Annotated in this window: 139 protein-coding genes, 11 tRNA genes and 1 rRNA gene (1 of these 151 cut by a window edge); 43 read left to right on the top strand and 108 right to left on the bottom strand. The window is 73.3% G+C overall.

Features of this window, described 5'->3' with window-relative positions; all coding sequences use genetic code 11:
- Together rosag_RS20465 and rosag_RS20470 are read left to right on the top strand one after the other, a co-directional pair.
- Positions 1-939: the 3' portion of a serine hydrolase domain-containing protein gene (locus rosag_RS20465; RefSeq protein WP_284352032.1), read on the top strand. It extends 357 nt beyond the left edge of the window; 939 of the gene's 1,296 nt are visible here — the last part of the coding sequence; its start codon lies off the left edge, out of view; it ends in the stop codon at positions 937-939.
- Positions 936-2,768, top strand: a complete 1,833-nt coding sequence (locus rosag_RS20470) for a sodium:solute symporter family protein (RefSeq protein ID WP_284352033.1) — start codon at positions 936-938, stop codon at positions 2,766-2,768. The genes rosag_RS20465 and rosag_RS20470 overlap by 4 nt, the downstream gene beginning before the upstream one ends.
- A gap of 78 nt (positions 2,769-2,846) precedes the next feature.
- On the opposite strand, the gene rosag_RS20475 is transcribed toward rosag_RS20470, so the two are convergent.
- A complete protein-coding gene (locus rosag_RS20475; RefSeq protein WP_284352034.1) occupies positions 2,847-4,676 on the bottom strand; it encodes a tetratricopeptide repeat protein in 1,830 nt (609 codons plus the stop codon).
- A gap of 266 nt (positions 4,677-4,942) precedes the next feature.
- Here rosag_RS20475 and rosag_RS20480 point away from each other — a divergent pair, with 266 nt between their 5' ends.
- The 5 genes from rosag_RS20480 to rosag_RS20500 all read left to right on the top strand — a co-directional run bounded on the left by rosag_RS20480 (position 4,943) and on the right by rosag_RS20500 (position 10,230).
- Complete coding sequence (locus tag rosag_RS20480) at positions 4,943-5,299, top strand: HesB/IscA family protein (RefSeq protein ID WP_284352035.1); 357 nt, start codon at positions 4,943-4,945, stop codon at positions 5,297-5,299.
- 16 nt (positions 5,300-5,315) lie between these two features.
- A complete protein-coding gene (nagB, locus tag rosag_RS20485) occupies positions 5,316-7,253 on the top strand; it encodes a glucosamine-6-phosphate deaminase (RefSeq protein WP_284352036.1) in 1,938 nt (645 codons plus the stop codon).
- Complete coding sequence (locus rosag_RS20490) at positions 7,250-8,791, top strand: sodium:solute symporter (RefSeq protein ID WP_284352037.1); 1,542 nt, start codon at positions 7,250-7,252, stop codon at positions 8,789-8,791. The genes nagB and rosag_RS20490 overlap by 4 nt, the downstream gene beginning before the upstream one ends.
- Entirely contained in the window at positions 8,788-9,720 is a 933-nt protein-coding gene (locus rosag_RS20495) for an N-acetylglucosamine kinase (protein ID WP_284352038.1), read from the top strand. The genes rosag_RS20490 and rosag_RS20495 overlap by 4 nt, the downstream gene beginning before the upstream one ends.
- An 87-nt stretch (positions 9,721-9,807) precedes the next feature.
- Entirely contained in the window at positions 9,808-10,230 is a 423-nt protein-coding gene (locus rosag_RS20500) for a hypothetical protein (RefSeq protein WP_284352039.1), read from the top strand.
- Positions 10,231-10,318: 88 nt separating this feature from the next.
- Here the strand turns inward: rosag_RS20500 and rosag_RS20505 are convergent, their stop codons facing one another.
- The 13 genes from rosag_RS20505 to rosag_RS20565 all read right to left on the bottom strand — a co-directional run bounded on the left by rosag_RS20505 (position 10,319) and on the right by rosag_RS20565 (position 25,908).
- Entirely contained in the window at positions 10,319-11,665 is a 1,347-nt protein-coding gene (locus rosag_RS20505; protein WP_284352040.1) for a dicarboxylate/amino acid:cation symporter, read from the bottom strand.
- A complete protein-coding gene (locus rosag_RS20510; protein ID WP_284352041.1) occupies positions 11,662-13,212 on the bottom strand; it encodes an amino acid permease in 1,551 nt (516 codons plus the stop codon). Before rosag_RS20510 ends, rosag_RS20505 begins: the two co-directional genes overlap by 4 nt.
- 79 nt (positions 13,213-13,291) lie before the next feature.
- Complete coding sequence (locus rosag_RS20515; RefSeq protein ID WP_284352042.1) at positions 13,292-15,463, bottom strand: sodium-translocating pyrophosphatase; 2,172 nt, start codon at positions 15,461-15,463, stop codon at positions 13,292-13,294.
- A 75-nt stretch (positions 15,464-15,538) separates the two neighbouring features.
- Complete coding sequence (locus rosag_RS20520; protein WP_284352043.1) at positions 15,539-17,083, bottom strand: APC family permease; 1,545 nt, start codon at positions 17,081-17,083, stop codon at positions 15,539-15,541.
- 181 nt (positions 17,084-17,264) lie between these two features.
- Positions 17,265-18,149 (bottom strand): hypothetical protein, encoded by an 885-nt coding sequence (locus tag rosag_RS20525; RefSeq protein ID WP_284352044.1) that lies wholly within the window; start codon positions 18,147-18,149, stop codon positions 17,265-17,267.
- 148 nt (positions 18,150-18,297) lie between these two features.
- Positions 18,298-18,717 carry an ExbD/TolR family protein gene (locus rosag_RS20530; protein ID WP_284352045.1) on the bottom strand — a complete coding sequence of 140 codons (420 nt, stop codon included), beginning with the start codon at positions 18,715-18,717 and terminating at the stop codon, positions 18,298-18,300.
- A 1-nt stretch (position 18,718) separates the two neighbouring features.
- A complete protein-coding gene (locus rosag_RS20535) occupies positions 18,719-19,177 on the bottom strand; it encodes an ExbD/TolR family protein (RefSeq protein ID WP_284352046.1) in 459 nt (152 codons plus the stop codon).
- A gap of 68 nt (positions 19,178-19,245) precedes the next feature.
- Positions 19,246-19,980 carry a MotA/TolQ/ExbB proton channel family protein gene (locus tag rosag_RS20540; RefSeq protein WP_284352047.1) on the bottom strand — a complete coding sequence of 245 codons (735 nt, stop codon included), beginning with the start codon at positions 19,978-19,980 and terminating at the stop codon, positions 19,246-19,248.
- A 48-nt stretch (positions 19,981-20,028) separates the two neighbouring features.
- A complete protein-coding gene (locus rosag_RS20545) occupies positions 20,029-20,745 on the bottom strand; it encodes an energy transducer TonB (RefSeq protein WP_284352048.1) in 717 nt (238 codons plus the stop codon).
- Positions 20,746-20,917: 172 nt separating this feature from the next.
- The gene (locus rosag_RS20550; RefSeq protein ID WP_284352049.1) at positions 20,918-22,465 is read right to left on the bottom strand and encodes a sensor histidine kinase; all 1,548 of its coding nucleotides are present in this window, start codon (positions 22,463-22,465) and stop codon (positions 20,918-20,920) included.
- Between the two features lie 25 nt (positions 22,466-22,490).
- Positions 22,491-23,159: a winged helix-turn-helix domain-containing protein gene (locus rosag_RS20555; RefSeq protein ID WP_284352050.1), complete on the bottom strand. Its 669-nt coding sequence runs from the start codon at positions 23,157-23,159 to the stop codon at positions 22,491-22,493.
- A 107-nt stretch (positions 23,160-23,266) separates the two neighbouring features.
- The gene (locus tag rosag_RS20560) at positions 23,267-24,388 is read right to left on the bottom strand and encodes a sigma-54-dependent transcriptional regulator (protein WP_284352051.1); all 1,122 of its coding nucleotides are present in this window, start codon (positions 24,386-24,388) and stop codon (positions 23,267-23,269) included.
- Positions 24,385-25,908, bottom strand: a complete 1,524-nt coding sequence (locus rosag_RS20565; RefSeq protein ID WP_284352052.1) for a two-component system sensor histidine kinase NtrB — start codon at positions 25,906-25,908, stop codon at positions 24,385-24,387. The genes rosag_RS20560 and rosag_RS20565 overlap by 4 nt, the downstream gene beginning before the upstream one ends.
- 322 nt (positions 25,909-26,230) lie before the next feature.
- On the opposite strand from rosag_RS20565, the gene rosag_RS20570 reads away from it, so the two are divergent.
- Positions 26,231-26,704, top strand: coding sequence for an Hsp20/alpha crystallin family protein (locus rosag_RS20570; RefSeq protein WP_284352053.1), 474 nt, complete (start codon positions 26,231-26,233; stop codon positions 26,702-26,704).
- Between the two features lie 77 nt (positions 26,705-26,781).
- On the opposite strand, the gene rosag_RS20575 is transcribed toward rosag_RS20570, so the two are convergent.
- From rosag_RS20575 to rosag_RS20585, 3 genes are all read right to left on the bottom strand, one after another.
- A complete protein-coding gene (locus rosag_RS20575; protein ID WP_284352054.1) occupies positions 26,782-27,261 on the bottom strand; it encodes a redoxin domain-containing protein in 480 nt (159 codons plus the stop codon).
- A gap of 90 nt (positions 27,262-27,351) precedes the next feature.
- Complete coding sequence (locus tag rosag_RS20580; protein ID WP_284352055.1) at positions 27,352-29,991, bottom strand: TonB-dependent receptor; 2,640 nt, start codon at positions 29,989-29,991, stop codon at positions 27,352-27,354.
- Between the two features lie 14 nt (positions 29,992-30,005).
- On the bottom strand, positions 30,006-31,193 hold the full coding sequence (locus rosag_RS20585; RefSeq protein WP_284352056.1) for a FecR family protein: 1,188 nt from the start codon (positions 31,191-31,193) through the stop codon (positions 30,006-30,008).
- A gap of 143 nt (positions 31,194-31,336) precedes the next feature.
- Here rosag_RS20585 and rosag_RS20590 point away from each other — a divergent pair, with 143 nt between their 5' ends.
- Positions 31,337-31,897, top strand: a complete 561-nt coding sequence (locus tag rosag_RS20590) for an RNA polymerase sigma-70 factor (RefSeq protein ID WP_284352057.1) — start codon at positions 31,337-31,339, stop codon at positions 31,895-31,897.
- A gap of 221 nt (positions 31,898-32,118) precedes the next feature.
- On the opposite strand, the gene rosag_RS20595 is transcribed toward rosag_RS20590, so the two are convergent.
- From rosag_RS20595 to rosag_RS20605, 3 genes are all read right to left on the bottom strand, one after another.
- Positions 32,119-33,180 carry a hypothetical protein gene (locus rosag_RS20595; protein ID WP_284352058.1) on the bottom strand — a complete coding sequence of 354 codons (1,062 nt, stop codon included), beginning with the start codon at positions 33,178-33,180 and terminating at the stop codon, positions 32,119-32,121.
- A 144-nt stretch (positions 33,181-33,324) separates the two neighbouring features.
- The gene (locus rosag_RS20600) at positions 33,325-34,713 is read right to left on the bottom strand and encodes a RagB/SusD family nutrient uptake outer membrane protein (RefSeq protein WP_284352059.1); all 1,389 of its coding nucleotides are present in this window, start codon (positions 34,711-34,713) and stop codon (positions 33,325-33,327) included.
- 2 nt (positions 34,714-34,715) lie between these two features.
- Complete coding sequence (locus rosag_RS20605; RefSeq protein ID WP_284352060.1) at positions 34,716-37,790, bottom strand: SusC/RagA family TonB-linked outer membrane protein; 3,075 nt, start codon at positions 37,788-37,790, stop codon at positions 34,716-34,718.
- Positions 37,791-38,262: 472 nt separating this feature from the next.
- Here rosag_RS20605 and rosag_RS20610 point away from each other — a divergent pair, with 472 nt between their 5' ends.
- Entirely contained in the window at positions 38,263-38,985 is a 723-nt protein-coding gene (locus tag rosag_RS20610) for a hypothetical protein (protein WP_284352061.1), read from the top strand.
- Between the two features lie 184 nt (positions 38,986-39,169).
- Positions 39,170-40,279: a hypothetical protein gene (locus rosag_RS20615; protein ID WP_284352062.1), complete on the top strand. Its 1,110-nt coding sequence runs from the start codon at positions 39,170-39,172 to the stop codon at positions 40,277-40,279.
- Positions 40,280-40,361: 82 nt separating this feature from the next.
- On the opposite strand, the gene rosag_RS20620 is transcribed toward rosag_RS20615, so the two are convergent.
- Both rosag_RS20620 and rosag_RS20625 read right to left on the bottom strand, forming a co-directional pair.
- Positions 40,362-40,434 (bottom strand) — tRNA-Ala (locus tag rosag_RS20620).
- 58 nt (positions 40,435-40,492) lie between these two features.
- A complete protein-coding gene (locus rosag_RS20625; RefSeq protein ID WP_284352063.1) occupies positions 40,493-41,989 on the bottom strand; it encodes an FAD-binding oxidoreductase in 1,497 nt (498 codons plus the stop codon).
- Between the two features lie 205 nt (positions 41,990-42,194).
- Here rosag_RS20625 and rosag_RS20630 point away from each other — a divergent pair, with 205 nt between their 5' ends.
- Entirely contained in the window at positions 42,195-43,454 is a 1,260-nt protein-coding gene (locus rosag_RS20630) for a cation:proton antiporter domain-containing protein (RefSeq protein WP_284352064.1), read from the top strand.
- A 21-nt stretch (positions 43,455-43,475) separates the two neighbouring features.
- Complete coding sequence (locus tag rosag_RS20635) at positions 43,476-43,970, top strand: hypothetical protein (protein WP_284352065.1); 495 nt, start codon at positions 43,476-43,478, stop codon at positions 43,968-43,970.
- Between the two features lie 92 nt (positions 43,971-44,062).
- Here rosag_RS20635 and rosag_RS20640 read toward each other — a convergent pair whose 3' ends face one another.
- The 12 genes from rosag_RS20640 to rosag_RS20695 all read right to left on the bottom strand — a co-directional run bounded on the left by rosag_RS20640 (position 44,063) and on the right by rosag_RS20695 (position 60,635).
- On the bottom strand, positions 44,063-45,400 hold the full coding sequence (locus tag rosag_RS20640; RefSeq protein ID WP_284352066.1) for a hypothetical protein: 1,338 nt from the start codon (positions 45,398-45,400) through the stop codon (positions 44,063-44,065).
- A complete protein-coding gene (locus rosag_RS20645; RefSeq protein ID WP_284352067.1) occupies positions 45,397-46,236 on the bottom strand; it encodes a c-type cytochrome in 840 nt (279 codons plus the stop codon). The genes rosag_RS20640 and rosag_RS20645 overlap by 4 nt, the downstream gene beginning before the upstream one ends.
- Positions 46,237-46,243: 7 nt before the next feature.
- Entirely contained in the window at positions 46,244-46,744 is a 501-nt protein-coding gene (locus tag rosag_RS20650; protein WP_284352068.1) for a DUF3341 domain-containing protein, read from the bottom strand.
- Positions 46,744-48,213: an NrfD/PsrC family molybdoenzyme membrane anchor subunit gene (gene nrfD, locus rosag_RS20655; protein WP_284352069.1), complete on the bottom strand. Its 1,470-nt coding sequence runs from the start codon at positions 48,211-48,213 to the stop codon at positions 46,744-46,746. The genes rosag_RS20650 and nrfD overlap by 1 nt, the downstream gene beginning before the upstream one ends.
- 18 nt (positions 48,214-48,231) lie before the next feature.
- Entirely contained in the window at positions 48,232-51,384 is a 3,153-nt protein-coding gene (locus rosag_RS20660) for a molybdopterin-dependent oxidoreductase (protein ID WP_284352070.1), read from the bottom strand.
- Between the two features lie 105 nt (positions 51,385-51,489).
- Positions 51,490-52,113 (bottom strand): cytochrome c3 family protein, encoded by a 624-nt coding sequence (locus rosag_RS20665; RefSeq protein WP_284352071.1) that lies wholly within the window; start codon positions 52,111-52,113, stop codon positions 51,490-51,492.
- Positions 52,114-52,518: 405 nt separating this feature from the next.
- Entirely contained in the window at positions 52,519-53,316 is a 798-nt protein-coding gene (locus rosag_RS20670; RefSeq protein WP_284352072.1) for a hypothetical protein, read from the bottom strand.
- Positions 53,313-54,233 carry an amidohydrolase family protein gene (locus rosag_RS20675; RefSeq protein ID WP_284352073.1) on the bottom strand — a complete coding sequence of 307 codons (921 nt, stop codon included), beginning with the start codon at positions 54,231-54,233 and terminating at the stop codon, positions 53,313-53,315. The genes rosag_RS20670 and rosag_RS20675 overlap by 4 nt, the downstream gene beginning before the upstream one ends.
- A complete protein-coding gene (locus rosag_RS20680) occupies positions 54,230-55,468 on the bottom strand; it encodes an aminotransferase class III-fold pyridoxal phosphate-dependent enzyme (RefSeq protein WP_284352074.1) in 1,239 nt (412 codons plus the stop codon). The genes rosag_RS20675 and rosag_RS20680 overlap by 4 nt, the downstream gene beginning before the upstream one ends.
- Positions 55,465-56,244 carry an RNA methyltransferase gene (locus tag rosag_RS20685; RefSeq protein WP_284352075.1) on the bottom strand — a complete coding sequence of 260 codons (780 nt, stop codon included), beginning with the start codon at positions 56,242-56,244 and terminating at the stop codon, positions 55,465-55,467. Before rosag_RS20685 ends, rosag_RS20680 begins: the two co-directional genes overlap by 4 nt.
- Positions 56,244-59,039 carry a heparinase II/III domain-containing protein gene (locus rosag_RS20690; protein WP_284352076.1) on the bottom strand — a complete coding sequence of 932 codons (2,796 nt, stop codon included), beginning with the start codon at positions 59,037-59,039 and terminating at the stop codon, positions 56,244-56,246. The genes rosag_RS20685 and rosag_RS20690 overlap by 1 nt, the downstream gene beginning before the upstream one ends.
- Before the next feature lie 6 nt (positions 59,040-59,045).
- Positions 59,046-60,635: a peptide ABC transporter substrate-binding protein gene (locus rosag_RS20695; protein WP_284352077.1), complete on the bottom strand. Its 1,590-nt coding sequence runs from the start codon at positions 60,633-60,635 to the stop codon at positions 59,046-59,048.
- Between the two features lie 6 nt (positions 60,636-60,641).
- On the opposite strand from rosag_RS20695, the gene rosag_RS20700 reads away from it, so the two are divergent.
- Both rosag_RS20700 and rosag_RS20705 read left to right on the top strand, forming a co-directional pair.
- Positions 60,642-61,637 (top strand): ABC transporter permease, encoded by a 996-nt coding sequence (locus rosag_RS20700; RefSeq protein ID WP_284352078.1) that lies wholly within the window; start codon positions 60,642-60,644, stop codon positions 61,635-61,637.
- Complete coding sequence (locus rosag_RS20705; RefSeq protein ID WP_284352079.1) at positions 61,634-62,497, top strand: ABC transporter permease; 864 nt, start codon at positions 61,634-61,636, stop codon at positions 62,495-62,497. The genes rosag_RS20700 and rosag_RS20705 overlap by 4 nt, the downstream gene beginning before the upstream one ends.
- A 14-nt stretch (positions 62,498-62,511) precedes the next feature.
- Here the strand turns inward: rosag_RS20705 and rosag_RS20710 are convergent, their stop codons facing one another.
- Positions 62,512-62,988 carry a cupin domain-containing protein gene (locus tag rosag_RS20710; protein ID WP_284352080.1) on the bottom strand — a complete coding sequence of 159 codons (477 nt, stop codon included), beginning with the start codon at positions 62,986-62,988 and terminating at the stop codon, positions 62,512-62,514.
- Positions 62,989-63,079: 91 nt separating this feature from the next.
- Here rosag_RS20710 and rosag_RS20715 point away from each other — a divergent pair, with 91 nt between their 5' ends.
- The gene (locus tag rosag_RS20715; RefSeq protein ID WP_284352081.1) at positions 63,080-63,985 is read left to right on the top strand and encodes a LysR family transcriptional regulator; all 906 of its coding nucleotides are present in this window, start codon (positions 63,080-63,082) and stop codon (positions 63,983-63,985) included.
- Here the strand turns inward: rosag_RS20715 and rosag_RS20720 are convergent.
- From rosag_RS20720 to rosag_RS20730, 3 genes are read right to left on the bottom strand one after another with little or no spacing between them, the layout of a single operon-like run.
- Positions 63,982-65,142, bottom strand: coding sequence for a serine hydrolase domain-containing protein (locus rosag_RS20720; RefSeq protein ID WP_284352082.1), 1,161 nt, complete (start codon positions 65,140-65,142; stop codon positions 63,982-63,984). The two genes, rosag_RS20715 and rosag_RS20720, sit on opposite strands and share 4 nt — an antisense overlap.
- Before the next feature lie 7 nt (positions 65,143-65,149).
- The gene (locus rosag_RS20725) at positions 65,150-67,855 is read right to left on the bottom strand and encodes a glycoside hydrolase family 38 N-terminal domain-containing protein (RefSeq protein ID WP_284352083.1); all 2,706 of its coding nucleotides are present in this window, start codon (positions 67,853-67,855) and stop codon (positions 65,150-65,152) included.
- A 45-nt stretch (positions 67,856-67,900) separates the two neighbouring features.
- The gene (locus tag rosag_RS20730) at positions 67,901-68,488 is read right to left on the bottom strand and encodes a hypothetical protein (RefSeq protein WP_284352084.1); all 588 of its coding nucleotides are present in this window, start codon (positions 68,486-68,488) and stop codon (positions 67,901-67,903) included.
- 110 nt (positions 68,489-68,598) lie between these two features.
- Here rosag_RS20730 and rosag_RS20735 point away from each other — a divergent pair, with 110 nt between their 5' ends.
- Both rosag_RS20735 and rosag_RS20740 read left to right on the top strand, forming a co-directional pair.
- Complete coding sequence (locus rosag_RS20735) at positions 68,599-69,249, top strand: VTT domain-containing protein (RefSeq protein WP_284352085.1); 651 nt, start codon at positions 68,599-68,601, stop codon at positions 69,247-69,249.
- 196 nt (positions 69,250-69,445) lie between these two features.
- On the top strand, positions 69,446-70,063 hold the full coding sequence (locus rosag_RS20740) for a superoxide dismutase (protein WP_284352086.1): 618 nt from the start codon (positions 69,446-69,448) through the stop codon (positions 70,061-70,063).
- Positions 70,064-70,141: 78 nt separating this feature from the next.
- On the opposite strand, the gene rosag_RS20745 is transcribed toward rosag_RS20740, so the two are convergent.
- Both rosag_RS20745 and speA read right to left on the bottom strand, forming a co-directional pair.
- Positions 70,142-70,924: a YIP1 family protein gene (locus tag rosag_RS20745; RefSeq protein ID WP_284352087.1), complete on the bottom strand. Its 783-nt coding sequence runs from the start codon at positions 70,922-70,924 to the stop codon at positions 70,142-70,144.
- A 104-nt stretch (positions 70,925-71,028) separates the two neighbouring features.
- The gene (gene speA / locus rosag_RS20750; protein WP_284352088.1) at positions 71,029-72,990 is read right to left on the bottom strand and encodes a biosynthetic arginine decarboxylase; all 1,962 of its coding nucleotides are present in this window, start codon (positions 72,988-72,990) and stop codon (positions 71,029-71,031) included.
- A gap of 70 nt (positions 72,991-73,060) precedes the next feature.
- Between speA and rosag_RS20755 the strand changes: the two genes are divergently transcribed.
- Complete coding sequence (locus rosag_RS20755; RefSeq protein ID WP_284352089.1) at positions 73,061-74,275, top strand: phosphodiester glycosidase family protein; 1,215 nt, start codon at positions 73,061-73,063, stop codon at positions 74,273-74,275.
- Between the two features lie 13 nt (positions 74,276-74,288).
- The gene (locus rosag_RS20760) at positions 74,289-75,245 is read left to right on the top strand and encodes a hypothetical protein (RefSeq protein WP_284352090.1); all 957 of its coding nucleotides are present in this window, start codon (positions 74,289-74,291) and stop codon (positions 75,243-75,245) included.
- 439 nt (positions 75,246-75,684) lie between these two features.
- Here the strand turns inward: rosag_RS20760 and rosag_RS20765 are convergent, their stop codons facing one another.
- From rosag_RS20765 to rosag_RS20775, 3 genes are all read right to left on the bottom strand, one after another.
- The gene (locus rosag_RS20765; protein WP_284352091.1) at positions 75,685-76,473 is read right to left on the bottom strand and encodes a TIGR00266 family protein; all 789 of its coding nucleotides are present in this window, start codon (positions 76,471-76,473) and stop codon (positions 75,685-75,687) included.
- A gap of 140 nt (positions 76,474-76,613) precedes the next feature.
- On the bottom strand, positions 76,614-79,646 hold the full coding sequence (locus rosag_RS20770) for a S9 family peptidase (RefSeq protein WP_284352092.1): 3,033 nt from the start codon (positions 79,644-79,646) through the stop codon (positions 76,614-76,616).
- 162 nt (positions 79,647-79,808) lie between these two features.
- A complete protein-coding gene (locus rosag_RS20775; RefSeq protein ID WP_284352093.1) occupies positions 79,809-80,498 on the bottom strand; it encodes a Dph6-related ATP pyrophosphatase in 690 nt (229 codons plus the stop codon).
- Between the two features lie 69 nt (positions 80,499-80,567).
- Here rosag_RS20775 and rosag_RS20780 point away from each other — a divergent pair, with 69 nt between their 5' ends.
- Genes rosag_RS20780 through rosag_RS20790 form a run of 3 tightly spaced genes read left to right on the top strand, consistent with a single transcriptional unit; the run spans position 80,568 to position 83,383 of the window.
- On the top strand, positions 80,568-81,422 hold the full coding sequence (locus rosag_RS20780; protein ID WP_284352094.1) for an NmrA family NAD(P)-binding protein: 855 nt from the start codon (positions 80,568-80,570) through the stop codon (positions 81,420-81,422).
- Between the two features lie 9 nt (positions 81,423-81,431).
- Complete coding sequence (locus rosag_RS20785) at positions 81,432-82,031, top strand: DUF502 domain-containing protein (RefSeq protein ID WP_284352095.1); 600 nt, start codon at positions 81,432-81,434, stop codon at positions 82,029-82,031.
- A gap of 23 nt (positions 82,032-82,054) precedes the next feature.
- A complete protein-coding gene (locus rosag_RS20790; protein WP_284352096.1) occupies positions 82,055-83,383 on the top strand; it encodes a metal-dependent hydrolase family protein in 1,329 nt (442 codons plus the stop codon).
- A 27-nt stretch (positions 83,384-83,410) separates the two neighbouring features.
- Here rosag_RS20790 and rosag_RS20795 read toward each other — a convergent pair whose 3' ends face one another.
- The 20 genes from rosag_RS20795 to rosag_RS20890 form a co-directional block, all read right to left on the bottom strand.
- Positions 83,411-84,067: a hypothetical protein gene (locus rosag_RS20795; protein WP_284352097.1), complete on the bottom strand. Its 657-nt coding sequence runs from the start codon at positions 84,065-84,067 to the stop codon at positions 83,411-83,413.
- Positions 84,068-84,184: 117 nt separating this feature from the next.
- Entirely contained in the window at positions 84,185-85,945 is a 1,761-nt protein-coding gene (locus rosag_RS20800; RefSeq protein ID WP_284352098.1) for a M3 family oligoendopeptidase, read from the bottom strand.
- A 79-nt stretch (positions 85,946-86,024) separates the two neighbouring features.
- Entirely contained in the window at positions 86,025-87,320 is a 1,296-nt protein-coding gene (locus rosag_RS20805; protein WP_284352099.1) for a PQQ-dependent sugar dehydrogenase, read from the bottom strand.
- A 120-nt stretch (positions 87,321-87,440) separates the two neighbouring features.
- Positions 87,441-87,869 (bottom strand): surface-adhesin E family protein, encoded by a 429-nt coding sequence (locus rosag_RS20810; RefSeq protein ID WP_284352100.1) that lies wholly within the window; start codon positions 87,867-87,869, stop codon positions 87,441-87,443.
- 682 nt (positions 87,870-88,551) lie between these two features.
- Positions 88,552-89,682 carry a metallophosphoesterase gene (locus rosag_RS20815; RefSeq protein ID WP_284352101.1) on the bottom strand — a complete coding sequence of 377 codons (1,131 nt, stop codon included), beginning with the start codon at positions 89,680-89,682 and terminating at the stop codon, positions 88,552-88,554.
- Between the two features lie 245 nt (positions 89,683-89,927).
- A tRNA-Pro gene (locus tag rosag_RS20820) sits at positions 89,928-90,001 on the bottom strand.
- Between the two features lie 106 nt (positions 90,002-90,107).
- On the bottom strand, positions 90,108-91,001 hold the full coding sequence (gene hemQ / locus rosag_RS20825; protein WP_284352102.1) for a hydrogen peroxide-dependent heme synthase: 894 nt from the start codon (positions 90,999-91,001) through the stop codon (positions 90,108-90,110).
- Positions 90,998-91,210, bottom strand: a complete 213-nt coding sequence (locus rosag_RS20830; protein WP_284352103.1) for a heavy-metal-associated domain-containing protein — start codon at positions 91,208-91,210, stop codon at positions 90,998-91,000. The genes hemQ and rosag_RS20830 overlap by 4 nt, the downstream gene beginning before the upstream one ends.
- Positions 91,211-91,298: 88 nt before the next feature.
- The gene (locus rosag_RS20835) at positions 91,299-92,027 is read right to left on the bottom strand and encodes a DUF72 domain-containing protein (protein WP_284352104.1); all 729 of its coding nucleotides are present in this window, start codon (positions 92,025-92,027) and stop codon (positions 91,299-91,301) included.
- Between the two features lie 31 nt (positions 92,028-92,058).
- Positions 92,059-92,619, bottom strand: a complete 561-nt coding sequence (locus rosag_RS20840) for a hypothetical protein (RefSeq protein ID WP_284352105.1) — start codon at positions 92,617-92,619, stop codon at positions 92,059-92,061.
- Between the two features lie 199 nt (positions 92,620-92,818).
- A tRNA-Gly gene (locus rosag_RS20845) sits at positions 92,819-92,891 on the bottom strand.
- 70 nt (positions 92,892-92,961) lie between these two features.
- A tRNA-Thr gene (locus tag rosag_RS20850) sits at positions 92,962-93,033 on the bottom strand.
- A gap of 48 nt (positions 93,034-93,081) precedes the next feature.
- Positions 93,082-93,163 (bottom strand) — tRNA-Leu (locus rosag_RS20855).
- Between the two features lie 58 nt (positions 93,164-93,221).
- Positions 93,222-93,296 (bottom strand) — tRNA-Asp (locus rosag_RS20860).
- Between the two features lie 49 nt (positions 93,297-93,345).
- Positions 93,346-93,417, bottom strand: a tRNA-Glu gene (locus rosag_RS20865).
- 79 nt (positions 93,418-93,496) lie between these two features.
- Positions 93,497-93,569 (bottom strand) — tRNA-Glu (locus rosag_RS20870).
- A 131-nt stretch (positions 93,570-93,700) separates the two neighbouring features.
- A tRNA-Trp gene (locus tag rosag_RS20875) sits at positions 93,701-93,773 on the bottom strand.
- An 84-nt stretch (positions 93,774-93,857) separates the two neighbouring features.
- Positions 93,858-93,931: transfer RNA gene (locus rosag_RS20880), tRNA-His, on the bottom strand.
- A gap of 140 nt (positions 93,932-94,071) precedes the next feature.
- Positions 94,072-94,638: an elongation factor P gene (gene efp, locus rosag_RS20885; protein ID WP_284352106.1), complete on the bottom strand. Its 567-nt coding sequence runs from the start codon at positions 94,636-94,638 to the stop codon at positions 94,072-94,074.
- Between the two features lie 84 nt (positions 94,639-94,722).
- Entirely contained in the window at positions 94,723-95,517 is a 795-nt protein-coding gene (locus rosag_RS20890) for an arylesterase (RefSeq protein WP_284352107.1), read from the bottom strand.
- Between rosag_RS20890 and rosag_RS20895 the strand changes: the two genes are divergently transcribed.
- Together rosag_RS20895 and rosag_RS20900 are read left to right on the top strand one after the other, a co-directional pair.
- The gene (locus rosag_RS20895; protein ID WP_284352108.1) at positions 95,516-96,226 is read left to right on the top strand and encodes an ABC transporter ATP-binding protein; all 711 of its coding nucleotides are present in this window, start codon (positions 95,516-95,518) and stop codon (positions 96,224-96,226) included. The two genes, rosag_RS20890 and rosag_RS20895, sit on opposite strands and share 2 nt — an antisense overlap.
- Positions 96,223-98,793: an ABC transporter permease gene (locus rosag_RS20900; protein ID WP_284352109.1), complete on the top strand. Its 2,571-nt coding sequence runs from the start codon at positions 96,223-96,225 to the stop codon at positions 98,791-98,793. The genes rosag_RS20895 and rosag_RS20900 overlap by 4 nt, the downstream gene beginning before the upstream one ends.
- Positions 98,794-98,882: 89 nt before the next feature.
- Here rosag_RS20900 and rosag_RS20905 read toward each other — a convergent pair whose 3' ends face one another.
- The 6 genes from rosag_RS20905 to rosag_RS20930 form a co-directional block, all read right to left on the bottom strand.
- Positions 98,883-99,662: a DUF4397 domain-containing protein gene (locus rosag_RS20905; RefSeq protein ID WP_284352110.1), complete on the bottom strand. Its 780-nt coding sequence runs from the start codon at positions 99,660-99,662 to the stop codon at positions 98,883-98,885.
- Positions 99,663-99,669: 7 nt separating this feature from the next.
- A complete protein-coding gene (locus rosag_RS20910; protein ID WP_284352111.1) occupies positions 99,670-101,247 on the bottom strand; it encodes a RagB/SusD family nutrient uptake outer membrane protein in 1,578 nt (525 codons plus the stop codon).
- Positions 101,247-104,360 (bottom strand): SusC/RagA family TonB-linked outer membrane protein, encoded by a 3,114-nt coding sequence (locus rosag_RS20915; protein ID WP_284352112.1) that lies wholly within the window; start codon positions 104,358-104,360, stop codon positions 101,247-101,249. The genes rosag_RS20910 and rosag_RS20915 overlap by 1 nt, the downstream gene beginning before the upstream one ends.
- Positions 104,361-104,750: 390 nt before the next feature.
- A complete protein-coding gene (locus rosag_RS20920; RefSeq protein WP_284352113.1) occupies positions 104,751-106,094 on the bottom strand; it encodes a RagB/SusD family nutrient uptake outer membrane protein in 1,344 nt (447 codons plus the stop codon).
- Between the two features lie 13 nt (positions 106,095-106,107).
- On the bottom strand, positions 106,108-109,221 hold the full coding sequence (locus tag rosag_RS20925; protein ID WP_284352114.1) for a SusC/RagA family TonB-linked outer membrane protein: 3,114 nt from the start codon (positions 109,219-109,221) through the stop codon (positions 106,108-106,110).
- Between the two features lie 308 nt (positions 109,222-109,529).
- Complete coding sequence (locus rosag_RS20930; RefSeq protein ID WP_284352115.1) at positions 109,530-111,848, bottom strand: Tex family protein; 2,319 nt, start codon at positions 111,846-111,848, stop codon at positions 109,530-109,532.
- A 169-nt stretch (positions 111,849-112,017) separates the two neighbouring features.
- On the opposite strand from rosag_RS20930, the gene rosag_RS20935 reads away from it, so the two are divergent.
- The gene (locus rosag_RS20935; protein ID WP_284352116.1) at positions 112,018-113,052 is read left to right on the top strand and encodes a hypothetical protein; all 1,035 of its coding nucleotides are present in this window, start codon (positions 112,018-112,020) and stop codon (positions 113,050-113,052) included.
- Positions 113,053-113,070: 18 nt separating this feature from the next.
- Here the strand turns inward: rosag_RS20935 and rosag_RS20940 are convergent, their stop codons facing one another.
- Together rosag_RS20940 and infA are read right to left on the bottom strand one after the other, a co-directional pair.
- Complete coding sequence (locus rosag_RS20940) at positions 113,071-113,409, bottom strand: cupin domain-containing protein (protein ID WP_284352117.1); 339 nt, start codon at positions 113,407-113,409, stop codon at positions 113,071-113,073.
- A gap of 151 nt (positions 113,410-113,560) precedes the next feature.
- Complete coding sequence (infA, locus tag rosag_RS20945; protein WP_275828440.1) at positions 113,561-113,782, bottom strand: translation initiation factor IF-1; 222 nt, start codon at positions 113,780-113,782, stop codon at positions 113,561-113,563.
- 199 nt (positions 113,783-113,981) lie between these two features.
- Between infA and rosag_RS20950 the strand changes: the two genes are divergently transcribed.
- A complete protein-coding gene (locus rosag_RS20950) occupies positions 113,982-114,458 on the top strand; it encodes a hypothetical protein (protein WP_284352118.1) in 477 nt (158 codons plus the stop codon).
- On the opposite strand, the gene rosag_RS20955 is transcribed toward rosag_RS20950, so the two are convergent.
- The 13 genes from rosag_RS20955 to rosag_RS21015 all read right to left on the bottom strand — a co-directional run bounded on the left by rosag_RS20955 (position 114,452) and on the right by rosag_RS21015 (position 130,456).
- On the bottom strand, positions 114,452-115,477 hold the full coding sequence (locus rosag_RS20955; RefSeq protein ID WP_425607523.1) for a monooxygenase: 1,026 nt from the start codon (positions 115,475-115,477) through the stop codon (positions 114,452-114,454). The two genes, rosag_RS20950 and rosag_RS20955, sit on opposite strands and share 7 nt — an antisense overlap.
- 407 nt (positions 115,478-115,884) lie before the next feature.
- The gene (gene apaG, locus rosag_RS20960; RefSeq protein WP_284352120.1) at positions 115,885-116,286 is read right to left on the bottom strand and encodes a Co2+/Mg2+ efflux protein ApaG; all 402 of its coding nucleotides are present in this window, start codon (positions 116,284-116,286) and stop codon (positions 115,885-115,887) included.
- A 5-nt stretch (positions 116,287-116,291) separates the two neighbouring features.
- Positions 116,292-117,836: a glycoside hydrolase family 10-like protein gene (locus tag rosag_RS20965; protein ID WP_284352121.1), complete on the bottom strand. Its 1,545-nt coding sequence runs from the start codon at positions 117,834-117,836 to the stop codon at positions 116,292-116,294.
- Between the two features lie 85 nt (positions 117,837-117,921).
- Positions 117,922-119,280, bottom strand: a complete 1,359-nt coding sequence (locus tag rosag_RS20970) for a flavin monoamine oxidase family protein (RefSeq protein ID WP_284352122.1) — start codon at positions 119,278-119,280, stop codon at positions 117,922-117,924.
- Between the two features lie 46 nt (positions 119,281-119,326).
- Positions 119,327-120,529: an aminotransferase class I/II-fold pyridoxal phosphate-dependent enzyme gene (locus rosag_RS20975; RefSeq protein ID WP_284352123.1), complete on the bottom strand. Its 1,203-nt coding sequence runs from the start codon at positions 120,527-120,529 to the stop codon at positions 119,327-119,329.
- A 104-nt stretch (positions 120,530-120,633) separates the two neighbouring features.
- Positions 120,634-121,872, bottom strand: coding sequence for a homogentisate 1,2-dioxygenase (locus rosag_RS20980; RefSeq protein ID WP_284352124.1), 1,239 nt, complete (start codon positions 121,870-121,872; stop codon positions 120,634-120,636).
- The gene (gene hppD / locus rosag_RS20985; RefSeq protein WP_284352125.1) at positions 121,872-123,017 is read right to left on the bottom strand and encodes a 4-hydroxyphenylpyruvate dioxygenase; all 1,146 of its coding nucleotides are present in this window, start codon (positions 123,015-123,017) and stop codon (positions 121,872-121,874) included. Before hppD ends, rosag_RS20980 begins: the two co-directional genes overlap by 1 nt.
- A gap of 216 nt (positions 123,018-123,233) precedes the next feature.
- Positions 123,234-125,390: a phenylacetic acid degradation bifunctional protein PaaZ gene (paaZ, locus tag rosag_RS20990; protein ID WP_345784869.1), complete on the bottom strand. Its 2,157-nt coding sequence runs from the start codon at positions 125,388-125,390 to the stop codon at positions 123,234-123,236.
- 7 nt (positions 125,391-125,397) lie between these two features.
- Complete coding sequence (locus rosag_RS20995; protein ID WP_284352127.1) at positions 125,398-126,045, bottom strand: acyltransferase; 648 nt, start codon at positions 126,043-126,045, stop codon at positions 125,398-125,400.
- Positions 126,046-126,073: 28 nt separating this feature from the next.
- Positions 126,074-127,285, bottom strand: a complete 1,212-nt coding sequence (gene pcaF / locus rosag_RS21000) for a 3-oxoadipyl-CoA thiolase (RefSeq protein WP_284352128.1) — start codon at positions 127,283-127,285, stop codon at positions 126,074-126,076.
- Positions 127,286-127,289: 4 nt separating this feature from the next.
- A complete protein-coding gene (paaI, locus tag rosag_RS21005) occupies positions 127,290-127,751 on the bottom strand; it encodes a hydroxyphenylacetyl-CoA thioesterase PaaI (protein ID WP_284352129.1) in 462 nt (153 codons plus the stop codon).
- On the bottom strand, positions 127,748-128,947 hold the full coding sequence (locus tag rosag_RS21010; protein WP_284352130.1) for a 3-hydroxyacyl-CoA dehydrogenase NAD-binding domain-containing protein: 1,200 nt from the start codon (positions 128,945-128,947) through the stop codon (positions 127,748-127,750). Before rosag_RS21010 ends, paaI begins: the two co-directional genes overlap by 4 nt.
- Positions 128,948-129,046: 99 nt before the next feature.
- On the bottom strand, positions 129,047-130,456 hold the full coding sequence (locus rosag_RS21015; RefSeq protein WP_284352131.1) for a serine hydrolase domain-containing protein: 1,410 nt from the start codon (positions 130,454-130,456) through the stop codon (positions 129,047-129,049).
- 173 nt (positions 130,457-130,629) lie between these two features.
- Here rosag_RS21015 and rosag_RS21020 point away from each other — a divergent pair, with 173 nt between their 5' ends.
- A complete protein-coding gene (locus tag rosag_RS21020) occupies positions 130,630-130,920 on the top strand; it encodes a GIY-YIG nuclease family protein (protein WP_284352132.1) in 291 nt (96 codons plus the stop codon).
- 42 nt (positions 130,921-130,962) lie between these two features.
- Here rosag_RS21020 and paaG read toward each other — a convergent pair whose 3' ends face one another.
- Positions 130,963-131,754, bottom strand: coding sequence for a 2-(1,2-epoxy-1,2-dihydrophenyl)acetyl-CoA isomerase PaaG (gene paaG / locus rosag_RS21025; protein ID WP_284352133.1), 792 nt, complete (start codon positions 131,752-131,754; stop codon positions 130,963-130,965).
- A 131-nt stretch (positions 131,755-131,885) separates the two neighbouring features.
- Between paaG and rosag_RS21030 the strand changes: the two genes are divergently transcribed.
- Positions 131,886-134,024 carry a transketolase C-terminal domain-containing protein gene (locus rosag_RS21030; protein ID WP_284352134.1) on the top strand — a complete coding sequence of 713 codons (2,139 nt, stop codon included), beginning with the start codon at positions 131,886-131,888 and terminating at the stop codon, positions 134,022-134,024.
- A complete protein-coding gene (locus tag rosag_RS21035) occupies positions 134,021-134,452 on the top strand; it encodes a hypothetical protein (protein ID WP_284352135.1) in 432 nt (143 codons plus the stop codon). The genes rosag_RS21030 and rosag_RS21035 overlap by 4 nt, the downstream gene beginning before the upstream one ends.
- Positions 134,453-134,470: 18 nt before the next feature.
- Here rosag_RS21035 and rosag_RS21040 read toward each other — a convergent pair whose 3' ends face one another.
- Entirely contained in the window at positions 134,471-135,241 is a 771-nt protein-coding gene (locus rosag_RS21040) for a phenylalanine 4-monooxygenase (protein WP_284352136.1), read from the bottom strand.
- Positions 135,242-135,749: 508 nt separating this feature from the next.
- On the opposite strand from rosag_RS21040, the gene rosag_RS21045 reads away from it, so the two are divergent.
- A complete protein-coding gene (locus tag rosag_RS21045) occupies positions 135,750-136,592 on the top strand; it encodes a nidogen-like domain-containing protein (RefSeq protein ID WP_284352137.1) in 843 nt (280 codons plus the stop codon).
- A gap of 63 nt (positions 136,593-136,655) precedes the next feature.
- Here rosag_RS21045 and paaD read toward each other — a convergent pair whose 3' ends face one another.
- The 4 genes from paaD to paaA form a co-directional block, all read right to left on the bottom strand.
- Complete coding sequence (gene paaD, locus rosag_RS21050) at positions 136,656-137,174, bottom strand: 1,2-phenylacetyl-CoA epoxidase subunit PaaD (protein ID WP_345784870.1); 519 nt, start codon at positions 137,172-137,174, stop codon at positions 136,656-136,658.
- A gap of 104 nt (positions 137,175-137,278) precedes the next feature.
- A complete protein-coding gene (gene paaC, locus rosag_RS21055) occupies positions 137,279-138,124 on the bottom strand; it encodes a 1,2-phenylacetyl-CoA epoxidase subunit PaaC (protein ID WP_284352139.1) in 846 nt (281 codons plus the stop codon).
- Between the two features lie 8 nt (positions 138,125-138,132).
- Entirely contained in the window at positions 138,133-138,516 is a 384-nt protein-coding gene (gene paaB, locus rosag_RS21060) for a 1,2-phenylacetyl-CoA epoxidase subunit PaaB (RefSeq protein ID WP_284352140.1), read from the bottom strand.
- 53 nt (positions 138,517-138,569) lie between these two features.
- A complete protein-coding gene (gene paaA, locus rosag_RS21065) occupies positions 138,570-139,580 on the bottom strand; it encodes a 1,2-phenylacetyl-CoA epoxidase subunit PaaA (protein ID WP_345784860.1) in 1,011 nt (336 codons plus the stop codon).
- Positions 139,581-139,704: 124 nt separating this feature from the next.
- Between paaA and rosag_RS21070 the strand changes: the two genes are divergently transcribed.
- Positions 139,705-140,511: an enoyl-CoA hydratase/isomerase family protein gene (locus tag rosag_RS21070; RefSeq protein WP_284352142.1), complete on the top strand. Its 807-nt coding sequence runs from the start codon at positions 139,705-139,707 to the stop codon at positions 140,509-140,511.
- Positions 140,512-140,676: 165 nt separating this feature from the next.
- On the opposite strand, the gene rosag_RS21075 is transcribed toward rosag_RS21070, so the two are convergent.
- The 3 genes from rosag_RS21075 to rosag_RS21085 all read right to left on the bottom strand — a co-directional run bounded on the left by rosag_RS21075 (position 140,677) and on the right by rosag_RS21085 (position 145,864).
- Positions 140,677-141,915 (bottom strand): Rossmann-fold NAD(P)-binding domain-containing protein, encoded by a 1,239-nt coding sequence (locus tag rosag_RS21075; protein WP_284352143.1) that lies wholly within the window; start codon positions 141,913-141,915, stop codon positions 140,677-140,679.
- Between the two features lie 76 nt (positions 141,916-141,991).
- Positions 141,992-144,040 carry an acetoacetate--CoA ligase gene (locus tag rosag_RS21080; protein WP_284352144.1) on the bottom strand — a complete coding sequence of 683 codons (2,049 nt, stop codon included), beginning with the start codon at positions 144,038-144,040 and terminating at the stop codon, positions 141,992-141,994.
- Positions 144,041-144,142: 102 nt separating this feature from the next.
- Positions 144,143-145,864, bottom strand: coding sequence for a peptide ABC transporter substrate-binding protein (locus rosag_RS21085; RefSeq protein WP_284352145.1), 1,722 nt, complete (start codon positions 145,862-145,864; stop codon positions 144,143-144,145).
- Positions 145,865-146,268: 404 nt separating this feature from the next.
- Between rosag_RS21085 and rosag_RS21090 the strand changes: the two genes are divergently transcribed.
- Entirely contained in the window at positions 146,269-146,910 is a 642-nt protein-coding gene (locus tag rosag_RS21090) for a hypothetical protein (RefSeq protein ID WP_284352146.1), read from the top strand.
- Positions 146,911-147,039: 129 nt separating this feature from the next.
- The gene (locus rosag_RS21095; RefSeq protein ID WP_284352147.1) at positions 147,040-149,181 is read left to right on the top strand and encodes an HD domain-containing phosphohydrolase; all 2,142 of its coding nucleotides are present in this window, start codon (positions 147,040-147,042) and stop codon (positions 149,179-149,181) included.
- Position 149,182: 1 nt separating this feature from the next.
- Here the strand turns inward: rosag_RS21095 and rosag_RS21100 are convergent, their stop codons facing one another.
- The 11 genes from rosag_RS21100 to rosag_RS21150 form a co-directional block, all read right to left on the bottom strand.
- Positions 149,183-149,410 carry a hypothetical protein gene (locus tag rosag_RS21100; RefSeq protein ID WP_284352148.1) on the bottom strand — a complete coding sequence of 76 codons (228 nt, stop codon included), beginning with the start codon at positions 149,408-149,410 and terminating at the stop codon, positions 149,183-149,185.
- Between the two features lie 166 nt (positions 149,411-149,576).
- On the bottom strand, positions 149,577-150,230 hold the full coding sequence (locus rosag_RS21105; RefSeq protein WP_284352149.1) for a Rad52/Rad22 family DNA repair protein: 654 nt from the start codon (positions 150,228-150,230) through the stop codon (positions 149,577-149,579).
- Between the two features lie 138 nt (positions 150,231-150,368).
- On the bottom strand, positions 150,369-150,950 hold the full coding sequence (locus rosag_RS21110; protein WP_284352150.1) for a hypothetical protein: 582 nt from the start codon (positions 150,948-150,950) through the stop codon (positions 150,369-150,371).
- On the bottom strand, positions 150,947-152,485 hold the full coding sequence (locus rosag_RS21115; RefSeq protein ID WP_284352151.1) for a class I adenylate-forming enzyme family protein: 1,539 nt from the start codon (positions 152,483-152,485) through the stop codon (positions 150,947-150,949). The genes rosag_RS21110 and rosag_RS21115 overlap by 4 nt, the downstream gene beginning before the upstream one ends.
- Positions 152,486-152,490: 5 nt before the next feature.
- Complete coding sequence (locus tag rosag_RS21120) at positions 152,491-153,486, bottom strand: extracellular catalytic domain type 1 short-chain-length polyhydroxyalkanoate depolymerase (RefSeq protein ID WP_284352152.1); 996 nt, start codon at positions 153,484-153,486, stop codon at positions 152,491-152,493.
- Position 153,487: 1 nt separating this feature from the next.
- Positions 153,488-156,115 carry a TonB-dependent receptor gene (locus rosag_RS21125; protein WP_284352153.1) on the bottom strand — a complete coding sequence of 876 codons (2,628 nt, stop codon included), beginning with the start codon at positions 156,113-156,115 and terminating at the stop codon, positions 153,488-153,490.
- 113 nt (positions 156,116-156,228) lie between these two features.
- A complete protein-coding gene (locus tag rosag_RS21130; protein WP_284352154.1) occupies positions 156,229-157,773 on the bottom strand; it encodes a sodium:solute symporter family transporter in 1,545 nt (514 codons plus the stop codon).
- Positions 157,770-158,273 carry a hypothetical protein gene (locus rosag_RS21135; protein WP_284352155.1) on the bottom strand — a complete coding sequence of 168 codons (504 nt, stop codon included), beginning with the start codon at positions 158,271-158,273 and terminating at the stop codon, positions 157,770-157,772. Before rosag_RS21135 ends, rosag_RS21130 begins: the two co-directional genes overlap by 4 nt.
- Entirely contained in the window at positions 158,270-160,042 is a 1,773-nt protein-coding gene (locus tag rosag_RS21140) for an AMP-dependent synthetase/ligase (RefSeq protein ID WP_284352156.1), read from the bottom strand. Before rosag_RS21140 ends, rosag_RS21135 begins: the two co-directional genes overlap by 4 nt.
- A complete protein-coding gene (locus tag rosag_RS21145; protein WP_284352157.1) occupies positions 160,039-161,073 on the bottom strand; it encodes a 3-oxoacyl-ACP synthase III family protein in 1,035 nt (344 codons plus the stop codon). Before rosag_RS21145 ends, rosag_RS21140 begins: the two co-directional genes overlap by 4 nt.
- On the bottom strand, positions 161,070-162,104 hold the full coding sequence (locus tag rosag_RS21150; protein ID WP_284352158.1) for a LacI family DNA-binding transcriptional regulator: 1,035 nt from the start codon (positions 162,102-162,104) through the stop codon (positions 161,070-161,072). Before rosag_RS21150 ends, rosag_RS21145 begins: the two co-directional genes overlap by 4 nt.
- A 100-nt stretch (positions 162,105-162,204) precedes the next feature.
- Between rosag_RS21150 and rosag_RS21155 the strand changes: the two genes are divergently transcribed.
- Positions 162,205-163,137 carry a LysM peptidoglycan-binding domain-containing protein gene (locus tag rosag_RS21155; RefSeq protein ID WP_284352159.1) on the top strand — a complete coding sequence of 311 codons (933 nt, stop codon included), beginning with the start codon at positions 162,205-162,207 and terminating at the stop codon, positions 163,135-163,137.
- Between the two features lie 81 nt (positions 163,138-163,218).
- Here rosag_RS21155 and rosag_RS21160 read toward each other — a convergent pair whose 3' ends face one another.
- Positions 163,219-164,202: a deoxyhypusine synthase family protein gene (locus tag rosag_RS21160; RefSeq protein ID WP_284352160.1), complete on the bottom strand. Its 984-nt coding sequence runs from the start codon at positions 164,200-164,202 to the stop codon at positions 163,219-163,221.
- A gap of 225 nt (positions 164,203-164,427) precedes the next feature.
- Between rosag_RS21160 and rosag_RS21165 the strand changes: the two genes are divergently transcribed.
- Genes rosag_RS21165 through rosag_RS21175 form a run of 3 tightly spaced genes read left to right on the top strand, consistent with a single transcriptional unit; the run spans position 164,428 to position 167,431 of the window.
- Positions 164,428-165,621, top strand: coding sequence for a multicopper oxidase family protein (locus rosag_RS21165; protein ID WP_284352161.1), 1,194 nt, complete (start codon positions 164,428-164,430; stop codon positions 165,619-165,621).
- 8 nt (positions 165,622-165,629) lie between these two features.
- Positions 165,630-166,775, top strand: coding sequence for a sensor histidine kinase (locus rosag_RS21170; RefSeq protein WP_284352162.1), 1,146 nt, complete (start codon positions 165,630-165,632; stop codon positions 166,773-166,775).
- A complete protein-coding gene (locus tag rosag_RS21175) occupies positions 166,772-167,431 on the top strand; it encodes a response regulator (RefSeq protein WP_284352163.1) in 660 nt (219 codons plus the stop codon). Before rosag_RS21170 ends, rosag_RS21175 begins: the two co-directional genes overlap by 4 nt.
- A gap of 28 nt (positions 167,432-167,459) precedes the next feature.
- On the opposite strand, the gene rosag_RS21180 is transcribed toward rosag_RS21175, so the two are convergent.
- Together rosag_RS21180 and rosag_RS21185 are read right to left on the bottom strand one after the other, a co-directional pair.
- Entirely contained in the window at positions 167,460-168,710 is a 1,251-nt protein-coding gene (locus rosag_RS21180) for an FAD-dependent monooxygenase (protein WP_284352164.1), read from the bottom strand.
- Positions 168,711-168,813: 103 nt separating this feature from the next.
- Positions 168,814-168,887, bottom strand: a tRNA-Ile gene (locus rosag_RS21185).
- A gap of 316 nt (positions 168,888-169,203) precedes the next feature.
- Here rosag_RS21185 and rosag_RS21190 point away from each other — a divergent pair.
- The 5 genes from rosag_RS21190 (at position 169,204) to rosag_RS21210 (ending at position 179,997) form a co-directional block, all read left to right on the top strand.
- The gene (locus rosag_RS21190; protein WP_284352165.1) at positions 169,204-170,130 is read left to right on the top strand and encodes an FHA domain-containing protein; all 927 of its coding nucleotides are present in this window, start codon (positions 169,204-169,206) and stop codon (positions 170,128-170,130) included.
- Between the two features lie 35 nt (positions 170,131-170,165).
- On the top strand, positions 170,166-172,859 hold the full coding sequence (locus tag rosag_RS21195; protein WP_284352166.1) for an RCC1 domain-containing protein: 2,694 nt from the start codon (positions 170,166-170,168) through the stop codon (positions 172,857-172,859).
- 127 nt (positions 172,860-172,986) lie between these two features.
- Complete coding sequence (locus tag rosag_RS21200; RefSeq protein ID WP_284352167.1) at positions 172,987-176,004, top strand: beta strand repeat-containing protein; 3,018 nt, start codon at positions 172,987-172,989, stop codon at positions 176,002-176,004.
- Positions 176,005-176,024: 20 nt separating this feature from the next.
- On the top strand, positions 176,025-177,155 hold the full coding sequence (locus rosag_RS21205; RefSeq protein ID WP_284352168.1) for a tetratricopeptide repeat protein: 1,131 nt from the start codon (positions 176,025-176,027) through the stop codon (positions 177,153-177,155).
- Between the two features lie 202 nt (positions 177,156-177,357).
- A complete protein-coding gene (locus rosag_RS21210) occupies positions 177,358-179,997 on the top strand; it encodes an RCC1 domain-containing protein (RefSeq protein WP_284352169.1) in 2,640 nt (879 codons plus the stop codon).
- Positions 179,998-180,252: 255 nt separating this feature from the next.
- Here rosag_RS21210 and rosag_RS21215 read toward each other — a convergent pair.
- Positions 180,253-180,316: ribosomal RNA gene (locus rosag_RS21215) — 16S ribosomal RNA — on the bottom strand; the annotation flags it as partial.

Here is a 180,316-nt window from a genome sequence, read left to right on the forward strand (position 1 = left end):
CAGCTGGTGGCCGAGCGCAAGGTGGCGCTCGACGCGCCGGTGCAGCGCTACCTGCCGGACTGGAAGGGCCCGCGCAAGGAGACGGTCACCGTCCGCCACCTACTCACGCACTCCTCGGGCATGCCGTCATGGCGCCCGCTCTACAAGGAGGCGACCAACGCCGCCGAGGCGATGGCGCTCGTGATGCAGACGCAGCTCGACACGCTGCCGGGCGCGCGCTACCTGTACAGCGACCTGAACGCGATCCTGCTGGGCGAGATCGTGCGCAGGGTCTCGGGCCAGCCGCTGGACCAGTATCTGGCGAAGCGGGTCTTCGGCCCGCTCGGCATGCGCGACACGCGCTACCTGCCGCCCAAGTCCGAGCTCGCGCGCATCGCGCCGACGGAGTTCGACCCGTGGCGCCAGCGCAAGGTGCACGGCGAGGTGCACGACGAGAACGCCTACATGCTCGGCGGCGTCTCGGGGCACGCGGGGCTCTTCTCGACCGCGGCCGACCTGTCGCGCCTCGCGCGGGCCTACCTGAACGGCGGGACGCTCGACGGCACGCGCGTGTTCGACGCGGCGACGATCGCCGAGTTCACGCGCGTGCAGGACACCACGATCTCGCGCCGCGCGATCGGCTGGGAGACGCCCACGGGCGGCAACTCGGCCGGCCAGTACCTGTCGCGGCGCGCGTTCGGGCACACCGGCTTCACCGGCACCTCGCTCTGGATCGACCCGGCGCGCGGCGTCTACGTCATCCTGCTGACCAACCGCGTGAACCCGACGCGGCAGAACACGCGCATCGGCGGCGTGCGCACCGCGCTCGCCAACGCGGCCGTCCGCGCGATGGGCGGCTCGCCGGTCTTCGGGTCGTCCACCTCGTCCGCTCCCTCCCCGGCGCCCGCGACTCCCGCGGCCGCGACTCCCCGCCCCGCCGCCCTCCCGACGCCTCCATGACCCTCAGCGTCATCGACTGGCTGATCGTCCTCGGCTACTTCGCCCTGTCGACGGTCATCGGCCTGATCTTCACCAAGCGCGGCGGCGAGTCGCTCGACGAGTACTTCCTGTCGGGCCGCCAGGTGCCGTGGTGGCTCGCCGGCGCCGCGATGGTCGCGACGACGTTCGCCGCCGACACGCCGCTGGTCGTCACGGGGCTCGTCGCGAGCAAGGGCGTCGCCGGCAACTGGCTGTGGTGGAACATGGTGATGAGCGGCATGCTCACCGTGTTCTTCTTCGCCCGCCTGTGGCGCCGCGCGAACGTCATGACCGACGTGGAGTTCGCCGAGATCCGCTACGGCGGCAGGCCGGCGGCGTTCCTGCGCGGCTTCCGTGCGCTCTACCTCGGCGTCGCCATCAACCTCATCATCATGGGCTGGGTGACGCGCGCGATGATCAAGATCCTCACGATCTCGCTCGGCATCTCGCCGCTGCTGGCCGTGGGGCTCTGCTTCTTCATCACGGTCGCGTACTCGGTCGCCGCCGGCCTGTGGGCGGTGCTCTGGACGGACCTCGTGCAGTTCGTCATCAAGATGTCCGCCGTCATCGTGCTCGCGATCTATGCCGTGCAGAAGGTCGGCGGCATGGCGGCGCTGAAGGCGGGCGTGGCGCAGCACTTCGGCTCCGAGGCGGCCGCGCTGTCGGTGCTGCCCGTGAAGCTCGGCCCGGGCGGGCTGGAGGCGTACAGCTGGATGCCGCTGCTGGCGCTCGGCGTGTTCCTCAGCATGCAGTGGTGGGCCGCGTACTACCCGGGCGCGGAGCCCGGCGGCGGCGGCTACGTCGCGCAGCGCATCTTCTCGGCGAAGACGGAGCGCGACGGCGTGCTGGCGACGCTGCTCTTCCAGGTGGCGCACTACGCGCTGCGCCCGTGGCCGTGGATCATCACCGGCCTCGCCACGGTCCTGCTCTACCCGGGCGGCCGCCTGCCGAACGGCACCGTGGACGCCGAGGGCGCGTACGTGCAGGCGTTCGTGGACCTGCTACCGACGCCGTGGCGCGGCTTCATGCTGGCGGGCTTCGCGGCGGCGTACATGTCCACCATCGGCACGCACCTCAACTGGGGCGCGAGCTACCTGGTGAACGACTTCTACAAGCGCTTCATGCGCACCGACGCCAGCGACAAGCACTACGTCGGCGTCGGCCGCGTGGCGACCGTCCTGCTCTTCCTCGCCTCGATCGTCGTCACGTACTTCCTGTCCTCGGTCGAGCAGGCGTGGAAGTTCCTGCTCGCGCTGGGCGCCGGCACGGGCCTCGTGCTGATCCTGCGCTGGTACTGGTGGCGCATCAACGCGTGGAGCGAGATCAGCTCGATGATCGCGTCGTTCGTGATCTCGCTCATCGCGCTCAACGTGGTGCCGGGGTGGCTGGCGCCGGCCGGCTCGCCGAACGCGGACGCGTGGGTCATGATCATCACCGTGCTCGCGAGCACGCTGGTGTGGATCCCGGTCACCTTCCTCACGCGCCCCGAGTCGCGGCAGACGCTGGAGGCGTTCTATCGCCGCGTGCGGCCGGGCGGCCCGGGGTGGGCGGCGGTCTCGGTGCCCGCGGGCTACGGCCGCGAGCCGATCCCCGGCGGCGCGCTGGCGTGGACCAACTGGATCGCCGGCATCATCGCCGTCTACGCGACGCTGTTCGGCATCGGGAAGCTGATCTTCGGCGACCTCGCGCTCGGCCTGGGGATGCTGGGCCTCGCGGTGCTGGCGTTCGCGTGGATCGCGCGCTCGTTCCGCACCGACGACACGCAGCCCGCGCCCGCACCCGCGGTCACCGAGGCGTACGCCGGCGACTGATCGCGCGGCGCGACGCGCACGCGACGAGGGGCGGCGCACCGACCGGTGCGCCGCCCCTCGCTCGTTCCGGCCGTCTGCTCAGCGGCTCGGCGTCGCGCTCGTCGTCGCCGGTGCGGCCTGGCCGTCGCAGAGCGTCGCGAGCTGCCGCTGCGCGAACGGCTCCAGCTGCGCCACGTACTCCAGGTACTGCTTCGCGGCGTCGGGCGCGAGCTCCTGCCCCGCCTCGAGCCCGGCGCGCGCCGTCGCCACCGTCGCCGCGCCCTCGCGCGCCAGCGCGCAGCCGAGCGCCCGGTCCTTCTCCTGCGGCGCCTCGCGGAGCGCGGCGCTGGCCACCTGCAGCGCCGCGGTGCCGCGCAGGAAGCGCGACTGCGGCGTGGCGCGCACGCCGTCGGCGACGTCGAAGAAGCGCAGCGCGCGCGCGTAGTCGCCGCGCGCCTTGGTCTGCCCCGCCGCGCGCAGCAGGGCGTTCCCCTTCGCGAGCGCGAACTGCGCCACCAGCGACGAGTCCTCGCCTCGCGCCAGCGCGCGGCCGAGCGCCACCAGCGCGCTGTCGGGCCGCCCGAGGTCGAACTCCGCCTGCGCGAGCGACAGGAGCCCCTGCGGCAGCGCCGAATCCGCCTCGACGGCGCGGCGGGTCGCCTCGGCCGCGTCGGCCAGGCGCCCCTTGGCGCGGGCGTCGCGCGCCGCGAGCGTGTTGAGCTCCGCGCTCTTGGGGAAGAGCGCGAGCCCGCGCGGCAGCACCGAGTCGCTCTCGGCGCGCACGATCTCGGCGTAGAGCGCGTAGAGGCGCGAGTCCCTGGCGAAGCGCGTCACGCCGCGCGTCGCCAGCTCCAGCGCGCGGAGGACGTTGCCGTTGGCGCGGTGGGCCGTGACGAGGCGCAGGTACAGCGTGGAGTCGGACGCGGCGATGGAATCCGTCGCGAGCAGCGCCTCCCCGGCCTCCACGGCGCGCGCCCAGCTCCGGTTCTCGAAGGTGACCTGCCAGCGCAGCCGCTGGAGCTCCATCACGTCCTTGTGCTCCGCCGCAGCGGCGAGGGCGAGCGGCTCGGCGCGCTTCGCGTTGCCGCCCTCCATCAACCCGCGGATCCCGAACGCCACGAGCGTGGCGCTGCTGGAGTCCGTGGCGATGAGGCGCGTCCACATCGCCGCCGCCTCGTCGCGCCGCTTGAGCGCGTCGAGGGCGCGGGCGGCGCCCTCAAGGCCCTGCCGACTGGTCGAGTCGATGGCCAGCAGCTCGCGCGACTCGGCCAGCAGGTCGCTGGCCGCGGCGCCCGCGATGCGCATGGCCGAGACGAGGCAGGCGCGGGCGAAGGCGCCGCGGCTGTACGCCTGGATCCCGGCGCGCGCCGCCTGCACCGCCTGCTCCGCCTGGCTGTTCATCAGCGCGTTGGCGCAGCGGCGCTGCGGGACGAGCTGGGCCCGGGCGGCGGCGACCGCGCGGGCGAACTGGTCCGCGGCGGCCTCGAGCTTCGGGGCGCTGGCCAAGATCGGCTGGCGGGTCCCCCGGTCGCGCATCAGCCGGAGCTCGCCGGTGAGCTGGAAGGTGCCGCCGCGGCGGGCGACGCGGCCGACCACGAACTCGTCGCCGCGCGCCTGCCGCACGAGCGTCTCGATCACCGGGACCGGGTAGACGCTGTCGAGCGGGAAGGTGAGGTCGGGAATGCGGCGGAGCGCGTCGGCCTTGCTGATGACCTGGGCATCCTTCCCCTGGATCAGCTTCTCGATGCGCTCGCGGACCTCGTCGGCCGCCTGACGGCCGAGCTTGAGGTTGGCGCCGGCGTCCGGCTCGAACGTCGCGACGTAGAGGCCCTGCCGGGTGAACTCCTGGCCCTGGGCGCGGGCGATGGCCGGCGCGGCCACGAGGGCGACGAGCAGGGCGGCGCGGACGAGTGGGGACGGTAGGGACAACGGGGCGAGACGGGGAGCCTGCGGGGCTCGGCGGGGTATGAGCGGGCGATCCGACGGGTGCTGCCGGCGCTACGGCACAGATGGCCGCAGCGTTGCAGCCTATTGCTGCACCGCGCCGGCGTCCATCGTCTCGTCCCAGCCCGAACGGACGCTTCACGACTCACCGGGATACCCGGGGGCGGCGTGCTTGAGCCACCCCGCGCCCGTCCTTAACTTGCTGCAGCGCAGGCGCGAGCGACGCGCCGCCACCTCTCCGGAGAATCTCGATGACCATCTCCTCCCAGCCCGAGCTCGCGCTCGTCGTCACCCCGGTCGCGACGACCGAGGTGAAGAAGTTCATGGACGCCGAGGGCGTGTCGTACGACCAGGGCGGGCTCCGCGTGTCCGTGCAGCCCGGCGGCTGCAGCGGCTTCAAGTACGGCCTGCTGATCGAGGATCAGGCGGCCGAGGACGACCTGGTGCTCCAGCAGGAGGGCTTCCAGGTCTTCATCGACCCGTTCTCGGCGCAGTACATCAACGGCGTCGTGATCGACTACGTGACGTCGATGCAGGGGTCCGGCTTCACCTTCAAGAACCCGAACGCGACGGGCGGCTGCGGCTGCGGCAGCTCGTTCTCGGCCTGAGCGTGCACCAACACTGATGCCATCCACCGTCCCTGACGTCCGCACGGACGTCGGCGGCGTGGCGGAGGCCCGCGGCTCCCACGGGAGCCGCGGGCCTTCGCACGTCCCCGCCGGCTCCGGTCTCGAGCGCATCCGCACCATCGTCGTCCACGAGCACGACGACATCGCCCGCCTCGTCGCCGGCCGCATCGCGGCGCTGATCCGCGAGAAGCAGTCGCGGGGCGAGCGCGCCATCCTCGGCCTCGCCACCGGCTCGACGCCCATCGGCGTCTACCGGGAGCTGATCCGCATGCACCGCGAGGAAGGGCTGTCCTTCGCCAACGTCGTGACGTTCAATCTCGACGAGTACTATCCGATGGCGCCGGACAGCATCCACTCGTACCACCGGTACATGTGGGAGAACCTGTTCTCGCACATCGACGTCCGGCCGGAGAACGTGCACATCCCCGAGGGGATGCTGCCGCGCGACCAGGTCGATGCCGCCTGCGCCGCGTACGAGGCGAAGATCCGCGAGGTCGGCGGGATCGACTTCCAGATCCTCGGCATCGGCAAGACGGGCCACATCGGCTTCAACGAGCCGGGCTCCGGCGTCGAGAGCCGCACGCGCCTGGTGCACCTGGACGCGATCACGCGCAAGGACGCCGCCGCGGACTTCTTCGGCGAGGAGAACGTCCCGCGCGAGGCGCTGACGATGGGCGTCGCCACGATCCTGGACGCGCGCGAGATCGCGATCCTCGCCACCGGCGAGCACAAGGCGGGCATCGTCCGCCGCGCGGTCGAGGGCGAGATCGACATCGAGGTCGCCGCGACGTTCCTGCAGCGCCACCCGGCGACGACGTTCTACGTCGACGACGCGGCCGCCGCGGACCTCACGCGCATCGCCACGCCGTGGCTGCTGGACGAGGTCGAGTGGACGCCCGACCTGATGGTGAAGGCGGTCGTCTGGCTGTCGCTGATGACCGGCAAGGGCATCCTCAAGCTGGAGCAGCGCGACTACGCCGAGCACCGCATGTCGTCGCTCGTCGCGCGCTGGGGGACGCCGGGCGCGGTGAACGGCGAGGTGTTCAACCTCCTGGGCGCCAAGATCCGCGGCAAGAGCAAGCTGCCGCGCGAGCGGAAGATCATCTGCTTCTCGCCGCACCCGGACGACGACGTGATCTCGATGGGCGGCATCCTGTACAAGCTGGTGCAGAACCGCAACGACATCACGGTCGCCTACATGACGAGCGGCAACATCGCCGTCTTCGACCACGACGTGCGGCGCTTCGTCGACTTCCTGGAGCGCCTGGACCACGAGCGCGGCGTGGGCGGCGCGCCGCTGCGCGCGTTCTCGGAGCGCGTGCACGAGTGCCTGGCCCAGAAGAAGCCGGGCGACGTCGACATCCCCGAGGTGCAGGACATCAAGCGCGTCATCCGCGAGGCCGAGGCGGTGAGCGGCATCGAGGTGATGGGCCTCTCGAAGGAGAACGCGCGCTTCCTCAACCTGCCGTTCTACCAGACCGGCAAGGTGCGCAAGGATCCGATCGGCCCCGCGGACGTGAAGATCGTGCGCGACCTCCTGGAGGAGGTGCAGCCCGACATCATCCTCGTCGCCGGCGATCTGTCCGACCCGCACGGCACGCACCGCATGTGCAAGGAGGCGATCGACACCGCGCTCGCCGAGCTGCGCGCGGCGGGCAAGGCGCTGCCCGAGGTCTGGCTGTACCGCGGCGCGTGGCAGGAGTGGCCGATCACCGAGGCCACCTGGCTCGTGCCGATGTCGCAGGAGGAGCTGAAGATCAAGATCCAGGCGATCTTCAAGCACCAGTCGCAGAAGGACTCGGCGCCGTTCCCGGGCCAGGACGAGCGTGAGTTCTGGCAGCGCGTGGAGCAGCGGAACAAGGAGACCGCCGCGACCCTCGACCGCCTCGGGCTGGCCGAGTACTTCGCGATGGAAGCCTACGTGCTCGCATGAGCTCGCGCTTCGGGCTCCTCGACCTGCTGGTCCTGATCGCGTACCTGGCCGGCACCACGGGCCTCGGGATCTGGATCGGCCGCAAGCAGAAGGACGCGAAGGACTACTTCGTCGCCGACCGCGCGATCCCGTGGTGGGCGGTGCTGTTCTCCATCGTCGCCAGCGAGACGAGCGCGCTGACGTTCATCAGCATCCCGGGCCTCGCCTACCTCGGCAACCTCGGGTTCCTGCAGGTCGTGGCCGGCTACATCATCGGCCGCATCGTCGTCTCCTACACGCTGCTGCCGCGCTACTTCGAGGGCGACCTCGTGACCGCGTACGCGTTGCTCGAGCGCCGGTTCGGGCTCGGTGCGCGGCGCTTCACGTCCATCGTCTTCATGGTCACGCGCGCCATCGCCGACTCGGTGCGCGTGTTCGCGACGGCGATCCCGGTGGCCCTGCTCATCGGGCCCGCGGTGCCGCGGGAGTACGTGATGCCGCTGGCGATCCTGATCCTCGGGCTGCTGACGGTCGTCTACACGTACAAGGGCGGGATGAAGGCCGTGGTGTGGACGGAGCTCGTGCAGGCGGGCGTCTACGTCCTCGGCGGGATCTCGGCGGTGGTGCTCCTCGGCCGCTCGGTGGCGGGCGGCTGGGGCAGCATCATCGACCAGGCGGGAGCGGCCGGGAAGCTGGTGGGGATCGACCTCTACACGGGGCTCGACCGCCCGCACACGATCTTCGCGGGGCTCATCGGCGGCGCCTTCCTGGCGATGGCGTCGCACGGCGCCGACCAGCTGATCGTGCAGCGGCTCCTGTCGTCCCGGAACCTGAAGGAGGCGCAGCGCGCGCTCATCGGCAGCGGCTTCGTCGTGTTCGTGCAGTTCACGCTCTTCCTGATGGTCGGCATCGGGCTCTGGGTCCTCTACGGCGGGCGCGAGTTCCCCGCCGCCGACCAGATCTTCCCGAGCTTCATCGTCGAGCGCATGCCGCCTGGCCTGCTGGGGCTGATCCTGGCCGCGATCGTGGCGGCGACGATGAGCACGCACTCGGGCACGATCAACTCGCTCGCCGCGGCAACGACGCACGACATCTACCTGCCCCTCACGAAGCGCAGCCCGGACGATCCGCGCACGCTGAAGATGGGCAAGCTGTTCGCGCTGGTGTGGGGCCTGGGCCTGACGTTCGGCGCCCTGCTCTACCCCAACGATCCCAAGCTGCCGGTGGTCGTGGTGGCGCTGGCGATCGCGTCGTTCACCTACGGCGGCCTGCTGGGCGCGTTCTTCCTCGGCATCTTCTGGAAGCGCGCGATCCAGCGGGACATGATCCTCGGCATGTCGGTGGGGCTGTTCTGCATGGCGTTCATCGTGTTCGCCGGGCAGATCGCGCGCGTCGCGCCGGGGCTCGCGCCGACGCTGCTCCCCCTGTCGAAGATCGCGTGGCCGTGGTACGTGCTCATCGGGACGAGCATCACGCTGGCGACGGGGATCCTGTCGTCGCTCACGCACCCCGCGCCGACGACCGACCCGATGGCGATGCCGGCGAGGCGCGCGGCATGAGCGTGATCGTGGTGGGGCTGGACGGCGGCGGCTCCAAGACGCGCGTCGTGGTGGCCGACGAGACCGGGCGCGCCCTCGGCACGATCGAGGGCCCCGCGTCGGCCGTGCGCCCGGGCGGCGTTGAGCACTCGGCCGACGTGATCGCCGCCTGCGTGCGCGACGCGCTCGCGCACGCAGGCATGGAGCACGTCGCGCCGAAGGTGCTGTACGCGGGCGTGGCGGGCGTCGGCCGTGAGCCGGAGCGCGAGGCGCTCTGGCAGGCGCTCGTGTCGCGCGAGGTGGCGGAGGACGTGGCCGTGCATCCCGACGCGATGATCGCGCTCGACGACGCGTTCGCGGAGGGCGCGGGCGTGCTGCTGATCGCGGGCACGGGCTCGGTGGCGTTCGGGCGCGGTCCCGACGGCACCTTCCAGCGCTGCGGCGGCTGGGGCCCGAACCTCGGCGACGAGGGGAGCGGCGCCTGGATCGGGCGGCGCGCGCTGAACATCGCCACGGGCTCGTCCGACGGCCGCGAGCCGGAGACGGCGCTCACGGACGCGCTGCTGACGGCGATCGAGGCCGACGATCCGACCGCGCTCATCCCGTGGGCCGCGCAGGCGACGCCGGGCCAGCTCGCGCAGCTGGCGCCCGTCGTCTTCCGCGTGGCGGCGACCGGCGACCTGCGCGCCAACACGCTGCTCTCGCTCGCGGTGGAGGAGCTGGTGCTGCACGTGCGCACGCTCGCGCGGCGCCTGTTCGTCGACGAGCGGGCGGCGATCCCGGTCGCGCTGGCGGGTGGCCTGCTCGCGCGCGGCGGCCCGCTGCGCAAGCGGCTGGAGCACCGCCTCAAGACCGCGGTGCCGGGCGCGCAGCTGCGGCAGGAGGACGTCGACCCCGCGCGCGGCGCAGTGCGCGGCGCGCTGCGTCTGCTGGGCGTCGAGCTGGCGTAGCCCGGGGGGGGCGGTTCGGCCCTGGCGCGACCCGACGGGAGCTCCGATCTTCGGCCGTTCCCGTCGTCCCCCGCGCGGAGGTGTCGGATGCGTCCTCAGCTCGCCCTGCTGCTCGTGTTCACGCCACTCGCGGCCGCGGCGCAGGAGCAGCCGCAGCCGCGGTTCGCCCCCGTCGCGCGGACCGAGCCGACGTCGGCGGAGGCGGCTCAGGAGCGCCTGCGCTCCCTGCGGCTCCAGGCGGCCGACTCGGCCGTCCGCTACGCCGGCGTGGCCAACGGGCAGCGGAAGGTCGCGCGCTCCCTCGTGGTCGCGGGCGCCGCGATCGTCGCCGGCTCGTACGCCCAGTGGGTGTCGGGGCCGACGCGTCGCGGGATGACCGCGGGCGGCGCGGCGCTCCTCGGCGCGGGACTGGGTGTCGCGGGCGTGGGGGTGGTCCGCAACGACGCCGCCGACCGATCGGCGGCGACGGCGGCGCGCTGGCGGGACGTCGCCGAAGGCCGCGCACGCTGACGGCGCGACCAGGAAGGCGAACGGGGCGCCCGGCCGATGGCCGGGCGCCCCGTCGCGCGTCGAGCCGCGTCGAGCCGTGTCGCCGCGGTCAGACCACCGCGTGCTCCTGGCGCTCCAGCTCCGTCGCCTGCTGCGCCGCCAGCGCGGGCTGCTCGCCGAACACGCCCTCCCAGCGCGCCATCACGGCCGTCGCCAGGCAGTTGCCGACCAGGTTCACCGACGTGCGCGCCATGTCCATCAGCGCGTCGACGCCCAGGATCACCGCGACCGCCGACAGCGGGAGCCCGAACTGCGCGAGCGCGCCCGAGAGGATCACGAGCGACGCGCGCGGCACCGCGGCGACGCCCTTCGACGTCAGCATCAGCGTCAGCATCATCAGGATCTGCGTGCCGAGCGGCATGTCGATCCCGGCCGCCTGGGCGGCGAACACCGAGGCGAGCGCCAGGTACAGCGTGCTGCCGTCCAGGTTGAACGAGTAGCCCGTCGGCATCACGAAGGCGACGATCCGGCGCGGCACGCCGAACGCCTCCATCGCCTGCATCGCGCGCGGCAGCGCCGCCTCGGAGCTGGCCGTCGAGAACGCGATCAGCGCCGGCTCGCGCACCGCGGCGATGAACTTCTTGATCGGGATGCGGAAGAGCAGCGCGACGGGCACCAGCACCAGCAGGATGAACACCGCCAGCGCGCCGTACAGCGTCAGCACGAGCGTCGCCAGGTTGCGCAGCACGCCCAGCCCGCTCTTCGACACCGTGACCGCGATCGCGGCGCCGATGCCGATGGGCGCGTAGGCCATCACGAGGCCGACGAACTTGAACATCACCTGCGAGAGCGCGTCGCACCAGTCGAGCATCACCTGCTTCGGCCGCCCCTCGACCTTCGCCAGCCCGACGGCGAAGAGGATCGAGAAGAACACGATCTGCAGCACCTCGTTCGACGCCGCGGCCTCGAAGAAGCTCTGCGGGACGGTGTGCTCCAGGACGCTCGTGACGGTCGGCGTCTTGTTCGCCAGCTGCGCCGCCTCGCCCGCCTCGGCGGGGAGCGTGATGCCGTCGCCCGGGCGGACGAGGTTGACCGCGATCAGGCCGACCGCCAGTGCCAGCGTCGTGACGATCGCGAAGTAGATGATCGAGCGCAGCGCCAGCCGGCCCACCTTCTTCATGTCGTCCCCGTGGCCGGCGATGCCGATCACGAGGGTGCTGAAGAGCAGCGGGACGATCAGCGACTTGATCATCCGGATGAAGATCGTCCCCAGCACCCGCAGGTCGCTGGCGGCGAACCCGCCGTGCGCCGCGCGCTCGGCGTCCGGGAACGCGGCACCGACGGCGATGCCGACGACGAGCGAGATCAGGATCCACTGCGTCAGCGACACGCGGCGCAGCCCCGTGCGGGGCGGAGCCGGCGGCGTCGGTGCGGTGGCGGTGGTGGACAGGCTCATTGCTTCCCTTCCAGGGGCGCTTGCGGCACCGGCGTGGCGCCGGACGAGGGCGGCCCACCGCCCCGGCGCAGGACCGAGTTGCGGTAGCCGTAGACGAAGTAAATGGCCAGACCGATGAGGAGCCAGATCCCGAACCGCTCCCACGCGTGCACCGGGAGGCCCCACATCACGAACACGCAGGCGCCGGCGCCGAGCAGCGTCACGCCCCACACGAAGGGTACGCGGAAGGGGCGCGGACGGTTGGGCTCCTTGATCCGGAGCACCAGCACGCCCACGCACACCAACGCGAACGCCGACAGCGTCCCGATGTTCGTCAGGTCGTAGGTCGCCGCGTCGTCGGCCAGGAGCGCGCCGACGGCCACCAGCACGCCGGTCAGGATCGTCGTGATGTGCGGCGTGCGGTACTTCGGGTGGATCTTCGCGGCCCACGGCGGCAGCAGGCCGTCGCGCGCCATCGCGTAGAAGATGCGCGGCTGGCCGTACTGGAAGACCAGCAGCACCGCCGCCATCGACACCACCGCGCCGGCGGCGATGATCCACGAGAACTGCGTCAGCCCGGCGACCTCGAACGCGTGCGCGAGGGGGTCGCTCGACTTCAGCTGCTGATACGGGATGAGGCCCGTCGCCACGGCGCCGACGATCATGTAGATGACCGTGCACACGCCGAGGCCGATCATGATCCCGAGCGGCATGTTGCGCTGCGGGTTCTTGGTCTCCTCGGCCGCCGTGGAGATGGCGTCGAAGCCGATGAAGGCGAAGAAGACGATCGCCGCGCCCTGGTGGATGCCGCGGAAGCCGTTGGGCGCGAACGGCGTGTAGTTGGCCGTGTCGATGTGCATCGCGCCGACGATGATGAAGAGCGCCAGCACCAGCAGCTTGACGACCACCATCGCGTTGTTGACGCGCGTGCTCTCCTTCACGCCGATCACCAGCAGCCAGGTGATCGCCATGACGATCAGGAACGCCGGCAGGTTGATGAGCACCGGGATCCCGCCGAGCCGCGGCGCGGTGTCGATCACCTGCTGCATCGCCGCGTCGCCGTTGGCGGCCAGCGCCTTCGCGTTCCAGTAGCCGTGCGTGATCCACCCCGGCAGCTGCACCCAGGGCGAGATGAGCGAGTTGAAGTAGCCCGCCCACGCGATCGCGACCGCGACGTTGCCGACCGCGTACTCGAGGATCAGGTCCCAGCCGATGATCCACGCCAGCAGCTCGCCGAGCGTGGCGTACGAGTAGGCGTAGGCGCTGCCCGCCTGCGGGATCATCGCCGCCAGCTCCGCGTAGCAGAGCGCGGCCAGCCCGCACACGGCGCCGAGGAGCAGGAAGGAGAGGACGAGCGCGGGGCCGGCGCCGTAGCGCACCACCTGGCCCGCCGCGTTCACCTCGCCCGCCGCCGCGGTGCCGAGGGTCGAGAAGATGCCGGCGCCGATGACCGCGCCGATGGAGAGCATGACGAGATCGCCGACGCCGAGCGCCCGCTTCAGCCCGCCCGTGCTCTCCTGATCGACTTGCAGCTCGCCGATCGGCTTTCGTGCGAAGAGTGAGGCCATGATGAACCGAGCGCCGAGCGTGGAGCGTCGAGCGTCGAGGAGGCTCCTCGACGCTCGACGCTCCACGCTCGACGCTGCGTCAGATGAAGAGGGGGGCGAGGACCAGCGTGATCGTGCTGAGGAGCTTCACCAGCACGTGCAGCGAGGGGCCTGCCGTGTCCTTGAACGGGTCGCCGACCGTGTCGCCGACGACGGCCGCCTTGTGCGCGTCCGACTTCTTGCCGCCGTACGAGCCCGTCTCGATGTACTTCTTGGCGTTGTCCCACGCGCCGCCGCCGTTGTTCAGGAAGCCGGCCATCAGGATGCCCGCGATCGTCGCGATCATCAGGAACGCCGCGACCGCCTCGGCGCCGATGCCGAACTGCTTGAACACGAGGCCGACGATGATCGGGAAGCAGACGACCAGCGCGCCCGGGAACACCATCGCCTTCAGCGCGCCGACGGTCACGATGTCGACGCAGCGGCCGTAGTCCGGCTGCTGGGTGCCCTTCATGATCCCCGGCATCTCGCGGAACTGGCGGCGCACCTCGGTGATCACGCTCTGCGCGGCCTTGCGCACGGCCGTCATCGCCAGCGACGAGAACCAGAAGACGAGCATCGCGCCCAGCAGGCCCGCGACGAACACCTGCGGCTTCGAGATGTTCACCGTCAGCTCGGTCCCCGTCAGCAGCCGCACCTCGTCCAGGTACGCCGAGAAGAGGAGGAAGGCCGCCAGCGCGGCGGAGCCGATCGCGTAGCCCTTCGTCAGCGCCTTCGTCGTGTTGCCGACGGCGTCCAGGCGGTCGGTCTTCTCGCGGATCGAGTCCGGCTGCTCCGACATCTCGACGATGCCGCCGGCGTTGTCCGTGATCGGGCCGAACACGTCCATCGCGAGGATGTAGCCCGCGGTGCCGAGCATGCCCATCGTCGCGACGGCGGTGCCGAACAGGCCGCCCACCGGGTTGCCCGCGGTGTCCGTCAGCCCGCTGTTCTGGCCGAGGTAGTAGCTGCCGACGATCGCGATCGCGACCGTGATGACGGGCAGCACCGTCGACTCCATGCCGACCGCGAGGCCGGCGATGATGTTCGTCGCGGGCCCCGTCTGGCTGGCCTCCGCGATCGACAGCACCGGGCGGTAGCGGTACTCGGTGTAGTACTGCGTGATGTAGACGAACGCGAACGCGGTCGCGAGGCCGATCAGCGCGCAGTAGAAGAAGTTCAGCCACGCGTCGGGCGCGGCCGGCGACGCGAGCAGCCAGCGGCAGAGGAAGAAGAACGCGATGCCGACCAGCGCCGACGTGGCGTAGAAGCCGCGGTTCAGCGCCGACATCGGGTCCTCGTCGCCGCTCGTGCGCACGACCATCACGCCGATGATGGAGGCGATGAGGCCCACCGCGCCGACGACGAGCGGGAAGAGCACGCCGCGCACGCCGAAGAACGGGAAGAGCAGCACGCCCAGGATCATGGCGCCGATGTTCTCGGCCGCCGTCGACTCGAACAGGTCCGCGCCGCGGCCGGCGCAGTCGCCGACGTTGTCGCCCACGAGGTCCGCGATCACGGCCGGGTTGCGCGGGTCGTCCTCGGGGATCCCCGCCTCGACCTTGCCCACGAGGTCCGCGCCGACGTCGGCGGCCTTGGTGTAGATGCCGCCGCCGAGCTGCGCGAACAGCGCGACGAACGACGCGCCGAAGCCGAAGCCGACGATCAGGAAGGGGATGCGGCGAGTCCAGTCCTCGGCCGTGATGCCCGCGGGCGCGAACGCGTCGAGGATCCAGAACAGCCCCGCCACGCCGATGAGCGACATCGCCACGGTGAACAGCCCCGAGACCGCGCCGCCGCGCAGCGCCGTCTGCAGCGCCGCATTCAGCGACGAGCGCGCCGCCGACGCCGTGCGGATGTTCGTGCGGATGGACACCCACATGCCCATGAAGCCCGCGAAGCCGGAGCAGATCGCGCCGAGCAGGAAGGACAGCGTCGTGTAGAGCGCCAGCGTGCTCGCCGGCAGCGCATCCGCACCCGTCTCGGCGGGCCGGAAGAAGGCGTAGCCGATGTAGATCAGCACCGCCACGACGATCGACAGCAGGCCGATCGTCTTGTACTGCCGGGCGAGGAACGCCTCGGCGCCTTCCTGGATGGCGTTCGAGATGCGCTGCATCGCCGCGTCGCCGCGGTCGCGCGCGAGCACCCAACGCGACAGGAAGACGGCGAACAGCAGGGCGGCACCGCTGATGCCGAGCACGAGCCAGAGCAAGGCGGACTGCGACGAGGCCATTACGGTCGGGTGGTGAGGGTGGGGGCCGAACGCCGACGGCCGGCGCGAGGCGCCGGCCGGAGGTTGTGGAACGACTTACGAGGCGGCCGTGGTGTCGCGGTCGCGCGCGCGCCAGGCGAGGTACACCGGCACGCCGACCAGCACCAGCACGAGTCCCGAGATGGCCTGCGTGCGCGTCTTCTCGGCCACCAGGAGGATGATCGCGACGCCCGTGCTGAGCGCGATGTAGAGCGCCGGCAGGATCGGATAGCCGATGGCGCGGTAGGGCCGCTCGGCGTCAGGACGGGTTCGCCGCAGGATGAACAGCCCGATCGTCGTCAACGCATAGAACACCAGCGCCGCGAAGATCACGTAGTCCAGCAGCTGGTTGTACGTGCCCGTCAGGCAGAGCAGCGTGGTCCAGACGGCCTGCGCGATGAGCGCGAAGGCGGGGACGTTGTTCGCGTTCAGCGCCCCGGCGCGCCGGAAGAACAGGCCGTCGCGCGCCATCGCCCAGTAGACGCGCGCACCGGCGAGGATCAGCCCGTTGTTGCAGCCGAAGGTCGAGATCAGGATCGCGACCGCCATGATGGTGCCGGCGCCCGCACCGAAGATCACCTCGGCCACGGCGGTGCCCACGCGGTCCTGCGTGGCGTGCTGGATGCCGCGCTCCAGCACCGAGGCGGCGTCGGGCGTGCCGTGCAGCGGCAGCACGTTGAGGTACGACACGTTGGCCGTGACGTAGAGCAGCGTCACGAGGCCCGTCCCGAGCACCAGCGCGAGCGGGAGGTTGCGGCGCGGGTTCTTCACCTCGGCGGCCGCGAACGTGACGTTGTTCCAGGCGTCGCTGGAGAAGAGCGAGCCGACCAGCGCGCTGCCGAAGACGATCGCGAACGGCGCGGTGAAGCTGACGTCCGGCGCGAACTGCCCCGCCCCGAAGTTCGCCGCGACCGCCGTCGCGTTGCGGCCGAGCGTGAGGCCGAGGATGATGATCAGCGCCAGCGCGCCCGTCTTGATGACGGTCAGCGACGTCTGCACCGCCTTCCCCTCGCGCACGCCGCGCAGGTTCACGAACGTCAGCAGCCACACAGAGAGCAGGCCGACGAGCCGCTGCGGCGTGAGACCCAGCTGGATGCTCTGCGTCGCGGCGTCGCGACAGCCGAGCCACCCGACGCAGACGTCGGTCTGGGGGAACCACCCGTAGCGATCGGGGCTGATCGACGGGAAGAGCACGCCGAGGAAGCGTCCGAAGGCGACGGCGACGGCGGCGATGGTGCCCGTCTGGATGACGACGAAGAGCGTCCATCCATACAGGAAGCCCATCAGCGGGCCCATCGACTCGCGCAGGAAGATGTACTGTCCGCCCGCCTTCGGGTACATCGCCGCCAGCTCGCCGTACGCGAGCGCGCCAAGCAGCGTGATGACGCCGGTGAGCACCCACGCCAGCAGCAGGTAGGCGGGCGACTGCAGCGTGCGCGCGATGTCCGCCGAGACGATGAAGATGCCCGAGCCGATCATCGAGCCGGCGACGAGCATCGTGGCGTCCATCAAGGTCAGCGCCTTGACGAACTCGTGCTCTCCACCGTTGGGGGCGTGCGGCGGTTCCGCGCCGGCTCGGGGCTCGGCGGCCAGACTGCTCATGCGCGCGGGCGAGAGGGGGCGCCGGGTGGGGAGGAACGGATGACGCTGCCCCGGCGGTCGTGGCGGGCAACATACTGGCGTGCATGGCGGTATGCCATAGCCCCCGTCGGCACAACGAGATGCGTGCGACCACGCACCCGCCACACGCAGAGACGCCCGCATCCGGTGGGGAGGCGGGCGTCTAGAACTCGTAGGCGATCTGGCCTTTCGCGCGGACCGGTGTGCCGTCCGGCCGGGTGCCGGGCTTGAAGCGGAAGCCGTTGAGCACCTCGCGCAGCTTGCGGTTGTAGCCGCCGTCGCGGGTCTGCGTGAACTCGAAGCCGAGCACCTTCCCGGTCGAGTCGACGTCGAAGATCGCGAGCAGCTTGGTGCCGCGGACGCTCTTGGGATACGGCAGAGGCGGGATGAAGACCTCGGTGGGCTGCGGCGGATAGACCTCCGCGTTGCCGCCGCCGGTGCCGGGGCCCATGCCGCTCCCCCGCCCCGTCCCGACGCCCGACCCGACGCCGCCGCCCGAGCCCGGGCCCGAGCCGGCGGTGCCGTCGTTGCCGGTGCCGCCGCCGACGCCCGCGATGGGCGCCGACGCGCCCGTCTCGGCGCTGGCCTGCGGCGTGGTCGTCACCGCCGGGGCGGCCGGCTGGGGCGGCGTCACGGCGGGAGGAACGGGCACGGGCGTGGGCGTGGGCTTGGGCGGCACCACCGGCGGCGGCACGACGGCCGGCGTCGGGGCCGCGGGCGCCGGGGCGGCCTGGACCTGCACGTAGTGCAGGCGCTCGCGCACGCCCATCCCTTGGCGGCCGCCGGTGCCCATGGTGCCACCGCCGCCACCACCGGCGGGACCCGGGCCGCCGGCGCCCTCGATCTCGCGCAGCACGGCCGGGGCGGCCCACGGCGAGATGATGAGCAGGACGACCAGCAGGTGCAGCGCGACCGACACGACGGTCACGCGGCGGCTGCTGCCGACGCGCGAGGGAATGCCGATCGGCGGCCGGTAACGGGGCCGTTCCACGTGGACGGCGTCCTGGGCGGCGTCGACGGGCTCGTCGCGCCAGGGCTCGTGGGCCATGCGGGGTCGGGGCTGGAAGACGGGACTGGCGCGCGAGGAATGCCGATCGCGCGCGCTGGTTGTACACACGACTACGGCGGACGAGCCCCGTGAGGTTCGTCCGCCGTGTCGTCGACCTGCGATCCGTCGTGCCCGGCGGTCAGGGCCGTCAGGACGTCGGCGCCGCGTCCTTGGGCGGGATGCCGATGACCTTCACCCCGGCGCCGCGGGCGATGTCCATGGCCTGGATCACGGCCTGGTACGTCACCTTCGGATCGCCCTTGACGAAGATGATCTTCTCGGGGCGCGGGTCGTACAGCTCCTTGAGGCGCTGCGCGAGCTGCGGGCCGGAGACCGGCTGCTTGTTGATCGAGAACTGGTCGCCCGGGAGCACCTCCAGCACGATCTGCTGCGACGGCGCCGAGGTCGCGGGCGCCGGCGTCGGATCGGGGAGCTGCACGTCGAGCGCCTTCCGGCTCGAGGGCACGATCACCATGAAGATGATCAGCAGCACCATGAGCACGTCGATCATCGGCGTGACGTTCGGCTCGGCATTCAGCCCGCCGCCGCCACCAGTGGACATGCTCATGCTAGTTGCCTCCCTTCTTCTCGTCGATCGACTGCCCCTCGGTGCCGGGCGTCTGCTCCGAGATGTAGCCCACGACGCGGACGCCGTTCTTCGAGACGATGTCCGAGGCGTCGAGCACCTTAGAGTACTCGAGCTGCCGGTCGGCGCGGATGTAGAGGATCTTGTCGACCTCGCGGGCGTCGTAGATCTGCTTGATCTGCGCGCCGAGCGTCTCGTTGCGGATCGGGTTGCGGTTCAGGTAGTACTGCCCGTTCCGATCGATGCCGAGGAGCTGGTCGCCGTCCTCCTCGGGGTGCTTCTTCAGGTTGACGCCCTGCGGGGGCTCGGCGTTGAGGCCCGAGGTCAGCGTCGGGATGATCACCATGAAGATGATCAGCAGCACGAGCATCACGTCGACGAGCGGGGTGACGTTCGGCTCGGCCTTGACGCTGCCGCCGGAGACCTGCGCGGACATACCCATGCGTGCTTCCTCCTAGTGTGCCGGGCGCCCGCCCTGCGACGGGCGCCCGGCCGTATGGGTGGCCGCGATTACTGCGAGATCGGGTTGTTGCCTGTGCCGGTCGTGAACTCGCGCGTGAAGCGCGAACGGCCGAACTCACCCGAGACGCCCTTGATGAGATAGTCGATCATCTCCTTGGACGTGTACGTCATCTCGGCCGTGAGGTTGTCGATCTTGGTCGAGAAGTAGTTGTACATCCACACGGCCGGGATGGCGACCATGAGGCCGAAGGCCGTCGTGATGAGCGCCTCGGCGATACCGGCCGAGATAGCGGACAGACCGCCCGAGCCGGACGTCGCCATGCCCGTGAAGGCGTTCACGATGCCCATCGTGGTGCCGAGCAGACCGACGAACGGGGCCGTCGAGCCGACCGTGGCAAGGACGCCGAGGCCGCGCTTCTGGTCGACGATCGTCATCAGCATCTCGCGCTCGACCGCGCGCTCCGCCGAGTTGATGTCGGCCACGGTGACCGAGCCGTCCATGATCAGCGGCTTGACCTCGTCGAGCGCGTTGCCGAGCACGCGGGCGACGTGGGACTTCTTGTACGACTGCGCGAGGTTGATCGCCTCGGAGAGGTTGTCCTCCTCGAGGAACTGGCTGAACTCCGGCGCGAACTTCCGCGTCTCCGCCTGCGCGGCGCGGATGTGCCACCACTTCTGGATCATGACCGTCAGCGACCACACCGACATGATCGCCAGGGTGATCACGATGCCCTTGGCGAAGTAGCCCATCGTGCCCCAGAGGTGCAGCAGATCCATTTCCATCGTCGAGTCTCCGTTGCTTGAAGAAGGCGGGCGAAGTGCCCAGGACGGTTACTTGGTGAGCGCGAACTGGAACGGCTGCTGGACGAGCTGCTTCACCTTGCGGCCGCCGACCTCGGCGGGCAGGAACTTCATGTTCGGCAGGGCCTGCCGAACCGCCTGCGTGAACAGCTCATGGCTCGACTTCAGCACCTTGAAGGAGCCGGACTCGACGCGGCCGGTCGTGTCGACGACGAACTGGGCCAGCACCTCGCCCTCGACGTTCGACGACTTCAGGATCTCGGGGTAGCGCGGGCCGGTGCTGCCGGGAACCGGGGCCACCGGCTTCTCCACCTGGAACTCGAAGTACGGCTGGTCCTGGACGACGGGGCCCTTCGCGCCCTCGACGCCCTTCGCGATGCCGCCGGCGACGCCCTTGCCCGAGAAGTCGGCCTCGTCGGTGACCTTCTTGCTCAGGTCGACCTCGGGGATGACGTCGGGGATCTCGACCGGGGCCGTGAGGACCTGGAAGCCCTTCGGCGGCGGCGGGGCCACCGCGACGTCGGGCGGCGGCGGCGGCGGCGGCTCGTTCTTCGGCGGGGGCGGCTCGTCCTTCTTCATCTCGACGAACTCGACCTTCTCCTCCTTCGGCTTCTCCGCCTCGACCGCGGCGTTCGCGGTGGCGTAGACGGCGAGGACGGCCAGGCTGCCGTTGATGATGACGGACGTGATCGTCGCCCCCACGCTCCGCTGCTTCTTGGCCTTCGACTCGATCAGGTTGTTCAGCATGGGCGCAGGGCGGTGACGGGAACACTGATCTCCGCGGACCTTCGATTACGGTGCGAGAGTCTAGCCGCCGCACATGAAGAGGCGGTGGCCACAACATTAGGATTGGATTAGGAGCCCGTTACCCGTTCCTAATGCTGGTCGTCCGGCGTCGCCGCGCGGCGTGTGACCCGCGTTACGCCTCTGCCTCGACCGTCGCGAGCTCCTCGACCGTGGGCACGGGCAGCGTCACCGTGAACGTCGTCCCGCGCGTGAGCCGCGACACGACGGAGATCGTCCCGCCGTGCGCCTGCGTGATCCACTGCGCGATCGCCAGGCCGAGCCCGAAGCCGCCGCGCTCCACCGCGCCGCGCTCGCCGTGCACACGGCGCGACCGGGCGCGATCCGCGCGCCAGAAGCGGTCGAAGATGTAGGGCAGGTCGGCCGCCGCGATCCCGATCCCCGTGTCGCGCACGACGAACGCCACCGTCGACTCGAAATGGCGCAGGCTCACCTCCACCTCGCCCCCGCGCGGCGTGTACTTGATCGCGTTGGTGACGAGGTTCAGGAAGAGGTGGCGCAGCCGCGTGCGGTCGCCGAGCACGGTCACCGGCTCGAGCGCGGGCAGCGCGATGCGCAGCCCCGCCGCCTCGCCCAGGATCACCGCCGTCTCGAACACCTCGCGCACGAGCGGCTCCAGCGGCACCGGCTCCAGGTGCAGGTCGAAGCGCCCCTCGTCGAAGCGCGCGAGCGTGAGCAGGCTGTCCACGAGGTCCGCCATGCGCGTGATCTCCTGCAGCGCCTCCTCCAGGCTCACCAGCTGCTCGGCCGAGCCGGCGGGCGTCGCCATCGCGCGCTCCACGTTGGCGCGCAGCACCGTCAGCGGCGTCTTGAGCTCGTGGCTCGCGTCGGCGGTGAAGCGCCGCAGCCCACCGAACGACGTCTCCAGGCGGCTGATCATCGCGTTCAGCGTCGCGCCCAGGCGCGCGAGCTCGTCGCCCGCCTCGTCGACGCCCAGGCGCCGGTGCAGGCTGCGGCCGTCCGTGATGGCCTCGACGGCGTCCATCATCGTGCCGAGCGGCTGCAGCGAGCGGCCCGCGATGTAGTACGCCGCGACCACCGAGGCGCCGAGCAGCACGGGCGCCACGGCCAGCATCGCGCCGAGCAGCTCCTGGCGCGCGCGGTCGCTGCTGCGCGTGGGCGTGGCGACGATGATCGAGCGGATCGGCCGCAGGGCGGCGCCGACGTCGTGGCGGACGACCAGCACGCGATCGGTGGAGTCGAGCCCGCGGGAGCGCGCGTAGGCCCCGTACTCGCCGCCCATGTAGCGGCGGATCGAGAGCTTGCCCGAGAGCGTGGGCGTCAGGCGCCGCGCCTGCGCGACGACCTTCTCCGCCTCGCCGACGTCGAGCAGCCGCGCCTCGACCGAGTGGTAGATGATGCGGCCGCTCGTGTCGGTGACGAGCACGATGTTGGGGAGCGCCTCGAGCAGGAGCCGCGCGCGGTCCACCAGCAGCGGGCCCACCAGCGAGTCCTGCGTCTCGACGAGCGGCAGGTCCCCGCTGCGGCTGCGCGCCTGCAGGAGGAGGCGGGCGGACATCTCCGCCTCCTCGTTGACGTAGCGCTGCAGCTCGCGGTCGCCGGCCGCGCCGCGCGCCAGCCAGAGCGTGGCCGCGAAGATCCCCAGCGTCGCCGTGACGGCGAGCGCGTAGGTCGCGGTGAGTCGCGCGCGGATGGACGGCATGGCGGGTCGCGGCGCGGATCGCGGCTCAGGCCTTCACGACGTATCCGACCCCGCGCACCGTGTGGATCAGCTTCTGCTCGTGGCGCGCGTCCACCTTCTTGCGCAGGTGGTTGATGACCACGTCGACGATGTTGGTGCCGGGATCGAAGTGGTACCCCCACGCGTACTCGGTGATCAGCGTGCGACTCATCACGCGGCCCGCGTGGCGCATCAGGTACTCGAGCACCGCGTACTCCTTGGGCGTCAGCTCGATGCGCTCGCCCGTGCGGCGGACCTCGTGCGTCGCCTGGTCCAGCTCCAGGTCGGCCACGCGCAGCGTCGGCGACGCGATCGCCCGCGGGCGGCGGGCCAGCGCCTCGACGCGCGCCAGCAGCTCCTCGAACGCGAACGGCTTGGTGACGTAGTCGTCGGCGCCCGCGCGCAGCGTCGCGACCTTGGCGTCCACCGCGTCCTGCGCGGTCAGCACGAGCACGGGGCTCGCGAAGCCGCGGCCGCGCAGCCCGTTCAGCACGTCCAGCCCGGAGCGCCCCGGCAGGCGCATGTCGAGGATGATCAGGTCGTACGCGCCGCTGCCCGCCATCCGCTCGCCGGCCTCGCCGTCGGCGACGAGGTCCACCACCCAGCGCTGCTCCTCGAGGCCGCGCTTCACGAACTGGCCGACGGTCGGGTCGTCTTCGATGACGAGGATCTTCACGGGCTGGTGGGCGGGTGACGGTGGGCGCCGCCCTGGCCGGGCCGGTCCGCGGATGCCGGCCGACAAGGTAACGCGCGACACCGCGAGGCCGCAGCCTCGCCTCGTCGCTAGCGCTCGAACGCCGCGAGTGGCAGCTCCGTCTCGCCCCACGCGAGCCGCGCGGCCGCCGCCGCGACAACGGCCGCCAGCTCGGCCGCGTTGCCGGGCCAGGACCGCGCCTCCAGCATCGTGCGCGCATCCGTCGTGAGCGTGACGGGCGCGCCCGCGCGGCGCGACGCCAGCTGCTCGGCCACCACCGTCACGTCGCCGGGGCGCGCACGGAGCGGCGGCAGCCCCACGACCGCGTCGCCGAACGGCGCACGCAGCACCGCCTCCTGCCCCATCGCGACGCGCTCCACGGTGCCGACGAGCGCGTGGCCGCCGGCCGGCGCGGCGGCCGCCGCGACGAGCTGCTCCAGCACTCGCGGCTCCACCGTCTCGACGCCGCGCAGCAGCAGCGTGCCACCCGCGGCGAGCTGCGACAGCGATGGGACGGCCGGCCCGCCCTCCGCATCCACCGCGCGCCCGTGCAGCCGCGCCACCCGCTCGTCCGCCGGCATCGCGCGCGGATCGGCGTCGACGAACGGACCGCTGCGGCCGGCGTGCGCGTGCAGCCAGCGCGCGAGCGTGCGCTTCCCGGTTCCCGGCTCGCCGATCAGCAGCAGCGGTGCGCCCGACGCCGCCGCCGACTCGGCGCGTGCGACCGCGTCCGCGAGCGCGGCGTCCGTCGTCACGAAGCGCGGCACGGGCACGTCGGCCACCGACGTCGCGGCGAGCGCGCGGCGCATCGCGCGCTTCTCGGCGGCGCGGTGCACCAGCAGGTCGATCTCCGCCATGCGATACGGCTTCGCGACGGCGTCGTACGCGCCCTGCCGCAGCGCACGCAGCTGCGTCTCCGCCGCGCCGTTGCCGGTGACCACGATGACCTCGGGCGCGAGCGGCAGCGCGCGCGCGGCGGCCAGCAGCGCCAGGCCGTCCAGCCCCGGCATCTGCACGTCGGTGAGCGCGACGTCGAAGTCGCGCTCGCGCAGCGCCGCGAGCGCCGCCTTCCCGTCGCGCACGAGCGTGACGTCGTGGCCGCGCCCGACGAGGAACTGCTCCAGCAGCGTCCCGAGGTGCGCCTCGTCCTCGGCGACGAGCACGCGCACCGGCCCGCGTGCCGCGGCGCCCACCGGTGCGCCGCCGCTCACGCCGCCAGCGGCAGGACCACGCGGAACGTGCTGCCCTGCCCCGGCTCGCTGTCGACCGCGATGCGGCCGCCGTGGTCGCGCACGATGCCGTAGCAGATCGCGAGGCCGAGCCCCGTCCCGGCGCCCGGCTCCTTGGTCGTGAAGAACGGCTCGAAGATCTTCGGGAGCGCCTCGCGCGCGATGCCCGTGCCCTCGTCCTCGATCTCCAGCACCGCGCCGTCGGCGCTGGCGCGCGTGCGCAGCGTGACCGCGGCCGGCATGTCGTCCTCGCCGCGCGCGATGCCGTCCACCGCGTCGGCCGCGTTCAGCAGCAGGGCCATCGCGACCTGCGTCATCTGGTCCGGATCGCACAGCACGCGCGGGCCGGTGCCGTCCTCGAGGTCCAGGCGCACCAGGCAGCGCTTGAAGCGCGAGTGGTGCTTGAGCAGGAAGAGCGTCTGCTCCACTACCGCGTTGAGGCCGAGCGCCACGCGCTGCAGGGGCTTGGCGCGGCTGAAGTTCAGCAGCCCCTCGGCGATGCCGCGGCAGCGGTGCACCTCGTGGTCGATGATGCGCAGGTACTCGCCGAAGCCCGGCGGCGCCTGCTGCGCGCGCGGCAGCTCGGCCAGCGACACCGTCATCGTCTCGGCGCACGCGGCGATGGTCGCCAGCGGGTTGTTGATCTCGTGCATGACGCCGGCCGCGAGCTGCCCGATGGCGGCCAGCTTCTCGGCCTGCGCGGTGCGCTCCAGCGCGCCCTTCCACTCCGTGATGTCCTCGCCCACGGTGATGACGTGCGACACCGCGCCCGACTCGTCGCGCATCGGGATCTTCGAGAGGCGGTACGTGCGCAGCTCGCCGGTCGAGCGCGAGTCGAGCTGCAGCTGCTGCAGACGGCCCGTCGCGAACACCTCGTCGAACTCCGCGCGCATGAGGGCGGAGTTCTGCCGCGTCATGACGTCGAAGATCGAGCGGCCCAGCGCGGCCTCGCGGGCGAGACCCTGCGTGCCGACCTCGCGCTTGCGGTTCCACAGCTGCACGCGGTAGTCGCGGTCGATCACGTAGACGCCGAGCGGCAGCGAGTCCACCACCGTCTCGGCGAAGCGGCGCTGCTCGTCCAGCTCCGCGGTGCGCGTGTCGCGCTCCGCCGTGAGCGTCTCGGCGCGCGCCGCGTGGCCCACGAGGACGGCGAGCAGGTCCGCCACCGGTCCGACGGTCGGCGCCGCCGCGGCGGCATCGCCCCCCGCGAGGACGACCGCGCCCACCAGCTGCCCGCGCAGCCGGAGCGCGGCCGCGTGGCAGTCGCCGGCGGTCGCCATGGCGCCGTCGACGAAGAGGGCGCGCGCCGCCGCCGCCTCGTCCGCGATCGCGTCGCCCGCCGCCCAGCGACGCTCCGGGCCCGAGACGCCCGGGATCCAGACGGACGCCGCCGACAGGCCGTGCGCGGCGCGCAGCTCGGCCAGCGCGGAGGGGAGCACGAGGTCGGGCTCCGCCTGGCGGGCGGCCAGCGTGACGAGGGTGGAGAGCAGTGGGGCGGACACGATGTCGCGAGGCGGGGGGCGGGCGGGGAGCGGCAACGTAGCCGTCGCGCTCGTCACCGGACAAGATGACCGGTAGATGACCGGTGAGGGGGGCCCGGCGTCACGCGTGGCGGCCTTGTCACGAAGACAGTCCGGCCGGTCGAGCTGACCGGCGCCGGCCGCCCACGTCGGTCGAAACGACCGATTCCGGTGGGAACGCGCGATGCCACTTCCCACGGCCGGACGCGCCCGACGAATCGGAGGTCCGGGCGCCCGGGCCGCGAGGTGCCGCATGGCGCCGGCGCCCCAACCCGTTCAACCGCACAGTACGACGAGGTGCCGCATGTTCACGACCGTCCCGATGCTGACCATCCGCCGCGACATCGACCGCCTGCTCGACGAGACCGTGGGCGCGCTGCAGCCCGCGCTCGGCACGCAGACCGGCCGCGCGACCTGGGCGCCGGCCGCGGACGTCCGCGAGAGTGAGAACGAGTACGTGCTGGAGCTCGAGGTGCCCGGCGTCGATCCGGCCACGCTGGAGCTGACCGTCGACCGCGGCGTGCTGACCGTCGCCGGCGACCGCGCCTACGCGCCGCGCGAGGGCGAGCGCGTGCACCTGCGCGAGCGGCTCCACGGCCGGTTCGCGCGCAGCTTCCGGCTGCCCAAGGGCTTCGACGAGAACGCGATCGCGGCCGACACGGAGCACGGCCTGCTCCGCATCCGCCTGCCGAAGGCGGCGCTCCCGCAGCCGCGCCGCATCGCGGTGAACGTCGGCGGCAGCGCGACCGCGCCGAGCGTCGAGGGCGCGTCGGCCTGACGGTTCGCTGCCAGGCAGAGCACGACGGGGCGCGCTCCAGGTGGAGCGCGCCCCGTCGCACTTCACGGTGGTGACGGTCAGCCCAGCTTCGCGACCTCGGCCAGGATCTCCTCGTTCGAGCGGTGCTGGCCCGGCACCGTCTCGACGTGCGTCCAGCGCACGACCCCCTCGGCGTCCACGAGGAAGTACGCGCGCAGCGAGTGGTAGCGCTCCTCGTGCAGCACGCCGTAGGCGCGCGAGGCCTCGCGCTTGAAGTCGCTCAGCAGCTCGACCTTCATCGCGTAGTGCTCCTTGAACGCCTTCAGCGACGGCACGGCGTCGACGCTGATCGGAAGCACGTGCACGCCGCGCTCGCCGAAGACGTCGAAGTCGTCGCTGAACGCGCACAGCTCGGCCGTGCACGTGCTCGTGAACGCGAGCGGGAAGAAGGCGAGCAGCACGGGGCGGCCGCGCAGCGCGGACAGCGTCACCTTCTCGCCGGACGTGCTGGCGAGGGTGAAGTCGGGCGCGGCGGAGCCCACGGCGGGAATGGCGGACGGCGCGACGGAGGCGGTCATGACGGGCGGCGCGGGTTGGAGGTTCCCCCGCTCAACGCGGACGCGGCGGTCGCGGTTCGCGCGCGGCGGGCACCCGCGAAAGCTAGCCGCTCAGAACCCCGTGCGGAGTCCGAGCGAGAGCGTGCGGCCCGGGACGACGGTCACGTTGTCGGGCTCCCCGAGCTGGCGGTTCAGCAGGTTCTCGACCCCGAACGTCACCGCGTTGCTCCCCCAGAGCCCGACGGTCGCGCGCGCGCCGATCCGCGTGCTGCCGTCGTACGACCGCCAGAAGCCGCGCAGCTGCGGGCCGACGGGTGGCCGCGCACCGGTCCCGCCCGGCGCCGGATCGGTGCCCAGCGTGGCGGCCATCGCCTCCGCGAGGGCGAGACGGTCGTAGTTGATCCAGTCGTCGGCGCGCGAGAGCGTGGACGCGATCGTCCAGCGCCGCGTCGTCCATGCGGCGGTGAGGCCGACGGAGCGCGCCGGCACCTCGAGGATGCGGTCGCCCGCGCGCAGGTCGCCGCGGTAGCCGTTCGCCAGCCGGTCGACGCGGCTCGACACGAGCGACAGCGTCGCCGCGACGCTCAGTGGGCCGGCGGCCGACGTCGCCTGCAGCTCCCAGCCGCGGTTGTCGATCGCGCCGACGTTCTGCAGGTCGTACGCGATGCGCGGGCCGCGCATCCCCGGGCCACGCCCGCCGGGCGTGCTGTCGACGACGATCGCGACCGGCTGCACGAGCCCCGACGCCCGCTGGTCGAAGCGCGTCGCGCGCAGCCCGAGCCGGCTGCCCAGCAGCAGGTCGACGCCCACCTCGGTGCCCGCCTGCTCCTCCGGCTCGAGCGCGGTGAGCGCGCCCTGCACGCGGCCGCCCGTCCACGTCGCGCCGCGCACGACCGTGCGCGCCGGCCGGATGCCGCGCCCGTAGGCGCCGCGCAGCTTCGCCGTCCACGGCCCCAGCTCGCGCACCCACGACGCGCCGAGCATCGGGAGCAGCGCGACCTGCGCGCCGCTGGACGGGCCGCTGACGTGCTCCACGCGCGCGCCGCCGCTCAGGAACAGCGACTCGCGCCACGACAGCTGACCCTGCGCGAGCGCGCCCGTGTTGCTCCACCACGTCGTGCCGGACGCCAGCTGCGCGACCGGCGGCGCGCCGAACGTGCCGCGGTCGTCGCGCGTGGCGAGGCGCGTCCCTGCACCGTTGGACGTCTCGCGCGCCGTCGAGTGCTCGAGGCCCGCGCTGAGGACGAACGCGCGCGACTCGGGCGCGCCGAAGCGCGCGGTGCTGCTGGCGCGCAGCGTCACGCGGTCGGCGCCGCCACGCGCCGCGCGCAGCGCCGAGTCGGTCGCCGACGGCACCAGCATCCCATCGGCCGCCACGCCCGCGAGCCGGTAGCCGTCGATGCCGCCGATCAAGGTGTGCGTCCACCGCGCCGACGACTGGAGCGTGGCCGAGCCGCCGAACGTGTACTGGCGTGCGCGCTGTCGGCCGGCCGAGTCGGCGAGCGTGGGCTGCAGCAGCGAGTCCTGCCGCGCGCGCGGTCCCGAATCGGGCGCCGCGTACGCGACCGCCCGCAGCCGTCCCAGCGCCGACGAGCCGGGGACGAAGCCGCCCGTGCCGATGCCCGCGAGCAGCGGGCTGGCGGGCGCGTCGGCCTCGGTGGCGTAGAGGCGCGCCGTCCCCGTGACGACGCTGCGCGCGCCGACGCGCCGCGCGCTGCCGTGCGCGAGCAGCTGCTGCGCGCGCGCGCCCGGCACGTAGGCGCCGAGCGTCGAGAGCGTGACGCCGAGCGACGCCGAGCGCGCCGCGCTGCCGGTGCGCAGCACGAGCGAGTGGTCCTGCGTCAGGACGCCGCCGTCGGCGAACGCGCTGGTGGACGTGCCCGCGCTCCCGCGGAGCTGCGCGCGCGGCGCGCCGCCGCCCGCGCTCTCGTGGCGGGTGACGATCTGCACCACGCCGCTGATGGCATCGGCGCCGTAGAGCGCCGCGCCCTGCGGCCCGCGAATGACCTCGATGCGCTGCACGCGCGCCGGATCGATCTGCGTCAGGAGCAGCGGGTTCGCGACCTCGATTCCGTCGATGTAGACCTTGGGCGTGCTGACGCCGAACGAGCTCGCGCCGCGCACGCTGCCGTAGCGCGCGAGCAGGCTGGTGGGCGACTGCGCCCACATCCACACGCCGGGCACCGCGCCGTCGAACAGCTGCGCCATCGACTGCACGCTCTCGCGCTCCACCGTGCGGCCGTCGAGCACCGCGAGCCCGTACGGCGAGGCGCGCTCCGTGCCGCCGCTCGCGGTGCCCGTCACGACGACGCGCTGCAGCCGCCCGGTGGAGCGCGCGAGCATCGGCACCGCGTCGTTGGCCGCGGCGTTGCGCGCGGGCGCGAGCACGATCTGGTCGGGGCCCGCGACGACGGGTGCGGCGCCCGTGCCCGCGAGGACCGCCACCAGCGCGTCGCCGAGCGTGCCGCGGTCGCTGGCCACGCAGACGCGACGCTCCAGCGGCAGCAGGTCGGGGCTGTACGAGAGCCGGACGCGCCCCGCCACGGACAGCCGGTCGAGCGCGGCGCGCAGCGTCAGCTCCTCGGCCGGCGCGGCGACCACGCGGTCGAGCGGCGCGGGCCACGCGGGGCGCGCGCTGTCCGCGACGGCGCGTGGCGTGCACGCGTCGAGCGCGTGCGTCACGCGCGGCGCGGCCGCGAGCGCGAGCAGCGCCGCGGCCGCCCGCGACCGGTGAAGGAAGGCAGCGCGCACGGGCACGCCCGCGGTCACGGTCTCCCGCGCGCCCGCCGCAGCACGGCCACGTCGCCCGTGCGCGTGACCTCGCCGCCCACCGCGAGCGCGATCACCTCCAGCACGCGCTCGACCGGGTCGCCCTCGAAGGTCGCGGTCAGTCGCCGGCCGACGAGCGTCGAGTCGGCCAGCCGCAGCTCGACGCCGTACCAGCGCCGCAGATCGGCCTGCACGACCACGAGCGGCGTCGCGCGGTACCTCAGACGTCCGCGCGTCCACGCCGCGTCCTCGGCACTGGCGGCGCCGCGCTCCGCGGTCACGCGCCCCTGGTCGTCCATCGCGCCGCGATCGCCGGCCGTCAGCACCACCGCGGGCGATGCGGACACGGTGTCGGTGTCCGCGGCGATCGAGACGGAGCCCTCGTGCACCGCGACCGTCACGCCGCGCGCGCCGGACAGGCCGTCGGTCCGCACCGTGAACTCCGTGCCCAGGTCCACGACCTGCGCGCCGCCCGCACGCACGCGGAACGGCCGCACCGCGTCGTGTCGCACCGAGAACCACCCCTCGCCCTCGAGCGTCACGTCGCGCGTGCCCGCGCCGTAGCCCGCGGCGACCGTGAGCCGGCTGCCCGGCGCGAGCACGACGCGCGTGCCGTCCGGCAGCTGCAGCGAGTCGCGCACGCCCACCGCGGTCTCGAGCACGCGCGCGGGCGCGCCGACCGCGGCGGGCGCGCCGGCACCGGTCTCCGCGCCGCGACGCCCGAGCCCTATCGCGATGGCCGCGATGGCGGCCGCCGCGGCCAGCCCGCCGAGCCGCCACTCGCGACGCCGCACGGGCACCACGGCCGGCGCGGCCTTGGGCGTCACGACGGTCCCGCTCGCGGCGACGGGCATCGCCTGCGGTGCGGAGGACGGACGGCGGAAGGGCAGCACGTCCGGATCCGCGTGCTCGCCGCCCGTGATCGCGTCGCGGCGCAGCTGCACGCGGCGCAGCGCGGCCTCGACGTCGATGGGAGCGCCCGACGGCTCGGGCCGCGCGGCGCGCGTGGCCTCCACGTCGAGCGCGCGCAGCATCGCGGCGTCGTCCGGGTGCGCGCGCAGCCACTCGGCGATCGCCCGCGCCTCCTCGGCGCGACTCTCGCCGGCCAGGTGGCGCGCCAGCGCCTCCCAGTCGGGAGCCGCGTCGGCGTCGGCAGCGGAATGGCGCGTGGGCGTGTCGGTCATGACCCGGAGAACACGGACGGACCGCGAGACCCTACGTCGCGGGTCGAGGCGCGGGTCGGCGGCTGGCCGCCCGGCGGTGGGCTGGAGTATACATACCGGCGGCACGACGCGCGCCCGCGTGCCCCGACCCGCACCCCCGCCCCGTGGACGACCGCGAGCTCCTGGCCCGACTGAGTGGGGACGAGGCCGAGGCCCGGGACGCGTTCGACGCGATCTTCCGCTCGTGGTACGCGCCGCTCGTGCGCGCCGCGGACGCGATCGTGCGCGACCGCGCGGTCGCCGAGGAGCTGGTGCAGGACGTCATGCTCGAGCTGTGGCGCCGCCGCACCGCGCTGGCGGCCGACGGATCGCCGCAGGCGTACCTCTTCCGCAGCACGCGCAACCGCGCGCTCAACCACGTGCGCCACCAGCAGGTCGCGCGACGCGGTGCCGTGCACGCGGCGTCGCCGGTGTCGCGCGAGGCCACCGCGCCCGCGCAGGTCGTGTCGCGCGAGATCGACGCCGCCGTGCGCGTCGCGATGGACGAGCTCACCCCGCGCTGCCGCGAGGTGTTCGAGCTGAGTCGGACGCACGGGCTCAAGTACGCCGAGATCGCGCAGACCCTCGGCGTGTCGGTGAAGGCGGTGGAAGCGCAGATGGGCAAGGCGCTGCGCACCATGCGCGAGCACCTCGCCCCGTGGCTACCGGGCGGCGACGCGCTGTAGCGCCGCCGCCTGCCCACCCAGGCTGGAAGGGCGAACGGCAGCAAGGATGAAGGTCCGAGAAGATCTGATAACGACGGATGGCTCCGTGTGGAGTGCGATCGAGGTCGCACCACGCGGAGCCATCCGTCGTTATCAGACGTTTTCCGATCTTCATCCTTGCAATGCCGTTCGCCGTTCCGGTCCCCGGGACGGCGACGCGCCGCCGCCCGCCGGCTCCGCGATCAGGAGCAGGTGAGCCGGCCGCGCGGCAGCGGGCGCGTGCAGCTGCGCGTCGTGCCGTTCTCCGTGATCGTCACCTTCGCCGTCGCGGTGCCGTCGTACGTCACGACCTCGCGGCGCGTCACCGTGGTCGGCGTCTGGCCCGTGTAGGTCAGCGTCGCCGACATGACGCGCGTCACCGTGCCCGCGGTCGGATACGACTTCGCGGTGTCGGTGGCGGCGCGCACCGGCACGATCACGCCGCGCGTGGTGTCGCCCACCGTGCGCGAGGCCGTGAAGGCGCCGCGGCTCGACGTGCCGGTGGTGGTCTCCGAGCCGCTCGACGTGCCGTTCACCGTGCGCTGCGTGCTGCCCTGCGCCAGGCCCGTGACCGTGCGCTCGCTCGTGTTGCGGACCGTCGTCGACGCCGTCAGGACCGTCGCCGTGTCGCCCAGCAGGCGCCCGCCGGGGCCACCGCGCAGGCCCGGGCCGTGCCCGCGCCCGTCGCCACGCTGCTGCGTGGTGTCGCGCGCGTAGGTGATGGTGCCCGTCACCTCGCTGCGCGTGTTGACGCTGTTGGTGGTCAGCGTGTCGAACGCCTGCTGCACCGCGCCCGACGCGGTCGTGTAGGCGGCCGAGCGGTTGATCGTCAGCCCGTTGCGCGTCTCGGCCGGGCAGGTCACGCGGCCGGTCGCCGCCACGAACGTCGCGCCCGTGCACCCCAGCGCGCCGTTGAAGACGCCGCCGAACGGCCCGCGGTGGCCGCGGCCGCCGCGATCGAACGCGATCCCGCCCACGAAGTCCTCGCCGAGGCCTCCGCCCATCATCGCCCCGCCGTCGAAGCGCGCCTCGCGGCCGCCCGTCAGCCAGAGCGCGCCCGCGCTGGGCACCGCGTCCGCGGTCGTGCCGACGTAGCTGCTGGACAGGTCGCCGTAGCCCACCGGCGCGTTGGACAGCGACGCCGTCAGCGCCGCGATCTCGAGCGCCGACGCGGTGGCGCCCGCCGGCGACTCCGAGCAGGCGGCGGCGCCGAGGGTCGTGACGCCCGCGGCGAGCGCGCACCACTTCCTCATCGAACTGGTCATGCGTGTGACTCCGGGTGTGGCCGGCAGGCCCGCGCGACCCGTTCGCGCACCGCCGCCGACGTCGTGCCCCTGTGGCACCCGGAGAAACACGCGGGCGGACGGGTACCCTACCCCGCCCGCCCGCTCGAGCACCCGGTCAGCGACTCAGGCCGTCGACGTCACGCACGACCCGGGCTGGTAGAGCTGGTTGTTCTCCTCCGACTGCGGCACGGGGAAGCTGACGTCCGTGCCGTACTCGCTTCCCTTCACGTAGGCGCCGGTCGGGAAGACGGTCTCCGCGCCGCGCTGGTACTGTCGCACGAGCCGCCGCAGGTCGCCCAGCCGGTGGCCGGTGCCGAACAGCCAGAACGCGCGCTCGCGGAAGAGCAGGTCCACGCGCGCCGCCGCATTCCCGGGGTCGGTGAGCGGCGTGAGCCCCGGCTGCGTCGACCGCAGCGCGTTCAGCACCGCGAGCCAGTCGCCGCCCGAGCGCAGCCGCGCCTCGGCCTCGATCAGTCGCGCCTCGACGCCCGATGTCGCGGGAAACGGCGTGTCCCGCGAGGCGAACTTGAGCTGCACCCAGAACGGGAGCACGGCCTGGTTGGCCGTGTCGAAGATGTTCGAGCGCGTCACGCCCGCCGCGCGGCACGTCGCGTCGCCGCCGCGGCAGACCGCCACCCGCGCGTCGCCGGCGGTGAAGTTCAGGCCATTGCGCCCCTCGCCCGCGCTCACGGTGTAGCGCCCCTGGTTGTTCACGAAGTCCCAGAGCTGGTTGAAGATCGCGGTCTGGTTGTAGAAGAAGCTGTACGAGGCGGTCGTCGCCACGCCCTGCACCGCCGTCGCCGCGTCGGCGGGACGGTTGAGGTTCAGCAGCGCGCGCCCGCGCGTGACCTGCAGTGCCTGTCGCACGCGGTCCGCCTCGCCGCCGGTCGTGGTGCCCAGCCGCGACAGCCCGGTGTCCGCGTGCGCGACCGCGCGCTCCAGCAGCGCCTGCGTCGTCAGCCCCGCGCTGTTGACGATGCTGCCGTCCAGCTCCGCCTCGCTCACGGGCACGTTGCCGCAGAAGTACTCGGCCAGCAGCACCTCCGCGTACGCCTCGGCCCAGTACATCTGCGGCACGTGCCAGGCTTCGGCGTCCGGATTGAACTCGGCGATCGCCTTCGCGGCCAGCTGCGCGTTGACGCGCGCGCGCTGGATGGCGCGGTAGGCGCCGTCCACGTTCGCGTTCTGCGCCTGCACGGCGCGGCGGTCGGTCTCGTCGCGCTGCACGAACGTGTCACCCGACCGGAACTCGTCGGCCAGCAGGCCGCTGAGCAGGATCATCGTGTCGACGTTCGAGGTGTTGACGTCCAGCTGGTCGTTGCCGCCCGTGGCCTTGGAGAGCTGCAGCACGGCGCCCAGGCGCAGCGCGTCGGCGCCCGCGGGCGTGCGCAGCACGGACGGGTCGACGATGTCGGGATCCGTGACCTCGAGCAGCGAGTCGGGGCTGCAGGCCGCCGCCAGGACGCCGGCGCTCGCGAGGGCCGCGCGGAGGATGCGTCGGTGTGCGCGCATGGTCAGAACCCCACGTTGACGCGGAGGGTGTACGTGCGCGGAGGCGCGCCCGTCTGGAAGTCCTGCGGGATGTCCGTCAGCAGGTTGTAGTTGCTCTCCGGGTCGATGCCCGTGTAGTCCGTCCACAGCCCGAGGTTACGGGCCGAGAGCTGCAGGCTCGCCGAGCGGCCACGCAGCATGCGGCGCATCCACGCGTCGGGCGGCGTGAGTACGACGGCGACCTCGCGCAGCCGCACGAACGACGCGTCCTCGATGTACCCCTCGAGCGACTGGAACTGCGTCTCGCGCAGCGCGATGGTGCGCGCCTGCTCGCTGAGCGAGGCGCTCGGGTTGATGAGCCCCAGGCAATTGTTGCGGCTCGCGCAGCGGATGCGCTCCGTGTTGTTGTAGAGCTTGTGCCCGCCCTTGTAGTCGACGAGGGCGCTGAGGCGCACGCGGCGGTTGAACAGGTCGAACGCGTTCGTGACCGCCACCTCGTGCCGCGGGATCGAGTAGCCGAGGAAGCGGCGGGCCGTGTCCACCTGCACCTCGGTGCGCGAGAGCAGGCCGTCGCCGTTCGCGTCCGCGTACGTGTAGTGGCGCTGGAAGTACGCGTTGAGCGGGTAGCCCTCGCGCTGGTCGATCGTCGTGCCGATGATCGGCGGGACGTCGCCCAGGTCGATGATGCGGTTGGCGTTCGTGGACGCGTTGACCGACACGTTCCAGGCGAGCTGGCGGAACTCCAGCGGCCGCACGTTCACGAGCGCCTCCCACCCCCAGTTGCGCACGCGGCCGAGGTTCGCGAAGACGACCGTCGAGTCGGTGCCGCTGGAGCCGGGGAGCACGCGCTGCACGAGCGCGTCGCGGGAGCTCTTGCGGTAGTGCGTCAGCTCGAGCGAGGCGCGGCCGCCCCACACCGTCGCGTCGACGCCGGCCTCGAACTCCTGCGTGTACTCGGGCTTGAGCTGCGAGTTGCCGACCGACCCGAAGGTCAGGCCGCCCGACTCGCCCTCGTCCTGCACCACCGTGCGGCCGACGAAGAAGCGCGCGGCGTCGGTGGTCCCGGGCTGCACGCCCGACGCCCCCCACGCGGAGCGCAGGCGCAGCTGGTCCAGCCACGACGGCCGGCCCATGAAGGGCTCGTCCGACAGCACCCAGGAGATGCTCGCCTTCGGATAGACGACGGCGCTGAAGTCCGCGCCGAACGCCGAGTTGTCGTCGGTGCGGATGGCGCCGGTGACGAACAGCCGGTCGCGGATCCCGAACGTCTGCTCGACGAACGCGCCGAGCGTGCGCGCCTCCGCCGAGACCTCCTCGGCCGTCAGGCGCGCGGCCTGGGACACCGTCGAGCCGCCGGGCGACAGCACCTCGCCGTTCGCGCCGTTGCGGTCGAACAGCGACTTGAAGTACTGCGCGCCGACCGTCGTCTTGGACGTCACCGACTCCCACGGCCGGAAGGACGCGGTCCCGTTGACGTCCGACGTGTACTGGTAGATGCGCGCCCGGTTGTCGGTCTTGAAGCCCAGGTCCTGCTCGAACGCCTGCACGCACTCCGAGAAGCGGCAGAGCGCCTGGTCGCGGCGGCCCGTGTAGTCGAGGCCGAAGTTGCCGCGCACCGAGAGCCACGCGCGCGGGCGCCAGTTGCCGTTCGCCGAGCCGATCACGCGGTCGACGTCCTGGGTGGTGAGCGACTGGAACATCCGGTCCGGCGTGAACGAGCGGTAGCCGTACAGCGTGTCGGTTCCGACGACGTTGTACTTGATGCCCGGGCCGCCCAGCGCGTTGGAGAGCAGGCCGATCGTGTTGTTGTCCGAAGCCTGCAGTCGGAACTCGCTCTGCACGTAGCCGACCGAGAGGTTGAGGTCGAGCTGCGGCGTCAGCGCGGCGGCCATGTTCGCGCGGCCGCTCAGCTTCGTCAGCGCGTTGGGGCGCAGCCACTCCTCCCGGATCGACGTCCCGCGCGCGCGCAGCTGGTTCTCGAAGACCTCGGGCATGCGCCAGCGGCCGTCCTCGCCCTCGTATTCGCCCGAGAAGAAGAAGCGCACCGCCTCGGAGCCGCCGCTGGCCTGCAGGCCGTACTGCCGCCGGTAGCCCGGCACGATGGGCGTCGTCTCGTCGTCCTTGAACAGGTTGAACGACGTCACGCTGTCGATCGTGCACAGCCCGCGCGCCGCGGAGCCGAGGTAGCAGTTGCGCACCGCGGCGCCGGTAGCGGTGAGCTTGCCGAAGGTGCTCCAGGCGTCGGGATACGGGCTCTTGTCCGTGACGAGCCCCTGCTCCGAGTAGGCGCTCCACTGCGTGCGGCCCGCACGCCCCTTCTTGGTCGTGATGACGATGACGCCGTTCGCGGCGTCGGTCCCGTAGAGCGTCGCCGCGGACGGGCCGCGCACGACCTCGATCGACTCGATCTCCTCGGGATTGAGATCGCCCGTGCGGCTGGGCAGCGTGCCGCCGGCGCTGATGCTGGACGAGCCCGACGTCGCCGTCATGCGCACGCCGTCGATCACGTACACCGGGTCGTTGGAGAGCGAGAGCGAGTTGAGCCCGCGCACGCGGATGCGCGCGCCGGCGCCGGTGGACGTCCCGGGCAGCACCTGCACGCCCGGCGTACGCGCCGTCAGCAGGTCGCCGACGTTCGAGATCGGGCGCTCCTGCACGAGCTCCGCGGCGTTGACCTGTCCGATCGCGTTGCCCACCTCCACGCGGCGCTCCTGCCCGGTCGCGGTGGTGACGACGGGCGCGAGGTTGACCGTCGCCGCACGCATCGCGATGTCCGCGTTCGCGGTGGCGCCCGCCGCGACGGTGACCGACACGGTCTGCTCGGCGTAGCCGACGCGCAGCGCGCGCAGCGTCACGGTGCCCGGCGCGACGCCGCGGATCGTGAAGCGCCCATCGGCGCTGGTGAGCGTGCCGAGCGTGGTGCCGGCGACGGCGACCTGCGCGGCGACGATCGGCTGCTGGCTCGCCGCCTCGACGACGCGTCCGGTGATGGTGCCGCGCTGCGGCGTCTGCGCGCCGCCAGCCGCGGCCGCGAGGCACGTCGCGGCGATCGCCGCGGCGAGGCGGCGCCAGGGGCGCGCGCGACCTGCGGTGTCCATGGGTGGCCTCTCAGGTGAGCGGTGCCCGCGGGCGTGCCAGCACGAGCGTCGGCACCGGAGCACCGGCGTGCGGCGCATTTAAGTGCCCGCGGGTACCAATACCGGACCACGAGTCGCGGAGGCGCCGTCACGTCGCCGCCGTTGGAGAACCGTGCGCGCGTCGACATCCCGCCCGCGAACACGCGCGACGTCTCGCTCCACTGGCCATCGCGCGCCACGCACCGCGGCGCGCCGCGCGCAGCTCGCCCCGCGCCCCTCGTCCTGCCACGGGACGGAGCGCGCGTTGGGCGGGACGGAGCCCGTATGCGCCACCGGAACGGCGGGTCCGCAGTAGATTCGGCGGCGGCCCGCACGTCGCGGCCCACCCGGCGACGGCTCGCATCGCGCGGTCCGCAGGCCGACCCCCGGCAGGCCGCCACGGCGTGCCTCTTCCCCTGGAAACCGGCCGCCCGGCCGGTCCGTAGGACCGCCCATGCCGCAGCCCGCCCCCGCCCCGCCGGCCCCGCCCGCTCCCGACGCGCCGCCGGCTGCCCAGCCGACCGCCGCTCCCGTCGCCGTCTCCCTGCCGGACGGCCCCCTGCCGCTCCAGGACCTGCCCAAGAACGCGCAGGAGGTGCGCGGGCTGCGCGAGCGGCGCGACATCCTGCGCGACCAGCTGGAGCGCGCGACCAACCGCCGCGACGAGCTCGCACGGGAGCTCGATGGCGGGGGCGAGGGCGAGCAGCGCCTCAGCTCCGAGGCGCGCGTCGGGATCCAGCAGCGCCTGCAGGTGCTCGATGGGCGCATCCTCCAGATCGAGCGCGACCAGGCGATGACCGAGCGGCTGCTCAGCCAGGCGCCGCCCGCGGTCCTCGCCAGCCTCGTGCAGCAGGAGCGGCAGGAGCGCGCGCTGAACAACCGCGTCGACGAGGACGAGGCGATCGGCATGGCGTTCGGCATGTTCGGCTTCGGGATCGTGCTGACGCTGGTCATCGGCCGGATCCGCCAGCGCCTGGCGCGCCGCCGGGGTGGCCCGGCATCGGCCACCGCCACCGCGACGCTCGTGGCGGACCCGCGGTTCGACCAGCTCGCGCACGCCGTGAACTCCATCGCCGAGGAGGTCGAGCGGATCGGCGAGGGGCAGCGGTTCGTGACGCAGCTGCTGGCGTCGCGCAGCGAGGCGCCCGCGCTGCGCGGGGAGCAGGACGTGCGCTGAGCCGCTCGCGCGGCGCGCACGTCGTCGGTCGAGGCCCGTCGGCGCGATGCGCCGACGGGCCTCATGGCGTCGAGCCGTGTCGCGTCGCGCCTGGGCGCGTCTGAGCTCGCTCGGCCATCCCGAACCTCACATATTCGCCCGCCCCACGGCTGTCCTGCCCCGGACCACTGGATCGGAGGCGCGCATGAGCCACCCCATGACCGACTCGGCCACGTACCTCTTCTACGGCGCCGAGTCCGACGACGCGGTCGTCGGCATCTTCGACGACGGCGACGGCGCGAACGCGCTCGTCCCGCCCGGCCGACCCGCGCACTACGTGACGCTCGACGACCTTCCGCCGGCGCCGGCGGCACGGCCCGCGCACTACGACACGGCGGTCGCGCCGAGCGGGCTGCAGGGGACGTACGTCGACGCGATGCGCTACGTGACGCCGCCGCCCGGCGCGCCTGGCGTCCCGTCGCTCCACACGCCGCCGCCGGTCGTGCACCGGGCCGCCATGGGCGGCCCGGCCGCGCCCCCGCCACCTCCGGCGCTCGCGCCGCCGCCGATCACGCCGCCCCCTCCGCCGGGGAAGCCTGCCTCGCCGTTCAACGCCCGGCAGATCGGGACCATGGGCACGGTGCGCGAGCTGCGGCATCTGGGCACGGACCATCACTACGAGCGTCGCGGCGCAGTCGACCCCGGCGGCACGATGGGCACCGTGCGCTACCTCGACGCGGTGAAGCGCCGGAAGTACGAGGTCACGATGGGGGCGAAGATCCTCCGGACGGAGACCGGCGCGGAGCTCGACACGCCCACCATCTACGAGCACTACAAGACGACCCGGCCGAACATCGGCAGCTTCACGCTCGGCACCCGCCGCGACGGCACCCCGTTCCGGCAGCTGGCCGAGTGGCGGCGGTCCGCGCTGATCTGGGTGTGCGCGGTGGACGAGGAGACCGACCGGCCGCGCTTCTACACGCACGTCTGCAGGATCCACAAGTTCCACCACAGCTCGTTCGCGGCGGGCGCGGGCGTGATCGGCGCGGGCGAGTGGGTCGTGCGCGGGGGCAAGCTGCGCGCGGTGAGCGCGAACAGCGGCCACTACCGGCCCGACCTGAGCAACTTCTACAACGCCGTCCTGCACATGGCGCAGGCGTTCCGCGACGGTCCGGAGGGCGGCGAGGGCACGCAGGTGCTCATGTACGACCGCGTGGACGACCAGTGGGTGCACCGGCCGGTGAAGCAGTTCATCGCCGCGCCGAGCGGCAACGGGCGGTACTTCACGCACCCGAGCCAGGTGGCCGCCGTCTGACACCCGGCGCGAAACGGGCGAGGGCCAGCGGCATGCGTGCCGCTGGCCCTCGTCGCACCGGCGCCCGCGCCGGCGTCGTGCATGGAGCGTATCGGGTTCGAACCGATGACCCCCTGCTTGCAAAGCAGGTGCTCTCCCAGCTGAGCTAACGCCCCTCGCGGCGGAATATAGCGGGGCGCCCGGCGGCCGGGAGGGCGCGTGACCCGGGGTCGTTCACGTCGGACGCTGGTACGCCCCCGTCGGCAGGCTGGTGCCCATCGGCGTGTAGGCGCCCGGCTGCGCGGCCGGCGCGGGCGCGATGTTCTGGTTCGTCCGGAAGACGTTCGACGGGTCGTACTTCGCCTTGATGGACGCGAGCCGATCGTAGTTCGCGCCGTAGGCCGCGCGCACGCGGTTGCCCTCGTCCGCCGTCATGAAGTTGACGTACGCGCCGCCCGCGGCGGCGTACGGCGCCGCGACCGTGTAGACGTTGCGCGCCCACGCGACGAACGCGTCGTCCGCGGTGCGGTCCTCCCACCGCGCGTGGACGTTCATCACGAACTGCGCGTGCCGGCCCGCGTAGGCGGTCGCGTCGTCCGCGCGCCGCGACACCGCGCCGCCCAGGTGCGCGAGGAAGATCTCGGACATCGGGCCCGGCAGGTGCGCGATCTGGTCCACCAGCACGTCGATGAGCGGATCGTGCAGCGTGGCGAAGTTGTGCGTCTTCCAGTAGTTGCGCGCGCCGGGCGTGAGCAGCGGGTCGAACGCGGTCTGGAAGCCCGCGTACGGCGTCCAGTCGATGACGTCGGCGATGGGCGTGCCGATCTCGCGCAGCGGCCGCAGGACGCGCTCCGCGTCCTCGCGCGGACCGGTGTAGCAGGCCGCGATCACGAGCACCGGACGGCCGTGCACCTCGGTCGGCAGGAAGGGCAGCGGCGGCGCCTTGCGCATCACCACCCACGCCGTGAGCGAGTCGGGCGCGGCGCGCACGACGTCGCGATAGCGCCGCAGCAGCTCGTCGGCGTGGTCGAACGGATGCACGATGAGCCCCGCCAGCACCTCCGGCCCCACCGGGTGCAGCGCGTACTCGAACGACGTGACGACGCCGAAGTTGCCGCCGCCGCCGCGCAGCGCCCAGAAGAGGTCCGGGTGCTCGCTCTCGCTCGCGCTCACCAGCGCGCCGTCGGCCGTCACGACGTCGGCCGCGCGGAGGTTGTCGACGGTGAGGCCGTACGCGCGCGACAGCCATCCGTAGCCGCCGCCGAGCGTGAGCCCGGCGATGCCGGTCGTCGAGTTGATGCCGAGCGGCGTCGCGAGCCCGAACGTCTGCGTCTCGCGGTCCATGTCGCCGAGCAGGGCGCCGCCGTCCACGCGTGCGAAGCGCTGGCCGGGATCGACGCGCACCCCGCGCATCGGCGCGAGGTCGACGAGCAGTCCGCGATCGACGACGCCGTTGCCGGCGATGTTGTGGCCGCCGCCGCGCACGCCGAGCAGCAGGTCGTGCTCGCGCGCGAAGCGCACCGCGCGTACGACGTCGGCGCTGCCGCGGCAGCGCGCGACGATCGCCGGCCGCCGCTCCACGGTGCCGTTCCACACGCGGCACACGTCGGCGTAGTGCGGGGCGTCGGCGGTGACCACCTCGCCGCGGAGCGCCGCCGCGAGTCGCTCCGCCTCGCCGGCCGGCAGCGTGGTGTCGGCCCCTCCACGCGTGCGGATCGTGACGTCGGGCATGTGCACACCTCCAAGTCGCAGCGCCTCGCCGCGTGGGCGATCGGGTACGCCTGCGCCCTCCGTCCGCCCGGCGTGCCCCACGTTAGGAGCGTCGGATGGGCTGTCAAGCAGATCGGCCGGCGGCGCGTGACGCGCCGCGCATCACCGAACGCCGCGCCGCAGACGAGTAGATTCCCCCTCCCCGCCGTCCCCTGCCGCGCCCACCGTGCTCGACCTCCCGCGCCTGCTCCTGCAGCTCCTCGTCGTGCTCGCCGCCGCCCGCGCGTTCGGGTGGCTCGCGCAGCGCGTGGCGCAGCCGCGCGTGATCGGCGAGATGGTCGCGGGGCTCGTCCTCGGTCCCTCGGTGTTCGGGGCGCTCGCGCCCGCGCTCGCGGCGCGCGTCTTCCCGCCCGACGCGCTGGCGCCGCTGGCCGCGGTGGCGCAGCTCGGCGTCCTGCTCTTCCTGCTCGTCGTCGGGCTGCGGCTCGACCTCGGGGCGCTGCGACTGCGCGCGGGCGCCGCGGTGGCGATGAGCCACGCGAGCATCGCCGTCCCGTTCGCGCTCGGTGCCGCGCTCGCGCCGCTGCTGCCGCGCGAGCTCGCGGGCCCGCACGTCTCGCCGCTGGCGTTCGCGCTCTTCCTGGGCGCGGCGATGAGCGTCACCGCGTTCCCGGTGCTCGCGCGCATCCTCGAGGAGCGGCGGCTCACCGGGACGCGCCTGGGCACGCTCGCGCTCGCGGCGGCGGCGGTGGACGACGTGTCGGCGTGGACGATCCTCGCCGGCGTGGTCGCCGTCGCGCGCGCGGGCGCCGCGGGCGGGGCCGGCACCGCGGTCCTGCGCGCGCTCGGGCTGACGGCGCTCGTCGTCGTCGCGGCGCTCGCGACACGGCCGCTCCTGCGGCGCCGGCTGCTGCGCCACGGCGGCCGCGTCGACGCGCCCGACGTCGGGCTGGTGGTGGTGCTGGCGCTCGCCACGGCGCTCGCGACCGAGCACGCGGGCGTGCACGCGCTGTTCGGCGCCTTCCTCGCGGGCACGCTCGTGCCGCGCGAGCAGGGCGTCGCCGCGGCGCTCGCGACGCGCATGGAGGAGCTGGTGGTGACGGCGCTGCTGCCGGCGTTCTTCGCGTTCGCGGGGCTGCGCGCGTCCGTCGCGCTCATCGACGGCGCGGCGCTGTGGGCCGTCTTCGGGCTGCTGATGCTCGTCGCCGTCGGCGGGAAGCTCGGCGGATCGGCGGTCGCCGCGCGCCTCGCCGGCCTGCCGTGGGACGAGTCGCTCGGCCTCGGCATCCTGATGAACACGCGCGGGCTGATGGAGCTCGTCATCCTCTCGATCGGCCTCGACGTGGGCGCGATCTCCCCCACGCTCTACGCGATGATGGTGCTGATGGCGCTCGCCACCACCATCATGACCGCGCCGCTGCTCGCGCTCGTCGAGCGCCGCGTGCGTTCGGCCGACGGCGCGCGCGCGGCCGCGGTCGCGCGCTGACCTCCGCACCCGGACACGCCCATGGAAGGCGGCACGACGCTCGTCGACTGGATCTCGTACGGCATCATCGGCTTCGTGCTGTTCGCGCTCGCGGTGCTGGTGCTGCGCAGCACGTGGTTCTTCCTCTCGCTGCTGGCGATCCCGGTCACCGACGTCCTCGCGCGCCGCACACGGCTGGGCGGCGCGCTGCGGCGCTGGGGCGAGCGCGGCGCGACCGGCGCGGGCACCTTCGGCGCGCTCGATCCGACGCCCACGGTGGCGACGACCGCGAACGTCCCGCGGGCCGTCCGCCTCGGTGCGGGCGTCGGCGCGACGCTGGGCGCGCTGCCGGGCGTCTGGTGGGCGGCGCGCGGCGCGCTCGTGACGCTGCGCGCCGGCGGATCCGCGCTGTCCGCGCTCGCGGAGGCTGCGCTGGGCATCGGCCTCGTCGCCTCCGCCGGCCTGCTCGTCGGTACCGCGCTCGGCGCGCTGGTCGGACTGGCGGTGGACGCGTCACGCTCTCGGAGTCGCGACTGACGGCGACCGAGGACGATCCTCGACGCAACGCGACACGGCCCCGCGACCGATCTGGGTCGCGGGGCCGTGTGTCGTTCGGAGACCGGCGCGTGCTACTCGTGCGCGGGGAGCGGCTCCATCGTCTTCGGGTCGACGGGGACCTGCACCTCGTCGCGGTACTTCGACGTCATCAGGAAGACGCGGACCTTCGGGAAGGCGTCCATGAAGCTCGTGTAGACGAGCCCGAACAGGCCCAGCATGCCGAGGCCGACGCCGACCTCCCAGAGACCGAACGGCAGGTGCGCGGCCTCGCCGTACACCGACGGGTAGATCTCGAGGTAGCGGTGGATCCAGATGCCCGTGGCGCTGCAGAGCGCGACCGTCAGCATCACCGGCGCGTACAGCTTGGCGGCCTTCGAGAGCAGCGTGAAGAACGGGATGACGAACGACAGGATCACCACCGCCGTCGACAGGCCGATCCACGGATCCGACAGGCGCAGCCGCGGCCAGTGCGTCTCCTCGGGCATGTTGCCGTACCAGATCACGAGGAACTGGCTGAACGTCAGGTAGCCCCAGAACGCCGTGAAGGCGAAGCACAGCTTGCCGACGTCGTGCAGGTGCGAGTCGGTGATCAGGTCGTACGCGCCCAGGTGGCGGCGCCAGAAGTACTGCATCGCCTGGAACGACATCATCATGACCAGGAACCCGCCCATGAACACCTGCCAGCCGTACATCGTCTGCTGGAAGTGGAGCGAGATGGTCATGGAGTAATCCCAGATCAGGACCGGCCAGAACCAGCCGAACATGAGGCAGACGACGACGGCGATCTTGCCCAGGATCGAGTGCGTGCTGTGCAGCTCGCGGCGCTCCTCGCCGAAGCTCGCGCGCATCTTCGCGCGCATCCCCTTCGCCCAGCCGCTGGCGGTCGACTCCTCGGGCGTGACGCCGACGTCCAGGCGCACCGAGCGGTAGACGAACCAGCAGTAGAAGAACGTCATCAGGCCGAACAGCACGACGCCGCGCAGCTTGAAGAAGGTCGGATCGAGGTAGATCGCCTTCTGCGGCGTGTGGATCGCCTCGCGGCCGGCCCACGTGAAGATGTGGCTGCCGCTGAAGAACAGGATGACGAGCAGCAGCACGAACGCCACGGGCAGCCACGCCACGTAGCCCTCGATGAAGCGGATCACCGGGCGCGACCAGCGCGCGGTGGTCAGCCGCTGCACCGCGGCGAACGCGACGCCCGCCGAGGCGATGATGGTGAAGAACAGCCAGTTGAACATCAGGGCGAGCCACGCGCGGTCCTCGCCGCGCACCGCCCCGATGATGAAGACGATCGCGCCGATCGCGGCGAGCGCCGCGAACGCGAGCTTGAGCGTCTTCGAGACGGGCTTGTTGGCCGTCGCGCGGATCAGCTCCTCGCGCGTCGGCACGTGGACGGCGTGCAGGCTCACTGGTGGTCCCCCTTCGGCTGCGGCGTCTGCGGCCGCGCGGCGGGCGCCGCCGGGGCGGCACCGCGGCCCTGCGGACCCGAGTCATTCACGGCGCCGGGCGCGGCACCAGGCGTGGCACCGGGCGCGGCGCCCGGCGTGGCGGCGGGCGCCTCGCCGGCGGGCGTCGGCGCGGGCTGCGCGCCCGTCGCCGCGGCGCGCCACATCGGCGCGGGGCGCGTGGGGGCCGTGCGGGTGAAGCCCGGCACCGTGGCGCCGTTCTGCCCCGGGTAGCCGACCGGGCCCACGCCGGCGGTGTTGGGCACGCGGCCCTGCAGCGCGCGGACGTAGTTCACCACGTCCCAACGGTCCATCTCCTCGATCCGGTTGTAGGTCGGCATGGCGCCGCGCCCGTTCCGGATGATGCCGTAGATGTAGCCGTCCGGACGGTTCTTGGTCATGTCCATGACGATGCTGATCCCGGCCATCCCGTACTGCACCGCGGGCCCGTTGCCCTGGCCCTGATCGCCGTGGCAGACCGCGCAGTTGATCTGGAAGTACTTGCGGCCGTTGGCCAGCGACGCCGGGCTGACTGGCGTCGGGTTCGTGACCGCGGCGGCGATGGAGTCCAGCGCCATCGGCGACCCCAGGTAGGACACCTGGTACTCGGCCAGCGCGACGCCCGTCACCGGCACGGCGTGCGTGGGCTGCCCGCGCGGCGCGTGGACCGTGTCGGCGTCCACCTGCGACAGCGGCTCCCAGGGCTCGACGCGCGGCTGCGCCTTGAACTCGGTGAACCAGTCGCACGCGCCCAGCATGGGCAGCAGCGCGAGGGCGAGGAGTCGGGTGCGGGCGGTCATGGAAGGATTAGCGCTCACCGCGGACCTCCGCGGCGCCGTGCCGGCGGAGGACTTCCTCCACCGACGAGAACTTGTCGGGCGCCGCGGCGACGAAGATGCCGTAGTCGCCGTGGCTGAAGCGCGGGTCGTAGCCGACGGTCATGGTCAGCCGCGGGATGCGCGCCAGGTAGAACATGCCGAACACCGTGGACAGCGCACCCACGAGCACCATCACCTCGAAGCCGATGATGGTGTACGGGATCCAGCTGGCGATCGCCTTGCCGCCGACGATCAGCGGCCAGTACTCGGAGGTCCAGATGGCGATCCAGTAGCCGAAGGTCACGCCCAGCAGGCCACCGACGAGCGTGAACTTGCGGACGCCGGACGAGGGGTGCCCGAGGGCGTCCTCGAACTCGTGGCGCGGCGTGGGCGTGTAGATCGTCAGGTCGCCGAGGCGCTTGCTGCGGAGCTCCTCGATGGCGTGGACGGCGGCGTCCAGCTCGCGGAAGGCGGCGAGTACTCCCTGCATCAGGCGAACTCCCCAGGCACGTTGCGCTCGTACGGCTGATGGCGCCCCGTGACGTCGATGTGGTCGTCGTGCTTGTGGGACTCGCGGAGCTTGGGAGGGATGATCTCCTTGATCTCCGCCAGCGCGAACACCGGGAGCTGCTTGCAGAACAGCAGGAACCACATGAAGAACCAGCCGAACGAGCCGACGAGGAAGCACATGTCGACCCAGCTGGGCACGTAGCCCGACCACTGCCACGGCTCGAACTCGTGGGTCAGCGACGGCACCACGATCACGAACCGCTCGTACCACATGCCGATGTTGATGATGATCGACAGGATGAAGAGCCAGGTCGTGTTGCGCCGCAGCTTCTGCGAGAACAGCGAGAGCGGGAACACCATGTTGCAGATCAGCAGGATCCAGGCGCTCCACCACCACTGCCCGAAGACGCGGTTGTAGAAGTACTCGATCTCCGCCGGCACGCCCGAGAACCAGGCGATGAAGAACTCGATCAGGTAGGCCGAGCCGACCACCAGCGATGTGAACAGCACGACCTTCGCCGTCGCGTCGAGGTGGTTGAGCGTGATGTAGTGACGCAGCCCGAACCAGCGGCGCATCGGGATGGCGATCGTCCACACCATCGCGAAGCCCGAGAAGATGGCGCCGGCGACGAAGTACGGCGGGAAGATCGACGCGTGCCAGCCCGGCGTCAGGCCCATGGCGAAGTCGAACGACACGACCGAGTGCACCGAGAGCACCAGCGGCGTCGAGAAGGCCGCCAGGAACAGGTACGCGCGGGCGAAGTGCCGCCACTCGCGGTCGCTGTTGCGCCACCCGAGCGAGAGGATCGAGAAGATCCGCTTGCGCACCGGGTTGGTCTCGCGGTCGCGCAGGACCGCGATGTCCGGGATGAGGCCGATGTAGAGGAACGTGGTCGAGATCGTGAGGTACGTCGAGATGGCGAAGACGTCCCAGACGAGCGGCGACTTGAAGTTGGGCCAGATGAGGCGCCAGTTCGGATACGGGATCAGCCAGTAGAACTTCCACGGGCGCCCGATGTGGATGATCGGGAAGAGCCCGGCCGTCATGACGGCGAACACCGTCATCGCCTCCGACACGCGGTAGATCGTCGTGCGGAAGCCGGCCCGGAAGAGGTACAGGATGGCCGAGATCAGCGTCCCGGCGTGGCCGATGCCGACCCAGAAGACGAACGTGATGATGTACACGCCCCACATGAGGGGCGGGTTGTAGCCGGCCTGTCCGAGCCCCCAGTAGATCTGGTAGACCCAGGCCGAGGCACCGATGAGCATGCACGCGATGGCGAGCCCGAGGCCGGCGAACCAGCCCCCGGTCGGCTTCATCGTCGCGATGATCTCGTTGTCGACCTGCTCGTAGTCCCGGACCGCGGGGAGCTGGACGTCCGCCGAGGCGATGTTCGGCCGGCGGTAGGCGTCGCCCTGCCCGCCCTCCGGCCGCGCGAGAGTAGCCATTGCTGCGCGATCCTCCCGTTACGCCGTGGCCGGCGCGCCGGGCGCCGGATGGTTGACCTTCTTCAGATAGACGACCGCCGTGTACGTGTTCAGCTCCTCGAACACGTGGTAGCTCCGGCGATCGACCGCGAGCTGCGCCACCGACCAGTTGGGATCGGCCGCGTCACCGAACGTGATGGCGCGCGACGGGCAGGCCTGCGCGCACGCCGTCGTGAACTCGTCCGCCTGCAGCTCGCGGTTCTCGAGCTTCGCGCGGTTCTCCGCCTCGCGGATGCGCTGCACGCAGAACGTGCACTTCTCCATCACGCCCTTGCCGCGGACGGTGACGTCCGGGTTGAGCTGCCAGTGCAGCGGCTCCGGCCACGCGTACTGGCGACGGTCCGGCTCACCGTAGCCGAACCAGTTGAAGTAGCGGACCTTGTACGGGCAGTTGTTGGAGCAGTAGCGCGTGCCGACGCAGCGGTTGTAGACCTGGACGTTCAGGCCGTCCGGCGCGTGGTACGTGGCGTACACGGGGCACACCGGCTCGCACGGCGCGTTGCCGCAGTGCTGGCAGAGCATCGGCACGAACCGCGTGTCGAAGTCCGGCTCGAACGCCGTCTCCGCGTTGTCCGCCCCCTCGAAGTAGCGCTCGAGGCGGATCCAGTTCATCTCGCGGCCCTTGAGGATGTTCGCCCCCGGCCGCTCGTCCCACACGCCCGGCGCGAGCGCGCGGCCCTGCCACGGCGCGCCGACGGTCGGGAGGTTGTTCTCGCTGTAGCAGGCGGTGACGCAGGCCGAGCAGCCCGTGCAGCGCGCGAGGTCGATGGTCATCGCCCAGCGGCGCTTCGCCATCCCCGTGGGATGGTTCGGATCGTTCAGCCCCTTGTCCTTCGACGTCGGGTCGCCGTACTGGCCCTGCGCGTCGTTCGCGACCGGCGAGCGGAGGCCCGGCAGGAACGCGACCGACGGCTCGCCCGGGATCTCGGGGCCGTGCTCGCCCGTCTTCGTGTCGGCCGTGTGCTCGGCGCTGGCGCCGGAGCCCGGAGCCACGCCGCCCACCGCCTCGTCGCCGCGCGTCGCCGACTCCTGGCGGATCTCCGGCGCGTTCAGCGTGCCCAGCTCGCTCACCAGCACCGCGCGGCCGATGCCGCGGCCATGCTGACGCGCCGAGCCCTCGGTGCTCACGAGGTCGGAGTGCGCGCCGGCCTTCGCCACGCGCGCCCGCGTCGCCGTCAGCACGAGACCGCCCGAGACGTCCTCGCCGCTCGGCAGCACGTCGTAGGCGCTGGAGCCGATGCCCTTGGCGTAGCGGCCGTAGGCCGTGTGGCCCTGGCCGGTCGCGATCGCGACCGTGTCCGGCCGGATGCCGAGGTACAGATACGCGGGCGCGGTGAACGACCCGGCCGCGGTGGTGATCGTGACGTGATCGCCGCGCTCGATGCCGAGGCGGTGCGCCGTGCTGGGGTGCAGCTCGACCCACGACTGCCAGCACACCTTGCTGACGGGATCGGGCAGCTCCTGCAGCCAGGGCTTGTTCGCGCCGCGGCCGTCCGCGCCGAGCACCGCGCTCGGGTAGACGACGAGCGTGAAGTCGCCGGCCGTCGTGTCGAGCGCGGGCGCGAGGCGCTGCGCCGTCGCGGCGCGCGCGGGCGCCGCCGAGGCGAGCACGCTGCCGGCGATCGTGCCGGTGGGCGCAGCAGCGGTCCACGCCGCGGCGCCGCCGGCCACGCGGGCCATCAGCCACTCGCGGTAGGTGCGCTGCGGGTAGCGCGCGGCCGTCGTCTGGTCCGCGCGCCCGAGCGCGAGCAGCACGTCCGCCGTCTGGCGCGTGTCGAACACCGGCTCCATCACCGGCTGCTGGATCGCGATGCGGCCGCTGCCCGCCTCCGCGTCGCCCCACGACTCGAGCGCGTGGTGGTCGGGGAGGATCAGGTCGCACAGCTCCGACGTCTCGTCGGGATAGCTGGAGAACGAGACCTTGTACGGCACCTTCGCGAACGCGGCCGCGAAGCCGAGCTGCTTGGGCGTGCTGTACGCGGGGTTGGCGCCGCGCACGAACGCGAGCGCCACCTGGCCGCCGTTCATGCGCTCGACCAGACCGCGCAGGTCGGCGTAGCTGTTGAGGCGATCGATCGCGGCGAGGGCCTGGTCGGGGCGCACCGTGGTGCCCACCGAGCCCGCGCTCGTGTTGAGCCCCGCGACCGCGGCCGCGAGCTCGTTCGCGTTGGCGGCCGTCGCGCCGGCGAGGGCCAGCAGCCCGTTGCCCGCGGCCGTGACCTCCTGCGCGAGGCGCTCCAGCACCGCCTGCTCGACGCCGGTCTGCTGCGCGACCTGCGCGGCCGTCGCCTGCCCGCGGAGCATGTTCGCGATCGCCAGCTCGGTGCCGGCCTTCGCCGGGATCCACTGGTCCGCGTTCAGGCCCGTGAGCGAGCGGCGCGGCCCGATGTAGATGGCGCGCGGCGCGCCCTCGAGCTTCGCGCGCGCGTCACCCCAGTCGACCTGGTAGGCCGTGCTCTGGCCCCAGCCGTCCAGGAAGTCGGCGCCGAACGAGACGACGAGGCGCGCGGCGTTGAAGTCGAACTTCGGCCACGCGGTGCCGTACGCCGCGCGATGCGCCGCGATGACGGCCAGCGGCTGCTCGGCGTCGTACGCCAGGTGCGGCGGCATCCCGAGGGCGCCGAGCCACTGGTCGAGGAACGCCGGGAAGCTCCCGAGCTCGTGCTGGTTGATGAAGGCGGCGGTGCCCGCGGTGCCGCGGCTGCGCACCTCGCCGAGCTTCTGGCTCAGCTGCGCGAGCGCCTTGTCCCACGTCGTCGCCACCAGCTTCCCGCCCTGACGCACCATCGGCGCGCGGTAGCGGTCCGGGTTGTAGAGCCCCTGCACGGCGCTCTGCCCGCGGGCGCCGAGCGCGCCGCGGTTCCCGGGATGCTGCGGATTCCCCTCGAGCTTGATGACGCGGCCGTCGCGCACCTCCGCGAGGACGCCGACGGGCTCCAGGCCCTCCCGGCAGACGGTCGCGTAGTAGTTCGAGACGCCCGGGACGGTCTGATCGGGGCTGACGACGTAGGGAATGAGCTTGCCGACGTTCTCGGACGTGCAGCCGACGAGCGTCGTGGCGGCGCCGGTGGCGCCGAGGACCTTGAGGAAGTCGCGGCGCTTGACGCCGGCGGACCCCGTCTCAGTGCTCATGCTGTGGTGCGGTAGGATGTGAGCGAAGCGAGGAGCGAAGAGCGCGGAGCGAGGAGTCGGCGGCCGGTCGGTGCCCGCGCTCCTCGCTCATCGCTCGTCGCCAGCTCAGTAATGGCAGATCGCGCAGTCGTAGCGCGCCTTGCGCGCCGGGACGGCCGCGGCGGCCTTGATGACCGAGTCGGGCGCGCCCGCGAGGCGGTGGCCCTCGGCGGCGTTGTAGCCGTTCACGTGGCAGTTGACGCACCAGCCCATGTTGAGCGACGACGCCTGGTAGACGCGGGCCATGTTCTGCACCTGGCCGTGGCAGCTCTGGCAGGTGACGCCCGCGTTGACGTGGCGCATGTGCGGGAACTGCACGTAGTCCGGCACCTTGTGGATGCGGACCCACGGCACCGGCAGCTTCTTGTTGTAGTACGACGCGAGCTTCGCGATCTCGCGCTTGGAGCTGTCCGCCTTGCCCGTGACGAGCAGGTGGCAGCCCATGCAGGTGCCCACGGCGGGCATACCCGGATCGGGCGCCTTGTTCGCCGAGAAGTGGCAGTAGACGCAGTTCATCCCCAGCCCGCCCTGCGCCGTCGGCAGCACGTGCTTCGGGTGCGGGAAGTTGACGGGCTGCACGGGCTCGCGTCCCTGGGACGACGAGGCCCCGCTGTATGCCGACAGCACGGTGGCGGCGGCGGCCAGGGCCAGGAAGCCCGGGATCACCGACCACTTCCGTCTCTTCGTCATCGCTGCGACCTGGGCGGGAGTATGGAAATGCCGAAGCAATCGCTCACGTTTGTGAACGATTTCACAAGACGGCGGGGGGAAACGGCGCGAAAGATGACCGGGCTCCACAGGTGACACAAGTGCGAACCCCTAGGGAGACTTACGGATTCGCACCTACGGAGACGTGCCCCAGTTCGTGAGCCATCGCGTGAGCGACGCCGGACGTCGGATGACCGCACAATCATGCAGGACGGGTTCGGGTCTGCGTGCAGGCACCGACACGTGGGCCGGTACATGTGCGGGCATCGCGATGCGTCACATGCAACCGGACCTGCATGCGACACGCGAGCGGCGCTCGACGGGCGCGCGCCGCTGCGAAATGCGCGCCGCGAGCGACCGCGCAGCCCGGACGCGCGTTGGCCGACGTCAGCGCGCCGCCGATCGCGCCTGCTCGCGCGCCTGCGCGAGGATCGCGTCCCCGCCGCGCAGCGCGACCCCGCGCAGGTCGTCCGGCAGCAGCGCGAGGTTGGCCGACGGGTTCTGCGTCAGCCGCAGCGGCCATCCGCTTCCGTGGACGAAGCGCTCCGGTCCGAGCGTGCGCAGCAGCGTCGCCAGATGGTCCTCCGGCGGCCCCCAGACCCACGAGACGTCGAAGTGGAGCCGCGCGCGCTCGTCGGGCGTGAGGGACCATGCGGTCTCCTCGATGAACTCGCGGCCCGCGGACAGGACCACGAGCTGCGGGGCGGTCGCGGCGCGGGCGAGCGCGCGGACGTGCGCCGGCGTCAGGTCCCCCGCGACGTCGAGCGGGTGGCGCTGCCGGAGATCCTCGAAGCGGACCGGGAGGATCAGGACCAGCCCCGCCGCGGCGCAGGCCGCACCAAGGCGCGCCAGCGACGGATCGCCGGGGCCGAGCCCCCAGTGCATCGGATAGGCGCGGACGGCGGGCGCGCCGCGGTCCACGGCCTCGCGCACCCGCCGCTCCCATCCCGGCCAGTCGGGGCGGATCGTGGCCACCGGATCGAGCGTGGGGAACGGCTCGAGCGCGGCGTACAGCTCCGCGTCGCCGGGCGACGGGTCGCGCCAGAAGGCGGACGGGAGATGCGCGACCCATCCGCGCGCCACGCCCTCACGCGCCAGCACGCGCGCCAGCACCGCGGGCTCGGGGTGCGGCACGTGGCGGAACGGGTAGCCGCCGATCGCGAGATTGACGTCGACCGGGATCATGCGGCCTCCAGCCCCGGGAACGCGCCCGGCGGGAAGAGGCGCACCGCGTTGCGCCAGCGGATGTCGGCGATCGCCTCGGCGTCGAGGCCCACGTGGTCGAGCGCGCGCAGCTTGGCGAGCCCGGTCTCGATGGTCACATCGCACGCCCAGAGCAGCCGGCGCGGGCCCACCGCGGCGATGGCGGCGTCCAGCATCCCGCGATCGACGCCGCTGCCCGAGAGGTCCATGACGATGTTCGGAACGTCGGCCACCGCGTGGTAGCTGTGCATGTAGTCGCCGCCGCCGCCGACGTGCGCGAGGATGAAGGTCGTGCGCGGGTGCCGCGCCGCGAGCCGCGCCAGCTCCAGGCCGTCGCTCGCCTCCTGCATCGGCCAGTCGCGCCGCCGCCACTGCCAGACGTGGTGCAGGATGGGGAGCCCGCCCTCCCCTGCCCGCTCCGCGATCGGATCGACTAGCGGATCGTCGGCGCGCCGACCGGCCGAGAGCTTCACGCCGATCGCGCCGACCGCCACGCCACGCTCGATCTCGGCCAGCGCGTGCTCCGGCGCGTTCGGGCTCACGTGCACGTAGCTGCGCACGCGGTCCGGCAGCGCGCGGTGCAGCGCGAACATCACGTCGTTGCCGAGCACCACGTCGTCGGGCGAGGCGAAGTAGGTGGGCGACGTGTGGCCCCAGCTGCCCAGGATCGACGCGACGTGCCAGGTGATGCCGATGCGCTCGCCCGCGCGCAGGCGCGCGGCGTTCACCGCCGCCCAGTCGCCGCGCGGCGAGTGCGGGTGGTAGAAGTGCGCGTGCACGTCGATCAGCGGCGCGGGGCCCGCGAGCGTCGCCTCGCCGCGGTCGCGCTCCACGCGCGCGACCTCCGCGAAGGCGTCGGCGGCGGCGCTCGCGGTGCGCGCGGCGATGGACTCCGTCATCGGCCCTCCGAGTCGTCCAGCTGCCGCACCGCCGCGAAGCCGACGTGCGCCGCGCGCGCGACCGCGTCGTCGATGGTCGCGTCGTGCGCCAGCGTGGGATAGTTGTACGCGCCGCGCTTGAACAGCACGCCCGCCGCGCGCGTCGCGTCCAGGAAGCGTGCCTCGCGCCGCGTCGAGACGTCGGCGTCGCCGCCGAAGCGCAGGAACCACATCTGCGGCAAGCCCATGAGGGTCACCTCGCGCACCGCGCACTCGGCCATCGCCTCGCGCACCGTGTCGCACAGCGCCTCGCCGTGCAGGCGCAGCCGCGCGCAGACGTCCTCGCGCGCGTGGCGGTCGAGCACCGCGTGCGCGGCGGCGAGCGCGGTGGCCTCGCTCGCGAGCGTGGACGAGATCCAGGCGCGCCGCGCGGCCGCCATCACGTCGCGCCGCCCCACGACGGCCGCGAGCGGGTAGCCGTTCGCGAGCGCCTTTCCGAAGGTCGCGAGGTCGGGGACGACGTCGCCCGCGTCGCCGGTCGCCTGGAAGCCGCCGACGTGCAGCCGGCAGCCGGTCTTCACCTCGTCGAACACGAGCACCGCGCCGCTGCGGTCGCACAGCCGGCGCGCGGCGCGCAGCCACGTCGCCGACGGCAGCCGCTCGACGACGGGCTCCAGCACGATCGCCGCGAGCCGCCCCGAGGCCGCGTCGACCGCCGCTTCCAGCGCGGGCACGTCGTCGAACGGCACGCCCACGAAGTCGGCGCTCGCGCCCGCGGTGACGCCGGGCCCCGTGCTCCACCAGTCGAGCCATCCGAAATAGCCGCTGCCGACGACGACGTCGCGTCCCGTGTACGCGCGCGCGAGCCGCACCGCGGCCGCCACCGCCTCGGCGCCGGTCTTGAGGAACAGCACGCGGTCGGCGCATGGGATGAGATCGACCAGCCGCTCGGCCAGCGTCACCTCGCTCGCGTGCGTCAGCCCGGCGACGTGTCCCGCGGCGGCCGCCTCGTGCACGCGCTGCGTGACCTCGGGCTCCGCGTAGCCCAGCGCGACGGAGCCGAGCGCGCTCGTGAGGTCGACGAGCGTGCGGCCGTCGACCGTGGTGACGCGGCACCCCGACGCGCGCACGTAGTGCACTGGCGCGCCCTCGTCGCTCGTGGGGCCGTAGAGCGCCATGGGGCGCTTGCTGCCGGTGGACGCGTCCGCGGCGACGACCGCCGACGCGCGGCGGCGCCAGTCGTCCGACGCGCTCACGCGTCGGGGCCCGGCTGCGGCGCCGCCGCGCCGACGCGCCGCTCGATGCGGTCGATCGTCCGCAGCACCTCGATCGCCATCGCGCGCACGAGCGTCAGCTCGCGCGCGTCGGGGTTGGCGCGGTACGCGAGCGAGCGGACGCTGCGCATCACGTGCTCGGGGTTCCGCGAGCGGAAGAAGTCCATCGCCGTGAGCGCCTGCTCCGCGCTCGCGTAGAACTGCTCGAACTCCGCGCTCGTGGGCGGCGGGGCGTGCTTGCGCGGACGCTGCAGCGTGCGCGTCGCGTCGCCCGAGGCCACGTGCAGCTCGTAGAGCGCCACGAGCACGGCCTGCGCGACGTTCAGCGACGCGTGCTCGGTGGTCGGGATGTGCACCGTCACGTGCGCGCGGTCCAGCACCTCGGCCGGCAGCCCGTCGTCCTCGCGGCCGAACATCACCGCCACCGGGCCGTCGGCCGCATGTGCGAGCAGGTCCGTGGCCGCCTCGCGCGGATCGAGCCGTGCCCACTTGGCGGCACGCCGACGGCCCGTGAAGCCCGCGACGCGCACGCAGTCCGCGAGCGCCGAGTCGACCGTGTCGTGGTGCTCGATGCGCGCCTGGATGTCGCGCGTGTTGTGCGCGATCATCTCGATGTAGTTGTCCTCGTAGAACACCGGCCGGATCAGCCGCAGCACGCCGACGCCCATGTTCTTCATCGCGCGCACCGTCGCGGCGATGTTGATGGGCTTCTGCGGCTCGTAGAGGACGACGCGGACCTGATCGAGGATGGACGACATCAGCGGGCGGACGGTGGCGGCAGGACGACCGGCAGGCAGCGCGCGGCGACGTGCCGGTCGCCCTGAAGATACACGAACCCACCCGCCGCGCCGCTGAGCACGAGCTGTCCGCGCCGCCGCTCGCGCCCCGCGGGCATCTCGTTCACGAGCACGTCCACGCGCACCGTGCGTCCGGCGTCGTCCGCGTCGTCGAGCGCGAGCGCCGCGCGCGGGACCGCGATCGCCAGCGCGTAGCCAGCGTCGCCGGGCGTCCACCGTGCGTCGACGGGGATCGACGCCGCGGCGGGTGTCGTGGGGATCGCGCGCACCGTGCCGTCGCGGTCGGGCACCAGCAGCCAGCCCGCGAGCGTGCCGGCCGCGTGGAGCGCCGGCGTCGCGAGGTGCAGCTGCACGCCGTCGCCGTTCACCTCGGCCCGCTCGTTGTCGAGCGGGTTGTCGGTCCCCGCGGGTACGAACGCGGGCGGACGCCCCAGCGCGACGGTGAGCTCCACGTGCAGCGCGTCCGCATCGGCGCTGAGACAGACGGTGCCCGTGGGCCGTCCCGCCTCGGACCACGACTCCTCCGAGCGGCGGTAGTGCGCCTCGTCGAGGCTCGTGCGCCACGCGTCGCCGGCGCCGAGGACGATGGGCCCCTCCATCGCGGCGTGCACGGTCGGCTGCGGCACCAGACCCACATCGGGCGGGAATCGCGTGGGCAGCGCGAGCCGATGGCGCGTCTCGTCTCCAGCGCGATCGCGGACGCGCACCTCCCACTCGCCATCGGCGTCACCGGCCGCGGGCGGCCGGTGCTCGGTCACGCGGCCGTCGCGGCGGGTCACGACGAGCGCCTTGTCATCCGACCGCGCGACATCCGCGACGACGCCACGTGGATCGACGACGGCGAGCAGCGCGCCCTCCGCCGCGCGACGCCGCACGACATGGAAGCGGCGCGGACCCGCACCCGGCGCGCCCGGCGCCGTCGCGCGCCACAGCTCCGCGCCGTCGGGCGCAACGAGCCAGAGCGCCGCATGCGACGCCCCGCCGTCGGGAGCGCGGAGCGCGAGTCGCACAGCGGCACCCGCCGGCATCGTCGCCCGCTCGGCGCCCTCCACGAAGTCGAAGCCGTCCTCCAGCTCACCCGCGCCGATGACGATCCCGGGCTCCCACGGCAGCATGCACTCGCCGTCCACGTGGTACGGCAGGTCGAGCGTCACGACGTCATCCGCGGACCACGCCAGCCGGTCGACGACGCACGCCTCGTCGACGACGACGGTGCGCGCTCCGATGACGCCCGGCGCGACGCGCGCCGCTGCCGCGATCCCCGACAGCGTCCCGTCGTCCGCGAGCCCCAGCAGGACGCCGTCGCCGCGCGGCTGCGAGGCTCCGTCCACCAGCGGCGCCTGGTGCGCGAGCGTGCTGCGATACCAGTGCAGCGCGCGCTCGACATACGTGCCCGTCCCCATGTCGTCCAGCCAGCGCGTCGCGCGGTCGGCGACGAGCAGGTTCAGGCGGTCGGGGTGTCCGTGCCCGCCGCCCGCGTGTCCATAGTCCACTGCGACCCAGAGCCGTCCCGCGTCACGCCGGAAGACGGCCAGCCCCTGCGCGGGCAGGTGCACCGTGCCCGGCGCCCACGCCGCGGCCGCGGGACGCTCGGGGCGCGCGTGCAGCAGCGCGCGCCATCCCAGGTCCGCGCGCGACAGCGCGGTCGCGGGCTCGTTGCGCTCGCTCTCGGCGGCCGAGCGCCAGCGGCCGGTGTCGCGCCGCGGCATGTCCGCGTCGTCGTAGAGGCGGCCGAGCGCGGCGGCGAGGCGCGGGTCGTCCCCACGCGCGAGGCCCAGCTCGCACGACTCCGCGTAGCGCCACTGCCGCAGCGAGATCGCGTACTGCGAGTCGCGCCGCGACGGCAGCGTGAAGTCCGGCATCGCGACCAGGAACGGCGCGGCGAAGCCCTCGGCGAAGCGCGCGAGCAGCGGCGCGGGCACGGGCATGCGCGCGGCCTCCGCGAGCGCGACGCCGTACCAGAGGCCGCGGTGCGCGAACTGGTGGTAGTTCTCCCCCTCGTACCAGGTGCCGTCGGCGAGGAGACCGTCGCGCAGCTGCGCGAGCACGCCCGTCGGTCCGTCGAGCGCGTGCTCGGCCGCGTCGCGGTCGCCGAGCAGCAGCGAGGACGCGAGGAGCGCGGCGGCGTTCCAGACCTGCCGGTTGGAGCCCGGCTCGGGGTAGCCCGCGACGAGCGCGCGGCTCGGCGCGATCACGCGCTCGCGCAGCCGCGCGCCCAGCGCGTGCACGCGCGCCCCCTCCGCGCTCTCCAGCGCATCGAGCGCGACGCACAGCTGCAGCAGCCAGATCGACTCCAGGTACGTGCTGAAGAACGGGCGGCTGGGTCCGAGGACGTTGTCGCGGTTGGGATACTCGAGGTAGCGGTCGGCGTAGGCGTCGAGCACGTGCGCCGCGAACGCGGCCAGGCGCGGCGCGCCCACCAGCAGGTGCAGCACCGCCGCGTGCACCGCGCGCTCCGCCAGCCAGAGCTGGTGCCACATGCTCCACCAGCGGTCGTGCGCCTCGTCCCGCCACGCGGCGCCGCAGCGCGGGCAGCGGTGCACACGCGGCGAGAACGGATCGAAGGCGAGCAGCGCGCCGTCGTTCGGGCAGCGGCCACCGGCGCGCGAGAGCCGCGCCTTGCGCGCGTCCGGCTCGGGCGCGGCGGCGAGCACGCGCTCGAGGTCCGCCGCCAGCGAGGCCGCCAGCGGCGCCAGTGGCCCGGTCGCCGCCGCGCGGCGTGCGTCGAGCGCATCCTCCGGGATCAGCAGCGGCATCGCTCGTCAGCGCGCGACGCGGTGCCAGCGCGACACGGTCGCCAGCTCTCCGCGCAGGTCCATCGTCACGCCGGCGAGCGAGCGTGCCACCCCCTGCACTCCGCGCGAGTGGTAGAGCCACGCGACCGGCGCCTCGGCCGCGAGGATGCGCTGCGCGTCCCGCCACGCGGCCACACGCTCCTCGGAGGTCGCGGCCCGCGCCGCGCGCGCGAACGCGGCGTCGAGCGCGGGCCGATGGAAGCCCGCGTAGTCCAGCGCGCCGCCACCGGCCGACGTGGCGAACATCGCCGCGAGGTGCGACAGCGCGAGGTCGCCCGGAACGCCGGTCAGCAGCAGGTCGTACGACTTCCGCGGCGCGCGCGCGGCGGCGAGGAAGGCACCCAGCTCGCGCGTGCGGATCTCCAGGCGCACGCCGCGCGCGGCGAGGTCGGCCTGCACCAGCTGCTCGACCGCGTTGTCGCCCGAGCCGACGGTCAGCAGCTCGACCTGCAGTGGACGACCGCCGCGCGCGCGACGCCCGTCGCTCCCGCGCTTCCAACCGGCGGCGTCGAGCAGCGAGTCGGCGCGCGCCGCCTGCGGCCCGTCGGTCGCGCCCGCGATCGGCAGCGCCAACGGGTTGTCCGGCGGCACCGCGCTGGTGGCGGGGGTGGCGTAGCCCGCGAGTGCCGCCGCGACGATGCGCTTGCGGTCGAGCGCGAGCGACAGCGCCTGGCGCACGCGCACGTCGTCGAACGGCGGGCGCGTCGCGTTGAACACGAGCGCGGTCGAGAAGGTCACCGGATACGACACGACGCGCAGCGCCGGATCGCGCGCCACCAGCGCCGCCATCGTCGGCGCGACGCCGGCGACATCGAGCTCGCCGCTCACGAGCCCCGCGAACTTGGTCGTCGGCTCGTCGACCACCGCGACCACCAGACGCCGCATGCGCGGCGCGCCCCCCATGCTTGCCGGGAAGCTCGCATTGCGCTCCAGCACCCAGCGCGCGTTGGGCGTGCGCGACACGAAGCGGAACGGCCCGTTGCCCACCGGCGTCCGCTCGAACGACGCCTGCCGCAGCGCGGCGCGCGGCTCGCGCGCCAGCAGGTGCCGCGGCACCAGCGGCAGCTCGCACAGCACGCCCGGGAGCGATGGCTGCGGTGTCGCGAAGCGCAGCACCAGCGTCGTGTCGTCCGTCGCCTGAACCCCCTCCAGCGACGTCAGGTCCGCGGCGCGCGCGAAGCCGACGGACGGATCGCGCGCGAGCGTCAGCGTGAAGGCCGCGTCGTGCGCGGTGGTCGGCGTGCCGTCGTGCCAGCGCAGCGTCGGCTCCAGCCACATGGTCAGCGTGCGGCCGCCGTCGCCCCACGCCCAGCGGCGCGCGTAGTACGGCTCGGGCGTCAGCGTCGAGTCCCACCGCACCAGCGTCACCAGCAGCGCGTGCCGCTGCAGCTGCCGCGAGAGCGGGTGCACGGTGACGAGCGGGTTCGGCGACTCGAGGTCGGCGCCCGACGCGTACACCGCGACGTCCGCGGGGCGCGGCGCGGGCGCGCACGACGGCGCCACGAGCAGCGCGCCGAGCGCCGCACCTGTCGCGAACCTGCGTCCCGGTGCGATCATCGTCGGGTGCCTGCCCTGCTCCGCCGTCTCGGCGCCGCCGCCGCGCTGCTCTGGCTCGTCGTCTCGCTCACGTTCGTGCTGGTGCGCGCCGCGCCGGGCGACCCGGCCGCGCTGCTGCTCCCCCCGACCGCCGACGCCGCGGACGCGGCGCGGCTGCGGGCGACGCTCGGCCTCGACCGCCCGCTCGCCGTGCAATATGGCCGCTGGCTCGGCGCGACGCTGCGCGGCGACCTGGGGACCAGCTTCGCGCAGGGCCGGCCCGTGGCGACCGTGCTGGCCGAGGCGCTGCCGCCGTCGCTGGCGCTGGGGGCGGCGTCGCTGGCGCTGAGCTACGTGCTCGGCGTGGGGATCGGGACGCTGCAGGCCGTGGTGCGGGCGCGCGGCGACCGGCGCGGCCGCCGCACCGACGCCGCGATCACCGTCGCCACGACCGCCGTCTACGCCGCGCCCAGCTTCTGGCTCGCGCTCGGCGCCATCGCGCTGTTCACCGCCGGTGCGGCGCGCTGGGGGTTCCCCGCTTGGCTGCGGCTCCCGGCGTTCGGGCTCGCGGATCCGGCGGGGCAGCTCACGGGGTGGGACGCAATCGTCGATCGCGTGCGGCACGCGGTGCTGCCGGTCGGCGTGCTCGCGGCGGTCGGCGCGGCGGGCGTCGCGCGCTACGCACGGTCGGCGGTCGCGGACGCGCTCGCGGGCGACTTCGTCCGGACCGCGCAGGCCAAGGGCCTCGCGCCGCGCGCGGTGTTCGGCCGGCACGCGCTCGCCGTCGCGCTGCCGCCGCTCGTCGTGCTGCTCGCGCTCTCGCTGCCGGGCATCGTCGCCGGCTCGGTGTTCGTCGAGAGCGTGTTCGCGTGGCCGGGGATGGGCCGCGCGATGGTCCAGGCGATCGCCGCGCGCGACTACCCGGTGGTGCTCGGCGCGACGGTGCTGTACGCGGCGCTGACGCTCGCGGCCAACCTCGCGGCCGACCTCGCGCTGCCACGCCTCGACCCGCGGCGCCGATGAGCGTCCTCGGTGCGCGCGGCGTGCGCGGGCCGCTGCTCTTCCTCGCCGCGCTCACCGTCGCGGCGGTGGTCGGACCGGCGCTCTGGTCGGCCGATCCGTCCGCGATCGGCGACGTGCTGGCGACGCGGCTGCTGCCGCCCGGCGCGACCGACGCCGGCGGCGCCTGGCATCCGCTCGGCACCGACCGCTTCGGGCGCGACCTGCTCGCCCGCACGCTGGTGGCGGCGCGGCTGTCGCTCGCCGTCGGCGTCGCGGGCTCGGTGCTCTCGGGCGCGCTGGGCACCGCACTCGGCGCGTGGGCGGCGTGGCGCGGCGGCGTGACGGATCTCGCGGTCACCGCGCTCGCCGACGCGCTGCTCGCCGTCCCGCGCATCGTGCTGCTGCTGGTCGTCGCCGCGCTCTGGGGCCCCGGGGCCGTCACGACCGTCGCGGTGCTCGCGGTCACCGGCTGGATGGGCGTCGCGCGGCTGGTGCGGGCCGAGGTGCTGGGCGTGCGCCGCAGGGATTTCGTGGACGGCGCGCGCGCGCTCGGCGCGACGGACGCGCGGCTCCTCTGGCGTCACGTCGTCCCGAACGCGCTCGGCGCCGCGCTGGTCGCGACCTCGCTCGGCGTCGGCAACGCGATCCTGCTGGAGAGCGGCCTGTCGTTCCTGGGCCTCGGCATCCAGCCGCCCGCGCCGAGCTGGGGGAACCTGATCGCGGGCGGCCGGGAGCTGATCATCACCGCGCCATGGGTAGCGCTCGTGCCGGGGCTCGCGCTCGTCGCCACGGTGCTCGCGTGCACGCGCCTGGGCGACGCGGTGCGCGATCGGCTGGCCGGCGAGACGGCGGGCGTGCGGCTCCCGGTCGAACGCGCCTGAGCGGCGGGAGGACGTCAGGCGGCCGGCTGGATGTCGTACGGCGCCGCCAGACGTCCGACCGACGACGGATCGGCCGGCGGCCACACCTCGCTCGCGCGCAGCAGCGCCGCCAGGTCGTCGAAGTACCCCTCGAAGCCGCCCGGCGTCAGATGCACGAGCATCGTGGCCGGCGCGTCGGAGGCGTTCGCGAACGCGTGCGCCACGCCCGGTGGAACGACGGCCGCCTCGCCGGCGCGCAGCCGGATCGGACGTCCGTCGAGGGTCAGCGTGACCTCGCCCGCGACGCAGTAGAAGGTCTCGGTGGTGTGCGCGTGACGGTGCGCGGGCGGGCCGGCGAAGCGCGCCGGCATCGTGTAGTCGAGCATCGACCACGCGCCGTCCGTGTCGGACGCGCGGACGAGGATGTTGACGGCGACGCCGACGTGCGGCAGGAGTCCCGGCGCGCCGGGCGCGCGGACGAGCGGATGGGCGATGGTGGCAGTGGAGGTCATGCCGGACGATCGGCACGCGGCGCCCGCACGTCCAACACTTCCTCGCGATGGGAGCCTTGCCTGCGCGCGATGGCGCGCCCTGATTGCCCGCATGGAGCTCCGCCACCTGCGCTACTTCGTCGCCGTCGCCGACGACGGGAACATCGGCCGCGCGGCCGTGCGGCTGCGGGTGGCGCAGTCGGCGCTCTCGCGGCAGCTGCAGGACCTGGAGCGCGAGATCGGCGCGCGGCTGCTCGACCGGCTGTCGCGCGGCGTGCGCCTGACCGAGGCGGGGCGCGTGTTCGCGGAGCACGCACGGCGCACGCTCGACGCCGCGGACGAGGCGGTGCGAGCCGCGCGCGCCGCCGCCGACGGCGAGGCCGGCACGCTGCGGGTCGCGCCGCCCGACTTCGGCACGCGCGCCGCGCTGGCCGCCGACGCGCTCGCGCGCCTGCGCGCGCTGCGTCCGAAGCTGCAGGTGGAGCTGGTCGCCGTGCCGTGGCCGGAGCACGTCGAGCACCTGCTCGCGCGGCGTATCGACGTCGGCTTCGGCATCGCGGGCTCCACCGCGGAGTACTCCGCGGGCGTGCACGCCGACCACGTGGACGACGAGCCGCTCGCGTGGGCGCTGCTCGCCGCGCACCACCCGCTGGCGGCGCGCGAGACGCTGTCGCTCGCGGAGCTCGCCGACGTGCCGATGGTGCTCTCGGACCGCGCCGCGATCCCGGGGATGCACGACCGGATCCTCGCGGCGGTGCGCTCGGGCGGCATCGAGCCGCGCGTCGTGCCGGCGCCGCCGTCGTTCGCCTCGGTCGCGCAGCTGGTGGCGGTCGGCGCGGGATGGTGCGCGGTCGTGGACTCCGGTGCGCTCCCACCGCCGCCGGGCACCGTCGCCGTGCGCGTGCCGGAGCTCGCGGCGGCGTGCGTGCTGCAGCTCCACGTGCTGCGCCGCGCCGACGACGTGGTCGGCCCTGCCGCGACGTTCGCGGACTGCCTGCTCGCCGCGCGCGCCGGCTAGGGACGGCGGGCCGGCGGTGCGCCGGTCGTCGCCTTCTCCAGCACCGACATCGTGAAGGCGAGGATGTCGAACTTGGGGTCGTCGACGTTGCGCAGGACGATCACCCCGACGTGCGTCGCCGGATCGAAGTACGCGGTCGCGAGGTAGCCGGCGACGGATCCGGGATGCCCGATCGCGACGAGCGACCCGCGCCGCATCACGTGGAAGCCCAGGCCGTAGCCGGCCGTCAGATCCGGCGTCGCCCACGCGAGCGCGCCGAACTGCCGCGCGAGCGTCGCGCGTGGGAGCACCGCTTCGGGCCCCTTCCCCATCGTGAACACGAGGAAGCGGGCGAGGTCGCCGACGGTGGAGAAGAGCCCGCCGTTCGGCACCTTGTAGCCGCGCCCAGCCAGCTCGCGGCGCGGCGTGACGCTGTCCATCGGCCCGTGCTCGAACGAGTAGCCGACCGCCAGCTCGGCGCGACCAGCGGAATCGAGCACGAAGCCCGTGTGCGTCATGCCGAGCGGGCGCAGGATCGCGTCGCGCACATGGGCGACGTACGAACGGCGGGCCGCGACGGCGAGCGCGGCACCGAGGGCCGCGTAGCCGATGTTGGAGTACTCCCAGCGCGCGCCGGGCGCGTCGACGTACGCCGTGTGCCGCAGCGCCGCGGCAAGCACGCGCTCCCACTCGTCGACGCCGCCGACGAGGAAGCGCTCGAGGCTGTCCGGCTCCTGCGCGAGCCCACCGCGCATCGTCGCGAGCTGCACGAGCGTCACCGGCGGTGCGTGCGGCGGGAGACGGCGGACGCTGTCGATGACGGGGAGATACCGGTTGACCGGATCGGACAGGCGGACGGTCCCCGCCTCCGCGAGCTGCAGCAGCATCAGCGCCGTGAACTGCTTCGTGATGCTGCCGATGCGGTAGACCGTGGACGCGGTGGCGCGCCGCCCGCGCGCGGCGTCGGCCATGCCGTAGCTGCGCGTCCAGACCAGCCCCGTGTCCGAGACGATGCCCACGGTCATCCCGCCGGCGGGGTTCGCGGTCAGCGCCTCGCGTGCCAGTCGGTCCACGAACGCGGCGACGGAGTCCGGCACGGCCGGCTGCGCATGCGCCGCGCGTGGCGCAGCGCTCGCGACGACCGCGACGGCGAGCGAGAGGAAGCGGAGAGGACGCATGGGAGCCTCAGCGCACGAGGATCGTCACCACCTCGCGCGGTCCGGCGTCGAACCGCACGATCGACACGTCGCCCGCGGCCTCGATCGCGAGCGTCTCCAGCGGCGTCTCGTCGAGGCGCGCCCGGCGAGCCTCGCGCAGCGCCGCGCCGATCGTCCACGAACCAGCGACCGCGCGCTCCGTCACGTTCACGCAGCGCAGCGCGACCCAGTCGGGATCGTCGGCGGGCAGTAGCGCGCCGAACGCGAGCCCTTCCCCGTCGAGCGAGGCACCCGTCACCGCCGCGGGCGTGCGGACGGCGTCGCGCACCGTCTCGCCGACCAGCGGAAGCAGCACGTCGTCCGCCAGCCGCTCGACGTGCGCGGCGGTCGCGTCGGACCACCGTGTGTACACCGCCACCGCGAGCGTCGCCTCGAACGATCCCGGGCACTGCGCCCCGGGCGTCGGCGTCGGCCAGCCGGCGTGCCCGGGACGCTCCGGCAGGTCGGGGCGCGACAGCTCGCCGACCGCGCGCACGAGCGTCACCAGCATGGTGCCGTCGTCGCGCACCTCGTACTCGGCCAACCCGTCCGACACGAGCGTCGCGGCGTGCGTCGCACCGTCGCACCACATCCAGCGATGCAGCGGCGCGGTCGGCGGCGGCGTCTCCATCGCGCGCTCCTCGGGCGGGATCGCGACCGGCGTGCGCACCACCGGCCCGAACGCCGCGTCCGCGCGCACCGTCGCCCCGGCGATACCGGTGCGCAGCGCGAGCCGCAGGCGATGGTCGTGCGCCACGTTCTCGCCGCGCACGTGCACGCGCACCCACGACGCATCGGCGTCGAGCGACAGCGTGACGGTGAGCGGCAGCTCGACGTGTCCGCGCGCGGCGTGCGTGGGCCGCGAGAAGCCGTCCGGCGCGGGCGCGAGCGCCGCCGGCACGCGCATCCGCAGCGACAGCTCGATCGCCCCGCGCAGGGGACCGCGGTGCAGCAGCCTGGCGCTGCCGCACCAGAGCACCGTCCGCGGCGCGCCGACGGGTGACGGCGTGTACGTGTCGCCCGCGTCGCCCACGTCCTCGAACGTCAGCGCATCGTCGAGCACCAGTCCGAGCGCGGGATACGCGATCCGCACGTGGCCGCGCGCGTCCGCCTCGACCGTCACGAGCCCGTTCGTCAGCCGCAGCTGCTCGGCCTGCACGGGATGCGCGGGGCCATCCACGACGATCGTCGTCGCCCGTCCGTCGAGCGGGATCGGCAGCAGCCCGTAGCCCGCCACCGGCGGCACCCAGGCGACGGCACGCACCTCGTCCACGAGGTCCGCGTCCGGATAGTGCCGCGGCGACTCCAGGCGATCGATGCGGCGCACGCGCTCCAGCGGCTGCACGATCGCGCCGTCGGAGGGTGTGAGCAGCGACGGCGCCTCCTGCACCGCGCGCCACGCGCCGGCCGAGCCGGGCCCGACGCCGACGTCGCGCACGAAGCCGGTGAGCGCGACCTCGGCGACGCCGCCGCGCGTGCGTGGGGCGCGGTTGCGCACCACGAGCACGGGCCGCCAGTCGCGGCGGCGTGCGCGCGCCGCCACGCGGTCGTGTCCGAGCAGCCCATCCAGCGCGTCGGACCGCAGCCCGCGCGCCTGCGCGTCGGCGTCGTCCAGCCGCGCGTCCATCGCGCGCGCGACCGCGTCGGTCGAGCAGCCGCACAGCGTGTCGTGCGGGAGGCACTGCAGCAGCGGGCGCCACGCGGCATGCAGCAGCGCGGTGCGCGTCTCGTCGCCGGCGGCGCCGCGCAGCCGCAGCAGCGCCAGCCACGGCTCGACGTCCCGCACGAGGCGGCGGTCGGCACGCGCCACGCGCCGCTTCTGCGCGGCCCGCGTGCCGAACGTCCCCTGCAGCGTCCAGGTGTAGCCATACGAGTCGCGCAGCTCGCCCGCGACCGTGGGCAGGTCGGCCGTCGCCGCCGCGTCGCGAGCGCGTGTGGCCACATCCGCCAGCGACGACACGACGACGCGCTCCGGCGCCGCCGCGGCCTCGAGCGCGGCCACCGCCACCGCCCAGCGCTCCTGCCGCGCGTGGTGGTCGGCGCCGTTCTGCACCAGCGCGAAGCCGAGCCGCGCGCGCGGCGCGAGCACCGCGCGCATCGCCGCCCAGCGCTCGCGCGCGCCCTCCGCGTCCACGGGGAGCCGCGAGCCGAACTCGTAGCCGTCTGGCGGCAGGTGCAGCAGCAGCGCGCGGCTGCCGTCGGCGCCACGCCACCACGCCGCGTCGCCCGCGGGCCACCGCGCGCCGCCGTAGCCGCGCCACACGACCGCGACGCCGAAGCCGAAGCCCGCCGCGAGCGTCGGCGATGACGCCGCGTGCCCGAACGCGTCCGGCGAGTACAGCACGGGGGGTGGCGACGCGCCGAGCGCGCGCAGCACGCGCCGGCCGGCCATCAGGTTGCGCACGTGCGACTCGCCGCTCGGGATCAGCTGGTCGGCGAGCACGTACCACGGCCCCGCCTCCAGCCATCCGGCGCGCAGCGCCTCCGCGATCGCGCCGCGGCGCTCGGGCCGCACCGCGAGGTAGTCCTCGAGCACGATCGCCTGCCCGTCGAGCAGAAACGGCGCGTCGTCGGACCCGTCCAGGAGCTCGTCGACGAGCGCGACGAGGCGCTGCCGGAAGCGGCCCGCCTCGTGGTACCACTCACGGTCCCAGTGCGTGTGCGGGACCAGCAGGACGTCCAGGGTCGGCGGCACGCCGCCAAGCTAGCGACCGACGCGCGGGCGCGCGGCCACTGGCCGCTACTCCATCCGCGCGTCCGCCCGGACCTCGGGCGCGTCGCCGAGCGCGGTGCGCCGCGGCAGCGCGGTGGGACGATGCGGGGCGGCGGCGGTGGCCGTCGTGGCCGTCGTGGCCGATGTCGACGGCGCGAGCGTCTCGCCCGGCGGCAGCGCCTGGCGGCCCAGCAGGATGCGCGTCGCGCGGACGTCGTGGCCGATGTCGATGAGCAGCGTCGCCAGGTCGCCGGCGCCCCAGAGCACGCCCGCGATGACGATCAGCCGGCTCGCCTCGGTCGTCAGCGTGCGCAGCGACTCCACGCCCTCCGAGTACATCCCGATCCCCACCTCGGCCACCAGCAGCACGAGCAGGAGGATGGCGATCAGCCGGAACAGCTTCGAGAGGTAGCCGAGGCCCGTGTACGGCTCCAGGTCGGAGGCGCGGACGCGGTTCAGCGGGTCCGCCGCACGGCGGTGCTCGCGCGGCTCGCCCCGCGCGTCGGTGCGTGCGTCGGTGCGTGACTCGGTGCCGGTGCGCGCCGCGTCCGCCGGCGGATCGGAGGGCGCCACGCTCGGCGTCGGGCTGGCGGCGGGATCGGTGTACGTCGTCACGGCTGGCTCCGGAGGTGCGGATATCGGGCGGGCGGCGGGCGGCGATTGCGGACGGCCTGCGACGCGTCGAGCTTTCGGCTCCGCCGTACCGTCCCTCCCGTCCGCAGCTGATGAACGTCCTGAGTGAGCTCTTCGACCGCCTCCGCGACCTCCCCGCCCTCGTCCAGTGGGCGGGCTACGTCGGGCTGTTCGCCATCATCTTCACGGAGACCGGTCTCTTCTTCGGCTTCTTCCTCCCTGGCGACTCGCTGCTGGTGACCGCGGGCTTGCTCGCCTCGCAGGGGCTGCCGCTCGACGTGCGGACCCTCGGCATCCTGCTGACGGCGGCGGCGATCCTCGGCGACAACACCAACTACTGGATCGGCCGCTACTCGGGCCCGCGCATCTTCGCGAAGGAGGACTCGCTCTTCTTCAAGCGCAAGCACCTCATGCGCGCCGCGCAGTTCTACGAGGCGCATGGCGCCAAGACGGTCGTGCTTGCGCGATTCATGCCGATCGTGCGCACCTTCGCGCCGCTGGTGGCCGGGGCGGCGGCGATGCCGTACCGCACCTTCCTGACGTACAGCGTGCTCGGCGGCATCGCCTGGATCTGGAGCATGCTGCTCATCGGCTACTTCCTCGGCTCGCGTTTCCCGGGCATCGACAAGCACCTCGAGCTGGTCATCCTCGGCGTGATCTTCCTGTCGATCCTCCCGGGCATCATCAGCTGGCTGCGCGCGCGCCGCGCGGGCGCCGCGGCGGCCGCCCCGGACGCGCGCTGAGCGTCCGCCCGTCCATTCGCAAGTCATGGTCCCCAGCGGTCGCGTCCGCCGAGGGGCCGTGCGGGCGGCGTGACGCACGGCACGGGACGCGCGATTGGCTCGTCCCCGCGCCGCGGCTAGATTCGCGGCGCGCGCGGGCGCTCTGCCCAGCGCGAGCAGCACGCAGGCAGACCCCGACCCGCTCGGAGAACGTCGCATGCCCCACACGCTTCCTCCGCTGCCGTACGCCCCGGATGCGCTCGAGCCGCACATCGACGCGCAGACGATGCAGATCCACCACGGCAAGCATCATCAGGCGTACGTCACCAACCTCAACGCCGCGCTCGACAAGGCGCCCGAGCTGCAGGACCGCCCGCTGGAGCAGCTGCTGGCCGACCTGAACGCGGTGCCCGAGGCGATCCGCGGGGCCGTCCGCAACAACGGCGGCGGCCACTGGAACCACGCGCTCTTCTGGCAGCTGATGGCGCCGAACGCCGGCGGTGAGCCGGGCGGCGCGCTCGGCCAGGCGATCGGCCAGGCGTTCGGCGACTTCGCGAAGTTCCGTGAGCAGTTCAAGGCCGCGGGGACGGGCCGCTTCGGCTCCGGCTGGGCGTGGCTCGTCCGCAAGGGCGACGGGCTCGCGATCGTCAGCTCGCCGAACCAGGACAGCCCGATCATGGACGGCGGCAAGCCGGGCGACATCCTGCTCGGCCTCGACGTCTGGGAGCATGCGTACTACCTCAAGTACCAGAACCGCCGGCCGGACTACATCGACGCCTGGTGGAACGTGGTGAACTGGGGCAAGGTCGCGAAGCGCCACGAGCAGGCGCGCTGAGCATCGCGCACGAACGCACGCGGGGCCGGTCGGCAAGCTGCCGACCGGCCCCGTGTGCGTTCGGTGCCCTCGCGCCGGCTACTCGACGCCGCCGCCGGCCATCGCGGCCGCCGCGCGCAGCGCGCTGAGCACGGCCCAGAGCGACGCCACGCCCCACAGCATCGCGGCCGCGGCGAAGCCGCGCGAGCGCGCGGTGCGGGCCATGACGGCGACGCCGATGCCCGTCAGCACGGTGCACCAGATGGTGAAGAGGTCGAAGCGGGAGAGCACCGCCACCAGCAGCGGTGACGCGTCGCGCGCCAGCAGCAGCACCGGACCAGTCGGCGCGGACTGCAGCACGGGCAGCTCGTTGGCGTCCTTCACGGCCAGCACCGCCGCACCCGCAATCCCGCCGAGCACGCGCGGCACGTTCGCGTACGTCGCCACGGTCGCCGCCTGCCCGAAGCTCAGCGCCGCGCCCGCGAGCCGCGACGTGCCGAACAGCACCGCCGCGGAGATGAGCACGAGGATCGGCGTGCCGACCACGGCGCCGAGCGGCAGCATCACGGAGGTCATGCGCTCCATGGACGACTGCATGCTGCGCCGCTGCTCCTCCGACATGTTCGGGTTCGACCGCGCGACGGCGGCCGTCTGCGCGTCGAACATCCGGTCGAACATCGGCTGGATGAGGGGGCGCGTCGCGAAGAAGGTGGCCGTCATCAGCGCCATGAGGATCAGCAGCGCCGCGCCGAACTTCCCCTCGCGGCGGCGCGCGAAGACGGCGCTCGGCTGCGTGAAGACGTCGATGAAGTCCTCCCACACGGCGGCGCTCTTCTCGGGGGCGGGCGCGGCGTCGGCGGGGGCCACGGTGGGCTCGGTCATCGGAGTGGTGGGAAGGGAGGCGGGACCGTCGGGAACACGCGAACGGCGGACGGAGCAGTATGCGCCCCGTCCGCCGTTCGCAGCAAGCACGACCCGCGAGAGCTTCAGCGGGCGGCCTCGCCCTCCAGGTACGTGTAGCCCTCCAGCCCGGCCACGTACTCGGCCACGAACTGGTTGCCCTCGCTGCGTGTGATCCCCTTCGCCGCGCTGACCTTGCGGCGCCACGTCGCGAGCAGGGCGGACGCGCCGAACTGCACGTAGTTCAGCACCTCGGTCACGGTGTCGCCGTGCACCAGATCGGTGATCTCGTAGCCACGATCGCTGAGCTGGATGTGCACCGCGTTCGTGTCGCCGAACAGGTTGTGCAGGTCGCCCAGGATCTCCTGGTAGGCGCCCGTGAGGAAGATGCCGAGGATGTAGTCCTCGCCGTCGCGGAAGGCGTGCAGCTCGAGCGACGGACGGCCCGTCTTGTCACCGACGAACCGGTCGATCTTCCCGTCCGAGTCGCACGTCACGTCCTGCAGCGTGCCCCGCCGCTCCGGCGCCTCGTCCAGGCGGTGGATCGGCATGATCGGGAACAGCTGGTCGATCGCCCAGTTGTCGGGCAGCGACTGGAAGAGCGAGAAGTTGCAGAAGTACCGGTCGACGAGCGTCGCGTCGAGCTCGAGGATGATCTCCTCGTACTCGTCGCGATCCCCGGCCACGACGGCCGAGATCCGGTTCATGATCGCGAAGAAGATCTGCTCGGCCAGCGCCAGCCCGCGCAGGTTCAGGACGCCGCTGTTGAACAGCTGCCGCGCGCGGTCCTTGTCGAAGCTCGCGTCGTGGTAGACCTCCAGCACCTTGCGCGGCTGCAGGTTCGGGCGCCGCAGCAGCTCCAGGTCCTCCATCATCTCGTGGAGGATCGCGTGGTCGTCGTCCGTGAGCGACGGGATCGGCGGCTCGGCCTGGCTCTCGACGTCGATGACCTTGATCAGCAGCAGCGCGTGGTGCGCGGTGAGCGCACGCCCGCTCTCGCTGACGAGGTGCGGCATCGGCACCTCGTTCTCGCGGCACGCCTCGGCCATCGTGTAGACGACGTCGTTGGCGTACTCCTGCAGCGAGTAGTTCACGCTGGCGTTCGACTGCGACGAGCCCGTGCCGTCGTAGTCCACGCCCAGCCCGCCGCCGACGTCGACGTGCGTGATGTCCACGCCCATCTGCCGCAGCTCGACGTAGAAGCGCGCGATCTCCTGCAGCCCGCCCTTGATGAAGCGGATGTCGGGGATCTGCGAGCCGAGGTGGAAGTGGATCAGCTTCAGGATGTCGAGCCGACCCTCGCCCTGCAGCCGGTCGATCAGCTTCACCAGCTGCGCGGTGTTGAGCCCGAACTTCGACTTCTCGCCCGCGCTCTGCGCCCAGCGCCCGGCGCTCTCGGTCGCGAGCTTGATGCGCACGCCGATCGTCGGCGTCTCGCCCAGCTCCTCGGCCACCTCCAGCAGGACGTCGAGCTCCGAGAGCTGCTCGATGACGATGAACACGCGGTGCCCGACCTTCTGCCCCATCAGGGCGAGCCGCATGAACTCGTGGTCCTTGTAGCCGTTGCACACGATCATGTGGTCGGTGCTCTCGCTCAGCGCGAGCACCGCCTGCAGCTCGGGCTTGGAGCCGCACTCCAGGCCGACGCCGTACGGCTGGCCGTACTCGACGATCTCCTCGACCACGTGCCGCTGCTGGTTCACCTTGATCGGGTACACGGTCGTGTAGCCGCCGGTGTACCCGTACTCGCGCGTCGCCGCCTGGAAGCGCTCGCTCAGCTGCTCGATGCGCGAGCGCAGGATGTCGGAGAAGCGAAGCAGCACGGGCATCGCGACGCCCTGCTCCTCCAGGTCGCGCGAGAGGTCCAGCAGGTCGAGCTCGCGCTCGGGATGGCGGCGGTCGGGCCGCACCACCACGTGGCCCTTCGCGTTGATGTCGAAATAGCCGGCGCCCCACCCCTCGATGTTGTAGAGCGCGCGCGCGGCGTCGATGCCCCACTCCGTGTCGGCAGGGGCCTCCTCTCTCGTGTGCGGGCTGCTAGTCGGCATGGGGCAACAACTTAGACGGTTCGGGAAGGCGTCGGTACCGGCGTCACGGATGGGCGCGTACCTTGGCGCCATGCACGCGTCCCGACTCGCTCTGGCACACCCCGCGCCGCGCGCCGTCGCGGCGGGCACCGCGATCCTCGTGGCGGCCGCCTGCGCGCCCCGCGCGACCACCGGATCCGCGCCGCTGCCGCCGCTGCGGCTGGCCGCGACCGCGGACAGCGCGACCTCCACCACGGTCGCGCCGGGCGTGGTGCACCACCGGCTCTGGTTCGCCCGCGGCCCGCAGGCGGTGCACGTGCTCGACGTCGACCGCGCGGCGTGCTGGACGCTGGCGGCGCGCAAGGCAGGCGGCGCGGCCGTCGGGCGCGCGGGCACGCTGGCGCTCGTGCGCGGCCTCGCGGACTCGGGCGGCGTGGCGGTCGCGGGCGGCGTGAACGCGGACTTCTTCCTCTTCGCGCCGCCCGGCGTCCCGCAGGGCGCGCACGTGCAGGACGGTCGCGTGATCGCCGGCCCGAGCGCGCGTCCGGCGCTGGCGCTCGACTCGGCCGGCGCGCCATGGATGGGGATGCTGCGCACGACGGGCTCGGTCGCGCTGCCCGACACGACGCTCGCGCTCGACGGCTGGAATCGCGGCAGCGCGGCGGGCGTCGGCGTGTTCGACGCGGCGTGGGGCGCGCGCACGGACAGCCTCCCCGGCCGCGTCTTCGTGGCCGCGCGGCCCCTCGCGAGCGGCGGCGCCGTCGTCACCGCCGTCGACAGCGGCGCGCACGCCGCGATCCCGGCAGACGGCATCGTGCTCGCCGCGGGTGCGCGCTCGCCCGCACGCGCGCGGCTCGCGGCGCTGCAAGCCGGCCGCGACACGGTGCGCGTCACGCACTCGCTCGGCCCCGTGTCGCCGCGGCAGGCGGTGGGTGGGCTGCCCGTGCTGCTGCGCGGCGGCGCGATCGATCCGCAGGTGGATTCCGCGGGCAACGCCGGCTTCCGCGGCCCCAACCCGCGCACCGCGGTCGGCGTGGGCGCGAACGGGCGCCGGCTCTTCCTGGTCACGGTCGACGGCCGGCAGGCCGGCTACAGCCTCGGCACGACGCTGCGCGAGACGGCGGAGCTCCTGCGCCTCCTGGGGGCGACCGACGGCATCAACCTCGACGGCGGCGGCTCGACGACGGTGGTCGTGCGCGAGGCGGCGGGCGGCTTCCGCATCGCCAACCAGCCGTCGGACAGCGCGGGCGAGCGCCTGGTCGCGAATGCGCTCGTGGTCACGCGCGGCGGCTGCACTTCCAGATGAATCCCCGACGCCCATGACCGCGCATCCGCTCTCTCCCGATCAGGACCGCGCGCTGGCGGCGCTCGTGCGCGCCGCCCGGTTCGACGAGGCGGACGCGCTGGTGGGCGTCGCGACCCTGCCGCACGTCGCGGTCATCACCGGCTGGGAGACGCTGCAGCAGCTGATCTTCCGCCCGATGCACACCACCAAGCGCCTGTGCGCCGCGGTCGCGCTGGTCGCGGCCACGCACGAGCCCACCGCGGGCGACGCCGAGTCGTCGCCGGCGCCGGGCGCGGTGCCGCTGGAGGTCGAGCTTCACGGCGAGCAGGCGTTCCCGTTCGCCGCGGTGACGCCCGACGACGTCGCGACCGAGGACGCGCTCCACGCACCGCGCTGGCGGAACGGCTTCGAGACGCTGCCGGGTGCGCGGCTGGCGGTGGCGGGGCTGTCGGAGATCGCGCCCGACGACCGCGTCGCGCAGTGGCGCCGCACGATCGCCTTCCACCGCGCGGTGCGACAGGCGCTCGAGGAGGAAGGGCTCGCACGCCGGCTTCCCGTCCTGGTGCAGGTGCGTCGCTACGTGCAGGGCCACGGCATGTGGAGCCCGGCGCCCGGCGACGCGGATGGGCCGTTCCTCACCGCGCTGCGCATTCCCGCGCGCTCGCGCGAGCGGGCCGAGGACGCGATCGCGCGCATGGTCGCGGCGCGCGACGAGGAGCAGCGCGAGTTCCGCCGTCGCCACCGGCTCGAGCTGCTGGAGGGTGCAGACGTGATGCGCGCGCTCCGTCGCGCGCTCCGCGCGTCGCGCTTCTGGCCGTTCTCGAAGTCGCCCAAGACGCACGCGCTGCGCGAGCTGTACGCGTCGAAGGAGGCGCTCGTCTTCCAGGCGCAGTCAGCCGAGCCGCCGCGGCCCCCCAGCTGGACGACCTCCGACGACGGCGAGTTCGAGAGATTCCTGCAGCGGCACTACGTGGATGCGTTCCTACACTAGCTCCGCACCCTGAGGCGACCATTCGCGTGCGCGGAGCTGCGGACTGCGGGCTGCGGGTCCTGCTCCGTGCCCTCGGCGTCCGGCGTCGCCCCCGGCCTGCACGAACTACTCGGGGGGACTACGGATCATTCGGATGGGACGGATCGTGCGGATCTCCTCCGCACCGGCGCATGGCGCGTCGCCCCCACACGAAGCGATCCGCCGCATCCGTCTCATCCGGAGCATCCGTAGTCCCTCGTTCGCCGACCCGTGCACGGCGCGCCGGCCCCGGAACGGCATTGCAAGGATGAAGATCGGACAAGGTCCGAGAAGAGCGGACGGCTCCGATGGAGTGCGAAGATGATCGCACCGCACGGAGCCATCCGTCGTTATCAGATCTTGTCGGACTTTCTTCCTTGCTGCTGTTGCAGCCGATCCGTAGCCCGCAGTCCGCAGCCTCTCAGTTGTCCCCGTCCAGCAGCGCCCCCAGCCCGCCGAGCATCCCGCCTTCCTCGCGGCGCGAGCCGCCGGCGCGCGGCGACGCGGCGATGATGCGGTCCGCGAGGCGCGAGAACGGCATCGTCTGCAGGATCACGCGCCCCGGGCCCGTGAGGTTCACGAAGAACAGCCCCTCGCCGCCGAACAGCGCCGTCTTGATCCCCGGCACCATGCGGATGTCGTAGTCCACGCCCGGCTGCATCGCCACCAGGCACCCCGTGTCCACGCGCAGCTGCTCGCCCGGCGCGAGGTCGATCGTCACCAGCGTGCCCGACGCGTGCAGGAACGCCAGCCCGTCGCCCTGCAGCCGCTGCAGGATGAAGCCCTCGCCGCCGAAGAAGCCGGCGCCGATCTTCTTCGTGAACGCGACCGAGACGTCGATGCCGCGTGCCGCGCAGAGAAAGGAGTCCTTCTGCGAGATCACCGTCCCGCCCCACTGCGCGAGGTCGAGCGGCACGATGCGGCCCGGCGTCGGCGACGCGAACGCGACGTCCGTGCGTTGGCGCCCGTGGTTCGCGAACAGCGTGACGAAGAACGACTCGCCCGTGAGCAGCCGCTTGCCGCCCTGCAGCAGCTTCCCGAACAGCCCGCCCCCCTGCGCGTTGGGATCGAGCGTCGTCGCCATCTCGATCCCCTCGCGCATGTACATCATCGCGCCCGCCTCGGCCACGACGGCCTCGCCCGGGTCCAGCGTGATGACGACCGCCTGCAGGTCGTCGCCGAGGATGCGGTAGTCGATCTGGTCGGCCATGGAAAGCTCAGCTCCGTCGGAAGGCGAGGAATGCGCTCCGGAGCGCGCCACGTCGCGGCAGCGATCCGAGCGTCGAGCGGCGAGCGCCGAGCGCCGAGGGGTCTCCTCGACGCTCGACGCTCGACGCAAGACGCTGCCTATTATGGCGCCGACGACTGCGAAGTGGCAGCACCCCCAACGGCCGGGACGGCCGCGGGCGGCTGCAGCTGATCCCGCCCCTTCTGCAGGAACGGGATGCCGTTCCGCATCCAGTCCGGCGCGGGCTCGCCCTTCAGGTGGTGCGCGAAGAACTGCTGCATGCGGCGGTCGACGTCCAGCTGGTTCGCGCGCTTGCGCGGGTTGTGGCCGTCGCCGTTGTAGTTCAGCAGGTACGCTTCCTTCCCGAAGCGGCGCGCCGCCACGAACATCTCGATGCCCTGGTACCACGGCACGGCGCCGTCCGCGTCGTTGCTCATGATGAGCATCGGCGTCGTCACCTTGTCCATGTAGAAGAGCGGCGAGTTCTCGATGTAGCGCAGCGGCGCGTCCCAGATCGACTTGCCGATGCGGCTCTGCCCCTTCTCGTACTGGAAGGCGCGCGCGACGCCGCTCTCCCAGCGGATGCCGCCGTAGGCGCTCGTCATGTTCGCCACCGGCGCGCCCAGGAACGCCGCCGCGAACAGCGGCGTCTGCGTGATCATGTACGCGCTCTGGTAGCCGCCCCAGCTCTGCCCGCCGATGCCGATGTGCTTCGCGTCCACGTAGCCGCGGCCGATCAGCGACTGCACGCCCGGCACGATCGACTGCATCGCGCTGCGGCCCGGGAAGCCGTCCGTGTACGCGATGTCCGGGAAGAACACCAGGTAGCCGTTCGACGCGTAGACCACCGGGTTGATGACGTTGCGCCCCGACGGCGTGTGGTACTGGTGCAGGTTGTCCGACAGCGACTCGTAGAAGTACACGACCATCGGGTACTTCTTCGAGGCGTCGAAGCTCTCCGGCTTGTACAGGAGCCCCTGCAGCTGCTGGCCGTCGTCGCTGCGCCACGTCACCAGCTCGACGTTGCCCCACGCGTACTGCGCCTGCTGCGGGTTGGCGTCGGTCACCTTCGAGAGCTGGTCGAGGCGCGTGCCGACCCACACGTCGGGCGACTCGGTGTACGTCTGCCGCGTCACCGCGTACACCTCGGCGTCGCGCGCCTTCAGCGGCTGCCCGAAGCGCGCGTCGGCCATCACGATGCGCTCGGGCGCGGCCGTCGCGCCCAGCCGGTCGCGGTAGAAGCCGGCTGCCTTCGTCGAGTCCTGGAAGGCGCTCAGCAGCAGCGGCTGCGCCGGGTTGATGAAGCGATCCTCGCGGTCGAGGTCCACGAGCCGGAACACCGTGCGCGAGCGCACGCCGATCGAGTCGGTGACGACGCGCGGCGCACGCTTCCCTTCCGGATCGAGCTCCCACACGTCGTAGCGCGAGTTCACGAGCAGCGAGCGGTCGCCGTTCGTCCACCCCGCCACGCCCCACGGCGCCGGATCGCTCGGCGTGTCCCACGTCTCCTGGTCGAAGCGGACGTTGGTCAGCGCGCCAGTCAGATCCGTGGTCCGGCCGGTACGAAGATCAAAGGTCTTCCAGCGGCGGTCCTGGTAGAAGACCGCGAAGTTGCCGCCCGGCGAGAGCTGCGCCTGGAACGGCACCTTCGTCGCGACCGCGCGCCGCGCGCCCGTGCGCGGATCGAGCGCCCACACGTCCGAGCCGCCCTCGCCCCACATCTGCGAGATCGCGTACGGGATGCCCGTCACCGCGAGCGCCGCGCGGCCGTCGTCGCTGACCTGGATCTGCTGCAGCGTGTCGTTGCCGAGCCGCACCAGCCGGCCCGTGCCGAGCGTGTAGACGGCCGTGTAGGCGCGCCCGCGCTCGCGGCCGGCCTCGAGGCGCTGCTGCGGCTGCAGGCGCAGGTCGCGGAAGTGCCAGAGGTCGAGGACCGCCTTGTCGGCCAGCGAGTCGGCGGGGATCGAGTCGAGCGGCGCCGGCGCGAGGCCGAGCACGAGGGCCGAGCCGTCGCGCACGAACGAGACGCCGCGCTCGCTGACGACCAGACCGCGCTCGATGCCGGCCGGCGTGACGATCGCGCGCGCGGCCGGCGCCCGGCCGTCGAGGCGCGCGTGGAACAGCGTATACGTCGGCTTGTCGGCCGTGTACGCGTCGCGGTCCGTGACGAACGCCACCTGCCGTCCGCCGCGGTCGAAGGTCAGCGCGCGGTAGTTGCCGCGACCGCTCGCGAGCGCCGTCTCGTCACCCAGGCCCGTGGGGCCGAGCGTGCGCACCCAGGCGCCGTCGCGCGCGGGCGTGCGCGAGGACGTCGTGTACGCGAGCCAGCGGCCACTGTCGGCGAAGGCGTAGCTCACCACGTCGTCGATGCGCGTCTCCTCGCCCGTCGCGAGGTTGCGGACCACGAGCGTCGTGCCGTTCTCCTTGCGGCGCTCGCGCCGCGCGGCGGAGTCGGCGGCGATGGGACGCGGCGTGCCACCGGGCGACGTCGCCGCGGCGCCGGCCGGGCGCGCGCTGGAGTCGCGCGCGGCGTTGGCCGCGGCGGCGCGGCCCGCGCTGTCGGCTGGCTCCATCAGGTAGGCGATCCAGCCGCCCGTCTCGCGCGGCATCTGGAACGAGCGCACGCGCGGCACGCTGGTGACCTTGCCGTCGGCGAGCGAGAGCATCGCCAGCGTCGCGCGCGGCGGCTGCGAGCCGCGGCGGGCGCGGGCGCGCTCGAACTCCGCGCGCGGCGCGTACGTCATCGCCGCGACGATCCGGCCGTCCGCGCTGAACACCGGCGGCGGCGCGGTGAAGCCCGAGTCGGCGTTGGGCGTGAGCTGCGGGCGGCCGGTGTAGCCGCGCGGCACGCGGTACTCGGTCGCGGCCGAGGTGCCGCGCACCACCAGCTCGCCGTCGCCGACGACGGGGCCGATCTGGTAGGCGAGCCACCGGCCGTCGCGCGACAGGGTGGTCCCCTGCACGCCGCGCCACGTGTCGTACTCGGTCTGCGTGAGGGCGCGGCCCGCGCCGGTCGGGGCGGCCGTCGCGGGGCGCGCGGGCCCCTGCGCCGGCAGGCGCGCGGGCGCGACCAGCGGGAAGGCGGCCGGCGTCAGGGCGGCGGCGGCTGCCGCGGCCCGGGCCCACGCCGAGCGGCGGGGCCGGGGGAATGGCACGGTCATGGGAGGGGAGGAGACGCGTCGGCGGCGCGCGGAGGACGCGCCGCGCCGGCGGCGTGATGCTCGTGCGCGGGGGCTCGCGTCGCCCCGCCCACCCTGCCGGCTCCCCAGGATACGCGCCCGGCGCGGAGCCCGTTGGTGGGCCCGGTGTGCGGCCGGTCAGCCGGGCAGCAGGTCGGCGAAGACGAAGCCGCCCCGCTCCACGACCTCGCCGGGCCGCACGGGCACCGGGTGGCGGAAGACCGGTCCATCGTGCACGAAGGTGTGGAACTCGCCACGCTCGCCGCACGGGTCCACGCCGGGCGGCAGCTCGTCGAGGAGCGCGTCGTCGTAGGCGCGGCCGGCGAAGCGCGGGTCGAGCTGCGCGGGGTCGACGCACACGAGCGTCGCGCGGAAGCCGAGCGCGACGAAACGCCGTGCGAGCGCCGTCGTGTCCTCGCCCCAGAGCGGGAAGAGCCCGGCCAGCGCGTGCGGCTGCAGCAGCCGCTCGCGGTAGGCGCGCACGTCGGCGAGGAACAGGTCGCCGAAGACGACCGCCTCGCCCCGGTCGGCCGCGTAGGTCGCGAGCGAGTCGCCGGTCCGCGCCTCGTAGTCGTCGTTGGTGCACGCGGGCGGGATCCGCACCGTCGTCAGCGGCAGCCCGAGGGCCGCGGCCTGCGCGTCCAGCAGCGCGCGCCGCACGCCGTGCATGCTGATGCGGTCGTACTCGTCGGTCACCGTCGTCAGCAGGCCCTCGACGCGCACGCTGCCGTCGTGCAGCACGCGGTGCAGCGCGAGCGCGCTGTCCTTGCCGCCGCTCCAGCTCACGAGGGCGCGGGGCGCGGCGCGGGAGGCTACCTTCGTCGTCATCGTGCAACCCTAGACGACGGCCGGCGCGCGGGCAACGGCGCCTCCACCCCGCCCTTCCCGAGGCTCGCCATGCTGCTCGTCGTCGGTGCCACCGGCAACGTCGGACGCCACCTGCTGCGCGAGCTGGCAGCCGCCGGCGCGGAGCCGCGCGCGCTCGCGCGCACCCTCGCCGCTCGCGAGGCCGCGACTGCGCTCGGCGCCGTGCCGGTCGCGGGCTCCCTGGACGACCGCGCGTCGCTCACGCGCGCGTTCGACGGCGTCGAGCGGCTCTTCCTCCTCAGCCCGCCCGACGCGCGCGAGGTCGCGCTGCAGTCGCACGCCATCGACGCGGCGGCCGCGGCGGGCGTGCGGCTGCTCGTGAAGCTGTCGGTCACGGGCGCCGACCCGACCGCCGACAACGTCCTCCAGCGCGACCACGGCGAGATCGAGGCGCGCGCCACGGCGCTCGGCGTGCCCAGCGTGTTCCTGCGCCCGACGCACTTCATGCAGAACCTGCTCGCGTCGGCCGACAGCATCGCGGGCGAGGGGCGACTCTATTCTCCGCCTACCGGCCCGATGCCGCTCATCGACGCGGCGGACGTCGCGGCCGTCGCGGCGCGCGTGCTGCTCGACGACGGCCACGCGGGGAACGCGTACGAGCTGACCGGCGGCGCCGCGCACGCGTATCCTGAGATCGCCGCGATCCTCTCCGGCGTGCTCGGACGCGAGATCACGCACGTCAAGCTGCCCTCCGAGGTCGTGCGCGGCGCGATGCTCGGGCGCGGGATGGAGGCGTGGCTCGTCGACGCGCTGCTCGACCTCTACGCGCGCAGCGTCGACGGCGAGGGGACGACGCCCACCGGGCACGTCGCGGCCATCACGGGACGCGCGCCGCGCACGCTGGCCGAGTTCGCGCGCGAGCACGCGGCGGCGTTCACGCGCTAGCTTTGGGCGATGCGCGCCCTCGTCAACTACTTCCTGCGCGGACTCGTCGTCGTCGCGCCGCTCGCCTTCACGGGCTACGTGTGCTGGCGGCTGTTCGTGCTGATCGACGGGTGGCTCGGGCTCCCGATCCCCGGCCTCGGCTTCGTCGCGACGCTCGCGTTCCTGATCCTCATCGGCTTCCTCGCGTCCAGCTTCCTCGCGCGTGGGCTGTTCGCGGTCGTCGAGTCGCTGCTCACGCGGCTCCCGTTCGTGCGGCTGCTCTACGCCTCCACGAAGGACCTGCTCAACGCGTTCGTCGGCGAGCAGCGCCGCTTCGACCGCCCCGTCGTCGTGACGGTGTACCCGGAGTCGGAGGGCGCCGCGATCGGCTTCGTCACGCAGTCGTCGCTGGAGCACCTCGGCCTGCATGGCCAGGTCGCGGTCTACTTCCCGTTCTCGTACAGCGTCGCGGGGCACGTGCTGCTCTTCCCCGCCGACCGCGTGCGCCCGCTCCCCGCCGACAGCGCGGATGTGATGGCCTTCCTCGTCTCGGGCGGCGTGACGCGCGTGAGCGCCACGCCCGCGATCCCGCGCGAGGCCGTCGTGCCGCCCGCCGCCGCGCCGCACTGACGCTCCCCCACTCGTCCTCGCACATGCTTCAGGTCCCTCGCGCGCGCCGGGCCGGCGGCCTCGCGCTCGTCGCCGCCGCATCGCTCGCCGGGTCGTCGCCGCTGCGCGCGCAGACGCCTCCCGCGGCCGCCGACACCACGCCGGCGCTGCTGCGCCCCGCCGCCGTGTGGGACGGCGAGGCCGACGCGCCGCGCGCCGACTGGGTGGTGCTCGTGCGCGGCACGCGCATCGCGGCCGTCGGCCCCGCGGCGGGCGTGGCCGCGCCCGCGAACGCACGCACCGTCGCGCTGCCCGGCACGACGCTGATGCCCGGCATGATCGACGCGCACTCGCACGTGCTGCTGCACGCGTACAACGAGACGTCGTGGGACGACCAGGTGCTGAAGGAGCCGCTGTCGCTGCGCGTGGCGCGCGCGGTGAACCACCTCCGCGCGACGCTGCAGGCCGGCTTCACGACGCTGCGCGACCTCGGCACCGAGGGCGCCGGCGACGCCGACGCGGGCCTCAAGGCCGCCGTCGAGCAGGGGATCATCCCCGGCCCGCGGCTCCTCATCGCGAACCGCGCGATCGTCGCCACGGGGAGCTACGGCCCCAAGGGCTTCGACCCGCGCTGGGAGGTGCCGCAGGGGGCCGAGGAGGCCGACGGCGTGGACGGGCTGGTGCGGACCATCCGCCGGCAGATCGGCAGTGGCGCCGACGTCGTGAAGCTCTACGGCGACTACCGCTGGGGCCCGAACGGCGAGGCGCGGCCCACGTTCAGCGAGGCGGAGCTGCGCCTCGCCGTCGAGACGGCCGCCAGCTCCGGGCGCCCGGTCGTCGTCCACGCCAGCACGGCCGAGGGGATGCGGCGCGCGGCGGCGGCGGGCGTGCAGACCATCGAGCACGGTGACGAGGGCACGCCCGAGGTCTTCCGGCTGATGGCGCAGAAGGGCGTGGCGCTGTGCCCCACCGTGGCCGCGGGCGACGCGATCAGCCGCTACCGCGGCTGGCGGCCGGGCAACGGGCCCGAGCCGGCGCGCATCACCGCCAAGCGCGCCTCGCTCAAGGCGGCCATCGCCGCCGGCGTCACCATCTGCAACGGCAGCGACGTCGGCGTCTTCCCGCACGGCGACAATGCGCGCGAGCCGGAGCTGCTGGTGTCGTACGGCCTGTCGCCGCTGCAGGCGGCGCGCGCGGCGACCAGCGTCACCGCGAAGGCGATCGGGCTCACGGACCGCGGGCGCGTCGCGACCGGGCTGCTCGCGGACCTCGTGGCCGTCGAGGGCGACCCGACGCGCGACGTGGGCGCGCTGCGGCGGGTGCGCTTCGTGATGAAGGGCGGGCAGGCCGTCGGCCTCCCCGCCCCTCACTGATCGCTCGCCGGCGTCGGCGGCCGTGCGTCAGGTGCTCGACTTCGCGGCCGGCGCGCTGGTGCGCGGCGCGCGCACGGTGTCGGCGGCCTTGGGCGTCGTGCCCGTGAGGATGTCGCGCGACAGGCGCAGGTAGCCGTTCACCTGCTGCGCCTGCTTGCCGAGCGAGACGTTCGGCTGCAGCTGGCCGGCCGCCGTCGTGAGGCGGCCGTCGTCGACCTTGCTGTCCTTCAGCGCGTAGGCGTACGCGAAGAAGCCCAGCTGCACGAGGTCCGGCACGCGCTCGGCCTTCGTCTCGGTCATGGCGAGCGTGTCGGCGATCGCCTGCAGCAGGTTGATCTGCACGCCCTTGGCGGGCGCCTTCTCCTGCAGCACGCCCGACATCAGGCGCAGCGCCTCGCCCAGGTAGGCGCGCTGCGTCGCCCCGTCGTCGGTCGGGAGGCGGCGCGTGTCGGCGAAGCGCACGAACGCGGCGGTCGGGCCGCCGGTCGTCGTGGGCGCCGCGGCGGTCGCGGGCGCGCCCGGGGTGGTCGGCGCCGCGGTGGCGGCCGAGTCGGCGGCGGTCGCGACGGGGGCCGGCGGGCGGCGGTCGAGCAGGAAGTAGGCGGCGCCGCCACCCACGACGAGCAGGATCAGCAGGACGAGCCAGAGCGGGGTGCCCCGGCGCTTGAAGTCGATTTCGGCCATGACTCGGAGAGGAGGCGGTTCGGGGAGGGCCGGCGTCGCGTGGCCGCGCCGTCCGGTCAGCCCTGAACACAAGCGAGGGCCGGAGGGACACGCAACCCGGCGGGCCCTCGCTGCGCCCTACCCCGCGGCCAGCCGCCCCTGCAGCGCCTCGATCCGCTCCGCCACGAGCCCGATCAGCTCCCCCATGCCCGCCGCGTCGAAGACGAGCTTCGCGCCGGCGGCCTGGTAGATCTCCGGCAGCGAGCGCGTGCCGCCGAGGCTCAGCGCCGCCTTGTAGCGCCGCACCGCGTCCTGCGGGTCCTGGAGGCTGCGCCGCCACACCTGCAGCGCGCCGAGCTGCGCGATGCCGTACTCGATGTAGTAGAACGGCAGCTCGAAGATGTGGAGCTGGCGATACCAGCGCGCCACGCGCTCGCGTTCCAGCCCGCCCCAGTCGACGCCGCGCTCGAAGCGCGCGCGCAGGTCAAGCCACGCCGCGTCGCGCGCGTCCGCGTCGGCGCCGGCGGGATCGGTGTAGATCCACCGCTGGAACGCGTCCACGCTCGCGATGTGCGGCAGCGTCGTCACCACCTCGACGAGGTGCTCCAGCTCCGCCGACAGCGCCTCCTCGGGCTCGTAGTAGCCGGTCGGGCGCGCGAGGTGCGGCGCGGCGAGCAGCTCCATCGACATCGACGCCAGCTCCGCCGCCTCGTGCCCCGTCGAGCGCTGCCAGATCAGCGGCAGCCCGTGCGACGCGAAGTCGTGGAAGCAGTGCCCCGCCTCGTGGACGAGCGTGTTGACGTCGTCCGGGACGCCGACCGCGTTCATGAAGATGAACGGCCGCCCGCGGAAGCTGAGCTTCGTGCAGTAGCCGCCGGGCGCCTTCCCCGGCCGGCTCTCCAGGTCGAGCAGGCGCTCGCGCGCCATCAGGTCGAACTGCTCGCCGAGCTCCGGATCGAGCGTCGCGAAGATGCGGCGCGCCGCGGCGACGAACTCGGGCACCTCGCTGAACGGCTTCAGCGGCCGGTCGCGGAACAGGTCCACGCCGAGGTCCCACGGGCGCAGCTGCGCGACGCCCAGCTTCTCGCGCCGCCACGCGTGCAGCCGCTCGGCCACCGGCGTCACGGTCGACTCCACCGCCTCGTGGAAGCGCTGCACGTCGTCCGGCCCGTAGTCGAAGCGGTGCTTCGCGGCGAAGCAGTACTCCATGAAGTTCGGGAAGCCGGCGTTCGCGCCGACCTGCACGCGCTTCTCGTACATGCGGTCGAACAGCGCCGCCAGCTCGTCGCGCTTGTCGAGGTAGGCCTCCGCACCCTTCCGGAACGCGCGCTCGCGCACCGCGCGGTCGGGGCTCTTGAGGAACGGCTGCAGCTGCGGGATGGTCTTGCGCTCGCCGTCCCAGTCGGCGGCGAGCCCGCCGACGATCTTCTGGTACGCGGCCGACAGCTCCTCCAGCTCCGCGAACAGCGGCACGTTGGCCTCGCGGAAGATCTCGGCGTCGGCGCGGAAGCGCTTCAGCGTCGTCTCGAGGTCCGGGCGCGACCACCCGAGGTCGAGCAGCCGCTTCGAGAGCCGCACCTCCTGCTCGTCGAGCTTCGGGAAGACGTCGGTCGAGAAGCGCAGGTACGCCGCCTCCTTCGCCGCGTCCGCCGTGTCGCCCGTGTAGGCGATCATGGCGAGCGTGCCCGCCTCGCCCACGAGCGCGTCGAGGCGCGACCACGCGCCGAGCCACTCCTCGACGTCGGCGGCGGTGAGCGGCGCGGTCGCAAGCGCCTCGTAGTACGGCGCGACGTCGTCCCACGTCGCGTCGGCGAAGGCCTCGGGCGAGGCGGGGAGCTCGGGAAGCGGCGCGATGGTCACGGAGCCGTTGGGCTTGAGCGTTCGGAGCGGGCGGCGCATGTCGCCCACGCCCTGGCATGATACGGCGCTCCCGGCACTCGGGGCGAGTGCCGGGGTGCGACGCGGCTCACCGGGCGGCTCACGGCTTCGGCGCGATCCGCCAGAGCTCTCCCGCCGTCGTGTCGGTCACGACGTACAGCGCGCCGTCCGGCCCCTGCTTCACGTCGCGGATGCGCTGCGCGCGATCGACCAGCAGGTGCTCCTCGCCGGTGACGCGGTCGTTCGCGATGGTCAGGCGCACGAGGCGGCGCTGCCCCATCGCGCCGACGAACAGGCTCCCCTTCCACGCCGGGAACGCGTTCCCCGTGTAGAACTGCGCGCCGGACGGCGCGATCACCGGATCCCAGTAGTACACGGGCTGCTCGGTGCCCTCGCGCGTCGTCGCGCCGCCCGAGTTCCGGATCGGCATTCCCGCGTACTCGATGCCGTACGCGGCGAGGGGCCAGCCGTAGTTCTTCCCTTTCTGCACGAGATTGAGCTCGTCGCCGCCGCGCGTGCCGTGCTCGATCTCCCACAGCCGCCCCTGCGCGTCGAACGCCGCCGCCTGCACGTTGCGGTGCCCGAGCGAGAAGATCTCGGGGCGCGCGCCCTGGCGGCCGACGAAGGGGTTGTCGCGCGGCGCCGCGCCATCGGGGGTGATGCGGATGATCTTCCCCATGTGGCTGCCGAGGTCCTGCGCCTGCGGGCGGATGACCGTGTCGGAGCGCTCGCCGAGCGTGAGGTAGAGCATGCCGTCCGGCCCGAAGGCGATGCGCGAGCCGAAGTGCATCGTGCCGTCGTAGGACGGCATCGCGCGGAAGATCACGCGCACCTGCTCGAGGCTCCGGCGATCGGCGCTCAGCACGCCGCGCGCGACGCTGGTGGCGTTCCCGTCGCCGCGCGGCTCGCTGAAGCTCCAGAAGATCGTGCGGTCCGTCTCGAAGCGCGGGCTGAGCGCGACGTCCAGCAGGCCACCCTGGCCGCGGCCATCGACCGCGGGCAGGCCGGCGATCGGCGGGCTCACCTTCCCGGCGCTCGTGACGAGGCGGAGGCGCCCCGGCTTCTCGGTCACGAGGAAGTCGCCGCCCGGCAGCGGCTCGACGGCCCACGGCTTCTCGAGCCGTCCCGCGACGACGGTGACGTCGAAGGCGACGTTGGTCGGCGCGGCGCACGCGCGCGTCTGCCCGGCGAACGCGGGGCGCTGCGTGGGGGCGTTGGCGGCGCGCGTCTCCAGCGGCTGGCACGCGGGCTGGGTCGCCGACTGGCTCGCCGACTGGCTCGCCGGCTGCGCGGCGACGGCGGCGGCACGCTCGGCCGCCTCCGCGCGCGGCAGGCAGCCGGCGCCGACGCTCGCGAGCGCGATGAGGGGCAGGATGGCGCGGCGGGGGTGGTGCATGCGTTCGGTCCTCGCAGGAGTGGGCGGGCCGGCACGTGAAGGACACGTGGCCGGCTCGCGGATCAGGCTCCGGTCGAGGGGCAGTCTACGTGCCGCCGCGCGGCACGCCACCCGTGCATGTCAGGCGCGTGTGCGGATCGACGCGCACGCCTCGCGTGCCAGCATCCCGCCAATGCTCTCCGCCGCGTGCCGGTTCCACGCGGGCGCCGCCTGCTGGAACGAGAGGTCCGCCACGACGTCGCCGCCCTTCGTGAACGCCGACGAGGCCCACGTGCGCGTCGCCTGCGCCCGGCAGTCGATCTCGACGACGTCGATCGAGTAGCGCACGCCCGCGTCCCACGCCTGCGGGCTGGCGGCGCGCTCGTGGAAGCTCCACCGCAGCTGCACCGTGTACGGCCCGGCGCCCTGCACCGTGCTCGCGTCCAGATCGACGCTCACCTCGTCGAACGCCAGCACCGGGCGCCACATCCAGTCGGGAGCCGGAGCGGGCGCCGGAGCCAGCAGGAGCGCGGCGGCGGTGGCGAGCGGCGTCAGGGCGGCGAAGAGCACGGGCGGCCTCGGAGAGCGCGGGGGCGGATCGGGGACGCCACCCGCAGGGCAAGTCGGGGACCGGGCCCGGCCGTGCCTTCACGTGCCGGTAACGCGTTGCCTGCACGCGGGTTACGTCGCAGTCGCCGAGTGGTTCGCCGCGGCTGGTGTGGCGCGCGCTCCACGCCGCGCGACGTCGGCGTGGCGGCGCCGCCACAGGCGCGGTCGCGCCATGCGATCGCGAGAGGCCCGGACATGCAACACCCCCGGGGCGACGAATCGCTCCGGGGGTGCCCACATCGCTGGCGTCCAACGATCGGCTGGGTTCGAACCCGTTCCGTCCGGTCCCGAAGGCGCGGTCTCGTCGGCAGGCTCTCGCCCGCTCGGCTGGTCGTGCGTCCTCGGCCCGTGCGTCACGACCCGATCCCTGGACTTCCCGTCGCCGAGCGGCCCTCGGCGCCAGGTCCCCGACTCGCGTCGGGCGCCGGCTGCGACCAGCGACTCCGCAGCCGCCCTGCCAAGTTCGAACGCTCGGCAGGTCGTCCACCGACGGCGTCCCGCCGGCGAACCGGGCCTGGACGCGTCAGCCGCGGCGCCCCTGCCCGACGCCATAATTGGAATGGGGCGCGAGGGCCGCAATCCAGAACGTTCGCCGAAGTCGACGGGCCCTGGCGTGTCCGCCCCGCTGCGAGCTCCAGGACCGTCAGCGCCGCAGCGTGACGATCACGATCTCGCGCGGCACGCCGATGCGGAGCGGCAGCCAGTGCCCCACCCCGGCCGAGACGTCGAGGTGCGCCTCGCCACGCCGATACGGCCCGTGGGTGTAGTCGAAGGCGTCGATCAGCGGCCGGCGGCCGAACCGCACGTGACCACCATGCGTGTGGCTCGCCAGCGTCAGCGCCGCACCGCGTGCCGCGGCGACGCGGAAGAACGCCGGATGGTGCGACAGCGCGATGATCGTCTCGCCAGAGGTCGCTCCGGCGAACGCACGCGCCGCGAAGTCGCGCATCGCCGCGTCCTGCTGCGGACGCGGCAGCACGTGCCCCCCACGCGCATCGAGCGGATAGTCGGCGCCGACCACGCGCACGCTGCCGCCGCCGTGCGGGATCACGACGCTGCCGTTGACGAGCAGGGTGAGGCGCGGCGCACGGCGGCGCATCGCGGTCACGACGGCCGACTCGTGCGCCTTGTCGTGGTTGCCGAGGATCGCGACGACGGGCCGCGCCCGCTCGCGCTCGAGGGCGTCCAGCGTCGGCTCGATGAGCCGCACGTCGTCGATCAGATCGCCCGTGACGGCGAGCAGGTCGACGCCGCGCGCGTCGACGAGATCGACCGCGCGCGCGAGATCCGCCGGCACGACGAAGCGTCCGACGTGCACGTCCCCGAGGTTGGCGATGCGCAGGCCGTCCAGCGTCGATGGCAGCCCGCGCACGCGCACCACCTCCTCGCGGACGACTGGATCACCGACACCCTCGAGGCTGATCGCCACGCCGACGGCGAGCGGGATGGCGAGCGCGGCGATGGGCACGCGCGCTCCCAGCTCCGCGCGCCCTCCCGCCATGCGGCGCACGACGACGAGGAGCGCGAGTTGGATCACGAGCAGCGCCGCGGTCACCAAGGAGCCGAGCCACACGCTCACGAGCCAGCGCGCCGCAGTGCTCCACGCGCCGCCCAGGTCGGGCAGCCGCCACCAGAGGAGATGGACGACCGCGGCGACGCCCCAGAACGCGGCCACCGCCCGGCGAGCGCGCATCACGCGCGCGGTGGCGAGCAGCGACAGCCAGACGATGACGGTCAGGACGACCGAGATCGCGAACACGAAGAGGTAGCTCATCCGGGGCGGATGGAGTGGAGGGCCGCGACCAGCGCCACGGGCGCGAGCGCGCTGGCGTTGGTGGCTCCACGATCGCACCCTGCCCCGGGGCTGCGGCGCGCGGCGACGTGAGGTGGACCGCCAGCGGTGTGACCCGGACCGCTCGACGAGATTGGCTCACGCACAACGCGAAACGCGCCGGCACCACTGTCGAGTAAGATCCTCGACACGGTGCCGGCGCGTTGCTCACGCCTGATGCTTCTCGATCGGGACGGCGGGATTTGAACCCGCGACCCCCTGAACCCCATTCAGGTGCGCTACCGGGCTGCGCTACGTCCCGTGCCTCGGCTCATCGCTGACCCGAGCCCGCGTGCCCGTCCACCCGCCCGGACCGCAGAGCGCGAAGTATAACCCGCCCCCGGACGCAGAACAACCGAGCCCGCCAGCTACTCGGTCCCCTCCAGGATCGCCGCCACCCACGCCTCCGGCGTCAGCAGCCGCCCCACCCAGAAGTCCCCGAACTCAGCGTACTGCGCGCTCACCTCGTCGAAGCGCATCTCGGTCACCACGCGCTTGAACTCCAGCGGGTCGCCCGCGAACAGCGTCACGCCCCACTCCCACGCGTCGAAGCCGATCGAGCCCGTGATGACCTGGAACACGCGCCCCGCGAAGCGGCGCCCGCTCTTGCCGTGCTCCCACATCAGGCGGCTGCGCTCCTCGCCGCTCAGCGCGTACCAGTTCTGCTGCGGCGCGCGGCGCTTCGACATCGGGTAGAAGCAGACGTACGGCATCGCCTCGCCCGGGCGCGGCGGATACAGGCGCCGCTGCAGGTGCGGCGACGCGCGCTCCGCCTCCAGCCGCGCCTCCAGCTCGCGCTGGTACTCCGCGTCGCCCTCGACGCCGCCGCGCGCCGCCGTCTCGCGCGCGAGCTTCGACGTCAGCGCGTACATCCCCGCCTCCGTCACGCTCAGGAACGCGCCCGCGGGCTTCAGCACCTGCGAGAGCGAGGCGCCGAGGACGCGCCGCTGCGCCTCACCGACGCCGTCGAGCGTCGGGCGGAAGTGCAGCAGCATCACGTCCGCGGTCGAGCCGATGAGCAGCGCGGGCGCGCTCCAGCCGCCCTCCGCCGGCTGCGCCAGCTCGTGCAGCGCGCGCACGGTCCGCTCGGCCGCCCCGGCGCGCGCCTCGGGCGTCATCGCGCGGAGCGCCGCGCGGTCGATCGAGAACAGCTGGTGGTGCGCGTACCACCCTTCGAGCGTCAGCGCGGGCGGCACGTGCGGCGCCGCCTCGGCATGACCGGGCCGCGTGGCCGCCGGCTGGATCGCGGTGCCATGCGTCATGCGCTCGCTCCCGCGAGCTCGTAGCCCGCGTCGCGCACCGCGTCGTCGAGCTCAGTGCGTGGCGTCTGCGCTGGGTCGAACGCCACCGTCGCCTCACCGATCGCGACGCGCTCCACCTCCACGCCGGGCAGCGCGCGCAGCGCGTCCTCGACGGCGCGCACGCAGTGCCCGCAGCTCATCCCCTCGATCCGCATCGTCACCCGTTCCATCACGGCCCTCCCGGCCTGTCGGTCCGCCGGCAAATCTAGCCGGGGCCGGGGACGGACGAATCCGGAGCATCCCGGACGCCGGAACGACTCAGGCGCCCGCGAGCTGTCGGAGCCGGGCGGCGTTGCGCACGGCGTTGCCCTCGCCGTCGTTGTTGAAGTAGGCGAAGACGTCGTGCCCGGCCCCGTCCCACTCGCGGATGCGCGCCGCCCACCAGCGCAGGTCCGCCTCCGGATACGAGCCGGCATAGAGGTGGTGCGGATCCGGCCCGTGCAGCCGCACGTACACGGTGCGCGCGGTCGCGCGCAGCACGCACGGCAGCCCCGCGCCGCTCATCACGCAGTACGCCGCGCCGTGCCGCGCCAGCAGCGCGAACACGCTCTCGCGGTGCCAGCTCGGATGCCGCATCTCCACCGCGACGCGCACGCCCGCCGGCACGTGCGCCAGGAACCACGCGAGGCGCGGCTCGTCGACCTCGAGCTTCGGCGACAGCTGCACCAGCAGCACGCCGCGCCGGTCGCCGAGTCGGTCGAACGCGCGGCCGATGCGCGCCAGCCACCGCTCCGGCCCGTACAGCCGCCGCACGTGCGTCAGCAGGCCGGGCGCCTTCACGCTCAGCACGAAGCCGGGCGGGAGTCGCCGCCGCCAGCGTGCGAACGCGGCGTCCTTCGGCCAGCGGTAGTAGCTGCTGTTCAGCTCCACGGTGCCGAAGTGCGCGACGTAGCGATCGAGCCGCGCGCGCGCCGGCAGCCCCTCCGGGTAGAGCACGTGCGTCCAGTGATCGTAGCTCCACCCCGACGTGCCGACGTGGACGCTCACGTCCGGCGAACGCTCATCCGCACGAGCGGCGTCAGGTGCTCACCGCGTCCGAGCGCAGCACGCACTGGTGGAGCTCTCCGTCGGTCACGACGCGGCCGTCGAACTGGTAGTACAGCCGGTACTGCACCAGCCGCACGTCCGGGCGCGGCGTCGCCGATCCCGGCGTCGCGGTCGCGCCCTCGTAGACGACGCGGTCGAGCTGGAACAGGTCGCCCCCGTCGCCGGCCGGCCGCGCGTACGCGAGCGGGATCGTCTCGCTGGCGGCCAGCGCGCCGTCGTGCCCGAAGACGTGCACGTCGGCCCAGACGTGCTTCGCGTACGTCGTGTTGCGCACCCACGCCTCGACGTGCAGGTGCGTCTGCCAGTGCGTGCGCGTGCTGGGGAAGCCGGGCTGGCTGGGCCAGAGGTTCCGCTTCACGGCCGCATCCTGCGCCACGCGCAGCGCCTTCGGCTCGACCTCGGCGCCCTCTCGAACGGCGACGGATGGCGTCGGATGCGCCGGCGGCGACATGAGCCGGGCCGTGCCGAGCTCCGCCGCCTCCTCGGCGGCGGACGGGAGGCGCCGGGGCGGATCGGGCAGGGCGTGCGTCATCGGGGTCGCGCCTCCTCGCAGGGCGGTCTCGGTGGCGCCGCGGCGGCCGATCGGTCGCGCCGCACGGCGGGCGTGCGCTGCTGCTCGTCTCCGTCGATACCCGCCGCGCGCGGGGTGTTCCGTACGATTTCGTACGGTACGCACGCAAAAAGACCGGCGGCGCGCCGAAGCGCGCCGCCGGTCTTCTGACTTTCTAGAGAGCGGGAGACGGGGTTCGAACCCGCGACATCCAGCTTGGGAAGCTGGCGCTCTACCAACTGAGCTACTCCCGCGTGTGTTCGACTGCCTTGCTGCCGATCAGGACCTGACGGGATGCTGCGCCGTGGAGCGGCGCGCCGCAAGAGCCACAGGTGAGGATTGAACTCACGACCGCCCGATTACGAATCGGGTGCTCTACCACTGAGCTACTGTGGCGACTTCGGATCCGAGGTGTGGATCCAAGACGAACGAAACGAACGGAGGTGCCCTGGAGCGGACTCGAACCGCTATGCCTTTCGGCACCACCCCCTCAAGATGGCGTGTCTACCAATTTCACCACCAGGGCAGCGTGGGGCGCACCGGTCGTCAACCGGGCGCTCACCAGGCTTGAACTGCAAAACCAACGGGGCCGACGGGGCTCGAACCCGCGACCTCTCGAGTGACAGTCGAGTGCTCTAACCAAACTGAGCTACGGCCCCAACTTCACGAACAGCTGCACGTGCACCTGCGCCTGCATCCCTGCTGCGATAGCCCCAACGGGAATCGAACCCGTCTCTCCACCTTGAAAGGGTAGCGTCCTAACCGATAGACGATGGGGCCGCCGGTTCGCACCATCGGACAGTGCTCGCACCTTCCAGTTGGACCTTCGCAGATCCGGTCCGACGATCCTGCCGTCGAGTAGCGGTAACGGGATTCGAACCCGTGTTCCAGCCTTGAGAGGGCTGTGTCCTAGGCCTCTAGACGATACCGCCGTGCTGCCCGACCGCCTCCGCGGCGACCCGAGCCGCTCGCCCTTTCTGCCGGCGAGCACTGCATCCTAACCAGCACGCTATCCGTTTTCAACTAGCGACCGCCGCGCGATTTACATCGTGTTCGCGACACACAGGCCCGGAGGGAATCGAACCCCCAACCGCCGGTTTTGGAGACCGGTGCTCTACCAATTGAGCTACGGACCTTCAACCGATCGCGCTGCGACGCGACCCGGGCCACTCACGTGCTGCACAGTTGCTACACAGTGCGGTACTGCTGGAGAGCGGAGGGGTGGCTAACGGGACTTGAACCCGCAACCCCCGGTGCCACAGACCGGTGCTCTAACCGATTGAGCTATAGCCACCATGGGCGCCGCGACGTGCGCGGGCACCGTGCCGCAGGGTCCGAGCCAGCGGACCGGGCGGCCGATAAAGCTAACCGGGCCCGGAGGGGGGTTCAAGGGCGCGACCCGCGCCCCTGCCCCGCCTCCAAGGCCCAGCGCCCTCAGTCCTTCGCGCGCTCCAGGTACTCGCCCGTCTGCGGGTTCACGCGGACGCGCTCGCCCGTGCTGATGAACTCCGGGACGTTCACCGTGACGCCGTTCTCCAGCTTCGCCGGCTTGCTCGACGCGTTCTTCGTCGCCGTCTTCATCACCGGCGCCGTCTCCACGATCTCGAACGTCATCGACGCGGGGAGCTGGATGCCGATCGGCTTGCCGTCGTAGTACTCGGCCACAATCCGCATGCCCGGCTGCATCCACTGCGCGTTGTCACCGAGCGCCTCCTCGTCCATCTCGAGCTGGTCGTAGTTCTCGGTGTTCATGAAGTGGTACGTGTCGCCGCCCTGATAGAGGAACTCCAGGTCGTGCGTCTCCATGTCCGCCTTCTCGATCGAGTCGGCGGCCCGGAACCGATGCTCGAACGACGAGCCGGTGCGCAGGTTCTTCAGCTTCGCCTGCACCATCGCGCGCAGGTTGCCGGGAGTGTGATGGCGGAACTCGATCACGCGGCACGGCTGGCCCTCGAACACGAGGACCATCCCGCGGCGGATCTGCGTGGCAGGCATTGCCATGACGATGACCGAAACTGAGATGGTGACGGGATGCGATTCTAAGTGCTTGCAGCCGCTCAATTTGCTCGGATCGCCCCCCGCCGGTCAAGGCGCGCCGACCGCTCGCGCCGAGTCGAGCACGGGCCGCAGGGCCTGCCACACCGTCTCCGCCACGATCCGCGCGCCCGCCTCGTTCGGGTGGATGCCGTCGGGCTGGTTGAGCCGCGCCACGCCGGCCACGCGGTCCAGCAGGAAGGGCGTGAGCGCGGCGCCCGCCGCCTTGGCGACGTCGGGAAACATGCCCCGGAAGCGCGCCGTATAGTCGGGGCCGAGGTTGGGCGGCGCCTCCATCTGCACGACCAGCAGCCGCGCCGCCGGATGCGCCTGCCGCGTGCGCGCCAGGATCGCCGCCAGGTTCTCCCGCGTCGAGTCCACCCGCAGCGCGCGCAGCCCGTCGTTCGCGCCCGTCTCCAGGACCAGCACGTCGAGCGGCTCACGCAGCACCCAGTCGATGCGCCGCAGCGCGCCCGCCGAGGTCTCCCCGCTGACGCCGGCATTCACGACCACGATCGGCATGCCGGCCGAGTCGGCCTTGCGCTGGATCAGCGCGGGGTACGCGCTGTCCGGGTCGAGCCCGAGCCCCGCCGTGAGGCTCGTCCCGACGAAGACGACGCGCAGCGGCCCGCGCGCGGCCGCGGACGGCGCGTCCGTCGCCCCGCCGCTCGGGGTAGCAGCCACGCCCCCGCGGTTTCCTGACGAGGCGGCCCCGGGACCGCCGCTATCCTTCGGGTTCGCCTCGCCGCCGGCGCAGGCCGTCGCCACCGACGCCCCGAGCAGCACGCCCGTCATCCCGAGGCGCCGCACCGTGCGGCGCCCGTCTCCTTCGCTCTGCAGACCCATGCTCGTCGCTCGTACGCTCTCCAAGGAATACCTCAGCGGCGGCCGGCCGCTCGCGGTGCTGCGCGACGTCTCCTTCGCGCTGGAGACGGGCGCCTTCGCCGCGATCGTCGGTCCGTCGGGGAGCGGCAAGACGACGCTCCTCGGGCTGCTGGCCGGTCTGGACGTACCCACGCGCGGCCAGGTGGTTCTCGACGGCGTCGACCTGACGTCGCTCGACGAGGACGCGCGGGCGCGCCTCCGCGGCGAGAAAGTTGGGTTCGTCTTCCAGAGCTTTCAATTGATCCCGACGCTCACCGCACTCGAGAACGTCACCGTCCCGCTGGAGCTGCGCGGCGAGCGCGGCGCCGAGGCGCGCGCGCGCGAGCTGCTGGACCGCGTGGGGCTGTCGGGACGCGGGCACCACTTCCCTGCCCAGCTCTCGGGCGGCGAGCAGCAGCGCGTGGCGATCGCGCGCGCCTTCGTGAACCGGCCGCGCATCCTCTTCGCCGACGAGCCCACGGGCAACCTGGACGGCGCGACGGGCGCACGCATCGTCGAGCTGCTGGAGTCGCTGAACCGCGAGGACGGGACGACGATCGTGCTGGTGACGCACGACCTGGGGCTCGCCGCGCGCACTCAGCGCGTCATCCGGCTGGCGGACGGCGTGGTGGTGAGCGACAGCGGCGCGGAGGCTCCCGCGGAGCCGCTGATCGAGCGGGCGGCGTCGTGAGCGCGCCGGACAGCGGGGCTCGCTCGCCCTGGGCCTCCCTCTTCCGCCTCGCGTGGCGCGAGAGCCGCACGGCGCGCCGTCGCCTGCTGCTCTACATGTCGTCCATCGCGCTCGGCGTCGCGGCGCTGGTGGCCATCGACTCGTTCGCGGGCAACGTCGCGCGCTCCGTGCGCACGCAGTCGCGCGCGCTGCTCGGCGGCGACGTCGCGTTCACCACGCGGCGCCCGTGGCCCAAGCCGGTGCTGGCGTGGCTCGACTCGCTCCCCGCGCGCGGCGTCCGCGTGGCGCGCACGACGCAGTTCGCGTCCATGGGCCTCGTGCCGCGCACCGGGAAGACGCGCCTCGTGCAGGTGCGCGCGGTGGAGCGCGGCTACCCGTTCTATGGCGAGGTGACGACGCGGCCGGCCGGGCGCTGGACCGCCCTCCATGGCGGACCGCACGCGCTGGTGGACCGCTCGCTCCTGATCGCGCTCGACGCGCAGATCGGCGACACGCTGGTGCTGGGCTACGGGCGCTTCCGCATCGATGGCACGCTGGAGAACGTCCCCGGCGACGCGGGCATCGCGTCGGTCATCGGCCCACGCGTCTACATCCCCGCGCGCTACCTGGCCGAGACGCAGCTGCTGGTGTTCGGCAGCCGCGCGGAGTACGAGGCGGTGGTGCGACTCCCCGACGGGCAGTCGGCCGCGAAGTTCCTGCAGCCCGTCAAGCGCCGGTTCGACGACCAGCAGGTGCGCAGCCGCACCGTCGCCGACACCGAGCGCGGGCTGACCGAGGCCGTCGACCGGCTGAGCGACTTCCTGTCGATCGTCGGGCTGATCGCGCTGCTCCTGGGCGGCGTGGGCGTCGCGAGCGGCGTCAGCGCCTTCGTCGCGCGCAAGATCGACACGGTCGCGGTGCTGCGCTGCCTGGGCGCGACGGCGCGGCAGATCCTGGCGATCTACGTCACGCAGGCCGCCGCGATGGGGCTGATCGGCGCGGCGGCCGGCGCCCTGCTCGGCATCGGCGTGCAGCTGCTGATCCCGCGCGTGCTCGGCGAGTTCCTGCCGGTGGACGTGTCGGTGACGCTGGAGCCGGCGGCGATCGTGGCGGGCGTGATCGTGGGCGTGTGGGTGGCGCTCGTGTTCGCGCTGCGGCCGCTGCTCGCGCTGCGGCGCGTCAGCCCGCTGCAGGCCATCCGCCGCGACGTCGATCCGGGCGCGCTGCGAGGCAGGGGGCTCGACTGGGCGAGCGCGCTCGTGAGCCTCGCGGTCGTGGCGAGCGTCGCCGGGCTCGCGGTGCAGCGTACGGGACGCGTGCGCGACGGGCTCGGGATCACGCTCGCGATCTTCGCGGCGCTCGCACTGCTCTGGGTCAGCGCCACGGTCACCAGCTGGCTCGCGCGGCGCGCGCTGCGGAAGGGGTGGCCGTACGTCGTGCGCCAGGGGGTCGCGAACCTCTACCGGCCCGGCAGCCAGACGCGGGCGGTGACGCTCGCCCTCGGCTTCGGCGCGTTCCTCGTGTCGACGATCTACCTGGTGCAGGCGAACCTGCTGCGCACGCTCGACCTGCGCGACACGGCCACGCGCGCCAACGTGCTGTTCTTCGACGTGCAGGAGGACCAGGCGACGTTCGTCGACTCGACCCTCAGGGCGGGCGGCTACCGCGTGCTGTCGTCGACGCCGATCGTCACGATGCGCATCGCCGCGGTGAACGGCCGCACGACGGCGTCGCTGCTGGCCGACACGAGCCGGCGCGGGGAGCGGTGGCCGCTGCGGCGCGAGTACCGGTCGACCTACCGCACGACGCAGGGCGAGGCGGAGCGCGTGACCGCGGGCCGCTTCTTCACGTCGGACGCGCCCGCGGGCACGACGCCCGAGGTCAGCTTCGAGGCGGGCGTGGCGCGCGAGCTGGGCCTCTCGCTCGGCGACACAGTGACGTGGGACGTGCAGGGCGTGCAGGTCGCCACGCGCGTCACGAGCTTCCGCGAGGTGAACTGGCAGCGCTTCGAGCCCAACTTCTTCGCGGTGTTCCAGCCGGCGGCGCTGCAGGCGGCACCGAAGCAGTTCGTGATCCTCGCGCGCATTCCGACGCCGGACGGCGTGGCGCGCGTGCAGCGTGACGTCGTCGCGCGCCACCCGAACGTCTCGAGCGTCGACCTGTCGCTCGTGCAGCGCACGGTCGGCAGCATCCTCGAGAAGGTCGCCGTCGCCGTGCGCTTCCTGGGCGTGTTCTGCCTCGCGGTGGGCATCCCGGTGCTCGTGAGCGCGGTCGCCGCGACACGGCGCGACCGGCTGCGCGACGCGGTGCTCCTCAAGACGCTCGGCGCGACGCGCGCGCAGATCGGCCGCATCCTGCTCGCGGAGTACGCGGTGCTCGGCGCCCTCGGCGCGGTCGCGGGGATGCTGCTCTCGTTCGCGGGCGCGTGGGCGCTGCAGAAGTGGATCTTCCGCGGGACGTTCGTGCCCGCGTGGGACTCGGCCCTCGCGATCGCGGGGCTGCTGATGGCGCTGACGCTGCTCATCGGCGTGCTGACCGGCCGCGAGGCCTTCCGGTCGACGCCGATGGCGGCGCTGCGCGACGGCTGAGCGCCGCGCGGACAGGGGCAGACGCGACGCGGGCCGCGATCCTCTCGGATCGCGGCCCGCGTCTCACGTGCGGCCGATGGCCGCCCGCCTCACCGGTTCGCGGTGAAGTCGAGCTGGGGCCGGTTGGCCGAGGTGGTGGACGTGACGGTCATGTCGCCGCGCAGCGTGATCGTGTAGACGCGGCCCACCACGAGGGCGACGCCCGTGCGCGTCACGAGCGGCGTCGACGACCCAGCGGCGACGGTCTCCAGGTCGGCGGCGACGCTGCCCGGAATGCGCACGAACGGCGAGGCGCTCTTGTACGCCGTGACCGTCGTCGCACCGACGATCGCGTTGCCGGCGTTGGGGTTCTTCACGACGAGCGCCATCGGCTGCGAGTTGGAGCTCGCGTTGACGAAGCGAACGTAGGTCGCCGCGTAGTCGATGTCCGCCGGGAAGTTGTCCTCGACCACGAACGCGTCGGCCTTCTTCGCCGTCGCGTCGTAGATGCCGCTCATGTAGAACGTGTACGCCTTCCCGTCGGCCAGAGTCGCGGCCGCGCTGGCGACCGCGAGGTCCTTGTCCGTCGCGGCCGAGATGCGGCCGCTGAACGTGTACTGCCCCGGCTCGATGGCGGAGTAGAAGCCGCCCGAGCCGACGCCGCCGTAGGCGACGCCGGTGGTCGACTCGACGCCGGTGCCCGACGTGATCGCCGTCATCTTCCGGTCGTTCGCGTAGAAGTTCACGCTCGGCGCGTTGACGCCGAAGTTGAAGAACTTCACGCGCGCGCCGGGGAGCGAGCCGAGGATGTCCTGCGCGCCCTGCTTGTCGCCGCACGAGGCGAGCAGCCCGGCGGACAGCAGCACGGCTGCGGATCGAAGTCTGATCATGGCCACGTTACGGTTGAGTGATCCAGAGCGGCTTCGTGTGGTAGTCGAGCGCGAGCGCGCCAACCGCCTCGAGCCCGGTCCGGTTCCACACGTACTCCGAGTTGTACCGCGGCCGGATGCGCTGCACGACCTTGCCGCCGTTGTCCGGATAGAGCGACGTCGGGATCGTGAAGCCCGGGTAGACCTGCTGGCCGGTGACCGGATCGGCGCCCGTGTAGTTGTAGCGGCGCATGTCCATCCACAGCTCGTTGTGTCCCCACATCCACTGGGCGATGTACTTCTGGGACATGATCTGCGTCAGCGTCAGCTGCGCCGGGTTCGTCGGGACGATCCGCGGATCCGCCAGGAACGCCGCCTTCTCGGCCGCGGTGATCTGCGTCGCGTTCTGGTTGTTGTCGAGGTTCCGCGCGTTCACGAAGTCGATGTGCGACGAGACCCCGTTGCGGTACGCCGCCAGCGCCGTCGCCTTGTCGCCCGCGCGGTACGCCGCCTCGGCCTTCACGAACTGCAGCTGCGAGTACGTCATCGCCGCCATCTTCGCCTTGTCGTCGAAGAGGTAGCGGCCCGGCAGCTGGAGCCCGCCCGTGGTGGGATAGCCGTACAGGTTGTTCGGCTGCTGCGCGACCGTGAGGGCGCCGAAGCCCACGACGTTCGGATCCAGGCCGCGGTACTGGCCGTCGGGCGACGGCGACAGCATGCGGGTCATGCGCGGATCGACGGCGCCGAACACGGTCCCGTCCATCAGCCCCACCACGAACCGCGTCTGGCGGTAGCTGGTGAAGTTGTTGCGCGTGCGGCCGAGGAAGTTGATGTCGTCGTTGTTCGTGTTCGGGTAGGTCAGGAGCGCGTCGTCCGCGTTGCTCGCGAGCGACTTGTCCACCGCCGCGATCACGTCCGCCGGCTTGTACGACGACTTGTTCGAGTAGTGGTTCAGGTTCATCGCCAGCATGCCGTAGGCGAACTTGATCCACTTCGAGCGGTCGCCGTTGTACAGCTTGTCGCCGCGCGCCAGGTAGCTCTGGTCGACCGCGCCGTCGGTGCGCTGGAGGTTCTTGATCGCCTCGTTGAGCAGGCGCTGGACCTCCTGGTACGCGTACTCCTGCGTGTCGTAGTTGAAGCTGAACTTCGACTGGTCGATCGCCTCCTTGACGATGATCTCGCCATGGAGGTCGGTCAGCGACTGCCAGCCCCACGCCTTCAGGATCTGCCCGACGCCGAGGAGGTCCCAGCGCTGCTCGGCCTCGGCCTTGTTCATCATGTCGACCAGGTTCTGGCCGAGGCTCCAGTACACGTCACGCCACTGCTGCGCGCCGTTGTCGCTGGAGGGGTCGTAGCCCATGCGGTCCCAGGTGCTGACGATCGTCCCCGTCAGCACGACCTGCTGGGTGTAGCGGCCGACGAAGCGCCCGTCGAACTGCGGCGACGTCACCATCCAGTGGATCATCGGCGGCAGGTACAGGTTCGCCGTGACCGTCTGGGGCGCGTTCGGGTTGTCGTTGACGTCGAGGAAGTCGCGGCAGCCGACGGCGGCCGTGGTCAGCAGGCCCGCCGCGAGGGCGAGCGATCGGATTCTCAGTCGCATCATCAGAGCCCCAGGCGGAGGCCGAAGTTGAAGCCGCGCGGGATCGGGAAGTTGCCGTAGTCGATGCCGGCCGCGCCCGAGCCGCCGACCGCCGCGGTGTTGCCGTTGACGATCGGGTCGAGACCCGAGTAGTTCGTCAGCAGGTACAGGTCCGTGCCCGTCACGAAGATGCTGGCCTGGCGCGCGAAGCGGGCCGGCAGCTGGTACTGGAGCGTCACGTCGCGCAGGCGCAGCCAGTTGATGTCCTTCTCGATGAAGAGCTCCTCGGACATCAGCGTGTAGTACGACGTCTGCACGGCCGGGACGACGACGATGCTGTTGACCGTCGGGTTGGCCGAGTTCTCCTTGCCGTCGCGGAGCACGCCGTCGATCACGCGCGGACGCGTGCGGTCGAGCGTCGAGGTGGCGAGGCCGCGCGCCGTCAGGAAGTGCTGCGTGGCGTTGAACACGTCACCGCCCTTGCGGATGTCGACGAGGGCGCTGAGCGACAGCTTCTTGAAGCGGATCGTGTTCGTGACGCCGATCGTGAAGTCCGGCTGACGGTCGTAGCCGGCGTCGATGAACGTCGTCGAGCGCAGCGGGAGGCCGGTCGTCGGGTCGATGAGCAGCTTGCCCTTCGCCGGGCCGTCGGTGGCGCGGAGGTAGAACAGGCCGGTCAGCGAGCGCGTCGACATGTTCGGCGCCGTGCCGTTGCGGACGTTGCCGAAGAGCCACGTGTCCGACACGTACGACTCGGGCAGCGCGTTCGGGAGGGCGAGCACCTTGCCGCGCGCCTTCTCGAAGTTGCCCAGCACGTCCCAGCTGAAGCTGCCCTTCAGGACCGGCGTGGTGCGCACCGTGAGCTCGAGGCCCTCGTTGCGGGTGACCGCGCCGTTCAGGTTGAAGAGGATGTAGCCGGTCGCGTAGGAGCCGCGGATGTCGTTGACGATCTGGTCCTTCGTCTGCTTCCGGTAGACCGTCGCGTCGATGCCGAGGCGGTCGTCGAGGAAGCTGAGCTCCGTGCCGAACTCGTACGAGCGCGCGAACTCGGGCTTGAGCGCGAGGTTCGGGCCCGTGAAGCCGTAGCCGTAGCCGCCGTTGGACGTCGCCTTGAACTCGAGCGACGGGCGGTAGGCGTACGGACGCGCGTCCTTGCCCACCTCGGCGTAGCCGCCGCGCAGCTTGCCCGTCATGAAGCGCTTGAGCGACGGGAAGGCGTCCGAGAAGACGAAGCTGCCCGAGAACGACGGGTAGAAGAACGAGTTCTCGCCGATCGGGATCGTCGACGTCCAGTCGTTACGGCCCGTGACGGTGAGGTACAGGTACTCGTTGAAGTCGATCGTCGCCTGCCCGAACGCGCTCACGAGGCGGCGCTGCGCCAGCGTGGTGCGGTTGAAGCGCAGGTTCGTGTTGTTGATCGACACGAACTGCGGATCCAGGAAGTCCTGGCCGAGCAGCGCGTCCGTCTCCGAGCGCGCATCCGAGATCGCGTTGCCGAGCAGACCCGCGATCGCGAACCCACCGCCGAGCTCGCGGCGGTTGAAGTTCAGCAGCGTCTGCGCGTTGATGTTGCGCGTGATGTCGTTCGCCTCGTCCAGCGTGCCGTTGTACGTGATGCCGAGCGCGCTCTCCGGATGGCGCATCAGCTGGTTCTGGTTCACGTAGTTGTCGACGCCGATGTTCGTCCGCAGGTTGCCCCACGAGAACGGCGTGACGATCAGGCCGAGGTTGGCGAGGATGCGGTTGTTGGTCGAGTTGATCCGGTTCTTGTTGACGTTGAAGTACGGATTGTCGACCTCGGACGCCGCGCCGAGCGACGTCAGGCGGCGGCGCTGACCGGCCGGCGTGAGCCAGTCGGACGCGTCGTCGAACGCCGGCCACACGAGCAGGCCGATGAGCGGTCCGCCCTCACCCTTGAACGACTGCGCGTTCTCGGCGTTGGTGTACTGCATCGACAGGTCGGCCTTGAGCCAGCTCGCGACCTGCGCGCCCGAGGCACCCGTGACGTTGACGCGGTCATACTTGGTGCCGGGGACGACGCCCGCCTGCCGCAGCATGCTGGTGCCGACGCGGTAGTTCACCCGGTTGTCCGCCGCCGCGCCGCTGAACGACAGGTTGTGGTTCTGCCGCGTGCCGGTGCGGAAGAAGCCGTCGACGTTGTCGTAGAACGTCGTCGTGTCCGGGTACGGGAACCCGAAGTACTGGAACGTCGTCGAGCCGACGCCGCTCACGCCGTAGGTCCGCTGGACCTCGGGACGGGCGTTGGTCTTCTCGAACGTGAAGCTGTTGCTGTAGTCGAGGCCCCCCTGCCCCGGCCGGCCGCGCTTCGTCGTGATGACGATGGCGCCGTTGGCGGCGTCGATGCCGTAGAGGGCCGACGCCTCGGGGCCCTTGAGGACCGTGACGCTCTCGATGTCGTCGGGGTTCAGGTCGGCCGCGCGGTTCGTGAAGTCGACGCCGCGGTTGTTGAACCCGCTGACGGAGCCCGGCCGGTCCGACGCGAGGACGCCGGTGTTCAGCGTCTTGTTGTCCATCGGCAGGCCGTCGATGATCATCAGCGGCTGGTTGCTGCTGCTGATCGAGCTGACGCCGCGGATCGTGATCGACGACGACGCGCCGGGCACGCCCGAGCTGCTCACCACCTCGACGCCCGCCACGCGCCCCTGCAGCGCGTTGACGAAGTTCGGGCGCTGCGCCTCGGCGATGTCGGCGCCGCGGACGGTCTGCTGCGCGGTGCCGAGCGAGCGCTGCGACGCCGTCTGGCCGAGGGCCGTGACGACGACCTGGTCGAGCTGCGCGGGCGCGGTCGTGAGCGTGAAGTCGGCGCGCACCGAGCCGCCGGTGACGATGGTGACCGTCTGGTTGGCCACCTGGAAGCCGATGCGACGCGCGCGCAGCTGGCGCTCACCCACCGGCACGTTGGCGATCACGTACTCGCCCGCCGCGTTGGTGATGCCGCCCTGGGTGGAACCCACGACACTCACCTGCGCGTCGGGGACGGGGCGCTGCGACCCGGACTCGATCACGCGCCCGCGCACCGTGCCGGTCGCCTGTGCGAGCACGAGCCGCGGGGCGAAGGCGCCGAGTGCCATCGGGACGAGGCACAGCCCCGTGGCCCTGACGAGCTTCAACGACATGGAGGTCTCCGGAGAAGGGACGGAACCTCCGCGGGCCTGGGGCCGCGCGGTGGTCCCGAGGGGGACGTACGGGCGCGCGGCGAGGCGGTCTGGCGCCTCAGCGACGAATCGATGAGCGCGCCGGCCCTGACGCGGCGGGCAGAAGGTTAAGGCGTCGCGCGCGTGTACGGCAAGATCGTACAGGGCGTGTACGAACCGCGAACCGCACCGGGCGAAGCGTGCGAGACCGCGGACGAGACGATCCTTCCAGATGTGTGACGAACGCGCGCGAGCCGGAGTCTCAGGCGCCCGTCGGCCGGGGGCGAGCGGCCACGGAATCAGGGCGGAACGCGCGAGGGGGCGCCGTCCGTATCGGACGGCGCCCCCTCGCGCTGCAGGGACCGAGCTCGCTCAGGGCCGCGGGATGTTCGGATTCCCGTTGATCTCGGCCAGCGTCAGCGGCCAGCAGGTCTGGTCGCCGTAGGTCTCCCCCGTCGTGCTGGTGGGATACGGGCCGCGCTGGAACTCGTTGACCTGGTAGTACTTCAGGTAGCGCCGCAGGTCTCCGAGCCGGTGGTTGTCGAGGTAGAAGTCGCGCCGGCGCTGATCGCGCAGCTCGGTCAGCAGCGCCGTCCCGGTGAGCCCCGAGACCGGCTGCTGGAGCCGGCCGAAGGCGCGGCGCTCGTTGATCAGCGTCAGCGCCTGCGCCGGGTTCGACTCGATCTGCGCCTCGGCGACGATGTAGCGCGCCTCGAGCCCCGATGCGATGCGGACCGTGCCGCCGGGGACGAACGGCGCACCGGTCGCGGTGCCGTCGAAGCTGCTGTACGACGACGGCGAGCGCGGGATGAGCCCCGTCACGCCCGTCACGCCGCTGCGCGGGATCCGCACGTCGCCGGCCATGTCGCGGAACGGCGTGTTGTCGGTGGTGGCGCTCGACGCCGCGGTCAGGTTCGACCAGATGCGGTGGTTCTCGGCCGTCGAGTTGTTGGAGAACGTCGCGAAGAAGTTGAACGCCGCCGGCACCTGCTGCGCGTAGGTCACCGCGCGCGCCCGGTCGTTGAGGTTCAGCGCCGCGCGCGCCGCCCCGACCAGCGCGAAGTTGCGCACCGAGTCGGCCGCCAGGGTGTCCGCCGCCACGATCGGCGTGCGGGCCTTGGCCCGCGCCTTGGCGGCGTTGGCGACGGTCACCGCCGAATCGGCCTTGGCGATCGCCTTCCGGAACACGTCGTCGGGGGTCTGCGGCGCCTGCGCGTCGAACGGGATCTCGCAGAGCATCTCGGCGAGATAGTTGTAGGTCATGACGCCGTACGCCAGCGAGCGCGCCACGCGGATGTCGACGCCCGCGCTGTCGCCGAGCACGATCTTCATGCGCGACACGGCGTCGTCGGCGGAGAAGCGCGCCCGCTGGATGCGCGGGTAGATGAAGGTGCCGTTGGTGCCGTTCTCCGGCCCGACGCGGCGCTGGTCGATCAGGATCTCCTCGAAGAACGTCTGCCGGTTGTACAGCTCGTCGCTGAACATCGAGTTCCACCACGTGATGTTCGAGAACGCGGCCTGGAACTCGCTGATCACGCCGTTGGCGAGCAGCGACATGTACTGCGGCTGGTTGACGTCGGACTCCTCGACGGCGCCGGGGTTCTCGGCCTGGAGGAACTCGTTGCACGCCCCGACCACGGCGGCGCCCAGCACGAGCGCGCCGAGCGTCGCCAGCCGGGGTCGCGGGCCGCGGCGGACCGAGTGCAGCTTTCGCATGGGATCGCCGGGGTCAGAAGGTGAGGTTGATCTGGCCGGACAGCCGGCGCGTCATCGGCGCCGCATAGGCGTCGACGCGCACGAAGTCGCGGCCGCCGTACGAGTTGACCTCTGGGTCGTAGCCGGTGTAGTCCGTCCACAGCCCCAGGTTGCGCCCGCTGACGATGAGCTGCGCCGCCGACGCGCCGGTGCGCGCGATGAGGCGCTGGGGGATCGTCACCGCGAGCGAGACCTCGCGCAGCTTCACGAAGTCGGCCTTCTCGATGAACAGCGACGGCACGGTCCGGAGCGCGTCCACCTCGCGACGGAGCAGCGAGTCGGCGCGGGTGCGCGGGCTGCGGGCGCCGAGGAAGCGCGGATCGTTGACCGCCGCGCAGTTGTCGTTCGCGGCCTGGCAGCGGCTGCGCTCCTTGGCGTTGAACAGGTAGTGCCCGCCCTTGTAGTCGAGCAGCGCGTACAGGCGGAAGTTGCGGAAGAAGGTGAACGTGTTCGAGAAGCCGACCTCGCGCGTCGGCGCGGACGGGCCGATGTACCGCGTGGTGCCGACGGTGTCGATCGCGCCGCCGGGCGTCAGCTGGATGTTCCCCTCCGCATCGCGCTTGACGACCGGGGCCCAGTAGGCGCCGAGGCGGTAGCCGACGCGGTGCTGCTGCACGACGCCGTAGGCCTGGCTGATCGGGTTCTCGCTGGTGCGCCCCGGGATGCCGAAGGTCTCGAGGATGTCGTTGTTGGTCGCCGCGGTGACGCGCGCGTCCCATACGAAGCGCGCGGTCTGCACCGGCGTGGCGTTGAGCCCGAGCTCGAAGCCGGAATTCTTGACCGTGCCCAGGTTGACGAACGGGTTGGTGGTCGTCGTCGGCGCGAAGCCGAGCGACGGCGCGACCGCGACGCGCAGCAGCATGTCGCGCGTCCGGCGGTTGTAGTACGAGAAGTCGAGACCGAGGCGCTCGTTCAGGTGGCCGCTCTCGAAGCCGATCTCGAACTCCTCGCCGCGCTCCGGCTTGAGCGACGGATTCCCGTACGCGTTGGTGATGAGCCCCGAGACGGTGCTCGACTGCGACACGGTGGTACGGACCACCTGGTACGTCTGCGTGGCGGCGTAGGGCTCGGGCGAGCGGCCGGCCTGCCCCCAGGCGGAGCGCAGCTTGAAGGTGTTCGTCCGCAGCGTGCGGAAGAGCCCCTCCAGCGCCGGCTCCTCGCTCAGCACCCAGGAGAGCGAGAACTTCGGGTAGACGATCGTGTTGAAGTCGGTGCCGAACGACGAGTTGTCGTCCGCGCGCACCGCGCCCGTGAGGAACAGCCGGTCGTTCCAGTCGAGCTGCTGCTGCACGAAGTAGCCGACCGAGTTGTTCTCGGAGAACGTGTTCAGCCCGGACGTCGTGCTGGCCGACCCGATGACCGACACGTCCGGGGCGCCGAGCCCGGTGCCGCTCGCGCTGAGCGTCTCGTTGCGGCGCGCGATGATCTGCGTGCCGATGGACGTGGTGGCCTGGAGCGCCTTCGTGAGCCGGTACGGGACGTTGCCGACGTAGTCGATCGTGTAGCTCCGCGACCGCGGCGTGCGCTGCAGGACGTTGCCCGTCGGCTCGAAGTCGTCGCCGGGGAGGACCAGCACGTTGGCGGTCGAGTAGATCTGGTCGGTGCCGAGCGTCAGGCGGTTCCGCAGCCACGACGCCGGGTTGTAGTTCAGCGTCGTCGCGAGCTGCAGGCGGTCCGACTGCGTGCGGTTGTTGTACGCGTTGGCGCGGTAGGGCGCCTGGCTCGGGTAGGCGATCGTGTCGCGCCCCGCCACGCCGTTGCGGACGAGCGTCTGCGGGCGCAGCCCGGGCTGGGCGCGCGACGTGTTGAGCAGGACGCCGAGCGGCGACTCGTCCTGCGGCGGGAGGCGCAGGTCGTTGGTCAGGTAGCCGACGTTGACCGTGAGCTCCGTGCGGTCGTTGGGCGCGAGCACGAAGTTGCCGCGCGCCGCCTTCCGCCGATTGAAGCTGTTGAAGAAGATGCCGTACTCGTCGTCCTTGTCGGCCGACAGGAAGTACGAGTAGCGGTCGGCGCCGCCGCGCAGCCCGAGGTTCAGGCGCTGGATGGTGCCGTCGCGGATCGCGGCCGGGTCCTGCTTGAGCGGGTCGGCCGTGAGCACCGTGCCGATCGCGCGCCCCTGGCATCCGGTGTACGTCGGCTGCGGCGCGCCGTCGACGGTGGTGCGCGCGGCGATCCGCGCGGAGTCGCAGGTGAGGTAGTTGGTGAGCGACGCCACGCCCCACTGGTTGAGGCCCCGCTCCGCGCGCGCGGTCCACTGCGGCTTCTGCTGGCCACGGATCCCGCGCTTCGTGATGATCTGGATGACGCCGCCCGATGCGTCGGCGCCGTACAGCGTCGACGCCGCCGGCCCCTTGATGACCTCGATGCTCTCGATGTCCTCGGGGTTGATGAAGTCGAGCCCGGACGTGATCTGCGTCGACTGCGCCTGGCCGTTGGCGCCGGTGCCGGTGGCGTTGAAGTTCCCCAGCCCCTCGGCGTTCATGCGCACGCCGTCGATGAAGATCACGGGGCGCGACCCGCTGAGCGAGTTGTTGCCCCGGATGCGGATCTCGCCCGAGGTGCCGGGGGTGCCCGAGCCCGGGAGGACCGTGACGCCCGGCGTCTTCGACTGCAGGATCTCGCTGACGTTCGAGATCGAGTTGGTCTCGGTCAGCTCGGCCGCGTTGACGGTCGTGATCGCGTTGCCGACGGCGCGGCGCGTGGTCGCGCCGGCGGTGCCGGTGACGACCACCTGGTCCAGCTGCGCGGCGGCCTGCGTCAGCGTGAAGTTGGCGGTCGCGGTGGCCCCGGCGGTCACCGTCACCGCCTGCGCCGCGCCGGCCTGGAAGCCGATGCGCCGCACGCGCAGCTGCTGCGCGCCGGCGGGGACGTTCGCGATGACGTAGTCGCCGGCGGCGTTGGTGATGGCGCCGATCGTCGTGCCGACGACGCTGATCTGCGCGTCGGCGACCGGGCGCTGCCCCGCCGCGTCGACCACGCGGCCGCGGACCGTGCCGGTGCCCTGGCCGAGCACCAGCCTCGGGGCGAGAGCGCCGAGCACCATCGGGGCGAGGCACAGCCCCGCGGCCCTGACGAGCTTCAACGACATGGAGGTCTCCGAGTGGGAAAAGGGACCTCGGGCCCGCGCGCCGACCTCCGGGTGCCAGCCCGGGATGGGTCTGCCGTCCGCCGCGGCGTGCGGGGGAGATCCGAGTGGGAGGTGCGCCCGATCGCGCGGCGCACGTCGACGGCCGAGGTGGCCGCGGGACGCGCGTCGGGACGCCGCACCGGCGCAGAAGCTAAGGTTCGGCTCGCACACCGGGCGGGATTCCACGCACCATGAACAAAAGGCACACACGTCGTCGACGTATGTGCCTCCTGTGACGGCCCGACGGGGCGCCGCGCGCGCCCGGCGGCCTACTTGAAGCGGATGCCGTTCGGCGCGACGGCGCCCGACTTGGGGACGAAGCTCGGCGCCTTCACCTCCGGGCGCCCCGCCGGCCGCGGTGCGCGGCGCGGATCCGGGCGGCCGGCGTCGCGGCGGTCGCCCGCCGGCGCCTCCGTGCGGCGCGGCGCGCCCGCCGCCTCGGGCTTCGACTTCATCGAGAGCGCGATGCGGTTCCGCTCCAGATCGACCGCCATCACGGTCACGCGCACCTTCTGCCCGACGCGCACGGCGGCGTTGGGATCGGCGACGTAGCGGTCCGACAGCTGGGAGACGTGCACGAGGCCGTCCTGGTGGACGCCGACGTCCACGAACGCGCCGAAGGCGACGATGTTCGTGACCACGCCCTCGAGCACCATGCCGGGCTGCAGGTCCTTCGGCTCCTTCAGGTCGTCGCGGAAGGCGGGCAGCTCGAAGCTCTCGCGCGGATCGCGGCCCGGCTTGCGCAGCTCCGACAGGATGTCGCGGAGCGTCGGCAGCCCCACCTCGTCGGAGACGTAGCGCTGCGGCTCGACCTTCTGCGCCAGCGCCTCGTCGCCCACGAGCTGCGGGACGGAGACGCCGAGGTCCGCAGCGATGCGCTCGACGAGGGCGTAGCGCTCGGGGTGCACCGCCGACGCGTCGAGCGGGTGCGCGCCGCCGCGCACGCGGAGGAAGCCCGCCGCCTGCTCGAACGCCTTCGCGCCCAGGCGCGGCACCTCCAGCAGGTCCTTCCGCGAGCGCAGGCCGCCGCGCTCGTCGCGCAGCTTCACGATGTTCTGCGCCAGCGTGGGGCCCACGCCGGCGACGTACGCCAGCAGCGCCACCGACGCCGTGTTCACCTCGACGCCGACGCGGTTCACGCAGCTCTCCACCACCTCGTCGAGGCGACGCTTGAGCTGCGGCTGGTTGACGTCGTGCTGGTACTGCCCCACCCCGATCGACTTCGGGTCGATCTTCACCAGCTCCGCGAGCGGGTCCTGCAGGCGGCGCGCGATGCTCACCGCGCCGCGCAGCGACACGTCGAGGTCGGGCAGCTCCTCGCGCGCGAGGTCGGAGGCCGAGTAGACCGACGCGCCGCTCTCGTTGACGACGACGACCTGCGGCCGCGCGCCGTTCAGCGCGCTCCCCGCCGCCGCCAGCGCGTCCTTCGCCGCCTGCTCCGTCTCGCGCGACGCGGTGCCGTTGCCGATCGCGATCAGCTCCGCGCCGTGGCGCGCGGCGAGCCGCACGAGCGACGCGGCGAAGCGGTCGGCCTGGTGCAGGTACCAGGTGTCCGTCTCGACCACGGCGCCGGTGCGCGACAGCACGGCGACCTTCACGCCCGTGCGGAAGCCCGGATCGAGGCCGATGACCACGCGCTCGCCCGCTGGCGACGCGAGCAGCAGCTGCTCGAGGTTCTGCCCGAAGATGCGGATCGCCTCCTCGTCGGCGCGCGTCTTCAGCTCCAGGCGCAGCTCCACCGTGATGGACGGCGCGAGCAGCCGCTTGTACGCGTCCTGCGCGACGAGGCCGAGCAGCCGCGCCGCGCGCCGGCGGCCGACGACGGTCTCCTGCATCAGCGCCATGATCTCCTCGACCGGCGCGTCGATCGACCAGACGAGGAAGCCCTCCTCCTCGCCGCGGCGGATCGCCAGCACGCGGTGGGACGGGATGTCGCGCAGCCGCTCGGAGAAGTCGTAGTAGTCCTGGAACTTGGAGACCTCGTTCTCCTTGCCCATGACGACCGCGCTCTTGACCGCGCCGCGCGCGCGCGTGGCCTCGCGCACCGCGCCGCGCAGCACGGCGTCCTCCGCCACCCGCTCGGCCAGGATGTCGCGCGCGCCCTGCAGCGCATCGGCGACGGCAGGGACCTCCTTCGCCGCATCGACGTAGCCGGCGGCCGCCGCCTCGACGGCCGCGTCGTCCGCGTCGCCGGCCCACAGCAGCTCGGCCAGCGGCTCGAGGCCGCGCTCGCGCGCGATCATGGCGCGCGTGCGGCGCTTCGGCTTGTACGGGAGGTACAGGTCCTCGAGTCCCTGCTTACTGACTACGCCGTTGACGCGCGCGCGCAGGTCGTCGGTGAGCTTGCCCTGCTCCTCGATCGACTTGAGGATGGCGGCGCGGCGCTCCTCGAGCTCGCGCAGGTAGTCCGCGCGATCGCGCACGTCGCGCAGCTGCACCTCGTCGAGGTTGCCCGTGACCTCCTTGCGGTAGCGGGCGATGAACGGAAGGGTGTTCCCCTCGTCGAAGAGCGCGAGGGTGTTGGCGACGGAGCGCGCGGGAAGCGACAGCTCGGTGGCGACCTGCTGGACGAGCGACGGCGACAGCATGCGGCGGGCGACAGGGGGTGAATCGGGGGCGGTAAGGTGCCACGCCAGAGACGACCCGACAACGGCTTGCGCGCCCGCGCGCGGCGGGCTATCCGCGGCCGCCGCCGATGGACAGCCGCACGTCGGTGACGCGCCGTCGCGGCCGCGCGTCCCTGGCTCGGAGGAGCCCATGCCCGACACGACGCACGCACTCGACGCACTTCGCCATCCGGCCTTCGCCCGCGCGCTGGACGCCGGCCACGCCGCCGCCGCCGCCGGCCAGTGGTCGGCGGCCGCCGCGCGCTTCACCGACGCCGTCGACGCCGCGGACGGCGCCGACGCGGCCGCCGCGGTCGCGCTCACGAACCTCGGCCAGGCGCTCGCGCGCGCGGGGCGCTGGAGCGACGCCGCCGACGCGCTGCGCCGCGCGGCCGAGACGCGCGAGGCGCTGGTCGAGGCGGGCGTCGCGGCGCCGGCGGTGGCCGCGCGCGGTTGGAGCGACGTCGCCGCGCTGCTGGCCGCGGCGGGCCCCGAGGACGAGGCGCGCGATGCGCTCCGGCGCGCGCGCGCACGACTCGGCGGCGCGGACGACCTGGCGCTGCACGACGCGCTGCGCGAGACGGCCGCGCTGATCGGCGAGGAGGCGCCGGCGTTCGACGCCGTGGCGCCGCTCGACCTCGAGCTGCCGACGCCCGACGTCGAGCAGGAGCAGCCGGCCGCGCCGGCCGCGCCGGCCGCGCCGACCGCGAGCGACGGCGACGAGACCGTGGACGCCGACTGGCGACCGACGCCCGTCTTCGAGGCCGACGCGAGCGACGACGACGAGGAGGACCTGTCCGCGCTGCTGGCGCTCGCCGCCGGCCCGCCGGTGCCCGAGCCGGCGACGGTGGAGCTGGAGGCGGGCGACTCGCTGGCGGCCGCGCTGGACGCCGCGATCGAGTGGACACCCACGCCCGCGCACGCCCTGCCCGCCGTGGCGGCGGCACCCGCGGAGCCGCGTGTCGCCGTCGAGCCGGACGACGAGGACGACCTCGACGCCGAGCCGGAGCTGCTGACGCCGGGCGTGGACTTCGCCGAGCTGCAGACGTCCGCACCCGCGCAGACGAGTGGTCCGCGCGGGCAGCGGCTGGCGGCGATCGACGCGATCGTCGAGCTGACCGAGGAGCGTCAGGAGACGAAGCGCGGCGGCCTGCGCGGCCTGCTGCGCAAGCTCACGGGCCGCTAGCGCGTCAGCCGACGGGCATCACTCGTCGCGGGCGTGCACGTGCGCCGGCGGCGACGTCGCCTCGACCGCGACGAACGGCTCGAGGATGCGGTAGTGGTGCGACGAGCCCTCGGGCACGGCCCACGAGTCGCCCGCTTCGAGCAGCACCATCTGCCCCTCGATGTGCAGCTCGGCGCGCCCGCTGATGACGTAGCCCACCGTCTCGTACGCGCGCACGGTCGTCTCGGGCTCGCCCTGCGTGGGCTGCTCCTCCCACAGGCGCATGCCCATGCGCTTGCCGGCGGCGAGGTACTTCTGTCCGCGCGGACCGCGCGGCGACTGCCGCGAGTCGATCTTCGTGACCGTCGTCTCTCCCATCACGCCCTCCGATGTGCACGCGCCGCGATCTCCGGCGCCGCGCGCCGGACCGCCGGGGCGACGTACACGGATCGTGCCGGCGAGCGGTGCGCCGAGCGCGGGCGGAGACGCGCACGGGGGCGTGTCCGCGTGGACACGCCCCCGCTCGGGCTCAGCTCTTGTGGCGGAACGTGATGCGTCCGCGCGTGAGGTCGTACGGCGACACCTCGAGCGTCACGCGATCGCCGGCCAGAACGCGGATGCGGAACCGGCGCATGTTGCCGGCGAGCGTCGCGAGCACCTGGTGACCGCTCTTGGTCTCGACGCGGAAGGTCGCGTTGGGCAGCACCTCCGCCACGGTGCCTTCGAGCTCGATCGCATCTTGCTTCGCCATGGACTGGCCGGGTTCTGAGCGAGGGGTTCGGTGCCGGAGGACGCCCCTGCGCCGCCCCGGCCGACGACCGGGCGCGCACGCTCGGGCCGTCGTCGCATCCGAAGATATTGCAAGCCCTTGCGCGCGGCCAGCGCGAGCTCGGCGGGCCGGCTAGCTTTCCCGGGCTCCCGCCTCTCCTCCGTCGCACGCCCGACCGCCCGTGTCCTCCGCCTCGCCGGCCGCGCCCAACGGGCCCCTGCCCTACGGCCCCCAGACGCTCGAGATCCGCCGCTTCCTCCAGCGCCTCGCCGCGCTGCCGCAGGGCGAGTGGACCGCGGCGGCCGACGAGTACGAGGCGCTCCAGGGGACCGGGCGCTTCGCCGCCGCCGACCGCGCGCTCTCGGCCGCCGTCGCCCGCACGCAGCGCGAGCCGGAGCGCGACGCGGCCCTCGGCCCGCTGGCGCAGCTCCTCCGGATGCCGGGAGCGCCCGGTGCGCCGCCCGCCGACGACGACCCGCTGGCGCCGGTGGCCGAGGCGGCGCTGGCGGCGACGCTGGCGCTCCTCGTGCGCGACGTGCTGCCCGCGACCGCGTTCGCGACGCTCTACGCGCCGTTCGCGACGCGCATCCCGCTCGACGCGCTGACCGGCGCCGCCGGTCCGACCGGCACCGGCGCGGGCGGGCCGACGGCTCAGTAGTAGTAGCCGAAGACGATCGCCATCTCGTCCTCGCTGGTCAGCCCGAACCGGAGCGTCCGCGCGGTCGTGTTGAGGAACGTCACCTCGGACACGAGGGCCTCGCCGCGGCGCAGGACGAGCGGCGAGGCGTACGTCGTCATCACCGGGTGCTCCCAATCGGTGTTCTCGTACACGATCTCGCCGTTTCGCGCCCCGCCCTTCACGCGCACCACGAAGCGCTCGCCGCGGCTGTGCATGTGCGACGTCAGCGCGAACACGGTGAGCACGGAGTCGCGCAGCGGCAGCGCCGCGCTACCGACCACGAACTCCTTCGTCACCGTCGTGCGCTGCCCGGCGGGGAGCGAGAAGCTGGTGTTCCCGAGGTCGAGCGTGGACGCGGCGCGCTGCACCCGCGCCCGATCGATGGTGTGGAGGTTCGCGTAGGCCTCGCCGGCCATGGGCGCGGCGCCGCGGTTCACGTAGTGCACGTTGACGTCGAGCGCCGCGTTGGCGCGCAGCCGGAGCGCGACGCCGGGCGGGAACTGGTACGCGAAGCTCGTCGTCATCGAGCCGGCGACGAAGACGTGGCACGCCATGGGCGCCATCGCCAGCGTGTTCATGCTGCCATCCGGGTTGCGGATGTCCCGCACGTTCCCGGGCGTGACGCCCGCGAGCGCGAGCACCTGCGGCACGCAGAGCGGCGACCGCCCCGGGTCGAAGTCGTAGAGCAGCAGGTGGTGGCTCCCCGGCCGCATGCGGAACTCGAACCGGTCGACGAAGACCTCCTCCGCGTTGCCGAGCGGACGCAGCACGAACAGCTCGCGCTCGAACGCGGGGGCGACCGCGAAGCTGTCGACGGCCAGCTGCACGCCGCTCGCCGGGCGCGCCAGCGGCACGAAGGGCGGCAGCGTCTGCGCGGTGCGATCGTCCAGCAGCGACGCCGCCGCGACGGCCCCCTCGCGCGGCGCGCCCGCGGCGATCCACTGGCGCACGAACTCGAGCTCCCCCGCCGCCAGGCCGCGCGTAGTGCCGAGGGGCATCGGGTTGCCGTAGTCGGCCGCGTGGTGGCCGGGCGTCCAGACGAGCTTGTGGTACAGCAGGCTGCTGTCCGGCTTCCCGGCCGCGACGCGCAGCAGGCCATCGCGCCGCGCGTTGGCGTTGGTGGGCCGGACGCCGACCAGCGCGCCATACGCGCTCCCCGCGTCGAGCACGAGCCCGGACTGCGCCGCGGACGGTGAGCCCGCCGTGTGGCATCCCGCGCACTGCGGCGTCAGGACGCGCGTCTGCAGGAGGGCGAAGCTCGCCGCCCCGGGTCCCGTGCCCCCGGACGGCGCGTCGCCGGTCGGCACCTCGGCGCCCGCGCACGCGGCCGCGAGCAGGGCGAGCGGAACGAGCCGGAACGCGGAGCGCATGGGCGAACGCGGTGTCGAGGAGGCGGGCGGGACGATCAGTCGGGGGCCGCGTCCGCGGCCGCCAGCTGGAACCTGGGGATGATCGCGTCGAAGCGCGAGCCGTCCGCGCGCACGAAGCGGTACTCGCCCTCCATCCAGCCGCTCTCGGACTTCAGCACGCAGAAGCTGCGGTACTCGTGCACGCGCCCGGGCGCGATGACCGGCTGCTCGCCGACGACGCCCTCGCCCTCGACCTGCGTGTCCTCGCCGACGTCGTCGTGGATGTTCCAGCGCCGCGTGAGCAGCTGCGCCGCCTGGTCGCCGACGTTCTCGATGCGCACGTGGTAGGCGAACACGAACTGCGCGGCGCCCGGCCGCGACTGCTCGCGCAGGAACGAGGGCCGCACCGTGATGCGGATCCCCTCCGTCTGGCGGTGGAAGAACGGGCGCGCGCGCATCGCCGTCATCGCGTGGCGACGCGCACGTCGAGCCGCGCGGGCGCGCCGGCGCGCCCCGCGCGATCGAGCCCGAACACCAGCACCTCGTCGGGCGCGCCGCGCGTGGCGGGCGCCGGCGCCGCGGTGCGCGCGCGCGCGCCCGGCACGACCTCGGTGGTCCAGAGCGCGCCGTGGCGCGAGCGCACGACCCACTGCCACGGCCGCGCCTCGCCCGCGGCGGGCGACAGCTCCAGCTCCGCGCGCCCTGGCGCAGCGCCCGTCGCCAGACGCACGCGCGGCTGCCCCGGCGCGCGCCCCGGCATCCACGGCGACTCGGGGATGAGCGCGGGCTCCGCGTACGCGCCGACCGCGAGCGAGTCCGCGAGCCCGCCCTGGTTGCGCATCAGCGCCTTCATGCTGAAGTGCACGTTCCCCGTCGCGCCGCGCTGCGCGCGCGTGAGCCGGATCTGCGAGTCGATCTCCGCGACCGTGAACGCCTGCGGGCTGCCGTCGTTGACGCGCGACGTGAAGTTGCCCGGCCAGACGTGGCGGCCGTGCACGTTCTGCTCGGTCCACCACTTCAACAGCATCGGGTAGCTCTGCTGCGGCGCGCTGATCTTCCAGTACAGCTGCGGCGTCCAGTAGTCCATCCACCCCGCGCGCAGCCACTTCCCCGCGTCGGCGTAGAGCTCCGAGTACTGGTCGAAGCAGCACGCCTTCTCCGGGCGGCCCGGACGCTCGATGCCGAACGGGCTGATGCCGACCTTCACCCACGGCTTGGCCTTCTTCACCTCACCGTACATGCGCTCGACGAAGACGTCGACGTTGTGGCGGCGCCAGTCGTCGCGGCCCAGCGTCCCGCCGCCCGCGACGTAGCGCGCATAGCTCGCGCTGTCCGGGAAGTCGAGCGGCTTCCCCCCGGGGCCGGCCACCTTGTACGGATAGAAGTAGTCGTCGATGTGCACGCCGTCGACGTCGTAGCGCTTCACCACGTCCATGATGACGCGCAGCGAGTGCGCCTGCGTCTCGGGCTCGCCCGGGTCCATCCACTGCAGCTGCCCGTACTGGCGCACCAGCTGCGGCACCGTGCGGCTGACGTGCGTCGCGGCGACCGGCGACTTCGCGCCCACCTGCCGCGCGCGGTACGGGTTGAACCAGGCGTGCATCTCGAGCCCGCGCTCGTGCGCCTCGCGCACCGCGAACGCGAGCGGATCCCACGCGGGCGACGGCGCGCGGCCCATCTCGCCGGTCAAATACTCCGTCCACGGCTCCAGCGACGACGGATAGATCGCGTCGGTGGACGGCCGCACCTGCAGCACGATGGCGTTGAGGTTCAGCGCCTTCGCGCGGTCGAGGATCGCGAGCAGCTCCTGCTGCTGCTGCTCGGTCGGGAGCCCCGGGCGCGACGGCCAGTCGATGTTGGCGACGGTCGCGACCCACACGCCGCGGAACTCGCGCGCCAGCGGCGGCGCCGCCGTGACGCCGGCAGCGGGCGTGGTGATGGGCCGGAGCGCGGGCGCGCACGCCGCGAGGGCGAGGGCGGCGGCGAGAGCGAGCGGAACGGAGCGCATGGACACGCGGCGACGACGGCGGAAGGGGCTGGGGAACCCCCAAGATAGGCGCCGCGCCGCCGCTGCTGTACCGCGCGTGCCCCAGCTAGCGCCGGCCGAGCGCCGCCAGCACCTCGCGCGCCGCACGCTGCCCGCTCAGGAGCGCGCCGTGCACCGTGCCGGTGTTCCCCCCGGCCGCCGTCGCCTCGCCGGCGAAGAAGAGCGTGTCGTCGAGCGGCCGGGCGAGCGCCGCGCCGGCGTCCGCGCCGCCGACCCGCGCGTAGCTGTAGGCGCCGCGCGCGAACGGATCGTCGCTCCAGTCGTGCGTGTGCACGTCCACCAGCTCGGCCCGCACGTCCGCCGGGTCGCGTCCGAGCGTCGTCGCCAGCGACGCGATGCACCGCTCGGTGAGCGCCTCGCGGTCCAGCGCCGCCATCGCCGCGCCGCGCGGCCCGCCGATCCACGCCACCAGCAGCGGCGTGCGGAGCGCGCGCTGCGTCCACCACACGGGCACGGGCTGCTCGGGCGCGTGCACGAACGACAGCTGCAACGGATCGACGTCGTCCGCCAGCGCGGGCACGTACTCGCGCTCCTCCCAGAAGCGCCGGCGGAAGCGCAGCACCACGCGCGTCACGTGGCCGGCGCCGATCCGCGCCAGCGCGTCGCGCTTGGCGTCCAGCGGCGGCTCGAAGGCGACGGCGCCGTCGGCGTCCGGGCGCGACGCCAGCACGCCCACGGGCAGCGTCACGATGCACGCCGCCGCGTCGAACACCGACTCGCTGCGCGCGTCGGGGCCGTGCGCCTCGACGCGCACGTGACCGGCGCTCCAGCGCACGCGGTGCGCGACGGTGCGGAGCCGCACGCGCGGCGGCGCGCCCGCCCCCTCGTGCAGCCAGGCCGCGACGCGATCGTAGCCGTCGACCACGCGGAACGCCTGGTCGTTGCCCGACGCCGCGCCCTCGGCGCGCGCGAGCCCGTGCACGCCCACGTCGTCGATGGGCGCGGCGTGGAAGCCCTCGACGTACGACGCCGCGAGCCGCCGCGCGTCCGCGTGCGCCGCGTCGGCGAAGCGCGCATCCAGGAACTCCGCGAACGAGCGGTCGGGCCCCCGCGCCTCCTGGTCCAGTGCGCCGAGCACGGCGCCGAGCGCGCCGCCGAAGTCCTCGCGCTCCTCCAGTCGCCCGCCGTCGAAGGTGACGTGGTCCTCCGCCGCGTCGACCACGCGCAGCCGCGCGGCGTCCAGCACCGCCCACAGCTCGGCCGGCGTGCCGTGCACGAACTCCGCGCCCAGCTCGATCGGCGTGGCGAGGTCTTCGCGGCGTTGCGTCAGCACCCGCCCCCCGATGCGGTCGCGCGCCTCGAGCACGAGCACGCGGCGGCCGGCGTCGACGAGCACGCGCGCGGCCGCGAGACCGGCCACGCCCGCGCCGAGGACGAGGACTTCGGGAGCGAGGGAATCCGTCATGGCCGCGCGTGGCGGCAAGCCACGTGCCTCGTGACGTGCCGGGTGCTCAGGCGCGCGCCGCGGCCAGGCTGTCCTCGCCGGTCATGCTCGCGAGCACGCGGCCCGCGCGCCGCGCGGCCTCCGCCATGCGCTCCGGTGGGACGATGAACGAGATGCGGAAGAAGCCCTCGCCGCCCGCGCCGAAGCTCGCGCCCGCGAGCGTGATCACGCCCTCCTCGTCCATCAGCCGGTCGCTGAACGCGCGGCTCGACACCCCCTCGGGCAGCGGCACCCAGAGGTACATCGACGCGCGCGGCACCTCGCACGCGAAGCCGGCCTCGCGGAACGCCGCCACCGCCGCGTCACGCCGCTCGCGGAAGACGGCGACGTTGCCCGGGACGAACTCTGCCCAGCTCTCCAGCGCCGCGACGCCCGCGGCCTGGATCGCCATGAACGAGCCCGTGTCGACGAACGACTTCACCTTCGACAGCGCGGCGATGACGGTCGGGTTGCCGACGGCCCACCCCTGCCGCCAGCCGGTCATGTTGTACGTCTTCGAGAGCGAGTGGAACTCGACCGCCACCTCGCGCGCGCCCGGGATCTCGAAGATGCTCGGCGGCACGTAGCCGTCGAAGGCGAGCTCCGAGTACGCATTGTCGTACACCAGCAGGATGTCGCGCTCTCGGCACGTGCGGACGACGCGCTCCAGGTAGTCGCGCGGCGCGACGGCGGCCGTCGGGTTGTTCGGGTAGTTCAGGTAGAGGAGCTTCGTGCGCTGCAGCACCTGCTCCGGCACCTCGTCCAGCTCCACGAGGAACTTCGTGCGCGGGCGCAGCGGGTACGGATACGCCGTCGCCTCGCCCAGCAGCGTGCCGCCGAGGTACGCGAGGTATCCCGGCTCCGGCACGATCGCGACGTCGCCCCTCTCGAGGTACGCGAGCGCGAGGTGCGTGATGCCTTCCTTGGAGCCGATGAGCGGGCAGATCTCCGTCACCGGGTCGAAGGCGAGCCCGAATCGGCGCTGCATCCACGCGCTGATGGCCTCGCGGAACGGGAAGTGGCCGAGGCCGAAGCCGTAGCGGTGCATCGTCGGCACGTCGAGCGCGTCGCGCATCGCCGCGATGGCGGCGGCCGGCGGCGCGAGGTCCGCATCGCCCGCCCCGAGGTCGATGACGTCCACGCCGCGCTGCAGCAGCTCGCGCTTGCGGATGGGCACGTGCGCGAGCGGGTACGGCGGCAGCGACTGGAAGCGGTGGGCGGGACGGGGCATTGGAATGCTCAGGGATTCGTGAACTCAGCGCTCCGCGCTCGGCGCTCGCTCCGTCTCCACGACTGAGCGAGCGCCGAGCGCGGAGCGCCGGGCGTCGAGAATGGTCAGTCGGTAAGTGGGAGCGCCACGCTCGGCTGCGGGCTCGCGGCGCCGCCGTTGCCGGCCGCGGCCACGCGCGCGTGCTGCGCCTCGATCCAGCTGCGATGGTAGCTCTCGTCCTCGGACGGGCGCACGGCCTTCGCGACCTTCAGCGGACGGAACGAGTCCATCATCACGGCCAGCTCGTTGGTGAACTTCTGGCCGATGCTCGCCTCGTAGCGGCCCGGGTGGGGGCCGTGCGGGATCCCGTCGGGGTGGTGCGTGATCGAGCCGAACTCGATCCCCTTCCGGCTCATGAACTCCTCGGAGGCGTAGAAGATCACCTCGTCCGAGTCCACGTTGCTGTGGTTGTACGGCGCCGGGATCGCGTTCTCGCCGAAGTCGTACGGCCGCGGGCAGAACGAGCAGATCACGAAGCCGTCGCCCTGGAAGGTCTGGTGCACCGGCGGCGGCTGGTGGACGCGTCCGACGATCGGCTCGAAGTCGTGGATGTTGAAGATCCACGGATAGAAGTAGCCGTCCCACCCGACGACGTCGAACGGGTGGTGGTCGAGGACGTACTCGTTCAGCGCGTCGAACTGCTTGATGAGGATGGGGAAGTCGCCCATCTCGTCGTGCGTGCGCAGCTCCGTCGGGCGGCGGATGTCGCGCTCCGAGTACGGCGCGCCCTCCAGCAGCTGCCCGAACTCGTTGCGGTAGCGCTTGGGCCAGCGCACGTGCCCGCGGCTCTCCATCACCAGGAACTTGCTCGGCTTCGACAGGTCGAGCTTCCACCGGTGCATGATGCCACGGTGGATCACGACGTAGTCGCCCTCGCGGTACGGCAGGTCGCCGTACTGCGTCTCCAGCGTCCCCTGCCCCTTCGCGACGTACACCACCTCGTCCGCCTGCGCGTTGCGGTAGAAGTGCGCGTCCTGCTCGTCCGGCTCGACGTACAGCATGCCGATGTCCGCGTTGAACAGGAGCGGCGTGCGGTCGAGCGTCGGCGAGCCGCCCTTGGGCAGCTGCGCCGTGCGGAAGTGGCGGTGCTTGAGCGTCTGGTCGTCGTCGGCCTCCCACACGAGGTCGCGCAGCTTGCGCACGCTCTTCACCGTGGTCGGCGGATGCACGTGGTACAGCAGCGCCGACGTGCCCGTGAAGCCCTCGTGCCCGACCAGCTGCTCGGAGTAGATCCCGCCATCCGGCTTCCGCATGGCGGTGTGGCGCTTGGGCGGGACCTGGCCGAGCGTGTGGTAGATGGGCATCAGAGGTTCCCCCGCAGCTCCTGCTCGCGCTCGATCGCCTCGAAGAGCGCCTTGAAGTTGCCCTTGCCGAAGCTCTTGGCGCCCTTCCGCTGGATGATCTCGTAGAAGACCGTCGGACGGTCCTCCACCGGCTTGGTGAAGATCTGCAGCAGGTAGCCGTCCGGGTCGCGGTCGACGAGGATGCCGTGCTGCGCCAGCACGTCCAGCGGCTCGTCGATCTTCCCGACGCGCGCCTCCAGCTGCTCGTAGTAGGACGTCGGCGTGCTGAGGAACTCGACCCCGCGCGCCTTCAGCTCGGTCACCGTGCGCACGATGTCGTCCGTCGCGAGCGCCATGTGCTGGACGCCCGGCCCACCGTAGAAGTCGAGGTACTCGTCGATCTGCGAGCGCTTCTTCCCCTTGGCCGGCTCGTTGATCGGGAACTTGATGCGGTCGTTCCCGTTCGCCATGACCTTGGACATCAGCGACGAGTACTCGGTGTTGATGTCCTCGTCGTCGAACGTGAGCAGGTTCCGGAAGCCCATCACGTGGGCGTAGAACTCGACCCACACGTTCATCTTCCCCAGCTCGACGTTGCCCACGCAGTGGTCGACGTACTTGAGGCCGACCGACGGCGGGTTGTACGCCGGCGTCACCGCGCGGAAGCCTGGGAGGAACGGGCCGGTGTAGTTGCGGCGCTCGACGAGCGAGTGGATCGTGTCGCCGTAGGTGCGGAACGCCGCCAGCACGACCTCGCCGTGCTCGTCGCGCTCGACGCGCGGCTCGTGCACCGGGATCGCGCCGCGCGCAACCGCCTTCTCGAACGCGTCGCGCGCATCGTCGACCCAGAGCGCGAGGTCGCGCACGCCGTCGCCGTGCCGGTAGATGTGGTCGGCGATCGCCTTCGCCTCGTCGCTCGCGTCGGGGCGGATGGGCGTCGTGAGGACGAAGCGGATCTTGTCCTGCTGCAGGACGTAGCTCGCGCGGTCGCGCACGCCCGTCTCGGGGCCGCGGTAGGCGACGAGGTTGAAGCCGAACGCGGCGCGGTAGTAGTGCGAGGCCTGCTTGGCGTTCCCGACGTAGAACTCGATGTAGTCGGTGCCGTTGATCGGGAAGGTGTCGTGCGCCTCGGCGCCGACGGCGCTGGACTCGATGGTCGTGGCCACAGGGATCTCCGGGTAGGTGTGAGGAAGCGGGGACGTGGTCAGCGGACCGCGGCCCAGCCTGGATCACAGCGCCGGTTGCCCGGCTTCTCCTCCTTCCCGCTCATCTGCCCCTCCCTCGTGTCCCGGGGTGGCGGCCGGCGCGCGCGCGCCGGCCTCGCTCCCCAAAGATGGCGCGCGGCCGGGCGCGGTCCAGCGCCCGGTCCGGTCGCCGCCGGCTCACGTCATGCGCGCCGGCGCGTTGCCGGGCTGCTCCGTGACGGTCACGGCCGGGGCGGCCACGCCGTCGCCGGCCTGCTCTCCTGCTCCGTTCGAAGCGGCCGGCGGCCCGTCCAGCGGATACAGCCGCTTCACCAGCGTCAGCACCGTGTACAGCGCCACCGCCTCGCCGTCCTGGTTGGAGACCTCGACGTCCCAGGCCACGACGCCCTGCGGGATCTGGTCCTCGCGGTCGTCCTTGGCCGCCTTGCTCTTGCACGTCAGGCGCACCTGCAGCGTGTCGCCCGCGTACACCGGCTTCACGAAGCGCAGCCCCTCGAGGCCGTAGTTGGCGAGCACCGGGCCGGGCGCCGGATCGACGAACAGGCCGGCCGCGGCCGAGACGACGAAGTAGCCGTGCGCGACGCGCCGCTCGAAGATCGACTCGCGCGCGGCGATGTCGTCGACGTGCGCGTAGAAGTAGTCGCCCGAGATGCCGGCGAAGTTCGTGATGTCCGCCTCGGTGACCGTGCGGCGGTGCGTCGTCCAGCTCTCGCCGACCTCCAGCTCCTCGAAGTGCTTGCGGAACGGATGCACGCGGTCCTTTCGCTCCGCCGCGCCGCGCGTCCACTCGCGCGTCACCGCGGCGACCGTCGTCGGCGAGCCCTGGATGGCCGTGCGCTGCATGTAGTGCAGCACGCCGCGCACGCCGCCCATCTCCTCACCACCGCCCGCGCGCCCCGGGCCGCCGTGCACGAGGTGCGGCAGCGGCGAGCCGTGGCCGGTGGACTCCTTCGCGGAGTGGCGGTTCGCGAGCATGAGGCGCCCGTGGTACGCCGCGGTGCCGAGCGCGACGTCGCGCGCCACGCGGTCGTCGGCCGTGAAGAGCGACCCGACGAGCGAGCCGCGCCCGAGCTTCGCGAGGGCGATCGCCTCGTCGACCGTGTCGTACGGCATGACCGTGTTCACGGGGCCGAACGCCTCGACGTCGTGCGCCTGCGTGCGGTCGAAGGGGCGGTCGTTGTAGAGCAGCGTGATCGGGAAGAACGCGCCCGCGTCGCGATTCGCGCCCACGACCTCGAACGCGTCGCCGCCGCCGAACGCGATCTCCGCGCCGGCCTTCAGCGCGTCGAGCGCCTTGCCGACCTCCTTCACCTGCGACCGGCCGGCGAGGGGGCCCATGCGCACGCCCTCGTTCGTGGGGTCGCCCACCGTCACGCCGCCGAGGCGCTTCGAGAGCGCCTTCACGACGTCGTCGGCGAGGGTGCGCGGCACGAAGGTGCGGCGGATCGCGGTGCACTTCTGCCCCGCCTTCACCGTCATCTCGCGCGCGACCTCCTTCACGAACAGGTCGAACTCCTCGCTGCCCGGCGTCGCGTCCGGGCCGAGCATCGAGAAGTTGAGCGAGTCCGCCTCCTGGTTGTAGCGGACGTTGTGCTCGAGCATCGCGGGCGTCTTCTTCAGCAGCTGCCCGGTCCACGCGCTACCGGTGAACGCGACCGCGTCCTGGCACGTCAGGTGGTCGAGCAGGTCGCCCGCGCCGCCGACGATCAGCTGGATGCTCCCCTCGGGCAGGATGCGGCTCTCGACCATGGCGCGGAACACCGCCTCGGTGAGGTAGCTCGTCACCGTCGCGGGCTTCACGATCGCCGGCACGCCGGCGAGCAGCGACGTCGAGAGCTTCTCCAGCATCCCCCAGACGGGGAAGTTGAAGGCGTTGATCTGGACGGCCACGCCCTCGAGCGGCACGCACAGGTGGCGGCCGACGAAGCCGCCGTTCTTGCTCAGCGTCTCGACCGGGCCGTCGACGAAGAACGGCTCGTCGGGGAACTCGCGGCGCCCGCGGCTCGCGTACGCGAACAGCGTCCCGATGCCGCCGTCGATGTCGATCCAGTGGTCCGTCTTGGTGGCCCCCGTCCACGACGAGATGCGGTAGAACTGCTCCTTCCGCTCCGTCAGGTACAGCGCGAGCGCCTTGAGCATGCGCGCGCGCTGGTGGAAGGTCAGCCGCCGCAGCGCGGGCCCGCCGACCTCGCGGGCGTAGGTCGCCATCGCCGCGAAGTCGAGCCCCTGGCTCGACGTCTCGCCGAGCGGCTCGCCGGTGACGGCGTTGTAGAGCGTGGTGAAGTTGCCGCTGCCCTCGACCCACTGGCCGCAGGCGTAGTTGCGCAGGCGCATCATCGCGTCAGTCTCCCGTTCGGTCCCCTGGGGCCGCGGCCGCGCCGCCCGCCCGTGTCTCGTGCCAGGTGCGGTAGGTGGCGGCCTGCGCGTCGCGCCGCGCGGCCTGCTCGGGCGTCAGCGCGCGCAGCGGCGCGCACTCGCGCAGCGTGTCGTGCAGCCGGCGCGGCAGCCCCTGGTAGAGGCGCGTGCCCTCGGTCTTCCAGGCCAGCATCTCGTCCGACACGTCCTTGACGATGCGCGCCGGGTTGCCGACGACCACCTTCCGCTCCGGAATCTGCATGCCGGTGGGGACGAAGCACAGGGCGCCGACCACCGAGCCCGCGCCGACGTGCGCGTGGTCCATCACCACCGCGTTCATCCCGACGAGCGCGTTGCGCCCGATGCGCGCGCCGTGCACCACCGCGCCGTGCCCGACGTGCGCGCCCTCCTCCAGCACCACGGTGACGCCGGGGAACATGTGCACGGTGCAGCACTCCTGCACGTTGCAGCCGTCCTCGATGACGATGCCGCCCCAGTCGCCGCGGATCGCCGCGCCCGGGCCGATGTAGACGTCGCGGCCGATCGTGACGTGGCCCGTGACCGTCGCGTTCGGGTGCACGTACGCGCTCTCGTGCACGACGGGGACGAAGTCCTCGAAGGCGTAGATGCTCATCGCGCCGTCGGCCCGGTGGCGCCGCCCATCAGACGCGCTCGAGAATGGTCGCCATCCCCTGCCCCACGCCCACGCACATCGTCGCCAGCGCGTAGCGGCCGCCGGTCGCCTGCAGCTCGTGCGCGGCGGTCAGCAGCAGCCGCGCGCCGCTCATGCCCAGCGGGTGGCCGAGCGCGATCGCGCCGCCGTTCGGGTTGAGGCGCGGATCGTCGGCGTCGATCTCCAGCTCGCGCAGGCAGCCGAGCACCTGCGCGGCGAACGCCTCGTTGAACTCCAGCACGTCCAGCTGGTCCATCGTCAGCCCGGCCTGCGCGAGCGCCTTGCGTGTCGCCGGCACGGGGCCGAGCCCCATCACGCGCGGCTCGACGCCGGCGACCGCGGTGGTGACGATGCGCGCCAGCGACTTGGCGCCCATCGCGGTCGCCGCCTCCTCGCTCGCGATCAGCAGCGCGCACGCGCCGTCGTTGAGCCCCGACGAGTTGCCGGCGGTGACGGAGCCCCTGCCGTCGGTGCGGAACGCGGGCTTCAGCTTCGCCAGCGTCTCGACGGTCGTGTCGGGGCGCAGGAACTCGTCGCGATCGACGGTCACCGTGCCCTTGCGGCCGGCCGGCACCTCCACGGGCGCGATCTCCTGCGCGAAGCGGCCGCCGTCGCGCGCGATCGCCGCCTTCTGCTGCGAGCGGCAGGCAAACAGGTCCTGCTCGGCGCGCGTGATCCCGTGGCGCTCCGCCACGTTCTCCGCCGTCTGCCCCATCGTGTCGACGCCGAACGCGTCGCGCAGCCGCGGGTTCACGAAGCGCCAGCCCAGCGACGTGTCGAACAGCTCGACGTCGCGGCCGAAGGGCTTCGAGGACTTGGACATCACGTACGGCGCGCGGGTCATGCTCTCGACGCCGCCGGCCACGTAGACGTCGCCGTCGCCCAGGCGCACCGCGCGCGCGGCGTTGGCGGCCGCGCTCATCCCCGAGGCGCAGAGGCGGTTCACCGTCTCGCCGGGGACGTTGTCGGGAAGGCCCGCGAGCAGCGCGGCCATGCGCGCGACGTTGCGGTTGTCCTCGCCCGCCTGGTTGGCGCAGCCGAGGACGACGTCCGCGATCCGCGCGGGATCGAGGGCGGGCTGGCGGGCGACGAGGGCACGGATCACGTGCGCGGCGAGGTCGTCGGGCCGCGCCTCGCTCAGCGCCCCTCCCAGGGCGCCGACCGGGGTGCGGACGCCGTCGACGAGGAAGGCGTGCGTCATGACGTCAGGATTCGGAGGAAAGATCGCCGCCGCGCTCGGAAGCTGCGTGCGGCCGACCCGTGTCGTACACCGTGCCGCGGAAATGGGCCACGGCCTCGCCGCGCTGGTTGGTGACCTGCACCCGGTAGAAGCCCACGCGCCGGCCCGGCGTGTCCGGCTCGGCCACCGCGGTCAGCACGTCGCCCGGCCGCGCGGGCGCGGGATAGCCGATCGCGTTCTCGATGCTCATCGCGACCGTGCCGCGCGTGTTGCTGGCGAAGGCGAGCGCGCTGTCCGCGAAGGCGAAGGTGACGCCGCCGTGGCAGACGCCGAAGCCGTTCGCCATCTCGTCGCGCACGGTCATGCGGATGGTCGCGCGGTGCGGCGCGACCGCCAGCACCTCGACGCCGAGCCAGCGGCTGAACGCGTCCGCGGCCATCATGCCGGCCACGACGCGCTCGGCCACCAGCTGCGGATCGCCGCTCACGCGCGGAGGAGGCTGGCGCCGCTCGCCGCGCGCTCGCGCAGCAGCGGCGACACGCGGTAGCGGTCCTCCTGGTAGCGCTCGCGCAGCGCGTCGATCGTCGCCGCGACGCGCGCGAGGCCGAGCTGCTCGCCCCACGCGATGAGCCCGCGTGGATAGTTGACGCCCTTCGTCATCGCCAGCTCGACGTCGGCCGCGCTCGCGACGCCCCAGTGCACCGCGTCGAACGCCTCGTTCACCAGCATCGCGAGCACGCGCTCCAGCAGCCGGCCGCCGAGGACCTCGTCGCGCGCGGGCTCGGGCTTCGCGGCGCCGTCGCGGTGGTCGTAGAAGCCGTGGCCCGACTTCCGCCCCAGCCGCCCCGCCTCGACGAGCCGCTGCTGCGTGATCGACGGCCGGTAGCGCGGGTCGTGGAAGGTCTGCTCGTAGACCGAGCGCGTGACGGCGAAGTTCACGTCGTGGCCGATGAAGTCCATCAGCTCGAACGGCCCCATGCGGAAGCCGCCGAGCTCGCGCATCGCCCAGTCGATCGTCGCCGCGGAGGCCACGCCCTCGTCGAGCAACCGCAGCGACTCGCCGTAGTACGGGCGCGCGACCCGGTTGACGATGAAGCCCGGCGTGTCCGACGCCAGCACGGTGGTCTTCCCCCAGCCGTCCACGAGCGGCCGCACGGCCGCGACGACGTCGGGCGCGGTCGCGAGCGCGGGCACGATCTCCACCAGCGGCATCACGGGCGCCGGGTTGAAGAAGTGCACGCCGACGACGCGCCCGGGCCGCCGGCACCCGCCCGCGATCGACGCCACCGACAGCGACGACGTGTTGGTCGCCAGCACGCAGTCGTCCGCGACCACGCTCTCCAGCCGCTCGAAGGTGCCGCGCTTCACCGCGAGGTCCTCGACCACCGCCTCGATCACCAGCGCGCACCGACCGAACGCCGCGGCGAAGCCCTCGCGGTCGTCGACGCCGCGCACCACCGACAGGCGGCCGCGCGCCGACTCCGCCTCCTCGCCGGTCATGCGCCCCTTCTCGACCTCGCGCGCGAACGCCGCGCCGATGGCGGCGACGGCGCGGTCCACGGCCTCCGGACGCGCGTCCGCCAGCACGACGGCGTGGCCGTGGCGCAGCGCGACCTGCGCGATGCCGCCGCCCATGGCGCCGGCGCCGACGACGCCGATGGTGCTGTTCTGGTCGAGCGTCATGACGTGGAGCGGAAGGTCACGAAGAGGGAGGCAGGCGAAGCCCGAAGTATCGCCGGTCGCCTCCCCTCCGGGCACCTCCCGGACGCCGGTCGGCCCCCGTCAGGGCGCGCGGATGCCCTCGATCGTCTGGCCGCCCTGCAGGAGCGTGACACGCGTGACCTTCCCGCCCTCGCGGGCGAAGCGCAGGCGGATCGCCGCGTCCAGCCCGACGCCGAAGGTGTCGTCGCCGATGTAGGTGAGCGGCATCGCGCCCTGCCCTTCGGGCTGCGCCACCAGCCGCGCGCCGTCCAGCTTCACCACGAGCGGCAGCGGCTTGCCGCCCGGGCCGGTCAGCACGTAGGCGCCGACGACGGCGTCGCGCAGCTCGGACGGGAGCGCCACCTCCCGCGGTGCCGGAGGCGCGCTGCGCAGCGGCTCGCCGACGACGGCCGCCGCGAGGTTGCGCGCGAGCGCGCCCGGCCCGCTGCCGAGCGTGTTCGTGAACACCACCACGCGCAGCGAGTCGTTCGGGAGCCACATCTGCTGCGCGCTCCCGCCCGGGATGTCGCCGCCGTGCTGCACCATCGGGTGGCTGCCAAGCATCGCCGGCGCCAGCCCCCAGCCGTAGTTCGTGGGATTCCCGTTGGCGAGCGTGTCGGAGCGCGTCATGCGCGCGTACGTCTCGGGCGTGACGACGCGTCCGCCCGTCAGCGCGGTCTGCCAGCGCAGGAAGTCCGGCACCGACAGGCAGACGGCGCCCGCGGCGTACGGGCTCGTCATGCTGATCTTCTGCGCCGGCACGATGCCGGCTGGCGTACGATCGTAGACGGCCGAGTGCACCGGCGCCGCCGGCTCGTCGGGGCAGTACGTCGCGGTGCGCATCCCGAGCGGCCCGAAGAAGCGCGTGCGCAGGAGCTCCGGGTATGCGGTCCTGCTCACGCGCTCCAGCACCTGCCCGAGCAGGAAGTAGCCGGTGTTGTTGTAGCGGTAGCCGGTGCCCGGCGCGAAGTCGAAGGTATCGCGGGCGACGAAGGCGAGCAGCGAGTCGGCGGAGAACGGATCCGCCATGCGCTTCGCCCACGTGGGGTTCGCGGTGTAGCTGTGGATCCCCGACGTGTGGCCGAGCAGCTGGCGGATGGTGACGCGCCCCCACTGCGGATACTGCGGGAGGAAGCGGCCCAGCGTGTCGGTGAGCGCGATCTTGCCGTCCTGGATCAGCTGCAGGATAGCGGCGCTCGTGTACTGCTTCGTGATGGACCCGATGCGGTAGACGGTCGCGACCTCCGCCGACCGTCGCGCGGCGCTGTCGGCCCAGCCGTAGCCGCGCAGCAGGAGCGTGTCCGACCCGCGCACGACGCCGACGGTGAGGCCCACGGTGCGGCCGTCGGCGCGGTAGGCGCGGACCAGCGAATCGAGCCGCGCGACGAGCGTGCCGCGGTCGGGGGCGGCCGTCTGCGCCACGAGCGGGCGGGCGACGGCGAGGAGCCCCAGCAGGGGCGCGAGGCGGCGGAGGCGGGAGGAGCGGCGCACGGGCGTGGGGCGGAGGGTCACGGAGCGAAGCGCGAGCCGTGCCCTATGGTACGGTCCGGACCCGCGCTGCGTCGAGACGGTGCGGGGCGGCAGAGAGACCGCCCACAGATTGTCGTCCCGAGCGCAGCGAGGGACCCGGGCCGCGCCGCGGCGGGTCACGAGAGCCGACGACGATGCCCTATTACGTGTACATCCTCGCGAGCCACTCGCGCGCGCTCTACACCGGCGTGACCAACGACCTGCGGAGACGCGTGTGGCAGCACCGGGTCGGCTTCTACGAGAGCCACACCAAGCGGTACCGCATCAACCGGCTCGTCCACTTCGAGACGACCGACTCCGCGCGCGCCGCGATCGCGCGCGAGAAGCAGATCAAGGCGTGGACACGGGAGAAGCGGATGGCGCTCGTCGAGCAGTGGAACGCGGGCTGGCTCGACCTCTCCGCCGGCTGGTACGGACCTCCGTGACGCGCCCTGGGCCCCTCGCTGCGCTCGGGGCGACAGCTCGCGTCACCGTCCAGTGAACACCGGCTTCCGCTTCTCCACGAACGCCCGCACGCCTTCCGCGTAGTCCGCCGTGCGCCCCGCCTCGCGCTGCAGCCCCTCCTCGAACGCCAGCTGCTCGTCCAGCGTCGCCCCCAGCCCCGCGTTCAGCCCGCGCTTGATCAGCCCGAGCCCGCGCGTCGGCATCGCGGCCAGCCGCCGCGCCAGTGCCGTCGCCGCCTCGTCCAGCTGCGCCGGCTCGACGACCTGATAGATCATCCCCCACTCCAGCGCCTGCCGCGCGGGCAGCTTCTCGCCCAGCATGGCCAGCTGCGTCGCGCGCGCCATTCCCACGAGGCGCGGCAGCACGAACGTCCCGCCGCTGTCCGGGATCAGCCCGATGTGGCAGAACGACTGGATGAAGCTCGCCGCCTCCGACGCGACGACGAAGTCGCACGCGAAGGCCAGGTTCGCGCCCGCGCCCGCGGCCACGCCGTTCACCGCCGCGACCACCGGCTTCTCGATCGTGCGCAGCGCGCGCACGACCGGGTTGTAGCACTCTCGCACGATGTCGCCGAGGTCGGGATCGGGCGCGCCCGCGGCGGGGAGCACCGCCGCGAGGTCCTGCCCCGCGCAGAACGCGCGGCCGGCGCCCGTGAGCAGCACCGCGCGCACCGCGTGGTCCGCGGCGGCCGCGGCCAGCGCGTCGCGCAGCTCGGCCGCCATCGCGGCGTTGAAGCTGTTCAGGACGTCCGGACGGTCGAGCGTGATGCGCGCGACGCCGTCGGCGGTCTCGGAGCGGACGTGCTGGGCAGCCATGCCGGCGGGAGCGGAGAGGGAGGAACGCGAGGGCGGCGCGGCGGGTCCACCCCGACCGCGGGGAAAGCTATCATTCGACCGCGCGCCGGCGGCAGGTGGCAGCCCGCGCGCTCCCCGACCCGTCTCCGTTCATGGCCGTCCGCACCCGAGAGTCCGCTCCCCGCCCGTCCACGACCGACGCGCTGTCCGCGCGCTTCGACTGGCGCCGCGTCGCGCACCACGTGCTCGCGTCGCGCGCGCTCGACGACGTAGAGGAGACGACGAACCGCAACAAGGCGAGCGTCCCGCGCGAACACCTGGTGCTCTACCAGTTCTCGGCGCGCGGGCACGACATGGGGCAGGTGCTGCTCGGCAGCCTGATGGACCGGCCGCACGACGCCGCGGGCGCGTACTACCGCTCGCGGCCCCTCCTGCTCGCGCTCGGCCTCCCACTCGACGACGCGCTCGCGAGCCCGCTCGGCCGCTCGGGCGGCTTCAGCGACGGGCGCGACATCGGCGTCGTGTGCAACATGCCCACGCGCGGCGGCGCGGTCGTGCTGCCGATGGCGGGCGACGTCGGCGGGCAGTACACGCCCGTCGCCGGATGGGCGCAGGCGATCGGTTACCACCGCGACGTCCTCGGCGACGCGTCGTGGGCGGGGAGCATGGGCGTCGCGCTGGGCGGCGAGGCGAGCGTCGCGACCAACGGCTTCTGGTCGGCGCTGACGATGGCGACGACGCTCAGGCTCCCGATGCTCTTCTACGTCGAGGACAACGGGCTCGGGATCTCGGTGCGCAGCCACATGCAGACGCCGGGCGCCAACATCGCGGCCAACCTCGCGTCGTTCCGCGACCTGTTCCTGCGCGACGGAGACGGCACCGAGCCGGCGGAGGCCGCGCGCCTGCTCGCCGAGGGCGTCGATCACGTGCGCTCGGGCGCGGGGCCCGCGCTCGTGCGGCTCACCGTGCCGCGCCTCTCCAGCCACTCGGGCCCCGACAACCAGAAGGCCTATCGCGCGGCGGAGGACATCGCCGCGGACGAGGCGCGCGATCCGCTGCCGAAGCTGAAGCGCCACGTCATCGCGAGCGGCGCGCTGACGGAGTCCGACTGGAGCGCGCTCGAGGGCGAGGTGGCGCGCGACGTCGAGGCGGCGCTCGCGGCGGCGCGCGCGCGCCCCGTGTCGGACCCGGCGAAGGTGAAGCGCTTCGTCGTCGCGGAGGCGCTGCAGCCCGGCGACGCCGAGGCGATGGGCGGGATGAGCGACGCGGAGCGTGCGGCGCTCGGCGGCAGCGAGCAGGCGGTGGAGGATGGTCCCACCCTGCGCTTCGCCGAGGCCGTGCGCCGCACGCTCGCGCGCGAGCTCGAGGTCAATCCGAAGCTGCTCGCGTTCGGCGAGGACGTGGGCGTGAAGGGGGGCGTGCACCTCGTCACCGAGGGGCTGCAGAAGCGCTTCGGCGAGGCGCGCGTGTTCGACACGTCGCTCTCCGAGGAAGGCATCATCGGCCGCGCGGTCGGCATGGCGTACAGCGGGCTCGTGCCGGTCGCGGAGATCCAGTTCCGCAAGTACGCCGATCCCGCGACCGAGCAGCTGAACAACTGCGGCACCGTGCGCTGGCGCACCGCCAACCGCTTCGCGGCGCCCATCGTCGTGCGCATGCCGGGCGGCTTCGGCAAGGACGTCGGCGATCCGTGGCACTCGCTCTCCGACGAGGTGCGCTTCGCGCACTCGCTCGGCTGGCAGGTCGCCATCCCGTCGAACGCGGCCGACGCGGTGGGGCTGCTCCGCGCCGCGATGCGCAGCCCGAATCCGACGATCTTCTTCGAGCACCGCGCGCTGCTCATGACGAGCGATGGCAGCGCGCGCTATCCGGGCGACGACTACGTGCTGCCGTTCGGCAAGGCGGCCGTGCTGCGCGAGGGCACGGAGGTCACGCTCGTCACGTGGGGTGCGCTCGTCCACCGCTGCCGCGAGGCGGCGGAGCGGCTTGGCGACGGCGTCGTCGAGCTGCTCGACCTGCGCACGGTGGCACCGTGGGACCGCGAGGCCGTGCTGGCGTCGGTGCGGAAGACGGGCCGCTGCCTGATCGTGCACGAGGACACGCAGACCGCCGGCTTCGGCGCCGAGATCGCGGGCGTGCTGGCGCAGCAGGCGTTCTGGTGGCTCGACGCGCCGGTCGAGCGCTACTGCGTGGACGACGTGCCGATGCCCTACCACCCCACGCTGCTCGACGCCGTGCTGCCGAGCGTGGACGGGGTCGTCGCGCGCGTCGAGGCGCTGCGCCGCGCGTGACGGGGGGCGGGGCTCCCGGGGACGCGCGACGACGGCGCGCGTCGCTCCTGCTCCTCGCGACCGGCGCGCTCCTGGCCGGCTGCGCCAGGCGCGTTCCCGTCGACGGAGCGAGCGAGGGCACGGATGCGACGGCCGCCTCGCGCGGCGACTCCTTCACCGTCGTCGTCACCAACGGCGCGCCGGACATGGTCGACGTCTTCGCGATCGGTGGCGGGATCACCGATCGGCTGGGCACCGTGAACGTCGGCACGCCGCAGACGTTCCGCGTATCGCTCGGGCAGTTCCCGCCCGGTGCAACCATCCAGCTCGTCGCGACGCCGCTCGGCGGCCGCGGGCGCGCGTCGTCGGGGCAGCTCACGCCGCGGCCGGGCGAGACGCTCGAGTTCAAGATCGGGTCGGGGCTCACCGGCAGCGTCATCGTCCGCTGAGCCCCGCACGACGCGCGGTCACGCGGCGCCGAGTCGCGCCTCCATCGTGCGCACGGCGTCCCAGAGCTGGTCGAACGACTCCAGCTCGAACAGCACGTCCTGCAGCCGGTCGATGACGTACGGCTGCGCGAGCACCGCGTCGAGATCGAACGGACGCCGGTCGCACTCCGGGCCGAGCGCGTTCGCCGCGTCCGCGTGCGACGACACGAGGCCGCTGCCGTAGACGCGCGTCGCCCCGCCCTCGCGCACGAGCCCGAACTCGACGGTGAACCAGAAGAGGCGCGCCACCTGCTCCACCTGCGCGTCGCCTTCCGCCAGCAGCCCGAGCACGCCGAAGCGCTGCAGGCTCGCCGCGAACACCGGGTCGGCGTGCAGCGGCACGTGGCCGAAGACGTCGTGGAAGATGTCCGGCTCGGGCAGGTAGTCGAGCTGCGCGCGCGGCCGCACGGTCACGGTCGTCGGGAAGCGGCGCTGCGCGAGGCTGGCGAAGAACGGCTTCGCGGGGAGGAAGCCGCCGACCGGCACCGCCGACCAGCCCGTGCGCCGCGCGAGGCGCGCGTTCACGTCGCGGAGGTCGGGGACGCGATCCGGGCGCAAACCAACGGCGCCGATCCCCGAGAGCACCGCCTCGCACCCGGTGGTCGCGAGCGTCGCCATGCGGCGCGCGTAGAGCGTCGCCCACACGTCGTGCTCCTCGTCCGAGTACGCGTACGCCGGCGCGAAGGCGGGCGTGACCGGATGCGCGGCGAGCGCGTGCTTCGGATGGACGAGAGCGGGGACGGCGGACATGCGACCTCCGTGGGGGCAAAAAAGAAAAGCGGCCCGTGGATTTCTCCACGGGCCGCTCGCGATCCGCGCAGTGTGCGCGGACGACGGGTTCGTCGGTCAGCCGCGCATACGCCAGCGGTCGCGGCCCGTGGGACGGGGCGCGTACGCATACGAATAGGCGTAATAGCGGCGGCGGATCGACATGATCGGCATGCTAGTCGGGGTCGCCGCGGCTGACAAGCGGCGCCGCGCATCGCGGCCTCGAGCATGTCGGCTCGGTGGCATGGCGCTCGCAGCATGACACAGTTGCCATGTGACGCCCGTCACCTCGAGCCGGGAGCTGGTCGCGCCCGCTCGCGGTCTGAACGGAGCGCCGGCGTGCAGGCCGGGCAGGCGTCGCCCGGACCGATGCACCGACGTGTCGTCGACGCCGTCAGCCCCGGACGCCGTGCCTCGCGCGCGCGGCGCCCGGCCGTCGCCCGTCGCGGCGTCCCCGCGCCGCGCCCATCCCGTATCCGAGGTGGAGCCCATGGTCCGCACGCCCCTCCGCAGCGCCGGCTGGTGTCTCGCACTGCTGCTGGCCGCCAGCCCAGTCGCGCTGGCAGCGCAGACGATCCGACCCACCGCCGGCTTCACCACCAACACGCTCGCGCGCAACGACGACGGCTCGACCGCAGCGGTGCCGCTCGGCTGGAGCTACAACTTCTTCGGCATCACCGGCAACTCCGTCTTCGTCAACAACAACGGCAACATCACGTTCGACAGTGGGCTGAGCGACTTCACGCCCGAGGCGCTGAACAATCGGCGCATCATCGCGCCGTTCTGGGCGGACGTCGACACTCGCCCCCTGACGTCCGGGATCACGACGTACGGCACGGGGACCCTCGATGGGCGCAACGCGTTCTACGTGAACTGGCCGGGCGTTGGCTACTACAACCAGCACGCCGACAAGCTCAACACCTTCCAGCTCTTCCTGATCGACCGCAACGACACCGGCGTCGGCAACTTCGATTTCGAGTTCAACTACGGATCGATCCAGTGGGACGCGGGTGACCTCGAGCTGGGCGCCGGTAGCGCGGGCCGCGGCGCGCAGCCGGGTGCAGACTGCGCGCGCGCCGGCTACTCGAACGGCAGCGGCGTGGTCGTGGAGCTCCCGGGGTCCGGCGTCTGCGGCGCGCTCGTCGACGGCGGATCGAACGCGCTGAGCGTGCTCGGTCGGGCCGCCTTCCAGGTGCGCGCCGGCCAGGTGCAGCAGGAGCCGCCCACGGGCGGCCCGGGGGGCTCGGTGGTGCCGGAGCCGAGCACGTATGTGCTCATGGCTACCGGCCTGCTGGGACTCGTGGGCGTCGCCCGCTCGCGGCGCCGCGCCTGAGCCACGCCCGACCCATCGCACGTGGAGGGGCCACCGCCGACGCCGGCGGTGGCCCCTCGGCGTTCAGATCGGCTTGAACTCCTCGAACGGCTGCCGGCACGCGTTGCAGAAGTGCAGCGCCTTGCACGCCGTCGAGCCGAATGCGCTGCGCAGCGCGGTGTCGTGCGAGCCGCAGAAGGGGCATGGCACCCTCTCGGGCGCGGTGCCACGCCGTCGCAGCGTGACGAGCGTCTCGCCCGCGGCCGCGCGCCCCGCGCCCGGCGGGGCGATGCCGTAGGCGCGCAGCTTCTCGCGCGTCGCGTCGCTCATCCAGTCGGTGGTCCACGCGGGCGAGTACGTCGTGACGACGCGCGCGCTCGCCCAGCCGCACGCGCGCAGCGCGGCCAGCACGTCGCGCTCGATCTCGCGCATCGCCGGGCAGCCCGAGTAGGTGGGCGTGATGACGACGGTGAGCGCGTCGCCGTCGATGCGCACGTCGCGCACGATGCCCAGCTCCACCACGCTGACGACCGGCACCTCGGGATCGGGCACCTCGTGCAGCGCGGCCCACACGGCATCGGCCGTGAGCGGCTGCGGCGGGATCTCGGGCGAGTCGGACGGAACGTCGAGCGACTCGGGCTCCCAGCCGTCGCCGAGCGCGCGCGCCAGGGCGGCCGGGTCCAGCGCCGCGCCCGGCCGACGGCGGTCTACCACGTCGCGCCCGGGTGCGACCGGGCCACGATCTGCATCTCGGCCAGCATGTGCCCGAGGTGCTCGGTATGCCGCCCGGTGCGTCCGCCGCGCGCCACGAAGGCGCCGCCCGGGATCTGCAGCCCGGCTTCCGTCATCACCTCGCGCACGCTCGCCTCCCAGCGCGGCCGCAGCGCGTCGAGGTCCGCGCCGATGCCGGCGGCGAGCATCGCGCGATCCACGTCGTCCATCAGGAACGGCTCGGACGTGAAGCGCCACAGGTCGTCGAGCGCGCGCTGCGCGCGGCGGTGGCTCTCGTCGGTGCCGTCGCCCAGGCGCACGACCCACTCGCCGCTGTGCCGCACGTGGTAGCGCGCCTCCTTGTGCGCCTTCGCCATCACGCCCGCGAGCGGCGCGTGCGCGCTGCGCGACAGCGCCTCGGTCACCAGCACGTCGTAGGCGTCGAACAGGAACTGGCGCACGAGCGTCACCGCGAAGTCGCCGCGCGGCAGCTCGACCAGCTGCACGTTGCGGAACTCGACGGCCTCGCGGAAGAACGCCAGCGCGTCCGCGTCGCGCCCCTTCCCTTCCTGCTCCGCCGCGAGGCCGAGCAGCGACGTCGCCTGCCCCAGCAGGTCGAGCGCGATGTTGCCGAGCGCGATGTCCTCCTCGAGGATCGGCGCGTGGCCGCACCACTCGGAGAGCCGGTGGCCGAGGACGAGTCGGTCGTCGCCGTGGCGGATCAGGTACTCGACCAGCGGATCGCTGACGATGCCGGCGGTGGCCTGCGCGGGCGCGGCGGCGACGGGCGCCGTGCCGACGCCGTTCGTGCCGACCGGCGTGGTGGGCTCGGTCTCGCTCACGCGCTCGCTCACACGCCCCGGACGCCGCGCGGCGCCTTGTAGAAGTGCGGATGCACGTAGGGCCGCTCGTTCATCGGGTCGAAGAAGGGGCCCGCGTCGCTCGGCGAGCTGGCGGCGATCGCGCCCGTGGGCACGACCCACATGCTGATCACCTTCCCGCGACGCCCATACACGTCGCGCGCGTTCTGCAGCGCGTGCCCCGCGTCCGTGGCGCGCACCGAGCCCGCGTGCTCGTGCGGCGCGCCCTGCGTCTCCTGCGTGAAGACCTCCCACAGCTGCCACTGGCCGTCGGCGATGGCGCCGTCGGTGGGCGCGCCGGCCGCCGGGGCCTTGGCGGTGGGGTCCTGCTCCTGGCCGGCGCCCTCGCCGACCGGCAACACGGTTCCGTACACGCTCGCTCCCGTTCGCGATGGATGCGTCAGTGCCGTCAGTGCCCGTTGGTGCCTCAGGCCGCGCGCGTCGCGCCGCGGGCCGCCTTCTTCTCGGCGTGCGCGGTCGCGGCCGCGCGCACCCACTCGCCGTCCTCGTGCGCCGCGCGGCGGGCCGCCACGCGCTCGCGGTTGCACGGGCCGTCGCCCTTCACCACCTGCCAGAACTCGTTCCAGTCGATCTCGCCGAACACCCAGTTGCCCGTCGCCTCGTCGAAGCGCAGCGACGGATCGGGGAGCGTCAGGCCCACGGCCTGCGCCTGCGGGATCGTGAGGTTCACGAAGCGCTGCCGCAGCTCGTCGTTCGTGTACTTCTTCACGCCCCAGCGCAGCAGCTCCGCGCTGTTCGGCGAGTCGCTGTCCGGCGGCCCGAACATCATCAGCGTCGGCCACCACCAGCGGTCCACCGCGTCCTGCACCATCGCGTGCTGCGCGGGCGTGCCCTGCGCGAGCGCGGCGACGCTCTCGAAGCCCTGCTTCTTGTGGAAGTTCTCTTCCTTGCAGACGCGGACCATCGCGCGCTTGTACGGCCCGTACGAGCAGTGCTTGGCGAGCGCGGTCTGGTTGACGATCGCGGCGCCGTCCACGAACCAGCCGATGACGCCCATGTCGGCCCACGTCAGCGTCGGGTAGTTGAAGATGCTCGAGTACTTCGCCTTGCCGGTGATCAGCTCCTCGAGCAGCTGCTGCCGGTCGACGCCGAGCGTCTCGGTGCCGCAGTAGATGTAGAGCCCGTGGCCGGCCTCGTCCTGCACCTTGGCGAGCAGCGAGAGCTTGCGGCGCAGGCTGGGCGCGCGCGTGATCCAGTTGCCCTCGGGCAGCATGCCGACGACCTCGGAGTGCGCGTGCTGCGACATCATGCGCACGAGCTGCCGGCGGTAGCGCTCGGGCATCCAGTCCTTCGGCTCGATCGACTCGCCGCGCGCGATGCGCGCCTCGAACTCGGCGAGGAGGGCGGGATCCTCGGTCGGGGTGGCCTGCTGGGTCACGGCGGTGCTCCTCGGGTGGCTCGGGCGGCGGCCGGGCATGATCGCCCCGGACGGCCGCGCTGGTCTGGGTGGTAATATACCCCGCGTCGTACGGCCAACGCAGACGTCCCGCCCGCGGGTTCAGCCCCGCGCCGGCCGCGTGGCCAGCCCCTCTCCGAGACCCATGTCGCCCGACAACCGCACGCCCGCCGCACCCGCCAGCTCCGAGCCGCCGCTGCCGCCCGAGGGCGCGGTCGATGTCCAGATCGCCGACGGCATCGCGACCGTCCGCTTCGGCCACCCCAAGAGCAACTCGCTCCCCGGCTCCCTGCTCCGCGCGCTGGCCGCCCGCATCCGCGAGGTCGGGCAGGATCCGGCGACGCGCGTCATCGTCCTGCGCAGCGCGGGACAGGGCCCGTTCTGCGCGGGCGCGTCGTTCGACGAGCTGGTGGCGATCGACGGGCCGGAGCGCGGCCGCGAGTTCTTCAGCGGCTTCGCGGGCGTCATCCTGGCGATGATCCGCGCGCCGCAGTTCGTGGTCACCCGCGTGCACGGCAAGACGACGGGCGGCGGCGTGGGCCTGGTCGCGGCGTCGGACTACGCGCTCGCCACCGCGGGCGCCGCCTGCAAGCTGAGCGAGCTCGCCGTCGGGATCGGCCCGTTCGTCGTCGGCCCTGTGATCGAGAAGCGCATCGGCAACGCGGCGTTCGGCGCGATGTCGGTGGACGCCGACTGGCGCGACGCCGCGTGGGCCGAGCGTCACGGGCTCTATGCGCGCGTCGTCGAGGACGTGCCCGCGCTCGACGCCGCGGTGGACGCCGCCGCGCGCCGCCTCGCGTCGTTCAATCCCGAGGCGATGGCCGAGATCAAGCGCGTCGTCTGGGCCGGCACGGAGCACTGGGACGAGCTGCTCGCGGAGCGCGCGCAGATCAGCGGCCGCCTCGTGCTGTCGGACTTCACGCGGGCGGCGATCGCGAAGTTCAAGGCCTGAGCCGGCGCGCCGGACCCGAACGGCAACGGCAGCAAGGATGAAGATCTGAACAGATCGGATAACGACGGATGGCTCCGCGTGGGCACGATGTGGGTCGCGCCGCACGGAGCCATCCGTCGTTATCAGATCCTGTCCGATCTTATCCTTGCAAATGCAGCTCGCCGTTCAGGCGTTCCTGGCCGCCGCCTGGAACGACTCCCGGTACCCGCCCGCGATCACGCGCGCCGTCGCCGCGCGCCCGATCTCGCGCAGACGCTCCGCCGCCGCGAACAGCGTCCCGACGTCGAACGGCACGCCCGCGCGGCGCGCCAGGTACTCCTCGGCCGCCGTCAGGTAGCCCATCATCCCGCCGAGCTCCGTGTGCGCGTACACCTTGCCGGCGGCCAGCAGCGCCAGCTCGCCCGCGGGATCGGGCATCGCGAGGTTCTCCGAGCCGCACACCACGCGCACCGACGCGTTGCGCGCGATCGTCTCGATCGCCGGCGCGTCGAGCGAGCCACCCGACGCGTTGACCACCAGCGCGTCGAAGGGCTGCGCCAGGAACTCCGCCTTCGTCTCGAGCGGCCACGCCGGCACGCCCTCCCCCTCCAGCGCGGCGCGCGTGTCGGCGCTCAGCTCCAGCACCTGCACGCGCGTGCCATGCTCGCGCAGACGGCCGAGCATGTGCTTCCCGATGTTCCCCGCGCCGACCAGCCCCACGCGCGCGTCGGCGAGCGCGATCCCGCACGCGTCGAGCATCCCGTGCAGCAGGTGCAGGTTGCCCTCGCCCGTCGGCTTGGACGTGTCGGCGAGCATGCTTCCCTCGAAGCGCGCGTGCATGTACGCCAGCGACGGCGTCGCGCCGTCCGACATGATGCCGTGGCCCAGGTCCTGGCCCGTCGTCACGTGGATGCCGCCGGTCGCGTCGCAGTCGCGCAGGCACGCGACCGCGAAGTCGAGCAGCGCACGGTCGTTCGGCTGCCCCACGCGCGCGTCCGGCGTCGGCCGCAGCACGCACTTCCCGCCCACGATGCGGTCGAGGTGCTCGCGCACCAGCGGTCCGCCCACCCGCAGCACGCGCGACCAGTACACCTTCTCCTCCATCCCCATCGCCAGCCCGACCGCCTCGCGATCCGTGTCGAAGTCCGGCCGCGCCGTGCGGCTCTCGGGCGCGATGCGGAAGCCGCCGAGCGACAGCTTGCCGGAGCCCGGCGCGGCGTGGGTGGCGATGCTCAGCCGCCAGCCGGTCGGCGCGTGCTCGTAGCGGTAGACCCAGAGGTCGGGCGACAGCGAGTCGGCGACCGCCGGCTCCAGCGCGCGCACCTGCGCGGGATCGAGGACGACGCGCGTGGTGGACGCGGGAAGGGTCGTGGACGAGAGATCCAGCACGAAGCGTTGGATGATGCGTGAGACGGGACGACGCACGCGCGCTCGATCGTCGCGCGCCCGTACAATCTAGCCGGTCGGCCGCCGGCCCCCTGGGAGTCTCGGCGCCGGCGCCTCAGCCCTGGAGCGCCGGGTGCGCGCGGAAGTGCGCGAGCGCCTCGGGATTGGCCAGCGCGTCCACGTTGTTCACGGGGCGGCCGTGAACCACCTCGCGCACGGCGAGCTCCGTGATCTTGCCGCTGATCGTTCGCGGGATGTCGGGCACCGCGGCGATCACGCGCGGCACGTGGTGCGGGCTGCAGTGCTCGCGGATGCGGCGGCGCAGCCGCTCGGCCAGCGCGTCGTCCAGCGTCGCGCCCTCGCGCAGCCGCACGAACAGCACGATGCGCGACGTCGCGTCGACGCCGCTGCCGGTCGTCTGCTCGATCGCCACGCTCTCCACGATCTCCGGGAGCTGCTCCACCTGGCGATACAGCTCCGCGGTCCCGATGCGCACCCCGCCCGGGTTCAGCGTCGCGTCGCTGCGCCCGTGGATCACGAGCCCGTCGTGCGCCGTCAGCTCCGCCCAGTCGCCGTGGCGCCAGACGTTCGGGAAGACGTCGAAGTACGCCGCGCGGTACTTCGCGCCGTCCGGATCGTTCCAGAACCCGACCGGCATGCTGGGAAACGGCCGCGTGCACACCAGCTCACCCGCCGCGCCGCGCAGCGGATGGCCGTCCGCGTCGAACACGTCCACCGCCATCCCCAGCCCGCGCGCCTGCAGCTCGCCGCGCCACACGGGCGCCGTCGGGTTGCCGAGCGCGAAGCACGAGATGATGTCGGTGCCGCCGCTGATGCTGCTCAGGCGCACGCCCGGCTTCACGTCGCGCGCGACGAAGTCGTACGAGTGCGCCGCGAGCGGGCTGCCCGTCGAGAGCACCGCGCGCAGCGCCGACAGGTCGTGCGTCGCGGCCGGTCGCACGCCGGCCTTCTCCACCAGCGCGAGGTACTTCGCGCTCGTCCCGAACACGGTCACGCGTTCGGCCGCCGCCATGTCCCAGAGGATCTCGGCGCGCGGCGCGAGCGCCGCGCCGTCGTAGAGCACGATCGTCGCGCCCACCGCGAGTGACGACACCAGCCAGTTCCACATCATCCACCCGCAGGTGGTGAAGTAGAAGATGCGGTCGTCCGGCCCGAGGTCGGTGTGGAGCGCCAGCTCCTTCAGGTGCTGCAGCAGCGTCCCGCCCGCGCCGTGCACCATGCACTTCGGCAGCCCCGTCGTCCCCGACGAGTACATCACGTACAGCGGATGGTCGAACGGCAGCCGCGTGAAGGCGAGCGGCGCGGCCGCGTTCCCGAACGCCTCCCACGCGACCGCACCGCGCATCGTGTCCAGCTCGGGCGCGAGCGCATGCGCGTCGCGCAGCTGCGCGACGACCACCGTGCGGCGGATCGACGGGATGGCCGCCACGATCTCGCGCACCCGCGGGAGCGTGTCGATCGGCTTGCCCGCGTACTCGTAGCCGTCCGCGCACACGAGCACCACGGGCTCGATCTGCCCGAAGCGATCGAGCACGCCCTGCACGCCGAAGTCCGGCGAGCACGACGACCACACCGCGCCGAGGCTCGCCGTGGCGAGCATCGCGATCACCGCCTCGGGCCCGTTCGGGAGGAAGCCGCCGACGCGGTCGCCGACGCCGACGCCCGCGCCGCGCAGCCCGTCGGCCACGCGCGCCACCTCGGCGCGCAGCGCGTCGAACGAGAGCCGGCGCGAGGGACCGCGCTCGGTCCACGCGACGATCGCGTCGCGCGCGCCCGCGTGCCGCAGCAGATGCTCGGCGAAGTTCAGCCGCGCCCCGGTGAACCAGCGCGGCCCGCGCTGCGGATCCGGCGGCGCCATGCGGTCGCCGCCGATCAGCACCGCGTCCCACGGCTCGCCGTCGCCACCGTCCGCGCGCTCGGCGCGCACGTCGCAGAACCGCCACACCAGCGGCCAGAACTCCGTCGGCCGGTCCACGCTCCAGCGCCAGAGCGCCGCGTAGTCGGGCAGCGGCGCGCCGGTGGCCCGACGCGCCGCCGCCGCGAACGCGGTCAGGTTCGCGCGCGCGACGTCCTCCGCGGACGGCGTCCAGATCGGGCGCGCGTCGTCCAGCTCCACGGCGGCGTGCGGCGAGTGCGGCTCCATCGGTGGCGCGGCGGGTGGCGGTGCACGCCGGCCCGATGCCGGCGCGCGCCACAAGATGTCACCCGTCGTCGCGCGCCGGCAGTCGAGCGCGCGCGGAGCGGCTCAGCGCCCGGCCGCGATCGCACCCGCGCGGTCGCGCGCCGTACGCTCCGCGGCCGGGATGCGCCACTCGGCCAGATTCGACCACCAGGCGTCCGCGCGCAGCGGGAACGGCCGCACGCGCCGGTGCACGCCGGCGACGTTGCGCATCTCGAACAGCCACACCGCGGGCGCGTCGTCGGCCAGCGCCGCGTAGGCGCGCGCGTAGAGCCCCGCGCTCCGCGCGGCGTCGAACGTCCCCGATGCGCTGTCCACCAGCGCCTCGAACGCCGCACCGCGATAGCCGCTCGTGTTCGCGCCGCCGCGGCCGTCCTTCCCCGGCGCCCCCCAGCGCTGCAGGATGCCGCGCGGATCGGGGTCCGCGTGCCACGCCTCCAGGGTCGCGTCCCAGCGCCCCTGCTGCGCCGACTGCGCGAACGCCGCCGGGTCCTGCGCGTCGACCACGATCTCCGCGCCCACCCGGCGCAGCTGCTCCTGGATCAGCACCGCGAGCTGCCGGCGCGCGGCGCTCGTGGTGTGCACCAGCAGTCGCAGCGACAGCTTGCGTCCGCCGCGCTCGCGGATGCCGTCGCCGTCCGCGTCGCGCCAGCCGGCGGCCTCCAGCTCGCGTGCGGCGCGCGCGGTGTCGTACGCGGGCCCCATCGGCTCCGGCAGCCCGCCCGCGAGCGCCTGCGGCGCGGGCACGCTCCGCGCGACGGCGGCCGAGTCGAAGACGTTGCGCACGACGCGCTCGCGGTCGATGGCCGCGGCGAGCGCGCGGCGCACCGCACGGTCGGCGAGGATCGGATGCGCGCCGCGCCCACCCTCGCCGCGCAGGTTGAACGCGAGGTAGCCCTGGTCGAGCGACGGATACGCGAACGCCCGCAGCGACTGATTGCCGCGCACCATCGCGAGGCCGTCGCCGCGCACCGCCTCCCACCAGTCGCTGGCGCCGCTCACGAGCGAGCGCGTCGCCGCACCCGGATCGGGATTCACGGCCCAGATCACGCGGTCGAGCTGTGGACGACCGCGCCAGTTGGTCGTGTCGGCCACCAGCTCCACGCGCGCGCCGTGCTCCCAGCGCACGAACCGGAAGCGGCCGCTCCCCACGGGCTGCTTCGCGAAATCGCTCGCGGCCAGCTGCGCCGGATCGACGTCGCGCAGCAGGTGCTCGGGCAGGACGTGCACCTGGTGCACCGCGTCGAAGAACTGCTGCGGGCTGCGCCGCTTGAACCAGACGACCGCGGTCGCGCTGTCGGGCGCCGACACCGAGTCGACGTTCGCCAGCAACGGCGCGACGACGCTCGCGGTGCGCGCATCGGCGTTGAGGCGGAAGCTGAACGCGACGTCGCGCGCCGTGACGGGCTTCCCGTCGTGCCACCGGGCGCGCGGGTCCATCGCGAAGCGCACCGACAGCGAGTCGGGCGCCCACGTCCACGACCGCGCGAGGCGCGGCGCGAAGCCCGCGTCGCCGACCGTGTTCAGCTTCCCGCCGATCTCCGCCAGCCGGTCGAACAGCTGCGCGACGATCTGCGCGCCCTGCAGCGACGAGACGAGCGGCGGCACCAGGTGGTCCGGATCGCCCACCGTGGCGATGACGAGCGTGCCACCCGGGGCATCCGACGGCGGCGTACGCTCGGCCGGCCGCTCCGCGGTGCAGGCCGCGGCCAGCGCGAGGAGCGCGACCCAACGGCCCGGCGCGCGCGATGGCGTCGGTGGCGTCGGCGAGGCGGAGGTGGCGGGCATGCGGACGGGCGGCGAGGAGTGGTTCGACGTCGAGCGGGACGCGCGGGCGCGCACGTGACGATGGTCACGCCGTGCGGCGTGCACAGGACGCGCGCCTTCACGGTTCTGTCACGCCGCGCCGCGAAATGTGTCGCACGCGCGCCGCGGCGCCGCGCGAACGCCACAGCGGGCGCGCGGATCTCCACGCGAATGTCACGTGACGGAAGCGCAAGGGGCTCGTCTGCAGACTGACGCAGGGCGGGCCGGCGGTGAAGTTCGGCGGGGTGTGTGATGCGTCACGGACCACGCGGTCGGCCCCGCGTGAGCTTCTGCACGTCGATAAAGCGAGCTCTTCCGTGAGCCTCGCAGGGCACTCCGCTGCGATCCGCGGCCGGGCGCGTTCTCATCCTCGCTGGAGCCGTCACATGCGCAACCTCCGGATCACGGCCGCGCTGGCCGTCGCACTCCTCACCGGCACCGCCGTCGCGTGCGGCCCCGATCGCGCGCCCACGGCGCCGGCGATCGGCGCCCTCCGCGCCGACGTGGCGCCGAGCGCCGACCTGCTGTCGGCGGCGGACGGCCGGACCGCCAGCTGGTCCGTCTCGGGCCTGCGCCGCGAGCGTCCCCTCGCCAGCGACATCACCGTCCAGCAGGTGATCGGCCCGCGCGGCGGAAAGCTGTCGATCCCCGCCGCCGGCTTCACGCTCGAGGTGCCCGCGGGCGCGGTCGCGACCGAGACGACCTTCAGCGTCACCGCGCTCGCCGGCGAGATGCTGGCGTACGAGTTCGGACCGTCGGGCACGAGCTTCCCGATCGCGCTCCGCGGCACGCAGGATCTGAGCGGCACGCTGGCGAAGCGCCTGCCCCGCGGCGCGACGCTCGGCCTCGGCTACTTCCGCGCGCCGTCCGACGTCGATGCCTCGACGGGCACGGCGATGGTCGCGCAGGAAGTGGAGGCGACGGTCGACAAGTCCGGCCACCGCCTGAGCTTCGGGATCCCGCACTTCTCGGGCTGGATCATCCTCTGGCGCAACGGCTTCACGGCCGACTCGGTCTGGGAGCCGTGAGTCGGCGCGAGTCGACACTCGATCTCCGCCTCGTCTCAGCGGCTGGCGACGCTCGCACGAGCGTCGCCAGCTGACGCGTTTCCGCCACCCTCGATGCCCTCCCACCGCCGCGCCGCCAGCGACGACGAGATGCCTCAGCCCCAGCGCGTGCGTGTGACCGCGCGGGCGGCTGCGGCGTCGCGCGGCGTCTCCGTGATGGAGCGCGCGGACGCGCTCTGCGCGCGTGGCAAGCCGGCGGCCGCGCGTCAGCTCCTGGAGCGCACGCTGCACCTGCGCGCTCGCCGTGGCGAGGCGACCGCGCCGTACACGATGCTGAGCGCCGTCGCGCGGACGCACCTGCTGGAAGGCGACGCGGAGGCCGCGCTGGCGTGCCTGGACGCGGCGCTCGCATCCGCGGAGGCGGACGGCGACGCGAGCGGAATCAGCATCTCGCTCAACGGCCAGGCCGGCGTGCGGCTGCGGCGCGGTGAGCTCGACGAGGCCGAGCGCCTCTATCGCCGGGCGCGCGCCGCGGGCGAGCACGCGGGCGACCTCGACTCGGCGGCGAAGGCGGCGGGCAACCTGGGCATCATCGCCAGCATCCGTGGCGATCTGACCGCGGCGCTCGGCCACTTCGACGACTCGCTCTCGGCGCTGCGCCGGCTCGGGCAGGCCAACACCGTCGCGTACGCGCTGAACAACCGCGGCATGCTCCTGCGGCGGATGGATCGGTTCGACGAGGCCGCGTCCACCTTCGACGAGGCGCTGCACACGCTGGCGGCGCTCGGCGACCTCACGGGCCGCGCGCTGGTGCACGTGAACCGCGCCGAGCTCGCGATCGCACGCGGCCAGCTCGACGACGGCAGCACGGAGTGCGACGCCGCGGCGAAGCTCGCGCGGCAGGTCGCCGACGACGGCATCCTCGGCGAGGCGCACAAGCTGTACGGGATCATCGCGCGCGAGCGTGGCGAGCTGGCCGACTCGGAGGAGCACCTGCGCACCGCGGAGTCGATCGCCGACGCGCGCCGCGACCTGCTGCTGCTGGCCGAGACGCTGCGCGAGCGCGCGGAGCTGCACCACCGCCAGGGCCGCAACCGCGACATGTTCCAGTCGCTGAACCGCGCGCACCGGCTGTTCGCGCAGCTCAGCGCGCGTCGCGACGTCGCCGACGTCGACGGCCGCATGCAGCGTCTGGAGGACGAGTTCCTGCGCCTGGCACGCCGCTGGGGCGACGCGATCGAGGCCAAGGACCGCTTCACGCAGGGTCACTGCGAGCGCGTCGCCGAGCTGGCGTGCGCGATCGCGGAGCGCGCGGGCTTCGACCAGCGCGCGCTGTTCTGGTTCCGCATCGGCGCGCTGCTCCACGACGTCGGCAAGCTGATCGTCCCCGCCGAGGTGCTCAACAAGCCGGGCAAGCTGACCGACGAGGAGTGGGCGCTCGTGCGCAGCCACCCGTCGGTCGGCGTCGAGATGCTCGCCGACACCGAGTTCCCGTGGGACGTGCGCCCCATCGTCGAGTCGCACCACGAGCGCTGGGACGGCCGCGGCTATCCCGCCGGCCTCGCCGGCGAGGCGATCCCGCTCACCGCGCGCATCCTCTGCGTGGCCGACGTCTACGACGCGCTCACCAGCGTGCGCAGCTACAAGCGCGCCCTGACGCACGACGAGGCGATGGCGATCCTGCGGCAGGACGTCGGCACGCAGTTCGACCCGCACGTCTTCGCGTTCTTCGAGGAGGTCGCGCCCGCGTGGCGCGCGCGCGTCGCCAACCTCGTGCCGGTCGCGGACGCGCCCCGCGCCGAGCCGGCGCCCGCGGGCCTCGACGCGCTCACGGGGCTGCCGGGCCGCGACGCGCTCGTCGCGGAGGCCGCGCGCGTCCTCACGGCGCGTCGTGACACGACGCGTGCGACCGCGCTGCTCGCCCTCGACGTCGACGGCATGGCCGCGCTCAACGCGCGGCTGGGCCGCGAGCGCGGCGACGCCCTGCTGCAGCGCGTCGGCGAGATCCTCTCGCGCCACACGCGCGCGAGCGACGTGGTGGCGCGTGCGGGCGGCGACGACTTCCTCGTGCTGCTCCCCGACCTCGAGGCCGCGGACGCGGAGCGGATGGCCGAGCGGCTGCGCGCGGCCGTGGCGCCGGCGCTTGGCCCCGACGCTTCGCTCGCGCTGTCGGTCGGCGTCGCGGTGCTGGGCGGCTCGTCCGCGACGGCGGAGGCGCTGCTGGAGCGCGCCGAGCGCGCGCTCGCCGCCGCGAAGGTCGCCGGCGGCAACCGGCTCGTGCTGGCCGTCTGAGCTAGGCCTCGGGGCGCACCGCGGGCACCGCGCGACAGTGCGGCCCGTGCTCCTCGCAGTACCAGCCGTGCCGGTCGTGCCACACGCGGTGCGCCTTCGCCTCGCTGCCGAAATGCACGCGCCAGACGCCGCGCACGCGCGTGCGCGCGCCGCCCACCCGCTGCGCGTCCAGCACCTCGATCAGCACGCGCTCCGGGAAGAGCTCGAACTGCGCGGGCGGCGGCGGCACGGCGGGCGCGGACGGCTTCGCGGATCTGGCGCGGGTGCGGCGTGTGGCGGTGGTGCGTGACATGGGCGGGACGGATGCGACGAGGGCGGTGCGCGACCGGCGCACCGCCCTCGTCAACTTCGCGCGTCGCGCGGGACGGGGAAAGCCCCGCGCGACGCACGTCGCGTCACGCCGCGCGCGTCTCGAGGTAGCGCAGGGCCTCGTCCGCGGCCGGCGCGGTGAGCCCGCCGGCGATCCGCTTGCGCACGATGCTCGTCACCTTCTCGTCGGCGATGCGCGCCAGCAGCGCCTCGATGCGCTCCATCTGCTCCGCCGTCGCGGGACGCGGCTTCGGCGTCGCCCACTCGGGCAGCGCGGGCGGCTCCCACTTGAACCACTTCCCGTCCTTCGTCTTCGCCGAGAAGCGCCCGTTCTCGGTGACGTTCGCCCACCCCTCCTCGAGGTCGTAGAGGTAGCGGCCGATCCCCCACTGCACCGCCGCGCGCTTCATCGCGTTCGACAGCCCGCCCTTCACCGGCTCGACGTCCGTGTTCTCGGCGCCGTCCCACTTGGTGACCCAGTCCGCCGTGCCGTCGGCGCGCTGCACGCGCACCGACAGACCGCAGACCACGCCGCCCGCGGGGCCCTCCTTGTACACGTTCTGCCAGTTCTCGGGGCCGACGACCTCGTCGAACCGCTCCATGATCGCGCGGTTCGTCACGTAGGCCAGCACGCGCGCCCACGGCTTCCCGTTCTTCTCGCCCGCCGTCTGCACGCGCCACTCGATGTCCGCTGGCGCGAAGGGGTCGCGCAGCCGGGCCAGATCCGTCTCGTCGCTCATCCTGCCGTCTCCTGTTCGTCCGTCCGATATGAGAAAGTCCGGCGCCGGCACGTGCCGGGCACCGGACATCCATACACCGAACGGAGACCGAAGTTCACGGGATCCACGGGTTCCGCCCGTCGGATCCGGCAGGCGGGCTCAGGCCCAGCGCAGCTCCCACTCACAGAAGGCGTCCCCTTCCAGGGCGCAGCGCACGTGGCGGACGCGGGGCTTCTCACCCCCGGCCAGGGAGAGCGCACGCTCCAGCCCGCCGGTCTGCCGACGGCAGAACACCGGGCTCTCGTGGGTGAAGCCGACCAGCCGCAGCACCACCCGCCCGCCCCGCTCGCCGACGTCCTCCTGCTCCACCACCTTCATGTCGCCCGGGTGGTAGTAGAGCCGGAACAGCGAGACGCTCTGGGTCACGAACTCGAGCGGCGACGCCTTCCGCAGGATGCCGCCGTAGAGCTGCACGCCGAACGACTCGATCGCGTGCGCACCCGCGCGCTCCGGCCAGTCGGGCACCGACGCGCCGATCACCTGCTCCGTCGCGTCGCTCAGCCGCGACCAGAGCGCGAAGGGGAACTCGTCGGTCGGCGTCGCGTCGAGCACGCGCTTTCGCTCGCGCGCGGGCAGCGCCTCCAGCACGCGCGCGACGGCCGCCTCGCCCGCCACGCTCTCGACGAAGGCGAGCGTCGCCCGCAGCGTCGAGCCCTTCGCGACCTGCGCGGGGGTCGTCACGCGGACGCCCCCGCCGTCGCCGGCTCGGTCATCGCCGCGAGCGCGCGCCGGTCGATCTTGCCCGAGCCCAGGCGCGGCAGCGCGTCGAGCAGCACGACCTGCTTCGGCACCTTGTAGCCCGCCAGCGCGCCGCGCGCGAACGCCACCACGCGTGCGGCGTCGACCGGATCCCCCGCGCGCGCCACCACGAATGCGCGGCCCACCTCGCCCCACCGGTCGTCCGGCACGCCGATGACCGCGACCTCCGCGACGCCCGGACAGTCGGCGAGCGCCGCCTCCACCTCCCCCGGGAAGACGTTCTCGCCACCCGAGATGAACATCTCCTTCCGCCGACCGCAGATCCGCGTCAGCCCCGTCGCGTCGCGCACCGCGAGGTCGCCGGTGCGCATCCAGCCGTCCGCCGTCAGCGCCTCCGCCGTGCGCTCGGGCGCGCCGAAGTATCCGGCGAACAGCTGCGGGCCGCGCAGCAGCAGCTCGCCGGGCGTGCCTGGCGGCACGTCCTCGCCCGCCTCGTCCACCACGCGAACGCTCAGGAACGGGATCGGCCACCCGACGGTGCCCGGATGCGCCTCCGCCGTCTCGTCGTTCGTCGCGAAGCAGTTCGGGCCGCACTCGGTGAGCCCGAAGCCCTCCTGGAAGCCGTGGCCGGCCGCGCGGATCGCCGCGCGCACCGCGGGCGGACAGGGCGCGCCGCCCGACACGAACCGGCGCAGCGCCGGCAGCGGCTCGCCCCAGCGCGGCTCGGCCATCAGCATCGTGAACTGCGTCGGCACCGCGAACGCGAGCGTGCACGCGTGCTCCGCGAGCCCGGCGAGGAAGCGCGCCGGCTCGAAGCCGTCGAACAGCACGACGGTGCCGCCGACGTGCAGCACGGGCGTCAGGAAGACGTGCCATCCGCCCGTGTGGAAGAGCGGCGTCGACACGGGGACCACCTCGTCGGGGGTCATCCGCCAGCCGGTCACGGTCGCGACCGCGTTGTAGAGCAGCTGGCGCCGCGGCAGGATCACGCCCTTCGGCGCGCCGGTACTCCCCGACGTGTACAGCAGCATGGTCGCCGACTCGGCATCGCTCGGCGGCTCCGGGAGCGGTGCCGCGTCCGCGACGCCGTCCGCCGCGTCCAGGCGCAGCGTCGCGACACGCGGCGGCGCACCATCGACGGCGAGCGCGCGTGCGGCGAGCGTATCGTGCCGCGCGTCGCACACGAGCACCATCGGCCGCGCGTCGGCCAGCACGCGCGCCAGCTCCGACGGCGCCAGTCGCCAGTTGAGCGGCACGAGCACCGCGCCCAGTCGCAGACAGCCGTAGAAGAGCGCCACGCACTCCGCACGCGTCCCCGCCAGCAGCGCGACGCGGTCGCCCGTCGTCACCCCGGCCGCGCGCAGCACGTGCGCCCACGCCCACGATGCTGCGTCCAGCGCCGCGTACGTCAGCCGCGCACCGTGCGTGTCGTCGACGAGCGCGACGCGCGACGGCGCGAGCCGCGCCCAGCGCCGCACCGCGTCGACGTCGTCGGGGAACTGCGGGAACGTCGACATCGTCGTCACTCCTTCCGGACGGCGGTGGGCAGCGTGTGCCGCGCGATGAAGGCCGCGACCATGTCGCTCGCTGCCGGACCCGTCGCGTCCGAGTACGTGCCCTCCTTCGATCCACCGGACCACGCGTGCCCGAGCCCCGCGATCTCCACGTACTCCACCACATCACGCCCGGTCGCATCACGCCAGCCGAGCTGCTGCCAGCCGCGCGTCGCGCCGTCGGCCGGCACCGTGCGCGGCTCGCGCGGCGTCGCGCCGATCGCCGCCGCCCACTGCTCCGCCGCGCGCCGTCCGTTCGCCGGCACCACGGTCGCGTCCGCGCCGCCGTGCAGCACGAGCAGGGGCAGCGCGCGCGCATGCGCGCCCATCCGCTCACGCACGGCCTGCGGCGACGACTGCTCGACCGTCGCGCCGGCCTTCATCACCTGCCAGGCCTGCGCGGCGCTCGTGACCGCGCCCACCGGCATCCCGCTCGCCGACGTGACCGACGCGAACCGCTCCGGATACGACGACGCGAGGATCAGCGCCATCGCGCCACCGGCCGAGATGCCGGCGACATGGACGCGTGCGGGGTCGGCCTTCTGCTCCGCCGCCACGCGCGCGATCAGCCCCGCCAGCAGCGCCGGCTCGCCCGCGTCGCGCCGCGTGTGCGCCGCGTCGAACCAGTTCCAGCACTTCAACCCGTTCGCGGCGGCCGGCTGCTCGGGGTACAGCACCGCGAACCCGTCGCGCTCCGCGACCTCGTCCATCCGCGTGCCGCGCGCGAGGTCGTCCGCGTCCTGCGTGCAGCCGTGCAGCAGCACGAGCAGCGGCGCCGGCCGCGCCGCGTCGCGGCGCGTCGGCACGAACAGCCGCCACCGGCGCGGGAGCGCGCTGTCGCCCCACGTCCCGTACGTCACCTGCCCCGCCGAGTGCGGCGCCGACGCGGCGGCGGAGGCCTCGCCCCCGCCGCCGGCCAGCCCCGCGCCCAGCGCCAGCGCCACGCTCAGTGCCACGCGGCGCATCTCAGCGGTGGAGGCGCACGCCCAGGAACGCCATCCCACCGATCTCCGGCATGTTGACCATCTCCGCATGCTTCCGGCCCACGCCGCAGCTGCGGTCCTCGCTCTCGATCACCGAGTTGGCCTTCGGGGTGCCGGCCTTGTACTTCAGGTTGCGCGCGCTGCACGTGAGCAGGTTGCTGACGCCCAGGTTCAGCATCGCGTTCGGCACCGCCGGCAGCTTGAGCGACACGTTCGCGTCCAGCGTGCCGAACGTCGGGATGACGCCCGTGTTGATGCCCGAGCGGAAGTAGTAGGCGTTCACGTTGCGGAACGTCGCGCCCACCGTCAGCGGCCCGACGTTCTTCACCGTCGCGCCGAGCGTCCACTTGGTGCTGGGCGCGTTGAGCTCGTTCGCCTCGGTCGTCGTGACGCCGGGCAGCACGCCCTCGATCGTGAGGTCCGACAGCTTGGCCGTCGACGTCGTCGCGCGCAGCTCGATGCGCGGCGTCAGGTAGTAGTTCACGCCGAGGTCGACGCCAGAGAGCGTGGCGCGGCCCAGGTTGTAGTACGTGAGGACGATCGGCGTGATCGGCGTCGCCGCCTGGTTGACGATGCGCCCCTGCGCGTTGGTCGGGATCTCGCTGCCCGGGTTGACGAGCGGCACCGCGAACGTCGGACCGCCCGCGGCGGCCGTCGCGAACGGGTTGCCGATGATCGTCAGGGGGCTCATGAAGTTCTCGTACTTCGAGTAGTAGTACGACGCGTCGACGTACAGCTTCTCGGCCAGGATGCCCTTGTAGCCGGCCTCCCACGTGCGGTTCGTCTCGGGGACGAGCGGCTTGAACGTCCGGAGCGTCTGCCCGCCGGCGTTCTGCATCGCGAAGCCCGTCGTGTTGCCGTAGATCGAGATGATCGACGTCCAGTCCGGGATGAAGAAGTTCGTCTGCAGGATCGTCGGCGACTTGTACGCGCGGTTGAACGTGACGCGGAATGCCTGGTCCTGCATCGGCTTCACGACGATGCCCGCCTTCGGGCTCCACTGGCGCGCGTAGTTCTCCGGATCGTCCAGCCGCCCGGCGAGCACGAGGTCGAGCCACGGCATCACCGGCGTCGTGGTCTGCGCGTAGACGCCCGCCTGCGAGTTGGACACGTCCTCCTTCGTGATGCGGTCCGTCAGCCACTGGCGGTCGCTGCTCACGACGTCGTTGCGGAACTGCGTCCCGAACACGACGGCGGTGTTGAGCAGCATCGGCACGACGTAGTTGCCCTGCACCTCCGCCGCGTACATCCGACCGTCGCTCGGCCAGTCGGAGAGCTTGCGCAGCGAGTCGGCGCTCAGGCTCGCGTTGGCCGCCACGAGCTGCGCGCCCGCGAAGCGGTTGAGCGCGAACGACGTCCCGCTCTGGGACTGCGCGCGGTAGGCGTTGACGTACCAGTGCGGCGTCGTGTAGCGCGCCTGCAGGACGTTGTAGTCCCAGTCGCGCAGCTGGTTGCGGCCGACGTTCGTCTGGCCGACGCCGTCGGTGCGGCTCCAGCCGCCGTTCACCTCGAAGCGGTTGGGCCCCATGTAGTACGCGAGCGCGCCGCTGCCGCGCATCACGCGCGCGTCCCAGTTGATCGGGTCGCGCAGCTTGCTCTCCAGCACCGAGCCCGCCGAGCCGGGGGCGACGAGTGCGCCGCCCGCGCCGTAGGTCAGGTCGTTGTCCCAGTCGTTCGCCTGCTGGTACTCGCCCGAGACCTTGTAGCCGAGGTTCCCGCTCACGCCCGCGTAGCGGCCCTGCACGTCCATGTAGCCGCGGTTGCCGCCCGTCACCTCGAGCGTAGCGCCCGGGAACTGCCGCGGGTCCTTCGTGCGCAGCGCGAGCACGCCGTTCGACGCGTCCGGGCCGTAGAGCGCGGAGCCGGGGCCGACGAGCACCTCCATGCCCTCGAGGTCCACCTTGGGCGTCGCGGTGAACTGGCCCACCGGCAGGCCGTTCTCCGGCAGCACCGAGATGCGGCCGTCCTCCACCATCAGGAAGCGGTTGTTGAACGACGAGTTGAAGCCGCGCGCGTTGATCGCGACGCTCGTCATGCCGACCTGGATGAAGTCGAGGCCCTTCGCCTCCTTCAGCGCCGCCGCGAACGTGTTGCCGACCGCGTTGTCGAGGGTCTCGGTGCCGATGCTCGTGACCGTCGCCGGCGCGTCGGTGATCTTCTCCACCCGGCGCGACGCCGACACGACGACGCCGCCGAGCGACGCCGGCGCCGTCTCCATCGCGACGTCGAGCCGCGCCTCCTCGCTCGCCCGCACCACCACGCCCGGCATCGTGCGCGTGCGCTGCCCGATGCGCTGCACCCGCACGTCGTACGTCCCGGCCGGCACGCCGCTCAGGCGGAAGCGGCCGTCGGCGCCCGTGATCGTGCCGAAGCGCGTGCCCGCGAGGCTCACCTGCGCGCCGCTCAGCGGCTGCTGGTTGGCGTCGGTGATGAGGCCCGCGATGCGGCCCGTCTGGCGGCTCGCGCTGGCCGCGGGCTCCTGCGCCTGCAGCGTGCCGCCGATGGGGTTGGTGACGAGCAGGGGGAGGCCGGCGACGGCGCCGGCGACGAGCGCCAGTCGCCGCACGCGCGCGACGCGACAGAGGACGCGGGGGGAGGGATTCGGCTGCATGGGAGTGCTCCGAGGAAGGTGGGAACTGCCCTGCACTACGACGGCGAACGAGCGCGCGCGCGAGCCGGCGCGCCGGGTGACGGATCGAGGCCGCGGCCTCGGGCTACGCGGCGCTACACGTCCATCACCAGGCGGACGTCCGGATCGAGCTCCCCCGCGGCGCGCGCGCGGGTCAGCCACGAGACCACGAAGAAGGCGAGCAGCGAGAGCACCAGCGCGACCGCGGTGCCGCTCACGCCCGCCGGGAACGAGAAGACCTTGAAGAACGCCAGCGACTCCAGCGCGAGCGTGACGACGAGACCGGTCGCGATCGACGACACGGCGCCGGCGCGCGTCGCGCCCTCCCAGTTCAACCCGATCGCCAGCGCGGGCACGGTGGTCGACGCGAACAGCCCCCAGCCGAACACGCCGAGGAAGGCGACCAGCGCGCCGGAGTACTGCGCGATGACCGCCGCGACGATCGCGATCACGAGCGTGGCGATGCGGCCCCAGCGCAGCTCGTTCGTCACGCGCCGCCCGAAGGCGACGGGCAGGTCGTGCGTCACCGCCGCCGCGCCGATGTTGATGAACGAGTTGACCGCGCCCATCGTCGCCGCCGCCGCGCCCGCGAACACGAGCGCCGCCAGCAGCGCGGGCGTGAACTGCAGCAGGAACGACGGCGTCGCCGCGTCGGGACGCGCCAGCGGCGCCATCCGGCCGGACGTCACGAGTGCCTTCACGCCGATGCCGACGCCGAAGAACAGGAGCAGCACGACGATCTGCCCGACCGACTTCAGCAGCGGGTACCACTTCAGCTGCCGAATGTCGCGCAGCATGTAGTACTTGTGCACGGCCTGCGGCTGGCCGAGCGATCCCATGCCGAACACGAAGAAGAACGACAGCGCGGCTAGCGGCGTCAGCTTCCCCCACGGCCCGAGGAACGCCGGGTCGCTCGGCAGGATCGACTGCGAGAGGCCGCCCATCCCGCCGCCCACCGATAGCACCGCCGCGAAGACGAGCGTCGACGCGACGGCCATCAGCGTGCCCTGGAAGACGTCGTTGTAGATGCCGGCGAGGATCCCGCCCGCGACCGAGTAGGCGAGCGTCACGCCGGTCCCGATCCAGATGCCGGCCGTCACCCCGATGCCGAAGATCGCGTCCAGCACGTAGCCCATCGCGAGGCAGTTCGTGGCCATGTAGCCCACGATGCCGCACAGGATCGCGACGGCCGACAGCCCCTGCGCAGCGGGCGAGCGGTAGCGCGCCCCGATCGCGTCGGGCACGGTCATCAGCCCGCGCACCTCGCCGAGCAGCCGCATGCGCTTCGCGAGCACCCACGCGCCCAGCACGTTCGTCACGGACGCGGGCAAGATGATGAACAGGGCGCCGAGTCCTACGGAGTACAGCAGCCCGGGCCCGCCGATGAACGCGAAGCCGGACACGGACGTCGACACCGACGCCACCGTCAGCGCCGCCAGCCCGATGCCGTGTCCCGCGACGAAGAAGTCGCTCGCGGTGCGCGTCCGCCGCGTGGCCCACACGCTGATGGCGACGATCACGGCGAAGTACGCCAGCGCGACGACGATGATCGTCGGGTTGCTCACGCGCTCCATCGGACCGCCGGCACCGCCACCCTTCTGGAGCAGCGCGAGCGCGGGAAGCACCACGCTCGCGATCATGCCGCGCGCTCCCGCTGCAGCTGCGCGGCGCGCGCGCGGCCGGCCGCCTCCACGCGCGCCTGGTCCTCCGGACGGAGCGTCTGCGCGTCGAACGTCAGCGCGTACACCACCGGCAGCACGATCACGGGCAGCAGCCCGACGCCGTACACGATCACCGCCGCGCGGCGCGGCAGCCCGAGCCAGAGCGGCTCCGCCGCCCCCAGGTCGTCCGGCAGCGCCAGCGCGAGCGCGAAGCCGCCGGCGAGCATCACGCCAACCAGCGCGAACGCGGCCAGCGTGCTCCCCGGCACGCGCCCACGCCGCGCGGCGCCGAGCACCATCGTCGCCACGAGGTCGAGCGGCACGCCGAGCGCCATCGCCCACGAGGCCCAGCGCGGCGCGCCGCCGTCACGGAACGCCGACGCGTACGCCACCGCGATCGCCGCCGTGCCGAGGAAGAGGGCGCCCACCGCCACGCGCGTCAGCGCGCCGCCCGCGGGCCGGTCTCCGGATTCCGTCATGCGTACAGCTCCTCGAGCACCGCGTGATACTTCGCCTCGACGACGGAGCGGCGGACCTTCAGCGTGGGCGTCAGCTCGCCGCCCGCCTCGGTCAGCTCCTCCGGCACCAGCGCCCAGCGCGCGATCCGCTCGTGGGGGGCCAGTCCGTCGTTCACCTGCGCCACGTGCGCATCGAGCGCGCGCCGCACCTCCGCCTCGTCGTCCGCCGCCGGCACGAACAGCAGCGCCGTCGCGAACCGCCGTCCCTCGCCCGCCACCAGCGCCTGCGACACCGCGCGGTGCTCACGCAGCCGCGCCTCGATCGGCAGCGGCGCGACCTTCTTGCCGGTCGACAGCGCGAGGATCTCCTTGAGCCGTCCGGTCACGTGCAGGATCCCGCGCGCGTCGATCGCGCCGAGATCGCCCGTGCGCAGCCACGCGCCGTCGGCCGTGAATGCGGCCTGCGTCGCCTCGGGGCGCCCCAGGTAGCCGGCGAACGTCAGCGCGTTGCGGCGGACCTGGATCTCGCCGTCCGCCGCGATGCGGAGCGTGGTGCCCTCCATGGGGCGGCCGACGCCGGCGAAGTCGTACGCGTCGGGCCGGTGGAACGCGACGCACAGGTGCTCGGTCTGCCCGTACGCACCGAGCACCGTCAGGCCGACCGCGTCGAGCGACTCCGCCACGTCGCGCCGCAGCGGCGCACCGCCGGACGTCGCGAGGCGCACGGCGTCGCCGATCGCGCGCTTAATCACCGCGGCCGCGGCCCCGCGCACCGCCTGCCACTCGCGCTCCATCGTCTCCGGCACCGGCGCGCCCGCGCGGCGCAGGCGCGACCGCTCGGCACCGAGCGCGCGCAGACGCGCCCACGTCTCGCGCTCCTCGCCGGTCGCGGCGCGCTCCGCCTGCTCCAGCGTCGCGTGCAGCTTCTCGTACAGACGCGGCAGCCCGCCGAGCAGCGTGGGGCGGAAGGCGCGCGCGGCGTCGGCCAGGCGCGAGGGATCGGGCACCAGCACCGCCTCCATCCCGCACACGAGCCGCGTGTACAGCCCGAACACGCGCTCGGCCGCGTGCGCGTACGGCAGCAGCGACAGGCTCCGGTCGCTCGCGGTCAGGCCGAGGGTGTCGCGGATCGACTCGGCGGACGCGACGAGGTAGGCATGGGTCAGGCACGCTCCCTTCGGCTCGCCCGTTGAGCCGGAGGTGTAGATCAGGATCGCGAGGTCGTCGGGCGCGGCGGCGGCGATGCGGCGGTCGAGCTCCGCCTCAACGGCCGCGTCGTCGAGCGCCGCATGCCCGGCGTCGAGCATGTGCGCGAGATCGGCGACGATCGTCGGCGCCGCATCGAGACCGCTGCACGCGGCGCCGGCCTTCTCCAGCTGCGCCGCGTCGTCGCAGAAGAGCAGCCGCACGCCGCCATCGAGCAGCAGCTGCCGCACCTGCGCCTGCGTGCTCGTCGGGAAGATGCCGACGCTCATGCCGCCCGCCATGAGGATGCCGAGATCCACGATCGGCCAGAGCATCCGGTTGCCCGCGAGCACCGCGACCCGCGCGCCGACCTGAAGCCCGCGCTGCACGAGCGCCGCCGCGACCGCGCGCGCGGACCGCGTCCACTCCGCCCACGTCAGCTCGGTGTCCCCGTCGGCGCCCGCGACGGCCAGCTCGCGGTACGCGACGTGGGACGGGTGGGCGGCGGCCCGCGCGAGCAGCCGGCGCAGCACCGTGTCGTGCGCGGTCGCGGCGCACATGCGCTGCGCCCACGCGACGAACGACGTGCCGGGCGCGCCGCTCATCGAGCCGCGACCTCCGGCTGCCACGCGACCGGATGCCAGCGCATCGCGACGCAGCCCATCGACAGCCCTGCGCCGCTGCCCGTGAGCACCACCAGGTCGCCCTCGCGCAGGCGGCCCGCGCGCCGCGCGTCGTCGAGCGCCATCGGCAGACAGGCGGAGCCGGTGTAGCCCCACTTGTGCATGATCGTGTGCGCGCGCTCCATCGGCTGGCCGAGCGTCCGCATCACGACCTCGATCGTCGAGCGATTGACCTGCGTCCACAGCCAGAGGTCGACCTGATTCGGCGTTGCGCCGGCGCGCGCCACCACGTCGCGCGCGATGCGCGGCCACCCCTCCTCGTTCACCGACGCGGGATACTTCTGCACGAAGCGCAGGCGGTTGCGGTAGCCGTCGCGCAGCACGTCCTCGGTGATCGGCTCCGCGGTGCCGCCGGCGAACACGCCCATGCCCGGCGCCAGCCGCCCGTCCGCGAACAGCTCCGACGCGACGACACCCGGCGCGTCCGACCGCTCGACGACCGCCGCGCCCGCGCCGTCCGCGAAGATCGTGACGGTCTTCTTGTCCTGCTGGTCGAGGAACTTCGACATCGCGTAGGCGCCGATGACGAGCACGCGGTTGTAGCGGGGGTCGGCGGCGATGTACTTCTGCGCGACGTCGAGCGCGGTCACGAAGCCCGCGCATCCGCTGTTCACGTCGAACGTGCCCGCGCGCCACGCGCCGAGCCGTCCCTGCACCACGCTCGACGTCGCGGGCGACACGTACTCCGGCGTGTCCGTGGCGACGATCAGCAGGTCCAGGTCCTCGGGCGTCAGCCCCGCATCCTCGAGCGCCGCGCGGCCGGCGCGCTCCGCGAGGTCCGCGGTGCTCTCGTCGGGCGCGCACCAGCGCCGCTCGCGGATGCCCAGCGTGTTCGCCACGAAGTCCTCGACGTCCACACCCAGCTGCGCCGACAGCTCGGCGTTGGTGACGATGCGCTCCGGCACCGTGCTCCCGGTCCCGGTGATGGTGGCGAAGGCTGGCGGATGAGTCATGCGACGGGTGCAGCAGGGGAAGCGTCGGCGGGCGCGGGCCCGGTGGTGCCGCGCGCGACGAGGCGCACGGCGAGCGGCGCGCTCTGGGCGCGCGGCTTCTCGCCGGCGAGCTGGCGGAGCAGCAGGCGCGCGGCGCGCGCGCCGAGCTCGCGCGCGGGCACCGCGATCGTGGTCAGCTCGGGCGTCACCAGCTGCGCCATCTCGATGTCGTCGCAGCCCACCAGCGACAGCTCCGCGGGCACGCGCACGCGCGCCTCGGCCGCCGCCTTGAGCGCGCCGACCGCGATCAGGTCGTTGGCGCAGAAGACGGCGGACGGACGCGTGCGACCGTTCAGCAGCGCGCGCATCGCGTCGCGGCCGCCCGCCACGGTCGCCGGCGCGCGGCGCAGCCATGGCGACGGCAGCGTCACGTCGGCGGCGCGCAGCGCGCGCACGAAGCCGCGCTCGCGCATCCGGAAGGTGTGCACGTCGGACGACGGCCCGATGAACGCGATCGCGCGGTGCCCGAGCCCCAGCAGGTGCTCGGCGGCCAGTCGCCCGGCGCCGGTCGCGTCGCTGGCGACGCCGGGCCACCGCTCGGACGGCTCGTCCACGAGGACCACGTTGACGCCGGTCAGCGCGCCGGCGTCGAGCGAGGCCGCGTTCGCGGCGTCCAGGATCACGCCGTCGATCTGCCGGCTGATCAGCGTATCGAGGTGGCTGGCGACCGGCCGCTCGGTCTCGCCGCACAGCAGCATCGCGTAGCCCGCGGCCGATGCGACCCGCTCGGCACCCGCGATCACGTCGGCGAAGAACGGGTTGCGCAGGTCCGGGACGATGACGCCGAGCGCGAACGACCGGCCGCGCGCCAGCGACTGGGCGACGACGTTCGGCCGGTAGCCCAGCGTCGCGGCCGCCTCCAGCACGCGCTCGCGCGTCGCCGGTGCCACTCGCGCCCGCGGGTGGTTCCCGAGCACGAGCGACGCCGTGGGCTGGGAGACCCCGGCATGCTGGGCGACGTCGCGGATGGTGACGCGGGCGGAGGCGGCCATGTGGAAGGGCTCGTCGCCAATACGCTTTGGCGGCGCCGCTAATACGCATTGGCACACAGCCCCTGTCAAGTGCTGCGGTGGCGGGCGTTACCTTTGCACCGTGTCCTCCACGATGCCTCCGGACCTCTCGACGCCCACCCCGCTCGCCGCCACCAGCGGCGCGACGATGGAGTTCCCGGTGTACGCGCCGGGCCAGGCCATCGACGCCGAAGGCTACGCCGTCGCGCCCGTGCGCCGCGGCATCCGCCCGCGCAAGCGCTCGCGCCTGCAGCGCCTGCTCATCGGCCTGTCGAGCGGCACGCTGCTGATCATCGTCGGCGGCGTGCTCGGGCTGGCGACGCTCCTCTCCCCCATCGGCGCGCGACGCGCCGCGCGTGCGGCGGCCGAGCAGGAGCTGGCGAGCGAGCTGGAGCCGGGGGAGCGCGTGCTGGGCCGCGCGTACGTCTCGCAGCGCAACTGGTGGGACAACCTGCGCGAGTCGTTCGGCGTGCTGGCCGCGACCGACCGCCGGCTCCTCTACGTCGGGCTCCCGCCCGCGCCCTGGTTCGTGCGGCGCGTCGAGGGACCGCCGGAGCTGCGCTCGCAGAGCTTCCAGTACGACGCGCCCTTCGTCGCCGACGCGCGCCGCCTCTTCCTCGGGCTGACGCGCGGCGTGCTCGTGCGCACGCCCGCGGGCGACGTCGCCTTCCTCGTCCCGCGCGGCGAGGCGGCGCGCGTGCGGGACATCGAGCGCGTCGTGGAGCGCGCGCTCGCCGCGCGCACCGAGGCGCAGGAGCGCGAGCAGCTCGCGCGCAGCGCCCCGCCGCCGCCGCCGCCGGTCTACGGCACGCACACCGTGCGCTACGGCGAGGCGGTCACCAGCATCGCGCGCCGCTACCGCACGACGCCCGACGTCATCCGGCAGCTGAACCGCCTGCAGAACGACAACATCCGGGCCGGTCAGCGCCTCCGCGTGCCCATCCCGCCGGGCGCCGACAGCCTCGCGACCCGCGCCGCGCCGACGGGGGCGCGGCCGCAGGCGATCACGTACTAGAAACGACTGCGGGCCGCGGACAGCGGGTCAGAGGATCCGCGGTCCGCAGCCCGCAGCGTCCCGTGAGACGTGTGCCGTGCGCTACTGGTTCATCACGAGCGCGAACACGAGCGGCGCGCAGATCGACGCATCGCTCTCGATCACGTACATCGGCGTCTCGCCACCGAGCTTGCCCCACGTGATCTTCTCGTTCGGCGGCGCGCCCGAGTAGCCGCCGTAGCTCGTCGTCGCCTCCGAGATCTGGCAGAAGTAGCCCCACAGCGGGACGTTCTCGCGCTGCAGGTCCTGGTGCAGCATCGGCACCACGCAGATCGGGAAGTCGCCCGCGATGCCGCCGCCGATCTGGAAGAAGCCGATCGACGTGCTCGCCGACAGCTCCGTGTACCACTCGGCCAGCCACGTCATGTACTCGATGCCCGTGCGCACCGTGTGCACGTTCTTCACCTCGCCGGTGATCACGTGCGACGCGTACATGTTGCCCGTCGTCGAGTCCTCCCAGCCCGGCACGATGATCGGCAGGTTCTTCTCCGCCGCCGCGACCATCCACGAGTCCTTCGGGTCGATCTGGTAGTACTCCTCCAGCTTCCCCGAGCGCAGGATCCGGTAGTAGAACTCGTGCGGGAAGTAGCGCTCGCCCGCCGCGTCCGCCGCCATCCACTCCGCGAGCACCACCTTCTCCAGCCGGCGCATCGCCTCGGCCTCGGGGATGCACGTGTCGGTGACGCGGTTCATGTGCCGCTCGAGGAGCGCCTCCTCCTCCTTGATCGACAGCGTCCGGTAGTGCGGGACGCGCTCGTAGGCATCGTGCGCCACGAGGTTGAACAGGTCCTCCTCGAGGTTCGCGCCCGTGCACGAGATGGCGTGCACCTTGTCCTGCCGGATCATCTCGGCCAGGGTGATCCCCAGCTCCGCGGTGCTCATCGCGCCGGCGAGGGTCACCATCATCTTGCCGCCCTTGTCGAGGTGCCGCGTCCAGCCGTCGGCGGCGTCGATGAGGGCGGCGGCGTTGAAGTGCCGGAAGTTGTGCTTGAGGAACCGCGAAACCGGTCCGAGCTCGGTCGTCATTGCCCAGTCCTAATGAAGGGAGTGCGAAACGTCGCGAAAACCTAATCGGTGAGGTCGGGCGGCCGGCAACGGCCTCGGCTGGTGTGCGCGTAGGGGGAGCCCCGACAACGGGGTGGCGGATCGACCGGGGAATCTTCCGCAGGGTCCCCGACGGGGTGGGCCGAGCAAGACGGGTACCCTCCATCCGTCAGCAACGCCGACCGAATTCCGCGACCAGAGCCCGCCATGTCCTCGCATATCTCGCCCGAGTCCGCCACCCAGACCCCCGAGTCCGTCGCCGAGCAGCTGCACCAGCAGGTGCTGGCCAGCCCGTCCCGCCGTGCCTTCCTGCGGCAGGCCTCGATCGCGACCGTGGCGGCCGGCGCCGTCGGCGCGCTGGCCGCGTGCGGCGACACGGCCGCCCAGAAGGCCGCGCCCGCTACCGCGAAGGCGGCACCCGACAGCGACCACAGCGGCGGCTCCACGGCTGCCCATCCCTCGACCGCCGGCGCGGCCCCCTCGCCGACGGCCGTGGCGCCCTACGGCGGCCTCACGCTCGCGCAGGCCCGCGCCCGCGCCGACGCGATGGACGCGATGCACGAGAAGGGGATCAAGGCCTTCCCTGCGGCGACGAAGGGCAAGGGCAACCAGCTCCTGAAGCCCCGCATCGAGAACGGCGTGAAGGTCTTCGAGCTCACGGCGCGGCCCATGAAGTGGGAGACCGAGCCCGGGAAGCTCGTGGATGCCTGGGCCTACAACGAGCAGGTGCCCGGCCCGCAGATCCGCGTCACCGAGGGCGACCGCGTCCGCGTCGTCATCAAGAACGAGCTGCCGGAGTCCACGGCCGTGCACTTTCACGGCGTGGTGCTCCCGGTCGCGCAGGACGGCGTGCCCTTCATCACCCAGCCGCCGGTCAAGCCGGGCGAGTCGTTCACGTACGAGTTCACGGCCAAGAACGCGGGCTCGCACATGTACCACTCGCACATGAACGCGGCCAAGCAGGTCGGCACGGGGCTGCTCGGCGCCTTCATCATCGAGCCGAAGCGCCCGCGCCGCATCGAGAAGGTGGACGTCGACTACGTGATGGTCTTGAACGACGGCATGCACGGCTACACGCTTAACGGCAAGGGATTCCCGGCGACGGAGCCGATCAAGGCGAAGCTCGGGCAGAAGGTGCGCATCCGCTTCATGAACGAGGGGATGATGATCCACCCGATGCACCTGCACGGCATGCCGATGACGGTCATCGACAAGGACGGCTGGGCGCAGCCCGCTCCCTGGAAGTGCGACACGCTCAACATCGCGCCCGGCGAGCGCTGGGACGTGATCGTCGACTGCGACAACCCCGGTGTCTGGGCCTTCCACTGCCACATCCTCCCGCACGCCGAGATGGAGCACGGGATGTTCGGGATGGTGACCGCGCTCATCGTCGAGAAGTGACCGGCGCCGTGGCCGACGTCGTCCCCACCGCACCGCACGCCCTCACCCGTGCGCCCCGCGAGTCGCTCGCGGGGCGCCGCGGTGCGGACGCGCGGTCGCCGTGGATGCGCCGTCTGCTCGGCGTGCCGCTCACCGCGAAGCTGGCCGGCGCGAACCTGTTCGTGCTGCTGCTCGCCGTGGCCGGGCTGGTGCTGGCCGCCGGCCGCCCCGACCACCTCGACGTCTGGATCGTCGGCGGTGCGCTCGCGCTCGGGCTCATCGTCAACTCGCTGCTCGTGCGCTACGCGCTCCGGCCGGTGTGGGAGTTGGAGCGCGTCGCGTCGCGCGTGTGGGCCGGCGACTTCGGCGCGCGCGTGCCGGGATCCGCGGTCGCGGACCGCGAGATGACCCGCGTGGGCCGCACCTTCAACCTGCTGCTCGACTCGCTCGCGACGGACCGCGAGCGCATGCGCACGCTCGCCATGCAGGCGGTGCGCGCACAGGACGACGAGCGCTCGCGCATCGCGCGCGAGCTGCACGACTCCACGGCGCAGAACATCGCCGCGCTCACGTACCAGCTGGCCGCCGCCGCGCGCCAGGCGGGCGAGAGCGGGCAGCCGGAGCTGGAGGCGACGCTCCGCGAGCTGCGCGAGCAGACCGGCGAGCTGCTGGAGGAGGTGCGCCTGCTGTCGCACGCCATCCATCCGCGTGTCCTCGACGACCTCGGGCTCGTGCCGGCGCTGGAGTGGCTGGCGCGGCGGACGCGCGAGCACACCGCGCTCGAGGTGCAGGTCGACGCCGACCTTCCCGGCGATCCGGCCGACATGAGCGACGCGACGGCGGCGGCGCTCTACCGCGTCGCGCAGGAGTCGCTGCGCAACGTCGAGCGCCACGCCCGTGCGCACGTCGCGCGGGTGACGTTGCGCGCGGAGGCCGACGACGTGATCCTCGAGGTGGTCGACGACGGCCGCGGCTTCGACGTCGCGGAGGCCGAGGCGCGCCGCCCGGGCATGGGGCTGTTCTCGATGCGCGAGCGGCTGGGCCTCGTCGGCGGCTCCTTCGAGATCTCCACCGCGGCGGGCCGCGGCACGCGGGTGCGCGCCCGCGCGCCGCGCGACTCGTTCGCTCCACGACACACCGTGCCGTTCAGCCCTCCCGCTTCGGAGCTGCGATGATCGAGGACGTGATCCGCGTGATCCTGGCCGACGACCACGCGGTCGTCCGCGCCGGACTCAAGGCCGTGCTGGGCTCCGCGAAGGACATCCAGGTCGTCGGCGAGGCCTCCAACGGGCGCGACGCGCTCGCGATGATCGAGCGCCTCGACCCCGACGTCGTGCTCATGGACCTCACGATGCCCGAGATGGACGGCGTCGCGGCGACCAAGGAGCTGGTGGCGCGCAAGGCGCGCACGCGCGTGCTCGTGCTGACGATGCACGCGGAGGACGAGTACCTCGTGCCGTTGCTCGAGGCGGGCGCCAGCGGCTACCTCGTGAAGAGCGCGGCCGACCGCGAGCTGGTGGACGCGGTGCGCGCGGTCGCGCACGGCGACACGTACGTGCAGCCGTCGGCCGCGCGCGCGCTGGCGCGCGGGCTCAAGCGCCGCGAGGCGCATGCCGACGAGCGCGAGCGCTTCGACCGCCTCACGGAGCGCGAGCGCGACGTGCTGCGGCTGGTGGCGAGCGGCTTCAGCGCGCCGGAGATCGGCGAGAAGCTGTTCATCAGCCCCAAGACGGTCGACACGTACAAGCAGCGCATCGGCGAGAAGCTCGGCCTCACGCACCGCTCCGAGTACGTGCAGTTCGCGCTCAAGCTCGGCCTGCTGACGCAGTAGCGGTGCGGACGGCGCCCGGCACGCGCGCTCAGGTCACGAGTGCGCGAGTGAGCCCCCGCAGCGAGAAGACGCGCTGCGGATCCGCGCGCTCGTGCAGGATGTCGTTCAGCGTCGCCCGCACGTGCGGGCGACGCAGCGCGCGCCGCACCACGAGGTCCGCGAGCCATGCCCGGCCCACCCACCGCTCCGCGACGGCGTAGCCCAGGTAGCGCGGCTGCAGCGCGCGCACGAGCGTGCGGGGATACTCCGCCAGCGGCGCGAGCGTGCGCGTGGACAGCGCCAACGCCACGGCGTCCGATGCCAGCTCGGCCGTCTCCATCGCCTTGCCGATCCCCTCGCCGGTGAGCGGGAAGGTGGCACCGATCGCCTCGCCCACCGCCAGCAGCGCGCCGCCGGCCCACGGCCGCGCGCCGTTGAGTCCCGTGCGGAGCAGCGCGCCGCGCGTGGGCTCGCGCCCCACCTGGCCGTCGACCAGCGCGCGCGCCGCGGGGAACTCCCGCAGGAAGCGCTCGAGCATCGCCCGCAGCGCGTGCTGCGGCCCGGTCTCGTCCCCGGCGCGGAGCACGACGCCGCAGCCGACGTTGTAGCGCCACGTCCCGTCGCCGTCGTCGCCCACCGGGAAGATCCACGCGTATCCCGGCAGGATCGACCGGTCGAACGAGACGACCATCTGGTCGATGCGGTGCCGGCTGCGCAGGTAGCAGCGGATCGCGACCGCGCTCGCGCGCTGGCGCTCCAGCAGGCCCGCCCGCTCCAGCAGTCCCACATGGGCGCCGGTCGCCAGGATCCCCACGCGCGCCCGGAGCGGCGCCTCGCGCCCCGCGACCCGGAACGACACGCCCTCGTCGCCGTGGTCGGTCACGTCCTCCACCGCGCCGACCCCGAAGCAGGCGCCCGCCTCCACCGCCGCTGCCGCCAGCGTCGCGTCCAGCAGCCGGCGCGGCACCGTGAGCGTCGGGCAGTCGATCTCGAGCCGGAGCCGCCCGGGCGAGTGCACCTCGCCACCCGCCACCGGCCAGGCGAGCGCGCGCACCCGCTCCAGCAGATCGTTGCGGGCCAGGCACGCCTGCGCGTCTGGGATCAGCGCGTCTCCGCACGTCTTGTCGCGCGGGAAGCGCCGCCGGTCGACCAGCAGCACGCGGTGACCGGCGGCCGCCAGGCGTCGGGCCGCGAGCGCGCCGGCCGGCCCCGCACCGGCGATGATCGCGTCCCAGTGGGCGTCGGTCTGCTCCGTGACCACCGACTGCGCCGGCGTCACCGGTCCGGAAGGGGCTCGCATGCCGCCAAGGTGCGGCCTGCCGGCCGCGGCCGGAAGAGTCCCCGAATGCACCGCGCCCCCGTCGCGGCACGGGGCCGGGACGGGGGCACGACATTCGGGCGGATGGGCCTGGGAGGAGTTGAACCTCCGACCTCTCGCTTATCAGGCGAGCGCTCTAACCACCTGAGCTACAGGCCCCGAAGAGCCGCGAAGTATAGGCCGCTCAGTCGCTTCCGTCAACGGCGCGGGTGACGTGCGACACCGACGCGGCGTCCCCCGCGGCGCTACCAGAGTGGGGAATGCAACTTGCCCGTCCGACATTCAGTAGCTGAGCGCGCCACGGGCGACCGCGATCTGGTCGTCGGGGGTGTCCAGGCGCGGACCGATGCGCGATCCTGCGGGGTACGTCGCGAGTCGGACCTGTCCCGCGCCGGTCGCCCTCAGCTGCCGAGCCCGACCGTGACGCGCGTGGAGACGGCTCGTCTGCCTCTCCCCGACCCTGCCGCCCATCCGGATGCCCAGCGGACCAGTCGCCGCCGCAATCGTTCTGACGCTCGCCGTCCTCGTGGGCGGCATCTACCTGTTCATGGAGCTCCGGCACCATGGAGGCGCGCGGGCGCGCGAGCGTGCCCGCAGCGGGGGCGAGCGTCTGCCGCTGTTCGGCACCGATGGCCTGGTAGATCGCCCGGCCGGGCCGCCCCCGCCGCGCACCCGGCGCGACACGCCGACGGCCGCGGAGCCGCCCGTGCGGCGCGTCGCCGCCGCGGCGCCGATGCGCACCGGTGCCGCGCCGGTGCCGCCGACGCCCGCCCCCCGGCCGCACGCCGACTTCGCGCCGCCGGCGCCGTCCGTGGCGCCGCCGGTGGCGCCGCCGGTGGCGCCGCCGACCCCTCGCCCCGCCGCGCCCCGTCCGGCGGCGCCGGGGCGCGCTCCCGTCTTCGCCGACACGCGCGGCGGCACGCTCGTCGCCGCCGCTCCGGTCGGCGCGGCCGCAACGACCGTCACGCCCGAGCACACGCCGGAGCGCCCCGTCCCGCGGCCGTCCGACCAGAGCTTCCACGACGGCGAGACGATCCGCTTCAGCATCCCCGACGAGGGGACGCTCCAGTTCCTGCCCGGTCGGCTCGAGGTGGTCGGTGGCCCCGACCGCGGGCGCGAGGTGCGGTTCGTGCGCACCTCGGGCGACGAGCGCACCGAGGTGACGTTCGGACGCAGTGAGGGCCCGGCCTACCGCCACGTCCAGCTGATGGCGCGCACGGTCAGCCGGCAGCACGCCTCGATGTCGCTCATCGAGGGTCACTGGCAGCTCAAGAACCTCTCGGCCACGAACCCGGTGCTGCTCAACGGCCGCTCGCTCGAGGCGGGCGAGGTGGCGCCGCTCCTGGTCGAGGGAGATCGCATCGAGATGGGCGAGGTCGTCTTCTGCTTCCACGAGCGATGAGCCGACCTTCCGGAGACGCCGAGTAGCGGCCGCCGATGCAGGGCGACGAGCGGACCGTCGCGGTGCCCATCGGGCGCCGGCCGCCCGGGCTCCCCGACCCGGGGGCGTCAGGTCCGCACGATGCGATTGAAACGGTCGAGCCCGCCGCAAGCTTCGATGACCTGACCGCGGACTACGAGCTCCTGGGCGAGCTCGGACGCGGGGGGAGCGCGGTCGTCTATCGCGCCCGCGACCGACGACTCGGCCGCGAGGTGGCGCTGAAGGTCGTGCGCGTCCCGCCCGCCCTCGCCGGCGGGACCGACGACCCGCTCGCGCGCCTCGCGCGGGAGGCGCGCACCATCGCCGCGCTCGAGCATCCGCACATCGTGCGCGTGCACGCCGTGCGCGAGCTGCGCGACGGCCTCGCGCTCGAGATGCCGTGCGTGCGCGGCCGCACGCTGAAGCAGCTGCTCGCGGACGAGGGGCCGCTCGACGCCGCGCGCGCGACGGCGATCCTCCACGACGTCGCAACGGCCCTCGGCTTCGCGCACGCGCACGGGATCGTGCACCGCGACGTGAAGCCCGAGAACATCTTCGTCGAGGAAGACACGGGACGCGCGCTGCTCGCCGACTTCGGCGTCGCGCGCTCGCTGGAGACGGACGTCCGGCTGACGCAGACCGGCGTCACGATGGGCACGCCGGCCTACATGAGCCCCGAGCAGATCGACGGCCACGGCATCGACGGCCGCTCCGATCTGTACAGCCTCGGCCTGGTCGGGTGGGAGATGCTGACGGGTCGCCGTCCGTGGGAGGGCGAGGGACTCTTCGGCGTCCTGCAGCGGCAGAAGCGCGACGAGCTGCCGCCGGTCGAGACGCTCCGCCCGGACGACGCGCCGGCGGTCCCGCCCGCGCTGCTGTACGTGATCGAGCGCATGCTGCAGAAGGCGCCGAGTGCCCGCTGGGCCGACGCGGGCGCCGTCGCGGCGCAGCTGACGCATCCGGTCATGCCGTCGGACTTCGCGCAGTGGTCGCGGGTGCACCAGCGGCGCGTGCAGGAGGCCCGGCGCGCGCCCGACGTGGCGTCGCGCGGCGCTGGCCTCCTCGCGGCAGCGTTGACGACGATGCGGCTGCGCCGCCCGCCGCCGGGCGAGGACGCGCCAATGGACGCGGTGCCCGGCACCGACGAGCAGACGCCGACGTGGGTCGCCGCCGCCACGCCGCGCGCGCGCCCGGGACGTCGCGCGCTGCTGGCCGGCGGACTCGCGGCGGTCGCGCTGCTCGGGCTGGCCGCACAGCGGTCGCAGCGCTCCGCGTCCGCGAGTGTCGCGCTTCCGGACTCGATCGCGGACCGCACCGCGAGCGTCGCGATCCCGCTGCCGACGGTCGGCGCCGTCACCCCGCGCGACTCCGAGCTCACCGCGAGGACGGCCGTGCCGTCGCGCGCACGCGATGCGACAGCGCCGGCCGACGCGCGCGGCGGCGAGGTCGAGGCGACGGAGCTCGACGCGCGCCCCGCGCCGGGCGCATCTGGGCCGGCGACGCGCGCGGATGCGCCGGTCCCCGTCCCGCCCCTGCGCGCGCCGCTGCCGCAGCCCTCCGTCACCGCGGCAGCGCCGTCCATCGCGCGCGTCGCGCCGCCCGCTGCGCTCCCTGCGCCGCCTGCGCCGGCCGAGCCGGTCGAGCGGGTGGCCGCGGTCGCGTTCGAGCGCACGGTCGCCGCGGCCGGCGGCCGGCACTCGTGCGCGATCCTCGGCGACGGGACGCTCGCGTGCTGGGGCGCCAACGGCGACGGCCAGCTCGGCACGGGCGATCTGGAGACGCGTGAGGAGCCGACGCCCGTCGCGGCGTCCGTGCGCTTCGTGCAGGTCGCGGCGGGCGGCGCCCACAGCTGCGCCGTCGCGACCGACGGCGCCGCGTACTGCTGGGGCGACGGCGAGCGCGGACAGCTCGGTGGCGGCGCGCGCAGCGAGCGGGCGACGCCCGCGCGCGTGTCGGGTTCGGCGCGCTTCCGCGGCGTGCGCGCGGGCCTGGCGCACACGTGCGGCCTCACCACCGATGGCGCGGTGCTCTGCTGGGGCGCCGACGACCGCGGACAGCTGGGCGACGGTCAGTCGGCCGACCGCGCGACGCCCGCGGCGATCCCCGGACTGCGCGCCGCGTCGCTCGCCGTCGGGTGGCGCCACGCGTGCGCGCTCACGAGCGATGGCACGGCGCTCTGCTGGGGCGAGAACGCCGATGGGCAGCTCGGCGACGGCACGCGCACGACGCGCCGTACGCCGACGCCCGTCGCTGGTGGCCAGCGCTTCGTCGCGATCGCCGCGGGCGCGTCGCACACCTGCGGCGTGACGGGCGACGGCCGCGCCTTCTGCTGGGGGCGCAACGCGGCGGGACAGCTCGGCACGGGTGGCAATTCTGCGCAGCTGACGCCGTCGCAAGTCGAGACCAGCACGCGTTTTGTGACCGTCGTCACAGGCAGCGCGCACACCTGCGCGCGAACATCAGCAGGGCTCGTCTTTTGCTGGGGTGGCAACGCATACGGTCAGCTCGGCGACGGCTCGACCACCGGTCAATCGCGGCCGGTGCGCGTCGCCGGTGGACCGTATGCCGCACTCTCCGCCTCGGGCGCGCATACCTGTGCCACGCTCGACGGGGCTGCGGTGTGCTGGGGATACAACGTCGACGGCCAGCTCGGCGACGGGACCCGCGCGCATCGCACGAGCCCCATGCGCGTCACCACGGCGGCGCACTGACCTTCGGCGCGGTCCGCGTGCGCGGGCCGTGCGGAACGGATCACTCGGAGTCGATGTCCGTGCGTCGATGGTCGACGCGTCGTGCACCGATCTCCGTCGCTGCAAGTTGACGCCGGGCCCGGAGCTCATGTCGTCGTTCGGTCTTCTTCGCGCCCTCGCCTCGTCGCCGCTGCGCCGTCGGGCACTCGCGATCGCCGCCGTCGCGGGCGTCGCCTTCGCGTCGGCCTGCACGAGCGCCACGACGGGCGACGTCGGCGGCGGCTCGCTCGCCAGGGTGCAGCTGTCGGACAGCGTGCTGCGCCTGCGCGTCGGCGCCGAGGGCGCGCTCGCGGCGCGCGTGCTCGACGCGAGCGGCCAGGAGCTGTCGGGCCGCAAGCTGTTCTGGTCCGTGCGCGATTCCGCGATCGCGACGGTCTCGCAGTCGGGCGTCGTCACGGGGCGTGCGCCCGGCAGCACGCTCGTCTCGGCGAACGTCGAGGGGCGCAGCGGCGTCGCCACCGTCATCGTCTCGGCGCGCCCCGTGAGCGTCGTGCGCGTCGAGCCGACCACGCTGCAGCTCGTGGCCGGCGCGACCGCTCCGCTGCAGGTGCGTGCGCTCGACGAGGTCGGCGGGGAGGTCGCCGGCAGCATCGTCGCGTGGACGAGCAGCGACACCACGGTTGCGCGCGTCGCCAGCAACGGCGTCGTCACGGCGGCCGCGCCCGGCATCGCCGTCATCACCGCGATCGTCGATGGACGGAGCGCGGTCGTCGCCGTGTCGGTCTCGCCGGTCGCGGTGGCCAACGTCTCGCTCACCGCGGCGCGCGACACACTCGTCGTCGGCGCCTCGACGCAGCTCACGCTCGTGACGCGCGACGCGGGCGGCGCGCTGATCACCAACCGGCCGACGACGTGGGCGAGCGACCGCCCCAACGTGGCGTCGGTCTCCTCGACGGGCGAGGTGCTCGCCGTGTCGCCCGGCACGGCCACCATCGAGGCGACCGTCGAGGGACGCAGCGCGCGCGTGGCGCTCATCATCGTGCCCCGCCCCGCCGCGGCGCTCGTGATCTCGCCCGACGCGAGCACGATCTTCGTCGGCGCGACGCTGCGACTCCTCACGCTCGTCACCGACGCGTCGGGCAACGTGCTCACCAACCGCCCGATCGGCTACTCGAGCAGCGATCCATCGGTCGCGTCGGTGGATACGGCGGGCGTCGTCACGGCGCGCGTGCCCGGCAACGTCACCATCACCGCGACGAGCGAGGGCAAGCGCGGCACGGCGACGGTGCGCGTGCTCGCGGTGCCCGTCGCGACGGTCACCATCGCGCCGGAAGCGCCCGCCGTCCGCGTCGGCGACGTCGTGACGCTGACCGCGACGCCGCGCGCCGAGGACGGCACCGCGCTCACCGGGCGCGCGGTGACCTGGTCGTCGGGGGCGCCCGGCATCGCCTCGGTCAGCGCGAACGGTGAGGTGCGTGGCCTCGCGTCGGGCACCGCGCTCATCCTCGCGCGCGTCGAGGGCGCGTCGGGCACGGTGACGGTCCGCGTCGACCGTGCGCCGGCGGCGTCGGTGACGGTGTCTCCCGCGACGGCCTCCATCGTCGTCGGCGACAGCGCGGGCCTCGGCGCCACGGTGCGCGACGCATCGGGCGCGCTGCTCGGCGATCGCCTCGTCACCTGGAGCTCCGCCAGCAACGCCATCGCGACCGTCTCCAACACCGGCGTCGTGAAGGGCGTCGCCGCCGGTACGACGACCGTCCGTGCGACGGTCGACGGCGTGAGCGGCAGCGCGACGGTGACGATCACCGCGCCAGCGCCGGCGCCGGCGGCGGTCGCGTCCGTCCTCGTGACGCCGCCCTCGGCGAGCGTCGCCGCGGGCGCGACCGTCCAGCTGTCGACGACGGTGCGCGACGCGAACGGCAACGCGCTCACGGGGCGCACGATCACCTGGTCGACGAGCAACCCCGCCATCGCGTCGGTCTCGACCTCCGGCGTGGTGACGGGCGTCGCCGCCGGTGCCGCGACGATCACGGCCACGAGCGAGGGTCGCAGCGGCACCGCCGCGATCACCGTCACGGGCACGGCAGGCGGCGGCACCGGCGTGATCGCGGTCGCCAGCGTCGCCGTCTCGCCGTCGACGCTCTCGGTCGTCGCGGGTGGCACCGGGCAGCTCTCTGCCACGGCGCGCGATGCCAGCGGCAACGCGCTGACGGGACGCACGATCACGTGGTCCACGAGCAATCCCGCCGTGGCCACGGTCTCCACGGCCGGCGTCGTCACCGCCGTCGCCGCGGGCAGCGCCACCATCAGCGCGACGAGCGAGGGTCAGACCGGCAGCGCGGCGGTCACGGTCACCGCAGCGCCGCCGCCCACGCCGGCGCCGGTCGTGTCGGTCGCGGTGTCTCCGTCGACGCTCGCGCTCCAGACGGGAGCAACCGGTCAGCTGTCGGCGACGCCGCGTGACGCGAGCGGCAATGCGCTCACGGGCCGCACCATCACCTGGTCGACGAGCAACGCGAGCGTCGCGACCGTCTCCTCCGCGGGCGTCGTGACGGCCGTCGGCCCCGGGTCGGCCACGATCACCGCGACGAGCGAGGGCCGCACCGGCAGCGCCGCGGTCACGGTGACCGCTCCGCCGCCGGCGCCGGTCGCATCCGTCGCGGTGTCGCCTTCCACGCTCTCGCTGCTCACGGGCGCGACCGGCCAGCTCTCGGCGACGCCACGCGACGCCACGGGCACCGCGCTCACCGGTCGCACGGTGACCTGGGCATCGAGCAACACCGCGGTCGCGACGGTGTCGTCCACCGGCGTGGTGACCGCGGTCGCGCCGGGGTCCGCGACTGTCACCGCGACGAGTGAGGGGCGCAGCGGTTCGGCGGCGGTCACGGTGACCGCACCGCCGCCCGCCGTCGCCTCGGTGCGCGTGACGCCGGACAACTCGCGCATCGAGCCCGGGCAGCGCGTGACGCTGAGCGCCGAGCCGCTGGATGCGCAGGGGCGCGTGATCCAGACCACGCTGGCGGTGACGTGGACCTCCTCCAATCCACTCGTGGCGGTCGTGAGCAGCAGCGGACAGGTCACGGGATTGACGCGCGGCGACGCGACGATCACCGCGACGATCGGCGGCAGGAGCGGCTCCGCGCTGGTGCGCGTGCGTCCCGACTGATGTCGACCGGCACGCCTCTGATGAGTGATCGATCGCATCGCGCGGACGCTCGCGTCGGCGCTCGGCTCGCACCGTTCGCCGCGCTCGCCGCGACGCTCTTCGCCACGCCGCTCGCGGCGCAGCCGCTCGCGCCCAAGCGTGTGCTGACGCTCCCCGCCGCATCGCAGTGCACGGGCGCAGCGCTCCCGCCGAGCGCCCGTCGCGACGCGGCCGGCGCGCGTGCGGAGGCCGCGCGTGCACGCGAGCTCGCGCTGGTCGGCGAGCGCGCGGCAGCGCGCGATGCGTTCGTGCGTGCGGCCGCCCTCGACCCCGCGGATCCGCAGCTCGCCTACGACCTCGCGCGCGCCGCCGAGGAGGCGGGTGATCGCGCGACCGCCGCGTCGGCGCTGTGTCGCTACCTCGTGCTCGCGCCCTCCGGCCGTGAGGTGGCCGAGGTCCGCGCACGGCTCTCGCGCGTCGCGGCGTCCACCGCCAACCCGGCCGACGAGTCCGTGCGGGCGACGTTCCAGCGCGGCGTCGATGCGCTCGAGGCGCGCCGCTACGAGGCGGCGGTCACGGCATTCGACGAGGTGCTGCGCACGGTCCCCAGCGCGCCCGAGGCGACGTACGACCGCGGCCTCGCGAGGCTCGCGCTCGGACAGGACGCCGCGGCGGCGAGCGATCTCGCGGCGTACGTCGCCTCACCGGCCGCGGGCCCGGACCGCGCCCAGGTTCTCCGCGCCGTCGAGGCGCTGCGGCAACCGCGCTGGAGCGTCGCGGGTGCGCTCGGCCGCGGACTCGTCGTGCCCGGGTTCGGGCAGTTCTACACGGGTCGCCCGATCCCGGGTCTCGCCGTCCTCGCGGGGACCGCGGGTGGGATCGGGCTCGCGCTCTTCGAGCGCCGCACGATCGAGCAGGTCACCTTCCTCGACACGCTCACCAACACGCCGTACACGAACGACATCCCGCGCGTGGAGCACCCCTACCGCGCGGCCGGCCTGGCCACGGCCGGCATCCTCGCGATCGCCGGCGCGGCGGAGGCCGCGTACTACGCCGCCGTCCACTCGCGCGAGCGCCCGCGGCTCCAGCTGCGGACCGCCGCCGCGTGGGTCCCGGACCGCACCGGCACTCCGCTCCCCGCCGCCGTCGCGGGCTTCTCGGTCGCCTTCTAGGCGTTCACGCACGTCGCGCCGTGCCGGCTGGCGCGCCGCCGCTCGTGGGGCACGCGCCTCCCGCGCCCGCTATCTTGTCGCCGGCTTGTGCCGTGGATCACCGGTCGCGCGTCTCCAGTGCACCGGATGTCGGTCCCTGCGCGCACGCGCCACCGCCCCCGGACCGCCCGGGCGGCGGGAGAACGAGCACAGGATCGACGGCATGGCGGATCAGCTGCGCACCGCGCGGGCGCCCTTCGGCGACGCGGCGGACGTCGCCGAGTTGAGCAACGAGTACGAGCTGCTGGGCGAGCTCGGACGTGGTGGCAGCGCGGTCGTCTACCGCGCGCAGGATCGCAGCCTCGGACGCGAGGTGGCGATCAAGGTCGTGCATCCGCGGGCCGCGGCGCCGGGCGATGATCCCGTCGCGCGGCTGGCGCGCGAGGCGCGCACCGTCGCACAGCTCCAGCATCCGAACATCGTCACGGTGTTCGCCGTGCGCCGGCTTCGGAGCGGCGGCCTCGCGCTCGTGATGCAGATGGTGCCCGGCAACACGCTGAAGGCCATCATCCAGCGCGACGGCCCGCTCGCGCCCGAGAGGGCCGAGCGCATCCTCCGCGACGTCGCGCAGGCGCTCGCGTATGCGCACGCGCGGGGCGTCGTGCATCGCGACGTGAAGCCCGAGAACATCTTCCTCGACGAGGAGTCGGGACGCGCGCTGCTGTCGGACTTCGGGATCGCCCGCTCCGACGAGCACGACTCGATGACGATGACGGGCACCGCGCTCGGCACGCCGTTCTACATGTCGCCGGAGCAGGTCGAGGGCGGCACGCTCGACGGCCGCTCGGATCTGTACAGCCTGGGGCTGGTCGCCTGGGAGATGCTGACGGGACGGCGGCCGTGGGATGGCGAGTCGCTCTACAACGTCATCTACAAGCAGAAGCACGAGGAGCTGCCGCCGATCGAGGCGCTGCGCCCGGGCGTGCCGACCCGGCTGCAATACCTCGTCGAGCGCATGCTGCAGAAGCGTCCCGCCGCGCGCTGGGCGGGTGCCGAGGGACTGCTCGCGCAGCTCTCGCACGCGGTGCTCCCGTCGGACTACGGCCGCTGGCAGTCGTCGCTCCGGCCGCGCGTGGAGCGCTGGCGCGAGCAGGAACGCGAGCGCGCGAAGCAGGTCGCTGACGGGCGTCAGCAGGAGTCGCCGGGTGCGACGTTGCGGTTCCCGCGGCGCGTGCGCGCGGGCGCGGCGGTGGGTGCGACGCTCGACGACGGAACGGTGAAGCTCTCGCGCGAGACGGGCGAGGCCGACACGGCGGCGCTCATCGTCGGGCCGGACGGAAAGGTCACGGTGGCCGGCGTGCCCGCCGACCTGCGCGCGCACGACGCGCTGATCGACGCGTCGACGGGACAGCTGGCGCTCGACGTCAGCGAGCCGCTGATCGCGCCGGAGCTGCTGGCGGAGCCCGAGGCCGTGCGCTACGACGACGTCGCGGAGCCGAACTGGGAGCACGCGCCCGTGCCGGCCCGCACGGGCAGTCGCCGCGTGCTGCTCGGCGTCGGCGCGCTGGTCGCCAGTCTCGGGATCGTCGCGGCAGGCTACGGCAACCGCGAACGCATCGTGGGCGCGCTCGGCGACGCGAGCCCGGCGCCCACCGAGGTGGCAGGCGTACCTGCATCCGTCGACGCTCCGTCCGCAGTCAACGCGGAAGCGGTAGAGGCCACGACGAGCGCACCGTCTGCGGGAGCGTTTCCGATCGGAGGCAGCGCCGACGTCGTGACGGCGGGCGGACGCCACTCGTGCGTGGTCACGTTCGGTGCGCTGCTCTACTGCTGGGGCGCGAACGATCGCGGCCAGCTGGGCGACGCGGGCACGGCGTCACGTACGTCGCCGACGCGAGTGGCGGCCGACCTCCAGTTCGTGCAGGTCTCGGCAGGGACATCGCACACCTGCGCCGTCACGCCGGGCGGCGACGCGTACTGCTGGGGTGACGATGCGAACGGTCAGCTGGGCGATGGCACGCGTGTCCGGCGCACCGCACCCGTGCGCCTCGCCGGCAGCGAGCGGTTCGCCTTCGTGCTGGCGGGGGGCACCGTGAGCTGCGGCCTCACGACCAGGGGCGGCGTGTCGTGCTGGGGCGCGAACGACCACGGGCAGCTCGGCGACGACAGCACGATCCCGTCGCGCACCGCTCCGGCGGAGATCCGGTGGCCGTCCGGGGGACGAGTCCAGGGCATCGCGGTGGGTGCGTCGCACGCGTGCGCGCTCGACGCCGACGGCCGTGCGTTCTGCTGGGGCGCGAACGATCGCGGACAGCTCGGCGACGGCACGACGACGGATCGTCGCACGCCGACCCGCGTCGCCGGCGACGCGCGCTTCATCGCGCTTTCCGCGGGACGCGCGCATACGTGCGCCGCGACGACCGAGCGTCAGGTGCTGTGCTGGGGCGAGAACCGCGACGGGCAGCTGGGCGCCCGCGACCAGCGTCAGTCGAGCACCGTGCCGACGTCGGTGGCGCTGCCGGCGGGCGCGATGGCGATCGCGGTGACTGCCGGTGGCGCGCACTCGTGCGCGCTCGGGAGCACGGGCGGCGCCTGGTGCTGGGGTCGCAACGCCTCCGGACAGCTGGGGCGCGGCTCGACGCGGGCGCGCGGCGTACCGGCGCCGGTGCGCGCGCCGTCACCGCTCGCGGCGATCGCTGCCGCGGCTGCGCACACGTGCGCGCTGACGACGGCCGGCGAGGCGCTCTGCTGGGGCGCAGCGGGCGACGGACAGCTCGGGGACGATGCCCGGACGGCGCGCCGCGAGCCGACGATGGTCGCGCTGTCGCCGCAGCTCGTCTCGCGTCCATTGCGCACGCGGTAGTCGATCGAACGACGCCGATCGCGGCACGGCACAGGGGGCGCGCATCCGGTGGGATGCGCGCCCCCTTGTGCGTTCCCGGCGTCGCGTGACGGCTCCGGTCGGGCGTCGGGAATGCACCGCGCCCCGCATGCCGGGAAGGCATGCGGGGCGCGGGAATGAACTGACAATCGAGAGAGTTGGTCGTGCGATGGCGCGACTTCCGTTGAGGACTTTCGGCGGCTCGCGTTGCCGCGCGCTGCTTACTCGTCGCTCCGGTAAGGAGGTGATCCAGCCGCAGGTTCCCCTACGGCTACCTTGTTACGACTTCGCCCCAGTCATG

It is taken from the genome of Roseisolibacter agri, from assembly GCF_030159095.1.
Lineage (GTDB): Bacteria > Gemmatimonadota > Gemmatimonadetes > Gemmatimonadales > Gemmatimonadaceae > Roseisolibacter > Roseisolibacter agri.

Bases quoted from the DNA above. Each gene is read 5' to 3' on its own strand.
- rosag_RS20525 (WP_284352044.1), bottom strand. From the start codon at position 18,149: ATGGCCCACGAGCCCTGGCGCGACGAGCCCGTCGACGCCGCCCAGGAC.
- paaA (WP_345784860.1), bottom strand. From the start codon at position 139,580: ATGCCCGGCCGCCGCCCGAGCCACCCGAGGAGCACCGCCGTGACCCAG.
- speA (WP_284352088.1), bottom strand. From the start codon at position 72,990: ATGCCGACTAGCAGCCCGCACACGAGAGAGGAGGCCCCTGCCGACACG.
- rosag_RS20650 (WP_284352068.1), bottom strand. From the start codon at position 46,744: ATGCAGGGAGTACTCGCCGCCTTCCGCGAGCTGGACGCCGCCGTCCAC.
- rosag_RS21195 (WP_284352166.1), top strand. From the start codon at position 170,166: ATGCAGGGCGACGAGCGGACCGTCGCGGTGCCCATCGGGCGCCGGCCG.
- rosag_RS21095 (WP_284352147.1), top strand. From the start codon at position 147,040: ATGCCTCAGCCCCAGCGCGTGCGTGTGACCGCGCGGGCGGCTGCGGCG.
- rosag_RS20970 (WP_284352122.1), bottom strand. From the start codon at position 119,280: ATGACGGATTCCCTCGCTCCCGAAGTCCTCGTCCTCGGCGCGGGCGTG.
- rosag_RS21130 (WP_284352154.1), bottom strand. From the start codon at position 157,773: ATGATCGCGAGCGTGGTGCTTCCCGCGCTCGCGCTGCTCCAGAAGGGT.
- rosag_RS20530 (WP_284352045.1), bottom strand. From the start codon at position 18,717: ATGAGCATGTCCACTGGTGGCGGCGGCGGGCTGAATGCCGAGCCGAAC.
- rosag_RS20690 (WP_284352076.1), bottom strand. From the start codon at position 59,039: ATGCCGCTGCTGATCCCGGAGGATGCGCTCGACGCACGCCGCGCGGCG.
- efp (WP_284352106.1), bottom strand. From the start codon at position 94,638: ATGGCAATGCCTGCCACGCAGATCCGCCGCGGGATGGTCCTCGTGTTC.
- rosag_RS20480 (WP_284352035.1), top strand. From the start codon at position 4,943: ATGACCATCTCCTCCCAGCCCGAGCTCGCGCTCGTCGTCACCCCGGTC.
- rosag_RS21105 (WP_284352149.1), bottom strand. From the start codon at position 150,230: ATGAGCGACGAGACGGATCTGGCCCGGCTGCGCGACCCCTTCGCGCCA.
- rosag_RS20645 (WP_284352067.1), bottom strand. From the start codon at position 46,236: ATGACCGCCCGCACCCGACTCCTCGCCCTCGCGCTGCTGCCCATGCTG.
- rosag_RS20490 (WP_284352037.1), top strand. From the start codon at position 7,250: ATGAGCTCGCGCTTCGGGCTCCTCGACCTGCTGGTCCTGATCGCGTAC.
- rosag_RS21040 (WP_284352136.1), bottom strand. From the start codon at position 135,241: ATGTCCGCCGTCCCCGCTCTCGTCCATCCGAAGCACGCGCTCGCCGCG.
- rosag_RS20695 (WP_284352077.1), bottom strand. From the start codon at position 60,635: ATGATCGCACCGGGACGCAGGTTCGCGACAGGTGCGGCGCTCGGCGCG.
- rosag_RS20910 (WP_284352111.1), bottom strand. From the start codon at position 101,247: ATGATGCGACTGAGAATCCGATCGCTCGCCCTCGCGGCGGGCCTGCTG.
- rosag_RS20675 (WP_284352073.1), bottom strand. From the start codon at position 54,233: ATGACGGAGTCCATCGCCGCGCGCACCGCGAGCGCCGCCGCCGACGCC.
- rosag_RS20955 (WP_425607523.1), bottom strand. From the start codon at position 115,477: ATGCCCCTCGGCACTACGCGCGGCCTGGCGGCGGGGGAGCTCGAGTTC.
- rosag_RS20785 (WP_284352095.1), top strand. From the start codon at position 81,432: ATGCGCGCCCTCGTCAACTACTTCCTGCGCGGACTCGTCGTCGTCGCG.
- rosag_RS20715 (WP_284352081.1), top strand. From the start codon at position 63,080: ATGGAGCTCCGCCACCTGCGCTACTTCGTCGCCGTCGCCGACGACGGG.
- rosag_RS21125 (WP_284352153.1), bottom strand. From the start codon at position 156,115: ATGCAGCCGAATCCCTCCCCCCGCGTCCTCTGTCGCGTCGCGCGCGTG.
- rosag_RS20795 (WP_284352097.1), bottom strand. From the start codon at position 84,067: ATGGCCGAAATCGACTTCAAGCGCCGGGGCACCCCGCTCTGGCTCGTC.
- rosag_RS21180 (WP_284352164.1), bottom strand. From the start codon at position 168,710: ATGCGAGCCCCTTCCGGACCGGTGACGCCGGCGCAGTCGGTGGTCACG.
- hemQ (WP_284352102.1), bottom strand. From the start codon at position 91,001: ATGACGCATGGCACCGCGATCCAGCCGGCGGCCACGCGGCCCGGTCAT.
- rosag_RS20805 (WP_284352099.1), bottom strand. From the start codon at position 87,320: ATGCACCACCCCCGCCGCGCCATCCTGCCCCTCATCGCGCTCGCGAGC.
- paaZ (WP_345784869.1), bottom strand. From the start codon at position 125,390: ATGCGCCTGCGCAACTACGCCTGCGGCCAGTGGGTCGAGGGCAGCGGC.
- rosag_RS20585 (WP_284352056.1), bottom strand. From the start codon at position 31,193: ATGACCGACACGCCCACGCGCCATTCCGCTGCCGACGCCGACGCGGCT.
- rosag_RS21085 (WP_284352145.1), bottom strand. From the start codon at position 145,864: ATGCCCGCCACCTCCGCCTCGCCGACGCCACCGACGCCATCGCGCGCG.
- rosag_RS21140 (WP_284352156.1), bottom strand. From the start codon at position 160,042: ATGAGCGGCGCGCCCGGCACGTCGTTCGTCGCGTGGGCGCAGCGCATG.
- rosag_RS20995 (WP_284352127.1), bottom strand. From the start codon at position 126,045: ATGAGCATCTACGCCTTCGAGGACTTCGTCCCCGTCGTGCACGAGAGC.
- rosag_RS20540 (WP_284352047.1), bottom strand. From the start codon at position 19,980: ATGGAAATGGATCTGCTGCACCTCTGGGGCACGATGGGCTACTTCGCC.
- rosag_RS20915 (WP_284352112.1), bottom strand. From the start codon at position 104,360: ATGTCGTTGAAGCTCGTCAGGGCCACGGGGCTGTGCCTCGTCCCGATG.
- rosag_RS20925 (WP_284352114.1), bottom strand. From the start codon at position 109,221: ATGTCGTTGAAGCTCGTCAGGGCCGCGGGGCTGTGCCTCGCCCCGATG.
- rosag_RS20550 (WP_284352049.1), bottom strand. From the start codon at position 22,465: ATGCCGTCCATCCGCGCGCGACTCACCGCGACCTACGCGCTCGCCGTC.
- rosag_RS20775 (WP_284352093.1), bottom strand. From the start codon at position 80,498: ATGACGACGAAGGTAGCCTCCCGCGCCGCGCCCCGCGCCCTCGTGAGC.
- rosag_RS20720 (WP_284352082.1), bottom strand. From the start codon at position 65,142: ATGCGTCCTCTCCGCTTCCTCTCGCTCGCCGTCGCGGTCGTCGCGAGC.
- rosag_RS20635 (WP_284352065.1), top strand. From the start codon at position 43,476: ATGGAAGGCGGCACGACGCTCGTCGACTGGATCTCGTACGGCATCATC.
- rosag_RS21070 (WP_284352142.1), top strand. From the start codon at position 139,705: ATGTCGCCCGACAACCGCACGCCCGCCGCACCCGCCAGCTCCGAGCCG.
- rosag_RS20895 (WP_284352108.1), top strand. From the start codon at position 95,516: ATGCTCGTCGCTCGTACGCTCTCCAAGGAATACCTCAGCGGCGGCCGG.
- rosag_RS21205 (WP_284352168.1), top strand. From the start codon at position 176,025: ATGAGTGATCGATCGCATCGCGCGGACGCTCGCGTCGGCGCTCGGCTC.
- rosag_RS20975 (WP_284352123.1), bottom strand. From the start codon at position 120,529: ATGCCCCGTCCCGCCCACCGCTTCCAGTCGCTGCCGCCGTACCCGCTC.
- rosag_RS20470 (WP_284352033.1), top strand. From the start codon at position 936: ATGACCCTCAGCGTCATCGACTGGCTGATCGTCCTCGGCTACTTCGCC.
- rosag_RS20920 (WP_284352113.1), bottom strand. From the start codon at position 106,094: ATGCGAAAGCTGCACTCGGTCCGCCGCGGCCCGCGACCCCGGCTGGCG.
- rosag_RS21030 (WP_284352134.1), top strand. From the start codon at position 131,886: ATGGCCGTCCGCACCCGAGAGTCCGCTCCCCGCCCGTCCACGACCGAC.
- rosag_RS21175 (WP_284352163.1), top strand. From the start codon at position 166,772: ATGATCGAGGACGTGATCCGCGTGATCCTGGCCGACGACCACGCGGTC.
- rosag_RS20570 (WP_284352053.1), top strand. From the start codon at position 26,231: ATGTTCACGACCGTCCCGATGCTGACCATCCGCCGCGACATCGACCGC.
- rosag_RS21160 (WP_284352160.1), bottom strand. From the start codon at position 164,202: ATGACGACCGAGCTCGGACCGGTTTCGCGGTTCCTCAAGCACAACTTC.
- rosag_RS21080 (WP_284352144.1), bottom strand. From the start codon at position 144,040: ATGGAGCCGCACTCGCCGCACGCCGCCGTGGAGCTGGACGACGCGCGC.
- rosag_RS20890 (WP_284352107.1), bottom strand. From the start codon at position 95,517: ATGGGTCTGCAGAGCGAAGGAGACGGGCGCCGCACGGTGCGGCGCCTC.
- paaG (WP_284352133.1), bottom strand. From the start codon at position 131,754: ATGGCTGCCCAGCACGTCCGCTCCGAGACCGCCGACGGCGTCGCGCGC.
- rosag_RS21190 (WP_284352165.1), top strand. From the start codon at position 169,204: ATGCCCAGCGGACCAGTCGCCGCCGCAATCGTTCTGACGCTCGCCGTC.
- rosag_RS20670 (WP_284352072.1), bottom strand. From the start codon at position 53,316: ATGATCCCGGTCGACGTCAATCTCGCGATCGGCGGCTACCCGTTCCGC.
- rosag_RS20615 (WP_284352062.1), top strand. From the start codon at position 39,170: ATGAGCCACCCCATGACCGACTCGGCCACGTACCTCTTCTACGGCGCC.
- rosag_RS20760 (WP_284352090.1), top strand. From the start codon at position 74,289: ATGACCGCGCATCCGCTCTCTCCCGATCAGGACCGCGCGCTGGCGGCG.
- rosag_RS20610 (WP_284352061.1), top strand. From the start codon at position 38,263: ATGCCGCAGCCCGCCCCCGCCCCGCCGGCCCCGCCCGCTCCCGACGCG.
- rosag_RS21135 (WP_284352155.1), bottom strand. From the start codon at position 158,273: ATGACGGAATCCGGAGACCGGCCCGCGGGCGGCGCGCTGACGCGCGTG.
- rosag_RS20665 (WP_284352071.1), bottom strand. From the start codon at position 52,113: ATGACGAAGAGACGGAAGTGGTCGGTGATCCCGGGCTTCCTGGCCCTG.
- rosag_RS21010 (WP_284352130.1), bottom strand. From the start codon at position 128,947: ATGACGCTCGACCAGAACAGCACCATCGGCGTCGTCGGCGCCGGCGCC.
- rosag_RS20510 (WP_284352041.1), bottom strand. From the start codon at position 13,212: ATGGCCTCACTCTTCGCACGAAAGCCGATCGGCGAGCTGCAAGTCGAT.
- rosag_RS20685 (WP_284352075.1), bottom strand. From the start codon at position 56,244: ATGTCGTCCATCCTCGATCAGGTCCGCGTCGTCCTCTACGAGCCGCAG.
- rosag_RS21165 (WP_284352161.1), top strand. From the start codon at position 164,428: ATGTCCTCGCATATCTCGCCCGAGTCCGCCACCCAGACCCCCGAGTCC.
- infA (WP_275828440.1), bottom strand. From the start codon at position 113,782: ATGGCGAAGCAAGATGCGATCGAGCTCGAAGGCACCGTGGCGGAGGTG.
- rosag_RS20505 (WP_284352040.1), bottom strand. From the start codon at position 11,665: ATGAGCCTGTCCACCACCGCCACCGCACCGACGCCGCCGGCTCCGCCC.
- rosag_RS20930 (WP_284352115.1), bottom strand. From the start codon at position 111,848: ATGCTGTCGCCGTCGCTCGTCCAGCAGGTCGCCACCGAGCTGTCGCTT.
- nagB (WP_284352036.1), top strand. From the start codon at position 5,316: ATGCCATCCACCGTCCCTGACGTCCGCACGGACGTCGGCGGCGTGGCG.
- rosag_RS20520 (WP_284352043.1), bottom strand. From the start codon at position 17,083: ATGAGCAGTCTGGCCGCCGAGCCCCGAGCCGGCGCGGAACCGCCGCAC.
- rosag_RS21115 (WP_284352151.1), bottom strand. From the start codon at position 152,485: ATGTCGACGTTCCCGCAGTTCCCCGACGACGTCGACGCGGTGCGGCGC.
- rosag_RS20600 (WP_284352059.1), bottom strand. From the start codon at position 34,713: ATGCGCGCACACCGACGCATCCTCCGCGCGGCCCTCGCGAGCGCCGGC.
- rosag_RS20980 (WP_284352124.1), bottom strand. From the start codon at position 121,872: ATGCCCATCTACCACACGCTCGGCCAGGTCCCGCCCAAGCGCCACACC.
- pcaF (WP_284352128.1), bottom strand. From the start codon at position 127,285: ATGACGCACGCCTTCCTCGTCGACGGCGTCCGCACCCCGGTCGGCGCC.
- rosag_RS20815 (WP_284352101.1), bottom strand. From the start codon at position 89,682: ATGAGCTACCTCTTCGTGTTCGCGATCTCGGTCGTCCTGACCGTCATC.
- rosag_RS20545 (WP_284352048.1), bottom strand. From the start codon at position 20,745: ATGCTGAACAACCTGATCGAGTCGAAGGCCAAGAAGCAGCGGAGCGTG.
- rosag_RS20535 (WP_284352046.1), bottom strand. From the start codon at position 19,177: ATGGGTATGTCCGCGCAGGTCTCCGGCGGCAGCGTCAAGGCCGAGCCG.
- rosag_RS21150 (WP_284352158.1), bottom strand. From the start codon at position 162,104: ATGGCCGCCTCCGCCCGCGTCACCATCCGCGACGTCGCCCAGCATGCC.
- apaG (WP_284352120.1), bottom strand. From the start codon at position 116,286: ATGCGCGCGCGCCCGTTCTTCCACCGCCAGACGGAGGGGATCCGCATC.
- rosag_RS20660 (WP_284352070.1), bottom strand. From the start codon at position 51,384: ATGAGCACTGAGACGGGGTCCGCCGGCGTCAAGCGCCGCGACTTCCTC.
- rosag_RS20710 (WP_284352080.1), bottom strand. From the start codon at position 62,988: ATGACCTCCACTGCCACCATCGCCCATCCGCTCGTCCGCGCGCCCGGC.
- rosag_RS21045 (WP_284352137.1), top strand. From the start codon at position 135,750: ATGGTCCGCACGCCCCTCCGCAGCGCCGGCTGGTGTCTCGCACTGCTG.
- rosag_RS20745 (WP_284352087.1), bottom strand. From the start codon at position 70,924: ATGACCGAGCCCACCGTGGCCCCCGCCGACGCCGCGCCCGCCCCCGAG.
- rosag_RS20575 (WP_284352054.1), bottom strand. From the start codon at position 27,261: ATGACCGCCTCCGTCGCGCCGTCCGCCATTCCCGCCGTGGGCTCCGCC.
- rosag_RS20830 (WP_284352103.1), bottom strand. From the start codon at position 91,210: ATGGAACGGGTGACGATGCGGATCGAGGGGATGAGCTGCGGGCACTGC.
- nrfD (WP_284352069.1), bottom strand. From the start codon at position 48,213: ATGGCTACTCTCGCGCGGCCGGAGGGCGGGCAGGGCGACGCCTACCGC.
- rosag_RS20965 (WP_284352121.1), bottom strand. From the start codon at position 117,836: ATGCGCTCCGTTCCGCTCGCTCTCGCCGCCGCCCTCGCCCTCGCGGCG.
- rosag_RS20740 (WP_284352086.1), top strand. From the start codon at position 69,446: ATGCCCCACACGCTTCCTCCGCTGCCGTACGCCCCGGATGCGCTCGAG.
- rosag_RS20500 (WP_284352039.1), top strand. From the start codon at position 9,808: ATGCGTCCTCAGCTCGCCCTGCTGCTCGTGTTCACGCCACTCGCGGCC.
- rosag_RS21145 (WP_284352157.1), bottom strand. From the start codon at position 161,073: ATGACTCATCCGCCAGCCTTCGCCACCATCACCGGGACCGGGAGCACG.
- rosag_RS20840 (WP_284352105.1), bottom strand. From the start codon at position 92,619: ATGACGCACGCCCTGCCCGATCCGCCCCGGCGCCTCCCGTCCGCCGCC.
- rosag_RS20755 (WP_284352089.1), top strand. From the start codon at position 73,061: ATGCACGCGTCCCGACTCGCTCTGGCACACCCCGCGCCGCGCGCCGTC.
- rosag_RS20495 (WP_284352038.1), top strand. From the start codon at position 8,788: ATGAGCGTGATCGTGGTGGGGCTGGACGGCGGCGGCTCCAAGACGCGC.
- rosag_RS20765 (WP_284352091.1), bottom strand. From the start codon at position 76,473: ATGGCCGACCAGATCGACTACCGCATCCTCGGCGACGACCTGCAGGCG.
- rosag_RS20515 (WP_284352042.1), bottom strand. From the start codon at position 15,463: ATGGCCTCGTCGCAGTCCGCCTTGCTCTGGCTCGTGCTCGGCATCAGC.
- rosag_RS21200 (WP_284352167.1), top strand. From the start codon at position 172,987: ATGTCGTCGTTCGGTCTTCTTCGCGCCCTCGCCTCGTCGCCGCTGCGC.
- rosag_RS20605 (WP_284352060.1), bottom strand. From the start codon at position 37,790: ATGGACACCGCAGGTCGCGCGCGCCCCTGGCGCCGCCTCGCCGCGGCG.
- rosag_RS20780 (WP_284352094.1), top strand. From the start codon at position 80,568: ATGCTGCTCGTCGTCGGTGCCACCGGCAACGTCGGACGCCACCTGCTG.
- rosag_RS20595 (WP_284352058.1), bottom strand. From the start codon at position 33,180: ATGACCAGTTCGATGAGGAAGTGGTGCGCGCTCGCCGCGGGCGTCACG.
- rosag_RS20800 (WP_284352098.1), bottom strand. From the start codon at position 85,945: ATGCGCCGCCCGCTCCGAACGCTCAAGCCCAACGGCTCCGTGACCATC.
- rosag_RS21210 (WP_284352169.1), top strand. From the start codon at position 177,358: ATGGCGGATCAGCTGCGCACCGCGCGGGCGCCCTTCGGCGACGCGGCG.
- rosag_RS21020 (WP_284352132.1), top strand. From the start codon at position 130,630: ATGCCCTATTACGTGTACATCCTCGCGAGCCACTCGCGCGCGCTCTAC.
- rosag_RS21090 (WP_284352146.1), top strand. From the start codon at position 146,269: ATGCGCAACCTCCGGATCACGGCCGCGCTGGCCGTCGCACTCCTCACC.
- rosag_RS20705 (WP_284352079.1), top strand. From the start codon at position 61,634: ATGAGCGTCCTCGGTGCGCGCGGCGTGCGCGGGCCGCTGCTCTTCCTC.
- rosag_RS20940 (WP_284352117.1), bottom strand. From the start codon at position 113,409: ATGGGAGAGACGACGGTCACGAAGATCGACTCGCGGCAGTCGCCGCGC.
- rosag_RS21120 (WP_284352152.1), bottom strand. From the start codon at position 153,486: ATGCGCCGCGTGGCACTGAGCGTGGCGCTGGCGCTGGGCGCGGGGCTG.
- rosag_RS20625 (WP_284352063.1), bottom strand. From the start codon at position 41,989: ATGCCCGACGTCACGATCCGCACGCGTGGAGGGGCCGACACCACGCTG.
- rosag_RS20935 (WP_284352116.1), top strand. From the start codon at position 112,018: ATGCCCGACACGACGCACGCACTCGACGCACTTCGCCATCCGGCCTTC.
- rosag_RS20905 (WP_284352110.1), bottom strand. From the start codon at position 99,662: ATGATCAGACTTCGATCCGCAGCCGTGCTGCTGTCCGCCGGGCTGCTC.
- rosag_RS20735 (WP_284352085.1), top strand. From the start codon at position 68,599: ATGAACGTCCTGAGTGAGCTCTTCGACCGCCTCCGCGACCTCCCCGCC.
- rosag_RS20790 (WP_284352096.1), top strand. From the start codon at position 82,055: ATGCTTCAGGTCCCTCGCGCGCGCCGGGCCGGCGGCCTCGCGCTCGTC.